Source organism: Moritella sp. Urea-trap-13 (genome assembly GCF_002836355.1).
Classification (GTDB): Bacteria; Pseudomonadota; Gammaproteobacteria; order Enterobacterales; family Moritellaceae; genus Moritella.
This window is the reverse complement of record NZ_PJCA01000039.1, coordinates 1-230,686: the sequence shown is the minus strand read 5'-3', so window position 1 is coordinate 230,686 and position 230,686 is coordinate 1. Positions and strand designations below refer to the sequence as shown.

General features: G+C 41.4%; 199 protein-coding genes, 7 tRNA genes and 1 riboswitch (1 of these 207 cut by a window edge). Of the genes, 129 read left to right on the top strand and 77 right to left on the bottom strand.

What is annotated here, in order from left to right; translation table 11 throughout:
• The 3 genes from CXF93_RS19940 to CXF93_RS19930 all read left to right on the top strand — a co-directional run.
• Positions 1 to 2,069 carry the 3' portion of a patatin-like phospholipase family protein gene (locus tag CXF93_RS19940; RefSeq protein ID WP_101064252.1) on the top strand. The gene continues 250 nt to the left of window position 1, outside the view, so the window shows 2,069 of its 2,319 coding nt (coding positions 251–2,319); its start codon lies beyond the left edge, outside the window; its stop codon occupies positions 2,067 to 2,069.
• Between the two features lie 278 nt (positions 2,070 to 2,347).
• Positions 2,348 to 4,927, top strand: a complete 2,580-nt coding sequence (acnB, locus tag CXF93_RS19935) for a bifunctional aconitate hydratase 2/2-methylisocitrate dehydratase (protein WP_101064251.1) — start codon at positions 2,348 to 2,350, stop codon at positions 4,925 to 4,927.
• Positions 4,928 to 5,181: 254 nt separating this feature from the next.
• Entirely contained in the window at positions 5,182 to 5,553 is a 372-nt protein-coding gene (locus CXF93_RS19930; protein WP_101064250.1) for a YacL family protein, read from the top strand.
• Positions 5,554 to 5,559: 6 nt separating this feature from the next.
• Here CXF93_RS19930 and CXF93_RS19925 read toward each other — a convergent pair whose 3' ends face one another.
• Positions 5,560 to 6,177, bottom strand: coding sequence for a trimeric intracellular cation channel family protein (locus CXF93_RS19925; protein WP_101064249.1), 618 nt, complete (start codon positions 6,175 to 6,177; stop codon positions 5,560 to 5,562).
• A gap of 275 nt (positions 6,178 to 6,452) precedes the next feature.
• On the opposite strand from CXF93_RS19925, the gene metA reads away from it, so the two are divergent.
• The 3 genes from metA to CXF93_RS19910 all read left to right on the top strand — a co-directional run bounded on the left by metA (position 6,453) and on the right by CXF93_RS19910 (position 13,254).
• Positions 6,453 to 7,364, top strand: a complete 912-nt coding sequence (metA, locus tag CXF93_RS19920; protein ID WP_101064248.1) for a homoserine O-succinyltransferase — start codon at positions 6,453 to 6,455, stop codon at positions 7,362 to 7,364.
• Positions 7,365 to 7,466: 102 nt separating this feature from the next.
• Positions 7,467 to 11,156: a methionine synthase gene (gene metH, locus CXF93_RS19915; RefSeq protein ID WP_101064247.1), complete on the top strand. Its 3,690-nt coding sequence runs from the start codon at positions 7,467 to 7,469 to the stop codon at positions 11,154 to 11,156.
• A gap of 196 nt (positions 11,157 to 11,352) precedes the next feature.
• Positions 11,353 to 13,254 carry a methyl-accepting chemotaxis protein gene (locus CXF93_RS19910; protein WP_101064246.1) on the top strand — a complete coding sequence of 634 codons (1,902 nt, stop codon included), beginning with the start codon at positions 11,353 to 11,355 and terminating at the stop codon, positions 13,252 to 13,254.
• 122 nt (positions 13,255 to 13,376) lie between these two features.
• On the opposite strand, the gene CXF93_RS19905 is transcribed toward CXF93_RS19910, so the two are convergent.
• On the bottom strand, positions 13,377 to 14,285 hold the full coding sequence (locus CXF93_RS19905; RefSeq protein ID WP_101064245.1) for a DMT family transporter: 909 nt from the start codon (positions 14,283 to 14,285) through the stop codon (positions 13,377 to 13,379).
• A gap of 191 nt (positions 14,286 to 14,476) precedes the next feature.
• Here CXF93_RS19905 and CXF93_RS19900 point away from each other — a divergent pair, with 191 nt between their 5' ends.
• Positions 14,477 to 15,394: a helix-turn-helix domain-containing protein gene (locus CXF93_RS19900; RefSeq protein WP_101064244.1), complete on the top strand. Its 918-nt coding sequence runs from the start codon at positions 14,477 to 14,479 to the stop codon at positions 15,392 to 15,394.
• A 23-nt stretch (positions 15,395 to 15,417) separates the two neighbouring features.
• Here the strand turns inward: CXF93_RS19900 and CXF93_RS19895 are convergent, their stop codons facing one another.
• Both CXF93_RS19895 and rsmD read right to left on the bottom strand, forming a co-directional pair.
• Positions 15,418 to 16,041 carry a LysE family translocator gene (locus tag CXF93_RS19895; RefSeq protein ID WP_101064243.1) on the bottom strand — a complete coding sequence of 208 codons (624 nt, stop codon included), beginning with the start codon at positions 16,039 to 16,041 and terminating at the stop codon, positions 15,418 to 15,420.
• 209 nt (positions 16,042 to 16,250) lie between these two features.
• Complete coding sequence (rsmD, locus tag CXF93_RS19890; RefSeq protein WP_101064242.1) at positions 16,251 to 16,895, bottom strand: 16S rRNA (guanine(966)-N(2))-methyltransferase RsmD; 645 nt, start codon at positions 16,893 to 16,895, stop codon at positions 16,251 to 16,253.
• 100 nt (positions 16,896 to 16,995) lie between these two features.
• Between rsmD and ftsY the strand changes: the two genes are divergently transcribed.
• The 4 genes from ftsY (at position 16,996) to CXF93_RS19870 (ending at position 21,395) form a co-directional block, all read left to right on the top strand.
• The gene (ftsY, locus tag CXF93_RS19885; protein ID WP_101064241.1) at positions 16,996 to 18,354 is read left to right on the top strand and encodes a signal recognition particle-docking protein FtsY; all 1,359 of its coding nucleotides are present in this window, start codon (positions 16,996 to 16,998) and stop codon (positions 18,352 to 18,354) included.
• 102 nt (positions 18,355 to 18,456) lie between these two features.
• Complete coding sequence (ftsE, locus tag CXF93_RS19880; RefSeq protein WP_101064240.1) at positions 18,457 to 19,128, top strand: cell division ATP-binding protein FtsE; 672 nt, start codon at positions 18,457 to 18,459, stop codon at positions 19,126 to 19,128.
• A 1-nt stretch (position 19,129) separates the two neighbouring features.
• Complete coding sequence (gene ftsX, locus CXF93_RS19875) at positions 19,130 to 20,089, top strand: permease-like cell division protein FtsX (protein ID WP_101064239.1); 960 nt, start codon at positions 19,130 to 19,132, stop codon at positions 20,087 to 20,089.
• Positions 20,090 to 20,186: 97 nt separating this feature from the next.
• Positions 20,187 to 21,395, top strand: coding sequence for a diguanylate cyclase (locus tag CXF93_RS19870; RefSeq protein WP_101064238.1), 1,209 nt, complete (start codon positions 20,187 to 20,189; stop codon positions 21,393 to 21,395).
• Between the two features lie 34 nt (positions 21,396 to 21,429).
• Here CXF93_RS19870 and CXF93_RS19865 read toward each other — a convergent pair whose 3' ends face one another.
• A complete protein-coding gene (locus CXF93_RS19865; protein WP_101064237.1) occupies positions 21,430 to 22,029 on the bottom strand; it encodes a LysM-like peptidoglycan-binding domain-containing protein in 600 nt (199 codons plus the stop codon).
• A gap of 245 nt (positions 22,030 to 22,274) precedes the next feature.
• Between CXF93_RS19865 and parC the strand changes: the two genes are divergently transcribed.
• Together parC and CXF93_RS19855 are read left to right on the top strand one after the other, a co-directional pair.
• On the top strand, positions 22,275 to 24,530 hold the full coding sequence (parC, locus tag CXF93_RS19860; protein WP_101064236.1) for a DNA topoisomerase IV subunit A: 2,256 nt from the start codon (positions 22,275 to 22,277) through the stop codon (positions 24,528 to 24,530).
• 67 nt (positions 24,531 to 24,597) lie between these two features.
• Positions 24,598 to 25,317 (top strand): 1-acylglycerol-3-phosphate O-acyltransferase, encoded by a 720-nt coding sequence (locus tag CXF93_RS19855; protein ID WP_101064235.1) that lies wholly within the window; start codon positions 24,598 to 24,600, stop codon positions 25,315 to 25,317.
• A gap of 166 nt (positions 25,318 to 25,483) precedes the next feature.
• On the opposite strand, the gene rsmC is transcribed toward CXF93_RS19855, so the two are convergent.
• Entirely contained in the window at positions 25,484 to 26,518 is a 1,035-nt protein-coding gene (gene rsmC, locus CXF93_RS19850; RefSeq protein ID WP_101064234.1) for a 16S rRNA (guanine(1207)-N(2))-methyltransferase RsmC, read from the bottom strand.
• Positions 26,519 to 26,928: 410 nt separating this feature from the next.
• On the opposite strand from rsmC, the gene dapA reads away from it, so the two are divergent.
• Positions 26,929 to 27,846, top strand: coding sequence for a 4-hydroxy-tetrahydrodipicolinate synthase (gene dapA / locus CXF93_RS19845; RefSeq protein ID WP_101064233.1), 918 nt, complete (start codon positions 26,929 to 26,931; stop codon positions 27,844 to 27,846).
• A gap of 271 nt (positions 27,847 to 28,117) precedes the next feature.
• On the top strand, positions 28,118 to 29,014 hold the full coding sequence (oxyR, locus tag CXF93_RS19840) for a DNA-binding transcriptional regulator OxyR (protein ID WP_101064232.1): 897 nt from the start codon (positions 28,118 to 28,120) through the stop codon (positions 29,012 to 29,014).
• A 179-nt stretch (positions 29,015 to 29,193) separates the two neighbouring features.
• On the opposite strand, the gene CXF93_RS19835 is transcribed toward oxyR, so the two are convergent.
• The gene (locus CXF93_RS19835) at positions 29,194 to 31,755 is read right to left on the bottom strand and encodes a penicillin-binding protein 1A (RefSeq protein ID WP_198551716.1); all 2,562 of its coding nucleotides are present in this window, start codon (positions 31,753 to 31,755) and stop codon (positions 29,194 to 29,196) included.
• Between the two features lie 214 nt (positions 31,756 to 31,969).
• Here CXF93_RS19835 and pilM point away from each other — a divergent pair, with 214 nt between their 5' ends.
• The 14 genes from pilM (at position 31,970) to CXF93_RS19765 (ending at position 46,449) form a co-directional block, all read left to right on the top strand.
• Entirely contained in the window at positions 31,970 to 33,001 is a 1,032-nt protein-coding gene (pilM, locus tag CXF93_RS19830) for a type IV pilus assembly protein PilM (RefSeq protein WP_232784272.1), read from the top strand.
• Positions 33,001 to 33,555: a PilN domain-containing protein gene (locus CXF93_RS19825; RefSeq protein WP_101064229.1), complete on the top strand. Its 555-nt coding sequence runs from the start codon at positions 33,001 to 33,003 to the stop codon at positions 33,553 to 33,555. Before pilM ends, CXF93_RS19825 begins: the two co-directional genes overlap by 1 nt.
• A gap of 1 nt (position 33,556) precedes the next feature.
• Complete coding sequence (locus tag CXF93_RS19820) at positions 33,557 to 34,135, top strand: type 4a pilus biogenesis protein PilO (protein WP_101064228.1); 579 nt, start codon at positions 33,557 to 33,559, stop codon at positions 34,133 to 34,135.
• Positions 34,132 to 34,659 (top strand): pilus assembly protein PilP, encoded by a 528-nt coding sequence (locus CXF93_RS19815; RefSeq protein ID WP_101064227.1) that lies wholly within the window; start codon positions 34,132 to 34,134, stop codon positions 34,657 to 34,659. Before CXF93_RS19820 ends, CXF93_RS19815 begins: the two co-directional genes overlap by 4 nt.
• A gap of 65 nt (positions 34,660 to 34,724) precedes the next feature.
• Positions 34,725 to 36,956 (top strand): type IV pilus secretin PilQ, encoded by a 2,232-nt coding sequence (locus tag CXF93_RS19810; protein WP_101064226.1) that lies wholly within the window; start codon positions 34,725 to 34,727, stop codon positions 36,954 to 36,956.
• A 215-nt stretch (positions 36,957 to 37,171) separates the two neighbouring features.
• Entirely contained in the window at positions 37,172 to 37,687 is a 516-nt protein-coding gene (aroK, locus tag CXF93_RS19805; protein ID WP_017221787.1) for a shikimate kinase AroK, read from the top strand.
• A 10-nt stretch (positions 37,688 to 37,697) separates the two neighbouring features.
• A complete protein-coding gene (gene aroB, locus CXF93_RS19800; RefSeq protein WP_101064225.1) occupies positions 37,698 to 38,807 on the top strand; it encodes a 3-dehydroquinate synthase in 1,110 nt (369 codons plus the stop codon).
• Positions 38,785 to 40,275 (top strand): SPOR domain-containing protein, encoded by a 1,491-nt coding sequence (locus tag CXF93_RS19795; protein ID WP_101064224.1) that lies wholly within the window; start codon positions 38,785 to 38,787, stop codon positions 40,273 to 40,275. Before aroB ends, CXF93_RS19795 begins: the two co-directional genes overlap by 23 nt.
• 69 nt (positions 40,276 to 40,344) lie before the next feature.
• Positions 40,345 to 41,157 (top strand): Dam family site-specific DNA-(adenine-N6)-methyltransferase, encoded by an 813-nt coding sequence (locus CXF93_RS19790; RefSeq protein WP_101064223.1) that lies wholly within the window; start codon positions 40,345 to 40,347, stop codon positions 41,155 to 41,157.
• Positions 41,158 to 41,350: 193 nt separating this feature from the next.
• Positions 41,351 to 42,025, top strand: a complete 675-nt coding sequence (rpe, locus tag CXF93_RS19785) for a ribulose-phosphate 3-epimerase (RefSeq protein WP_101064222.1) — start codon at positions 41,351 to 41,353, stop codon at positions 42,023 to 42,025.
• On the top strand, positions 42,018 to 42,689 hold the full coding sequence (locus CXF93_RS19780) for a phosphoglycolate phosphatase (RefSeq protein ID WP_101064221.1): 672 nt from the start codon (positions 42,018 to 42,020) through the stop codon (positions 42,687 to 42,689). Before rpe ends, CXF93_RS19780 begins: the two co-directional genes overlap by 8 nt.
• Before the next feature lie 105 nt (positions 42,690 to 42,794).
• Positions 42,795 to 43,796, top strand: coding sequence for a tryptophan--tRNA ligase (gene trpS, locus CXF93_RS19775; RefSeq protein ID WP_101064220.1), 1,002 nt, complete (start codon positions 42,795 to 42,797; stop codon positions 43,794 to 43,796).
• Positions 43,797 to 44,031: 235 nt separating this feature from the next.
• The gene (locus tag CXF93_RS19770; RefSeq protein WP_101064219.1) at positions 44,032 to 46,011 is read left to right on the top strand and encodes an LTA synthase family protein; all 1,980 of its coding nucleotides are present in this window, start codon (positions 44,032 to 44,034) and stop codon (positions 46,009 to 46,011) included.
• A gap of 69 nt (positions 46,012 to 46,080) precedes the next feature.
• Complete coding sequence (locus CXF93_RS19765; RefSeq protein ID WP_101064218.1) at positions 46,081 to 46,449, top strand: diacylglycerol kinase; 369 nt, start codon at positions 46,081 to 46,083, stop codon at positions 46,447 to 46,449.
• Between the two features lie 42 nt (positions 46,450 to 46,491).
• Here the strand turns inward: CXF93_RS19765 and CXF93_RS19760 are convergent, their stop codons facing one another.
• The 4 genes from CXF93_RS19760 to cobA all read right to left on the bottom strand — a co-directional run bounded on the left by CXF93_RS19760 (position 46,492) and on the right by cobA (position 52,077).
• Positions 46,492 to 48,231: a bifunctional protein-serine/threonine kinase/phosphatase gene (locus CXF93_RS19760; RefSeq protein ID WP_101064217.1), complete on the bottom strand. Its 1,740-nt coding sequence runs from the start codon at positions 48,229 to 48,231 to the stop codon at positions 46,492 to 46,494.
• 62 nt (positions 48,232 to 48,293) lie between these two features.
• Complete coding sequence (gene nirD / locus CXF93_RS19755; protein WP_101064216.1) at positions 48,294 to 48,620, bottom strand: nitrite reductase small subunit NirD; 327 nt, start codon at positions 48,618 to 48,620, stop codon at positions 48,294 to 48,296.
• A 92-nt stretch (positions 48,621 to 48,712) separates the two neighbouring features.
• Positions 48,713 to 51,247, bottom strand: coding sequence for a nitrite reductase large subunit NirB (gene nirB / locus CXF93_RS19750; RefSeq protein ID WP_101064215.1), 2,535 nt, complete (start codon positions 51,245 to 51,247; stop codon positions 48,713 to 48,715).
• Positions 51,248 to 51,258: 11 nt separating this feature from the next.
• On the bottom strand, positions 51,259 to 52,077 hold the full coding sequence (gene cobA / locus CXF93_RS19745; protein WP_101064214.1) for a uroporphyrinogen-III C-methyltransferase: 819 nt from the start codon (positions 52,075 to 52,077) through the stop codon (positions 51,259 to 51,261).
• 397 nt (positions 52,078 to 52,474) lie between these two features.
• Between cobA and CXF93_RS19740 the strand changes: the two genes are divergently transcribed.
• The 4 genes from CXF93_RS19740 (at position 52,475) to CXF93_RS19725 (ending at position 58,368) form a co-directional block, all read left to right on the top strand.
• Positions 52,475 to 54,664: a molybdopterin oxidoreductase family protein gene (locus CXF93_RS19740; protein ID WP_101064213.1), complete on the top strand. Its 2,190-nt coding sequence runs from the start codon at positions 52,475 to 52,477 to the stop codon at positions 54,662 to 54,664.
• A gap of 75 nt (positions 54,665 to 54,739) precedes the next feature.
• Positions 54,740 to 56,656: a DmsC/YnfH family molybdoenzyme membrane anchor subunit gene (locus tag CXF93_RS19735; RefSeq protein ID WP_101064212.1), complete on the top strand. Its 1,917-nt coding sequence runs from the start codon at positions 54,740 to 54,742 to the stop codon at positions 56,654 to 56,656.
• A gap of 402 nt (positions 56,657 to 57,058) precedes the next feature.
• Complete coding sequence (gene rpoH, locus CXF93_RS19730; RefSeq protein ID WP_101064211.1) at positions 57,059 to 57,922, top strand: RNA polymerase sigma factor RpoH; 864 nt, start codon at positions 57,059 to 57,061, stop codon at positions 57,920 to 57,922.
• A 107-nt stretch (positions 57,923 to 58,029) separates the two neighbouring features.
• A complete protein-coding gene (locus CXF93_RS19725) occupies positions 58,030 to 58,368 on the top strand; it encodes a hypothetical protein (protein WP_101064210.1) in 339 nt (112 codons plus the stop codon).
• Between the two features lie 131 nt (positions 58,369 to 58,499).
• Here the strand turns inward: CXF93_RS19725 and CXF93_RS19720 are convergent, their stop codons facing one another.
• Positions 58,500 to 59,291 (bottom strand): RelA/SpoT domain-containing protein, encoded by a 792-nt coding sequence (locus CXF93_RS19720; protein ID WP_101064209.1) that lies wholly within the window; start codon positions 59,289 to 59,291, stop codon positions 58,500 to 58,502.
• Positions 59,292 to 59,557: 266 nt separating this feature from the next.
• Between CXF93_RS19720 and CXF93_RS19715 the strand changes: the two genes are divergently transcribed.
• Positions 59,558 to 60,202, top strand: a complete 645-nt coding sequence (locus tag CXF93_RS19715) for an OmpA family protein (RefSeq protein ID WP_101064208.1) — start codon at positions 59,558 to 59,560, stop codon at positions 60,200 to 60,202.
• Positions 60,203 to 60,467: 265 nt separating this feature from the next.
• Here CXF93_RS19715 and CXF93_RS19710 read toward each other — a convergent pair.
• The 9 genes from CXF93_RS19710 to mutY all read right to left on the bottom strand — a co-directional run bounded on the left by CXF93_RS19710 (position 60,468) and on the right by mutY (position 63,762).
• Positions 60,468 to 60,543 (bottom strand) — tRNA-Asn (locus CXF93_RS19710).
• Between the two features lie 6 nt (positions 60,544 to 60,549).
• Positions 60,550 to 60,625, bottom strand: a tRNA-Phe gene (locus CXF93_RS19705).
• Positions 60,626 to 60,628: 3 nt separating this feature from the next.
• A tRNA-Thr gene (locus CXF93_RS19700) sits at positions 60,629 to 60,704 on the bottom strand.
• Between the two features lie 57 nt (positions 60,705 to 60,761).
• Positions 60,762 to 60,837 (bottom strand) — tRNA-Phe (locus CXF93_RS19695).
• Between the two features lie 3 nt (positions 60,838 to 60,840).
• Positions 60,841 to 60,916, bottom strand: a tRNA-Thr gene (locus tag CXF93_RS19690).
• Between the two features lie 78 nt (positions 60,917 to 60,994).
• Positions 60,995 to 61,070, bottom strand: a tRNA-Phe gene (locus tag CXF93_RS19685).
• Between the two features lie 125 nt (positions 61,071 to 61,195).
• Positions 61,196 to 62,353, bottom strand: coding sequence for a murein transglycosylase domain-containing protein (locus CXF93_RS19680; RefSeq protein ID WP_101064207.1), 1,158 nt, complete (start codon positions 62,351 to 62,353; stop codon positions 61,196 to 61,198).
• A gap of 64 nt (positions 62,354 to 62,417) precedes the next feature.
• Positions 62,418 to 62,687 (bottom strand): oxidative damage protection protein, encoded by a 270-nt coding sequence (locus CXF93_RS19675; RefSeq protein WP_017222783.1) that lies wholly within the window; start codon positions 62,685 to 62,687, stop codon positions 62,418 to 62,420.
• Between the two features lies 1 nt (position 62,688).
• Complete coding sequence (gene mutY, locus CXF93_RS19670) at positions 62,689 to 63,762, bottom strand: A/G-specific adenine glycosylase (RefSeq protein ID WP_101064206.1); 1,074 nt, start codon at positions 63,760 to 63,762, stop codon at positions 62,689 to 62,691.
• A 151-nt stretch (positions 63,763 to 63,913) separates the two neighbouring features.
• Between mutY and trmB the strand changes: the two genes are divergently transcribed.
• The 3 genes from trmB to glsB all read left to right on the top strand — a co-directional run bounded on the left by trmB (position 63,914) and on the right by glsB (position 66,082).
• Complete coding sequence (gene trmB, locus CXF93_RS19665) at positions 63,914 to 64,654, top strand: tRNA (guanosine(46)-N7)-methyltransferase TrmB (protein WP_101064205.1); 741 nt, start codon at positions 63,914 to 63,916, stop codon at positions 64,652 to 64,654.
• 12 nt (positions 64,655 to 64,666) lie between these two features.
• Positions 64,667 to 65,005 (top strand): YggL family protein, encoded by a 339-nt coding sequence (locus tag CXF93_RS19660; protein ID WP_017222786.1) that lies wholly within the window; start codon positions 64,667 to 64,669, stop codon positions 65,003 to 65,005.
• Positions 65,006 to 65,164: 159 nt separating this feature from the next.
• Positions 65,165 to 66,082 (top strand): glutaminase B, encoded by a 918-nt coding sequence (glsB, locus tag CXF93_RS19655; protein WP_101064204.1) that lies wholly within the window; start codon positions 65,165 to 65,167, stop codon positions 66,080 to 66,082.
• Between the two features lie 132 nt (positions 66,083 to 66,214).
• Here glsB and hemW read toward each other — a convergent pair whose 3' ends face one another.
• The 6 genes from hemW to CXF93_RS19625 form a co-directional block, all read right to left on the bottom strand.
• On the bottom strand, positions 66,215 to 67,396 hold the full coding sequence (hemW, locus tag CXF93_RS19650; RefSeq protein WP_101064203.1) for a radical SAM family heme chaperone HemW: 1,182 nt from the start codon (positions 67,394 to 67,396) through the stop codon (positions 66,215 to 66,217).
• The gene (locus tag CXF93_RS19645; protein ID WP_101064202.1) at positions 67,396 to 68,010 is read right to left on the bottom strand and encodes an XTP/dITP diphosphatase; all 615 of its coding nucleotides are present in this window, start codon (positions 68,008 to 68,010) and stop codon (positions 67,396 to 67,398) included. The genes hemW and CXF93_RS19645 overlap by 1 nt, the downstream gene beginning before the upstream one ends.
• Before the next feature lie 112 nt (positions 68,011 to 68,122).
• On the bottom strand, positions 68,123 to 68,551 hold the full coding sequence (locus tag CXF93_RS19640; RefSeq protein WP_101064201.1) for a DUF4426 domain-containing protein: 429 nt from the start codon (positions 68,549 to 68,551) through the stop codon (positions 68,123 to 68,125).
• Positions 68,552 to 68,623: 72 nt separating this feature from the next.
• Entirely contained in the window at positions 68,624 to 69,169 is a 546-nt protein-coding gene (locus CXF93_RS19635; protein WP_101064200.1) for a YggT family protein, read from the bottom strand.
• A 109-nt stretch (positions 69,170 to 69,278) separates the two neighbouring features.
• Positions 69,279 to 70,106, bottom strand: a complete 828-nt coding sequence (proC, locus tag CXF93_RS19630; protein WP_101064199.1) for a pyrroline-5-carboxylate reductase — start codon at positions 70,104 to 70,106, stop codon at positions 69,279 to 69,281.
• Between the two features lie 57 nt (positions 70,107 to 70,163).
• On the bottom strand, positions 70,164 to 70,859 hold the full coding sequence (locus CXF93_RS19625) for a YggS family pyridoxal phosphate-dependent enzyme (RefSeq protein ID WP_101064198.1): 696 nt from the start codon (positions 70,857 to 70,859) through the stop codon (positions 70,164 to 70,166).
• 31 nt (positions 70,860 to 70,890) lie between these two features.
• On the opposite strand from CXF93_RS19625, the gene CXF93_RS19620 reads away from it, so the two are divergent.
• The 3 genes from CXF93_RS19620 to yaaA are packed head-to-tail and all read left to right on the top strand — an operon-like array spanning position 70,891 to position 73,886.
• On the top strand, positions 70,891 to 71,925 hold the full coding sequence (locus CXF93_RS19620; RefSeq protein ID WP_198551723.1) for a type IV pilus twitching motility protein PilT: 1,035 nt from the start codon (positions 70,891 to 70,893) through the stop codon (positions 71,923 to 71,925).
• Between the two features lie 11 nt (positions 71,926 to 71,936).
• On the top strand, positions 71,937 to 73,052 hold the full coding sequence (locus CXF93_RS19615) for a PilT/PilU family type 4a pilus ATPase (protein ID WP_101064196.1): 1,116 nt from the start codon (positions 71,937 to 71,939) through the stop codon (positions 73,050 to 73,052).
• A gap of 54 nt (positions 73,053 to 73,106) precedes the next feature.
• Positions 73,107 to 73,886: a peroxide stress protein YaaA gene (yaaA, locus tag CXF93_RS19610; protein ID WP_101064195.1), complete on the top strand. Its 780-nt coding sequence runs from the start codon at positions 73,107 to 73,109 to the stop codon at positions 73,884 to 73,886.
• A 138-nt stretch (positions 73,887 to 74,024) separates the two neighbouring features.
• On the opposite strand, the gene CXF93_RS19605 is transcribed toward yaaA, so the two are convergent.
• From CXF93_RS19605 to CXF93_RS19595, 3 genes are all read right to left on the bottom strand, one after another.
• On the bottom strand, positions 74,025 to 74,672 hold the full coding sequence (locus CXF93_RS19605; RefSeq protein WP_101064194.1) for a TIGR04211 family SH3 domain-containing protein: 648 nt from the start codon (positions 74,670 to 74,672) through the stop codon (positions 74,025 to 74,027).
• Positions 74,673 to 74,833: 161 nt separating this feature from the next.
• On the bottom strand, positions 74,834 to 76,108 hold the full coding sequence (locus CXF93_RS19600) for an inorganic phosphate transporter (protein ID WP_101064193.1): 1,275 nt from the start codon (positions 76,106 to 76,108) through the stop codon (positions 74,834 to 74,836).
• Positions 76,109 to 76,130: 22 nt separating this feature from the next.
• Positions 76,131 to 76,811, bottom strand: coding sequence for a TIGR00153 family protein (locus CXF93_RS19595; protein ID WP_101064192.1), 681 nt, complete (start codon positions 76,809 to 76,811; stop codon positions 76,131 to 76,133).
• 275 nt (positions 76,812 to 77,086) lie between these two features.
• Here CXF93_RS19595 and CXF93_RS19590 point away from each other — a divergent pair, with 275 nt between their 5' ends.
• Positions 77,087 to 78,580, top strand: a complete 1,494-nt coding sequence (locus tag CXF93_RS19590; protein ID WP_101064191.1) for an inorganic triphosphatase — start codon at positions 77,087 to 77,089, stop codon at positions 78,578 to 78,580.
• 71 nt (positions 78,581 to 78,651) lie between these two features.
• Here the strand turns inward: CXF93_RS19590 and CXF93_RS19585 are convergent, their stop codons facing one another.
• The 5 genes from CXF93_RS19585 to CXF93_RS19565 all read right to left on the bottom strand — a co-directional run bounded on the left by CXF93_RS19585 (position 78,652) and on the right by CXF93_RS19565 (position 81,970).
• Complete coding sequence (locus tag CXF93_RS19585; RefSeq protein ID WP_101064190.1) at positions 78,652 to 78,972, bottom strand: hypothetical protein; 321 nt, start codon at positions 78,970 to 78,972, stop codon at positions 78,652 to 78,654.
• 23 nt (positions 78,973 to 78,995) lie between these two features.
• Entirely contained in the window at positions 78,996 to 79,637 is a 642-nt protein-coding gene (locus CXF93_RS19580) for a hypothetical protein (RefSeq protein ID WP_101064189.1), read from the bottom strand.
• 102 nt (positions 79,638 to 79,739) lie between these two features.
• Positions 79,740 to 80,432, bottom strand: coding sequence for a PspA/IM30 family protein (locus CXF93_RS19575; RefSeq protein WP_101064188.1), 693 nt, complete (start codon positions 80,430 to 80,432; stop codon positions 79,740 to 79,742).
• A 23-nt stretch (positions 80,433 to 80,455) separates the two neighbouring features.
• Positions 80,456 to 80,869: a YjfI family protein gene (locus tag CXF93_RS19570; protein WP_101064187.1), complete on the bottom strand. Its 414-nt coding sequence runs from the start codon at positions 80,867 to 80,869 to the stop codon at positions 80,456 to 80,458.
• 204 nt (positions 80,870 to 81,073) lie between these two features.
• Complete coding sequence (locus CXF93_RS19565; RefSeq protein ID WP_101064186.1) at positions 81,074 to 81,970, bottom strand: DUF350 domain-containing protein; 897 nt, start codon at positions 81,968 to 81,970, stop codon at positions 81,074 to 81,076.
• 191 nt (positions 81,971 to 82,161) lie between these two features.
• On the opposite strand from CXF93_RS19565, the gene glnE reads away from it, so the two are divergent.
• Positions 82,162 to 85,029 carry a bifunctional [glutamate--ammonia ligase]-adenylyl-L-tyrosine phosphorylase/[glutamate--ammonia-ligase] adenylyltransferase gene (glnE, locus tag CXF93_RS19560; protein WP_101064185.1) on the top strand — a complete coding sequence of 956 codons (2,868 nt, stop codon included), beginning with the start codon at positions 82,162 to 82,164 and terminating at the stop codon, positions 85,027 to 85,029.
• A gap of 151 nt (positions 85,030 to 85,180) precedes the next feature.
• On the opposite strand, the gene lpxL is transcribed toward glnE, so the two are convergent.
• The gene (gene lpxL, locus CXF93_RS19555; RefSeq protein ID WP_101064184.1) at positions 85,181 to 86,137 is read right to left on the bottom strand and encodes an LpxL/LpxP family Kdo(2)-lipid IV(A) lauroyl/palmitoleoyl acyltransferase; all 957 of its coding nucleotides are present in this window, start codon (positions 86,135 to 86,137) and stop codon (positions 85,181 to 85,183) included.
• Positions 86,138 to 86,290: 153 nt separating this feature from the next.
• Positions 86,291 to 87,628 (bottom strand): TolC family outer membrane protein, encoded by a 1,338-nt coding sequence (locus CXF93_RS19550; protein ID WP_101064183.1) that lies wholly within the window; start codon positions 87,626 to 87,628, stop codon positions 86,291 to 86,293.
• 274 nt (positions 87,629 to 87,902) lie between these two features.
• On the opposite strand from CXF93_RS19550, the gene nudF reads away from it, so the two are divergent.
• From nudF to CXF93_RS19515, 7 genes are all read left to right on the top strand, one after another.
• Complete coding sequence (gene nudF / locus CXF93_RS19545) at positions 87,903 to 88,538, top strand: ADP-ribose diphosphatase (protein ID WP_101064182.1); 636 nt, start codon at positions 87,903 to 87,905, stop codon at positions 88,536 to 88,538.
• Between the two features lie 225 nt (positions 88,539 to 88,763).
• Complete coding sequence (cpdA, locus tag CXF93_RS19540; RefSeq protein WP_101064181.1) at positions 88,764 to 89,588, top strand: 3',5'-cyclic-AMP phosphodiesterase; 825 nt, start codon at positions 88,764 to 88,766, stop codon at positions 89,586 to 89,588.
• A 142-nt stretch (positions 89,589 to 89,730) separates the two neighbouring features.
• A complete protein-coding gene (gene yqiA / locus CXF93_RS19535) occupies positions 89,731 to 90,312 on the top strand; it encodes an esterase YqiA (protein ID WP_101064180.1) in 582 nt (193 codons plus the stop codon).
• A 27-nt stretch (positions 90,313 to 90,339) separates the two neighbouring features.
• Positions 90,340 to 92,223 (top strand): DNA topoisomerase IV subunit B, encoded by a 1,884-nt coding sequence (gene parE, locus CXF93_RS19530; RefSeq protein ID WP_101064179.1) that lies wholly within the window; start codon positions 90,340 to 90,342, stop codon positions 92,221 to 92,223.
• Positions 92,224 to 92,482: 259 nt separating this feature from the next.
• A complete protein-coding gene (locus CXF93_RS19525; RefSeq protein WP_101064178.1) occupies positions 92,483 to 93,502 on the top strand; it encodes a Fe(3+) ABC transporter substrate-binding protein in 1,020 nt (339 codons plus the stop codon).
• 144 nt (positions 93,503 to 93,646) lie between these two features.
• Positions 93,647 to 95,278 carry an iron ABC transporter permease gene (locus CXF93_RS19520; protein WP_101064177.1) on the top strand — a complete coding sequence of 544 codons (1,632 nt, stop codon included), beginning with the start codon at positions 93,647 to 93,649 and terminating at the stop codon, positions 95,276 to 95,278.
• The gene (locus tag CXF93_RS19515; RefSeq protein WP_101064176.1) at positions 95,278 to 96,348 is read left to right on the top strand and encodes an ABC transporter ATP-binding protein; all 1,071 of its coding nucleotides are present in this window, start codon (positions 95,278 to 95,280) and stop codon (positions 96,346 to 96,348) included. Before CXF93_RS19520 ends, CXF93_RS19515 begins: the two co-directional genes overlap by 1 nt.
• A gap of 123 nt (positions 96,349 to 96,471) precedes the next feature.
• Here the strand turns inward: CXF93_RS19515 and argR are convergent, their stop codons facing one another.
• Positions 96,472 to 96,933 carry a transcriptional regulator ArgR gene (gene argR, locus CXF93_RS19510; protein ID WP_101064175.1) on the bottom strand — a complete coding sequence of 154 codons (462 nt, stop codon included), beginning with the start codon at positions 96,931 to 96,933 and terminating at the stop codon, positions 96,472 to 96,474.
• A gap of 344 nt (positions 96,934 to 97,277) precedes the next feature.
• Here argR and artP point away from each other — a divergent pair, with 344 nt between their 5' ends.
• The 8 genes from artP to rlmB all read left to right on the top strand — a co-directional run bounded on the left by artP (position 97,278) and on the right by rlmB (position 105,986).
• Positions 97,278 to 98,018, top strand: a complete 741-nt coding sequence (artP, locus tag CXF93_RS19505; RefSeq protein ID WP_101064174.1) for an arginine ABC transporter ATP-binding protein ArtP — start codon at positions 97,278 to 97,280, stop codon at positions 98,016 to 98,018.
• A gap of 50 nt (positions 98,019 to 98,068) precedes the next feature.
• Positions 98,069 to 98,812, top strand: coding sequence for a lysine/arginine/ornithine ABC transporter substrate-binding protein (locus CXF93_RS19500; protein ID WP_101064173.1), 744 nt, complete (start codon positions 98,069 to 98,071; stop codon positions 98,810 to 98,812).
• 136 nt (positions 98,813 to 98,948) lie between these two features.
• The gene (artQ, locus tag CXF93_RS19495; protein WP_101064172.1) at positions 98,949 to 99,623 is read left to right on the top strand and encodes an arginine ABC transporter permease ArtQ; all 675 of its coding nucleotides are present in this window, start codon (positions 98,949 to 98,951) and stop codon (positions 99,621 to 99,623) included.
• Entirely contained in the window at positions 99,620 to 100,285 is a 666-nt protein-coding gene (gene artM / locus CXF93_RS19490; RefSeq protein ID WP_101064171.1) for an arginine ABC transporter permease ArtM, read from the top strand. Before artQ ends, artM begins: the two co-directional genes overlap by 4 nt.
• 259 nt (positions 100,286 to 100,544) lie before the next feature.
• Positions 100,545 to 101,483, top strand: coding sequence for a malate dehydrogenase (gene mdh, locus CXF93_RS19485; protein WP_101064170.1), 939 nt, complete (start codon positions 100,545 to 100,547; stop codon positions 101,481 to 101,483).
• Between the two features lie 169 nt (positions 101,484 to 101,652).
• Positions 101,653 to 102,495 carry a tetratricopeptide repeat protein gene (locus CXF93_RS19480; protein WP_101064169.1) on the top strand — a complete coding sequence of 281 codons (843 nt, stop codon included), beginning with the start codon at positions 101,653 to 101,655 and terminating at the stop codon, positions 102,493 to 102,495.
• A 183-nt stretch (positions 102,496 to 102,678) separates the two neighbouring features.
• The gene (gene rnr / locus CXF93_RS19475) at positions 102,679 to 105,198 is read left to right on the top strand and encodes a ribonuclease R (RefSeq protein ID WP_101064168.1); all 2,520 of its coding nucleotides are present in this window, start codon (positions 102,679 to 102,681) and stop codon (positions 105,196 to 105,198) included.
• A gap of 35 nt (positions 105,199 to 105,233) precedes the next feature.
• On the top strand, positions 105,234 to 105,986 hold the full coding sequence (rlmB, locus tag CXF93_RS19470; protein ID WP_101064167.1) for a 23S rRNA (guanosine(2251)-2'-O)-methyltransferase RlmB: 753 nt from the start codon (positions 105,234 to 105,236) through the stop codon (positions 105,984 to 105,986).
• Between the two features lie 143 nt (positions 105,987 to 106,129).
• Here rlmB and CXF93_RS19465 read toward each other — a convergent pair whose 3' ends face one another.
• Positions 106,130 to 106,696 (bottom strand): RDD family protein, encoded by a 567-nt coding sequence (locus CXF93_RS19465; protein WP_101064166.1) that lies wholly within the window; start codon positions 106,694 to 106,696, stop codon positions 106,130 to 106,132.
• 190 nt (positions 106,697 to 106,886) lie between these two features.
• On the opposite strand from CXF93_RS19465, the gene CXF93_RS19460 reads away from it, so the two are divergent.
• From CXF93_RS19460 to rplI, 4 genes are all read left to right on the top strand, one after another.
• Positions 106,887 to 107,342 (top strand): GNAT family N-acetyltransferase, encoded by a 456-nt coding sequence (locus CXF93_RS19460; protein ID WP_101064165.1) that lies wholly within the window; start codon positions 106,887 to 106,889, stop codon positions 107,340 to 107,342.
• 161 nt (positions 107,343 to 107,503) lie between these two features.
• Positions 107,504 to 107,878 (top strand): 30S ribosomal protein S6, encoded by a 375-nt coding sequence (rpsF, locus tag CXF93_RS19455; protein ID WP_017222827.1) that lies wholly within the window; start codon positions 107,504 to 107,506, stop codon positions 107,876 to 107,878.
• Positions 107,879 to 107,958: 80 nt separating this feature from the next.
• On the top strand, positions 107,959 to 108,186 hold the full coding sequence (rpsR, locus tag CXF93_RS19450; protein ID WP_006030173.1) for a 30S ribosomal protein S18: 228 nt from the start codon (positions 107,959 to 107,961) through the stop codon (positions 108,184 to 108,186).
• A gap of 48 nt (positions 108,187 to 108,234) precedes the next feature.
• Entirely contained in the window at positions 108,235 to 108,687 is a 453-nt protein-coding gene (rplI, locus tag CXF93_RS19445; protein WP_101064164.1) for a 50S ribosomal protein L9, read from the top strand.
• Positions 108,688 to 108,856: 169 nt separating this feature from the next.
• On the opposite strand, the gene CXF93_RS19440 is transcribed toward rplI, so the two are convergent.
• From CXF93_RS19440 to CXF93_RS19430, 3 genes are read right to left on the bottom strand one after another with little or no spacing between them, the layout of a single operon-like run.
• On the bottom strand, positions 108,857 to 110,449 hold the full coding sequence (locus tag CXF93_RS19440) for an FGGY-family carbohydrate kinase (RefSeq protein ID WP_101064163.1): 1,593 nt from the start codon (positions 110,447 to 110,449) through the stop codon (positions 108,857 to 108,859).
• Between the two features lie 20 nt (positions 110,450 to 110,469).
• Positions 110,470 to 112,179: a glycerol-3-phosphate dehydrogenase/oxidase gene (locus CXF93_RS19435; protein ID WP_101064162.1), complete on the bottom strand. Its 1,710-nt coding sequence runs from the start codon at positions 112,177 to 112,179 to the stop codon at positions 110,470 to 110,472.
• Between the two features lie 12 nt (positions 112,180 to 112,191).
• Complete coding sequence (locus CXF93_RS19430) at positions 112,192 to 113,892, bottom strand: FAD-binding oxidoreductase (RefSeq protein ID WP_232784270.1); 1,701 nt, start codon at positions 113,890 to 113,892, stop codon at positions 112,192 to 112,194.
• A gap of 171 nt (positions 113,893 to 114,063) precedes the next feature.
• Between CXF93_RS19430 and CXF93_RS19425 the strand changes: the two genes are divergently transcribed.
• From CXF93_RS19425 to CXF93_RS19395, 7 genes are all read left to right on the top strand, one after another.
• Positions 114,064 to 115,098, top strand: coding sequence for an AraC family transcriptional regulator (locus CXF93_RS19425; protein WP_101064161.1), 1,035 nt, complete (start codon positions 114,064 to 114,066; stop codon positions 115,096 to 115,098).
• A 124-nt stretch (positions 115,099 to 115,222) separates the two neighbouring features.
• Entirely contained in the window at positions 115,223 to 115,540 is a 318-nt protein-coding gene (locus CXF93_RS19420; protein WP_101064356.1) for a cytochrome c, read from the top strand.
• Between the two features lie 197 nt (positions 115,541 to 115,737).
• On the top strand, positions 115,738 to 117,165 hold the full coding sequence (gene dnaB, locus CXF93_RS19415; protein ID WP_198551713.1) for a replicative DNA helicase: 1,428 nt from the start codon (positions 115,738 to 115,740) through the stop codon (positions 117,163 to 117,165).
• Positions 117,166 to 117,174: 9 nt separating this feature from the next.
• Entirely contained in the window at positions 117,175 to 118,248 is a 1,074-nt protein-coding gene (gene alr / locus CXF93_RS19410; RefSeq protein ID WP_101064160.1) for an alanine racemase, read from the top strand.
• A 352-nt stretch (positions 118,249 to 118,600) separates the two neighbouring features.
• Positions 118,601 to 119,224, top strand: a complete 624-nt coding sequence (locus tag CXF93_RS19405) for a TetR/AcrR family transcriptional regulator (RefSeq protein WP_101064159.1) — start codon at positions 118,601 to 118,603, stop codon at positions 119,222 to 119,224.
• A 107-nt stretch (positions 119,225 to 119,331) separates the two neighbouring features.
• Positions 119,332 to 120,219: a radical SAM protein gene (locus tag CXF93_RS19400; RefSeq protein WP_101064158.1), complete on the top strand. Its 888-nt coding sequence runs from the start codon at positions 119,332 to 119,334 to the stop codon at positions 120,217 to 120,219.
• A 262-nt stretch (positions 120,220 to 120,481) separates the two neighbouring features.
• A complete protein-coding gene (locus CXF93_RS19395) occupies positions 120,482 to 121,084 on the top strand; it encodes a peroxiredoxin C (RefSeq protein WP_101064157.1) in 603 nt (200 codons plus the stop codon).
• 115 nt (positions 121,085 to 121,199) lie between these two features.
• Here the strand turns inward: CXF93_RS19395 and CXF93_RS19390 are convergent, their stop codons facing one another.
• Positions 121,200 to 121,664, bottom strand: coding sequence for a chemotaxis protein CheX (locus tag CXF93_RS19390; protein ID WP_101064156.1), 465 nt, complete (start codon positions 121,662 to 121,664; stop codon positions 121,200 to 121,202).
• Between the two features lie 23 nt (positions 121,665 to 121,687).
• Positions 121,688 to 122,128 (bottom strand): zinc uptake transcriptional repressor Zur, encoded by a 441-nt coding sequence (gene zur, locus CXF93_RS19385; protein WP_198551712.1) that lies wholly within the window; start codon positions 122,126 to 122,128, stop codon positions 121,688 to 121,690.
• Between the two features lie 429 nt (positions 122,129 to 122,557).
• Here zur and dusA point away from each other — a divergent pair, with 429 nt between their 5' ends.
• From dusA to CXF93_RS19365, 4 genes are all read left to right on the top strand, one after another.
• Positions 122,558 to 123,550, top strand: a complete 993-nt coding sequence (gene dusA / locus CXF93_RS19380; protein ID WP_101064154.1) for a tRNA dihydrouridine(20/20a) synthase DusA — start codon at positions 122,558 to 122,560, stop codon at positions 123,548 to 123,550.
• A gap of 342 nt (positions 123,551 to 123,892) precedes the next feature.
• Positions 123,893 to 125,512, top strand: coding sequence for a methyl-accepting chemotaxis protein (locus CXF93_RS19375; protein WP_101064153.1), 1,620 nt, complete (start codon positions 123,893 to 123,895; stop codon positions 125,510 to 125,512).
• A 516-nt stretch (positions 125,513 to 126,028) separates the two neighbouring features.
• On the top strand, positions 126,029 to 127,192 hold the full coding sequence (locus CXF93_RS19370; RefSeq protein WP_101064152.1) for a hypothetical protein: 1,164 nt from the start codon (positions 126,029 to 126,031) through the stop codon (positions 127,190 to 127,192).
• 11 nt (positions 127,193 to 127,203) lie between these two features.
• Entirely contained in the window at positions 127,204 to 127,617 is a 414-nt protein-coding gene (locus tag CXF93_RS19365; RefSeq protein WP_101064151.1) for a phosphate ABC transporter substrate-binding protein, read from the top strand.
• 88 nt (positions 127,618 to 127,705) lie between these two features.
• On the opposite strand, the gene mrdA is transcribed toward CXF93_RS19365, so the two are convergent.
• Positions 127,706 to 129,649, bottom strand: a complete 1,944-nt coding sequence (mrdA, locus tag CXF93_RS19360; RefSeq protein WP_232784269.1) for a penicillin-binding protein 2 — start codon at positions 129,647 to 129,649, stop codon at positions 127,706 to 127,708.
• A gap of 262 nt (positions 129,650 to 129,911) precedes the next feature.
• Here mrdA and rraB point away from each other — a divergent pair, with 262 nt between their 5' ends.
• Complete coding sequence (rraB, locus tag CXF93_RS19355) at positions 129,912 to 130,274, top strand: ribonuclease E inhibitor RraB (protein ID WP_101064354.1); 363 nt, start codon at positions 129,912 to 129,914, stop codon at positions 130,272 to 130,274.
• Here rraB and CXF93_RS19350 read toward each other — a convergent pair.
• The 4 genes from CXF93_RS19350 to pepA form a co-directional block, all read right to left on the bottom strand.
• Positions 130,269 to 132,386 (bottom strand): bifunctional diguanylate cyclase/phosphodiesterase, encoded by a 2,118-nt coding sequence (locus CXF93_RS19350; protein WP_101064149.1) that lies wholly within the window; start codon positions 132,384 to 132,386, stop codon positions 130,269 to 130,271. The genes rraB and CXF93_RS19350 overlap by 6 nt on opposite strands.
• A 237-nt stretch (positions 132,387 to 132,623) precedes the next feature.
• Positions 132,624 to 135,485, bottom strand: coding sequence for a valine--tRNA ligase (locus CXF93_RS19345; protein ID WP_101064148.1), 2,862 nt, complete (start codon positions 135,483 to 135,485; stop codon positions 132,624 to 132,626).
• Positions 135,486 to 135,518: 33 nt separating this feature from the next.
• Positions 135,519 to 135,962, bottom strand: a complete 444-nt coding sequence (locus CXF93_RS19340; RefSeq protein ID WP_101064147.1) for a DNA polymerase III subunit chi — start codon at positions 135,960 to 135,962, stop codon at positions 135,519 to 135,521.
• Positions 135,963 to 136,171: 209 nt separating this feature from the next.
• Positions 136,172 to 137,695 carry a leucyl aminopeptidase gene (pepA, locus tag CXF93_RS19335; RefSeq protein ID WP_101064146.1) on the bottom strand — a complete coding sequence of 508 codons (1,524 nt, stop codon included), beginning with the start codon at positions 137,693 to 137,695 and terminating at the stop codon, positions 136,172 to 136,174.
• A 195-nt stretch (positions 137,696 to 137,890) separates the two neighbouring features.
• Here pepA and lptF point away from each other — a divergent pair, with 195 nt between their 5' ends.
• Positions 137,891 to 139,009, top strand: coding sequence for an LPS export ABC transporter permease LptF (gene lptF, locus CXF93_RS19330; protein ID WP_101064145.1), 1,119 nt, complete (start codon positions 137,891 to 137,893; stop codon positions 139,007 to 139,009).
• Complete coding sequence (gene lptG / locus CXF93_RS19325) at positions 139,002 to 140,069, top strand: LPS export ABC transporter permease LptG (protein ID WP_101064144.1); 1,068 nt, start codon at positions 139,002 to 139,004, stop codon at positions 140,067 to 140,069. The genes lptF and lptG overlap by 8 nt, the downstream gene beginning before the upstream one ends.
• A 154-nt stretch (positions 140,070 to 140,223) precedes the next feature.
• On the opposite strand, the gene CXF93_RS19320 is transcribed toward lptG, so the two are convergent.
• On the bottom strand, positions 140,224 to 140,781 hold the full coding sequence (locus CXF93_RS19320) for an RDD family protein (RefSeq protein WP_101064143.1): 558 nt from the start codon (positions 140,779 to 140,781) through the stop codon (positions 140,224 to 140,226).
• A gap of 269 nt (positions 140,782 to 141,050) precedes the next feature.
• On the opposite strand from CXF93_RS19320, the gene CXF93_RS19315 reads away from it, so the two are divergent.
• The 5 genes from CXF93_RS19315 (at position 141,051) to CXF93_RS22395 (ending at position 144,486) form a co-directional block, all read left to right on the top strand.
• A tRNA-Leu gene (locus CXF93_RS19315) sits at positions 141,051 to 141,135 on the top strand.
• A 579-nt stretch (positions 141,136 to 141,714) separates the two neighbouring features.
• Positions 141,715 to 142,185, top strand: a complete 471-nt coding sequence (locus CXF93_RS19310) for a hypothetical protein (protein WP_101064142.1) — start codon at positions 141,715 to 141,717, stop codon at positions 142,183 to 142,185.
• 565 nt (positions 142,186 to 142,750) lie between these two features.
• The gene (locus tag CXF93_RS19305) at positions 142,751 to 144,031 is read left to right on the top strand and encodes an endonuclease/exonuclease/phosphatase family protein (protein ID WP_369832238.1); all 1,281 of its coding nucleotides are present in this window, start codon (positions 142,751 to 142,753) and stop codon (positions 144,029 to 144,031) included.
• A 52-nt stretch (positions 144,032 to 144,083) separates the two neighbouring features.
• On the top strand, positions 144,084 to 144,356 hold the full coding sequence (locus tag CXF93_RS19300) for an Arm DNA-binding domain-containing protein (RefSeq protein WP_232784268.1): 273 nt from the start codon (positions 144,084 to 144,086) through the stop codon (positions 144,354 to 144,356).
• Between the two features lie 4 nt (positions 144,357 to 144,360).
• A complete protein-coding gene (locus tag CXF93_RS22395; protein WP_255418853.1) occupies positions 144,361 to 144,486 on the top strand; it encodes a hypothetical protein in 126 nt (41 codons plus the stop codon).
• A gap of 530 nt (positions 144,487 to 145,016) precedes the next feature.
• Here the strand turns inward: CXF93_RS22395 and CXF93_RS19295 are convergent.
• Positions 145,017 to 146,534 (bottom strand): diguanylate cyclase domain-containing protein, encoded by a 1,518-nt coding sequence (locus CXF93_RS19295; RefSeq protein WP_101064140.1) that lies wholly within the window; start codon positions 146,532 to 146,534, stop codon positions 145,017 to 145,019.
• Between the two features lie 669 nt (positions 146,535 to 147,203).
• Between CXF93_RS19295 and CXF93_RS19290 the strand changes: the two genes are divergently transcribed.
• Positions 147,204 to 148,211, top strand: coding sequence for a DUF4382 domain-containing protein (locus tag CXF93_RS19290; RefSeq protein ID WP_101064139.1), 1,008 nt, complete (start codon positions 147,204 to 147,206; stop codon positions 148,209 to 148,211).
• A gap of 247 nt (positions 148,212 to 148,458) precedes the next feature.
• On the opposite strand, the gene CXF93_RS19285 is transcribed toward CXF93_RS19290, so the two are convergent.
• Positions 148,459 to 149,427, bottom strand: coding sequence for an NAD(P)-dependent oxidoreductase (locus tag CXF93_RS19285; RefSeq protein WP_101064138.1), 969 nt, complete (start codon positions 149,425 to 149,427; stop codon positions 148,459 to 148,461).
• Positions 149,428 to 149,863: 436 nt separating this feature from the next.
• On the opposite strand from CXF93_RS19285, the gene CXF93_RS19280 reads away from it, so the two are divergent.
• On the top strand, positions 149,864 to 150,490 hold the full coding sequence (locus tag CXF93_RS19280) for an outer membrane protein (protein WP_101064137.1): 627 nt from the start codon (positions 149,864 to 149,866) through the stop codon (positions 150,488 to 150,490).
• Positions 150,491 to 150,677: 187 nt separating this feature from the next.
• Here the strand turns inward: CXF93_RS19280 and CXF93_RS19275 are convergent, their stop codons facing one another.
• Positions 150,678 to 151,385: a spondin domain-containing protein gene (locus tag CXF93_RS19275; protein ID WP_101064136.1), complete on the bottom strand. Its 708-nt coding sequence runs from the start codon at positions 151,383 to 151,385 to the stop codon at positions 150,678 to 150,680.
• A 120-nt stretch (positions 151,386 to 151,505) separates the two neighbouring features.
• Positions 151,506 to 152,087: an alpha-ketoglutarate-dependent dioxygenase AlkB gene (locus CXF93_RS19270; RefSeq protein ID WP_232784267.1), complete on the bottom strand. Its 582-nt coding sequence runs from the start codon at positions 152,085 to 152,087 to the stop codon at positions 151,506 to 151,508.
• Between the two features lie 180 nt (positions 152,088 to 152,267).
• On the opposite strand from CXF93_RS19270, the gene CXF93_RS19265 reads away from it, so the two are divergent.
• Positions 152,268 to 153,350 (top strand): methyl-accepting chemotaxis protein, encoded by a 1,083-nt coding sequence (locus tag CXF93_RS19265; protein ID WP_101064134.1) that lies wholly within the window; start codon positions 152,268 to 152,270, stop codon positions 153,348 to 153,350.
• Between the two features lie 6 nt (positions 153,351 to 153,356).
• On the opposite strand, the gene CXF93_RS19260 is transcribed toward CXF93_RS19265, so the two are convergent.
• The gene (locus tag CXF93_RS19260) at positions 153,357 to 156,176 is read right to left on the bottom strand and encodes an EAL domain-containing protein (protein ID WP_101064133.1); all 2,820 of its coding nucleotides are present in this window, start codon (positions 156,174 to 156,176) and stop codon (positions 153,357 to 153,359) included.
• Between the two features lie 635 nt (positions 156,177 to 156,811).
• Between CXF93_RS19260 and CXF93_RS19255 the strand changes: the two genes are divergently transcribed.
• From CXF93_RS19255 to CXF93_RS19245, 3 genes are all read left to right on the top strand, one after another.
• Positions 156,812 to 158,212, top strand: a complete 1,401-nt coding sequence (locus CXF93_RS19255) for an aminotransferase class V-fold PLP-dependent enzyme (RefSeq protein ID WP_101064132.1) — start codon at positions 156,812 to 156,814, stop codon at positions 158,210 to 158,212.
• Positions 158,213 to 158,333: 121 nt separating this feature from the next.
• A complete protein-coding gene (locus tag CXF93_RS19250; protein WP_232784265.1) occupies positions 158,334 to 159,212 on the top strand; it encodes a transporter substrate-binding domain-containing protein in 879 nt (292 codons plus the stop codon).
• Positions 159,209 to 161,557 (top strand): bifunctional diguanylate cyclase/phosphodiesterase, encoded by a 2,349-nt coding sequence (locus CXF93_RS19245; protein WP_101064130.1) that lies wholly within the window; start codon positions 159,209 to 159,211, stop codon positions 161,555 to 161,557. The genes CXF93_RS19250 and CXF93_RS19245 overlap by 4 nt, the downstream gene beginning before the upstream one ends.
• Before the next feature lie 68 nt (positions 161,558 to 161,625).
• On the opposite strand, the gene CXF93_RS19240 is transcribed toward CXF93_RS19245, so the two are convergent.
• From CXF93_RS19240 to CXF93_RS19225, 4 genes are all read right to left on the bottom strand, one after another.
• Complete coding sequence (locus tag CXF93_RS19240) at positions 161,626 to 162,333, bottom strand: DUF3108 domain-containing protein (RefSeq protein ID WP_101064129.1); 708 nt, start codon at positions 162,331 to 162,333, stop codon at positions 161,626 to 161,628.
• A gap of 6 nt (positions 162,334 to 162,339) precedes the next feature.
• A complete protein-coding gene (locus CXF93_RS19235; RefSeq protein ID WP_232784264.1) occupies positions 162,340 to 163,488 on the bottom strand; it encodes a hypothetical protein in 1,149 nt (382 codons plus the stop codon).
• 207 nt (positions 163,489 to 163,695) lie between these two features.
• Positions 163,696 to 165,309, bottom strand: a complete 1,614-nt coding sequence (locus CXF93_RS19230) for a phosphoethanolamine transferase (RefSeq protein ID WP_101064128.1) — start codon at positions 165,307 to 165,309, stop codon at positions 163,696 to 163,698.
• 2 nt (positions 165,310 to 165,311) lie between these two features.
• Complete coding sequence (locus CXF93_RS19225) at positions 165,312 to 165,701, bottom strand: diacylglycerol kinase (protein WP_101064127.1); 390 nt, start codon at positions 165,699 to 165,701, stop codon at positions 165,312 to 165,314.
• Positions 165,702 to 165,943: 242 nt separating this feature from the next.
• Here CXF93_RS19225 and CXF93_RS19220 point away from each other — a divergent pair, with 242 nt between their 5' ends.
• A complete protein-coding gene (locus CXF93_RS19220; RefSeq protein ID WP_101064126.1) occupies positions 165,944 to 167,092 on the top strand; it encodes a hypothetical protein in 1,149 nt (382 codons plus the stop codon).
• A gap of 5 nt (positions 167,093 to 167,097) precedes the next feature.
• Complete coding sequence (locus tag CXF93_RS19215) at positions 167,098 to 167,910, top strand: TauD/TfdA family dioxygenase (protein WP_101064125.1); 813 nt, start codon at positions 167,098 to 167,100, stop codon at positions 167,908 to 167,910.
• A 118-nt stretch (positions 167,911 to 168,028) separates the two neighbouring features.
• Here CXF93_RS19215 and CXF93_RS19210 read toward each other — a convergent pair whose 3' ends face one another.
• Positions 168,029 to 168,361 carry a multidrug efflux SMR transporter gene (locus tag CXF93_RS19210; protein ID WP_198551711.1) on the bottom strand — a complete coding sequence of 111 codons (333 nt, stop codon included), beginning with the start codon at positions 168,359 to 168,361 and terminating at the stop codon, positions 168,029 to 168,031.
• 320 nt (positions 168,362 to 168,681) lie between these two features.
• On the opposite strand from CXF93_RS19210, the gene CXF93_RS19205 reads away from it, so the two are divergent.
• Both CXF93_RS19205 and CXF93_RS19200 read left to right on the top strand, forming a co-directional pair.
• Positions 168,682 to 169,806, top strand: a complete 1,125-nt coding sequence (locus CXF93_RS19205; protein ID WP_101064123.1) for a flavin reductase family protein — start codon at positions 168,682 to 168,684, stop codon at positions 169,804 to 169,806.
• A gap of 7 nt (positions 169,807 to 169,813) precedes the next feature.
• Positions 169,814 to 170,947, top strand: a complete 1,134-nt coding sequence (locus CXF93_RS19200) for an acyl-CoA desaturase (protein WP_101064122.1) — start codon at positions 169,814 to 169,816, stop codon at positions 170,945 to 170,947.
• A 146-nt stretch (positions 170,948 to 171,093) separates the two neighbouring features.
• On the opposite strand, the gene CXF93_RS19195 is transcribed toward CXF93_RS19200, so the two are convergent.
• From CXF93_RS19195 to CXF93_RS19170, 6 genes are read right to left on the bottom strand one after another with little or no spacing between them, the layout of a single operon-like run.
• Positions 171,094 to 171,756, bottom strand: coding sequence for an HAD family phosphatase (locus CXF93_RS19195; protein ID WP_101064121.1), 663 nt, complete (start codon positions 171,754 to 171,756; stop codon positions 171,094 to 171,096).
• An 11-nt stretch (positions 171,757 to 171,767) separates the two neighbouring features.
• Positions 171,768 to 172,784, bottom strand: coding sequence for an ABC transporter ATP-binding protein (locus CXF93_RS19190; RefSeq protein ID WP_101064120.1), 1,017 nt, complete (start codon positions 172,782 to 172,784; stop codon positions 171,768 to 171,770).
• Positions 172,784 to 173,572 (bottom strand): ABC transporter permease, encoded by a 789-nt coding sequence (locus tag CXF93_RS19185; protein WP_019441373.1) that lies wholly within the window; start codon positions 173,570 to 173,572, stop codon positions 172,784 to 172,786. The genes CXF93_RS19190 and CXF93_RS19185 overlap by 1 nt, the downstream gene beginning before the upstream one ends.
• A complete protein-coding gene (locus tag CXF93_RS19180) occupies positions 173,559 to 174,452 on the bottom strand; it encodes an ABC transporter permease subunit (protein WP_101064119.1) in 894 nt (297 codons plus the stop codon). The genes CXF93_RS19185 and CXF93_RS19180 overlap by 14 nt, the downstream gene beginning before the upstream one ends.
• Entirely contained in the window at positions 174,449 to 175,285 is an 837-nt protein-coding gene (locus tag CXF93_RS19175; protein ID WP_101064118.1) for an alkaline phosphatase family protein, read from the bottom strand. Before CXF93_RS19175 ends, CXF93_RS19180 begins: the two co-directional genes overlap by 4 nt.
• Before the next feature lie 11 nt (positions 175,286 to 175,296).
• Positions 175,297 to 176,346, bottom strand: a complete 1,050-nt coding sequence (locus CXF93_RS19170; RefSeq protein WP_101064117.1) for an ABC transporter substrate-binding protein — start codon at positions 176,344 to 176,346, stop codon at positions 175,297 to 175,299.
• Positions 176,347 to 176,668: 322 nt separating this feature from the next.
• Here CXF93_RS19170 and CXF93_RS19165 point away from each other — a divergent pair, with 322 nt between their 5' ends.
• The 12 genes from CXF93_RS19165 (at position 176,669) to CXF93_RS19110 (ending at position 191,435) form a co-directional block, all read left to right on the top strand.
• Positions 176,669 to 177,247 carry a cache domain-containing protein gene (locus CXF93_RS19165; RefSeq protein WP_101064116.1) on the top strand — a complete coding sequence of 193 codons (579 nt, stop codon included), beginning with the start codon at positions 176,669 to 176,671 and terminating at the stop codon, positions 177,245 to 177,247.
• A 231-nt stretch (positions 177,248 to 177,478) separates the two neighbouring features.
• Positions 177,479 to 178,114 carry a trimeric intracellular cation channel family protein gene (locus CXF93_RS19160; RefSeq protein WP_101064115.1) on the top strand — a complete coding sequence of 212 codons (636 nt, stop codon included), beginning with the start codon at positions 177,479 to 177,481 and terminating at the stop codon, positions 178,112 to 178,114.
• A gap of 294 nt (positions 178,115 to 178,408) precedes the next feature.
• A complete protein-coding gene (locus tag CXF93_RS19155) occupies positions 178,409 to 179,743 on the top strand; it encodes an aspartate aminotransferase family protein (RefSeq protein ID WP_101064114.1) in 1,335 nt (444 codons plus the stop codon).
• A gap of 44 nt (positions 179,744 to 179,787) precedes the next feature.
• Positions 179,788 to 181,293: a CoA-acylating methylmalonate-semialdehyde dehydrogenase gene (locus CXF93_RS19150; protein ID WP_101064113.1), complete on the top strand. Its 1,506-nt coding sequence runs from the start codon at positions 179,788 to 179,790 to the stop codon at positions 181,291 to 181,293.
• A gap of 348 nt (positions 181,294 to 181,641) precedes the next feature.
• The gene (locus CXF93_RS19145; RefSeq protein ID WP_101064112.1) at positions 181,642 to 182,568 is read left to right on the top strand and encodes a LysR family transcriptional regulator; all 927 of its coding nucleotides are present in this window, start codon (positions 181,642 to 181,644) and stop codon (positions 182,566 to 182,568) included.
• A 385-nt stretch (positions 182,569 to 182,953) separates the two neighbouring features.
• Positions 182,954 to 183,979: a TRAP transporter substrate-binding protein DctP gene (dctP, locus tag CXF93_RS19140; protein WP_101064111.1), complete on the top strand. Its 1,026-nt coding sequence runs from the start codon at positions 182,954 to 182,956 to the stop codon at positions 183,977 to 183,979.
• A gap of 81 nt (positions 183,980 to 184,060) precedes the next feature.
• Positions 184,061 to 184,672, top strand: a complete 612-nt coding sequence (locus CXF93_RS19135) for a TRAP transporter small permease (RefSeq protein WP_101064110.1) — start codon at positions 184,061 to 184,063, stop codon at positions 184,670 to 184,672.
• 4 nt (positions 184,673 to 184,676) lie between these two features.
• The gene (locus CXF93_RS19130; RefSeq protein ID WP_017222567.1) at positions 184,677 to 185,981 is read left to right on the top strand and encodes a TRAP transporter large permease; all 1,305 of its coding nucleotides are present in this window, start codon (positions 184,677 to 184,679) and stop codon (positions 185,979 to 185,981) included.
• 252 nt (positions 185,982 to 186,233) lie between these two features.
• Positions 186,234 to 186,698 (top strand): YbaN family protein, encoded by a 465-nt coding sequence (locus tag CXF93_RS19125; RefSeq protein ID WP_101064109.1) that lies wholly within the window; start codon positions 186,234 to 186,236, stop codon positions 186,696 to 186,698.
• A 185-nt stretch (positions 186,699 to 186,883) separates the two neighbouring features.
• Positions 186,884 to 190,000 carry a bifunctional proline dehydrogenase/L-glutamate gamma-semialdehyde dehydrogenase PutA gene (putA, locus tag CXF93_RS19120; protein ID WP_101064108.1) on the top strand — a complete coding sequence of 1,039 codons (3,117 nt, stop codon included), beginning with the start codon at positions 186,884 to 186,886 and terminating at the stop codon, positions 189,998 to 190,000.
• A gap of 31 nt (positions 190,001 to 190,031) precedes the next feature.
• Positions 190,032 to 190,769, top strand: a complete 738-nt coding sequence (locus tag CXF93_RS19115; RefSeq protein WP_101064107.1) for an aldehyde dehydrogenase family protein — start codon at positions 190,032 to 190,034, stop codon at positions 190,767 to 190,769.
• Positions 190,770 to 190,970: 201 nt separating this feature from the next.
• Entirely contained in the window at positions 190,971 to 191,435 is a 465-nt protein-coding gene (locus CXF93_RS19110; RefSeq protein ID WP_101064106.1) for a methylglyoxal synthase, read from the top strand.
• Between the two features lie 92 nt (positions 191,436 to 191,527).
• Here the strand turns inward: CXF93_RS19110 and ribA are convergent, their stop codons facing one another.
• Both ribA and CXF93_RS19100 read right to left on the bottom strand, forming a co-directional pair.
• Complete coding sequence (gene ribA, locus CXF93_RS19105; RefSeq protein WP_101064105.1) at positions 191,528 to 192,136, bottom strand: GTP cyclohydrolase II; 609 nt, start codon at positions 192,134 to 192,136, stop codon at positions 191,528 to 191,530.
• A 242-nt stretch (positions 192,137 to 192,378) separates the two neighbouring features.
• Positions 192,379 to 192,966, bottom strand: a complete 588-nt coding sequence (locus CXF93_RS19100) for a super-infection exclusion protein B (RefSeq protein ID WP_101064104.1) — start codon at positions 192,964 to 192,966, stop codon at positions 192,379 to 192,381.
• 196 nt (positions 192,967 to 193,162) lie between these two features.
• Here CXF93_RS19100 and CXF93_RS19095 point away from each other — a divergent pair, with 196 nt between their 5' ends.
• Both CXF93_RS19095 and CXF93_RS19090 read left to right on the top strand, forming a co-directional pair.
• Positions 193,163 to 194,110: a bifunctional precorrin-2 dehydrogenase/sirohydrochlorin ferrochelatase gene (locus tag CXF93_RS19095; RefSeq protein ID WP_101064103.1), complete on the top strand. Its 948-nt coding sequence runs from the start codon at positions 193,163 to 193,165 to the stop codon at positions 194,108 to 194,110.
• Positions 194,111 to 194,145: 35 nt separating this feature from the next.
• On the top strand, positions 194,146 to 195,045 hold the full coding sequence (locus tag CXF93_RS19090; protein ID WP_101064102.1) for a lysine exporter LysO family protein: 900 nt from the start codon (positions 194,146 to 194,148) through the stop codon (positions 195,043 to 195,045).
• Between the two features lie 130 nt (positions 195,046 to 195,175).
• Here the strand turns inward: CXF93_RS19090 and CXF93_RS19085 are convergent, their stop codons facing one another.
• Both CXF93_RS19085 and CXF93_RS19080 read right to left on the bottom strand, forming a co-directional pair.
• The gene (locus CXF93_RS19085) at positions 195,176 to 196,045 is read right to left on the bottom strand and encodes a phosphoribulokinase (protein WP_101064101.1); all 870 of its coding nucleotides are present in this window, start codon (positions 196,043 to 196,045) and stop codon (positions 195,176 to 195,178) included.
• A gap of 86 nt (positions 196,046 to 196,131) precedes the next feature.
• Entirely contained in the window at positions 196,132 to 196,359 is a 228-nt protein-coding gene (locus CXF93_RS19080; RefSeq protein WP_101064100.1) for a YheU family protein, read from the bottom strand.
• Positions 196,360 to 196,467: 108 nt separating this feature from the next.
• Here CXF93_RS19080 and CXF93_RS19075 point away from each other — a divergent pair, with 108 nt between their 5' ends.
• From CXF93_RS19075 to CXF93_RS19040, 8 genes are all read left to right on the top strand, one after another.
• The gene (locus CXF93_RS19075; RefSeq protein ID WP_101064099.1) at positions 196,468 to 197,262 is read left to right on the top strand and encodes a DUF3450 domain-containing protein; all 795 of its coding nucleotides are present in this window, start codon (positions 196,468 to 196,470) and stop codon (positions 197,260 to 197,262) included.
• Positions 197,262 to 198,704: a MotA/TolQ/ExbB proton channel family protein gene (locus CXF93_RS19070; protein ID WP_232784263.1), complete on the top strand. Its 1,443-nt coding sequence runs from the start codon at positions 197,262 to 197,264 to the stop codon at positions 198,702 to 198,704. The genes CXF93_RS19075 and CXF93_RS19070 overlap by 1 nt, the downstream gene beginning before the upstream one ends.
• A gap of 2 nt (positions 198,705 to 198,706) precedes the next feature.
• Positions 198,707 to 199,213 carry a MotA/TolQ/ExbB proton channel family protein gene (locus tag CXF93_RS19065; protein ID WP_101064098.1) on the top strand — a complete coding sequence of 169 codons (507 nt, stop codon included), beginning with the start codon at positions 198,707 to 198,709 and terminating at the stop codon, positions 199,211 to 199,213.
• Positions 199,214 to 199,612 carry a biopolymer transporter ExbD gene (locus CXF93_RS19060; RefSeq protein WP_101064097.1) on the top strand — a complete coding sequence of 133 codons (399 nt, stop codon included), beginning with the start codon at positions 199,214 to 199,216 and terminating at the stop codon, positions 199,610 to 199,612.
• The gene (locus CXF93_RS19055; RefSeq protein WP_101064096.1) at positions 199,584 to 200,288 is read left to right on the top strand and encodes an energy transducer TonB; all 705 of its coding nucleotides are present in this window, start codon (positions 199,584 to 199,586) and stop codon (positions 200,286 to 200,288) included. The genes CXF93_RS19060 and CXF93_RS19055 overlap by 29 nt, the downstream gene beginning before the upstream one ends.
• Complete coding sequence (locus CXF93_RS19050) at positions 200,275 to 201,645, top strand: hypothetical protein (protein ID WP_101064095.1); 1,371 nt, start codon at positions 200,275 to 200,277, stop codon at positions 201,643 to 201,645. The genes CXF93_RS19055 and CXF93_RS19050 overlap by 14 nt, the downstream gene beginning before the upstream one ends.
• A 57-nt stretch (positions 201,646 to 201,702) precedes the next feature.
• Positions 201,703 to 202,215 carry a GNAT family N-acetyltransferase gene (locus CXF93_RS19045; RefSeq protein WP_101064094.1) on the top strand — a complete coding sequence of 171 codons (513 nt, stop codon included), beginning with the start codon at positions 201,703 to 201,705 and terminating at the stop codon, positions 202,213 to 202,215.
• A gap of 70 nt (positions 202,216 to 202,285) precedes the next feature.
• Complete coding sequence (locus tag CXF93_RS19040) at positions 202,286 to 202,645, top strand: nuclear transport factor 2 family protein (RefSeq protein ID WP_101064093.1); 360 nt, start codon at positions 202,286 to 202,288, stop codon at positions 202,643 to 202,645.
• 124 nt (positions 202,646 to 202,769) lie between these two features.
• On the opposite strand, the gene CXF93_RS19035 is transcribed toward CXF93_RS19040, so the two are convergent.
• Entirely contained in the window at positions 202,770 to 204,683 is a 1,914-nt protein-coding gene (locus tag CXF93_RS19035) for an ABC transporter ATP-binding protein (RefSeq protein ID WP_101064092.1), read from the bottom strand.
• 212 nt (positions 204,684 to 204,895) lie between these two features.
• Between CXF93_RS19035 and CXF93_RS19030 the strand changes: the two genes are divergently transcribed.
• Both CXF93_RS19030 and slyD read left to right on the top strand, forming a co-directional pair.
• Positions 204,896 to 205,102 (top strand): YheV family putative zinc ribbon protein, encoded by a 207-nt coding sequence (locus CXF93_RS19030; RefSeq protein ID WP_017222587.1) that lies wholly within the window; start codon positions 204,896 to 204,898, stop codon positions 205,100 to 205,102.
• A gap of 55 nt (positions 205,103 to 205,157) precedes the next feature.
• On the top strand, positions 205,158 to 205,742 hold the full coding sequence (gene slyD / locus CXF93_RS19025; RefSeq protein WP_101064091.1) for a peptidylprolyl isomerase: 585 nt from the start codon (positions 205,158 to 205,160) through the stop codon (positions 205,740 to 205,742).
• A gap of 178 nt (positions 205,743 to 205,920) precedes the next feature.
• On the opposite strand, the gene CXF93_RS19020 is transcribed toward slyD, so the two are convergent.
• Positions 205,921 to 206,142, bottom strand: a complete 222-nt coding sequence (locus tag CXF93_RS19020; protein WP_101064090.1) for a SlyX family protein — start codon at positions 206,140 to 206,142, stop codon at positions 205,921 to 205,923.
• Positions 206,143 to 206,396: 254 nt separating this feature from the next.
• Here CXF93_RS19020 and fkpA point away from each other — a divergent pair, with 254 nt between their 5' ends.
• Positions 206,397 to 207,134, top strand: a complete 738-nt coding sequence (fkpA, locus tag CXF93_RS19015; RefSeq protein ID WP_101064089.1) for an FKBP-type peptidyl-prolyl cis-trans isomerase — start codon at positions 206,397 to 206,399, stop codon at positions 207,132 to 207,134.
• Positions 207,135 to 207,275: 141 nt separating this feature from the next.
• Here the strand turns inward: fkpA and rsd are convergent, their stop codons facing one another.
• Positions 207,276 to 207,764, bottom strand: coding sequence for a sigma D regulator (rsd, locus tag CXF93_RS19010; RefSeq protein ID WP_101064088.1), 489 nt, complete (start codon positions 207,762 to 207,764; stop codon positions 207,276 to 207,278).
• 506 nt (positions 207,765 to 208,270) lie between these two features.
• On the opposite strand from rsd, the gene hemE reads away from it, so the two are divergent.
• Positions 208,271 to 209,335, top strand: coding sequence for a uroporphyrinogen decarboxylase (hemE, locus tag CXF93_RS19005; protein WP_101064087.1), 1,065 nt, complete (start codon positions 208,271 to 208,273; stop codon positions 209,333 to 209,335).
• Between the two features lie 172 nt (positions 209,336 to 209,507).
• Here hemE and bamD read toward each other — a convergent pair whose 3' ends face one another.
• The gene (bamD, locus tag CXF93_RS19000; protein WP_101064086.1) at positions 209,508 to 210,245 is read right to left on the bottom strand and encodes an outer membrane protein assembly factor BamD; all 738 of its coding nucleotides are present in this window, start codon (positions 210,243 to 210,245) and stop codon (positions 209,508 to 209,510) included.
• A gap of 136 nt (positions 210,246 to 210,381) precedes the next feature.
• Between bamD and rluD the strand changes: the two genes are divergently transcribed.
• The 10 genes from rluD (at position 210,382) to CXF93_RS18950 (ending at position 223,879) form a co-directional block, all read left to right on the top strand.
• Positions 210,382 to 211,362, top strand: coding sequence for a 23S rRNA pseudouridine(1911/1915/1917) synthase RluD (gene rluD / locus CXF93_RS18995; protein WP_101064085.1), 981 nt, complete (start codon positions 210,382 to 210,384; stop codon positions 211,360 to 211,362).
• 6 nt (positions 211,363 to 211,368) lie between these two features.
• Positions 211,369 to 212,124: a peptidoglycan editing factor PgeF gene (pgeF, locus tag CXF93_RS18990; RefSeq protein WP_101064084.1), complete on the top strand. Its 756-nt coding sequence runs from the start codon at positions 211,369 to 211,371 to the stop codon at positions 212,122 to 212,124.
• 137 nt (positions 212,125 to 212,261) lie between these two features.
• Complete coding sequence (gene clpB / locus CXF93_RS18985; RefSeq protein ID WP_101064083.1) at positions 212,262 to 214,835, top strand: ATP-dependent chaperone ClpB; 2,574 nt, start codon at positions 212,262 to 212,264, stop codon at positions 214,833 to 214,835.
• 271 nt (positions 214,836 to 215,106) lie between these two features.
• A riboswitch (glycine riboswitch) is annotated at positions 215,107 to 215,202 on the top strand.
• A 183-nt stretch (positions 215,203 to 215,385) separates the two neighbouring features.
• Entirely contained in the window at positions 215,386 to 216,819 is a 1,434-nt protein-coding gene (locus CXF93_RS18980) for a sodium:alanine symporter family protein (RefSeq protein ID WP_232784262.1), read from the top strand.
• A 224-nt stretch (positions 216,820 to 217,043) separates the two neighbouring features.
• On the top strand, positions 217,044 to 218,099 hold the full coding sequence (locus tag CXF93_RS18975) for a MoxR family ATPase (protein ID WP_101064082.1): 1,056 nt from the start codon (positions 217,044 to 217,046) through the stop codon (positions 218,097 to 218,099).
• Positions 218,100 to 218,103: 4 nt separating this feature from the next.
• Entirely contained in the window at positions 218,104 to 219,111 is a 1,008-nt protein-coding gene (locus CXF93_RS18970) for a DUF58 domain-containing protein (RefSeq protein ID WP_101064081.1), read from the top strand.
• A 2-nt stretch (positions 219,112 to 219,113) separates the two neighbouring features.
• The gene (locus CXF93_RS18965; RefSeq protein WP_101064080.1) at positions 219,114 to 219,692 is read left to right on the top strand and encodes a DUF4381 domain-containing protein; all 579 of its coding nucleotides are present in this window, start codon (positions 219,114 to 219,116) and stop codon (positions 219,690 to 219,692) included.
• Positions 219,670 to 220,782 (top strand): VWA domain-containing protein, encoded by a 1,113-nt coding sequence (locus tag CXF93_RS18960; RefSeq protein WP_101064079.1) that lies wholly within the window; start codon positions 219,670 to 219,672, stop codon positions 220,780 to 220,782. The genes CXF93_RS18965 and CXF93_RS18960 overlap by 23 nt, the downstream gene beginning before the upstream one ends.
• Positions 220,782 to 222,551: a VWA domain-containing protein gene (locus CXF93_RS18955; protein WP_101064078.1), complete on the top strand. Its 1,770-nt coding sequence runs from the start codon at positions 220,782 to 220,784 to the stop codon at positions 222,549 to 222,551. Before CXF93_RS18960 ends, CXF93_RS18955 begins: the two co-directional genes overlap by 1 nt.
• Positions 222,548 to 223,879, top strand: a complete 1,332-nt coding sequence (locus tag CXF93_RS18950; RefSeq protein ID WP_101064077.1) for a BatD family protein — start codon at positions 222,548 to 222,550, stop codon at positions 223,877 to 223,879. Before CXF93_RS18955 ends, CXF93_RS18950 begins: the two co-directional genes overlap by 4 nt.
• A 227-nt stretch (positions 223,880 to 224,106) precedes the next feature.
• Here the strand turns inward: CXF93_RS18950 and CXF93_RS18945 are convergent, their stop codons facing one another.
• Positions 224,107 to 224,700: a response regulator transcription factor gene (locus CXF93_RS18945; protein ID WP_101064076.1), complete on the bottom strand. Its 594-nt coding sequence runs from the start codon at positions 224,698 to 224,700 to the stop codon at positions 224,107 to 224,109.
• A complete protein-coding gene (locus CXF93_RS18940; protein ID WP_101064075.1) occupies positions 224,693 to 225,895 on the bottom strand; it encodes a sensor histidine kinase in 1,203 nt (400 codons plus the stop codon). The genes CXF93_RS18945 and CXF93_RS18940 overlap by 8 nt, the downstream gene beginning before the upstream one ends.
• Before the next feature lie 280 nt (positions 225,896 to 226,175).
• On the opposite strand from CXF93_RS18940, the gene CXF93_RS18935 reads away from it, so the two are divergent.
• From CXF93_RS18935 to CXF93_RS18925, 3 genes are all read left to right on the top strand, one after another.
• Positions 226,176 to 226,469, top strand: a complete 294-nt coding sequence (locus CXF93_RS18935) for an MFS transporter (protein WP_101064074.1) — start codon at positions 226,176 to 226,178, stop codon at positions 226,467 to 226,469.
• Positions 226,463 to 227,686 (top strand): HlyD family secretion protein, encoded by a 1,224-nt coding sequence (locus CXF93_RS18930; RefSeq protein WP_101064073.1) that lies wholly within the window; start codon positions 226,463 to 226,465, stop codon positions 227,684 to 227,686. Before CXF93_RS18935 ends, CXF93_RS18930 begins: the two co-directional genes overlap by 7 nt.
• A gap of 170 nt (positions 227,687 to 227,856) precedes the next feature.
• A complete protein-coding gene (locus tag CXF93_RS18925; protein WP_101064350.1) occupies positions 227,857 to 228,393 on the top strand; it encodes a DUF924 family protein in 537 nt (178 codons plus the stop codon).
• A 63-nt stretch (positions 228,394 to 228,456) separates the two neighbouring features.
• Here CXF93_RS18925 and CXF93_RS18920 read toward each other — a convergent pair whose 3' ends face one another.
• Positions 228,457 to 230,325 carry a methyl-accepting chemotaxis protein gene (locus CXF93_RS18920; RefSeq protein WP_232784261.1) on the bottom strand — a complete coding sequence of 623 codons (1,869 nt, stop codon included), beginning with the start codon at positions 230,323 to 230,325 and terminating at the stop codon, positions 228,457 to 228,459.
• Positions 230,326 to 230,686 lie beyond the last annotated feature (361 nt).

Below are 230,686 nucleotides of genomic sequence, written 5' to 3'. Positions count from 1 at the left end.
ATGTTTCCGGTACCAGCATGGGCTCATTTATTGGTGGTATGTATGCTATGGGGCGTTCAACGGCAGAAATAGAACTGATATTAGCGGAGTATGATTGGAGTCAAGGTTATAATGATGACGTGCCACGCGATAAGTTGTCGATACGTGAAAAGCAGCGTCAGGATTTATTTCAAATTCAAACCGACATCGGTTTCGATGGCAGTAGTATTGAATTCCCGTCTGGTTTTGTCCAAGGCCAGGGCATGGCGAAGTTATTACGATTATCTACCAATAGTTTACCCTATGTGAGTCATTTTGATTTACTGCCGATCCCTTATCGTGCTATTGCCACCAATGTTGAGACCATGCGGGAAGTGGTATTAGAGCGTGGTGATTTATCGAAAGTGATGCAGGCGAGTATGTCTATCCCTGGCGCGCTGACGCCGGTATTAATTGATGGTCAGCATCTTGTTGATGGCGGTATGGTGAATAATTTACCGATATCAGTATTGCAAGATATGGGCGCGGATATCATTATCGCGGTTGATATTGGCTCACAACTTTATAGCCAAGAAGAGATCACCAGTGCTTTCCTTATTTTTGATCAGTTATCGAGCTCAATGACGCGTACTAGTGCCAACGAGCAAATCCTAAAGTTAAGCGAACGCGATATTCTATTGAGTCCTGAAATCGATGGCATTGGTACTGCAGATTTTGATTTGATGCCTGATGCTGTGGTAAGAGGGGAGAAAGCGGCAAGTTATGCCAGTGCTAAATTAACCGCATTATCACTATCAGATGCAGACTATGCAGTATACCAACAGCAAAAAGCAGTTAAAAAACAGCAAATGGCACAAATAGATATTATCGACATTAATAGCATTAATATTAATACCGACACCCGTTTAAGCCCAAGAGTGATCGAAAATAAATTAAATATAAAAAATGGCGATAAGATCTCGGTGGCAGAATTAGAGCAGAAAATTGATGCGCTTTATGCATTAAACCTGTTTCAAAAAATCGACTACAGTATCACCGAAAAAAATGGTGAGCATGACTTACATGTTAATGTCGTAGAGAAAAGCTGGGGACCGGGTTATGTGGATTTTAAATTCAACATTCAGCAATCAACCACCAGTGATGATAGTCAGCAAATCGGTTTACAATATATCTTGAGTGATTTGAATCGATTGGGCGGGGAATGGCGTACAGAGTTAGTGTATGGCTCGGACTCCAACATCAGTACTGAATTTTACTCGCCAATTGATTATAACCAGTACTTTTTCTTTAAAACCGGGGTACGCTTAGAAAATTATCAAAGTAAGCTCTATTTAGGCTCCGTTAATGATCCCGCTCTGGCGCCAATTAACTCTACCTTTGAGTATTTTCCGGTTAAAACCGATCAAATCGGTGTTTATGCCGAGTTAGGGGTTATCCCATTTGAGTGGGCGCAGATCGCGGTGGGCAGCTATTATCAATCGGGCACGGCAGAGATTATTGGTACTACCATTGATAGCGATTTTGATAGCCAAGGTTGGTATGTAAAAACCCGCTTAGATTCATTCGATAATATCTCTTTTCCAACCAAAGGTTTCAAACTAGATGCGGATGTTTATGTTGATACCGGTGATTATTTAAATAATAACGAAAACAATGTTTTTTTCAGCTTAGACTGGCGTAATGCGGTGTCTTTCGAGCGCTCTACGTTTGAGTTTAAAGCATCGATGGCAAGTTATGATGGCCCGCCTATTTCACCCACGTTCGAAGTCGGCATTGGTGGTTTCCAGAATCTGTCGGGTTATGGTATTAACGAACTCACCGGTAATCACAAAGGACTGGTGGCATTAATCTATCGTCATCGTTTATTGGATAACAATTTCGGTGCTTTCTCATTACCACTTTATTTGGGTGCTTCAATCGAGCAAGGTAATGTGTGGAACGAGACCGATGACATAAGTTTTGATTCAACCATTTCAGCGGGCAGTGTGTTTGTTGCTTTAGATACTGGCATTGGCCCAGTTATGTTGTCGTATGGTTACGCCGAGGGCGGTCATGCTTCAGGGTATTTGTTTATAGGTAATAATTTCTAAATATGACGTTAGAAACATTCACATAAATTAGTTATGACTTTTTCATCATAACTTTGATGAATGTTGAGTATTTATGTAAAAGTCCTGATGCACATGCTGCTTTAATTTTAATTTTAAGTTAAAAATGTTATATTTGTGAACACTCTGCAAGAGGCCTTAACGTTATTATTGCTGAGTTCACATAAATAACCGTTGAACTCACATAAGAAATTAGTAAGTTAAGGTTACATATAACAAGGATGTCCACCGTGGGTGGCATAAAATAAGAGGAATGTGTTGTGCTAAAAGCTTATCGTAAACATGTCGAAGAACGTGCCGCTGATGGGGTTGTACCTAAACCTCTTGATGCTGAACAAGTTGCTGGTCTAGTTGAATTGGTAAAAGCACCAATCGCTGGCGAAGAAGAAGTTATTTTAGATCTTTTAACTAATCGTGTACCACCGGGTGTGGACGAAGCCGCTTATGTAAAAGCCGGCTTTTTAACTGCGATTGTTAAAGGTGACGCGACATCACCTATCTTATCTGCAGAGCGTGCTACTGAATTATTAGGCACTATGCAAGGTGGTTACAACATCGAAACATTAGTTGAATTACTCGATGTTGATGCGCTTGCTCCTATTGCTGCAAAAGGTTTGTCACATACACTATTAATGTTTGATGCTTTCTATACAGTTGAAGAAAAAGCCAAAGCAGGTAACAAATTTGCCCAGCAAGTTATGCAATCTTGGGCTGATGCGGAATGGTTCTTAACTAAACCTGAAGTCGCCGAAAAAATTACAGTAACAGTATTTAAAGTACCTGGCGAAACTAATACCGATGATTTATCACCGGCACCTGATGCATGGTCTCGTCCAGATATCCCGCTGCACGCACTTGCAATGCTTAAAAATGAGCGTGAAGGTGTTTCTTCTACGCCACTACAAGCAATTGAAGAGCTAAAAGCAAAAGGTCATCAAGTTGCTTACGTTGGTGATGTTGTTGGTACGGGTTCTTCGCGTAAATCAGCTACTAACTCTGTGTTATGGTGCATGGGTGATGATATCCCATTCGTACCTAACAAACGTGGTGGTGGTATTTGTATCGGTTCTAAAATCGCGCCAATCTTCTTCAACACCATGGAAGATTCAGGTGCATTACCATTAGAATTTGATGTAAGTAGTCTAAGTACTGGCGACGTTATTGATATCTACCCTTACCAAGGTGTTGTTAAAGCCAATGATACTGGCGCTGCAATCACAGAATTTAAAATAAAAACTGATGTAATTCTTGATGAAGTGCGTGCCGGTGGTCGTATTCCACTGATTATTGGTCGTGGTTTAACATCGCGTGCACGTGCGTCACTCGGTCTAGAAGATTCAACTGAATTCCGTCTGCCTAAAGATGTTGCAGAGTCGACTAAAGGTTACTCACTAGCACAGAAGATGGTTGGTAAAGCATGTGGTGTAACGGGCGTTCGTCCTGATCAGTATTGCGAACCAAAAATGACAACTGTCGGCTCTCAAGATACTACGGGTCCGATGACACGTGATGAGCTTAAAGATTTAGCCTGTCTTGGTTTCTCTGCAGACTTAGTGATGCAATCTTTCTGTCATACTGCGGCATATCCAAAACCAATTGACGTACAAACGCACCATACGTTACCAGACTTTATTCGTAACCGTGCCGGTGTTTCGTTACGTCCAGGTGATGGTGTAATTCATTCATGGTTAAACCGTATGTTATTACCAGATACGGTTGGTACTGGTGGTGATTCACATACGCGTTTCCCATTAGGTATTTCATTCCCTGCGGGTTCTGGTTTGGTTGCATTTGCTGCAGCGACAGGTGTTATGCCACTTGATATGCCTGAATCTATCTTGGTACGTTTTAAAGGTGAACTACAACCAGGTATCACACTACGTGATCTTGTTAATGCTATCCCTTATTACGCTATCCAGAAAGGTCTGTTGACGGTTGCTAAAGAAGGCAAAATTAATGCATTCTCTGGCCGCGTACTCGAAATTGAAGGTTTACCAGAGCTGAAAGTTGAGCAAGCATTTGAATTATCAGATGCATCTGCAGAACGTTCTGCCGCTGGTTGTTCAATCAAGCTAAGCGAAGCGCCAATCATTGAATATCTAGAGTCTAACATCGTGATGTTAAACTGGATGATCGCTGAAGGTTATGGTGATCCGAAAACGATTGCTCGCCGTGTTGCTGAAATGAAAGCATGGATCGCAGATCCACAATTGCTTGAAGCTGACGCTGACGCTGAATACGCAGAGATCATCGAAATTGATTTAGCGGACGTTAAAGAACCTATCCTAGCTTGTCCAAATGACCCTGATGATGTGAAATTATTATCTGATGTTGCTGGTGTGGCAATTGACGAAGTATTCGTTGGTTCATGCATGACTAACATCGGTCACTTCCGTGCTGCGGGTAAACTGCTGGAGAAATTCAACGGTACATTGCCAACACGTATGTGGGTAACACCACCAACGCGTATGGATGCCGCACAATTAAGTGATGAAGGTTATTACTCTATCTTCGGTAAAGCTGGCGCACGTACAGAAATGCCAGGTTGTTCACTGTGTATGGGTAACCAAGCACGTGTAGGTGACAATACTACAGTTGTTTCTACTTCAACACGTAACTTCCCGAACCGTTTAGGTACTGGTGCTAATGTTTACTTGAGTTCTGCTGAAGTTGCTGCTGTAGCGGCGATTAAAGGCCGTATTCCAACAGTTGCAGAGTACATGGAACTGGCTTCTGAGCTTGATGCAACGGCAGCGGATACCTACCGTTACCTAAACTTCGATCAAATCGCTTCTTACATTGAGAAAGCCAACGAAGTTATTGTTCAAGAGGCGGTTTAATTAATAGATGATACAGTGACGACTGTATCGTTAATTAGCTAACTCGAATAGAACAAAATAAGTGTATGAAACGGCTCCCTCGATAGGGAGCCGTTTTTGTTTCTGCTATTTTTTGCTACAATCCCTTCCCTTGAAAACTGATCAAGCTATTACCCGATTAATAAGCGATTAATAAGCGATTAATAAGCGATTAATAAGCGATTAATAAGCGATTAATAAATGATGAACCCCCTAACTAATGAGCAGGCATAACCGTGGATTTTGAATTTCGAAAAGATACCCTTACTGATACTTACCGTGTAATAATCTCAATGGAACAGACGGCACTGGGTAGTTGGATCCAAGGCACTTTAGGTACGGATAAAGCCACTATCGCGTTGATTCAAGCTGAAATTGATTTATTAAAAGCCCGTAAGAAACAAGAGTATCGCTTAATCGGGGATGAGATGACATTAACCATGACGCAAGAAGATGTTTGTGCTTGTATGAATTCAGAGTTAATTGATTCGGGTGAAGAGCTGGATGACGACATGAACTTTTATGATGCAGAAACGGTTGCAGTATGCGGCTTGGAGGATTTTGAGATTATACTCCAAGCCTGGTTAGCGTTTTTTAGTCAGCGCTAGTTCCATTTAGTCCCATTCTTCTGATGTATAGCTAAAGGTTGGCAATGACCATTTCCAATAAATAGCACACAAACGTAAAGTAACACCGACACTGAAGGCCACAATAAGGGTGATATTGTGGTCCACGCCAAAGTTTTCTAAAGTAAGATAAAGTACGGCAACCAATAACGAAATCCCCGCGTAGATCTCTTTACAAAATACCACCGGTGTTCGATTACAAAGTAAGTCGCGTAATACCCCGCCACAAATACCCGTTATCATGCCCGCCATAATAATCACTGTCGGGTGATAGCCGAGTTTCATCGCCACATTACAACCAATGATGGTAAATGCAATTAGGCCAAGCGCATCTAATACCAAGAATAATCGGCGTAAATGATTCATGTGTTTGGCAATTAAAATGGTAAACAAACCCGCACAGATGGTGATATACACATAGTGGGGATGTTGGGTCCATACAATTGGAAAATTACCCAACAATAGGTCGCGCACGGTACCGCCACCAAGCGCTGTCACAAAGGCAATAACTGCCACACCGAAGATGTCCATATTACGACGGCCCGCCATTAATGCACCCGACATAGCTTCGGCAGTGATGGCAATTAAATAGATATAAGTGAGCATTTTTGCAAACCTTTAGTTTGAAAATAGTTAAGTTATAAATCCATTAACAATAGGTCGCGCTCCTTGCAAGAACGCGATCCTATACATAAATATGATTATGGTCAACTGAATAGAAAGTTATGGTCAACCGAAACTGAATTACAGGTCAGGATTTTATGGTGACGCAACGTTTAAACGACAGATCAGGGTGATTTAAATCTGCGACAGTACTTACAAAAGTGATATAAATAGGGTAGACTTCTGGATGGCTAATATATTACTTAAGGATGGGAATAATGCCAATTAGAATTAAAGACGGGCTACCGGCTGCAGAAATATTAGGTAATGAAAACATTTTTGTGATGCTAGAGTCTCGTGCAACCAAGCAAGAAATTAGACCGCTGCAGGTTGTTGTTCTTAACCTTATGCCGAAAAAAATTGAGACTGAAAATCAAATCTTACGGTTATTATCGAATACGCCACTGCAAGTAAATGTAGAGCTATTACGTATTGATTATCGCGCCTCTAAGAATACTCCACAAGAACACATTGATGAGTTTTATCACGACTTTGAACGTATTCGTCATAATAATTACGATGGCTTAATTATTACCGGTGCGCCATTAGGCCTAGTCGGTCATGAAGATGTGGCGTATTGGCCACAAATAGAAGAGATCATTCACTGGTCGAAAACCCACGTGGTATCAACCTTATTCCTATGCTGGGCAGCGCAAGCGGCATTAAAAGTACTGCATGGCATTGATAAAAAAGTTCACGAGACTAAATTTTCGGGTGTCTATCCACAGCAAACATTCCACCGTCATAACCCGTTAGTACGTGGTTTTGATGATGAATTCCCAGTACCGATGTCGCGCTATGCTAACTTTTCGAAAGACATGTTCGCTGGTACAGACCTGAATGTTTTCGCGGCGAATGAAGAAACTGGGGTGTATTTAGCGGCTTCAAAAGACTGCCGTCAGGTATTTGTCACTGGTCACCCAGAGTACAGTGCTGATACCTTGCATCAAGAATATATGCGCGATGTTGCTGACGGCGTTGAAGCCGAAGTGCCAGCTAATTATTATAAAGATGATAATGCTGAAAATGCCCCTCTTGTTACTTGGCGCAGTCATGGTAATCTGCTTTATAGCAATTGGTTAAATTATTATGTTTATCAACAAACGCCATATGACTTAAATGATCTATAAATGCCGTTCGAGCAGTTATTCGAGTGGAAAGTCGAATAGATAGATTAGTATCAAATAATAAGACTCAGGATTGAGTCTGCAGTAAATTAAACGAGGGATCTTGTGGCTACTATAAAAAACAAACAGCAACTGGAACAGCAATTAAAAAAACGTATCATGCTTATCGATGGCGGCATGGGGACGATGATCCAGGACTATAAATTAGAAGAAGCTGATTACCGTGGTGAACGCTTTGCTAACTGGCATAGTGACGTCAAAGGTAACAATGACTTATTGGTATTAAGTAAGCCGCAGCTGATTGCTGATATTCATAAAGAATACCTCGACGCTGGCGCTGATATTCTGGAAACTAATACTTTCAATGCCACGACGATTGCGATGGCTGATTATGATATGGAATCATTGTCGGCAGAGATAAACCGTGAAGCGGCGCGTATTGCCCGCCGAGTTGCTGATGAAAAAACTGCAGAAAATCCTGATCGCCCGCGTTTTGTTGCCGGTGTATTAGGCCCAACAAACCGTACTTGCTCTATTTCTCCAGATGTAAACGATCCAGCATTCCGTAATACTTCTTTTGACCTTATGGTTGAAGCTTATATCGAATCAACCAAAGCCTTAATCGAAGGCGGCTCTGATTTTATTCTAATCGAAACCATTTTTGATACCTTGAATGCCAAAGCTGCCGTTTTTGCGGTGAAAACGGTATTCGAAGAACTCGGTTACGAATTACCTATCATGATCTCAGGTACGATCACCGATGCCTCGGGTCGAACACTGACGGGTCAAACGACAGAAGCATTCTACAATTCATTACGTCACGCAGAACCAATCACCTTTGGTCTTAACTGTGCATTAGGGCCTGATGAATTACGCCAATATGTCGGTGAGCTATCGCGAATTTCCGAAAGCTATGTGACTGCGCATCCCAATGCCGGTTTACCTAATGCGTTTGGTGAATACGATTTAAGCCCAGAAGACATGGCAGAGCATATTAAAGAATGGGCTGAAGCTGGTTACTTAAATATGGTTGGTGGTTGTTGTGGTACGACGCCAGAACATATTAAAGCCATGGCCGATGCTGTTGAAGGCATTAAACCACGCCAATTACCGGAAATCGAAATTGCGTGCCGTTTAAGTGGTTTAGAGCCATTAACCATTTCTAAAGAAAGCCTGTTTGTTAACGTCGGTGAGCGTACCAATGTAACTGGCTCTGCACGTTTTAAACGTCTGATCAAAGAAGAAAACTACGATGAAGCCTTGCATGTTGCTCAGCAACAAGTCGAATCAGGCGCGCAGATCATCGACATTAACATGGATGAAGGTATGTTGGATTCATTGCATTGTATGCAGCGTTTCTTAAACCTGGTTGCATCTGAACCGGAAATTTCAAAAGTACCGATCATGATCGATTCTTCGAAATGGGAGATCCTTGAAGCGGGTTTGAAGTGCGTACAAGGTAAAGCGATCGTTAACTCAATTTCGTTGAAAGAGGGGGAAGAAAACTTCCGCCGCCAAGCGACTTTAATCCGTCGTTATGGTGCTGCGATGATCGTGATGGCGTTTGATGAAAAAGGCCAGGCGGATACCCAAGAGCGTAAATTCCAAATTTGTAAGCGTTCTTACGACATTCTAGTACATGAATTAAATTATCCGCCAGAAGACATTATCTTCGATCCAAATATCTTTGCCGTTGCAACGGGTATCGAAGAGCATAACAACTATGCGGTTGATTTCATCGAAGCTGTTAAAGACATTAAACGCGAACTGCCGCATGCGATGATCTCTGGTGGTGTATCTAACGTATCTTTCTCATTCCGTGGTAACAATCCATTACGTGAAGCGATTCATGCGGTGTTCTTGTATTATTGCATCAAGGAAGGCATGGATATGGGGATTGTAAATGCAGGGCAACTTGCAATTTATGATGACCTACCGAAAGAACTGTTGGATGCCGTTGAAGACGTTATTCTTAACCGTACTCCTGAAGGTACGGAAGCGCTGTTAAACATTGCTGAAAAATACCGTGATTCTGGTGTGGAAGTGGAAGCTGAAACGCAAGAATGGCGTACTTTTAATGTTAACAAACGTTTAGAGCATGCGTTAGTTAAAGGCATCACTGAGTTTATTGAAGAAGATACAGAAGAAGCACGCCAACAAGCAACACTACCGTTAGAAGTGATTGAAGGTCCGTTAATGGACGGCATGAATACCGTTGGTGACTTATTCGGCGCCGGAAAAATGTTCTTACCACAGGTAGTTAAATCTGCTCGGGTAATGAAACGCGCGGTGGCTTATTTAAACCCGTACATTGAAGAGTCAAAACAGAAAGGTTCTTCAAACGGTAAGATCTTATTAGCGACAGTGAAAGGCGACGTACATGATATTGGTAAAAATATTGTTGGCGTTGTACTGCAGTGTAATAACTATGAAATCGTTGATATGGGTGTGATGGTATCTTGCGATGACATCTTGAAAAAAGCCGTAGAAGAAAACTGCGACATTATTGGTTTGTCAGGTCTTATCACACCATCGTTAGATGAAATGGTGCATGTAGCCAAAGAATGTAAGCGTAAAGGTTTTACACTGCCGATCCTGATTGGTGGCGCAACAACATCGAAAGCCCATACCGCGGTTAAGATTGAGCAAAACTACGATGAACCAGTGATTTATGTATCCAATGCATCACGCGCAGTAGGTGTGGTTGCGGCATTATTGTCAGAAACTAAAAAGCCTGAATTAGTTGCACGTATGGCCAAAGAGTACGAAGTAGCACGTGAACAGCATGCCCGTAAACGCCCACGTAGTGCGCCGGTTACATTGGAAGTTGCACGAGCTAATAAAGCCGATATTGATTGGGTTAACTACACACCACCAGTACCGAAAACATTGGGTGTACAAAAATACATTAATTACTCCATTGCCGAGCTACGCAAGTACATTGATTGGACACCATTCTTCATGACGTGGACACTGGCGGGTAAGTATCCGCGTATTCTGACCGATGAAGTTGTGGGTAAAGAAGCTACCAGCTTGTTTAACGATGCCAATGCCATGCTTGACCGTTTACAAGAATCAAATGAAGTGGGCGTTAACGGTGTAATTGGTCTGTTTCCTGCCAATACAGTGAACAGTGATACTGTTGAAGTATATACCGATGAAACACGTACCAAGGTATTAACGCGTCTTGAACACTTACGTCAGCAAACTAAGAAAAAAGGCGGTCAATTTAACAATTGTCTAGCCGATTTCATTGCACCAAAAGAATCGGGTAAATTCGATTACATTGGCGCATTTGCAGTAACAGGTGGTATCGGTGAAGACGATATGGCTAATTACTTCAAAGGTATTGAAGATGATTACAATGCGATTCTTGTGCAATCTGTGTGTGACCGTTTAGCTGAAGCAATGGCAGAGCGTATGCATGAATTAGTACGTAAAGAAGAGTGGGGCTTCACGCCTACCGAAGAGTGGAATAACGATGATCTGATCCGTGAGAAATACCAAGGTATTCGTCCGGCACCAGGTTATGCGGCTTGTCCGGAACATACCGAGAAAGGTGCTATTTGGGATCTACTAGACCCAGAAAGCATTGGTATGAAACTAACGTCTTCTTATGCGATGTGGCCAGGTGCTGCAGTTTCGGGTTGGATATTCTCGCATCCAGAGTCGCGTTACTTTGCGGTGGCTTCCATTCAAGAAGATCAAGTGAAAGACTATGCCGAACGTAAAAATATGACGCTTGAAGAAGCTGAACGTTGGTTAGGGCCTAACTTGGGTTATGCACCGGATTAAATCTAGCCTTTTTAAGGCAATAAGAACTATTGATCTCTATTTTCAATCATTTATATTTGAAAGTATGGTTAAAGTCTCAGACGGCGAGTTGATTCACTATTAACATGAGCGTAATAATTCTGGGGTTGTTTCATACTTAATGAACAATCAACTCACCGTCAGCAATACGAGTAACTATAACTAGGGGATTTAACGAATGTCTTTGTCGCTACATAGTCTTGGTTTCAAACAACGACTTGTCCTAACCATCACCATTTTAGTATCAGTTTCATTATTAATACTTAACTGGCTGTCTTATAATAAATTTAAAACTCAACAAATTGCTTCTATTGAAAGTATGTCACGGATCATTGTCGAAAATGCGTCAGATAAAGTTGAGCTAAAGATGGAAGCTTGGGTTGATGCGTTAGAATCCAGTCGTATTTACTTTGAAGGTGAGCACTCTGATGCTGATTACGTAAATATTGCCAAAATGGTAACCAAATCTGCAGGATATGCCAGCTTCACAGCAGGTTATAGCGATGGACGTGCTTTTGGTGATTCCGGCGGTGACAATGGCGTGTTTGATGTTAGTGATTACGACCCAAGAACTCGAGATTGGTATAAAGATGCAATGACCAATCGGTCTACTGTCCTGACCGATATTTATACCGATGATACAACTGGTGGGCTAATGGTCAGTTTAGCCAGTCCATTCAATAATCAAGGGGTCGTTGCTGGTGACGTTTCGCTCGACATTCTTAATGATATTATCTCGCAAGTCGACTTCCCTGGTGCTGTATTACTGGTCTTAAATGAAGAGTTTACTCAACTTGCTTCGACAGATCCGAATGATGAAATTGGTGTCCATTTTGGCTTGCATGATCTTGCAAAAAAAATGACCGAACAAGGCGAAGGTAGCTCTAGTTATGAATGGGCTGGAATCCAAAAACAAGCTTATTTTTCGGATATAAAATTACCAGGTAATCATAGATGGTTTATCTATGTTGGTATTGAAGAGTCGGTTATTTACGCGGATATAAACGCTGAATTAGTGCAGACCATGTTAACTTCAATATTCGTGATATTGATGGCCATCATCATCGTTATTATAATACTAAATCGGCTGTATCAACCGATCGTTGCGCTTAAAAGCACTGTACTTGATTTATCTGCGGGTACGGGTGATCTCACTCGTCGTCTTGAAGTGAAAGGTAAAGATGATTTGGGACAAATATCATCGGGCATTAATACTTTTATTGGTAACCTGCAGAGTATGATGCAAGAAGTAGCGCAAACTACTCTGGATAGTTCTGCTCGAGTGAGTGAGCTCTCGACTCAATCTGCGCAAAATAGTAACGTTTTACAAGCCCATTTTGATGAGGCCAACTTGGTTGTCACGGCTGTTCACGAAATGAGTGTGACGGCTGAAACTGTAGCTCGGCATGCCTCTCTAGCCTCTAGTCACACACAAAATGCAAAAGACCAAGCCGAAGCTTCTAAGGTAGTTGTTTCTAAAGCTGTGCAAACGGTGTCTTCATTGGTGAGTGAGGTGGAGTCTATGTCTCATGACATAACGAGTATGAACGGTAATATTCTTAATATAGCTAATTTGTTGAAAATAATTGGAGATATCGCGGATCAAACTAACTTACTTGCATTAAATGCGGCTATTGAAGCTGCCCGTGCAGGCGAACAAGGTCGAGGTTTTGCGGTTGTCGCCGACGAAGTTCGTGCTCTGGCTGCTCGTACTCAAGAAAGTACCTCTGAAATTGCCAATATGCTGACCATTCTGACATCCGGCGCCAATCGGTTAGTGACCAATATGGATACCATCAAGGTGAGTTGTAGCCATACTGCAGAAAGTACCGCGCGGGTTAATTTGGATCTTGATAATATGGCAGAATCAGTCGCAAATATTAATGACATTGCCATGGAGATAGCAACTGCAGCGGAAGAGCAAAGCGCAGTATCTGAAGATATTAGTAAGAACATGACTGCTATTACTAACATGGCTGAAGTGTTAACTGAAAATGGTGAAAAGGAGCTTGGTAACTGTAAGGCGCTGGCCGATACCAATACCCGACTTGAAGCAATTGTGGGTAAATTCAAAATCTAGCAGGCTAAATTTAAGTTAGAAATTTAACGACATACGAAAAAATGCCCGTCTAGCAAGTTGCTATACGGGCATTTTTATCTCTAGCTGATGTAAGCGGAGAAGAGTCCGCAAAATAAGCGTGGTTAACTCGTTTGTAATAACGCTTTTTTAGTCCGGGTCAATAATGCCTTTTTACGTTGGGTTAATACATTACCTAATATCACTAATACCAACCCAAGTGTTGAATACAGCGTCCAATGATAATCTTCAAATACCGCAGAGACACTTAAGGCGACAATCGGGGTTATCACTAAAATATAGGCGGCATTACTGGCGCCAAGTCGATCAACTAAAATCAAATAACAAGTAAAACCAAGTACCGAGGCTGGAATAGCAAGGTATAACAAACTACCTATGTATTGTGTCGTGAGCGTAAATTCAAACGAAATGCCACGCACGAAGATAATCACTAGCAAGGCAACACAACCATAAACCATAGCATAGCTGGTGGCGGTAAAAGGTTGGATACTATTTCTGGTATTACGGATACTCAACATATTACCTATCGAGAAACACCAAGTGCCGATTAGCGCGAACATTAAACCGTATAAGGTATCTTGCGACCAATTGGTTTGTAATAAATCGCCTGCAAACAACAAGCTAATGCCCGCAAGTCCCAGCGTAGCGCCTAACCAGAAATTGGCGTTAGTTTCGGTCTGGTAAAATAGCTTGCTGTGAAAGGCATTAAATACTGGTGCTGTGGCCATAAACACCGCCACTAAACCGCTGGGAATATACAAAGTCGCGCTATAAAAGGCGAGGAAATTACAACAGAATAAACACCCACCTTGTAGGGCTAAAAAAGCATGGTCTCGGCGTTTTACCGGTTGCAACTTACCCCACAGCTTACCGACAATAAACATAACCATCGCGGCAATGGCAAAGCGGTAAAAGATCGACACTTCCATGGGGACATCACCGTGTTGCCACTTGATTGATATCCAAGAAAAACCCCAAATAAATATCATTGAAACGTAGAGTATGGCTGACATAGCGGATCCTTTATTATTACCATATAGATGACGTCATAAATGACGGCAGCAATCAATTAAGCTGCATTATGGGGCTGTTGTGACGTTGGTAATATCACGATGTCGGTAAAACTAACACAATATTGCGCTTTAATGATTACCTTGATCACGGTATCAGTTGAGCAATCTGCCATTAATGGTAGTATTTTGTTATGTCGTTAATAAAGCCTGTCATGTGCCAACAGCTAGATAGTATTTCGTCTCAACTTGAGCCGAGTGAAATCAGCTTTGAACAATCAACCAGTAAGATCTGTTTACGACAAGCGTCATTAACGGAGGCGTTGTCGTGGGCGCATTATCAGAATGAACACGACCGTTTATTTTATGTGAATGAAAAACAACATACCTTGAGTTTGTACATGTCTGGTGGTTATGAAACTCACCGTACTGATGTAAATTCGGGATTTGGCGCGCCTGGTAAATTTTGTTTAATGCCAAAAGGTTCTGAGAGTCATTGGCAACTGGGGCAAACCCAACAGTTCATGCATTTATATTTTAATGATGATTACCTTAAACAGTTAGCGCTGAAGGTATTTGATATTGATCCACGGATGTTACAACTACCGGAACTGACCTTTACCAACGATGCTGCCACCGAAGCCTTGTTTCGTCATTGCATGGCAACCAGTGATTGGCGCAGTGGTCATGATCACCTAGCGATGGAACAAGTAACCAATACCATCTTAGTATCGATGCTGCAGAATATGGGTATAACTAAACTTATGTCCCCAGTTAAAGGTGGCTTAGCGCCCAAGATCGCTGCGTTGGTATGTGATTACATGCAGGCTAATTTTCATCGTCAGGTTTACCTTGCCGAACTGGCTGAGTTAGCCCAATTGAGTGAGTATCATTTTTGTCGGATGTTCAAACAGAGCATGGCGCAAACACCGCAAGCGTATTTATTGGCGACTAGAATTGAGCAGGTTAAATTACGGGTCAGTAAAGGGCAAGCGAGTATGGCGGAAATTGCATTAGAATGTGGCTTTGCTAATCAAAGCCACATGGGACGTTATTTTAAAAAACTGGTGGGTATTTCCCCACGCCAATATCGCAATTTAAGCGCGAGTTAATATTTCCTCACACGAGTTAATCGCTATTTGATTAATGCTGCCGATGCGCCTGCTGCGACAAATATACTGCCAACCGTTTTATCAAAGCGGATCTTGTTACGGGCACTGGTTAATACCGGTTTAATCGCATGTGAAGTGCTGCCGTAAAGTAACTTACAAATCAAATCGACCATAATCCAAGTACTGACAATCACCACTAGTTGCTGGAATAAATCTGCTTGTGGATTCAAAAATTGTGGCAAAAACGCGATGAAAAACAAAATGTCTTTTGGGTTTGATGCGCCTAATAAAAATGCTTTGCTAAACATGGCTTTGCTATTTGGCTTCTGCGCTTCTTCTGTGATGGTAATGCTACCGCCACGGCTGGCATTACGCCATGTGCTGATACCTAAATACACCAGATAAAGTGCACCGAGAGTTTTGATCACCGAGAATAAACTTTCTGAGGCGATAATTAGTGCGCCTAGTCCAGTAGCTGAGGCAATTAAATATAATGATGACGCTAATACACCACCGGCAAAGGCGGGGGCGGTTTGCTTGATACCATAAGATATCGAATTGGTGATCATATAAATTGATAGTGGACCGGGAATTAAGATCACCACAAAAATAGTCGAAACGAAAAGTAACCAAGTATCTAACGTCATTGTTATTATTCTCCAATATAGGGTAATAGTCACACCGTTCTATAGGTGCTATTGCTGGTATTAAATTGCGGAGCCGCAGGAAGGTATTCGAGGTGTTATAAGGTATTAATCATACGCCTAACAGAATTAATCATATAGGCATAATGACGAATGCTCAACTGATTTAAGCACTCGAGGTTTATTTTTTCGTTTACCATTGTAAACAGGGATTATTCAGCTTTTGTAGTTATTTTAATTGTACTTATGCTAGTTGTACTGACGATAGCTTTGCGCTGATACAATTCAAAACAGACCTGCCCGGCTTGTTTGTCTTTTAAGATAGTCCAATTAGCCGGTAATTTAACTTGGTTGAGTTCTTTTTCACGCTCAATATAAATTACCGCATCAGCACTTAACCAGTTGTATTGTTCCAGCTTGGCACAGCAATCTTCCAGTAAATCTTGACGGAAAGGAGGATCGATAAACACCATGTCATAAGTTTGAGCAGGCACTTTGGTTAATAACTTTAACGTGTCGCCGCGTACTAACTGGGCATTATCCGCTTTTAACAAATCAATGTTTTGTTGTAATTGTGCTGCTGCACCGGCGTCTTTTTCAAACAGTAGACCAGAGTCTGCATAGCGTGATAATGCTTCAAAGATTAAGCCGCCACTACCAGCAAATAGATCCAAGCAATGACTGCCACGTACATAAGGAGATAACCAATTGAATACGGTTTCTTTAATTCTATCGGTTGTCGGGCGTAGACCAATAACATCCTTGACTGGGAGTTTTCGACCGCGCCATTGACCACTGATGATCCGAATATGTCCAGAAGGACGTTGATTTTGTTGTTTTGTGCTAGATTTTGCCATAGTAATTCTTTGTCTGGACAGAAAGGTGATAATATAATCACCATATTGATATTGGGTCATTGTAGCAGTTCAAGACTGGCGAAAGTAAGGTTTTCTAAAAATGGCAAAAAAAAGCATGAAGAATTGGTTTGGTTTAGGTAAAAAAGACGCGTTCAACACAGATGAAAATAAAGTTAATCCGGAATTATTAGTATCGAGTGATGATGAAACGGCGGAAGAAAAAGCCATTCGTCGCGCTGCAGATTTACGACTTTTCACTGATTTCGAAAATAACAGTGCCGCGAGCGAAGCTGAGAATGTGGTTGCTGAACCTGAGGTTGTTTCAACAGAGCTTGCAGCACTAGATAGTGCTGACGTTATTGTAGCCGATTCTGTTAGCGAAGAAAGTGTTACAGAAGTTGTTGTTACTACTACAGATAATGCTAATGCCGACATTGTTAACGACGAAATTGTTAACAAGGAAAGAGCATCGGCAGTAGTTGATGCTGAAGCCGTAAGCGATGAATCAGTTGCAGATGAACCCGCTGAAAAAGATAAATTCTTTACCCGTTTGAAACGTGGCTTATCACGTACGAAAGGTAATATCGGTAGTGGCTTTAAAAACTTTTTCCGTGGCAAGCATATCGATGATGAGTTATTTGAAGAACTCGAAGAGCAATTATTAATTGCCGATCTGGGTGTTGCTACAACCACACGTATTATTGATAATTTAACCCAACAAGCATCACGTAAAGACTTAAAAGATGCTGAAGCCTTGTACGACATCTTGAAAAAAGACATGGCGGAGCTACTGCATAAGGTAGACCAGCCACTGGTTATTGATAGTAACAACAAACCCCACGTGATCTTAATGGTTGGTGTGAACGGTGTGGGTAAAACTACGACTATCGGTAAGATGGCGAAGAAATTCCAAGGTGAAGGTAAATCCGTGATGTTAGCGGCGGGCGATACATTCCGTGCTGCAGCGGTTGAACAATTACAAGTATGGGGCGATCGTAACGGTATTCCTGTGGTAGCCCAACATACCGGTGCTGATAGTGCTTCGGTGCTGTTTGATGCCATGCAATCAGCAACAGCCAAAGACGTTGACGTGCTTATCGCCGATACAGCGGGTCGTTTACAAAATAAAGCCCACTTGATGGAAGAATTGAAGAAAGTGGTACGCGTTATGCGTAAACACGATGCCACCGCGCCGCACGAGATCATGTTAACGATTGATGCGGGTACCGGTCAAAACGCCTTAAGCCAAGCGGAACTATTTAAAGAGGCGGTTGGTCTGACTGGCATTACCATCACTAAATTAGATGGTACTGCCAAAGGTGGTGTTATCTTTGCCGTGGCAGATAAATTTGAGATCCCAATTCGTTTTATCGGTATTGGTGAAGGTATTGATGATTTACGTACCTTTAATTCAGAAGAGTTTATTGAAGCGCTATTTAGTAACGAAGAACAAAAATAACAACATCAATATATTAAACCAAATACTCATCGTTAATGCGGTGAGTATTTATTTTCACTATGCTAAATTTTTATACCAGCACACAGCAAGGACGCGATCATCATGATTCGGTTTGATAATGTATCTAAAATTTACCCTGGCAGTCTTAGCGCGCTACAGAAAGTTAATTTTCATCTTGAAAAAGGTGAAATGGCTTTTTTAACGGGCCCCTCTGGCGCTGGTAAAAGTACCTTATTAAAACTAATTAGTATGTTAGAAAGACCAAGCGCAGGTGACGTGTTCCTTAATGGTCGTAATGTCAGTAAAGTCAATAAATCTGAGATTCCATTTTTACGTCGTGATATTGGTATTATTTTTCAAGACCATCGCTTGTTAGTCGACCGTACTATATTTGATAATGTTGCGCTGCCTTTGATAATTAAAGGCTATACCGCCAAACAAGTTAAAAATAGGGTCTTAGCGGCATTAGATAAAGTCGGTTTGTACAATAAAGCCAAGTGCTATCCGCCGATGCTTTCCGGTGGTGAGCAACAGCGCGTGGGTATTGCTCGCGCCATTATTTCCCGCCCGAAATTATTATTAGCAGACGAACCTACTGGTAACTTAGACCCACAGTTATCGATGGAAATTATAAAATTGTTTGAAGAGTTTAATCGCACTGGTACTTCGGTATTGATTGCCACTCATGATTTAGGCTTGATTGCTAAACTGCGCTATCGCACTTTGCGTATTAAGCAAGGCGAAATGTGTAATGATGAGTTACAAGGGATTTAACATGAATAATCAAACCAATAGTGCCGATGCATCCATGATTAAACGTATCCAAATTCGCTGTCAGCAGCATATTCACCAAGCCATGGGCAGTCTGAGCGATGTCTGGCGCACGCCTATTGCCTCATTGATGACAATGCTGGTACTTGGTGTCAGTCTCGCTTTGCCGAGCACCTTGTATGTGGTATTAAAAAATAGCCAAACAGTGAGTGCCCAATGGACCAGTCCGACAGATATTAATCTATTCTTAAAAAAAGACTTACCTGAGTCACGTTATAAAAATTTATTACAGCGCTTAAAGACCTACAAAGAAGTCGATAGTTTTGAATATATTTCTAAAGCACAGGGCATGGAAGAATTTAAGCGTTCTTCAGGGTTAGTTTCAGCGCTAACATTGCTCGATCATAATCCTTTACCAGCAGTCGTTGTGGTCACGCCTAAGCCTTATTATCGTAGCTCAATTGCGGCACAAGAGCTGTTGGCGAAACTCGTACGCGAACCTGAAGTCCAACAAGGAAAGCTGGATATCATGTGGTTAGAACGTCTTGACGGTATTCTTTCGATCTTAAGCGATGCCGTATTAGTGGTATCCACACTATTATTAAGTTCGGTATTATTAATTACCGGTAATACTATTCGCTTAAATATTTTATCTAATCGTGCTGAAATTGAAGTCTTAAAATTGATTGGCGCGACAAATTCATTTGTGCAACGGCCATTTTTATACACGGGTTTTTGGTATGGGGCTATCGGCGGTATTTTAGCCTGGCTAGTGACAATATTTATGGTGTATTGGATGGAAGATACCGTGCTTAATCTTGCTCAATTGTATAATACTGATTTTGTTATTGAGGGATTAACATTTAGTGAGGTCATCTTGTTGTTTAGCACAGCTATTAGCATGGGGTTGATCTCGGCGGCTATTTCGGTTAATTATTATATAGCTAAAATAGAACCGAGTTAATGGCTCATTAATGAGCATTGATTCTGGTTTAATTTATACAATGTTAGCGCTCTCGAATATTACTTTCAGCGTTGCGTTGCCACAATAAGTGACATTAATGTATTCAAGACTATTACTTACATTTGTAATCATGTTTGCCGGGCTTTTTATCCCGTCTCTTTTTGCTGTGTTGTCTGTCGAGCAGCAGAGCATGTTAGTTGAATTACCCAGTATATTATTTCTGCTGGTGATCGCGTTGAGTCATTTCTTTAAGCAAGGCCGCAGTGGTTTTGCGGCGTTATTAATGCTGGTGGCTTACAATCTTATTCAACTGCGGTTACAAACGCCACTGGCGATTGGTAGTACATTATTAGAATATTATTTTCTGGTGCTGTTATTACCGGCTAATTTAGTCTTGCTGTTATTCTTACCTGAACGCGCACTGTTTTCTTTTCAAGCACTCTCTTATCACGCTATTTTTATCTTGCAAGCGGCGGCTTATTACTGGTTTATTCAGCCCGAACAGTTACCTTTAGTTACTCATTTTTTAACGGCCATAGAGCCTTGGATTTTGGCGCTTGGTGATGTGTCGGTATTGCCTAACATCTTACTGGGTTTATTGATTTGTGCGGTGTTGACGGCGGCGATATTGATGTTGTTTAGAGATGTCGGCTCAGATCAAGCGTTTCTCAGCGCTTTACTCGCGTGTACCTTGACTGTGGTTGAGTTTGAGCAACCGTGGATATCGGCCAGTATGTTTATGATGAGCGCGGTTGTGTTGCTACTGTGCATATTAAAACGCAGTCATGAGCAAGCATTTATTGACGAACTTACCAGCATTCCGGGGCGTCGAGCATTAAACATCGATCTGGCGCAGTTAAGTGGTAAATACTGTATTGCCATGTTGGATATTGATCGGTTTAAAAAATTCAATGATACCTATGGTCATGATATTGGTGATACGGTATTGAAAATGGTGGCTGCGCAATTAACCTTGGTGAAGGGGCGCGGCAAAGTGTATCGCTATGGTGGTGAAGAGTTTACTATCGTATTTAAAGGTAAGTCGGCAGCAGACTGTGTCGGTTATGTAGATGAGATACGGTTATTAATTGCTGATTACCCTTTTCAAATTCGTCAGCCTATCGAACGACGTGAACTGCAGGTTGATAATACGACTGTCGAGGTTGATAAAACGGTGCTGGTGACCATTAGTATTGGTGTCGCAGAAGGGCGTAGTTCAATGACCAGCCCTGAAGAAGTGATTAAAGCAGCGGACCAATTATTGTATAAGGCTAAAGAAGCCGGACGAAATCAAGTGTGTGCTTGATTTCGCTAACGTCCCTCTTCGCTAAATCGTATCGTTAATTATAGATATAGCTGCCATCTTCACGTAACGAGAATAGTGTGGTTGCGCTATCAGCATCTGTAATTCTAAGCTGGATTAATTTACCTGCCGTGGAAATATAAAATGACATAACTTGTCCGGGTTGCACTTGGGTTATATATCGCTCAGGGGTGGGTACTGCGATTAAATCATGCAGTATTGCAGAAGGGATCTCATACTGACGAAAAATGCGATAAACAGAATCACCTTTACGAATAACGTGTGCACGCCATTCACCATCAATATTTTCTGGGTCTAGTACTTTAATCGGTACTGGCGCGGGTGTATTACTATCCTGGTCCTGTCCTACGTGGGCTCTATTTGCTACATTCTGAGTGGGAGCTATAGTCAGTGCGATTGATTTACGCTCACTACTCACATCCTTGCCCACACTACTTTCATCTGGGGTTGGCATAATTAGTAGCATCATCACAATCAGTGATAATATAGGTAATAATTTACGGTGCAGGCGCGGCAGTGATTTTAATGCATTGCGCAACACATTGACGCGTTTCGTTAATGACGGAAATAACAATTTCGTTTTTTCGATAAGAGAATATAATGCCTTGCTCTCCATGATTAATTTCCTGTGATTTTGTTTTTAATCGGATTATGAGCTAATTAAAATTGTTTTAGATAATGACAATAGTGGCGGGTTATAGTTGAAATAACTATCTATAACACGTCTGAATAATACTGATTGTTATTATCTAAGCTAATTCTATCGCGCGTTTCATCATAATATAAATGCTAAAAAATAGCATATGTTGTTTCGCCTTTGATTGTTAAATTTTTATTTTAATCTAAATAACAGGACTTTTGATGACTGATGTTATTGATATGAGCTTAGAGGGTGTCGAAGAGCAACCACTAAGGGAATTTACCGAGCAAGCATATTTGAACTATTCCATGTATGTGATCATGGATCGTGCCTTGCCTCATATTGGTGACGGATTAAAGCCAGTGCAACGCCGTATTACTTATGCGATGTCTGAGCTTGGCTTGCATGCTGGCGCTAAATATAAGAAGTCAGCGCGTACTGTCGGTGACGTATTAGGTAAGTATCATCCCCACGGTGATAGTGCTTGTTATGAAGCCATGGTATTAATGGCGCAACCGTTTTCTTATCGCTACCCGCTTGTTGATGGCCAAGGAAACTGGGGTGCGCCGGATGATCCTAAATCATTTGCTGCAATGCGTTACACCGAAGCAAAATTATCTAAATTCGCCGAAGTATTATTAAGCGAAGTAGGTTTAGGCACCGTCGACTGGTCGCCTAATTTTGACGGCACCATGAAAGAGCCGCAGTTATTACCGGCACGTTTACCGCATATCTTATTAAATGGTGTGACCGGTATCGCGGTTGGTATGGCGACCGATATTCCGCCGCATAATGTCCGTGAAATTACCAACGCCTGTTTACATTTAATTGATAAGCCAAACGCTGAATTATCGGAATTAATGGCGTACGTGAAAGGTCCGGATTATCCGACTGAAGCTGAAATTATAACGCCTAAAAAAGATATTGCTCAGATCTACGAAACCGGTAAAGGCAGCATTAAAATGCGAGCTGTATACACTCTAGAAAGTGGTGATATTGTTATTAGCGCGCTGCCACATCAAGTCTCTGGTGGTAAAATTTTAGAGCAAATTGCGGCACAAATGCAGGCCAAGAAATTACCTATGGTGGCAGATTTACGTGATGAATCAGATCATGAAAATCCAACCCGTTTAGTGATCATCCCGCGTTCTAATCGTATCGATATCGAACAGCTAATGGCACATTTATTTGCCAGTACGGATCTGGAAAAAAATTACCGCGTTAACTTGAATATGATCGGTTTGAATGAGAAACCGCAAGTTAAAGGTTTAAAGAAAATTTTATCGGAATGGCTAGAGTTTCGCCGTACCACGGTTCGCCGTCGTCTGCAGTTCCGCTTAGATAAAGTATTAGCGCGTTTACATACCCTTGATGGTTTATTGATCGCGTTTTTAAATATTGATGAAGTGATCGAAATTATTCGTCAGTACGACGATCCAAAAGCAGAATTAATTCGTCGTTTTGATTTATCAGTAAAACAAGCGGAAGCAGTATTAGAACTTAAATTACGCCATCTAGCCAAACTAGAAGAAATGCGCATCCGTGGTGAACAAGGTGAGTTGAATACCGAACGCCACAAGTTAGAACAGCTATTAGGTTCAGATCGCCGTTTAGCTACGCTGGTGAAAAAAGAGTTAATTGCCGACGCAGAGACATTTGGTGATGACCGTCGTTCACCTATCGTCGAACGTAAAGAAGCAAAAGCGTTAACAGAAAAAGAATTAATGCCTAATGAAGCGGTGACCGTGGTGTTATCGCAACAAGGCTGGGCACGTTGTGCCAAGGGGCATGATGTGGATGCCAAAGGTTTAAGTTATAAAGCCAGCGATGAGTATAAAGATGCTGCTGAAGGACGCAGTAATTGCCCAGCGGTATTCATCGATTCGAGTGGTCGTTCATTCGCACTTGATGCCCATACTTTGCCATCTGCACGTAGTCAGGGCGAGCCGCTAACAACTCGATTTACCCTAGCGCCAGGACAAACCTTTGCACATGCACTGATGGCTGATGATAGCCAACAATTCTTACTTAGTTCTGATGCCGGTTATGGTTTCATTGGTAAGTTCAGTGATATGGTCAGCCGTAATAAAAACGGTAAAGCATTGTTGACCTTACCTGTTGGTGGTTTGGTGATTGAACCGCAAGCGGTGACAGATATCACCACAGATCATTGCTTAATTATTTCTAACGAAGGTCGGATGCTAATTTTCCCACTATCGTCATTACCATTATTGTCTAAAGGTAAGGGCAATAAATTAATGAACATCCCATCTGCACGGGTTAAAAGCCGTGAAGAGTATGTGCAAATGCTGAAAATTGTGCCGGAAGGACAATCAGTCACGCTTTATGCTGGTAAGCGTAAATTGACATTGAAACCTGCTGATTTAGAACATTATAAGGGTGAACGCGGTCGTCGCGGCTTTAAGTTACCACGTGGATTACAGCGTGTTGATAGCTTAGATGTAGCACAAGAATAATTCAGCTAACGCTTGTACACTGAGTTCTTGCTCGGTATACTGCGGTGATGTTAAAAGAGGGTTACGAATGTTATTTATTAGTCGTTTAGTCTTGGTCATGCTGTTCATGATCTACTTATTGATCATGAGTATATTACGCTTTAGTTTACAGCCACGTGATCCCAAACACGTAGCATGTGTGGCGAGAAATTTTTCTCGTTTGGCGCGTATTTTTGGGGTTAAGCTCATCGTGCGAAAACCAGCTGGCTTGAATGATGCTGGTCCGTATGTATTTGTTGGCAATCATCAAAACAACTTTGATTTAATTACAGTGACGGCAGCAGTGCAACCGGGCACAGTGTCAGTGGGTAAGAAAAGTTTAATTTGGGTGCCGATTTTTGGTTTTGTTTATTGGTTATCAGGTAATATTTTGATTGATCGTAAAAACAAAAGTAAAGCGGTAGGTACGATTGCGACTGTGGCTGAACGTATTCGTAAAGGTCACTTGAGTATTTGGATGTTTGCCGAAGGCACGCGTAGTCGCGGCCGTGGTTTATTACCGTTTAAAACCGGTGCATTCCATACAGCCATTCAAGCTGAAGTACCAATTGTGCCGGTATGTTGTTCAAATACCCATAACAAGATAAAATTAAACCGTTGGGATAATGGCGAGGTGATTATTGAAATCATGGATCCAATTGCCACTACGGGTTTAGATCGCAAAGCGGTACGTCAATTATCAGCAGATGTGCATGCGATCATGAAAAAGCGTATTGACGAGTTATCTGTAGAAGCCAGAGATGCTTAGTTAAATGCTAATATTAGTCTGAATTATACGATACTGGAATTTAGATAAATAAAAAATTCAAGGTCGATAATTAATTCAGGCAGATAATAAAAACGCCCATAACAATCGCTTGTTATGGGCGTTTTTTATTCATGCAATTTTATTACGCAATTATTTATTAGCGTAACTATTTATTAGCGTAATAAACGGCGAACTTAGATGATTTTATTTGCAGTAAGCAATGGCCGAAAGAGGCTTCGATAATCTCTGGATATTTAAGGAAGCTATTTGCGACTAAGACTAAATGACCGCGTGGATTAATATAATCGTTCGCTTCTTTTAAGAATGTCTCAGTACTTGCATAATGGGTTTTCAATCCCGCATGGAACGGTGGGTTGGAAATGATATAATCAAATTTATCACTTACATCAGAAAACACATCTGAAAGGTAAGCTTGACCAGCTAATTCATTCGCAGCTAATGTTAATTGGCTCGATTTAACCGCAAGTGCGCTCACGTCTGTCATTTCAACTTTGCTTGCAGGGAAACGTTTAGCGATATAACTACCGATAATACCAGCGCCACAACCGAGATCAAGTACACGACCGGATGGTTTCTTGTGTAAGTTACTCAGTAGAATATTACTACCTGTATCGAGTTTACCGTGGCTAAATACGCCAGGTAATGTACAGACTGTTAGCTCAATGCCTTTTACTGAGATTGGGAATGTGGTGATCCAATCATCTTGAACAAACTTAGCCACTGGCTTATTCAGTTCAGTTACAAACAGTGAGCTACGACGTGCAGCATCGAGTTTGTTACAGATGTCGCCATACGGGGCAAAGAATTTATTGGCACTGCGAATACCAGCGTTGTTTTCACCAACCATGAAGATCATGGCGCCATCTTCTAGGTGTTCGGTGATGTTAGCTAATAGATATTCTACTTCTGCTTTTGATTTTGACATATAAATCAATGCAACTTGGTGTTTCTTAACTGCTTGATATTCTGTAGAGCAATGGTTATCAATATTGCTGACATCATCATAATGTAATTTAGCGGAATAATCGTAGCTGAATAAGGTTACTTTTTTCGCTATATTCGCTAATTCAGTAGGGTAGGTATCTTCGATGTAACCCGCAATCAACAGGTCTTTGTCTTCAAAATGTGCAGTATTACGCTCGAGTAATTGACTTGCAGGGGTATAGCTAGTGCTGATCATGGGTCTGGACTCTTTACTTAATTTGGTCGAAGATTTGGCCGGAGAGTATATACCCAAACTACTTCAATATCCTCCCCTTTCGCTTTACTGAGTGCATATCCCCGAGTCGCTCGGGTATCGATTATCCTGTGGGGAATTGTCTGCTGTGATTTTGCTTATGTATTATCTTGCTTGACATTTTGCGGTGAATGACGAATTATTAAATATTAAAAGTAAACGATAAATAATAAACGCCTAAATGTTTTTTCATCAAAATGAGAACGTCACATGCTTAATTTAAAACGAAAACAATTTAAACAAGGCAAATTAAAGCCAGCGTAGCATGTGATTCGAGAACATATAAATCCCTATAGGAACCTCGAACGCAATTTATGTAATCGAGGTTTTTTTATAACCGAAATGGAGCTTCTATGAGTGTTAACTCAACGGTCACCGATAAATCAGCAATGAAAGCATTACTTAAAGGTTCAATTGTTGCGTTGGTTACCCCGTTTAAAAATAATGAAATTGATGAACCAGCATTACGTAATCTTGTTGACTGGCATATAGCACAGGGTACGCACGGTATTGTTGCTGTAGGCACTACTGGCGAGTGTCCAACCTTGTCACTAGAAGAGCATTGTCAGATCCTCGATATCGTTGTTAACCAAGCGGCAGGGCGTTTACCGGTTATCGCTGGTGCAGGTTCAAATAACCCAACTGACGCGATTATGTTATCTAATCATGCGCAAGCGGCAGGTGCGATTGCGACGTTACATGTTGCAGGTTATTACAACCGTCCTTGTCAGGAAGGTTTATTCCAGCATTTTAAAGCGATTAACGATAACAATGATTTACCCATTATTGTTTATAATATTCCTGGCCGTGCGATTGTCGATATTCAACCTGAAACGTTAGCGCGTATGGCTGAACTCAAAAATGTTGTGGGTATTAAAGATGCGACTGGCGATTTGTCGCGCCCTTGGTTAGAACGCCAATTGATTAAAGGTGATTTCTCTTTCCTTTCTGGTGATGATTGTACTACGGTTGCTTACAATGTCTCTGGTGGTAATGGCCTGATTTCTGTGTCTGCGAATGTGGCACCAAAGCTGTATGCAGAAGTTCAGGAATTAACATTTGCAGGTAAATATGTTGAAGCGAGAGAATTACAAGATCGCTTGATCACCTTACATAACTTAATGTTTAAAGAAACAAGTCCGGCAGGTGTGAAGTATGCTGTCTCACTATTAGGCCTGTGTGAGCCTGAGTGTCGTTTACCTGTAATTGAACTAACCCAAGGTACAAAAGATGAAATCCGTGCTGCTATGATTGAATTAGAGTTGATTTAAGCTTGATGGCGTAAGGGGTTTATAAATAATGAAAACGGCGAGCTTAGGCTCGCCGTTTTTGATCTCGATAGTTAATTTTTAATAGCGAACACTAAGGCTTATTTATACCGCAGATAAAAGTATTAACGCACAAGTGGCCACAATAATTTATTTATGATCAAGTTATGCTGATTTTTTTGAGGATTAACCGTGTGGTTAGTTACTTTTATTGATAGTATATACAAATCAGTAATTGGTATTTAATTGTTTTTACCATTCAAGTTGGGTTGATATGAATTTAAGAGATTTAGAATATTTAGTTGCGTTGCAAGAATTAAAGCATTTTAGAAAAGCAGCGGAAAAGTGTTTTGTTAGTCAGCCAACGCTGAGTGGACAGATCCGTAAATTAGAAGATGAACTAGATGTCATTTTAATCGAGCGCACTTCAAGAAAGGTATTGTTTACCCCAGCGGGCGATCAAATTGCCGATCAAGCGCGTAGGGTATTATTAGAGTCGAAAGCGATTAAAGAAATTGCCAAGAGTTATGCTAGCCCGACCGCTGGGGCCATTCATATTGGTTTAATCCCAACGGTTGCGCCGTATCTGCTGCCACTCATAGTGCCATCGATGAAGAAACAGTTTCCAGATTTAGACATGTTTTTACATGAAAACCAAACCAATGAGTTATTAAAACAATTGGACGAAGGTGAGTTGGATTGTCTGCTGTTAGCTTACCTACCCGGTATGGAAAAATACGGTCATATTGAACTATACAAAGAACCATTAGAGCTGATTATTCCTAGCTCACATCGCTTTAAAGGTCGCGATCGTGTTGATTTGTCAGAATTGCGCGGCGAGCAGGTGCTGATGTTAGAAGATGGTCATTGCCTACGTGATCAAGCAATGGATTATTGCTTTACGGCCGGTGCTGAAGAAGATCAGAGCTTTAAAGCCACGAGTCTAGAAACACTACGTCATATGATTGCCGCAGAAGCGGGGGTGACATTATTACCGCATTTAGCTATTCCACGCACTAGATTCACCGAAGGTGTTGAATATATTAAATTTGTCGAACCTGAGCCAACCCGAAAAATCGTGCTGCTGTATCGTAAAGGGTCGGTAAGACGCCCTTGTTTTAATGACATAGCACAACTGATTAATAAGAAAGTAACGGCAACTATCGTTTAGCGATGTAGGTTAGTTAGATAGTTTAGATAGATAGTTTAGTTAGATAGTTTAGTTAGATAGTTTAGTTAGATAGTTAAACGATATGGCTGTGTAGATACGAACTGTTGAGATATAAAAATGGCGCTACTTTTAAAATAAAGTAGCGCCATTTTTTAGCTATTTAATCTTAACGATAAAGATTAAAACAAGTCATCGAGAGATTCTTCAGCTGCTTCACTGTGCTCATCTATTTGATCGAATGACGAGCCCGCATCTTGATTATTCACATATTCCGTTGGTTCCGTACCTTGAATAAAGTATTCAAAGCGCGAGGTATAATCTGATTTACGGGTGAGTAAGCCCGATTCTCGATCGATACGTACTTGGACTATATTCTCAGGCATTATACTCGGGCGTACTGGCACCCCTTTAAGCGCAAACTGCATGAATTCAATCCAAGCTGGCTGCGCTGTCTTAGCGCCCGCTTCCGCACCGTTAATTTGGTTTTTGTCCAGATTTATATTGCGGCTCACACGGCCTAAATCACGACTGTGGCTATCAAAACCAATCCAACTGGTTGCTGATAGGTCTGGGTTAAAACCCGAGAACCAAGCATCTTTTGATTCGTTTGTTGTACCTGTTTTACCACCAATATCGTGTCGTTTCAGTGCTGCAGCTGCTCGCCAACCAGTACCGTTCCAACCGGTTTTATGACGCCAACTACCACCACCCCAAATAACACTTGCCATAACTTCACGCATTAAGAACGCATTCTGTTCGGTGATAATACGCGGTGCTAATTGTTGCGAACCATAAGGGGCAATATCGCATTGTGCGAGTGCATCCCCTTCGACTGCTAACCAATGTTCAGGGTTATCTGTGCCCAATGCGATTTGTTTCTCACATGCTAAACAGGCTTGCTTTGGTGCTGCTTGAAATAGTAGCTCACCATTAGCGTCTTCAATACGGTCAATAAAGTAAGGGTCAACTTTAAACCCTCCATTAGCAAACGTTGCAAAGGCAACCGCCACTTCTAACGGTGTCAGCGATGCCGAGCCCAATGATAATGATTCATCACGGGGTAACTTAGCTTTATCAAAACCAAAGCGTGACATGTAATTAATGGCGTTAGTTAAACCGACTTGACGGAATACGCGCACCGACATGACATTTTTTGATTGTGCTAAGCCTAAACGGAAACGGGTTGGACCATTGTAGGTTGGCGGTGAATTTTTTGGTCGCCACGCGGTACCTGCACGTTTATCGCGTTGGTTGATAGGCGCATCATTGATTAATGTCGCTAGCGTTGCACCCTGTGCTAAACCAGCAGAATAGACAAATGGTTTGATGTTGGAACCAATTTGACGTTCAGCTTGGGTGACGCGGTTAAACTTACTTTGTTGATAATTAAAACCACCGACCAAGGCTTCAATTGCACCATCATTATTATCAATGGCAATGAAAGCAGAGCTAGCATCAGGGATCTGGCCTAACATCCATTGTGCCGGCTGTGTTGTTGCAGGCATCGGACGTAATAATACGATATCACCAGCACTGATAATTTCAGCCGCTGTTTGTGGCGCTGGACCTTGTTTATTATCGGCAATAAAGGGACGCGCCCATTTTAAACCATCCCAACTCACCGTCACTTGTTCGCCATTGGCTAATAATGCTGCGACGGTTTGGCCTGTTACTGCCGTAATAACTGCGGGTTGTAGTGGTTGATAACTGGGTTTATCTTTGAGTAATAATAATAGCTCTTCGTGACTAAGCACTTCATCATTAGTCCAAGCTTGGCCGAGCGGACCACGATAGCCGTGACGTAAATCATAATTAAGTAAGTTGTTAATCAGTGCTGTCGTTGCTGCCGTTTGGCGGTCGCTATGTACTGTGGTATAGACGTTTAGCCCTTGAGAATAAGCTTTATCTTCACCGTAGCGGCTAATCATTTCACTACGCACCATTTCAGCTAAATAAGGTGCCGACAATTCAATTTCTGCGCCGTGGTACTTACCGGTAATCGGCGCGTTGTTCGCTTCTTCAAACTGGGCTTGGGTGATATATTTCTCGTCTAACATTCGCAACAATACAATATGACGACGGGCTTTAGCACGTTTTGGTGAGCGAATCGGATTTAATGCTGATGGTGCCTTTGGTAAACCAGCAATGATCGCCATTTGCGCTAAGGTTAGTTCGTCGAGCGTTTTACCGTAATAAACTTGGGCTGCTGCGCCGATACCAAATGAACGATAACCCAATGGGATCTTATTCAGGTATAGGGTTAAGATCTCATCTTTGGTAAGATTTTGCTCAATATGCCAAGCTAAAAAGATCTCTTTAATCTTACGAATAAAGGTTTTTTCGCGGGTTAAAAAGAAGTTTCGCGCAACCTGCTGGGTAATGGTACTCGCGCCTTGTTTACGTTCGCCAGTCATGATCATGACCGTGGCTGCACGCACAATACCGATAGGATCTATACCTGGATGGCTATAAAAACGGTTATCTTCTGTGGCTAGAAATGCTTTGATCATCAAAGGGGGAACATCAGCAACCTCAATGGGAATACGACGTTTCTCACCAAATTGAGAGATCAGTTTGCCATCTTGGCTAAAGACCTTCATTGGCGTTTGTAACTGTATGGTTTTTAATGCGTTTACATCAGGCAGTTCTGGCTTGATATAGAAATATAGTGCAATGATGCTTCCTACACCGAGCAGTCCGCTGACGAATAAAAATACGGATAATCGTTTAATCCATTTCACAATAATGCTCACTATAATTTCTCAATAATCGATCATTATATCTCTGTTTTGTGAATTAGTACGAGTTGTTTATGATAGACCTCAGAGATTTAAGCCTGTATGCTTTAAATGCAACAAATAATTAACAATAAAATAACAAAATGGAAGTCATTGTTATTACATAGAGTTGAAGATCATTATGCTAAAGCTGTTTAAAAGGAATCAGACAGTGGCAATGATCGGAGTTGATTTTGGATCATCGTCCGTAAAGGCCCTCGCGCTGTCTAAGCGTTCAGAGCATTATGTGGTAGATATGGTATCAGAGGTAGCAACGCCAAAAGGATGTGTCGTTGATCACCAATTGCAAGATATAGAAGCATTAACCAATGTGTTGCAACACGTGCGTCAAGATTTTCCTTTCCGTTATAAACAAGCTGCTACTGCCGTATCTGGCACAAATGTTATTACGAAAATTATTTATGTTGACACCGACCTTTCTGGCCCCGAGCTGGAAATGCATATCGAGCTGGAAGCGGAAAGCTTAATCCCTTTTCCGCTGGATGAAATTAGTCTCGATTTTGAAATATTAGGTATCAATGATAACAATCCGGGCAAACATAATGTGTTATTGAGTGCGACTCGTACAGAAAGCGTCACCTCATTAGCGGGTTGCCTAGAAGAAAGCGACTTTATCCCGAAAATTGTGGATGTGGCTGCGCATGCATTAGCGCGATCTCACGATTTATATTTACGCCTGGCTGAGCTGCAAGATGATAGCAAAGTAGTGGCTGCGATTGATATTGGTACTAATATGACCATTTTTTCAATGCTGCATCAGGGCGAGTCAATCTATTCTCGGGTACAAAATTTTGGTGGCGAGAACTATACCCGCACCATTAGCGATCATTATAGCTTGAAACGTGATGAAGCTGAAAAAATGAAACTCGCGCAACAGTTGCCACTGGATTACGATATTGATGTATTAGCCCCTTATATTACCGCTTGCATACAGCAGATCCGTCGTAATGTGCAGCTGTTTACTAACTCTGGTACCTTGCAGAAAATAGATATGATCACGCTGAGTGGTGGTTCGGCATTAATCATGGAGTTGGCTCAGCAAGTGGAAAGCGAACTGGGTATCACCACCCGTGTTGCCAATCCTTTTGCTCAGTTTCACTACGCCGAAGAAGTCGAAGATAAAGAACGTTTAATCGCTAACGGACCGCGTTATATGGTTGCACTTGGCTTAGCGATGAGGGCGTTATAATGTCTAATATTAATTTATTACCATGGCGGGAAGTGGATAAAAAGCTTCGCCAGCAACGCTTTTTCACCTTCAGTGGCATAAGTCTTGGCGCGACGTTATTGGTCATGAGCATGCTGAATATGGTGATCGGTGGCTTTATCGACAACCAAAAACAGCGTAATACTTTGCTTATGCAAGAGATGCAGGTCATCGATGTCAAGCTAGGTAAAATTAAAGAGTTACGTGGACGTAAGGATAAACTCCAAGAACGTATTGCTTTAATTCAAAGCTTACAGCGCAGTCGTAATACTCCTACCCACTTAATGAATACCTTACCTCAATTGATACCAGCGGGTGTCAATCTAGCCAAGTTAACCTTTAAAAATGACATTATTAAAATTAATGGCACCAGTGATTCGAATACCCGTCTGGCAGTATTACTGCGTAATATTGAAGAATCAACGTGGTTGATCGAAGGTGACCTAGACTCCATTGTTGCTCTGCCTGGTGAAGAGGGAAATCGTTTTGAAATGCGCTTTTCGGTAACGCCGATGAAGACAGAGGCGGGCAGCTAAGATGAACTTACAAGAACTCAATGAACTGGATCTTGAAGATTTAGGCAATTGGCCTAAACCCGCCAAAATAGCCGTAAATATCATTTTTTCAGTATTAATTGCGGCATTATTCTATTGGCTATTTATCGCGTCATCGCTACAAGCGCTGGAGAATATTGAAAAGAAAGAAGCAAGTTTAAAATTACAGTTTGAAGCCAAAGCCAGCCTTGCTGGTAATTTAGGCTTATATACCGCGCAAATGTCGGAGATGGAAAATTTATTTAATCACATGCTTAGGCAGTTGCCATCAAAAAGTGAGACCGCCGGGTTGCTCGACGATTTGAGTTATATTGGCCAGCATAATGGCTTGCAGTTACGTAAATTTAAATGGTTGTCAGAAGTACAGCGAGACTTTTCTTATGAAGTGCCGGTAAGTTTAGAAGTCATTGGTACCTTTCATCAACTTGGTCAGTTTACCAGTGATATTGCCGCATTACCGCGGATAGTCACACTCGAAGATTTTACGATCACTAAACTGCAAGGGGAATTGCTGAAAGTGAATATGATTGCCCGCACCTATCGTTATAAGGGGGATAAATGAAGCGTATTAGTAGTCTAATATTTCTCGCGTTAACGGTAACTGGGTGTACTGGGGATAATCAGGATCTGGTTGATTACATTAATGAGGTTAAAGCGCGTAAAGGTAATTTAATTGAACGTGTACCGGATATGGAAAGCTTTGTAGCCTTGCACTATTCGGAAACTGGAGCGCGTAATCCGTTTTCTAATCCGCGTCCCGAGTCGGTGAAAGCAGAAACACCGTTTCCACAAAATTGTCCGCAGCCAAATTTTGCGCGGATTAAAGGGCCGTTAGAAACCTATTCGTTAGATAATTTAAATATGCATGGCACCTTAGGCAGTGAAAAGCACCTTTGGGGACTAATAAGAGCAAGTACGGGAGAGATATTCCGAGTTTCACCGGGTGATTATATTGGACTTAATCACGGTGAAATACTCGACATAACCAAAAACTACATCGAATTGTCTGAGTTGATATTAACGGGTAAAGGCTGCTGGCAAGTTCGCACCACGCAAATCTCGCTTAGTAGCCAAGGTAACGGTTAATAGCAGGCAAGACAATCGTGCGTAGTAACCAAGACCACAATTAAGCCATTTTCAGGGATGATGAAATGACTAAATCATATGTAAGATGTACCAATATCGTCAAGGTATTGGTTTTATGTACCACACTTTTATGCTCTGCTTTCAGTTTTGCTGAGCCACAATTAAAGCAAATTCATTTAAACTCGTTAGCCGAAGGCCAACTAGAACTTGAATTTGAATTTAATGAAAATGTTGTTGAATATGCGGATAAACTACACTATTCACCACATCAACTGGTTATCTTAGTACCCGATGCTAGCTCTACTTTGTTGCTTAACCCTGTGGTTATCGAACAAGGTAATGTGTTGAATGTAGCGGCAGAACGTGTCGATTTAGGCCTTAAAATCACCATCGCTTTAGATGCACTGGTGCCGTATCAAATTATTCAAAGTAATAATAGTTTAATCGCTACTTTTGGACTGTTAAGCAGTGATTTCATTGTCCCGGAAGTTGCAGACAGTAACACCAATAGTTATACCTTGGTGCTTGCCGTTGAGCCCACAGTGGCAACGGCTGGAAATAGTGCGGTATTACCAGCAGCCACTGTTAGCACATCTTTGCTGGCCACTGAAGATGGTCGCCAAGTGACGGTGCAGTCACCTAAACTTGAAGATATCATCCCTATTGCAGACGATGAGGAAGAAGATTTTAGTGGTTTTGTAAACCAAGTGCGTGGTATTGATTTTCGTACCGGTAATGATGGCAGTGGCAAATTAATTTTAACCATGAAAAACAGCTCGATGGCCGTTGATATTAAGCGTAAAGGCAACAAATTAGTGGCTGAATTTCATAGCACCGCCATTTTGAAAAAATTGCTCTATATTTTAGATGTAGCAGATTTTGGTACCCCGGTCACCGCCATCGAAACTTTTCATGATGAAGGGCTCACGTCTTTTGAACTAGACGTTAGTGATGACTTTAATTACCGCTATGATCAAGCAGATAATATCTTTGTGATTGAAATTACCAAGAAAGATGCGGATGGAAAAGGCAGTAAATATCAAGGGCAGGCGATTTCACTGAACTTCCAAGATATTCCAGTACGTACCGTACTGCAGTTAATCGCTGATTTTAATGAGTTTAATTTAGTTACCACAGATTCCGTGAATGGTAATATCACCCTGCGTTTAGATAGTGTACCATGGGAGCAAGCGCTTGATATTGTAATGAAAGTGAAAGGCTTGAGTAAGCAGCTCGACGGTAATGTGTTGATGGTTGCACCTGCAGATGAGCTAGCGGCCTTAGAGCGTCGTGATCTTGTTAGTAAGAAGGAAGTGGCTGATTTAGCCGAGTTACAATCGGAGTTTATCCAAATTAGCTTTGCTAAAGCGGCCGATATTACCAAGCTTTTGTCACAAAAAGATTCTAGTCTGTTATCATCACGCGGCTCTGTTAGTTTTGATGAACGAACTAACACGGTATTGATTAAAGATACAGTGACAGTTATTGCCAATGTAAGACGTATTGTTGATATACTTGATGTACCTGTACGTCAGGTTATTATTGAAGCAAGAATGGTGTCAGTGGTTGATAACCTAGATGATGAACTCGGGATCCGCTGGGGTCTTAGTGGCAGTACGGATATTGGTAGTGGCTTAGGTTCAACATCGGGTTCTATTGAAGGCAATGACTCATTGGCTGGGGGTAATGTCCCTGCTATTGGTGACCGTCTCAATGTTAATCTACCTGTTGCATCACCAGCGGGTTCTATTGCGTTTCAAATCGCAGAGTTAGCCAGTGGGCAAATACTTGATTTAGAACTCTCTGCGTTAGAAGCAGAACAAAAAGCAGAAGTGATCGCAAGTCCAAGAATTACCACTACCGACCAGAAGTCAGCGTATATTGAGCAAGGTACGGAAATCCCGTATGTTGAATCAAGTTCGAGTGGTGCTACCTCTATCGCCTTTAAAAAAGCGGTATTGGGTTTACAAGTAACACCACATATCACCCCGGATAATAAAATCATCTTAGATTTGAAAATAAATCAAGATACCCGAGGTGAGGATGTTAAGACCGTGGGTGGCGAAGCTGTATCGATTGATACCCAAGTTATTAGCACCCAAGTTTTGGTTGAAAATGGCGAAACTGTGGTGTTAGGCGGTATATTTAAGCATGAAATTAAAAAGATTGTAACGAAAGTTCCGGTTCTCGGTGATATCCCTTGGTTAGGCGTATTATTCCGTAGTACTAAGAATATTAATCAGAAACGAGAGCTGTTAATCTTCGTTACACCAAAAGTGGTAGTGGATACGTTGTAACCTACCTTTGACAAAAGGCCGTAAAAACTATATAAATAGCGGTCTTTTTCTGCCTGAAATGTCATCACCTGGTTTTTTTACCGGGTGTTGCTGATTTTGGCTGTTGCCAAAATGTCTCATCACTGATTGTTATAATCAAGAGGACATTTTATAGGTAGGTCTGGTGCCCCCTAAGAAAAAGGGTGTTATTACTTTAGATTTATTGAAGAGTTAAAATGGCTGAAAAACGTAATATATTCCTAATAGGCCCAATGGGCGCAGGTAAAAGTACAATTGGTCGTCAACTAGCTAGCCAGTTGCATTTAGACTTTATCGATTCGGATCATGAAATTGAACGTCGCACTGGCGCAGACATTTCATGGGTATTCGATGTTGAAGGTGAAGCTGGTTTTAGAGTTCGTGAGGCGGAAGTTATTGACGATCTAACACAAGAGCAAGGCATTGTGTTAGCAACGGGCGGTGGCTCAATTTTAAGTAAAGAAAGTCGTAACTATCTTTCTGCTCGTGGTGTAGTTGTTTATTTAGAAACAACTATTGATAAGCAGTTGGTAAGAACGTCACGCGATAAGCGTCGTCCTTTACTACAAACTGAAGAACCACGTGATGTTCTGGAAACATTAGCTGATGATCGCAATCCTTTGTATGAAGAGATTGCTGATTTTACAGTTAAAACAGATGAGCAAAGCGCTAAAATTGTTGCGAATCAGATTATAAAGTTACTAGATTTTTAATTGAGGTCACATGGAAAGGTTAACTGTTGAACTGGGTGAGCGGAGCTACCCTATTTATATTGGTGAAGGCGTATTAACGCAAGCAGAGCAATTTAAGTCTGCGATAACAACCAATAAAGTCGTCGTGATATCCAACGATACGGTTGCACCGTTGTATTTACAACGCGTTCAAGCATTGTTACATGACTATGAATTTGACAGTATTATTCTTTCTGACGGTGAGCAATTTAAAACCTTAGATACTTTAAATGAAATATTTACCGCGCTACTGCGTGAGAATTGTGGACGTGATACCACGTTGATTGCTCTCGGTGGTGGTGTTATTGGTGACATGGTTGGCTTCGCGGCCGCCTGTTACCAACGCGGTATCCCCTTTATCCAAATCCCGACGACTGTGTTGAGTCAAGTTGATTCCTCGGTTGGCGGTAAAACGGCAGTTAACCATCCATTAGGTAAGAATATGATTGGCGCTTTTTATCAGCCCAATGCTGTTTTTATTGATACGGTTTGTTTAGCTACCTTACCTCGACGCGAACTGGCGGCTGGTATGGCTGAAGTAATTAAGTATGGGATCATTTATGATGCCGACTTCTTTGTTTGGCTAGAAGAAAATATCGCAGCACTCATGGCGCTTGATACAGCGGCATTAGAGTATGCAATTTATCGCTGTTGTGAAATTAAAGCCGAAATTGTTGCCATTGATGAAAAAGAACATGGCTTACGCGCGCTATTAAACCTTGGTCACACCTATGGTCATGCTATTGAAGCTGAAATGGGTTATGGCGTTTGGTTGCACGGTGAAGCGGTTGCAGCTGGTATGATCATGGCTGCGCAGACATCAGCAGCAATGGGTTTATTGACGCGCGCTCAAGTAACCCGTATCGCCGCGCTAATCACCGCAGCGGAATTACCGTTACTGGCGCCAGCAGAAATGGACTTTGGTGCATTTATGCAACACATGAAGCGTGATAAAAAAGTACTTAATGGTCAACTGCGTTTCATTTTACCAACTTCCATCGGTAGTGCTGAAGTGTTATCGACAGTAACTGAAAACACATTACGTGATGTGGTTAACTTCCATAATCAGGCGGACTCTAGTGCACTATTCAGTTCAAACTGAAATATATTCTCAAACGCAGCTGTGTGAACGGCTGCGTCATCTCACACAATTCTCTTCACATTTATTACTCGTAAGCGGTGAATCAGGTTCAGGTAAATCAACTGTATTACGGCATTATGTAGAATCAGATTTTAATCAGAAAACCATTACTATTGATGCACAGCAGTGTCATGATGATGCTGCGTTGCGAACGTTATTATTACAACAGATTAGCTATGATGGTCGTTTTAATCCCCATATTCCACTGGTGGATAGCTTACCGCTGTTTGCTCAGCAGCTTGAGTATGAGCTGACGGTCTGTATTGACAATGCGATGGCATTGTCGGCTGCGAGCATTGCGGAATTTGCGCAATTAGTCGAACTAAGCCTTAATAATAGAATTAGTATTAAAGTAAATATCATTTTATTTGCAGACAGTAAGTGGGTTGATATAACTATGCTGCAGTTTGCAAAATCAGCAACCAATGTATTGGAGTTGGAAATGACGGAACTCGATCCGCAAGCCGCTGTAAAATTTGTACAACAACAGTTTAATAACGCTGGTTACAAGCCGACATTCGTTAATCAGGACGCGATTAATCGTCAAATTGAAGCCTGTCAGGGTAACCCTGCCGAGTTAGCTAAATGTGCGCAAGCAATTATGCAAGGCCAAGTATATAACCCAGATTCAGCAGTGGCGAACGTGGCAACTCAACCGGCGAAGAAAGGCAATAAGTCGTTCTACTTAGCGGGTATTATTGCTGGGGTAGTATTACTTGGTAGTGCCGGTTCATTCTTGTATGACGCCTATCAAACAGAGCAACAGCAAACGGCTGAGCGCGTGATGGACGAGTCATTAGCAACTGATTTGCAGATGATACAAGACGGTACTGTGGCGACAGATCCTGAGGCTGGCGATGCCACGACTGCGGCAGATGCCAGTACACCGCAAATGTTTGCCAGTGATTGGGATGAGGAATTACCCACCGAAATAGGTCAAACTATTACCCTCACAGATCCGCCAGTGACTGAAGCTACTCTACCAACGCAGAAGCAGCGTGTGGTGATTGATGATGCTGCGGTGAACAAGATGCTGGCTAAGCAAAATGCAGCCAACCCTGCTGCTGTAGTTGATAGTAAAGCGGACATCGACGATGTTGATAATGCTGTTATTAAAGCCATTGCAAGTACGTCTGAAGTCGCTGACGGTAAAGCTTGGGTGATGGTGCAACCGGCGAAAAATTATACGTTTCAGATTGCTGGTTTAAGCCGTGAATCACAGCTAAAACAGTATTTAAACGAAAATGAATTACCTGAAAATATCTGGACCTATGAAACCGTGCGCAATAACAAACCTTGGTATGTCGTTCTTTACGGTAGTTTTAGCAGTGTTGAACAAGCGAATGCAGCAAAGCTGAAATTACCAGCTGCGGTACAAAAAGATAAACCGTGGCTGAAGCGATTCACTCAGATACAAAGAGATTTATAAAAAAACAGCGCAATTTCGCTGTAATCCATGTACAATCGGCCCCCTTTTATTTAGCGGTATAAGTCACAAATGCAGAAAACGCGAGCCTTCTTAAAGTGGGCCGGAGGTAAGTATTCTCTGGTTGATCATCTACGTGAAAAATTACCGAAAGGTAAGCGTTTAGTTGAACCGTTTGTTGGTGCTGCTTCAGTCTTTTTAAATACTGACTATGACGAATACCTGTTAAATGATATTAATCCTGATTTGATTAATATGTATAAGATCCTGCAGCAAAAACCCGAGCAGTTCATTGCCGATGCGCAGCGTTTCTTTACCCCCGAATTTAATGACAAAGAGCGTTATTATAAAATTCGTGAGAAGTTTAATAAAACCAGTGATCCTTATCAGCGTTCGTTGATGTTTCTATACATGAATCGCCATGGTTTTAATGGCTTATGCCGTTATAACAAATCAGGTGGGTTTAATGTGCCATTTGGATCATACAAAAAACCGTATTTCCCGTTAAAGGAATTACGTTTCTTCGCTGAAAAATCAAAAAAAGCCACGTTTATTTGTGAATCATATGCTGATGTTTATAAGCGTTTAAACAGTGATGATGTGGTTTATTGTGATCCTCCGTATGCACCACTAAGCACCACCGCGAGTTTCACTTCGTATTCGAGCAATGGTTTTAGCCTTGATGATCAGGCTTTACTGGCTAAAGTGTCACGAGAAACCTCACAACAGCGAAACATTCCGGTATTGGTTTCCAATCATGATATTCCGTTAACCCGTGAACTCTACCATGGCTCTACATTTGAAGTGGTGCAGGTAAAACGCACCATTAGCCGTAATGCTGGTAAACGTAACAAAGTTGACGAATTGCTTGCACTGTATCGTTAAATTTACGCTATGTTGCTTGCACTGTATCTAGGTTAGATAGTTAAACACGCGCTTTTGCGTGTTAATCGTCCTCCATTCTTCGGTCAAACCTCAGTTGTCAGTGTTATTCTGGTTTTATTATTTTACCCTAGGGGCTAACTTAGGGTAAGATTTACGCAGAGTAATGGAATAACAACAACTGAGAGCATGCCAAATGAAAAACTTTCTGATTGCCCCTTCTATTTTATCGGCTAATTTTGCTAACTTAGGTCAAGAAGTCGATGCTGTGCTGGCCGCTGGTGCCGATGTCATCCATTTTGACGTGATGGATAACCACTATGTGCCAAACCTCACGATAGGTCCCATGATCTGTAAAGCCTTACGTGACCACGGTGTTACCGCGCCTATTGATGTGCATTTAATGGTGCGTCCTGTTGATCACATGATTAATGAATTTGCCAAAGCGGGCGCAACAATGATCACTTTTCATGCGGAAGCATCTGATCATGTCGACCGTTCTTTGCAACTAATCAAAGAACACGGTTTAAAAGCGGGACTGGTATTGAATCCGGCAACACCGCTACATCACTTAGATTATGTGATGGATAAGTTAGATATGATCTTACTGATGTCAGTAAACCCTGGTTTTGGTGGTCAAAGTTTTATTCCTGCTACATTACAGAAATTACGCGATGTACGTAAATTAATTGATGCCAGTGGTCGCGATATTATTCTCGAGATTGATGGTGGCGTTAAAGTAGATAACATTCGTGAAATTGCAGAAGCGGGCGCAGACATGTTTGTTGCGGGCTCTGCGATTTACGGCCAAGCAGACTATAAAAAAGTCATTGATGAAATGCGTTCGGAGTTAGAAAAAGCCAATGTTTAAGCTTATTTGTTTTGATTTAGACGGTACCCTTGTTGATAGTGTGCCTGATTTAGCCGCGGCAGTTAATTGCATGCTGAGTGATTTTGACCGTGCTCATTTCTCTGAAGATGAAGTACGTGGTTGGGTTGGTAATGGTGCGCAAGTATTAGTACAACGTGCATTGTCTGGCAGTGTAAACATTGCTGATGATATTGACCCAGCATTATTTAATGATGCACTAGCGTCATTCTTAAAGCACTATTCTGCCAATGTATATACGCACAGTGTGTTATATCCAAATGTAAAAGAAACCTTAACAGCACTGCGCGATGCTGGCTTGAAACTGGCGATTGTCACCAATAAACCTATGGTACAAGCTATCCCAGTACTTGAATTAGCCGGTATTAGCGAGTTTTTTGAAGTGGTGCTGGGTGGTGATTCTCTGGCTGAGAAAAAACCTAATCCATTACCGCTATTACATTGTTTAGAGCATTATAAATTGACTGCCGCTGATGCGTTAATGGTGGGTGATTCTAAGAATGATATTATTGCCGCACAAGCTGCGAACTTTACTAGCTTTGGTTTAACTTATGGTTATAACTACGGTATTCCAATTAGCGACAGTAACCCTGACTTTGTTGCCGATGATATCAGTGAATTACTATCTGCAGTTAAATTGAAGTAATCGATTACCTTGCGTAATGACATAAAACGTAACGAAATAAACATGATTGGGTAAGTCGATGCACTTGCCCACAATTGAAAAATTAAGAGATTGGGAAATAAATATATGACAAAGCCTGTGGTATTAAGTGGTATTCAGCCTTCTGGTAGCATGACGATTGGTAACTATATTGGTGCCATCAACCAATGGCTGGACATGCAGGAACACAGCGACTGTCATTTCATGCTTGCGGACTTACATACCATTACGGTACGCCAAGACCCGAAAGAGTTTAGATCGCAGGTGCTTGAAGGCCTAGCAATGTATGTTGCATGTGGTTTAGACCCTGAAAAGTCGACTATCTTTTTACAATCTCAAGTTCCAGAACATGCTCAATTGAGTTGGTTACTTAACTGCTATACGCAGATGGGTGAATTAAACCGCATGACGCAGTTTAAAGATAAATCGAACAACTCAAGCAGCAGTAATTCAGGTTTATATACTTACCCTGTGTTAATGGCAGCGGACATTTTACTTTATCAAGCAGATGAAGTGCCAGTTGGCGATGATCAAAAGCAGCATTTAGAATTAGCGCGTACTATCGCGACGCGTTTTAATAATATCTACGGCGACGTATTTAAAGTGCCAGAACCGATGATCCCAACGTTGGGCGCACGTATTATGAGCCTGCAAGATCCGCTGAAGAAAATGTCTAAGTCTGATGATAATCCAAAAGCGTATATCAAGTTATTAGATCCGCCGAAGCAGATTGCCAAGAAACTGAAAAGTGCAGTAACAGACAGTGATGAGCAAGCACGTATTTACTTTGATAATAAAGAAAAACCGGGTGTATCTAACTTACTGACGTTACTTTCTGTTGCGACTAAGCGTCCAATTGCTGACCTTGTGCCTGAATACGAAGATAAAATGTATGGTCACTTGAAAGGAGATACCGCTGACGCTGTTGTGGCTATGATTGAGCCTATTCAAGCGCGTTACCACGAGTTACGTGCTGATGAGACAGAGTTGAACCGTATCATGCGTATCGGTGCTGAGAAAGCCTCTGAGCGCGCTGCACCAACATTAGCGAAAGCGTATGAAGCAGTTGGTTTTATTTCTAATAAGTAATTTACAGTAATGTAATTTATTAAGCCCTATATCAGGTTTCTGGAGTAGGGCTTTTTTGTGTCTGGAGATTGTAGGTCATGATTATGTATTGAATATTAGCTATTTCACATGTCGCATTAATATGTTAATTTCCGCTAATATGTCGCAAATGCTTTCGAAGGAATACCAAGATCACGCGTGGAATCTCGGATGTATATAATATATTGTCAACTTCGCTCCTATCCTTAGAGATGTTATGTACCAACAAAACTTTGCTAAATTAGCCAAAATAATTTCTTTTTATATTCTTTTATCTGTGATTTTTTTAAGCTTCGCTCGCGCTATTTTTCTTTACAATATTGTCGATTTTGAACAGTTAGCATTATACCAAAATGATTTGTTCAAAGTATTTTTTTGGGGTAGTCGTTATGATCTAAAAGTGGCTGTTATTGGTTTTGCAGTACCGACTCTCATTGGTATGTTATGCGCGGCTTCGAAACAATATTTTGAGTGTTTTACTCGGTATTTTAATATTTATGCTACGGTTATTTTTTTCCTACTCGTAGTTTGCTCTATCTGTAATTACTACTATTACCAAACGTATGGTAGTTATATTGATATTTTTATTTTCGGCCTGGTTGATGACGATACTATTGCCGTTCTACGAAGTGTTTGGACTGATTATCCTGTTTTAAAGATATCTGCTTGTATTGTTTTTATTACTTGGCTACTGGCTACGTTAGGTCACAAAGTATCGACTAATGTAAAAGTAAAACCGCCTTTGTTAAATAATTATTGGGTTGCAATTAGTTCAATTCTATTCATTTTGGTTTTATTTATCTTTGCGAGAGGAACGTTAGGTACACACCCTTTGAAACGTTATCATGCAAACGTATCTGATTATATTATTTTTAATACAGTAACTCCAAATGCTTTAATGTTACTGGAATGGGCGAATTCGGACTATAAAAGACAAGATAATTTCAAACCTGTGAATAATGCAGATTATATAAAACAACTAGTAAAGGTTACTGGGCGTACTTCATTGATCTCAAATGTTGAAGATAATCAATATTTAGCAGATAACCCTCCTCATGTTGTACTTGCCTTAATGGAGTCTCTTGGCTCAAATGTATTAAAAATGGATGGCAATGATGAAGCCTTGCTTGGTTCATTACAATCTCATTTCAATCAAGATTTTTTATTCTCACGATTTTATGCCCAGACTACTGCAACGATTGATACATTAGTTGATATGTTAGTACATAGTAATGTTCCAAATATTGCTGCATCAGATGCCCAAAAAATTGTCATTCCTGAAGCTGCAATGTTTCCATATCAGAAGGCTGGCTATCAAACTATCTTTATTTATGGGGGTAATGCAATGTGGAGAAATATTTATAATTATCTTCCTCAGCAGGGAATTAATGCCTTTTTTGATGAAAATAGTATTATTAATCAATTTCCTGAAGCGAAAAGTTCGGTCAGTGATTGGGGAGTTGCTGATGAATATACATTTAAATTTGCTCAGTACTTATTAAATAAAGCCACACAACCAACATTCATTTATATATTGAGCGTTACAAATCACTCTCCTCATAAAGTCCCTGAAGGAGCTTCAGTTGAACCAATTCATATTCGTGAGTATATTAAAAATACAAGTCAGTTAGAAAGTGATAAATTATTAACTGCCTTGGAAACATATCAATACTCCTCTAATGAGCTTGGTAAATTTATTAGTGAAATAAAAAATTCTGAATTAGCGGAAAAGACGATTATTGCAGCAACTGGGGATCATCGTGTTAGATCTATGAAAGCAGTAACGTCTTTGCAGCAGGCTACGACATCTCAAGTACCTTTATATTTATATGCGCCTCAACAAATTCTAAATAACATAGACTTCAAATACGATCCTTTAAGAACTGGGTCTCATAAAGACTTATTTCCTACATTATATAACCTTAGTCTGTCTGGAAGTCAGTACAGCAGTCTGGCTGGTAACAATTTACTTTCAAACGATGCAGATACTATATTTTGGGGCTTCTCTCCTGAAGGCATATTTAGTAAATCAGGGGCTAGATTAAAAAATAAACCTGATGAGCTACAGCCTTGGACTGGGAATACAAATACATTTAGCTCAGGAGTCAAGTATAACGGTGATATTGAATTTATGGCATCAGATTATACAAAGTTGAAAACACTATTTATAAATAAAGCGGTTAAAGGTAACAAGTAATGGTAGCTCGGTATCAAATGTACTCGTGCTGTAATTCGTAATTTTTTAAACATACAATGGATATAATATATGAAACCGGGTAAAACGGGTCTGGTTAGACTCATTCATGCGTTACGTTATTCTTGGCTTGGAGTTAAAGCCGCTTGGCGTTGTGAATCGGCATTTAGGCAAGAAATCGTTTTATTGTTATTACTTACGCCTGTTGCTTTGTTATTACCTTTGCCTGGGATAGAAAAATTATTATTAATTATATCATTGCTCGCAGTTATCGTTGTGGAGTTATTAAATTCGTCAATCGAAGCCGTTGTTGATCGAATTGGTACTGAAATTCATCCTCTTTCTGGTCAAGCTAAAGATATGGGCTCTGCAGCAGTATTGTTCACCTGCCTAATTGCGTTATTGACTTGGAGCTATGTGTTGTTTAACTATTTTTTCTAGATTAAATGACCGGCTCTGTAAGGGCATGAGGAAAGACCTTACTTAACTAAACAACGAAATACACAGCGCCAACAGCAGCAATAACGAGATCACTTGCCAGAAGCGTTCCGGGTTCTTCTCAATCAAGGTTTGTTTACGGTTATTCTTATATTTAGGGTTTGGGTGTTGTAACTCATGCAAGAGTTCGGATACATCGGCATGGCGTTTGTCAGGCGTAAATCGCAGGCCTTTTTTAATCGCGCCGTCTAACCAAAATGGCACCAAAGGATTGAGTTCATAAGCAGGAATATACTTGGTATTGAGATAAGCCTTTTGGGTGCGGCAGGTTTCTAGTTTACCGTTAAAAGGTTGCTTACCGGTGAGCATTTCAAAGATGATCACTGACATGGCGAAGATATCGGATTGCGCGGTACTGTCACCATTAATCACGGTTTCAGGCGCTGAATAAGCCGCGGTACCCAAAATTTTATCGCGTTGTAATGGGGTGCTGATCTCGGCGATGCCTTTGACGAAACAAGAACCAAAATCAATAATCTTAACTTGGCCGTTATTATCGATCATAATATTGCCCGGTTTCAAATCTTGATGCAGGGTTTCTTTACGGTGAAACGCCCGTAGACCTTTAATCACTTGCTCGACAATATTCAGTACATCTTGTATTGGTGGGTTAGGGTGCTGACTTATCCATTGCTCTAGGGTTATGCCTTCAATCATTTCCATAAGATAATAGAGATGACTTTTTTGCCTGTTGGTTTCGACAATTTTTAATATATGCGGGTTATTCAAGCGTGAACCAATCCAAGTTTCCATAGTGAAACGTTCGATATAAGCATGATCATCAATGTAGTTTACCGACGGTGCTTTCATGCAGTACTGCTGTTTAGTCTCCTTGTCTTCGACCAAATATAAATGACTGCTGCTACTGGCATGTAATTCTTTGATGACTTTTAGCCCATCAATGGATAATCCCTTGCGCAGCGCGGGCGGAAAAGGCATTGAAGCCAGGTGTACATGCACATCTTCGGCGCTTTGTTTTGGTAGACTATCAATACGTAATAACTGGCAACTAATATTATCATTACTGTTATTGCCCAGTGCTTGCTGGATTAATTGTTCACAGCAAGCTTCAAAATCACTATTTTGGGTATTACTGGTTTGCTGGACAATATTACGTAACTGTTTATCGCTGACGAAATCATGCAAGCCATCGGTGGATAGTAAAAACACATCACCGACTTGTAATTCCACTTCTTTATAATCGACTTCAAGGGTCACGTCTAAGCCTATGGCTCTGGCGAGATAGGATTGTTTACTACTCACTACCGTGGTGTGATCTCGGGTTAATTGTTCTAGGGTATGTTGGCGTAATCGGTAAATACGCGAATCACCGACATGCAGTAGATGTGCTGAGTGAGATTTAATGACAATCGCACTTAGGGTAGTTAAGTAACCTTTTTGCGCATCGGCAAACTGTCGACCTTGGCTATACAACCAACGATTTAATGCGGTGAGCACCTGACCGGTAGATTTACCAACCGACCAAGTTTCAGGGGTAGAGTAATAATCAGATAAGAAATTATGCACACAAGTTTCACTGGCTTCTTTACCAGCTTCCGAAGCGCTGACACCATCGGCGATGATCGCAACGGCGCCTTTGGTGGTGAGCAGTAAATCATCTGGGATACGAATACCGATGGCATCTTCATTCTGGGCTTTTATGCCTGCGACCGAGCGTTGACCGATGGTAAAGGTGGCGCCGCCCTGTAAGTGCCATGGTGACATAATGACTTCCTGTAAATAACTACCTGTAAATAATATCGATTATGCGTATACGGCGTTAGCCATTATGCCGTCACTTCTACCATGCCATCAGTGACACGTACCGCATAAACAGGTACCGATAAGGTTTCATTTTCAAGGCATTCACCCGTGATTAGGCTGAAATGTTCTTTATACAATGGTGATGAAACAGTTAATACATCTTTCACTGAGGTAATTAAACCTCGTGATAACACATTAGCTTTACTGGCCGGGCAGTAGTTATCGATAGCAAATAATTGGTCGGTTTTACGGTCTAGAAAAATTGCCACTTGCTTGCCGTTGACTAACGCACACACGCCTGCGTCTGGGGTGAGTTGTTCTTTGGCAATTATTGGAGTCCAAGTCATCATAATAAATCCTTAAGTCTGGTGTTAGCGGGCTATTTACCCGCTTATTACATTTATCTGTTGTAGTGAAGCTAAATTAACATCGAGTTTTCGACCTAACTTACTTCCAGCACTGAGATTTGACCGACGCGCTCTGCGGGTGTGGCAGGGCGAATTTGGTCTCGCACTTCAACAAACTGCACCGCGCTATCATTTTCTTCTGAGTTAATGAAGTGCTTAAAGCGCAACAGTTTTTCAGGGCTTTCAATGGTGGTTTTCCACTCACATTGGTAGTTAGCAATGTTGGCTGCCATTGCCGCTTCAAGCTCTGCAGTCAGACTCAGTTTGTCATTAATCACAACCTCTTTAAGGTAATCTAATCCACCCTCAAGATTTTCTAACCAAACCGACGTACGTTGCAGGCGGTCTGCGGTGCGGATATAGAACATCAATACACGGTCAATATATTTGTACAGTGTGTCAGTATCGAGGTCGGTAGCGAATAAATCGGCATGACGCGGGCGCATACCACCGTTACCACAGACATAAAGACCCCAGCCTCCTTCTGTCGCAATAATACCGATGTCTTTGCCTTGGGCTTCAGCACATTCTCGTGTACAACCTGACACGCCAAACTTAATTTTATGCGGTGAGCGTAGCCCTTTGTAGCGGTTCTCAAGATCAATCGCTAGAGACATGCTGTCTTGCACACCATAACGACACCAAGTACTACCCACACACGATTTCACGGTACGCAGTGATTTACCGTAAGCATGGCCTGTTTCGAAGCCTTCGTGGATCAACCATGCCCATATGTCTGGTAGTTGATGTAATTGCGCACCAAATAAATCGATACGTAGACCACCGGTTATCTTGGTATATAATCCATATTTTTTAGCCACTTCACCGAGTACGATTAATTTGTCAGGGGTTATTTCACCTGCTGGGATGCGGGGTACAACAGAATAAGTACCATCTTTTTGCATATTACCAAGATAAACGTCATTGACGTCTTGCAGACCAAGATGATCATCTTCGAGGATGTAGTCATTCCAGAATGACGCCAAAATATTCGCGACTGTCGGACGACAAACTTCACAACCGTGACCAGCACCAAATTCGGTGATTAATGCCTCGAAGGTTTTAATACGTTTAACCCGTATTATGTCTGCCAGTTCTGCACGTGAGTAAGCAAAATGCTCACATAGGTCGGTGTTCACTGCAACCCCCATGCTTGCAAGCTCGGCATTCAGTACTTGCGTCACTAGCGTGCTACAACCACCACAACCGGTACCTGCTTTGGTTATTGATTTAATATCCCCAATGCTCGTTGCACCATCTTGTACCGCGGCACAAATTTGACCTTTAGTGACATCAAGACACGAACAGATAACGGCTGAGTCAGGCAGGGCGTCAACACCCATGGTTACCGCGCCACCTTCTGCGGGTGGTACCAGCATATTTTCTGGTGCACCAGGAATATCCATGTCATTTAAATAAATTTGTAACCAAGTACCGTAGTCTTCGGCTTCACCTACCATGACGGCGCCAAGTAGCTTTTTGCCACACTCACTAATCACTAGTTTTTTGTAAACTTGGTCAGCTTCGTTAGTGAATACATAGTTTTGTGCACCATCGGCATTACCGTGGGCATCACCGATACTGGCGACGTCAACACCGAGTAATTTCAGTTTGGTACTCATGTCTGCGCCAGTGAAGGCTAAGTCACCGCTACCAACGATTTGATCAACGGCCACTTTAGCCATTTGATAACCGGGCGCCACAAGACCGAAGATACGTCCTTGCCATAATGCACACTCACCAATCGCGTAAATATTTTCATCAGAGGTTAAACACTGATCATTAATTTGAATACCACCACGTTCGCCGAGTGTTAGGTCGAAAGAGCGGGCTAGTTCGTCTTGTGGGCGAATACCGGCAGAGAAGATGATCATATCTGTTTCAACGTGAGAGCCGTCAGCAAAGTTCATGCGGTAACGGCAGGTTTCACCTTTGACAATTTCTTTGGTATTTTTTTCGGTGTGAATATTTACGCCTAGTGCTGCAATTTTGTCGCGTAGGATCTTACCACCGCCGTCATCAACTTGCACAGCCATCAGGCGAGGGGCAAATTCAACCACGTGGGTTTCTAGACCTAACTGTTTAATTGCATTCGCGGCTTCAAGACCCAGTAGACCACCACCGACGACCACACCGACTTTACTTTCTTTTGCTGATGCGGTGATGTCTTCTAAATCTTCAATAGTACGGTAAACCAGACAATGGTCTTGGTCTTTACCTGGGATCGGCGGTACAAATGGATATGAACCGGTCGCCAGTACGAGTTTGTCGTAACTTTCAATACGGCCCTGCGCTGTGGTGACGGTTTTAGCTGCTTTATCGATGCTAACAACTTTATCGTTTACAAAGTATTGCACGCCATTATCGTCATAATATTCTGGCGATGTCATCATTAAGTCATCAGCTGTTTTACCACTGAAATAAGCACTTAACTGCACACGATCATAAGCGAGGCGTGATTCTTCACTGAATGTGGTGATTTGTACTTCAGCCATTTTGTCTTGCTGAATAAATTGGTCAATGAAATGGTGACCTACCATGCCGTTACCGACAACTATAATTCTTTTCATGACATGCTCCGTTATGCGCTTAATTCTTGATTTTTTGCCGATTGCTCTAGATCTCGCCAGCTAAGTTGGTCTGCAAGAGAGACCACCTTGCCAATGACTATCAGGCTAGGGCTTTGTAATTGCTGTTCAATCGCCAGTGCCGGTAATGTTGCCACTGTGCCAACAAATTCTCTTTGCTGCTGCGTTGAGCCGTTTTCAATTAAGGCTGCTGGGGTATTGCTGTCCAGACCATGACTGATCAGTTGCGCTGAGATCTCCGCTAATTTACCTAATCCCATATAGAACACTAAGGTGTGTTCAAGGTGCGCGAGCTGCGGCCAATTTAGATCTAGCTGGCCATTCTTTAGGTGACCGGTAATAAAGGTGCAACCTGTTGATAGCCCGCGATGGGTTAACGGGATACCAGCGTAAGCAGTGCACCCTGATGCTGCTGTTACGCCGGGTACGACGATTGTTTTTATATCATGGGCATGGAGCACCAGTTGTTCTTCACTACCGCGGCCAAATACAAAGGGGTCACCGCCTTTGAGACGACAAATGTTCAGGCCTTGTTTGGCTTTATCAACCATGAATAAATTCAATTGGTCTTGTGGAATACAATGGTCGGCTTTTTTCTTACCCACATAAATCGCTTTGGTATGGGGTGGGAATAAGGCTCTAATGTCTTGGCTAACTAAGTTATCAAACAAAATCAGATCAGCACTCTCAATCATCTTTAATGCTTTGAGCGTGAGTAGTTCTGGATCCCCTGGACCCGCCCCCACTAATGCTACTTGACCTCGGCTATGGTTATTCTTTGATTGCGCTTTGGTAATTAATTCAACTGTCATGACTCACATCCCTGTAGTACTGCTCTTTCCTTTACTGACTAACGCAAAGACAATGCCAACTCTGTAATTAAAGTGTTAACTGTTGATATTTAAAGGTTTGTTGTTCTACCGTTTTTTATATAAGGTTTTTTAGATGATTAAGCACTGCGATGTTGCACCAGTTTTTCCATTTGCGCACAGCCGTGGTGCAGCCAAGTTCACACTGTTGGCGATAGATGTCGTTAAAATGCATGAAAGAGTGGCTAAATAGCAGGAAAACATCTGTGTTTGAGCGACTAAATAAGAGGATCGTTCTTTTTATAGGGAATTAAAGTAAGCTGGCTTGGTTATTGCTCAATAGTGCTTATAGAGAGTGTATTTATAAATAATGTGCTGAGCAATTCAATGGAGACGTCTTATGATTTTCGGACGCAAGGATCAAAAGCCTATTCGCATTGCGGATAAACAGGTTAAAGAATGGAAATACACAACGTGTGGATATTGTTCTACAGGTTGTTCTATCGAGATCGGTATGAATGAGCAAGGGAATGCTGTTGCGAGTCGAGGCGTTGCTGACGCAGATGTGAATAGAGGTAAATTATGTATCAAGGGCATCTTTGAACATGAGTTATTTGATGCCGCTGGTCGTGGTAATGATCCCTTAGTGCGTGAGCAAATTCATGACAAGTATAAAGAGACTAACTGGGACTCTGCACTTGATACCATGGCGGATAAGATCAAGGCAATTCAACAGCAACATGGTAAAGATGCATTTGCCATTGTTTCAACAGGCCAGTTATTAACTGAAGAGTTTTATACCTTAGGCAAATTAGCTCGTGGTTGTATTGGCACCAACAACTACGATGGAAATACCACTTTATGCATGGCCTCTGCGGTATCAGGTTATAAGCGCTCATTTGGCTCTGATGGCCCACCTGGCTGCTACGATGATTTCTCCCATACCGATTGCTTGATTGCCTGGGGTTCTAACCTGCCTGAGCAACATCCGGTTATTTACTGGCGTTTAAAAGAAGCCAAAGAAAAACGTAACTTTCCGCTTATCGTGGTCGATCCGCGTGTGACTATGCTGGCGCAGTTTGCCGATATTCACTTACCGATTAGCCCAGGTACCGATATCGTCTTACAAAACGCCTTAATGCATGTGATTTTAAAAGAAGGCCTCGAAGACAAAGACTATATTGAAAAACACACCACAGGTATTGAAGCATTAACAGCTTGTGTTGCCGAGTTTGATCCCACATCAGCCGCTAAGATTTGTGGTATCGATGAAGATACTATCCGTCATGTCGCCCGCTTGTTTGCTAAAGCAGGTAAAGCGATGAGTATCTGGACTATGGGACTAAATCAAAGTACCCATGGTAGTGATGCGATCACCGGTTGTAATTCACTCTCGCTTATCACCGGTAATATTGGCGTACCGGGCGGGACGAGCTTATCGATTACAGGTCAATGTAACGCCATGGGCACTCGTGAATGGTCGTCGTGTTCAGGTTTACCTGGTTATCGCGCATTAGAGAAAGAACAAGACCGCAATGATATTGCTGAATTTTGGGGCATAGACCCAGGGTTCTTCCCGAAAAAACGCGGCTTGGCGCAAACTGACATTTTCCCTGCCATTGAAACAGGACAAATTAAAGGTCTGTGGCTGGTGGCGACAAACCCAATGACGTCGATGCCGAATACTTCACGTATTCGTAAAACATTAGAGAAACTCGATTTTCTGGTGGTGCAAGACGCCTATCAAGATGTGGAAACAACGCAATATGCGCACATGTTTTTGCCTGCCGCTGTATGGGCAGAGAAGGAAGGGGTATTTACCAATACCGAGCGCCGAGTTAACCGCGTGACCAACGTGCAAGCGCCGAAAGGTAATTCTAAATCTGACTTCTGGATTTTTTCAGAGCTATCGAAACGTTTTGAAAATGGTCAGAAAATCACCTTTCCGGGGACAACAGAAGAAGCCTTTGAAGAAATGAAAACGCTATCAAAAGGCGCTGGGCGTAATCTTGATATTTCCGGTATGACATACGAAAAAATTGAACAAGCCCGTGGACTACAATGGCCATACCGTGAAGGCGCGACGGATAATGACGAAGGTGCACGCCTTTATACCGACGGTCAGTTTGCCACGCCAACCGGTAAAGCTAATTTGATCCCATTGCCTTGGATTGATAATAACGAACATCCTTGTGAAGAATACCCTTTCTGGCTTAACAGTGGCCGCGTTGTAGAGCATTTTCATACTCGTACCCGTACCGGAAAAATGGGTAACTTAAACAAATATAGTCCCACCCCATACATGGAAATGAACCCAGATGCAGCCGCTAAATTGGGTATCAAGCATCAAAGTTATGTGCGCTTGGCCTCTCGCCGTGGTGACGCGGTGGTCATGGTGCAATTAACCCAACGTGTTGCACCCAACGCAGTGTTTATTCCATTCCATTTCCATGATTGTGTAAATCGCTTGTGTCTTGGGTTACTTGATCCGCATTCTCGTCAACCGGCTTTTAAACAGAGTTCGTTACGTATTGAGCATGTCGATCAAAAACTCGCGGCGAAAATGAACCGCGAAAGACGTACATACTAAATCATATGTTGAATGCCAAAAGATACCCGGACGTATTGAGTTAAGCCCCATGCGATAACATAACAGGGATAAATTATGTTAGACAAGTTAGAACAATTTAGAGACCGCCTTGATCAAATCGGCGCGGCAGAGAAACCCGTTGTTAAAGACGGTACGCCTATCTTTGAAGGTCGTGTCGGTGAGCAACGTTATGCCAAATTGGCCGATGTAGAAATATTTGATGTGAATACCTATGGTAAAAAAATTGATTTAATTGAACGAACAGAAGGTAAGTTACCGGTTGGTCGTTCAATGAATATTAATGAGAATAAAGCCGTGGGTGAGAACCCCAATCGTAATAAACAGCATGCTTTCCATTTTACCGCCGATAACTGTATTGGTTGTCATGCCTGTGAAGCGGCGTGTAGTGAAAAGAATGATAATCCTGCGCATATTGCCTTTCGTAGTGTTGGTTATGTTGAGAGTGGCAGTTATCCTGATTACAAACGTATTAATATTTCCATGGCGTGTAACCATTGTGATGATCCGGTTTGTTTGAAAGGCTGTCCAACCAAAGCCTATACTAAACACGTTGAGTACGGTGCGGTATTGCAAGATCCAGATACCTGTTTTGGCTGTGGTTATTGTACTTGGGTCTGTCCTTATAACGCGCCACAGCTCGATCCAATTAAAGGTCAGGTCACGAAGTGTAATATGTGTGTCGATCGTCTGGAAGTTGGCTTAAAGCCTGCTTGTGTATCGGCCTGTTTAGGTAATGCACTTAACTTTGGTGTGGTGGAAAATACCCCTGAGAATCGAGTACAAGCGAAAACTTCAATGCCGGGTTTCCCTGATCCAAGCATCACTAATCCCAATATTCGTTTCCAGCAAACCACCAGTACACAGCGTGAAATGACCCGTACCGATAACATGCCGCTTAAATATCATAAACAAGAAGATGGATCATTTCGTTCTGTTGTTGATGAAAAAGACGGTAAAGCACAATTTTGGAACCTCGCTCGTTTGAGCTCTCGTGAGGATCCATTGGTAATTTTTACCTTGTTCTCGCAAACGGCGATGGGCGCATTTGCACTTATCTTCCTCGGCCCATTGTTGGGTGCTGAGAGCCTAACTGGCTTTGCCGAGTCTGGCGCTGGTTTATCACTACTGATTATATTAATGGCGATGCAAGCGCTTGCGTTATTAATGTCGACGCTGCATTTGGGCAAACCGAAACGTTTCTATCGTGGCTTTAATAATTTAGCCCATTCACCAGTGAGTCGAGAAGGCCTAGGTGTGGCTTTATTCTTTGGTTTCATGGGCGCATTTACCTTCTTCCAAGGCATTGCTTGGTTGTTGGAGTTACGCTTGTTTAGCTATGTGGCTAATGCCTTTGGTGTGTTGGCGTTAATGGGTAGTGCTGGTGGCTTATTTTATATGTACCGTAGCTACCGGATTAAAGCGCGTCCGTTCTGGGATCATTGGCAAACGGCTTGTGCCTTCGTTGGTTCTAGCGTAGCACTTGGCTCGATATTAACCGCGTTAGTGGCCGTGATTGGAACCGCGAGTAATGATGGTATTGGATTGTATCCTTTACTGTTTGACCTCGCACCAGTGGTGATCACAGGTTTAGTGATTGAAGCATTTGGCTTGTATTCACACGCTAAACATCTCAATATCGAGCAGGGTGAGGGGGCGGCGTCGCATTATGTACAGTGCACCACGTTTGGTAAAACATATAAGTTACGTAACGTCGCTATCGCGATTAATATTGTGGTTGTGAGCTTGCTGGCAACATTAGCACCATCGGGTTTACTCGGCTTGTTATGGTTATTACCGGTAATATCTATTGTGCTAGCGTCCACGGTGAGTCGTGCATTGTTTTATGTCCTGGTTATTCCGACGACAATGCCTGGTGCATTTTTCTGGAAAAATAAAGGTTTTGAACAGCATGCGCGTGATGTTGGTTTGGCGGATATGCCCCAAGTTGGTGTTATACCTGACTTGCACTAGAGTTTAAACAAAGTATCAAAAGGATAGCGTTTGCTATCCTTTGGTATTTTTAAACTAATACGGACTTTATAAAAGTATTGAATCTTATCGAGTAACGAAAGTCATACTAAGGCTAATGAGCATTAGCCGATGGATTTATTTTTATTTGTCATGTTAATGTAATTTTCTGTAATTAAACTAGAGCTTTTCTAATCTGGCGTTAAACTAGATTGTACATAAATAATACAATGCATGTTCCAGAGGATAACTTTTTAGTTATTTATCAATAGACTGAATTATTTATTTTGAGTATTTAAGAGAATATATTTTATTTGTGCGGTCACACGGATTGTCGAATTTGTCGACAGGCACCAGTCGTGATAAGATCTCGCCGATTAATTTGTAATAATGGGAGAATTGTTGATGAGCAAAGAGATGCAAAGTATGGCATTAGTTCCTCAGGGGAGCATTGAAGCCTATATCCAAGGCGTGAATAGCATTCCAATGTTGACTGCTGAACAAGAAAAGGAACTAGGCGAACGCTTGCAGAATGAAGGTGATGTTGATGCTGCACGTCAGCTAATCATGTCTCATTTACGCTTTGTTGTACACGTCGCCCGTGGTTACGCTGGTTATGGACTGTCTCAAGCAGACTTGATCCAAGAAGGTAATATCGGCTTAATGAAAGCCGTGAAACGATTTAATCCTGCTGTTGGCGTAAGACTTGTGTCTTTTGCTGTGCATTGGGTTAAAGCTGAGATCCATGAATTTGTACTGCGTAATTGGCGTGTAGTAAAAGTTGCGACAACTAAAGCACAACGTAAACTATTCTTTAATCTACGTAAATCAAAAAAACGCTTAGGCTGGTTTACCCATGCTGAAGTGCAAACTGTTGCCGAGAACTTGGGTGTTTCTACTAAAGATGTAGTGGAAATGGAATCAAGAATGTCTTATTCAGATCAAGCATTTGATTTATATGCTGATGATGATAGCGATAAAGACTCTGGTTCAATGAGCTTTTCGCCAGCACAGTATTTAGAAGACAACGCGTCAGACGTTGCTCAACAAGTTGAACGTGAAAACTGGGATAAAAGTGCATCTCGACGTTTAACTAGCGCGATTTCTGAATTAGATGATCGTAGCCAAGATATCGTTAATTCTCGTTGGTTAGCGGAAGATAAAGCCACGCTACAAGAATTAGCTGACCGTTATGGTGTTTCTGCTGAACGTGTTCGTCAGTTAGAAAAAAATGCAATGAAAAAGCTTCGCGAGTTTATTGCAGAATAACCAGCACACAGAATTGTTAAAAATGAGGTCTCCATTGGAGGCCTCATTTTTTTTGGCAAGAAAATAAATAAACGTTTAATTGTATTTGATTATAGATGGAAAGAAACATGAATAGAGATCCCTTATTTGGTTTTCAGGGCAGTGTGCTTAAAAGTTATTTAGAACGTAATAAGTTAACTGAGGAGCAAATTATTTTAGTTTATAACGGGTCTGGGATGACGCATGAATATAACCTAGCACAAGTTGTAATACCTGAAGAGGGTAAGCAAAAAAGGATTGTTGTGCGACTATTAAATAGTGGTGAGGAAGTGACCTTCTTCCGTACTGGTAAAAGTGTATTAAAGAAAACCGGGCATTATAAAGTATTGCCTATGGTACCTTGGCTAATTGCCCGTTTTGGGTTGCAAGACCAAATCCGTTTTAACTGGAAGTGGGGTTACGCTTAACCCTTTGCACTAACTTTGCCTTCATTGTACATTTAGCTTTAAAGTTTAGAAGAGAGTAGGCCCAATCATTACTGCAATGATTGGGCCTTGTTATTATGGATCGATGGTCATAAGAGCGGCTAAATAAAGGTTTATGCCATTTGTTTAAAACTGGTTTTTAATTCAAGCATTAACTGTTGTTGCCAAGCTACTTGGTACAGACTTGTTGATTCATCTTTTAGCTGCGCTACTTTAAATGCTTCAATTTCTGATACCTCACGTTGTTGCTGTTTGGCATTGTGGTTGATTTGTTGGATCTTGGCATAATTATCATGCTCTGGACCATTCTTAATCGCTTCAATACGATCTAAATGTAATTGCACTTCCACCACCATTTGGGTTTTTGGTAAGCGCACTAATAAATTGATATCACGGTAACCATTTTGTTTTGGGTTGTTAAAGCGATTCTTTACTTGGACGATATCGGTTTCTTGTTCAAGCAATTCATAAGCGGTAATTAACTCTTGGCTATTTTTAGCAATAATTGAACTGCGGGCTAAATCGGTAATTTTTTCTACTGCGCCGTCATGTTTATTAGCAATTTTAGCTTGGGCACGTTCTACACTTTTAATCGCCGGAATTACGGCGCTGGTTTGTGACATTAACGCAATTTGTTTAGTCAGTGTCGCAAGCTCGTCTTGCGCTGATCCTGCTAAGGCATAAAGGGCGTCGAAGTCGGTGTAAGGTTGAATGATGTTGGTGTTGTTAATATCTGGAAGCTGATAAAGCCCCGCTAAGTCTTTGCTTAGCTGTGTACGTACTCTGTTCGTCGCATTGCCATTATTTGATACTTGACTAAGGCTAAGCATAGTAGCGGCTTCAAGCGGCGCTTTACCTGCTAGCATTAGTACTAAAATTAGTGATGTTCTTAGAAAGCTATACATAGGTATCCTTTTTGAGAAAACGCATTCGCATCATTGTATGCTGATACTTAGTAATAGATGAGTGCGCACAGTCACAATTCAAGGTTGGGCACTGTAAAGCTGTGTAAGATGTACCTAGACTGGTAAAATAGTGCGACAGATATCACTATTTTTTGAGCTGAGACTTATTTAACTAGTAAATGTACCGATGCGATTGTATTTTATTTAAGATACAGTGTGCCCGATCTCTCACTTACAATATCGTTTCTATAATTAAGGTTTATCCAATGATGAAAAAAACAATGACAGCACTAATGATTGTTGCTGCTCTTACTGGCTGTGCGCGTCAAAATGCGACAACAGGCGAAGAAGAAACGAATACTGCGACGAAATCTGCGATTGGCGGTGCCATTGCTGGTGCATTAATCGGTGCTTCTACAGGTAAGAAAAACGGCGCGGTATTTGGTGCCTTAGGTGGTGCGGCTATCGGTGGTGGTATTGGTCACTATTTTGATCGTCAAGAAGAAGCATTACGTAAAGAGTTAATGGATTCAGGCGTACAAGTTAAACGTGTTGGCGAAAATGAATTACAACTGATTATGGCGAAAGGTATTGGTTTCCAAACTGCGGGCTATAACTTGAGTTCTGATATCTACTCAAGCTTAAACAGCGTGGCGAAAGTGCTAAATGAATATCCTGATTCATCACTGCGCATTGTTGGTCACACTGACAGCGTTGGTAGTGCAGAGTCTAATTTAACGCTTTCTGAAGAGCGTGCCGAGTCTGTGAGCGAATATTTGAATAAACGAGGTATCAAGTCAGGTCGCTTATCAACGCGTGGCTATGGTGAGCGTCGTCCAATGGCATCAAATGAAACTAAAGCCGGTCGTTCTGCTAACCGTCGTGTAGAAATTAGTATTACAGCTAACTAATTCTGCGAATTAATACTTTTAATTAATTATTGGATGTAAATATCAGTCATTGTTAAATGAGTGCTGATGGTATTATTAAACCGAACCCTGTGTTCGGTTTTTTTATGTCGGTAAATGATGAAATAAGTTAACGCTGCGCATGTTATGACAAAATGAAACTGGGATCGTATTGAGATTAGATTAGATGGTTTTATTGGAATACGGGAAAGGACTACATTTTGGACGAAAAAAAACCCAGTTATATAAATAACTGGGTTTTTTTAATTGGCTCCCCTTGCTAGACTCGAACTAGCGACATATGGATTAACAGTCCACCGTTCTACCAACTGAACTAAAGGGGAATTGTATGGTGCCCGAACCCGGAATTGAACCAGGGACACGAGGATTTTCAATCCTCTGCTCTACCAACTGAGCTATTCGGGCAAATGGTGCCGACTGCCGGAGTCGAACTGGCGACCTACTGATTACAAGTCAGTTGCTCTACCTACTGAGCTAAGTCGGCACTAAATGCGTTTTCAATAAAGATACCTATTAACGAAATATCTTTACCGTTTAAATATGGTGCCCGAACCCGGAATTGAACCAGGGACACGAGGATTTTCAATCCTCTGCTCTACCAACTGAGCTATTCGGGCAAATGGTGCCGACTGCCGGAGTCGAACTGGCGACCTACTGATTACAAGTCAGTTGCTCTACCTACTGAGCTAAGTCGGCACTAAATGCGTGTCGCATAATATCATCTTCATTTTAAAAAACAAGTCAATATTACACTTTTTTATTCTTTCCAAATTTTGGTGCCCGAACCCGGAATTGAACCAGGGACACGAGGATTTTCAATCCTCTGCTCTACCAACTGAGCTATTCGGGCAATGGAGCGTCATTAAATAGAATTTAGGCCGATCCGTCAACTGTTTCACTCGGTTTAAGTAAAATAAGATGCGTTAATACTACCCACTGTCTGATTAACCATCAATACGTGTATTTTGTTGACGCTTAACGGCTAAGTTGACGGAAATGACGGTTTACCTCAGAGACATAGTTTTTCATATCGGCCCGAGACTGACTATTCGTGAAACTCTGGTAAACCTCATATGAAGATAAGTCATTTATAATACTTAATGCTTCTTTTTTGTTCTTCGAGAAGGTTTGCAACATGTTTTGTGGTCCAGCTATATAACTTGCCAGCATGGCATAGTAGCGAGATTTAGGATTGTTAATCGCTTTAAGATACTGTTTATCTAATAAATTTAAATAACTGCTGCCAATGTCGAGGTTGTTGTTGGTATTAAACAGCCAGTTCGGTTGCGGCTTAAAAGGGTATTTTTTTTGTTGATGAAATACATCCAGGCCAATAGAACTGGAAATTTGCATTAAGCCAATGCGGCCCTGGCTGTTGAGTGCATAAGGATTAAATAAGCTATCGACCTGGATCATCGCAGTAACGACGTTTTTATCAATTTTATAGCGCTGTGCAGCTTGGTTAATCTGGGCTTGATAACGCTGCTGACGGATTTGAGTATGATTGCTGCTAAGTGCAAAAGATACGCTGGTGATCTGATTACCATTAAAGGTTACTTGTTTACGCTTATGTTTAATTAAGTAGTTTGCATAGCGAGACGCGCGCCAATGCCATTTCATGGCTTTACCGTCGTTGTCTTTTACCTGTTGATATAGAAAAGGCGTGCCTTTAATTTCAGATGTGTAGCTGTTGTAGAAATCGGTATATTTAGGCTGCTGCGGTGCGAGTAGCGTATATTCAATCGCTTGCTTGAGGTATTGCTGGTTATTTTGTTGTTCTAGCGTCTCGACACGCACAGAGCCTTGCTCGAAATCGATAATAGCGCGGCTACGATAATCGTTAGTATATTTGACATAACGGTAATTGCTTGAAAATGCGTTGCTGCTATTACCCCAAAGGTTGGTTACTTCGCTGCGATAATCAGTTTGTATGGTGTTAAGTGCGGTATTGTCTTTGTCGTTTGATTGTTCTGTCTTCGCGCGGTAATTCGGTTGCTGATAAGCAAGGCGCTCTAAGGCTTGGCCGTTGTTATTGAGCGCGGCGAGTTCGACAGAGTGCTGATAGTCACTCATCGAGCAAGCTGCTAAAACACTGCAACTGACAACGATTAATAGTGTGCGGAATATAGCCATAAGGTGATTGGTTCTTTGGGTTGGAAATTTGCCTAGCGTGAGGAGTCCGCGCTAGGCAATAGGATTAAGCTTTTGGGGTAAAGCCTTCAATAATCACGTCTTGACCTTCGAACAGGTATTTGACCATTTCTTGTTCAAGAAATATGCGATCATTTTCATCCATCATGTTTAATTTTTTTTCGTTCAGCAGCATAGTTTGTTTTTGCTGCCATTCAGACCATGCTTCTTGGGAAATATGATCAAAAATACGTTTGCCTACTTCACCAGGATAAAGTTGAAAACGTAAACCTTCCGCTTCTTTTTGTAAGCGTGTGCAGAAAACCATTCTAGCCATGTTATGCCTCTCTCAATACTTGAGATGTTAATAATTTTTTAGTTGCAGCTGCTAATCCCACAGTTGCCGGTTGCTCTATGTTATACCAAAGAGTGCCTTCAGATTCCATTATTTGCGTACTTGTTGTGGCTTTTATTTCGACTAACAAAGGACTGATATCAAGATGGAAGTGGCTAAACGTATGTCTAAATCCGGTTAATTCTTGAGTGTTAAACTCACTGATACCGAATTGAGCCAACTGTTCTTCGAGTGATAAATTGTCATCACGTTCTGGGAAACACCAGAGTCCGCCCCAGATACCTGCAGGTGGTCGTTGCTGTAAACACAGGGTTGAACCTTGCTTTAGTAACAGCATTTGCACCGCTCTCACCGGGATGGTTTTTTTCGGTTTCGGCGTCGGGAATGCGGTAGGGGTACCCATAGCGCGGGCTTTACAATCATCATTAACCGGGCAAATGTCACAGTCAGGGCGGCTACGGGTGCAAACTGTAGCTCCGAGATCCATCATTACCTGATTATAATTGGCTGTTTGTTGTTGCGGTGTAAGTTCTTCAGATAGCGCCCATAGGGTATTTTCTACCGCTTTTACGCCATACCAACCTTCAATCGCGCCCCAGCGGGTTAATACCCGTTTAACGTTACCGTCTAAAATCGGGTGGGGTTGATTTAACGATAATGACAATACCGCGCCTGCGGTTGAACGACCGACACCGGGTAGAGCAAGTACTTGTTCAAATTCAGTTGGAAACTGGCCTTGGTATTGATCGCGGATCAATTGCGCTGCTTTATGTAAATTACGGCCACGAGCGTAATAACCTAGTCCTGTCCATAAATGCAAAACTTCATCGATGTGGGCATTGGCCAAATCGGTCACGGTGGGAAATTTTTCCATAAACGTGGTGAAATAAGGGATCACGGTGCTGACTTGGGTCTGTTGTAACATCACTTCACTTAGCCATGTAGGGTAAGGTTCGTGGTATTGTTGCCAGGGTAAATCTTTGCGGCCGAAGTCTTTAAACCAAGCAAGTACCCGCGGGGCAAAGGTGTCTTTATTATTTTCTAATTGCGATTTCATCGGGTATTTTTAGCAAACCTGGGGAATTTAGGCTGAAATTATGCCACACAAAACTTGCCAAATTCAGTTATCTTTGGATAATGCCCGAATTAACAGATAAATTTATATAGATTATGGCGATTAACCTGTCATAACGGCGACTGGAAAAAAAATGACTGAACATAAAATAACTGAGCATAAAAGAATAGCAGATCCTGAGTTAACAGAAGATGGTCAACGCATCCGTAAAGTGAGAAGTTTTGTTTTACGTGAAGGACGTTTAACCAAAGGCCAGGAAGCCGCTATGAAAGATTTTTGGCCAACTATGGGTCTAGATCATGACATGGGCATGCTCGATTTTGCTGAGGTTTTTGGTAACGATAACCCAGTAACATTAGAAATTGGTTTTGGTATGGGCGCATCTTTAGTTGAAATGGCTGCTGCCTCTCCAGAAAAAAACTTTATCGGTATTGAAGTACATTCACCAGGTGTTGGCGCATGTCTAATGGCTGCTGGCGAACGTGGTGTGACTAACTTACGCGTATTCTGCCATGATGCAGTTGAAGTATTAGCGGATTGTATCCCTGACAGTGGATTAGCGGGCATGCAATTATTCTTCCCAGACCCTTGGCACAAGACGCGTCATCACAAACGTCGTATCGTACAAGCTAGTTTTGCAGAAAGTATTCGCCAAAAACTGAGCTTAGGTGGTATCTTCCATATGGCTACGGACTGGGAAAACTATGCCGAGCATATGATAGAAGTAATGGTTGTTGCACCAGGTTATGAAAATACTGCTGCAGAAGGGAACTTTGTTCCACGTCCAGATTGGCGTCCATTAACAAAATTCGAACAGCGTGGTCACCGTTTAGGTCACGGCGTTTGGGATATTATTTATAAACGTACTAAATAATTCGAGGTAATAATGGCTACAAATCGTAATCGTCGTCTACGTAAGAAACTACGTGTAGATGAATTCCAAGAACTAGGTTTTGATCTTTCTTGGGATTTCGCTGAAGGTACAACTGAAGATCAAATTGACGCTATCTTAGATGGTTTAATTGCTGATGTTATCGATCCAAATAAATTGGCGTTTGCTGCTGATGGCAACTTGCAATGGGATGGTATGATTTGTACTGAGACCCACGGTAAATGTACTGAAGCACAACGTGAACAAGTGAAAACTTGGTTAGAAGCAAAAGGTGTTCAAAACCTGATTGTTAGCCCGTTATTTGATTTGTGGTACGGTGAAGAAGGCGAATAAGCCGACTCACTAATCGCTAAGCCGACTGTTCGTTAAGTTTCATTACTGACACAGTCGGTTATTTGTTATCTTACTTCTATACGCTCGATAACTTACTCTTTTTCCACTTTGTTCCCGCTTTCTATAGCACACCGAACACCTCATTTTATACAGGTATTTATGCTTTCTAACGCATCTCTAGAAGAACTGCTCGACGTCGTTCGTCCGTTAATTGGTGAAGGCAATGTTGCCAATTACATTCCTGCGTTAGCGAACGTAAACCCCAACCAATTGGGTATTGCTGTGTGTATGGCCAATGGTGAGGTGTTTACTGCGGGTGATGCTACCGAGCGTTTTTCGATTCAAAGTATTTCGAAAGTTTTTGCGCTAACAGCTGCATTGACGCGTTTTTCGGAAGATGAACTGTGGACTCGTGTGGGACGAGAACCCTCTGGTCAAGCATTCAACTCGCTGATCCAGTTAGAATTTGAAAAAGGTAAACCGCGTAATCCGTTTATTAATGCGGGTGCACTGGTAGTGGCTGATATGCTGCAAAGCCGTTTGTCGGCACCTAAGCAACGTATGTTGGAATTGTTACGTAAATTGGCGAACTCTACCGATATTTATATCGATCATGATGTGGCTAATTCTGAATTTGAGCACATGGCGCGGAATGCGGCGATTGCTTATCTGATGAAGTCTCACGGTAATTTTAACAACGATGTTGAAACCGTTTTACAGAGTTATTTTAGCTATTGTGCGATCAACATGAATTGTGTGGAACTGGCGACAGCGTTCTCATTCTTAGCTAAAAGAGGCTTGCCTTGCCATCGTAATAAAAGTTTGGTGAATGAACGTTGTACAAGGCGCTTGAATGCCTTGCTGGCAACGTGTGGTTTGTATGATGAATCAGGTGATTTTGCTTTCCGTGTTGGCATGCCAGCGAAAAGTGGTGTCGGTGGCGGTATTGTCGCCGTGATTCCAGGTGAATTAACGGTTTGCGTATGGTCGCCAGAACTGAATGAATCAGGCAATTCACTGGTAGGCACGGCAGCGTTAGAGCTGTTTAGTGAACGTTTTGGTCATTCGATATTTTAACATTAACGGCTGCAGAGAGCGGCTGTTATTGATTTAATCTAAGTGATTCAGATAATAAAAGGGGCGAAATAATTAATTATTGCGCCCCTTTTATTAATTCTTAATTCTTAACTCTTAATCGAATATCACTAACTAAAGAAACAGATCGAACAAGCTATTGAGGTAACGATGACCGAGTTGGGTTACTTGCCAATGTGTTGCTGTTTCGGTTAATAAACCTTTCTCTATCGCCGCCTTAATTTGTGTACTTACCGTCGATAATGGTAATCCGGTAAAGTCACAAAAATCTTGTTTCGGCGTCGCTTCGATTAAGCGAAAACGATTCATGAAGAACTCAAATGGCAGTTCGTCTTGCGCAACAACGTGTTCATTGTCTAAAAATGATTTATCAGCGTCCATATACCCGCGTGGGTGCTTTACTTTGCTGCGGCGAACTATCTGACCTGTCTCTGGTTCTGTAAGCTTACCGTGCGCGCCACAGCCAATACCGATATAGTCACCAAAACGCCAATAGTTTAAGTTATGCTGACATTGCTTACCGGCTTTAGCATAACCGGATATTTCATATTGCTCATAACCGGCGTCGCTTAGCAGGGTATGACCTTGTTCAAAAATATCCCAAAGAATATCTTCATCTGGCAAGGTTGGTGGTTTAGAGTAAAACTGGGTGTTTTGCTCAATGGTTAACTGGTACCAAGATAAGTGCGAAGGTGCCAATTCAACCGCTTTGTTTAAGTCATATAACGCATCACTAAGATCTTGATGTGGCAGGCCATGCATCAAATCTAAATTGAATGAGTTAAGCTTTGACTCAGTGGCAATGTTGGCTGCGCGGATCGCTTCATCAGGATCGTGAATACGGCCCAATAGGTTAAGCTTTTCGGCTTGTAAACTTTGTACACCAATCGAGATACGATTAACACCGGCAGCGACATAACCGTGAAAACGGTCGGCTTCGACAGTGCCTGGGTTGGCTTCCATGGTGATCTCGATATTGTCACTAAACGGGATCATTGCTTCAACCCCATCGAGTATTTGGCCAATACCTTCAGCGCTGATTAAACTGGGCGTACCGCCACCAATAAAGATCGAGTGTAACGATCGTTGGAATACTCGCGGTAACTCACTGCGTAGATCCGCTAGTAGATCGGCAATGTATTCAGCTTCAGGGATCTTGCCCTTTTGGGTATGGGAATTGAAATCACAGTACGGGCACTTCTGTACACACCAAGGGATATGCACGTATAAACTTAACGGTGGCAAACGCATTGGCAATGTTGAGTCTGTTGCTGTTGTCTTTAAAGTATCAGTCATTATTGCGCAGCTAATCGAGTTTGTTGTTCGTGCATCGCGGCGAACAATTTCGTTAGTGCTTGGCCACGGTGACTGAGTTCACTTTTACGTTGTTTGGTTAATTCTGCTGACGTGCAGCCTTCAGATTCAACAAAGAAAATAGGATCATAACCAAAGCCATCTTCACCACTTGGTTGCTCGGTGATCACGCCATCCCAGCTACCATGACAGACTAATGGCGTCGGATCTTCAGCGTGGGTCATGTATACCAAGACACAATGGAAACGCGCAGTACGTTGAGCTCTTGGTACACCTTCAAGTGCATCTAATAACTTTAATAAATTATCACGATCGCTAGCATCAACACCGGCGTAACGCGCAGAGTAAATACCCGGTACACCTTGCAGGGCATCAACCGCTAAACCAGAATCATCTGCAATCGCAGGCAGACCGGTTAATGTTGCTGCGTGTTTAGCTTTGATGATGGCATTTTCAATAAAGGTGGTGCCAGTCTCATCGGCTTCGACAATATTGAAATCACTTTGTGGAAGTACTTCAAGACCAAATTCAGCTAGCAGTGCTGACATTTCACGAACTTTGCCTGGATTACCAGTAGCGAGAACAACTTTAGACATGGTGCGCCTTTATTATTTATTATAAGAGAGTTAAATGAAGTTAAAAGAGAGCTAATTTAGCCCTCTCATATATGCAGTCAGGTTATACAGGATTGCCAATCACTGATAAAGCCTAATCAACATAAAATTTCTGTTGGAATTTTAGTTCTTGGGTTTGATTACCGCTGCTTAACGTTACCTTGATACGGTAAGTTTCTTCGTTACGGTGTGGCACTTCTGCAATGTAGTAAATCGCATCTTGTTCGCGAATTTCACGCACGTCTAATTCACGAATATTACCGAGTAAATTACGTGCAGTCACTGTCATTGTAACCGCTTGGGCTTTTAGAGTATCGCTATCGAGTACTGAAATGTTAATAATACCCAAGTATTTACTGCGGTCGATATTATATTCAGAGGCAACGTCAGCAGTTAAAAATGTGCTTGGAAAAGCAATGTAATGGACATCCCAATCACCGAGTTTTTGCATTTGTTCGGCACTGGCAGTGGCTGAGCATAATAACGTCAGGGAAAGTAATAAAGATTTAAATAATGCTGGCATGTGAGTTCCTTAAAGGTGAGTGCAGAGACTGGCTCTGCACTCATTCAGCGTTACTAGAATAGGATAGCGTTACTAGAATGGAATACCAGTAAGGTCACCGATTAGGATTTGTAAAAATTGCAGACCTAAAATCGCTACTAACATGGATAAGTCTAGACCACCAATCGCCGGAATAATACGGCGGATAGGTGATAAAATTGGTTCACTTAGTTGTGATAATACATTCTCAACCGGGCTGTTACCTTGACTAACCCAGCTTAAAATTGCACGTAAAATCAATACGTAGAATACCAGGCTAAAGCATTGTTTAAGTAATTTGATGGCCGCGAAGATTAATACATCTTGGATAGGTGCTACCGCGCCCGTTTGCAATCCGAATAAAGTATAAATCATCACACAAGCCACGGCATAGGCAAATACCACTGATGCTAGATCTAAACTACCCAGGCTTGGGATCACGCGACGTAATGGTCGCACAATAGGCTGTGTTGCTTTGACAATAAATTGGCTCATCGGATTATAAAAATCGGCACGGGCCAGTTGTAACCATACTCGTAGCAGTATGATAAGGATGTACGTTTCAAATAAGATACTGACCAAAAAGTTAGCCGCGTTCATAAATTACCCTTCAAGTTAATTGCGAACTGCTTATTTTTATTAAGTAGTTGCTAGTCAGATAGATACGCAACAGCATTATGCCGTTGTGTCTGTTCATTAAATCAATTTATTAAAATAGTTTTTGCATTTCTTCAGCACGAGAAACCGCTGCTTGCATCGCAGTGTTAACTGTTTCACGTAGCCCTTGTTCTTCGAAAGTACGGATCGCTTCAGCTGTCGTCCCCCCTTTTGAGGTGACATTTTGGCGTAATGTGGCTAAATCAATGTGCGGATTTTGAATGACTAATTCAGCCGAACCAGCTGCCGCTTGCTGGACTAATTCTCTTGCTTGCTGCTGACTGAAGCCCATACCAATAATGCTTTCTTGCATTGCTTCCATAAACAGGAAGAAATAAGCTGGTGAACTACCTGTTGCGGCAATAATGGTATTTAAGTCAGCTTCGTTATCTACCCAGCAGGTTTTACCCACCGCCATCATAATTTGGTCGATAGTTTTGATATCTTCATCTGACACTTCTGGTGATGGGAATAAACCCGTCATGCCTTTTTGTACTAACGCTGGGGTATTCGGCATAGTACGGACGATGGGTTGATTGTCCGCGAGTAAGCTCTGTAAACGCTCAACGGTGACACCGGCGGCCACTGAGACAAATAATTTACCACGGTAATCGCTACTCTGCTCTGCCAGGTGAGAGCAAACGTCGCCCATCAACTGCGGTTTTACGGCGAGAATAATAATGTCCGCTGCAGCGACAGCAAAGTGATTGTCCTGAGTGGTATTAATGGCAAATTTTTCTTCAAGTACATCTAAGCGTGTACGTGTCGGACTGGCTGCATAAATTAACTCAGCAGGATAACCATCTGTGATCATACCGCCGATAAGGCTGCTGGCCATATTTCCTGCACCGATAAAGGCGATTTTTTTATTCGTGATCATGACTGTTTAATTCCTTATACGTGATTATAACTGTCTAATTCCATAGACATGGTGTGATCAACCGCGTGCACCAAAAATAGCAGTGCCCACACGTACCATGTTACTACCTTGCGCAATGGCAAGTTCCATATCGTTGGTCATGCCCATCGATAGAGTGTCTATTTGGTTATATTGGTGCTGAAGTGATAAATACAACGATTCAAGCTGGTTAAATTGCGATTTTAGCTTATCGATATCAGCTGTTTTTTCTGGGATCGCCATGATCCCGCGTAATACCAAGTTGGGTAACAGAGTCACTTGCTCTGCTAATAGGCGTGCTTGCGCTAAGTCAGCCCCTGACTTACTGTCTTCGGCACTGATATTAACTTGAATACAGACATTCAGTTTGGCCATATCAGTAGGACGTTGATCATTGAGTCGCTGCGCCACTTTTAAACGGTCGATACTTTGCACCCAGTTAAAATGCTCGGCAATTGGACGGGTTTTATTCGATTGGATAGGACCAATAAAATGCCACTCAATATCGTCGTAATGACCGTCTTGCTGCAGATAAGTGATCTTTTCTACCGCCTCTTGCAGGTAGTTTTCACCAAATTTACGTTGCCCGAGTGCGTAAACTGTCATTACTTGTTCGACGGGTTTGGTTTTACTTACTGCAAGCAGGTTAATTTCAGACCTTTTTTTGCAAGATGTGCTTGCCGCGTTGTCAATTTGAGTCAGAACCTGTTGTAATCGTGTTGATATACTATTCATGATGTTACTTGCAAATGAGGTTAAAAAGAATATGGATGTTACAGAGTTACTTACATTTAGTGTAAAGCATAACGCATCAGATCTACACCTTTCTTCAGGTGTGCCACCGATGATCCGCGTGGATGGTGATGTACGTAAAATTAACTTACCAGCTTTTGACGCTAAACAAGTACATGCGCTGATTTATGACATTATGGATGATAAACAACGCAAAGACTATGAAGAACATTTGGAAGTCGATTTTTCTTTTGAAATTAATAACGTTGCCCGTTTTCGTGTGAATGCATTCAATCAACACCGTGGACCTGCAGCCACATTTCGTACCATACCAAGTGAAATAAAAACCATGGCCGAATTAAGCGTGCCAGATATTCTGCATGATCTGGTCAACTTGCCACGTGGTTTAGTATTGGTGACCGGACCGACTGGTTCAGGTAAGTCGACCACACTTGCGGCGATGGTTGATCATATTAATGAGCATCAGCATAAGCATATTTTGACCATTGAAGATCCCATTGAATTTGTCCACAAAAATAAGAAAAGCTTGATAAATCAGCGTGAAGTATTCCGCGATACCAAGAGTTTTAATGCCGCATTACGCTCGGCGTTACGTGAAGATCCTGATGTTATCTTAGTGGGAGAAATGCGTGATTTAGAAACCATCCGCTTGGCATTAACCGCCGCGGAAACCGGTCACTTGGTATTTGGCACCTTGCATACCACCTCTGCAGCGAAAACCATTGACCGTATTGTTGATGTATTCCCGGGACAAGAAAAAGACATGGTTCGATCTATGCTTTCTGAATCGTTACGTGCGGTAATTTCACAAACGTTATTAAAACGTACCGGTGGTGGTCGTGTGGCAGCGCATGAGATCATGCTTGGCACACCTGCTATCCGTAACTTGATTCGTGAAGATAAAGTCGCGCAGATGTATTCGGTGATCCAAACAGGTATGATGCACGGCATGCAAACATTAGATCAATCATTGCGTGAATTGGTTAATATGGGCATTGTCTCTACTGAAGAAGCACGTATTAGAGCGGTTGATCAACAAAGTTTTTAAGGATGAATAACATGGCAATGCTACCACAACTCTTCAGTGCGATGAAAAAGCTCGAAGGTTCTGATATGTATATTTCTGCGGGTATTGCACCAACAGTGAAAGTACACGGCTCATTACGGGCGATATCAGAACACAAATTAACGGCGGAGCAATCGTTAGCCTTGGTCAAAGAAGCCATGTCTGATGATGAGTACGCTTCTTTTTGTCGCACCAAAGAATCTAATTTTGGTATCTTCATGCCAGATATTGGGCGTTTCCGTGTTAGTGCATTTTGGCAGTTAGAAAAAGCCGGCATGGTGATCCGTCGTATTGAAACGGAAATTCCGGCGATGGATGAGCTATACCTGCCTGCAGTGTTAAAGCAGACTGCATTAGAAAAGCGTGGTTTAGTGCTGGTCGTTGGTGCCACGGGGTCTGGTAAATCAACCACCCAAGCCGCGATGGTCGGTTATCGTAATCAAAACTCATCGGGACATATCCTGACCATTGAAGATCCAATTGAGTTTGTCCACGAGCACCAAAGTTGCATCGTCACTCAGCGTGAGGTGGGTATTGATACCGAGTCGTTTGAAGATGCCCTAAAAAGCTCATTACGTCAGGCCCCTGATGTGATCTTGATTGGTGAGATCCGTTCGCAAGAAACCATGGAATTTGCGTTGGCGTTTGCTGAAACCGGTCATTTATGTATGGCGACGTTACATGCTACTAATGCGAATCAGGCTATCGACCGTATTCTGCACTTGGTACCGAAAGAGAAACATGGGCAGTTGTTGTATGACTTGTCGCTTAATTTAAAAGCCATTGTCGCACAGCAATTAATTCCGGTTCAAGGCGGTACCAGTCGCCGTGGTGTATTTGAAATATTATTGAATACCCCACTGGTGAGCGAATTAATGCGTAAAAATGAACTGCATAAAATTAAAGAAGTGATGTCTAAATCGGTTGAGTTGGGAATGAAAACCTTTGACCAATCGCTATTAGAACTTTATAACAGCAATATGATCAGCTATACCGAAGCTCTGCATCATGCTGATTCGCCGAATGATTTACGCTTAATGATTAAGTTAAATCAAGGCCAAGCAAGCGGTGAAGGTATGCTGGATGGGGTCACGATTGAAGCGCTATAATCGTCGTCGAGATTAGTAATAGTCAACGTCAGTTAAAATAAGTAAGGAAAAATTATGTTAATAGTAGTATCACCGGCTAAAACGCTCGATTTTGAAACGCCACCTGTTATCGAGCAGTATAGCCAAGCTGACTTGACGGTTCATTCGGCAGAGCTGATTGATGTTTGCCGTCAATTAACTCCAATGGATTTATCTTCATTGATGAAAATAAGTGATAAATTAGCTGGCTTGAACGCGGCTCGCTTTACAGAATGGTCGAGTGAATTTACGCCTGAGAATGCTAAGCAAGCGGTATTTGCCTTTAAAGGCGACGTCTATACCGGTTTAGATGCAGAAACATTTACCGCTGATGATATGGCGTTTGCCCAACAGCATTTTCGTATCTTATCTGGTCTATATGGTTTATTGCGACCGCTTGATTTGATTAAAGCTTATCGTTTAGAAATGGGTACTAAGCTAGCCAATGGTCGTGGTACTAACTTGTATCAATTCTGGGGTGATATCGTTACTGATAAAGTGAACGAAACACTGGCAGCGCAAGGCGATAAAGTATTAATTAACTTAGCGTCGAATGAGTACTTTAAAGCGGTGCAAAAGAAACGCTTAAAAGGCCGGGTTATCACGCCAGTATTTAAAGACTGCAAAGCCGGTAAATTTAAGATTATTAGTTTTTACGCTAAAAAAGCCCGTGGTTTAATGGCGCGTTATATTATTGCTAATCAACTCACGGATGTAGCACAGCTAACAGCATTTGATACTGATGGTTATTACTATTGCGAAGCGGAATCAACCGATATTGAATTAGTGTTTAAGCGTGATGAAATATTTAAGTAACTAGTACCGAAAACCAGCGCTAATAAAAAAGGATATTCAATTGAATATCCTTTTTTGTATCTGGCGGTTAGCCGATTATGTAGCGTATCAGCACTATGACTGAGTTAGGATATTTATCCTGTCAGAGCTATTGCTGAATTAATCCCAGCCGCTATTTTTCTTACGACGGAAACGAATTGAGGGAATGATTAATCCGGCAATTAAACCTGCAGCAAGAATCAAGGCACCAAGCAGAATAAAGCGATGTTGTTCATCTTCTTCTTTAGTGTCTAAGCGTGTCGATAATTGCTCATTTTCGTCACGTAAACGTACTGCTTCAGCAGTCAATGCCGAATTCTCAGCGGTTAAAGACGCAATGTTATTTGCTTGCGCTGCAATGCCGGCTTGTTTTTCTGCCAGTTCATCACGATTAGCATCAGTTAACGCTGCCATCGCTGCAGAGTTTTTATTGTTGATTTTTGCTAACGCTTGTTTGGTTTTTGCCAGTTCAGCTTGCAACTTAGGCGTACGAATTTTCAAACTGACTTGACGTGACAGTGATGCACCATCAATCCAAGCTGTTTTGTTCTTACTTGTGGTGATCTGCACATAGTTAGAGCTAGCATTAGTCTGTAAATAGGTTACCGCTTCGCCAGCTTTAATTGTGCCAATGATGCGATATTGAGTCCCCGGGCCTGAATGCATAAAAATAGACACGTCGTCACTAATGTAACGTGTTTCTTTCGCAAAGCTCGATAAGCTAACGAGTGTTAGCAGTGTTGCTATAATGAGTTGTTTAATCTTCACAAGATGTCCTGTAGACGAAATATTCTGATAAGCATAATAAGTATAAAATCGAATTTCGACAAGCCTCAGATGCTATTTTACCGTCATAAAAATAGAAATTTAGTGGATTTACAAAAAAGGCCATCAACAAATTGATGGCCTTTCCAAAACAATGTAACCAATTACACTACAAAGATGGCTTCTAAGATCTTGTAGAAGATAATTGATAAAATTGCACCTGCAGGTAGTGTTACTATCCAAGATACAACAATTGTTCTAACTACATTTAGGTTCAAGGCCGCGATACCACGCGCCATACCCACACCCAGCACGCCACCTACAAGGGTTTGCGTTGTTGAGATAGGTAAACCTGAGCCTGACGCAATAACAACCGTAGTTGCTGTTGCTAATTGCGCGGCAAAACCACGACTTGGCGTTAGTTCGGTAATACCGGTACCAACAGTCGACATTACCTTATGACCCATAGTCGCTAGACCAACTACGATACCTAAACCACCCAGTGGTAAAATCCACCATGTAATTTCAGCTTTTTCAGCAATTTCACCACCGTGTTCAACGATAGAAACAACCGCTGCTAGTGGACCGATCGCGTTAGCTACGTCATTTGAACCGTGTGCAAATGCCATCGCACAAGCGGTGATGATCATTAAGATACCAAATACTTTCTCTACGTTTGAGAAATGCATATCTTTATCATCGCTTGGGCTATATTTCTGTCTGCTGATATACACGGCACCGGCGATTGCAACAAGTAAGCTGATAGCCGCTGAAGCAATAATACCTTCCGTTGTTGTTAGGTGTAAACCAACGTGTTTCAGACCTTTCTTAATCGTTACCATTGCGATCACAAACGTGGTTAATGCCATGTAAAAAGGCACATAACGTTTCGCGTTAGCCAGTGGATCTTTGGTATCAAAAATGAGTTTTTGAATACTCATAAAGGTGATGTAGGCGATGAGTCCGGAGAGTATGGGGGTAATCACCCAACTCCCAACAATACCACCTGCTTTACCCCATTGTACGGCTTCAGGGCCAACACTAACGAGGGCAAAACCAACAATTGCACCAACAATAGAGTGCGTCGTTGATACTGGCCAGCCAAATATAGATGCGATCATTAACCAAGTCCCAGCAGCAAGTAGCGCTGAAATCATACCAAATGCTAACGCATCTGGACGGTTATTATCTTTAAATACGGCAAGGTCAACAATCCCTTTTCGTACGGTATCGGTGACTTCACCACCGGCTAAGTAAGCCCCGGCAAACTCAAAAACCATCGCAATAATAATTGCTTGTTTGATCGTTAACGATTTTGTACCAACAGATGTACCCATTGCGTTTGCAACGTCATTGGCACCAATACCCCATGCCATGTAAAGGCCAAAGACTGCAGCCATCATCAGTAGATAAGGACCGTATGCTTGAATGATTTCCATTATTTATATACCTGTAGTGATCTTAATTACGCGCGAGCATTAATTCGAGACGGGCGCCAACAGTTTCAGCTTGGTCAGCTAATCCGCCAACCCACTCTAAGATTTTGTAAAGGAACATAACATCAATTGGATTGTAGTTATTTTCAATTGAAAGTAATTTTTGACGTAGCACGATCTGCATTGCATCGGTATCGTCTTCGATACAATCAAGTTCATTGATCATATTTTCAACAAGATCGACTTCGCGGCCTTTAAAACCGGTTTCAATTAGTTCATCTAATTCATTAATGGCTTTCTTAGCCAGTGCCGTTGCGTCAATGCAACGTTTTAGATAAGTAGTGAAGTCATTTGCAATTTCGGCTGGTAGCTGCAGCTTACGACCAATCATACGACCGGCGATATCTTTTGCGCGATTGGCAATTTTATCTTGCTGTGTGAGTAGGTCGAGTAAATCGGTACGATCAACAGGCATGAAGATACCACGTGGTAACTTAAGGCGAATTTCACGCTTCAATATGTCGGCATCTTTCTCACACTGAGATATCTGCTGACGGATCGTTTCCGCTTTATCCCAATCTTGTTCTGCTGTTGCAGCAAAGAATGGCACTAACAATTCACAAGTCTCATGCACTTTCGTGATGTGTTCTTGTAATGGGGTAATCGGCGACTTAGCAAAAAGTCCTAAAATAGTATTTACTGGCATAGCCATAATCCATGTATGTGACAATAAGATGACACTTTTAAAGATGCCGCGAATGTTAAACAACTCTCAGGAGTTTGCAATATAAAATTTGCCTTATTAGCGATTGAATTAGACCAAAATCAATATTTTTTGTTTTTATAGCTAATCTTATTCGCGAATTAAAGATTTAACCTTAGACAGATTTTAAAATTATTGGTAAATTTTGTACCTTAAGTGCGAGATATGTTGGTTTATCGACGCATTGTTTTTATTCTTGGTGAGTCTAGCGAGGCCGGATGAGTACGGAAGTTGAAATAAAGTTTGTGGTTGAACCACAGGTTAAATCACAATTAGAAGCATTATTAGCTAACTATGTGATTGTTGAACAGGCTATTAAGCCGTTATCTAATACTTATTTTGATACGACGACGTCCCAATTTCGTCAATTCGACTTTGGTTTACGCACTCGTAAAAGTTTAAATTTTGCTGAGCAAACCATTAAAACCGCTGGTATTGTCCGTGGTGGCTTGCATCAGCGTCCTGAATATAATTTAGCTTTAGAGGGTGATGTGCCGACATTGGCAGCATTCCCTGCTGACATCTGGCCTGAAGGTGCTGATATAGCGCAATTACAAGCAGACTTAATCGATTTATTTACCACCGATTTTGAGCGTACTATGTGGCATGTACAACTGCCAAATAGCGCCGAAATTGAAGTGGTATTTGATCAAGGTATGGCGCGCAGTGGTGAGCAAAGTTACCCTATTTGTGAAGTTGAGCTTGAGCTGGTACGTGGTGATATTGATGATCTATTTACCTTGGCACAGCAAATCACGCAACTGAATAATGTCCGTTTGGGTAATGTCAGTAAAGCCAAACGCGGTTATCAATTGGCGGGACTCTATACGCCGAAAATTAAAGCGCTGACATTGCAGATGCCGACAGTAGAGACAGCAAGCTTAGCAGATATTTTTCTGGCTACATTGACGCAAAGCTACACGCATTGGCAACATAATGAACAGCAGTACTTAGAAAACCAGGATATTAATGCGCTGGTCGAAGTGACTGCCGCAGTAGCCTTGATCCAACAAACGTTGCAAAGTTATGTGGATATCTTGCCTGAAATTGGCTTAAAGCAAACTGAATTAGTGTGGTTAGCTGAGCAACTCTCTGCGGTAAGCAGTGCGTCTCAACTGCATCAGGTTATGGTGAATAACGGCCAATTGATTCGTAAATTTCCAGAGCATAAACGCATTAGCAAAGAGTTACAGGCGTTGCAAACTCGCTATGTTGATTTTAGCGATATTGAAAAGCTGTTTAATAGTTCAAGATACGCCTGTCTTATGCTGTCTATTAGTCAGTTACTGAGCCAAGGTTTGAGTGGTGTTAAGCTCGATACTGCCAAAGTATTATCGTTCGCCAATACCCAGTTACAAAGTAGCTGGCAGAGTGTGCTCGATTCTTTACTATCGGCCCCTACACTTAATGCGGATGACTATTTAGCCGTACAAGCAAAATTACAGCAAAATTTATTAATCGGTCATTGTTTTAGCCATTATTATACTGCCGATCGTCGAGATAAATTTCGCTTACCTTGGCAGGATATACTACAGGGCATTGATGATTTAGCGTTATTACAGATACTGATGGACGTTGCGCAGCAGCAACCAGAAGCGATAGCAACACAGATTAAGAAGATCTTAATGCGTAAACAAGGATCATTGTTAGATGCGCTGGAGCAAACTCGTCTGCAAGCGTTAACAATGCGTCCATACTGGATTGAAGAATAATAAAATACGGCAATGAAAAATAGCAATCAGTGGCTGCCACTGATTGCTGTACAACCTGTTTATAGCAGGTGTTACTCTGAAAATCGGACTAAATCTTCAATCACTAACTTTTTAATCTCTAGTTGTTGTTCTGGCTTTAAGCCATACTTTTCAGCCAACTCAATGTAATCTTGGTTGTTTAACGACACGGTGAGGCGTGGTCTTTTCGGGCGTTTATTAACGGTTAAACCGAGAATATCTCGGATCTGTTCTGACGGGCTTAAGTTATGATCCAATGCCGCTTTGCGGATCTTATATTGGATCTTTTCATCCATATCAAATGCGACTTGAACCGCTTTCATCGCTTTTTGTGATGATTGCCACTTTTCCGGTAATTCACGTGATTTAACCATCTTCAATCTGCCTTGTACTGTGTTTATGCTATTGGCCAGTATCCTGTAATACTGTCATTACCAAGCTGTACGGTCAAGTACACATCTGTATCACCGGTATTATAAACCATAATATCGATCAGTTTGTTTTCTTTAGCATCATGCAGATGATAGAACTCAAACTGACGACCTGGGTTGTCCTCGGTATACTGCGATGGCGCAGACGTTCTAAAATCAGTTCTGTGGTGATAACCGACAGTGGCGATGTCTTGTTGGTAGTAACGCTCTGCGTGCCAATCGCCTAGCGTCACGGGTAGTTGGCTAGGTAATTCAGTAAAGCCTTCTTCAAATACGTCACCGAATAATTCTAAATCGAATAATTGTGAGACTTCTTCACGTGTTAGCTCAAGACTGAGTTGGAAATTATTATGGTCGTGGCCTGGCAGGGTTAACCACACATAAGTTTGTTGCTCGCCTTGCAGCTTGAAGCGTGGATAATGTTGGTGTTCAAATTCCAGTGTTTCTATTGCAATTACTTCAAATTTTTGGCAGCGAATTTCACTTGGCAGGGTGAAACTGTCACTCAATTCGATGATATCACCAAGAATTAACTTGCTAACATGGTTGAGGTCACGGGTTGGGGTATCGGCGGTCGATTTTTTAAATAAATTTTTGAAGAAACTCATCATAGCTCCTGAGCTATAGCAGAATGACAAATAGGAACAGCACGTGTTGCCACGATATCTGCTCCTATTGGGGTTAACTCACTAATTGATTAGCCGTTAAACTTAGCCATTTTGCTTGGCTTTTAAACGTTCTAGTACCGAGTTCGCGTTGCTCTGCTGCTGGCCAATACCTGCTTCAGCTAGTTTTGCTTTTAATGATTGGTCACTGCCTTCGGCATGTAATTCATCTGCGGCAACCATACGGTCATCAAAGTCTTGTTGTTTTTGCTTGATACGCTCTAATGAATCTTTGGCGCTAAGCAGTTTTGAATTGCTAGCGCTAAAGTTGTCAGTGATCGCCGATGTTGCTTTTTGCACGCTGTCCGTAGTTTTAACCATGGTTAATTGACGTTGGTGTTCTGCTAATTGACGTTCGCTTCTTTTTACTAAGTCTTTTAGTTTTGTTGCGCTGCTAGTAAAGCTATCCAGGTTTTGTTGTTGCTCGATAACTTCTTGTTCTAGTTGGGCAATTTTTTCAGCCACTTCTAATGCTAATGCTTCGTTACCGGCATTCAATGCTTGTACTGCATAACCTTCGTGTTCAGTTAAGTTAGCCTTAACGCGCTCAAGTTCACGGCTTGATTGCATTTGCTTGGCCATTACGTCAGTTAAATTACGTTTAGCATTGGTCAAATGGGTTTCGGCGTCGCGAATTTCTTGTTCAAAGATACGCATTGAGTTTGCATCAACAATACCTTCACCTACTTCACGGGCGCCACCACGGATGGCGGTCATAATTTTTTTAAAAATGCTCATAAACTTCTCCTAAGAAGTAGGGGTTAAACTAAATAATCTGATAATTCAGTAATAACTTCAAGGCTGTTATCACTTAATACAACTAACTCATGTTCTACATCGGCAACGGTTGATTGCACTGATAATGCGCCGTATACCACATACATATCACCAATTTTTGCGAATGATGACAGTGGCATTGGAATGTTAAGTTCTAACATTGCTTCTAGCATTTCGACACGTTTTTCTATTTTAACTTCGTTTTCGCCCCATAAATAAGCAATACAAAGGATTTGCTCATCAGTGACAGAAACAAAAATTGGGATCTCTTCACGACCTTCAACGTCGACACGCAGTACATCAACGTCACCAGAAATTGGGGTACAGTCAAACTTATAACCAGTGTCAGACTTGTCGCCAAGATCATTAAGATAATTTGCAATTTTATGTATGTTCATCTCGTTCCTTTTTGACATATTATGTCTAATTAAGTTAACTTTAAGCCCCGGGACATAATATGTCAAGAGACTTGCTGGTATTTTATAATAATTTATAAGATTTATATATATATCGATTACTTTGTTTGGCCTTGCTAATAACAGAAAGTTCATTGTCATCAACAAATTATAATCTGTGTTTTTACTAGCTACAGCGTCTCTATATTAAATTAATAATGCCATAAGAATAAAGGCAATTGATAAATTGATCGCCATATCCATCGCGGCGACGCCGACGTTATTCTGTAAATCCACTTCTTTATTAATATTCACGCCATTGAGGATTATCTTTTTAGCGATAATGGCAAGAATAGTAAAGGTGGTCAGCATCACCAAACTAAATAGCATCCAAGAGCCTAACGAGGTCATTAGATTGGCGGTATCATAATAGATATAGTTACTGGCTATCGTTACCGAGATCGCAACACCAATAAGGTAGCCGCCGTGACGCAGTGCCACTGCAATATTATTATCTTTAAACGCCTGCTGCATGGTGGTACCGAGATTACCGCGTGAATAACGGTGTTCACGATAACGAGTCATCAGTAGCATAATCGTTTGGGAAATAAGGAAACCACTACAGATAGCAATAAAGGTGATGAACTCTAAGCCTTCTGCCCAAACCAGTGTTGAACGAATGATAATAGCGGTGGCAATGGATGCACAAGCATCGACAATCGCGACGGCAACATTACGTTGGGCAATTTCGGTATTTTTATCGAGTTGATTGAGTGATACGCGGTCATGGATCCAACGACCCAGTTTGATCAACACTAATCCGGCGAAACCATAAAGACTCATGCCTAATATTTCTAACGGCAAGGTCGCGGCTTTTTCACCGGAAATAGCCCCTGAAAGTACGATGCCTAAACCAAAAATAGCCCCCGCTAAACTAATACCAAAGGCAAAGTTGTCGCGGGTAGCCAATTCGTCAATGGTATCTATGTTATCGACTGCGCCGGTGAAAAATCGCATGGCGGATAAAAGCGCTAAAGCGATGATGAGATCGACGGCTAAAAACAGTAGTAGGTCCGACGATAGGATAGTTTCAAAAACTGACATTAAAGGTTACCTTCTTTTACGATTTTAGCTGCCATAATTGCTTACTAATGATAAGTTTACTAAATAAATTAATATCGCTAAGTAATAGCATGTAAGGCATGGCCTGTCTATATGTGCATTGCTGATATAAACAGCTGATATAAATTGTTGAATTAATTGGATCTCAAGCCTTAATTATATGGATGTCGTTTATGAGTACAGAATGTCAAATTGTTGATGTGTTAGCTGATACTGGAAGTATGTATTGGCAACGTTGGTGCGAACGCAATAAGGCTGATTTAGCATTATTATCTGCCGAGCAAATTAGCCAGTCTCAACGGGTGTTTTCGTTAAGTGATTTTATCGCGGAAAGTTGTATTAACAACACAAGTTTACTTAACGATATTTGGCAGTCTGGTTTGCTTTCAAAGGCATCGCGCAGAGCGCAAGTCGAACGTCATTTAAGCGAACAATTAACGGCCTGCGATTCTGAACCGGCATTATTACGTACCGTGCGACAATTTCGCCGCTTTCATATGTGTATTATTGCTTGGCGCGAGTTATTGCAAGATGCCCAATTGACGGAAAGTCTAGCCCACACTTCTCACCTTGCAGATAGTTTAATCGCCGGAGCATTAGACTGGTTATATCAACTGCAATGCCAAGAGCAGGGCACGCCAGTTAATACCGAAGGTGTGCCACAACAGCTGGTTATTCTGGCGATGGGTAAGCTCGGCGGTGGTGAACTTAATTTTTCATCTGATATTGATCTGATTTTTACCTACCCCGAAACTGGCGAGACTGTGGGGGCAGGGCGAACGGTCGCTAATCAAAAGTTTTTCCAACGCCTAGGACAACGATTAATTGCGGCATTACATCAAGTCACAGCGGATGGTTTTGCTTATCGTGTGGATATGCGTTTACGCCCGTTTGGTGACTCCGGTCCTTTGGTGATGAGTTTTAATGCCTTTGAAGAGTATTACCAGAACCAAGGTCGTGACTGGGAACGTTATGCCATGGTGAAAGCGCGCGCGCTGGGTGGCAATGCCGAAACTAGGGTTGAATTGGAACAAATGTTACGACCGTTTATTTATCGCCGTTATGTGGATTTTAGTGCGATTGATGCGCTGCGTAATATGAAAGCCATGATAAAAGCGGAAGTTCGCCGTAAAGGTTTGAAAGATAATATTAAGCTCGGCAGTGGCGGGATCCGTGAAGTCGAGTTCATTGCCCAAACCTTTCAGCTTATTCGTGGTGGCCGTGAACCGGTACTACAAATTAAGTCGTTATTAGCGACCTTAAACGTATTGCAGTCAATTGGTGAGATCTCCGCTGCAAGCTATACCGTACTAACTGAAAGTTATTGTTACTTACGTAAAGTTGAGAATATCCTCCAACAAATTAATGATGCGCAAACTCAAACCTTACCGCAATCAGCACTGGATCGTAGCCGTTTAATCAGCGTATTAGGTTTCCCTGATTGGGATAGTTTTTATGTACATATTAATCAAGTCATGGCCGCTATTAATAACGAATTTAGTCTGGTGATTGGTGGCGACGATGAGGATAACGATGAATCACAACCAGCGTTAGACTTATGGCATTTAGAACTGTCAACGGAGGAAGCAGTCACCTTGTTGGCTGAATATGGATTAACGCAGCAAGATGCGCAAAATTTTGCCCGTGAATTAAGTCATTTTAAAACCGATTATGATCGTAAAACTGTCGGCCCTCGTGGTCGTCAAACTATTGAAAAGTTATTACCTAAATTATTATTCTTAATTCTTAAAACTGATGATCCGGTGGCCTTGCTGCCGCGTATTATCGCGCTGTTATTAAAGATTTTAAACCGTACCGCGTATTTAGAATTGTTAGCCGAGAATGATCAGGCATTAACGCAATTATTACGTTTATGTGGGGCCAGCCCTATGGTGGCGAAACAGTTGTCGAGCCATCCGATCTTATTAGACGAATTGTTAGTACCTTCGCATTTATACCATCCCACGCCGTTACATGAGTATCGCAGTGAATTGCGTCAGTTTATGTTACGGATACCAGAAGAAGATCATGAGCAGCAGTTAGAAGCCTTACGTCAATTTAAGCAAACTCAATTATTGCGTATTGCGGCGGCTGATATTGCTGGTGAACTGGCATTAATGAAAGTGAGTGATCATCTGACTTGGTTAGCGGAAGCGGTGATTGATAATGTGGTCAACCTAGCATGGCAACAACTAGAAGAGAAACACGGAGTACCGCATAACGTAGTTGAAAGCGGTGAAAAAGGTTTTGCTGTGGTGGCCTACGGTAAACTTGGTGGTATTGAATTGGGTTATGGCTCTGATTTGGATCTGGTGTTCATTCATAATTGCGAAACCACGGGTATGACCAACGGCGCAAAAATGATTGATAGTCGTCAGTTTTACCTGCGCTTAGCGCAACGTATTATTCATATCTTTAGCACCCGAACTAGTACCGGTATCTTGTATGAGGTGGACATGCGTTTACGTCCGTCAGGCGAGTCTGGTGTATTGGCTTGTCCGGTATCAAGGTTCTTGGACTATCAATGCAAAGAAGCGTGGACATGGGAGCATCAATCATTAGTGCGTACGCGTATTGTCTATGGTGATAAGCTGATCCAACGCCGTTTCACCGAGGTAAAGCGTAGCATTATCGCCAAACCACGAGACACCAGCGAATTGCAAAAACAAGTGGTGGATATGCGGGTGAAAATGCGTAACCATTTGTTAAAAGCTAATGCCGATCAGTTTGATATTAAGCAGTCGATAGGCGGTATTACTGACATCGAATTTATGATGCAGTACATTGTTTTGAATCATGCGGCGCAGATCCCCAAGCTGCAGCTGTGGCCGGATAATGTCCGTATTATTAGCCGTTGTGTGTCCGAAGGACTAATGAGCACAGAGTTGGGGGAGCGTTTAACCCTGAGTTATTGTCAAATGCGCGATGAGATCCATCGTCGTAATTTACTCGGTCAAAAAGGCATTGTTGCGGATACCGAATTTACCGCACAACGGCAAGTCGTCACTGACTACTGGCAGCAGTTGTTTGCTGTTGAATAAACCAAGTTTATAACCAAAAAAGCGCTTGATGCGGGTAGTCGTTACCTTTATCAAGCGCTTTTTTTAGTTTGTTATTCAGCTGTTTATTAGTTCTCTGCTCAGCAATTTATTCTGTTAGCTGTTCTTATATGATGCCTGTTACTTGTATCAGTTACTTATATAAGCTCGGCTCACCCTTAGGGCGGGTTTTAAAACGGCGATGCAACCACATGTATTGCGGCACCTGCTCTAAAATAGATTGCTCACATTCTTTATTACAGATAGTGGCATCTTCAACTTCGTTTCCGGTTGGGAAATTCTCTAATGGCGCACGCACTTTTACTTGGTAACGACCATCAGGTAAACGGCAAGAAGATACTGGATAAGTCTTGGTGTTTTTACCCGAGGAAAACATTGTGGTAGCGGTGATCGTACAGGCTTTTTCAACGGCGAAAAATGGCACAAATACACTACGACGAGGGCCATAATCATGGTCTGGTGCGTACCATAATGGTTCACCTGAATCGAGAATATGTAACATGCCTTTGATATCACGACGGTCAAACAAACCTTTATTTGACAGGGTACGGCCACGGCATTGTAAATATTCCATTAATGGGTTTTTGTTCGGACGATAGATAGCATAGGCTGGTCGTAATAAACCAAAGATACGCGCCGATATTTCCAGTGATAAAAAATGCGATCCCAAGATCAGCATACCGTTACCATCCGCTTTGGCTTGGTCGATATGTTCTTGCCCTTCAATCACCATGTTTTGCTTAATACGCCAATCTGGCCAGAACCAGGCATTGGCAGTATCAATAACGGCTAATCCAGTATATTCAAAATTTTCTTTTGCTAGCGCAGTAATTTCGGCAGGTGATTTATCAGGAAAACTCAACGCCAGATTTTGTTGCGCTGTTTTCAGACGCTTAGGGATAATTTTCATGACTAACCGGCCTAACCCACGGCCCAGTACATTTTGTACCTTGTTTGGTAGCAAAGATATAAACCACAAAAAAGTGGCGGCGAATAGTAATGGCCAGTGTTTAGGATGCAGAAATCGCCCTTGAAACTTGGTGTTTTCTTTGGTGACCATGGGGTTGTTGGTTTTACTTTTATTTGTCATGGAAAAATCTCATTCTCGCGAATTAATACGATTTATATTAGTAAGTCGCTAATATTTATATATTCAATGGGTTGATTTTTGGCTGTTACAGAAGATTACAGTTATAAAAAAGGCGACTCAAATGATCGCCTTTTTATTCTGTATTCCGTTTGCTTAGATGTTGTCTTTTAACCCAGCATTCACTAAATTAATATCTTCAGCGTTCAACGTACCAGCGGCTTGTTTTAACTGTAACATACTAATGATGTAGTTATAACGTGATGCTGATAATGATTGCTTCGATTGGTATAAGCTCTTGGTTGCGTTCAATACGTCGATAATTGTACGTGTACCCACACCAAAACCAGCTTCTGTTGCTTCTAATGCACTTTCAGATGATTTAACTGTTTGCTCGTACGCTTTAATAGAGCTTAATCCAGCCGTTACATTGTTGTAATAAGTACGGATTTGCGTTTGTACTTCACGACTGGCTTTGGTTAATTGTTCTTGGCTTGCCGTTACTTGATAAGCGGCTTGTTTCTCTGTCGAGGTTACCGCGCCACCTGTGTATAGTGGCATGCTAAATTCGATACCAACGTTAGCAGAAGACACTGTACTTTCTGAATTTATACCACCTTGGTTATCATCACCATAATCTGTGTATGCTGCGCCAGCATTTGCCACTAGGTTTAATGCCATGTTATCAACAGAGCCTACTAGCTCGACATTACCTTCAGCGATTTGCTTGGCAATACGTTGGATCTGAATCGACAAATTCTGATTGTTGGCTGTATCTAACCAGTTATTACGTTGACCGTTTGGCGCTGTAGGGCTAAAGCGGTCTGTATTCAGTGGGGCAATATCAGTATGAGTTAAACCAGTGATTTCAGTTAATGACTCGTAGCTGTTAGCTAGGGTGTTTTCAGCATTAATTACTTCTGCTACCGATAAATCAAACGTTGATTGTGCTTCTAATACGTCAGTTTTATCCGTTAGACCAACATTATAACGCTGCGTGGTTTGTTCTAATTGACGCTCTACCGCATCTTTATTACGGTTAGAGAATTCTAGCGCATCGTTGGCAGTTAATACGCTGAAATAGGCATTTGATACACGTAAAATCAGACTTTGCAGCTCTGCTTGAACAGCAAGTTCACTCTGCTCTGCTTGTTTAGCCGCTTGACTAACATTAATGAAATTACTTTCTTCATATAATGACTGAGTTAAACCAATGCCAACGTTACCAGTTAGCGCATTACCGTTTGCAGTTGAGTTAGTTTTGTAGTCACTCGTAATGCCGTAACCTAGATCTGCACTTAGCCCAATTTGTGGTAAGTTTGACGCTTCTTGTTCAGTAATTTTCTCTAGTGCTGCATCACGGTTTGCTTGTGCTTCTAAGTAAAGAGGATCTTTGGTCAAGGCTTGTTGAAATATTTGCTGTAAATTATCAGCACTTGCTGAGTGTGCAAAAAATGCCAGACCGCAGGCTAGAAGAATTTTATTAAACTTCATTGGTGGTTACCTTAAGTGTAAATAGTTGCCGTTATGAATTCGCATAACAATAAGTAATGATAACTGCTTAGTCAAATTAATAATTATCCAAAAGGGATAGTTAGCATTGATCTGCATTTTATACTAGGCGTTATCTCAAAGCTCGAGTTTTAAACGTTGAATTAATATCGATATGGCATAATTAGTATAATTACTAGGAATTATCCTTAAACCCTAGCAGCCCACATGGTATTCACCGTAACCCTTTATTATCAGTATATTTGAGGAGATGTAAATGAAAAGTCGAAAGTTAGAAATACAATCTGAGTATGATGTTAGTGATATTGAGATCATAAACAAACAACAAGTATTTAATGGTTTCTTCAAAATCAACACGTATACCTTTAAACATAGGCTGTTTTCTGGTGGTTGGAGTGGTGAAATAACCCGCGAGGTATTTGAACGTGGAAACGCGGCAGCGGTCATACCTTATGATGCGAGTCGCGATGAAGTAGTATTGATTGAACAAATCCGCATTCCAACTATAGAATCGAGTTCACAACCTTGGTTACTGGAGTTAGTGGCTGGCATGATAGATAAACAAGGGGAAGATTCTGCTGAAGTAGTGAAACGTGAAGCACAAGAAGAAGCGGGTGTGACGATTGGTCGTTGTAATTTTATTATGCGATTTTTTGCTAGTCCAGGTGGCACCAGTGAAGCGCTTGATCTGTACGTGGGTGAAGTTGATAGTAGCACTGCGTATGGTGTGCATGGTTTGGAAAGTGAAGGTGAAGATATTCGTGTCCATGTGGTCAGTCGTGAAACTGCTTATAATATGGTGCAAACTGGGCGAATAAATAACGCATCGACTATTATTGGTATCCAGTGGTTACAATTGAATTTTCAAACATTGCAAAAGTCTTGGCTGTAGCGCTACAATGGTCAATCGACGGTTTCCAGCGCTAAGTCATTTGAATGTATGATGATTAGATTTGTGGAAATGTGTGCTGGTCAACAGATTTATACGCTCTTATTAGCGTATGATAATAGTTAAGTAATCTTGTAATCAGCGTGTCGATTGACAGTTATAGTGAAAGTAACTATTTACTATTCGTCATTACTAGACAACATATAAGGATAAGGGTTAAAGATTATTGTGGGTGCGGACATTTCTAAGTTAACGGTAAAGCATAATGTGATTAATTTATTGCAAGTGACAGATACTCACTTGTTTGCCACGGCTGAGAAAGATCTGCTCGGGGTGAAAACGCAATTAAGTTATCGTCATGTCATTGATGCTATTCTCCAGAATCAACAACCGTTTGATGCTGTGCTTGCGACGGGCGACATTTCTCAAGACAATACTCCTGCTTCTTATCAATATTTTGCTCAACATATTAAACGTCTCAATAAGCCGTGTTATTGGTTACCGGGTAATCACGACAACATTCCGCTGATGGCTGATGCTTTAAAAGCAGAAGGCGTACTGGCAGATAAATATAAAGTTGTTGGTGATTGGCAGATTATCTTACTCGATTCTCAGTTAACGGGTTCTCCGGCCGGTTATCTTGCACCAGAACAACTTGCCTTGCTCGATGAACAGCTAAGCAGATATCCAGACAAACATGCATTAGTGGTATTACATCACAACGTTTATGCGGTCGGTTGCAAATGGCTAGATCAACATCTGTTGCGTAATGCAGATGCATTCTTAGCCGTATTAGCCAAACATCCGCAAGCTAAAAATGTGTTATTTGGACACGTCCATCAACAGCTTGATAAAACTTACGATGGTATTCGCTTTATGGCATCACCATCGACTTGTTTCCAATTTAAACCACATTGTGATGAATTCACGCTAGATGCCCGCGCTCCGGGCTGGCGTTATTTACAACTGCACAGTGATGGCTCGGTCAATAGTCAGGTTTGGCGTTTGTCGAACAATGATTTTAATCCTGATCTCGATTCTAAAGGCTATTAAATTCGAATTTAAAGGTTGCTGACCTCAAGTTTAAAAGCGCCTGATATTCAGGGCTATCTTGCCCTGATTTATCGATGTTATCGGCATCATGTCCATCCCCCATATTCATTAAGCTCTTATCTATTATATTAGAGGTAAATAAATGGCTCCCATGCTACTGCTCTATTTGCACGGTTTTAATAGTTCGCCAAAATCAGTTAAAGCACAACAAATGGCTGACTATCTGGAGTGCAACCATCCTGAAATCACCATCGAAATCCCGAACCTCTCGCCTTATCCTCAGCAAGCATGGTTACAGATAGCGGCGATTGTGGCGCGTTATCCTGCACATCAACTCGGGGTTGTTGGCAGCTCGCTCGGTGGTTATTATGCGACAAAAGTGCATCAAGCATTTAACTGCCCTGCAGTCATCATTAATCCCGCAGTGAAACCGTATGAATTGCTGGTGGATTTTTTAGGTGAGAATAAAAACCCCTATACCGAAAATACTTTTAGCCTTACCGAGCAGCACATTGATGAACTACGCGCACTGGATTGTCCGGCATTAGTTCACCCAGAAACGATCTGGGTACTGTTACAGACCGATGATGAAGTGTTAGACTACAGACAAGCAACTGCAAAATATAATGCGGCAAAATTAACGGTAGAGCAGGGCGGTGATCATGCCTTTATCGGATTTGAACGTTATCTTAGCGATATTTTAACCTTTCTTGCATTCAAGTAGATGTAACGAACAGCATAAAAGAAACTCATGACTCAAGAATATAATGCGGGCTCGATTGAAGTCCTAAATGGTCTCGAACCAGTACGCCGCAGACCCGGTATGTATACCGACACAGTACGTCCTAATCACCTTGGCCAAGAAGTTATCGATAACAGTGTCGATGAAGCGTTAGCTGGTCATGCGCAGAATATTTCAGTTACCTTGCATGCTGACCAATCGTTAGAAGTGAGCGATGATGGTCGTGGTATGCCTGTCGATATTCACCCGGTGGAAGGTGTGAGTGGTGTTGAGCTGATTTTATCTAAGTTACATGCCGGTGGCAAATTCTCCAACGACAGTTATCAATTTTCCGGTGGTTTACACGGTGTTGGTATTTCGGTAGTAAATGCCTTATCTAAACGCGTTGAAATTACCATTCGACGTGGTGGTCAAATTTATCAAATTGCCTTTGAACATGGTGAAAAAGTTTCTGAGCTAGAAGTGATTGGTACCATAGGTATCCGCACCACGGGTACCAAAGTACATTTCTGGCCGGATGCGAGTTATTTTGACTCGGGTAATTTTTCGTCTAAACGTTTGATGCATAATTTACGCGCCAAAGCGGTACTGTGCCCTGGTTTGAACATTAAGTTTGATGACAAAGTTAATAAAGAAAAGCATGTTTGGTGTTTTGAAAAAGGCCTCGAAGACTACTTAATGGAGTCGCTAGATAAGTGGCCAACATTACCTGAAGCTCCTTTTGTCGGTAGTTTTTCGGCGAATAATGAAGCCGCCGATTGGGCCGTTATCTGGCTACCTGAAGGTGGCGAATCGGTTACTGAAAGTTATGTTAACTTGATCCCAACAGCGCTCGGTGGTACCCATGTCAATGGTTTACGCCAAGGTTTACTGGATGCCATGCGTGAGTTCTGTGAATTCCGTAATTTATTGCCACGAGGCGTGAAGTTAACACCGGATGATATTTGGGATCGTTGTTCTTATATCTTGTCGGTTAAAATGCAAGACCCGCAATTTGCTGGGCAAACTAAAGAACGTTTGTCATCACGTCAGTGCGCAGCCTTTGTGTCTGGTGTAGTTAAAGATTCGTTTTCATTATGGTTAAACTCACACACTGATCTGGCTGAACTGTTGGCTGATTTATGCATTAACAATGCCCAGAAACGCTTAAAAGCAAGTAAAAAAGTAGCGCGTAAACGTATCACTAGTGGTCCAGCCTTACCGGGTAAATTGACCGATTGTTCTGGTCAAGATCCGATGCGTTCGGAACTTTTTTTAGTGGAAGGTGACTCTGCTGGTGGTTCGGCAAAACAAGCCCGTGATCGTGAATTTCAAGCGGTGATGCCACTGCGTGGTAAGATCTTGAATACCTGGGAAGTGGACTCTTCGCAAGTATTGGCATCACAAGAGGTACATGATATCTCTGTGGCGCTGGGTATTGACCCTGACTCGGATGATATTTCTGGATTACGTTATGGCAAGATCTGTATCTTAGCGGATGCCGATTCCGATGGTCTGCATATTGCCACCTTGCTGTGTGCGCTGTTCTATAAGCACTTTAGAGCCATGGTTGATGCGGGACATGCGTTTGTTGCTATGCCGCCGTTATACCGTATAGATATCGGTAAAGAAGTGTTTTATGCCTTAGATGAATCCGAGAAAAACGGTATTCTTGATCGCATCGAAGCCGAGAAAAAACGCGGTAAAGTCAATGTGCAACGCTTTAAAGGCTTGGGTGAAATGAACCCGCTGCAATTGCGTGAAACGACCATGGATCCGAATACTCGCCGTCTGGTGCGATTGACTGTAGATAACGCAGATGAAACATTCGCGATGATGGATATGCTGTTAGCGAAAAAACGTTCTGCAGATCGTCGTACTTGGTTAGAAGACAAAGGCGATATGCCTAGATAGTCGCGTTGTACTAATTGAGTAATCGGTCATTCAGACTGTCCAGCTTAGACTCTCTACCATTAGACTCTTTACTTTAGATATGGCTACATTGATTGTAGCCATTTTTTTAATCCCCGTTTATGCATATTGTTTAAATTTATCCCGCTGTTTTGATCTATGTTAATCTTTTTGATAATTATTATCATTTAGACTTGTGCTCATTGCACGATTCTTATAGACTCCATTTCATAATGTAAACAATTCGTATTTAGAGGTAAGGATGAAAAAGGGAATATTTGGTTTATCTGCTTTGGCATTAACAACGTCACTGATGAGCGCTACAGCTTTTGCTAGTGAAGAAGTTAATATTTATTCAAATCGCCAAGCGAATTTGCTTAATCCGATCCTTGAACAATACACTAAAGATACTGGTGTTAAGGTCAACATTGTTTTTGCTAAGAAAGGACTGGCAGATAGAATGAAACGTGAAGGTCGTTTATCAAAAGCCGATCTATTACTAACAACAGATATCAGCCGCTTAGTTGAAGCTGTTGATTTTGGAGTTACACAACCAGTATCAAGCGACGTATTAGAAGATAACATCCCTGCGCAATATCGTGACCCAGATGGCGAATGGTTTGCTCTTACATCTAGAGTGCGTAATATTTACACATCACGTGAAGTGTATGGCGACGTTGCTAACATCACTTATGAAGAACTTGCAGACCCGAAATATAAAGGTCAAATCTGTACACGTTCAGGCAAACACCCATACAATGTAGCACTTATTTCATCGATGATTTCGCATCACGGTGAAGCAGAAGCGAAAGTATGGTTAGAAGGTCTTAAAGCTAACTTAGCACGTAAACCACAAGGTAACGATCGTGCCCAAGTTAAAGCAATTAAAGAAGGCGTTTGTAGCGTTGCACTTGGTAACAGCTACTACCTAGGTAAAATGCTCAGCGATCCAAAGCAAGTTGCTTGGGCTGAAGCGGTTAACATTAACTTCCCTAACCAAGAAAACCACGGCGCACACGTGAATGTTTCTGGTATGGTATTAGCGAAATACGCACCGAACAAAGGTAATGCCGTTAAGCTAATGGAATACCTATCTGGCGCGAAAGCTCAACATATGTATGCTGACGTTAACATGGAATACCCAGTTAAAGCCGGTATCCAAGCATCTGAGTTAGTTTCATCTTGGGGTGAATTCAATGCGGATTACATGCCAGTCGCAGAAATTGCAAAACATCGTAAAGCTGCACTAAGACTACTTGATGAAGTTAAGTTCGACTTGTAGAATACTATATCCCTAGATTCGATGGGGTTAACAGTTGATGTTGCAGCTTAATAGGTTGTTAATAGACTGATTTAAAGGTTGGTAAAGTTACTTTGTAACTCGCCAACCTTTTCGCGTATCTAAACAGGAGTTATTTTTCCGTTCATGAATCATAAGTTAGCCTTTTCTTGGCACTCTAGTAGTTGGTTTATTGCGATCATGTTAGCGCTACCTATTGCAGCTTTGTTTTATCAAGCTATAGGTCCCAGTGCAGATGTTTTTCAACATCTTATTGATACCGTTCTCCTCGATTATGTTCAAAATACCCTTATTCTGGTGTTTCTGGTTTGTTTAATCAGTAGCATTATTGCGTTACCTGCTGCCTGGCTTATTGCCATGTGTGATTTCCCTGGCCGTAAAAGCTTACAATGGGCGTTGATGTTACCAATGGCCATGCCTGCGTATATCGTCGCTTATATTTATACTGATATGTTTGATTATGCCGGCCCTGTGCAAATCGCTTTACGTGGTGTCTTTGGTTGGCAAAATGCCAGTGATTATTGGTTCTTTGATATTCGTACCATTCCTGGCGCGGCAACTGTTTTAGCTTTGGTGTTATACCCTTATCTGTATTTATTAGCCCGTACCTCATTCCTCGAACAATCAACCAGCCTTATTCAAGCCAGTCGTATGTTGGGCAGTTCACCCTTGTCGAGTTGTCTACGGGTATCTCTGCCGCTGGCACGTCCTGCGATCGCGGTGGGTTTATCGCTAGTGGCGATGGAAACGGTGGCTGATTTTGCTACGGTGAACTATTTTGCGGTTAATACTTTAACCACCGCGGTTTACGATACATGGATTGGTTATGGCAGTTTAACGGCGGCAGCGCAATTATCGGTGATGACATTATCGGTGATCTTATTATTTGTCGGTTTAGAGCGTTTCGCGCGTCGTAAACAGCAAGTATTTCAAAAAAGCATGTTACATGAACAAGAAGTGCGTTATCAGTTAACTGGCGGTGCGAAAGTATTAGCAATGACTTGGTGTTGGTTGCTGGTATTTGCTGGCTTCTTATTACCGTTTGCGGTGTTAGTGAATTATGCTTGGCACTATTTTGCTGAGTCTTGGACCGAAGAGTTTTTTCAATACAGCGCCAACAGTTTAATTCTGGCGGTTATTGTGGCTAGCTTAGCGGTTTTTTGCGCGGTATTACTGGGTTTATACCGTCGTTTAGTCGGTACTAAATACGCGGCTATCCCGGCACGTATTAGCACCATGGGTTATGCGTTGCCTGGTACTGTATTGGCGATTGGTATTATTATCCCGTTGACCTCGGCCGACTTTTTACTCAATGATATCACTGAGCTGTTATGGGACTGGACCCCTGGTTTAGTCTTTACCGGCACCACCTTTGCGCTTATTTTTGCGTATCTTATTCGCTTTTCAGCAATTGCGGTGGGCTCGATTGAAAGCAGTATTGATAAGATATCACCGTCGTTGGATATGGTGACGCGCACACTGGGACACAGTCCGCATAGCATGATCCGTAAAGTGCACATTCCGTTGATCCGTAAAGGTATACTGGCTGGTTTTTTGTTGGTGTTCATTGAATCAATGAAAGAACTGCCAACTGCCTTACTATTACGTCCGTTTAACTATGAAACACTCGCTACTTACGTCTTCCAGTTTGCTTCTGATGAAATGTTAGAGCAGGCAGCACTGGCGGCAATTGTGATCGTGTTAGTTGGACTCATTCCGCTTATTTTCTTAAACCGTTCTTTGGAGCAACAGCATTGATGACTACATCTTCTTCACTTGCTTTACGTATTTCAGATCTACATTGTAGTTATGCTGGCGTTGATATTTTAACGGGACTGGATCTAGATTTAGGCAAAAATGAAATCTTGTGTTTATTAGGGCCAAGCGGCTGTGGTAAAACCACGACATTGAAATTGATTGCTGGGTTATTACCACCAACTCAAGGCAGTATCGAGATTAATGGTCAGGTGGTTGATAATTCGGAGCTTAATCTGGCGCCTGAAAAGCGTAACGTCGGTATGATTTTTCAGGATTACGCATTATTCCCACATTTGACGGTGACAGATAATGTCTTGTTTAGCCAATATAAACAAACCAAGGCAAAGCAAAAAGAGACGCTGGATTATGTGCTTAAATTAGTTAATTTGAGCGAATTCGCTGACCGTTATCCACATCAGCTATCTGGTGGTCAGCAACAACGTGTGGCAATTGCCCGTGCGTTAGCCAGTTCTCCAGAGTTGTTATTACTCGATGAACCTTTCTCTAATATTGATAGCCAAGTACGTCATCACTTGATTGAAGAGATGCGCGGATTGCTTAAGTCGCATAACATGAGCGCTATTTTTGTTACTCACAGTAAAGAAGAAGCGTTTGCTTTTGCGGATCGTTTAGCTGTTTTCCATCAAGGTAAAATTGAGCAGCTGGGTACGCCAAGCGAGTTATATAATCAGCCCGCCACGCGTTTTGTTGCTGATTTCTTAGGTAAGGTGAATTACTTAGATGCTGTGGTATTAGATGACTACAGTGTGCAAACGGTATTAGGTGTGATCACCAGTAAAAAAGCATTAACCGCAGCGATTGGTGAGCATAAACTGTTAGCAATACGCCCACAGCAATTACAGTTACAAGTCGTGGAGCAGGGTATTGCTACTATCAGCCAACAACAATTCTTAGGCATGACGACGCATTGTACGATCTGTTTAGCAGATAAAACGCTAGGGGAGGGGTGTTTGGAATTATCGGTATCGATGCAACAACCTATGCAGGTTGGCGATATGGTCAATGTGACGGTGGCAGAACATGATTTGGTGTTGTTTGATCGTGATTAATGGCTAAGGGCTTTTCGTTGTTGAGGACTTTAAACAGCTAAGGACTTATAAAGAGACATGTTTGGCGTGATAAATATCAGCGCCAAACATGTAACTCAGCTTCGCAGTTGTTTGTGCTTACTGTTAGATATATTCGAATAACTCTTTTACTGCGTTATCTACTTCGGTAATAATACTGGTGCTAGTTGGGGTAATGAAAATAGTATCATCGCCCGCAATCGTCCCTAAAATACCTTCTGTACGCCCTAATGAATCTAATAAACGTGCGATCAATTGCGCTGAGCCTGGGCTTGTTTGGATCACAATCAAGCATTCATTATGGCTAATATCTAATACTAGGTTTTTTAGTTGGCTGCTAATGGTGGGCACACCTAACTCTGCAGGTAGGCAATATACCATTTCATCTTTGGCATTGCGGGTGCGTACGGCACCAAACTTGCTGAGCATGCGTGATACTTTTGATTGATTGACACTATCAAAGCCTTGGTCTTTAAGCGCATCGACAATCTCGCCTTGTGAGCCCAGATGCTCTTCTTTCAATAAACCTTTAAATGCTTTTACTAGTTGATCTTGTTTTTCACTCATATTTGTTACCATGTCAGTTGATTCATCTATAATTCAAGCTGCTAATGCTAAATTCAATGTAATTTTATAATGAAACCTTGGCTAGTTTTATAGCCTATTCATAACTGTTTTATAACTTCTTATAAAATCAGTGACTAAATCATTCATGTGAATAGTAAATGAACTTGAGTCGCGATGAACTGAATAATTATGCATATGATACCAGCCGGGTATATTTTATCTAGCTAATTTGGTTAATTCGGATTTTTTGCATAAAAAACGAATTAAAGTGAATATATATGTTGATTTAGAAGTTTATTCGGTTATTATAATCGCATCTAGTGCAATTATATTCAGTTATCATTATGAGCATCGAATTAAAAAACATCTGTAAATCTTGGGGTCAACTTGATGTGTTACAAAACATCGACCTTAAATGTGCCAAAGGCGAGACCTTAGTTCTGCTTGGTCCAAGTGGTGCCGGTAAGAGTTCTTTACTGCGCGTCCTTAACTTACTTGATACGCCAGATAATGGTTCAATCAGCATTGCCGGTGAAACATTTGATTTTTCTACCAAGCTCAGTGATAAAAAATTAATCAAGCGTAGTCAGATGCTCAGACAGAAAGTCGGTATGGTCTTTCAACAATACAACCTATGGCCACATATGTCTGTGATGGATAACTTAATTGAAGCACCGGTTAAGATTTTAAAGCAAACAAAACAACATGCTCGTGAAGAGGCCATGAAGATCCTTGAGCAATTACAACTAACGGATAAAGCCGATGTATTTCCATTAGCCTTATCCGGTGGTCAACAGCAACGTGTGGCGATTGCACGTGCCTTAATGATGAAACCAGAAGTACTGCTATTTGATGAACCTACTGCGGCGTTAGATCCAGAGGTGACCAACCAAGTAGCTGAAATCATTAAATCACTGGCAATCACAGGTATTACTCAGGTTGTCGTTACGCACGAAGTGGACTTCGCGCGTAAGGTCGCTAGTCAGGTATGTTATCTTGAAAGCGGTGAAATTGTTGAATTTGGTGGTGCAGAGCACTTCCAGAAACCGCAAACGCCACAATTCACACATTATCTAACACATTAGTTTATTTAAAACATTAGATGATTAAAAATATTAGGAATAGGACGACCCAAATGAAAAAACTATTAACAGCATTAATTCTAACTTCAGCCGCCGCGCAAGTAACAGCCGCAGAACAAATCAAATTTGTTACTGAAGCAACGTATCCTCCGTTTGAAATGATGGATGCAAACAACGAATTCCAAGGTTTTGATATTGATATCGCCCGCGCAGTTTGCAGTGAATTAAAAGCGGAATGTAGTTTTGCTAATCAGTCGTTTGATAGTTTGATCCCAAGCCTGAAATTCCGCCGTTATGATGCCGCTATTGCCGCAATGGATGTAACACCAGCACGTCAAAAACAAGTTGATTTTTCTGATGTTTATTACGAGAACTCAGCGGTATTAGTTGCTGAAAAAGGCAAGTATAATGTTGTTGCTGATTTATCAGGTAAAGCAGTAGGTGTACAAAATGGTACCTCTCACCAAGCTTACATGACTGACACATATGCGGATGAAAAAGTATTATTACTTAACTTCCCATCATACCAAAAAGCATTTCTAGACCTTAAAAATGGTCGTATTAACGGTGTGTTCGCTGACTCTGCTGTTGCCCATGATTGGTTGAGCAAGCACAGTGATGGTAACTACGAAACAGTTGGTAAAGCCGTGACTGACGCGAAATACTTTGGTGCTGGTTTTGCTATCGCAGTACGTAAAGATAACGCTGAATTATTAGCTAAACTGAACAAAGGTTTGCAAGCAATTAAAGCGAACGGTACTTACGATAAGATTTACGCAAAATACTTTGCTAAATAACAGATAACAGTGTTTAATCTCGACCTGATTTGGTTTGCAATATCAGGGCATAATAGTCAAGTTATTGTGGTCACGAGATAATTCATTTTAAAGTGCCTTTTAGGGGCACTTTTTGTTTTTACGTTCCGGAGTTTTTATGGATCTTTTGCAGCTTCAATTATTATTGGATGCAACAAAAATCACCCTTGGCCTGGCGCTAACATCCTTGTTGGTTGGCTTGGTTCTCGCTATTCTATTCTGTGTTGCAGAAATGCAAAAGAACCCATTGATTGCCAAGCCGATTAGCTTGTTTGTGACGATATTGCGTGGCTTACCTGAGATCTTGATTGTGTTCTTTATCTTCTTCGGTGGCACCCATATTCTGTTTTTATTAACCGATGAATTTTATGACATCAGTCCGTTCTGGAGTGGTGTGGTTGCTTTGTCGCTTATCTTTGCTTCTTATGCCTCGCAAACCTTGCGTGCGGCGATTCAATCAGTACCAAAAGGTCAGCAACAAGGCGCTCAAGCACTTGGTATGGGCCCAGTTCGTTGCTTCCTGCGTATTACCTTACCGCAAGCATGGCGTTTAGCGCTGCCGGGTTTAGGCAATCAGTGGATGGTATTATTAAAAGATACCGCCTTAGTTTCCCTCATTGGTGTGACAGACTTGATGAAGCAAGCGGATTTATTATCAGGCAGTACTTATAAGCCATTTACCTTTTTAGTTGCGGCGGCGGCGATTTACCTGATTATTACCTTGATTAGTCAATGGATGTTAAAGCACCTTGATAATCACATTAACCGTTTTGATGCCGGAGTAGCAAAATGACGTTAGATCACTTCTGGTTATTATTTAACGGCTTGAGCACGACGCTGGAAATTACCTTTTTTAGTTTATTATTTGGCTCTATCCTTGCGGTCGGTTTAACGCTGGCGATGGTCAATAAGATCCCTGGATTAAATTTATTAGCCCGGACTATTATTTTAATCTTTACTGGTACGCCATTACTGATCCAAATATTTTTGGTTTACAGCGGCCCATCGCAGTTTGAAGTGATTAGACATAGCTTTTTATGGGATTACCTAAGCCAAGCGAAAATTTGCGCTATTATTGCCTTAGCCTTTAATACCGCGGCTTATTCATCACTTTTATTTAAAGGTGCGATTGAATCTGTGCCACGCGGTGAATGGGATGCCTGTAAAGCCCTTGGTATGACGCGGGGACAAACGCTCGCGGTTATCGTGCCGCATGCGCTGCGCCGTGTATTACCGTCTTATTCTAACGAAGTGATTTTGGTACTGAAGGGCACGTCATTAGCCAGTTCAATTACCATCATGGATGTGATGGGTTATGCTAATCAAATCAATGGCCAAACCTATGATGCGTTAATGGCCTTTTCTGCTGCGGGTATTATCTACTTAGGCATGAATGGTATTTTAGTATTAATCTTTAAACAGTTAGAGAAAAAAGCCCTCGCGTTTCAATCGTAATTGATGTTGTTATCGGTTCATTTATTTCGTCATTGCTGATTAGCAGCGAAATAGATGAACCAGTATATTCATTTCACCTGAAAGCCAATTCCTGTCAGATAGAAAGCCAACGCTTTAAAACGCCAGTGTAATGCATTATTTACCCTGCATATCGGCGTTGTTAATTGTTTTTTCGTCAATGTTGCAGTAAGGTAGCAGTGATTCAAGGAATTTGTGAATATTGTATTCTACATAAACAATTAAGATAATGGAGACGTCTATGAAAGTCGCTGTATTAGGTGCTGCTGGCGGTATCGGTCAAGCTTTAGCCCTACTTTTGAAAACTCAACTACCTGCTGGTTCTGATTTATCACTTTATGATATCGCACCAGTAACTCCAGGTGTTGCTGTTGATTTAAGCCACATCCCTACAGACGTTACTATTGCTGGTTTTGCTGGTATGGATCCAACGGATGCACTTGTTGGTGCTGATGTTGTTCTTATCTCTGCGGGTGTTGCTCGTAAACCAGGTATGGACCGTTCAGATCTATTCAATATCAATGCTGGCATTATCAAAAATCTAGCAGGTAAATGTGCTGAAGTATGCCCAAATGCATGTATCGGTATCATTACTAACCCAGTAAATACGACTGTGCCAATCGCTGCAGAAGTACTTAAGCAAGCCGGTGTTTACGACAAACGTAAATTATTCGGTATTACCACGCTGGATGTGATTCGTTCTGAAACTTTTGTTAGTGCGCTTAAAGGCATCTCACTTGCTGACGTTGAAGTACCGGTTATTGGTGGTCACTCAGGCGTTACAATTCTACCGTTACTTTCTCAAGTTAAAGGTGTTGAATTTACAGCTGAAGAAGTTGTTGCATTAACATCACGTATCCAAAATGCGGGTACTGAAGTTGTTGAAGCTAAAGCGGGTGGCGGTTCTGCGACACTTTCTATGGGCCAAGCAGCTGCACGTTTCGGTCTATCTCTTGTTCGCGCACTACAAGGTGAAGAAGGTATCGTTGAGTGTACTTATGTTGACGGTGGTTCTGATCACGCTACATTCTTCGCACAACCTGTACTACTAGGTAAAAACGGCGTCGAAGAAGTATTAGCATACGGCGAGTTAAGCGAATTTGAAGCTAACGCACGTGATGCAATGTTAGAAGAACTAAAAGCGAACATCACCTTAGGTGAAGAATTCGTTGCTGGTTAATCATTATTATTAGCCGTTTAGGTTAATGGTGATTAAAATTGAAACCCAAGTTATCGTAACTTGGGTTTTTTTTATTTAAGAAAACGATACTTTGGCCGATATATCTATTACCACAGTCTATTATCACAGTAATTGTGATCGCCACACATAATCGCTTAGGTTCATTGATATGCTTACAACACCGATAACGAAATTAACAACAATTTACCGTCACGTGAAAGCGGTATTATGCGTGGTAATAGCGAGTGTATCTGTGTCTGGTGTTAATGTGCTTGCAGCGGAAAACAGCGGTGACTCGCTAATATCAAGTATGCCAGTTTCAAGCAAGCAGGCGGCAAGTAAGTCGCTAGCAAGTAAACCGGTTGGCGAAAAAGAACAACGTATCACCGACAGTGGCAAGCGCGCTGTTGCAGCTGAAGAAGCCGGTAACACTAAAACTAAGTATAGCGATTTCCCCAGTGCGGTTGAGTTATATAGTGATGATGAATTAAACCAATTAATCGGCGCAAATACCCATCTACAACGAGTGCGTGCAGATGAATGTCAGCTTGTTGCTGATATTAAAGTCCGTGCTGAATTAGTGAAGTTGCCAAGCTATCAATTTTTATGGGGTGATATGCTAGCTTGGGGTGTGTGTGTAGATAAGAATGCCGAACTCGGCGTTTACTTCATGCGTGCTGCTGCCAGTCAAGGTCAGCCTAGAGCATTAGAGCAACTGGGTCGTTATTATGTGCAAGGTCAATTTGTGCAACAAGATATCGACCGGGCGCTGCCGTTATTTGAGCAGTCGGCGAAACTCGGTTTTTTACCTGCTAAAATACAGTGGGCCGAGTTGCTCGTACGAGGTTATGGCAGCCCTTATGATTATCAAACCGCCTACAGTTATTTGTATAATACCGTGACGGCAGATGCTAAGATGCACGAAAAATTAGCCCGATTATTAGCCCAATTAGAAAATAGAATGCCTGAACGTGTAGTTATAGCAGCAAAGAATGCTGCTAAATATCAGTAACCACAGGGCATTAAATATGTTATCGGCGCTAACTGAATAGTCAATTAGAGTTAGTTTCGATTCGATCCTATGCTCATTTATTACTATCCTTCTCGTATACCGACTTACTTAGGGTACAAAACTGTATCCTAATGTGGTTTGGGTATATAATCCGAACGATATTCCTACCAATTTGGACCTTCTATGAGTAAAGACCCTTTCCATACGCGTGAGCAGGAAAAATACAGCAATCCAATTCCTAGTCGAGAATTTATTCTTGATTATCTTCGTAGCCTAGAAAATTCGATTAATCGTGAGCAAATATTTGCTGGATTAAAATTAGCAGGTGATGAACACGAAGAAGCTTTACGTCGTCGCTTACGTGCGATGGAGCGTGATGGGCAGTTGATTTTCGCTCGTAACAGAACTTATGAATTACCTGAACGCTTAGATTTATTGGAAGGACTAGTATTAGGCCATCGCGATGGTTTTGGCTTTTTCCGCCCAGATGACGGTGGTAAAGATTTATTTATCTCTATCCGTCAAATGTCGACGTTATTCCATGGCGATCGTATTCTGGCACAACCAGTAAAAGAAGAGTTTAAAGGCCGTAAAGAAGCACGTTTTGTACGTGTACTTGATGGCGAACCTTTGCAACTTGTTGGTCGTGTTTATCTCGATAAAGGCGTTGCCTTTGTACGTCCAGATGATAGCCGTATTAAACAAGAAATACGTATCAGTGATGAAGAGCGTCTTGGTGCTCGAGCTGGTCAAATGGTTGTGACTGAAATTCTAAAACGTCCAACTTATAACTTACCTGCACTTGGTAAAGTTGTAGAAGTGCTGGGTGAAAATATGGCACCCGGTATGGAAATTCAAGTGGCGATCCGCACACATGATATTCCGCACGTATGGCCGGAACATATTCTTGATGACATGAAAGAATTGTCACCAGAAGTACCTGAAGACGCGAAACTAAATCGTGTTGATTTACGTGATTTACCTTTGCTAACGATTGATGGTGAAGATGCACGCGATTTCGATGATGCGGTATTCTGTGAACGTAAAAAAAGCGGTGGCTGGCGTTTATGGGTAGCGATTGCTGACGTAAGTTCATATGTACAAACTAATTCAGATTTAGATCTGGAAGCACAAGGTCGAGGTAACTCAGTTTACTTCCCTGAGCAAGTTGTGCCTATGCTGCCAGAAGTATTATCAAATGGTTTATGTTCATTGAACCCACACGTAGATCGTCTATGTATGGTTTGTGAAATGACAGTTTCTGATGCTGGTCGTTTATCTGGTTATAAGTTCTATGAAGCAGTGATGAACTCACATGCGCGTTTAACTTATACCAAAGTAGCTAACATTCTTGATGGTGATGCTGAACTTCGCACTGAATACCAAGCGGTAGTGCCACATCTTCACGAATTGCATAACATGTACAAAGTCTTGAAAGTGGCACGCTCTGAGCGTGGTGCAATTGAATTTGAAACGTTAGAAACGCGTTTCGTCTTTAATGAACATCGTAAAATCGACAAGATCGTACCTGTTGTACGTAACGATGCACATAAATTAATTGAAGAATGCATGATCTTAGCAAACGTTGCATCAGCGCGTTTTGTGAGTAAGCATAAAGCGGCAGCGTTATTACGTGTGCATGATACTCCAGGCGAAGAAAAGCTAGTTAACTTCAGAAGCTTCTTAAGTGAAACTGGCCTAGAGCTGGGTGGCGGTTTGAAACCAACACCACTTGATTACGCTGCTTTGATTAGCAGTATTCAAGATCGTCCGGATAAAGAACTTATCCAAACTATGCTGCTACGTTCAATGAAACAAGCGGTATATCAAGAAGAAAATAACGGTCACTTTGGTTTAGCGTTAACAGCTTATGGTCACTTTACGTCGCCAATTCGTCGTTACCCTGATTTAGTATTACACCGTGCAATCAAGTTTGAACTTGCTAACCAAGCTGCAGTTAAAGCTGGTTCGCCACTAACGAAACGTTGGACTAGCACGGGTGGTTATTGCTACCAGGTGAGTGATGTTGAGACATTAGGTGAGCATTGCTCATTAACAGAACGTCGTGCTGATGATGCTACGCGTGATGTGTCAGACTTCTTGAAGTGTGAATACATGCAAGATCACCTTGGTGATACCTTTGATGGTGTGATCGCTGCAGTAACAAACTTTGGTTTCTTTGTTCGTATCAAAAACTTAAACATCGATGGCTTGGTACATGTATCTAGCTTACGTGGTGATTATTATAACTTTGATGGCGGACGCCAAACATTGCGTGGCGAAAAAAGTGGCGTTGAATACCGCATTGGCGATCAAGTTGAAGTTAAAGTATTAGCGATCAACATGAACGACAAGAAGATTGATCTTGAGCTTGCGGGTGCGGTAACACACAGCCGTCGTAGCAAAAGTAAACCTGCTGCATTTTCTGGTAAACGTAAGCCTGAAGGCACAAAAGCAAAGCCGGTCAAAAAGACTAAATTGAAGTTGAAAACGGATGATGCAGTCGTGGCGAGTGCGGCAGATAAAGCGCGCGTTGCTGCGAAGTTAAAGCCGCAAACTGTTGATACTGTTGAAAAAGGCGCATCACCGTTTGATGACGCTAAACCGAAGGGCAAGGCTAAACCAGCTAAGAAGAAAGTAAAAGCTAAAGTTAAGTCGCGTCCCGGTAGAGCCGAACGTTCAAAGCAAAAAGCAAACAAATAGCAATAGTAATAATAGTAATAAGGTAGAGAGATACAATGAGCAGTGAACTAATTTTCGGTATTCATGCAGTTAAATCATTACTGGAGCATGAACCAGAGCGCTTCATTGAAGTATATGCACTGAAGGGTCGTGAAGATGACCGTCTAACACCGTTAATCGCAGAATTAAATGATATCGGTATTGCAGTGCAATTAGTCAATCGTAATACACTGGATAAAAAGTGCGACGGTGGCCGTCATAACGGTGTATTAGCACGCGTTATTGAAGGCAAAAAGCTAAACGAATCAGATCTTGATACGTTACTTAACCGTATTGAAGAGAAAGAAGAACACCCATTCTTATTGATTCTTGATGGTGTTACTGATCCGCACAACCTAGGCGCTTGTCTACGTAGTGCTGATGCGGCTGGTGTACACGCTGTTATCGTACCAAAAGATAAATCAGTACAACTGACATCTGTGGTACGTAAAGTAGCATGTGGTGCAGCTGAAACAGTGCCACTGATTGCGGTGACAAACCTTGCACGTACCATGCGTGAACTACAAGACCGTCGCATCTGGATCATCGGTACTGCGGGCGAAGCAACGCAAGATTTATATCAGCCTAAACTAATGGGTCCATTAGCAATTGCGATGGGTGCGGAAGAAAAAGGTCTACGTCGTTTAACGCGTGAACATTGTGATGAGCTAGTTAGCATCCCAATGGCTGGTAGTATTTCAAGCTTGAACGTATCAGTAGCAGCTGGTGTTTGTTTGTTTGAAGTTGTGCGTCAACGCCAAGCTAAATAACGATAAATTGTAGTTTTACGATTAAGTTGAACTACAATGAATTGAGATAAAAAAAGCGTCCTTTGGACGCTTTCTTATTAACTATGGTTTTATTTTTACATCAGGCTATCAGTGCTGACGCGCTATATTGATGTTCTGTATTGCTAGGCATCCATTACATCTGACGCTTCGCTCTTACCGTCGCTATTGACGTGCACGTCGTTGCTAGCAATTTTAGTGCCTTTTGGCATCTTAACGACTAATGTTTTGGCTAAGTCATCATGCAGACAACGGCGTTTATCACCTCTGAAAATAGCCAGGAAGTTACTGACAGTAATGATAAAACCAAAAAATGGCAGGTAAGCCGCAACCCAAAATGGCAGATAACGCTTAAGGATGATGTCTTGCAAGCTCAGACGTTGGCCATTCTCACCGACCACCGCAATACCAACAATACGTTTACCTAAGGTTTGACCGTACTCTTTTAGCAGGTAGCTGTTTAATGCCATAAATAGCAGTATTTCAAGTAACGAAACTTTGACTTGAGTAGCGAATGAAATCGTGAAATTTTCATCGATACCGGCACTTAAATTCAATAAATCAAAACCGAGAATAAACGGCACTAACATAATCGTCGGAAAAACGATTTTATCTAATACTGCGGCTTGAAAACGTTGTGCTAACGTAGCAAGTTCCACATATTGACGAGATGATGAAGGTTCTGGTTGCATATGGCTTCTATAAATTAGTTAGTTAACTGGAGTTCAGACCTAGATGATAATCAATCCTTAGCGTAACAATCAAGATCTACTCGCACTTATTTATTCAATCCAAGTTTATTCAACCCAAGTTTTGATTCACAGGGTAAAGATTATTGTTATTATGCTAGTAGATGTTTAATTTTAGTATAAGGGATGGGTTATGACTTGGATGTGTTGTCAGTTTAGTGAGTTGTCGAGTTTGCAGCTTTATGATGTATTGCAATTACGCGCGGCTATTTTTGTGGTTGAACAAGATTGTCCTTATCAAGATATTGATGGTTTGGATATTCATCCTGAAACCCGTCATGTACTGCATTATAATGGCAATGGGGAACTATTAGCTTACCTGCGTATCTTAGCGGCAGGTGTTAGTTACCCTGATGTCGCGATTGGCCGAGTGGTTACTGCGGCGTCAGCGCGTGGGCAGGGACTTGGTCATCAATTATTAGAGCGTGGTATTAGTGCTGCAAAATCAGCATGGCCTGAGCAGGACCTATACCTTTCCGCACAAGCGCATCTACAGCATTATTATCAGGGTTATGGATTTGTGACTGTTACGGCTGAATATTTGGAAGATGGAATTCCCCACGTTGGCATGCGCTACCGTGAAAGTTAGTTTTGTAGATATTTACGATTATCTTCCAGTCGTGGTTGTATTATGGTGAGTGACTCTATATAATTCGCCGTCTCGAAATTAGTCATTTTTCTATACGTTCCTTGCCTCGATGGACCGACTAAGCCAGAGCCGAGGCTGATTAAACCCGTGAGGAGCTTACGATGCGTCATTACGAAATCGTATTTATGGTTCACCCAGATCAGAGTGAACAAGTTACAGGCATGATTGAGCGTTACAGCGCAGTTGTGACTGAAGCAAATGGTACTATCCACCGTCTAGAAGACTGGGGTCGTCGCCAATTAGCATACCCAATCAACAAACTTCATAAAGCTCACTATGTTCTTATGAACATTGAAGCTGGCCAAGATGTTATTGATGAGCTAGAAAATAACTTCCGCTTTAACGACGCAGTGATCCGCAACATGATCCTACGTACTAAAGGTGTAGTTACTGAAGCTTCTCCAATGGCTAAAGCTAAAGAAGAACGCCGTGAAGCGCCAACTGCTGCTACTGAAGCACCAGCTGCTGCTGAATAATAGCGTTTAGCTATAGGTATTGTTTATTGGATAACATTTAGTTATCCAATTTGTTGAGAAGATTTTAGGAGATTTTCATTATGGCACGTTTTTTCCGTCGTCGTAAATTCTGTCGTTTCACTTCTGAAGGTGTTACGGAGATTGATTATAAAGATATCGCTACGTTAAAAAATTACGTAACTGAAAGCGGTAAAATTGTACCAAGTCGTATTACTGGCACACGTGCTAAGTACCAACGTCAACTTGGTCGTGCGATTAAACGCGCACGTTACTTGTCTCTACTTCCATACACTGACTTACATAAGTAAGCTATTGTTTGGTCGTCAAGACTAACTCTATATTTTTGAGGAAAGGTAATGCAAGTAATTTTATTAGACAAGATCGCTAAGTTAGGTAACTTAGGCGAGACTGTTAACGTTAAAGCTGGTTATGCTCGTAACTTCCTTTTACCGAAAGGTAAAGCTGTTCTAGCAACTAAATCTAACGTTGAATCTTTTGAAGCACGTCGTGCTGAACTAGAAGCATCTGTAGCTGCTGTTAAAGCAACTGCTGAAGCTAAAGCTGCAACAATCAATGCTCTAGAAGCTATTGTAATTGCAACTAAAGCTGGTGACGAAGGTAAGATTTTCGGTTCTATTGGTACTCGTGACATCGCTGATGCGATCGTTGCTGCTGGTGTTGAAGTTGCTAAAAGCGAAGTTCGTCTTCCTGAAGGCGCTCTACGTACTCTTGGTGAGTTCGAAGTTAGCATCCAAGTACACAGCGAAGTATTCGCTACAGTAAACCTACAAATCGTAGCTGAAGCTTAATTTAAAGTTTAACTTTAGATTAACTACAGAATAAAGCCATGGCCTAGGTCATGGCTTTTTTTATGTCTGCGATTTAGTATTTTACGATAACATTTGTCTCACTCATAACTAAACGGCTAGCAAGACTAAACCGTTCTTGTGAATCACGTCCTATTTTGGATAACCGGTACTATTTTGGGTAGCCTGTGATGGTACGAATAGATTTATATAACGGCTGCAGTTGTTTATACATTTTCAAATATACTTGCTTATATAGCGCATCATACGTTTTGACGACTTCTGGTTGTGGCTGAAACACAGTGTTTACTCGGGTCATCGCAGTAATAGCTTGATCAAAATCAGCATAAATCCCCAATCCAACCGCAGTGACAATTGCCGCGCCCAAACCTGATGTTTCAAAAGTATGCGGCCGCTCTGCAGGCATATTAAAAATGTTTGCGGTTAACTGCATGGCGACATCACTTTGCGAGCCGCCACCGGATACCCGCAGTGTGGTTATCTTGACCTTGTTACGCTTGCTGATACGTTCTTTGCCTTCCCGTAATGCGTACGCTAAGCCTTCTAATATCGCCCGATAGATATGCGTACGCGTATGCACATCCCCGAAACCAATAATACCGCCTTTGGCTTCAGGTCCTGGATCGCGCGCGCCCGGTGTCCAATAAGGCTGTAGCATTAGTCCCATAGATCCCGGTGGGATCTCGGCCACTAAACGATCGAATAAAACTTCAGGAGCGATCCCCTCGGCATCAGCAATATGCTGTTCACGTAAGCCAAATTCTTTTTTAAACCAACTGATTAACCAAAAGCCGCGATAAATCATGATCTCAGATGAATAGTGACGCGGTATTGCCGAGGGAAAAGGCGGTAAGTGCGGCGTCGCTTCGACATATTTATCTGTGGTGATATTGATGGTCGCTGTGGTGCCATAACTTAAACAAGCGATATGCGGGCGATTACCGCCAGAACCAATGATCTCGCAGGCTTTATCTGAGGCCGAAGCGATAACCGGTAAACCTGTCGGAATACCGGTATGGCTTGCGGCTTCTTCGCTAACATGACCTACAAGCTCACCGGGTTCGATGAGCTTAGGTAGCATGCCCGGATCAATCGCTAGCATATCCCAGCGCCAATCCGACTTTTTTAACCAAGCCAATTTTTTATAATCAAATGGAATATAACCGACTTGGCTACCGATGGAATCAACAATATTGTCGGTGAATTTATAATTTAAAAAACCAGACAGCAACAGATACTTGGAGGTATCACGCCAAATATCAGGCTGGTTTTGGCGGATCCAAATTGCTTGTGACTTTTCTTGGAAACGTTGAATAATGTCCTCGACGCGGGCGATTTTAAATAACCAGTTCCAAGGCCATTGAATATTTTCTTGCTGGGCGTGGCGTTGATCTAACCAGATGATCGCCGGACGTAATGCCTTGCCTTCATTGTCGAGGTTGATCACTGTGCCTCGCTGGGTGGTGATCGACATGCCGACGATATCGTGTTTACTGACCTCTGGGTATTGGGCAAGATCTTGCCAGAGTAAGTCGCAGGCTTGTTTTACTGCTAACCAATAATAATCAGGATCCTGTTCCGCCCATCCCGGTTGCGCCGAGAAGTATGGGCTGATCACTTGTTGCCCTTTGGCGATCAAATTGCCTTGGCAATCAAACAACAATGCACGCACACTTTGCGTGCCATTATCAATACTGAGCAAATAACCCTGCTGCGGTGCTGATGTTAGTGGTCGACTATCCATGTAAATTATCTCCGACTGGGTTAGCTGGCAACGGGGGTCGCTGGGCTATCGTTATTTTTGACCACGCTATCACTGTTGTTTACAGAAGCTTTGCTATGTTTCGGTAAAGCATCTTTTGGTAAACGACTCTTTGGTAAACTATAGTAGCGTTGGATCATTGTTTGATAGCGTTCAACCTCTTGTTGCCATTGGCTATCATTCCAGTGTAATGCGGTTTGGCAAAGTGGCTGTAATTGCGTGAATAGCTGCTCGCCACCTTTCGGTAATAATAACCCCAGACGACTGCGACGTAATAATAGATCATCAAGGTGAACCACCATTTCGTGCTGCAACACCCATTTTAGTTCCGCAAGTGAAGTATTGGTATGAGCTATGGGCTTGAATTCATGGCTAGCGGCATGCTTGATTAAGTCAGGGTAATGTTGACCGTAGCAGCTTTGTAATCGTTGGAGTTGTGATTGACTTAAGAAACTACCGTCATGAATATCATCGACATGTTTGAACAAACGTTGATTGCGTAATGCCGTAAGATCAATAGGGGGCAAATAACCTTGCGCCGCTGTTAATACGTCCAGCGCAATTAATCTGAAGGTGGTGAGTTTACCGCCCGCGACACTGATCAAGCCTTGCTCATCCCATATCGAATGCTCGCGTTTTTCATTCGACGGTTTGGTGTTTCTGACGTTGTCACTGACGACCGGACGGATCCCTGCATAAGTCGATATCACATCGGCTTCGCTGATATTGGCTTGCGGAAACTGTTTGTTGATCCCGCTAAGTAGATAGTCCACTTCGCTTTGGCTAATGCAAGGCTGCTGAGCTAAGTCCTCATCATGATCAAGATCTGTGGTGCCAATCACAGAGCTATTTTCCCAAGGAAAAACAAAGATAGGGCGTTTATCATTCGGATGGAAGTAGCTGACGGCATAGGCTAGCGGTAACCGCCAACTCGGCACGATCAAGTGACTACCACGCAAAGGTCGTATGGCTTTTTTGGCTTGCAACTGCTGGCGTAGTTTATCGGTCCAAGGCCCTGTCGCATTGACGACTACTTTTGCGGTCAAGCTAAATGTTTGTCCAGATACTTGGTCTGCGACGCGAATCCCAGTGACTTGATCGGAGGTTTTAATCAGCTGTTCAGCGCTAAGATAATTCATAACTGTGCCACCAAGATCCTGTGCTTCTTGTAATACCCGCATTACCAACCTTGCATCATCAGTAACCGCATCGGCAAACTGCGTGGCACCTTGGAGCTTGCTTTGCTCAATCCCCGGGGCATGAAAATTGCCAATACCGTTATTAATATAACGGTGATTACGTTTACCACCAATCCAGTCGTAAATACTCAATAAACTATTAAATACTAATGGACCAGGGAATTGGTACTTATAATGACCCATCAAAAATTGCAGTGGTGTGACTAAACCGGGTAACTCGTTAAGCAGCTTTTGTCTTTCTGTCACTGCATCTTTGGTCATATTATATTGACCACTACCGAGATAACGCAGTCCACCGTGGACCATTTTTGATGATTTGCTTGATGCACCCCAGGCAAAGTCCTGCTGTTCGACTAATAAGACTTTCAATCCGGCTTGGCTGGCGGTTAACAAGATACCGGCACCGGTAATACCGCCGCCAATGACGATCATATCCCATTCTGTACTATCACTATGTTGTTGAATTTTTTCTAACTGCTGCGCTCGACTCAAACTTGTTAATGGCTGACACATACAAGAACCCTTTTAGCTTATTTGTTGTTCTTGAACTGGCGTTTCGTTCAAGCTGATTGCTTGCGTTTGTTCTGACACTTGTTCTGACATTGGTGCTGAGGCCGATGTTGATGCAATCAGGCAATGTGGGTTCATGATTTGTAGTGGATCAAAGGTATCGCACAACGACTGGATTGCGCGGATCGTTAATTCGCCTTTCTCTCTGATTAAGTAAGGCTGGTGATCTTTACCGACACCGTGCTGATGACTGATCGTACCTTGATTATTGACGATGATCTCTGAGGTACTGTGTTTTAGTTTGGCCCATTGCGCTAATGTTTGCTGATAGTTGTCACCAGCTTTGAATATGTAGGTGGTGTAAATACTAGAGCCTTGTTGGTAAAAATGAGATAGGTGGGTGAATACATGTAATTGTGGTGTGCCAGCACTCGGGTCTTGGGTTAATACCGTGCGTAAGTTAGTTTCTATTTTGGTTAATAGGTTATCGACATTATGCCAGTCGGTTGCTGTTTCTAGGGTATCGACGACATAACCTTTCTGCCATAAGGCTTCGCGGAAGTAGGGCATGGTAAAGCGTTTCTCCGCCCATTTATTGCCCATGAAGGAACCTGTATATAAACCTTGATGTGCTTTGGTTATTTTCTTTAATTGCTTTAACGCACTGCGGCATTGAAATTTTGTACCCGTTAAACCAAAGGTCATCATGCACTTGCCTTCTTTGGTGCCAAATAGCGCGAGGGCTTTCTCCAGTAAGGCTATCTGTTTTTCATGTCCAGCTAAGGCGAGTTGAGTTTCGGTTTCAATCGCATTGCTTAACCGTAGCATCGATAGTTGAATGTCAGACTGGACTAAGGTTTTGGCGGCTTGCTTGGCTTGCTGCCAACTGGGGAAAAACGTCACGTAAAAATTTTCTTGCGCAGCGAGCTTACGCACTCGTACTTTGACTGTTGATAAAATACCAATACGGCCTTCAGAACCCATTAATAGCGCTTTAATATCGGGGCCTGCAGCAGAAGCAGGGAAGGTCGGTATATCTAAGCGGCCCACTGGGGTGATGACCTCACCCCCGGCAAATAATTCTTCGATACGACCATAACGCAAAGACTGCTGACCGCTAGAACGGGTGACAACCCAGCCGCCGATGGTGGAAAGCTCGAAGGACTGCGGGAAATGACCTAAGGTATAACCTTGCGCCCGTAATTGCGCTTCCACTTGTGGTCCCGGCGTGCCTGCGCCAAACGTCGCTATTTGGCTATCAGTATCAAGTTCCATCAACCGATTCATACGGCCCATATCGACGGTTAAAATGGCTTGTTCTGAGGCAAACGGATTGATATGCCCTGCAACACTGGTGCCACCGCCGTAGGGGATAACCAGAATATGCTGTTGCTGACAAAAATCCATAATAGCGACTAAGTCATAGCTGCTTTCTGGGAATGCCACACCATCGGGGAAATATTCAAAATCACCACTGCGCATGGCTAACCAGTCCGGTAAGCTTTGACCGCGAGCATGACGAATACGCACTTCAGGATCCCGATTAAATAATGGATGATGCGGTAATCTTGATGCGGGTACTTGTGCTATTACATCAGCAAGTTGAGCATCAACAAGCGGTATTGTAGTACCTACTTTTGCTAATAAAAAAGCATCTGCACTGCTCGGTAAATCTAATTTATTGGCTTCATCGCCCCAACCATTCCAACGTTTCATGATCTTAATTCCTTTGTCATATTTAGGTATAACATCAGTTTAAGAGCAAGGTCAGTTGATAGCATTGTCGTATTAAGCCAACATAAGTATCAAATTAGGACTAACTCACAATACCTCAGGATAAAGCTGGTTATACTTATTCATACGTATTGGATAAAGGATGATTCAGTTATGGTGGGGCTAGGTTCGGTATCAGTGCCAGTGGTGAAACAGTATTTACGTTATGTTGAAACATTGGATATTGATGTACCAGCATTATTACTGGGTAGTAACATATCAGCAGCGACGTTGACGCAAGAAAATGAACGCATTAGTGGCGAACAATTACAGGCCTTTTTAGCCAGCCTCATAATTGCTACTGACGATCTCTTGTTTGGTTTAAAAAGTGGTGCCTTTGTTGAACCTGGCTCGTACAGTGTGCTGGGTTATATCACCATGACATGTGCAACGCTGGAGCAAGCGCTCGAACGTATCCAACCTTATGAAAAACTGGTGGGTGATATGGGCGTGACGTCCATTAATTATCAACCACAACGATTAGCTATAAATTGGCATTGTGCTTATACCTTTGAAGATGTGCGCGAGCAGATGGTGGATAACGTCTTTGCTTCTTGGCTAGCTTATGCACGCTGGTTGTCAGGGCAAGACCTCGGGCCGCTGGAAGTGCATTTACAACGTGCAGAACCGACGCTAGAACTACGCCAACATTATCAACAGGTCTTCAATTGTCCAGTACTCTTTTCTCAGCCAAGTAACAGCCTTATTTTACCGCGTGAGTATCTCAATATACCGTTAAGACAGCCAGATCATAGCTTATTACAAACACTTGAGTTACATGCCGCTGGGCAAGTGTCAGCGCTTGGTGACGCGCATAGTTTTAGTATTCAAGTCAAAGATATTATCCGCATCTTATTAGCCAAGGGTATAACCCGTAAAGATATGGTCGCTGGGCAGCTAAATATGAGTGAAAGGACGTTACAGCGGAAACTGCAGCAAGAGCAAACCAGTTATCAAAAACTGCTGGATGAGGCGCGGTTATTACTGGCTCAGCAATATCTAACGGACACATTATTACCAGTCGATGATATAGCCATGCAGTTAGGTTTTAGTGAAACGCGTTCTTTTTTTCGCAGTTTTAAGGGCTGGACGGGACAAACTCCGAGTGTTTATAGAGAGTGTGCAGAGAATCGAGTTCACAGAAATTAGTCTAAACACATGATTTATCATACTCAGCTCTTTCATTTTGCGAGTATGCGGACTAAAATTTGGCTCAAATAATAAAGTTAAACCCTATACTGCTTCACAGCAGGATGCAATTAGTGAGTATATGATGAAAAAAATTACAACAATGATCGTAGCGTTAACATGTCTAGTGCCTTCTTTAGCTATGGCTGCTGGTGGCGATGCTGCTGCTGGTAAAGCAAAAGCAGCTGTATGTGCAGCTTGTCATGGCGCAGCTGGTATTTCAGCTATTCCTATGTACCCAAACCTAGCGGGTCAAAAAGAAATGTATTTAGTAAATGCATTAAAAGCGTATAAAACAGGTCAACGTACTGGTGGTATGGCACCTGTGATGTCTGGCCAAGCGATGGCATTGTCTGATGCTGACATTAACAACGTAGCGGCATACTTCTCAAGCTTGAAATAATAGCCGTGAGTCGCTAAGTCTAATTAGTGTCTATGCCAGTCAATAGTAAAGCCTCGTGATGAGGCTTTTTTATTAACCAATAAATCGTCAAAACCTTCCTGCAACTAAATTATTCCTACTTCTCAGGTTATTTCATTTCCCCTACAGGGATATTTTTAGGATAATGGTTAATCACACTAAATTTAGTGAGCGCTAGCATGGCCGACAAACGTCAAAACCAGTTTCAAAATCAGTTTTCAAAAGATAAAAATAGAAAAGACAGTGCCGTAGATGCACTGAAAGTGCCGCCGCATTCGTTCGAGGCTGAGCAATCAGTTTTAGGTGGCTTATTCATTGATAATGAAGCCTGGGACCGTGTAACCGAATTTATTGTGGCTAAAGATTTTTATAGTCGCCCACATCAACTTATCTTCGAAGCAATGGCTAAGCTGGTGGATCAACATATTCCACTGGATATTATTACCGTTTCCGAATGGTTAGATAACGAAGAACTGCTTGATGATGCAGGTGGCTTTGCGTATCTGGGTGATATTACCAAAAATACCCCAAGTGCGTCGAACATTACCGCTTACGCCAACATTGTGCGTGAACGTGCTGTGGTCCGTGAACTTATTGCGGTTGCTAGCGATATCAGTGAATCAGGTTACGATCCACAAGGGCGTAAAAGTACTGATCTACTGGATTTAGCTGAAAGTAAAGTATTCCAAATTGCAGAATCAAGACAGAGCGAAGGCCAAGGCCCGAAAAATCTCGAAAGCGTACTGCAAGAAACAGTTGATAAAATTGAAGAACTTTACCAAACCCCACATGACGGTGTTACCGGCGTAGCCTCTGGTTATGGTGATCTTGACGGCATGACAACCGGCTTTCAACCGTCGGATTTGATTATTGTGGCTGCACGTCCGTCAATGGGCAAGACGACTTTCGCGATGAACTTGTGTGAGCACGCGGCATTGAATGAAGACAAACCTGCGGTTATTTTCTCGCTGGAGATGCCTGCAGAACAGATCATGATGCGTATGCTCGCGTCACTCGGTAAAATTAACCAAACCAAAGTACGTACCGGCCAGTTAGATGATGATGATTGGGCGCGTTTATCTGCGACCATGAAGAGCATGCTGGAGCAGGGTAAAATGTACATAGATGATAGCTCTGGTTTGACACCTACCGAGGTTCGCTCGCGTTCACGCCGTATTGCCCGTGATCATGGTGGTATCAGTATGATCATGATTGACTACCTGCAATTGATGCGCGTACCAGCATTAAGTGAAAACAGAACCTTGGAGATTGCCGAAATTTCCCGTTCATTGAAGTCTCTTGCCAAGGAACTTAAATGTCCTGTAATTGCCTTATCTCAGTTGAACCGCTCGTTGGAGCAACGTGCTGATAAGCGCCCTGTTAACTCGGATCTGCGTGAATCAGGCTCTATTGAGCAGGATGCCGATTTAATTATGTTTATTTATCGTGATGAAGTTTATAACGATGATTCACCAGATAAAGGCACCGCCGAAATCATTATTGGTAAACAACGTAACGGCCCGATTGGTAAAGTAAGATTGACCTTTAACGGTGAATTCTCGCGTTTTGATAACTTTACTGGCCCTGCATATGATGATGATTATTAAGGAATAGCTATGCGTTCAGCAACGGCTGAAATATGCTTGCAGTCATTGCAGCATAACGTTAAACAGATAAAAAATATCGCCCCAAACAGTAAAATAATGGCCGTTGTAAAAGCGAATGCTTATGGCCATGGTCTACTTGCAGTCGCAAGGGCGCTTACAGCGGTTGATGCATTTGCAGTGGCGCGTGTCGAAGAAGCGTTAATGCTGCGCAGTGGCGGGATTGTAAAACCGATCTTGTTACTGGAAGGCTTTTTTTCGACAGATGAATTACCTATCTTGGTGGCGAATAACATCCAAACATCGGTACATATCGAGCAACAGCTTGCTGAACTCGAAGAAGCCGATTTAGATGCGCCAATTCATGTATGGTTGAAAATGGATACGGGCATGCATCGTTTGGGCATACGTCCGGATAACTGTAAGCGTGCGATTGAGCGCTTGAAGAACAATAGCAATGTGGTGCAACCTGCACGGTTGATGACGCATTTCAGCTGCGCTGATGAAGCGGACCCAAGTATCACCCAACGCCAAATCGATTTATTTGATGAATTAGTGGCTGGTGAAGAGGGTGAACATTCGATTGCTAATTCTGCCGGTGTGTTAGCGTGGCCGGCGGCGCGTCGAGAATGGATCCGCCCAGGCATCATGCTGTATGGCGTATCACCGATGATCGGTGCAACTGCTGTTGAGCATAACCTCAAGCCAGTGATGACATTAACTACTGACTTGATTGCCGTACATGATATTAAACAAGGTGAGACTACCGGTTATGGTGGTATTTGGAGTGCACCTGAAGATACGCGACTAGGCGTTGTTGCTGTTGGTTATGGTGATGGTTATCCACGTATGGCACCCGAAGGTACACCAGTGTTAATTAATGGTCGTATTGTACCGATTGTGGGCCGGGTATCTATGGATATGCTGACAGTGGACTTAGGTGCTGATTGCCAAGATCAAGTCGGTGATAAAGTGATTATGTGGGGCGCGGGCTTGCCAGCAGAATTGGTGGCAGAGCACATAGGTACCATCGCATATGAACTAGTAACTAAGCTTACGCAACGGGTTACGCTTAAATATTTATAAAAATCAGTTAACTGTAATGCCGATGTCATTATTTTATAAATCAACTAAAGTTAAGTTATATCAAGCCATTATATGCGTAAATAACATCTGCTCATGAATATTAATGCAATGAACGAAAGAATACCTGTATTTATTATCTGCATTTTGTGAATTAATTAGGCTATCATGGTCTAGAGTTGTAACTCTATATACTCAATTTGGGCTATAACAGGATCGATAATAGTAAATTATTGTTTTATTTCGTCGATATTCAGCAATAAGTGTAAATTTGATTGATGTGACTAAGGGTTATTATTAAGCTTGGTTTATCTCACTTTTTATAATTTAATTTGTGCAACAATTATGAGGGCATATGACAGAAAATAACACGACGCAAAGAAACCTTCCTAGACAGGAAAGGAGTCTTGAAAGAGTAAAGCAAATAATTGACTCTGCGGCAGCTTTGTTTGATGAGATTGGTATTGCTAATGCGACGCCTTCTGATATTGCCAAAGCATCGGGTTTAACCAGAACATCGCTTTACCGTTATTTTCCAAATAAAGCATCAATAATTCGCGCATTAGCAGAACGTCACCTAGAAGCGCTGCAATTACGCTTTTCAGCAGTGCCAAGTGATTTACCGCTGGAAGCACGTATTGAGTTAATTATCGAAGTATACGCTGAATTCTACCGTAAAGAACCGGGTTACATGGCGGTTTGGTCTGGTGTTGACTCGCTGCCGGAATTGAAAAGCATAGATCAGTCGGCACTGGATTTTCATTCTGCGGTAATTCAAAAACAGATGGCTAACATTGTCTCTGATGAAATCAGTCGCGAGCAAATCAAAATGATCTCGGTTATCTTACCGCGTACCGTCGGTTCTATTTTACGTTTAGCAGTTCAAGAACCTGAATTAGCGGATAAATACGTACGCGAAGCAAAAGTCTTAGCGACGGTATACTTGACTCATTATGCTCACCTTACTGCTGAAAGTTAACACCCCAGAATCATCACAGAATAAATACGCAGTGCTGCATATTAGCACTGCACGTCCTCTCCCTCGATTAGCAATGGATGCTGACGCTTAAATAATGGAACTGTGACATGCCTATCTCTTATGTTGAACCTGTATTTCGTCCGCCGAGTGAATGGCGCTCACTAATATTACAAGTCGCCAACGGTTGTTCTTACAATAAGTGCAGTTTTTGCGATATGTATACCCAACCACAGAAAAAATTTCGTGCTAAAAAGATAGCCGATATCGAAGCTGAAATTTTAAGTGTTGTGGCCAGTGGTCAAAAGCACCAGCGGGTTTTTCTTGCGGATGGTGATGCCATGACATTACCGTTTAAACGCTTAAAAGAGATCTTGCTGCTGATCCGTAAACACATGCCCGATGTACAAAGAGTCAGTGCCTATTGCCTGCCTCGCAACATTAAGGGTAAATCACTAGCAGAGCTTTATGAGTTATGTAATTTAGGGCTAGGTATCGTCTATGTAGGTTGTGAAAGCGGTGATGATGAAGTATTAGCGCTCGTTGAGAAAGGCGAAACCTACGATTCGCAACTCGATGCGTTATATAAACTTAAAGGCGCAGGTATTAAAACCTCAGTGATGATCTTAAATGGTCTGGGTGGTACTGAGTTTACTCAGCAGCATGCATTAAACTCGGCACGCTTGATGAATGAAGCACAACCGGATTATTTGTCTACTTTAGTGGTGTCTTTCCCGTTAGGACAAGCTAAATTCTCGAAGAATTTTGAGAATGGTTTCCAATTGCCTGACCAACAGGGATTATTTTTGGAAATGCAGATGCTGTTAGAAAATTTAGAATTAAACAATACCGTATTCAGGTCTGACCATGCTTCTAACTATTTGTCTTTGAAAGGCACGTTAGGGCAAGATAAAGCGCAGTTATTAGCGCAAGTGCGCAGTGCAATTGAAGCCCCGGAACAAAGTCATCTACGTAAAGAATGGCAACGCGGATTGTAATTTCAGGATCACTGTAAGCTTGATAATAACCACATTAAGCGCTGTCATTATCACAGTGCTTAATAAAAACCAGTTACACAAGATGACAATAAGAAAGTGCGGTGCTATGGTTATATTTCAATAATTTATATCTTATGATTACCAAATCAATGATAGTTTAAACCTATCAAAATGATTGAGTAAAGCAATTGGTTTAAGATTATATTTAATGTAAAAATTATGCCGTAAATAAGCAAATATTTAATTAATTTAGGAGATTAAAATGGTTTTAGTAGGACGTCAAGCACCTGACTTTACAGCTGCAGCAGTACTAGGTAACGGCGAAATCGTTGATAGCTTTAACTTCACTGAATTCACTAAAGGTAAATCAGCAGTTTTATTTTTCTACCCTCTTGATTTCACATTTGTTTGCCCATCAGAGCTAATCGCTTTTGATCACCGTCTTGAAGAATTCCAAAAGCGCGGCGTTGAAGTAATCGGTGTTTCAATTGATTCACAATTCAGCCACAACGCATGGCGTAACACTGCTATCGAAGATGGCGGTATCGGTCCAGTTAAATACCCACTAGTAGCTGACGTTAAGCACGAAATCTGTAAAGCATACGACGTTGAACATCCAGAAGCTGGTGTTGCTTTCCGTGGTTCTTTCCTAATCGACACTAACGGTGTTGTTCGTCACCAAGTTGTTAACGACCTTCCATTAGGCCGTAACATCGACGAAATGCTACGTATGGTTGATGCACTAAACTTCCACGAGAAAAACGGTGAAGTTTGTCCTGCACAATGGGAAGCTGGCAAAGAAGGTATGGACGCATCTCCAGAAGGCGTTGCTAAATACCTAACTAAAAATGCTAAAGACCTTTAATTAATACTTAACTTGTTGAGTAAAAATTAAGTCTTAATAAAAAAGCCAATCTCATTGAGATTGGCTTTTTAGTATCTGCTGTTTGCACATTTATTTGTTATTGCTTAGCTAGTGCTTAACTATCAAAACAGATTTCAATCGAGGCATTGCCGAACGCACTCGTCAGCGGCAGTAATAATTTAGGCCCCTTAGATTTATGCGTCACAGTATGGCCCTTGCCTGATACCACAATCGGTGTCGACATATCAAATTCAAAACCCTTGTCAGCTAGAATTCGCTTGGCACCACCAGTGACCATATTGGTGATCTCACCAACCATATCAATGACTTCAGCATCAATTTTAGCGGGTTTTTCACCAAGCATGTTATTCATGATTGCTAATGCGAGTGACTCATCAAATGTCAGTGCGAACGAGCCTTTAGCTTGGGTTGACATCATTCCCATGATACCGGAAATATCACCTTTGGCTTTATCATCTTTTTTTAGTCTTGGCTTACCCGGTGTTAACTCAAGTTGAGCCATGGTATTTAATACGTTTAATAAAGACGTAATAAATGGATTAATAAACTCTACACGCATAGTTTGTTGTTCCTGAAATTTAATTATTCACGACAATCAGCACAGATACCGTGCGCTTCAACTGTCTTAGTCGTAATTGCAAAACCGTGTTCATCGGCAAGTGATTGTAGCAACTCTTCTATTTCGGCATTGTGTAATTCAATAACCCCACCACAACTTTTACATAGAAGCAGCTGTGAGGGATGCTTTTCACCAAAATGAGGACATAAAATAAAGGCATTGCTTGATTCTATTTTATGGATAAAACCTTCTTCTAGTAGAAAATCGAGGCCACGATATACTGTCGGCGGTTTGGCGTTGGGTTCTAATTGCTGTAGCTGAGCAAGCAGATCATAAGCGCTGATCATGGCGTTGTGCTGTGCCATTAACAAAAAAATTTGCTGCCTAATAGGAGTGAAGCGAACCGCACGTGTAATACAAAGTTGCTGCGCTCTGTAGAGTAAATTGTTCGCTGATTCAGTCATAGGGCTCATCAAGTCGCTGCGAAAGGATAATGCTAACACATTAGGGGCGCTTTTCTAATTATAATAGCCTACAAATAGCGACGTAATTGACTTTTATAGTGGTTTTTAGTGTATTTGCTTGGCTTATCTCTGGTGGTTATAATCAATTATAAGTATTTTTATGTTTGGGCTGTATATCAATAAGTAATGTATGGTTATTTTATTTTTAAATCCAATTTAGTCAGGCGAGTTTGGAAAAGGGCTCGCTCATTACACTCTCCTTCTGCACGTCATCGACAAGCGTTTATTTGAACAAGATCTTTATTTTTGAAACTATGTGACGCAGGGTGTATGATCGCCCCCTTGCTTTTAGCCGACTGTAGTACCAGTTGGCAAGCAACCTAATGAAATTTAGCGCTACTGCGCATCCAGATAAGAGATATTAAAGCAATGACCAAGTCAGTTATTACCAGTGTTCATGCCCCTGGGCGTTTTTCTATTGCCCCAATGTTAGATTGGACAGACCGTCATTGCCGTTACTTCCACCGCTTGTTAACCAAGAATACTTTACTGTATACCGAAATGGTGACCACGGGAGCGATCATTCATGGGCGCGGTGATTACCTTGCTTATAACCATGAAGAGCATCCTGTGTCGTTACAGCTTGGCGGTAGTAATCCTGTGGACTTAGCACAAAGCGCGAAGCTAGCACAAGAACGTGGCTATGATGAAATTAACCTGAATGTGGGTTGCCCATCAGATCGGGTGCAAAGTGGTAAGTTTGGTGCTTGTTTAATGGCGGAACCAACGCTGGTGGCGGACTGTGTTAAAGCCATGCAAGACGTAGTTGATATTCCTGTGACAGTGAAAACCCGTATTGGTATTGATGAACAAGACTCATATGAATTTTTACACACGTTTATTGAGACTGTTGCTGCAACGGGTTGTAATGACTTTACCTTACATGCACGTAAAGCTTGGTTAAGTGGTTTAAGCCCGAAAGAGAACCGTGAGATCCCTGAACTTAATTATCAACGAGTTTATGATATTAAACAGGATTTCCCTGAACTCTTCATTGGCATTAATGGTGGTGTTAAAACATTAGCTGAAACGCAATTACACTTAGGCCATGTTGACGGTGTAATGATGGGGCGCGAAGCGTATCATAACCCTTTTTTACTGAGCCAAATTGATGAGCTAGTTTACGGTGCAGAAAAATCGACGCTAAGCCGTCATGATTATGCCGAGCTAATGTTGCCGTATATTGACAATCATATTCGTAATGGCGGTAGCTTAACGCATATTTATCGTCATATGCTGGGCCTATTTCTTGGCTTGCCAGGCGCAAGAGCGTGGAAACGTCACCTCAGTGAGCAAGGACATAAAAAAGGTGCAGGTGTTGAGGTTGTGCAAGCAGCATTGCTATTAGTTCCTAAAGACTAAAAAGTTATAGTGCCTAAATGCTAAGGTATTAATTTAACAGTTAAAAACAATGAAGTTTATTATAATTTATATAATAAGCTTTTTTTTTGTATGATTTTTAAGGACTGGGTAGTTATTAACTACTGAGGCTCGTTTGGGATAATTTATTCAGGTAGTATGAATAGTCTAATATTAACGATTAGATAACATCTAATATACAAAAAACGGTCATGATTTTAATTTTCAGGCCGATAAGTTATTAGAGACTTTGAGGATATTGTCCGATCTATAAGTTAGATCAAAGGGACTGAATTGGTATTGTCATTATATCAAACTAACTTACAAACGCTACAGAGGTATTAAATGGGACTCTCCACCCAACTAAAAATCAAGCATAAGATCGGTATTCTTTCGGCGGTTGTTGTCGTCAGTTTCTTAATTTATCTGTTCGCCAATATTCTCGTGGTGAAAGAAAATAAAGAACGTTTATCACAACTGTCTGCAATTTATTATCCAGTACTTGAAGCGGCCACGATCAGTAACAGTAAAATTTCCGAGATAACCCAAGCAATTGAAACATCAGTAACTATTGGCGATGAAGATATGCTACTCAGTGCTGATGAAGTGTATGCCGACCTCATTATCCAATTAGACTTAATTAATTCTATTCACCCGGATAAACGTAGCGAGCTATTGTTAATTAAAAGTGAAGCCAAAGAATATTATAACTCCGCAAAATATTTAGCTAATGGATTGATTAGTGGCACTATATCTATGGATAACCTGTCTAATCTGGCAGAAAAAAATAGCCTTAACTTAGAAAAATTATTGACTGACCTTGGTCAATTTAAAGAAGACAGTCAAGCTGACTTCACAGCCTTGATTGAAACCTCATTAGCGAGCTCTGATGAGAGTCGTAATCGCGGTGTGATGTTAGGTGTCGGGGTGATCATTTTAGTGTTGGCGGTGTGTTATTGGCTGACAGTATCGATCACCGGCAGTATTCGTAAAGTATCTGATTCTTTAAAAGCGATCGCGCAAGGCGATGGTGACTTAACAATACGTATTGATTACGCCAATAAAGATGAAGTGGGTGAGTTGGTACATTGGTTTAATCTGTTCTTGGATAAACTGCATGGCAGCATCAGCGAAACCATTAATTCAATCGATTCGTTATCACAAGCATCGACGCAATTAGCGACATCAAGTTGCACGTCTAAATCCCGAATTCAAGAGCAAAGTCAGTCGATTGATCAGGTATCTCGCTCGATGAATGAGATGTTTGATACTGTCAGACATATTGCTGATTATGCATCTAATGCCTCGGCAGAAGCGAGCAGTGCAAACAACGAAGCGGAGACTGGAACCGTGGTTGTGAAAAAGACCATCGAGGCCATACACGAACTGGCTGATGAAGTAAAAACTGCATCAAAAGTGATCGACGAATTAGACTCTCACACTAGTAATGTCGGGCTGATCCTCGACACTATCCGCAGCATCGCCGATCAAACCAATCTGTTAGCATTAAATGCAGCTATTGAAGCGGCGCGTGCGGGTGAACAAGGACGAGGTTTTGCTGTCGTTGCTGACGAAGTTCGGACTTTAGCATCTCGCACACAAGACTCAACTCAAGAAATCCAACAAGTATTGGAAGAATTGCAACGTGCTTCACGAGGAGCTGTGGAAGCGATGCAACGTGGGATGAGTAAAGCGGATATGGGCGTAGAACAGTCATCTAGTGCTGGCGATTCTCTGACAAGTATTTCGGTTAAAGTTGAGGCCATCAACGTAGTTAATGAGCAAATTGCATCCGCTACGGAAGAGCAGGCACAAACGTCAAAACTGATAAATGGTTATATCGATGAAACGCATTCGATTGCAACGCAAGTATCTCAAGATACCGAAGTGCTGGACGAGATCACCCAAGCAATTGAAGCTGCCACGCAAAAATTAAGGCAAGCAACAAATCAATTTAGTGTGTAATAAGTAACGACAATTTGATTGCCAGATGAAAGCTCTAAGAAGACGTTTTGTGAGCAAGCAAATTATTATGAAGCAGACCTTGATGCTTCAGTGAAAGTGGGATTTAAGCCTTAATCACTGAGCGAATGATAGATTTGAATGATACCGAGCACTAGGCTCGGTATTTTTTTAACTGCGATTTATAGATAAATACTTAACAGAGTAACTAGAGTGATAACTCTAACCATAAATTAAGATATAAATCCTTATTGAAATGGAGTAGGTTTATAGCGTTTTAGGTATTTACAATGATGCGAACATGTTAATTTATATGTGCATAGGTGAAAAGTTCAATTTAACCAGTCACATATTCATAACAAGTTGTTGTAATGTGATCTGCATCTCTAAAATAAATCCGTAAGCATGAATAATATCGTCATACTAAGTTGTTATATTTTAAAGTGAATTTAAACCTTGTATGACCAGTGCTAAATCAACGCCAAATGGACTAAGTGTTTTAAAATAAGGAGATTTTAGATGAAAAAAGCGTTTATATTGCTACCGTTAGCTGCTGCCTGTGCATCACAATTTGTGATGGCAGACACGACTGATTCGCAGCGTCTTGCTCAACTTGAGCAAGAATTAGCAATTTTACAAGAAGCGATCTCGTATGACTCGTTGTCTGATCGGATGTCTATTAATGGTTTCTTCACTGGTAAAGTCGGTGTAGCTAGTAACGATGCTGGATACAATGGATATGATAAAGAGGCTGATTTCTCTGAAGGTAGTAAGCTTGGTATTCAAGGTTCGTTTGCACTAACAGAGCAAACAAAAATTGTTGCTCAGCTTGTTGCTCGTGGTAGTGATGATTGGTCTACCGAAATGGAATGGGCATTCTTAAGCCATGATTTTGATAATGGTTTTGTTACTCGTATCGGTCGTTTGCGTGTGCCGCTGTACATGTATTCAGATTATCTAGAAGTGGGTTACGCACAACCTTGGGCTTCACCACCAAGTGAACTTTATAGTATTGTGCCACTGTCATCGTTTGATGGTGTTGATGTTATTTATGACTTTGAGTTAGGCGAGGTAGCTGTAGCCCTACAAGCAAGTTATGGTCACGCTGATCGTGATACAGGTGAAACGCTTGGCGAAGTGGACTACGAAGATATTCTCGGTGCTTCAGCATCATTTTCTTATGAAGAGTGGGTTTTCCGCACGACTTATTACCAAACTACACTTAATACAACAACACCTGGCCAGCTGGGACAATTCTTTGACAATGAACAAAGTTATTTTGCTGGTGTTGGTCTGAGTTATGATAATGGCTCATTACTTGCTATCTCAGAGTTTGCTGTTTCTGATGTTGAAGGTCAGTATTCAGATACTCAATCTGGTTATATTACCCTCGGTTACCGTATTAGTGATTTCACTCCCTATGTGACTTATGCTTTCCTTGAAACAACGGATGATAGTGAGCGAGTTAACCCTGCTGATGGCCTGCAAAAAGCTTTATTTGATTGGCAGCGTACAGCTTACAGCGTTGGTACTCGTTATGATATTAGCTCAAACTTAGCACTAAAAGCGGATGTGACGTACGCCACTGACTTTGGTGATACCTCTGGTGGCCTGACTTCAAATATTGTTGCTAAGAACGATGACACTATTGTTTACACCGTATCATTTGATGCAGTATTTTAAGGATAACTTTGATGAAACTATTAGCTAAAGTTGCCTTAATAGCAGCATTAATCTCAGGTGTCGCACAAGCAAGTGTTGTCGTGATTGCTAACCCTATGGGCCCTGATGCATTATCGAAAAAACAAGTATCTAAATTATATTTAGGTAAATCTAAAAAACTACCTAATGGTGCTAAAGCCCAAGTAATTGAGCAGGCGACAGGTAGTGCGATCCGTGGTGAATTTCATGATGGTGTGACAGGTAAAAGTGACTCTCAGCTACAAGCTTATTGGTCACGTTTAGTGTTTACCGGTAAAGGTAAACCACCAAAGACAATTGGCTCAGCGTCACTGATTAAAAGCCAAGTCGCGTCACATGCGAACGCGATTGCTTATATTGACTCGTCAGAAGTTGATGACTCGGTAAAAGTGGTATTCACGCCTTAATTTTCTAAGGTGTGTTTAAAGCCTAAGTGTTAGGTTTTACATCAATTTATACTATAAAAACCTCCGCTCAATACGGAGGTTTTTTTATTTAACTCGCCTTATGGACCAGTGTAGATTGCGGCTGTAATGTTGGTTTCACTAACACATAGTCCATTATCTTTCTGACCATAGGTGCTGCGTGTCTACCCCAACCGCCATTTTCTAGTACCGCGGTCACTAATACTTTCGGTGACTTAAGTGGTGCAAAAGCAGTAAACAAAGCATGATCTCGCAAACGCTCGGTTAATTCCTCGGCATTATAATCTTCACCATGAGCGAGACCAAATACCTGACTGGTGCCTGATTTTCCCGCGGCAACATAGGCAGTATGACTAAACGCTTTGCGACCAGTACCTGTTACCAGTACACGTCGCATGCCTTCCTGGACAATATTCCATGTTTCAGGCTTTACGCTGTCAAGTTTAGCAAAATCGTTAAAGACGATATCTGTATTCACATCATTTTCAATAATACTGCTAACGATATGCGGTCTATGTACTAAGCCTTTATTGGCAACAACAGATGTCGCTTTGGCTATTTGTAGTGGTGTTGCCGTCCAATACCCTTGTCCTATGCCAATCGGGATGGTATCGCCTTGATACCAAGATTGCTTGTAATGAGCCCGTTTCCACTCTCTAGTTGGCATGTTAGCGCGACTATCTTCATTAATATCCACGCCCGATGGCAGGCCATAACCAAATTTATTCATCCAGGCTGATAATCGGTCAATGCCCATGTCATAGGCGATAGGGTAAAAGTAGGTATTCACCGATTTTTCTATCGCTTTATAAATATCAACTTCGCCAAAACCCCAGCGCACATCATCACGCCATTTACGGGTCTTAGTATTAGGGATCCGCCACCAACCTGAATCATTTCTTTTGGTATCGGGGGTGATGACGCCTTCAGCTAATGCTGCCGCAGCAATCATAGGTTTAGCTGTCGAACCCGGTGAGTAAGTGCCTAAGGTAACGCGGTTGAATAAAGGTCGGTCAGGATCTGCTAACAGCGCTTTATATTCTGTAGATGAAATACCATGAACAAATAAATTGGGGTCATAACTTGGGCTTGATACCATGGCTAGAATTGAATCATCTCTCGGGTCTAATACTACTAAGGCGCCACGTTTATGCTTAAGCACTGATTTCCCAGTTACAGGGTCAATTTTTTTCTGGGTAAGTAATTTGTTGGCATATACCTGCAGATTAATATCGATATTCAATTTCAGATTTTTGCCTGGGATTGGTGCGACAGTCTCCAATGTCCTAATTACTCGACCTTGGTTGTTTACTTCTACTGTCGCAAAGCCGGCTTGGCCGTGCAGTGTCTCTTCATAAGAGCGTTCAATTCCCAATTTGCCGATGGTTCTCGTCGCTCTATACTGTTTATATTTATGTTGTTGCTTTAATCGTTTGATATCACGATCATTAATTTTTGCGACATAGCCTAATATGTGAGTTAAATTTTCTCTATACGGATAATAGCGCTCAAGAAAAGCATCCACAAAGACGCCTGGAAACTGGTACTTATGCACGCTAAACATAGCGACTTGTTGTTCTGTTAATTGGTCAACCAGCGTTACTGATTTAAAGTGTCTGGTATGCTGCATGGACTGTTTAAAGTCGCTAATATCGTCATCACTCAGGCCAAATAAGCTTTGTAATTTAGTTAAGGTAAGCGCTATATCAGCTATTTTTTCAGGAATGATCTCAAGCGAATAAATAGGTACATTTTTCGCTAATAGTATGCCATTACGATCATAAATGAGTCCTCTATTCGGCGGGATTGGCACAATTCGAATGCGATTATTATTCGCGCGGCCCACATATTTATTATAACCAGATACCTGCAAATGATATAAATTTGCTAATAAAACACCTGTCATGAGTACGATCATAAACACAGACGCGGCGGTCCTACGGGAAAAAAGCGCGAACGCTTCTTCAGGGTTTTGGATTGGAACGCGTTTTTTTATCACAGTAGTTTTTATCAAAATAGTTCTTAACCTAATACATAATGCAACACACCAAATGATTAACCTTAGTGTGTGGATAATTTGAAAAAAAATCAATATTAGCATGAGACAAAATTGTTTTCGTTAAGTGCCGTCATAGCTATGAAAGAGTGATAATAATACCATTTAAGTCATTCTATCGCGTTATCTGGCCCTATGTTTGAGGTATAATTTAATGGCATGAATATTAAAACCAGAGTATTCTTCATACATCATAACTAAAGAGATTAACCTAGTGGATTTGGATTTTGAAAAAGAATTTGCCGAGCTGAAAGTTGAAGCCGAAGAGATTATTGATAACTTATTAGAAGATGGCAGTGATCCTGATGCTGTATATTCTATTGAACATCACTTTGCTGGGGATGATTTTGCACAGTTAGAAAAAGCCGCTATCGCTGCATTTAAACTGGGCTATGATGTCTCTGATCCAGAAGAAGTTGAGCTTGAAGACGGCGAGATTGTATTCGCATTCGACTGTGTTGTTGAAACGGAACTGGATATCGATACCATCACCCGTGATATCGAAAAACTACTTAAAATGTCTATCGAACAAGATGTTACTTATGACGGTTGGGGCACTTTCTTCGAAGAAGATGCGTCATAATACCTGTAAAGGCATCGCTGTTTTTGTTGGTTGTTGATAAGTAATATTATTGTGTGTGGTGTTATGTTGTTTATACCACAGATAAAATTTGTCGCTCGGCAACGGGCGGCTAAATAAATACCCCTGAAATTGATCACATTGCTGTGCTTGTAACCACTGCATTTGTGATTCTTCCTCGACGCCTTCTGCCGTTACGGTAATATTTAATTCTCTTGCTAAGCTGATCACCGAGCGAGTTATGGCGGTTGTGGTTTTGTCTAATTCAAGTTCATCGACAAATGATTTATCAATCTTGAGTTTATGCGCAGGCATATTTTTTAAATAAGATAATGAGCAATAACCGGTACCAAAATCATCGATAGACAAGCGTACACCGAGCTCAATTAATTCCTCTAACATATGTTCTGCAGTTTGGTTTGACTCCATTAATGCACTCTCTGTCACTTCTATTTCCAGTCGGTGTGCAGGGATATCATAGTATTCAATGTAATGTTTTATTTTACTGATAAGCAGTGGATCATTAAATTGGATCGGGGATAAGTTTACCGCCATGAAAATATCGATATCGAGTGCTCGCCATTGCGCCAGTTGTTGGCAAGCTTTTTCTAATACCACTTCACCGAGTTGGCCTATTAAGTTATTTTTTTCGGCCAGTTCGATGAATTTAATTGGCATGATTAGGCCTTGTTCAGGGTGATGCCAACGCGCAAGCGCTTCTACCCCGAGTACTGCGTTGCTGTTAGCATCGACGACCGGTTGGTAATATAAGTCGATGGCTTTGTTATTGATAGCCTGTTTTAAATCATCGATGAGGCGTTTCTCTGCTTCGGCATTGGCTTCTAATTGTGGATCAAACAAGGTGTAACTTTGTTCTTTGTGTTTACGTGAGCGTAATAGCGCCTGCTCACTGCAGGTGAGTAACTGGTTGGTATTCTGTACTGTATCGGGATAGTTAGCTGCGCCGATACATATAGCTAGATCAATGACGTGGCCTTGGATCGCAATTTGTATATTGAGTCTGTCTATTAATTTATTACACAGATAATTTAGCTGATTTGGAGAGCTTACTTGATCGGTTAAAATGGCAAATCTATCCCCCTGTATTCGCGCTAAATGAGCTGAGTTAGGAACCATTTTCTTGATCATTTCACCTACATAAACCAGCACCTTATCACCGATTTCTGTACCGTATTGGCTGTTTAATTTCCCTAGCTTCTTAATATCAATGAGGATCATGCCCCAATCGTGTTGTTGATTGATATTTTCAAGTTCTTGCAGAAATGTGGGGCGGTTTAATTGCTGGGTTAATTGATCGTGCTTGGTTAACGTGGCAATTTTTTCTAAGCTATTCAGGCGTTCTTTAATATCGCGAGAGATGCTGACAGTACCGACTAATTGGTTATTTTGAATGACAGGATGTTTGTGAACATCAACATAGACTTGGCGGCCTGCTAACTCAAATTCCATTTTGTAATTAGCACTTTTGTTATTCGATTTTAATTGGCTATCATAGTCAACACTGACTTTTGCTGTCGATTCTGGCAGTAGTTGTTCAACTGTTTTACCGATGACATCGGCTTTTTTCTTTCTCGCTAACTTGAGTGCGGCACGATTACATTCAACGATACGGCCTTGCATGTCTTTGTAAATGACAAAGTCGGGAAGGGCATCAAAAATAGAGTTAAGTAAGGCGGTTTTTTCTTGTAATTTTTGTTCTGAGCGAAACTTACTGGATACATCAACGGCAATACCGAGCAAACCGATGATACTGCCTTTATGATTGTGCAGTGGAATTTTGGTGATTTCAAACTGTCCTTGCCCATAAATAGTTTCCATATGCATGGTTTTGGCAATGACAGTGCGACCGTGGATTAGCGCTTCTTGATCGGTTTGATAGAGCTCTTCACTAGGCAGCTTCTTGTCTTTTAATGCAGGTTTAAGTTGAATATCAGTTTTACCAATAATGAATTGTTCTGATGGTAAATCAAATAATGATAAACAATGTTTATTACAGCCAAGATATTGGCCGTGGATGTCTTTCCAAAATATGCCAATCGGCAAATGCTGAATTGCATTAATTAATATATGATTCAGAGAACCCGTGCTACCCATAACCTATCACTCCATTCCTTGGTGTTGACATCTATAGCTAAGCTATTGGTGTTTTTATAACTACAACTTAATATTATAACAAATACTTTACATCTTAAGTGTTGGGATGGGAATGTTTTACCGGATATAGATGGGTGATTTGTGATGTCTATGGCGTCTTTATTAGAAACGACAAACAAAAAAAGGGGAGAGCTGATTAATCAGCTCTCCCCTTTTAGGTAAGTACTATTTTAACGACTAGATCGATTCAATTCGTGCTTTTTGTGCTTCGAATTTAGCAATGGTAGTTTCAAACTCAGCCAGTTTTTCACGTTCTTTGGCGATAACTGCTTCTGGTGCTTTACCAACAAATTTTTCGTTATTTAGCTTACCAGATACACGGTCTAAGTCTTTTTGGACTTTTTCCATTTGCTTGTTGATACGGGCAATTTCAGCATCTTTGTCGATGAGGCCAGCCATTGGAATTAAGATTTCCATGCCGCCTAACAATGATGTTGCTGAGATAGGCGCTTCTTCATTGTCGCTAAGGATAGTGATAGCTTCTAATTTTGCTAGCGAGCTAAGGAACTGTTGATTTTCGTCTAGACGACGTTGCTCTTCAGGACCTACATTTTTCAGCAAGATTGAGATTGGTTTGCTTGGACTGATGTCCATTTCACCACGAATGTTACGGATAGCAATAATGAATTTCTTCACCCACTCTAGATCTTGCATTGATTGCGCATCAACTTTGTCTGCATCAAACTCAGGGAATGCCTGTAGCATGATAGTTGCGCCTTCAGTGTGCTTACCAGCAAGTGGTGCAACACGCTGCCAGATCTCTTCAGTGATGAATGGCATGATAGGGTGCATCAAACGTTGTAACTCTTCTAAGATCGTTACTAGGGTATGACGTGTACCACGTAGTTGTGCTTCAGTGCCATTAGCAAATACTGGCTTAGTTAATTCTAAGTACCAATCGCAGAACTGGTTCCATGTGAATTCGTAAGCGATGTTTGCTGCAAGATCAAGACGGTAAGTATCAACTGCTTCACGGTAAGTTTTGATTGTTTCTTGGAATTGACCTTGGATCCAACGATCAGCAAGGCTGAATTCCATATCGCCGCCATCTTGGCCACAATCATGTTCTTCTGTGTTCATTAATACGTAACGGCTTGCGTTCCATAGTTTGTTACAGAAGTTACGGTAACCATCAAGACGTTTCATGTCCCAGTTAATGTCACGACCAGTCGATGCCATTGCGGCTAATGTGAAACGTAGTGCGTCAGTACCGTGTGCTTCAATGCCGCCTTCGAATTCTTTACGCGTTGCTTTTTCAATTTTCTTAGCAAGTTGTGGCTGCATCATGTTACCAGTACGTTTTTGTACTAGTGACTCAAGGTCGATACCGTCGATCATGTCTAGTGGATCAAGTACGTTACCTTTTGATTTTGACATTTTATCGCCAGCTTCATCACGTACTAAACCAGTTACATAAACTGTTTTGAATGGTACTTGTGGCTTGCCGTTTTCATCTTTGATGAAGTGCATGGTCATCATGATCATACGGGCAACCCAGAAGAAGATGATGTCGAAACCTGTTACCAGTACATCACTTGGGTGGAACACTTTAAGATCTTGAGTTTGCTGTGGCCAGCCTTGCGTTGAGAATGTCCAAAGCGCAGATGAGAACCAAGTATCAAGTACGTCGTTGTCTTGACGTAATTCAACTTCAGGACCAAAATCGTTTTCTGCACGCACTTCAGCTTCATCACGACCAACGAATACATTACCTTCGTTATCGTACCAAGCTGGAATACGATGACCCCACCAAAGTTGACGTGAGATACACCAATCTTGTACGTCGTTCATCCACGAGAAATACATGTTTTCGTACTGTTTTGGCACGAACTGAATTTCGCCGTCTTTTACTGCGTCAGACGCTACTTTCGCCATTGGACCAACACTTACATACCATTGGTCTGTTAGTAGTGGCTCAATCACAACACCACTACGATCGCCGTAAGGTACTTGTAGTGTATGCGGCTCAATTTTTTCGAGTAGGCCAAGTTCTTCAAACTTAGCTACGATAGCTTTACGGGCAGCAAAACGTTCCATACCTTGGTATTCAGCAGGGATAACGAATGTTAGTTCGGTGTTTTCTGTGCCGTCTGAGTTGATGATTTCCGCTTCTTCACGGATATCTGCGTTTTCAGTTAGGATGTTGAACATCACTAAGTTATTACGCTTACCAACTTCGTAATCGTTAAAGTCATGGGCAGGTGTAATTTTTACACAACCCGTGCCTTTTTCCATATCAGCGTAATCATCAGCAACAATCTTGATGCGACGACCAACGATAGGCAGAATGATGTCTTTACCAACAAGCGCTGCATAGCGTTCGTCTTTCGGATGTACTGCAACCGCAGAGTCACCTAACATAGTTTCTGGACGGGTAGTTGCTACAACGATGTAGTCTTTACCGTCTGTCGTAGTTGCGCCATCTGCTAGTGGGTAGCGGAAGTACCACATGCTGCCTTGTTTTTCTTTGCTCTCAACTTCAAGATCAGAAATGGCAGTGTGGAATTTTGGATCCCAGTTTACCAGGCGCTTGCCACGGTAAATCAGGTCTTCTTTAAATAAACGTACGAATACTTCTTTTACAGCTTCAGACAGACCGTCATCCATTGTAAAGCGTTCACGATCCCAATCTACCGATGTGCCTAAACGACGCATTTGACGCGTGATAGTACCGCCTGATTCGTTTTTCCAATCCCAGATCTTGTCGATAAACGCATCACGGCCATAATCGTGGCGTGTTTTGTTTTCTTCAGCAGCAATCTTACGCTCTACAACCATTTGCGTTGCGATACCAGCGTGATCGGTACCCACTTGCCATAATGTATTTAGACCTTGCATACGCTTGTAACGTGTTAGCGCATCCATGATCGTTTGTTGGAAGGCATGACCCATGTGTAGGCTACCAGTGACATTTGGCGGTGGGATCATGATGCTGTATGCATCTTTAGTTAGATCGCCGTTTGGCTTGAAGTAACCTTGCTCTTCCCAGTTCTGGTAAAGCGCTTGCTCAATGGCTTGGGGATTGTATAATTTTTCCATAGGTCTGCTTTCTAATTCTCAATGGTGGATTGATTATTCGGCGTTCACAGTTAACAGTTGTAACCCTGTTTGACGGTAGTGTTTATAACGCTCTCGAGCTTGTTGCTTTAAACCGTCTTGATGCGGTACAAAATCGATAATCTGATTAAAGTTGACTGCAAATTGCGGTGTAAGATCATGCAGGTTGATTAATACCTGATAGCGATGGCGAGGTGGTTGAAAACCGATTTCAACGGGCGCGCCATTACGTGGACCTTCACCTTGTAAATTATGTGGTACAAAACTGTTCGCATCTAATTGCCAAAGGTATTCGTCAACCTGATTGGCTGCCGATTCATCGTTGGTGTGGATATAGACGCGTTGTCCTTGCTGATAAAACTCACCAGCCAGTTTACAGGCAAGTTCATGATGTTGTGACATAGTAGTCTCAGCGTCATTTTTTGGTTCTTGCATGATATAAAAAGTGACTTTTTTCATCGGTAGTTTTACGCCAAATTACGAACAGTTAAAGTTTAAAACATAACTGCGTATAATAACACAAAGCGGGGGCCGGAAAAAACAGTTGTTGCGGTAATATCTGGATATACAGCAGGGTTATTCTTTCTCAGAAACTAAAAAAGGCCGCAACAGCGACCTTTTACATATTCATAACGCGATCTTTTTACATACTCATAACGTGAATGTAATTATGATTCGTCAGCTTGTTGTACTTCACTACGCTCTGTACGGTTAAGCAAGAACTGCGTCAACATAGGCACTGGACGACCTGTTGAACCTTTGTTTTTACCACTTACCCAAGCAGTACCGGCGATATCTAAATGCGCCCAGTTATACTTCTTAGTAAAGCGTGATAAGAAACATGCTGCAGTGATCGTACCGCCACCAGGGCCTCCAATATTTGCTAAATCAGCAAATGGACTTTCAATTTGTTCTTGGAAGTCGTCAGTGATTGGTAGACGCCATGCTTTATCTGCTGCTTGATCTGATGCATTCAATAATTCATGTGCTAGTGGGTTATGCGTCGATAATAAACCTGTGATGTGATGACCAAGCGCAACAACACAAGCACCGGTTAAGGTTGCTACGTCAATTACAAGTTCTGGATCAAAACGTTCAACATAGGTTAATACGTCACATAATACTAAACGGCCTTCAGCATCGGTATTTAATACTTCAACTGTTTGACCTGACATTGTGGTGAGAATGTCACCTGGACGGTAAGCATTACTGCCTGGCATGTTTTCACAGCCCGCTAGAATACCGATAACATTAAGTGGTAAGTCTAGTTTAGCCAATGATTTCATTGCACCAAGTACGCCTGCTGCACCACCCATGTCATATTTCATTTCGTCCATGCCTGCGCCTGGTTTCAATGAAATACCACCTGAATCGAACGTCAGACCTTTACCAATTAAGACAATCGGTTTTGCATCTTTATCTGGATTACCTTGGTAATGAATAATAGACATCTTAGCTTCATTTGCTGAACCTTGAGATACAGCAAGGTAAGATTCCATTTTTAATTCTTTCATTTCAGGCTCACCTAAAATCTGTACAGTAACTTTGTCACTTTCATCAGATAGTTGGCGCGCTTGATTTGCAAGGTAAACAGGATTACAGATATTTGGCGGCATGTTTGCGACGTCTTTACATAGACGCATACCACTGGCTACTGCTAAACCATGAGCAATGGCTTTTTCACTTGTTGGTAAGTCGCGACGCGAAGTTACGTTGAACACCATTTTACGTAGTGGACGACGGGTTTCTTCTTTGTTGCTTTTTAGCTGATCGAAACGGTAGCGACTTTCGCGTGCGGTTTCAACGGCAAAGCGGATCTTCCAATAGGTATCGCGACCTTTAACATTAAGTTCAGGTAGGAAACAAACAGCTTCCATAGAACCGGTTTCGTTCAAGGTGTCCATTGTCTTTTTGATGATTTGCTTATACTGACGCTCATCTAATTCGCGTTCTTTACCACAGCCAACTAATAATACACGTTCGCTTAGTACATTGGGTACATGGTGAAGTAGTAATACTTGGCCTGGTTTACCTTCGATATCTCCGCGACGAAGTAGGGAACTTAAATAGCCGTCACTGATCTTATCAAGTTGTTCTGCTGCAGGCGATAAACGACGTGGTTCAAACACTCCGACAACAACACAAGCACTGCGTTGCTTCTCAGGGCTACCACTTTTTACATTGAACTCCATGGACTCTCCGGTTTCCTAAAGACAAAATCAAATATTTATAACATAATAGGGGGTTATACGTATTTAGTTAATCAAAAACTAAACATTTTCAGATAAAATGGGTGTGCAGTTAACTATTTATACTGCCTTTGTAGCTGAGTCTACCTAATTATGAGCTGCATTTCATACAAAACATTAGTCTAATATAGGTTTTAAGTGATAATTTTCCGATATTTATTTGCTGAAACAGTGAAATCACAGATCGCTGTGTTATTCATCTTATCACTTATCTTTGTGAGCCAGCAGTTTGTTGCGCTGCTCTCGAAGGTAATGACAGGTGCTTTACCCGCTAATTTAGTGATGGAGATGCTGCTGTATACCATGCCAGCGTTGGGCACATTAATTTTACCGGTGAGCTTGTTCATTGGTATTTTGTTTGCGCATGGGCGATTGTATGCTGAAAGTGAGATGGTGATTTTAACGGCTTGCGGTTATACCCCAAGTCGAATTCTGATGTCATCGTTGTTATTATCTACAGTGACCATAGGGCTGGTGGCTTTTAACGCGTTTGTCTACGCACCTACCGCAGAAGAAGGTCGGGTACAATTATTAGAAAATGTCGATGCCGACGCAGGTTTAGCGACCCTAAAACAAGGCCGTTTTGAGTCGCTTGATGGTGGTCGAGCTGTGGTCTACGTCGAATCTTATGACAGTGATAAAGTACTGCGTAAAATATTTATCGCTAAATCACCGTCACAAGAAGGCGAACGCCCGTCGGTAGTACTTGCCGATAAAGGTAATGTGGAATCGGGAAAACAGGGCTCACAATGGCTGAAATTGAGCCAAGGCCTGCGTTATGAAGGTGAGTTATCTCAACCCGATTTTCGTATCGTTGATTTCAGTGCTTATCGGGTATTAATTCAAGAGCAAGATGTGAGTGAGCGTGGTCGTAAAACCAAAGCGTTACCAACATCAGAGTTATGGAACTCCAATGAATTTGAACACAAGGTTGAACTGCAATGGCGTATTGCCCAAGTTGTCGCTATTCCGCTGTTGACATTATTAGTGGTACCGCTGGCGATGGTTAATCCACGTCAAGGTCGTTATGCGAAATTGTTCCCTGCGCTGTTAATGTTTTTAACCTACTTCATGTTATTGAGTGCTGCGCGTTCTGCCATTTTAGATGAGAAATTACCATTAGCATTTGGCTTCTGGATCGTCCATCTCGGGGTGCTGACCTTGGCCGTGTGGTTTAATCTGGCCAATTTCTCTTGGTATCACCATGCCGTACATAAGCTAAAACTACGTTTATCTCGAGGTAACAACAGTGCTTAAAATTTTAGATATCTATATTGGTAAGGCTATTTTATTTGCCACTATGATCTGTTTGTTTACCTTGGTTGGTTTATCTGCGGTGATCAAATACGTTGAGCAGTTACGCGCTGTTGGCCGTGGCACTTACGGTTTAGTTGAAGCACTCATTTTTGTGATGCTGAAAATGCCACGCGAAATCACCATCTTCTTTCCGATGGCGGCCTTATTAGGCGCGCTAATTGGTTTAGGGGCGCTGGCGAGTTCGTCTGAATTAGTGGTCATTCAAGCCGCTGGTCAGTCACGTTTTAAAATTGTGCTTTCAGCAATGAAAACGGCGATACCTATGATGATTATAGTGATGTTGATGGGGGAATATGTAGCCCCTTATACAGAACAAAAATCAGCTGAGCTACGTGGTGAATCTATTTCTGGTCAATCGATCATACGGGCGCAAAAAGGGGTCTGGGCAAAGGATAAAGAGAACTTTATTAATATCGGTAACGTCAATAATGGCAGTGAATTACATAATGTCACCATTTATGAATTTGCCGATAATCAGCGTTTAGTTAAAACCACACAGGCCGATAAAGCAGTGTATGCAGACAAGTACTGGCAGTTAACCGGACTTAAAATTACTGATTTCAAACGTGAAAGTATTACCGTCACTGAAAAGGCTTCACAACGCTGGGATTCGACCCTGACACCGGAAAAACTAGATGTAGTAACGATTGATCCGGAAGATTTATCAATATCAGGTTTGTATTCTTATATTACTTATTTAGACAGTAATAAGCAGGATGCAGCAAGTTATGAGTTGGCTTTTTGGCGTAAAATATTCCAGCCGTTATCGATTGGCGTGATGGTGTTGTTGGCGTTGTCTTTTGTATTTGGACCGCTGCGAACGGTTACCATGGGCGCACGTATCTTGATGGGGGTTGTTGCTGGTTTTACTTTCTACCTTGCCAGTGAAACCTTCGGGCCGATTAGTTTAGTGTATTCGCTACCGCCGTTTCTTGGGGCGGTGGTCCCCAGTGCGCTCTTTACCTTGATTGCGATAGTGCAGTTAAGGAAACATGGCTAGGTGATGGCTTTGCTGATAGTTTAGTTGATAGTTTAGTTGATAGTTTAGTTGATAGTTTAGCTATAAAGCTTAGCGATAAAAAATGGCAACCAATTGGTTGCCATTTTTGTTTCTGCTTATCGACTCTGCATGGTGTTAAGCAGAGATAAGTCGATTATTTTTTCTGTTTCAGCTTGTCGGCATAACGTAATAATGAACCGTTTTGCTCTTTGCTTAAACGTAATACATTACAGTTCGACCAGTGATCTTGAAAGGCGCGGTTCTTCATATCAAACGGTACTTGTAAGTTACCTAAGCCACACGCTGCTGTTGCCAGACGAATAAGTGCTTGGGTTAAGCTAATGGCGCTGCCATCGGCATTTTGTACACGTAAACGCCAAGCGCGCATACCAACGGTTTGACCGCCGTGAGTCCAAAACCACAGATAGAAGCCACATACAGAGCCCCATACCAGTAGTGCGAACCAAATTTGATGACCTGCATATGCCGCAGTATCAACATAACGGCCAGCAATATCGACAATACCTGATGCAATTAGTGCTTCTGCAATACCAAGTCCTACCGCACTCGCAACTGCTGCGATACCAATTACAATTAATGCATCATAGACAAGCGCACCGATACGCGGGCCAAACTTGGCAATTGATGCTGTTTCGCCTGCTTCAGTTGCAGAGGTGTGTTTTGGTTTTCTGAGTTTGTTTTTCTTCGCCATTATGAATCCAGCCATGTCTTCAGGGTTATCTCGAAAGTGGCAACAGTGTAGCAAAAAAAATGCCCTTGGTAGTGATAAATAGTCTGTGCTGGTGGACAGCGACTGACAGAGTGCAAGGGAAACAGTACTGATATCTAAGGCGTTGATTATCGATTAGGTTACTGTCTGATGCTTTTAAACTGCACTTTGCTTTAATTTTGAACAGTTGTTTTTAGTATTATCAAAAACGCCTTGCTTGGGATCGTTTGCTATGTATAATACTGAGCTATGCCCGAGTGGTGAAATCGGTAGACGCGGTGGATTCAAAATCCTCTTCCGAAAGGAGTGGCGGTTCAAGTCCGCCCTCGGGCACCATATTTAAGTAATGAAGCCTCAGTTAACGCTGGGGCTTTGTTGTTTCTAGCACAATCAAAAGCTTACCTCGTATTTCCTTAAGTCATACCCCTAAAAATACTCTTTAATAAACTCACGTTATTACCCTTAGAAATTAACTCCTGTCCATATCCGGTACTTTCGCATGCAGAATCTGTGCGCAAGGGAATCTCACAAAATCCTAATGGATCCAACACCGTCCTGTACTTTGAAGATTGTTAGTTTTGCTGGTGGTTTTAACTGGCAGTATTAGCATGGTGTTAGGTTGGGTGAGATTACTGTCCTGCTCCGGTCTTAGTCTTACATCGTGAGTCAAAACGCTTTTACTCATAGATATAATAGAGACTACATTTGATATTCTATAACATGTGCTTTATCTAAAATGATAATATAACACTTCGCTAGCCATCAATCTCTGAGTCACAAAATTATATTTGAACTCTGATGAATAGCTGAACATATTAGTAAATGTTATAAAAATAATAATATATATACCCTGTGTAATTAATAAGTAAATAAATCATTTATGCGGGAGTTGAAAGCTAAAGGAAACTTCATAAAATGAAAAAATTAATACTGGCTGCATCAATATTGTCTATGACCGGTTGCGCAACAATGGTGCCATTGTTGCCACATGTTGAATTGGCCCCTAAAAAAGTTAATTCAAGTGCTAACCCGGAGGAGTTGTATAATGCAGCGCAGCAGTGTGTATTAGATAATGTTACAGCCCCGCTTACTGGCCAATTGTTTACATTCCAAAGCGAAAAAAATAATTCAATAGCTTTTGTTTATTCTGACCGTCAAAATTTTGAATCATACGGTGCAGTGTACAATTTTCCATTTAGAGCAACGGTAAGGTTTGACGGCAAGACTGGAATATTTAAACCTCAAAGTGTTACTAACAAATGGGGTGATAGAAATGCAAATGCTAATTCTGGAAATAATGGCATTGATAACTATTACACTAATGCTACAGTAAAAGTTAATAACATGGTTCAGCGTTTAGCTGATTGTGTTCCTACGTACCTATAAATCCCAATAAGTAGTAGAATAGGAATACTTAATTAGAGCGGTGTTATTACCTAGTAGTTAACGTATCTAACTCATCTTTAAAAACATATTAATACCTTGTATCCCTAACCAGACGAGGTATTAATATGACCAGCAACACAGCAACACAGCAACACAGCAACACAGCAACACAGCATCCAACACCCCCAATCCCATCACCACTAAAAAATTAAAATTCACCAATACCAATCTAAAATTCAGACCATCCAACCCCGCAAATTCATCATCAACAGAACTCGAAGTATCTGACACCGATATCAATCAAGTTGATTATCCAACGGTTGATTTGACTTTAGTTTTCCACTCTAACCAAGTTGATGAAGCTATTAAGATTCTGTGAATTCAACACATAAGTAATTGCTAATATGAGATTTATATCGTATTTATTGTGTATTGGTTTATGTACTATTGGTGTAATTATTCTAAATAATAAGTAATCCCGATGAAAACACTTTCTAAATTAGCTTTAGTGGTTAGTTCTGCCATTCTTTTTGGTTGTAATGATATAAACTATACGGATACTCCAGTGCAACCAGTCGAAGTTAAAATTGCAGCTTATAACCTGTCATTTGACCGTCTTACATTCGAAGAACTTGTTGCTGAAATGCAAGTTTTACCTGCAAAACAAAAAGAACTTGTTACGGCTTATCTAGACGGCTCAATTGAGGCTGCTGATAAAGAAATCGCAGAGAAGATTATCCAAATTCGTAATGTTGCAGCTGTTATCCAGAAAAATCGCCCAAATATTCTTATGATGGCAGAGTTCAACAATGACGGAACTGGTGAAGATAAGACTGCACTTATCGGTTTTCAAGACAACTACTTATCTGTAGCACAGAGCATTGATGGTGCAGGTGGAGGAGCAAACCTAGAACCTATAGTATTCTCTTATTTTGAGTCTTATTCAACAAATACGGGTCTAGCTAGTGGTCTTGATCTAGATAATGACGGTACGATTGGAGGCTTAGGTGATGATTGGGGGTTTGGTCAGTATCATGGTAAATATGCGTTTGCGCTGATGTCGCAATACGAAATTGATACCAAAAATACACGTGCTTTCCAGAAATTTAAATGGAAAGATCTTGAAAATGAACAAATCCCAACTATTACTGTTTGTGACGGTTCACAACCAATTCCTGTTGGTATGAGTTGTGGCGATGAATGGTATTCAGCGGAAGAATGGGAGCAAGTTCGTATTTCTTCTAAGAACCATGTAGATGCACCAATCATTATTCCAACAGCGAATGGTGAAGAGGTTATTCACCTTCTAATGTCTCATCCAACACCTCCAGTGTTCGATACAGGTAAAAATAAAGCGCAAAATGCAGCAGAAATTAAGTTTTGGAATCAATATATTCAAGGTAAAGAGTTCTTTTATGATGATTCTGGTCTTACTGGTGGGTTAGCTGACGGTGCTAAGTTTGTCATTATGGGTGATCAAAACCTAGATCCAGTTGCTGGTGATGGTGAAATGGCGGTAATGCAAACACTTCATGATAATGACTTGGTTAACCAAAGCGTGATGAATGGTGAGTTATATCCTACTAGCTTTGGTGCATCAGAATATGCAGTAGATAAATCAAGCGATCACCCAAAACCAAATCGAATTTCTTCAACATTTGGATTAGGTGTTGATTACGCTATACCTTCTGCAAACTTGGATGTTATTGATACTGGTGTCTATTGGTCTGCATCTTACGAGGAAGGTCGTAAGTTATTCGATGATGCTCGTATTGGGTTATATGGTAATGGCAAAGACGTTTCTTCAGATCACCGCATGACTTGGATTAAAGTTAATCTAAAATAATCCTAAAGAACATATTAATACCTTGTATCCCTAACTAGACAAGGTATTAATCATGATAGTTAATAGCACTGACATCACCACCAAGAAATTCAAATTCACCAATGCCAATCTAAAATCCCTACCATCCAACTCAGCAAATTCATCATCAACAGAACTCGAAGTATCCGATACAGAAATCATCGGTTTGAAATGCCTATCCGGTAAAACAGGTAATAAACGATTTCTATTACGTTATAAGTTTAACGGGCGTAAATGCAGTATCACTATCGGTAGATTCCCCGATATCGATATTAACCAAGCAAGAAAAGGTAGCCAGAAAGTATAAAAGCATGATCGCGGATGGGATTGACCCGAAAGCAGAACGTGACAATCAAGTTGATTATCCAACGGTTAAATCATTCTTCTACGATAGCTACTTACTACTGAGCAAACGTCGTAAGAAAACTGGGTATTGATGAGAAGCGATTCAGGAAGCTCTGCCATCCCATCCCTGTGCATATTGGTAGCCAGTTAGATCCAACGAAATCCCAAATAATGGACAAGAATATCCAACAAGATCCTAGTATTTATCACTACTGTAAAGGCGTCTCAAGGAATTCAAAATCTTATTTCGAAAGGAGTGGCGGTTCAAGTCCGCCCTCGGGCACCATATTTAAGTAATAGAGCCTCAACGAAAGTTGGGGCTTTGTTGTATCTGGCATAATGAAAAGCTTACCTCGTATTTCCTTACGCTATATCCTTTAAAATACTCTCCAATAAACTAATCTTATTACCCTTATAAATTTGCTCTTGTCCATATCCGGTACTTTCGCATGCAGAACCTGTGTGCAAGGCAGCCTCATTGGCTCCAAGTCTTTCCTGTCCTTTGGAATCGGTATGGGGAATTTGGTGAACTCATTAATGCTGAATGTCGCTGCATCATTTCTTCGTAACTGATTATCGCTAGAAGTACTTATTGTAGGGGGTAATTACCATTAAGAAAAATTTATCCCATTTTCTTAATTTCTACGACCTCTATATTTAAATTACGATCGTATTTTTTAATATGTTCTTCAAGAAGCTTAATGAACATCAGTAAATGTTCTCGAATTACATGTTCACTTTCTTTTAGACCGATTTTTTTTAATGAATCGAGGAGATAGGTATGATGAAGATGGTGCTCTTTGCTAAAGTTTAGCCGGAGCCGTTTGCTGATCTTTACCTCGTTTTTAAAGTGTAGATCGACCATTTTAATTAAGAATGGAAAGCCAGTGGTTAGGTCGGTTTTTTTTTCAAGCAATGAGTTGAGCAGGTTATCTATGTTCTGATGCTCACGATCAATCTCCACGATACCTATGTTGAGAATATTGTATCTAGGCTTGTTCAAATTGTCAGAAAAGACGATGCGGTGGTGTTGATCTTTTTTGGCTTGATACATTGCTGCATCAGCTGCCTTGACTTCTAAAGGTACATTTTTTGCGTCTGGTGTTAAAATGTGGATGCCAATGCTACAGTCAATTTGTAACATTAGTCCATCAATGTTTATAGGCTCTTTCATCAAGCTCTGTATCCGTTGCGCTAGACCTAGCGCGCTCTGATGAGCGGTCGTTCGATCTTGTCCTGCGTTTTCAACTAAGAGAACAAACTCGTCGCCTCCTATTCTGGCGATGACTTCTTTGCCTCGTGATGATTGGTTAAGTCTAGACCCAAATTCAAGAAGCACTTTATCGCCGATGTTATGTCCATACTCGTCATTTACAGATTTAAATCCATCTAAATCAAGATATATTAAAGCACCAAAATGTTTATCGCGCGATAGAGTGGGTAATAACCGTTTAAATTGCTCATCGAACATGCGACGGTTAAACAATCCGGTCAGTGTGTCTGTGATAACCTCTGTGGTTAATTTTTTTTGTGCTTCTTCGGTGAAACTCAACAAGAAAAAAACACCTAAAATTACCGAAAAAATAGGCCATATAATCTGAGAAGAAGCCATTGTAAGGCTAAATAGCGCTGACGAAGTTTCTAAAAGTATTGAGCGGGTGATAACTACTGCGGTCAGAGAAAAATAGGCGTATGCAACGATAATATCTGAAGGGCTTCTATCTGCTTTCTTTTTTAGGAACAGATGCCCGCTTAAACAAAAAGCAATCGGAGTGAATATACTCGCGGTATGTAATACATAGTTTATATTGTGTTCGATGGTAAAAAAAGTTTGAATTGTGATGTTGGCTAAAAATAAACAGCTAATCAGTCGCCATGGTGTTTTAACTTCACAGCGTTTAAAACTAAAAACTGTTATACCCCATACAAATACTGTTGATAATATTGTGGATGTGACTTCGATAAAAATATTTAATTCTAAAGAATATAAAAACCAGCTTATGGCGAATGCTAAAAATGAGCCGATCAAAAACGGAATAGACTGGGTCTTTCCTTCTGTGTCATTAATCCGTGTACCGGCAAAAGCTAAAATGATATTGATTAATGCAATCGTTAAATAATAAGTTTGATCAGCAGACATTAACTATAACTCCCGATAAGATCATGTGTGTTGACGAACTAAAGCATTTTATTAACAGACCTAGAGGTCCAAAGTAAAAATGTTATCAGACAAGGTCAAAGTATCAGGTCGACACTTGTCAGTATATTATTACTAATGGTATGTATTACAATCAATATGGTGTAGATTGCGATCAGTATAGTTGAGATTATTATGTATTGATTTCTAACACAATAAATAACCTTATTACTCCAATGATATCGCCAATCTCCTTTGATCTATACCCCATAAACGAGGGAGAAAAGGGGTAAATAGTTCGTTAGCCTTAATCGTGGTCTCCTAAATTTTTTACTCTGCTGATGTTATTGACGTCTCGGGCACCATATTTAAGTCATGAAGCCTCAGACTAACGTTGGGGCTTTGTTGTATCTGGCATTGGTGTTTCTTAAATTTATCTTTAAATTTATCTTTAAATTTAGAGTAAATACACTCTATTTTGGTATCGCTAAAAATTTATTTTTATTGACTATCGCATCCGATTGCTTTGCATTAATTAATTGAAATAAATCACTTTTGATAAAAACCATTTAGGTAATAGGCTGGTGTTACCTTGGTCAGCGCTTATAACTTAGAACAATACGCTGTTTTTGATGTCATATCTCGACATTCAAATATTAACATTGGTGCTATATGAAATTTTCAAAAATCGCTCTTCTTCTGTCCACCATTGGATTATTAAGCGCCTGTGGCAGTAATGATGATTCTTCTAACATTGAAACTGGTAAGTTTAACTTAGGGGTTTCAGATAATCCTGCAGATGCAGAAAAGGTTATGATTGCGTTTAAGCAAGTAGTGCTAAAAAATGATGCTGGCAGTATTTCATTTGATGTTTCCGATGACGGCGAATTAAAGCAAGTCGATTTATTAAAGTTTCAAGGCTCTGCAGTTGAAACACTGGTAAGTGGCCAAGATGTCACTGTAGGTGAATACCAAATGTGTATTTACATGGAAAACAGTGAAGTCGTAAATCCCGATAGCTCATATGTGCAAAAAATGGATGGTGCTACTGCCGGTTTAACGACCAACAGTAACGGCAGTTGTGGAGGGGTAGGCGCGGATGATGACAATACTGGCCGCTTGTTCTTTAATAAAACTTTCACTATAGCTGCGGGTAATAACAGTTTTGTAGCTGAATTTGATTTACAAAAAGGTTTGCAAGGACCAAAAGGTAATAAAAATTACTGGACCTTAAAACCCACCTCTGTGCAGCTGGTAAATACTGCAGATGTAGGTGCTATTGCTGGTAGTGTGCCTGCTGCACTCATTGCAGAATGTGAAGCAAAAGCCGCTACATTTGGTAGCTCTGAATTTAGCTCTGCGGTGTATTTATATCCAGAAGCGACCGCGTTAGACAATATGGATGATTTTCGTGATGCCGCTGGTGAGTTAACTAAGGTTGCGCCTATTGCAGCAGCTAGAGTCAACCCTGTGGTTGATGATAATGGTCAAGTCATTAGCAATGACTATGAATTTGGTTTTGTCGTTGCCAATAACTATAGCTTAGGCTATACCTGTACAACTCAACATGATGATCCCGAGTTACCGAATACCCCTGAGGATTATCCAGCTTTTTTCCTGCATGTAGCGGAACAAAATGTGATAGTTATTAACGGTGAAACGACTGAGCGTGACTTCTAAGCACTAGTTTGATGGTGTAATAAAAGAATACCGACTGCTATTTTTTAGATTTTAAATGTAATTTAAGAAGAGTGTGTCGGTATTTTTATTTGCTTTACTTGATAGATGCTATCTCATCATGAAATAGACTTTATTAGCTTGGGCTTTGTTGTATCTAGCTGTAGTGGTCAACTAATTTTGGCCACCATTAGAGGTGACCAAGCCGTCAACGGGCTTTTATTTATTGATCAGCACTGAGAAAGCACGGCTATTGTGGGTCATCATCTAGAAAGAAATCCCGTTGTAACGGTTTACCCGGATGGCAGCTGTATGCATCGAAATCTTTAATACCTTGATCTCGTAACACATCTTCATCAACATAAAAGCCATTCTGATGGTTTGAAGGTAACTGGCTAATCAACGCAAGACACGCATCCGCCATGATGCTTGGTTTGCGACAGCTCCCTTCAATCAATTTTCCCACCATCATGTTTTCGACCGCGGATGTTGCGATCGCTGTTTTCGGCCACAACGAACTCACGGCAATATCATCGGCAGAGAACTCTTCTGAAAATGACAGACTCAATAATGACATAGCATATTTCGACGTGGTGTATGTGCCGTATTGTTTAAACCATTTAGGGTCGAGATTGATCGGTGGAGACAAGGTCACTACGTGGGCATGTTGGCTACGGCGTAGATGTGGTAAACAGGCCTGTGTCAGTAAAAATGTCCCTCTGACATTAATAGAAAACATCAAATCAAACTTTTTCACGGGCGTATGTTCAACCTGATCTAGATGGATCGCACTGGCATTGTTGATTAAAATATCGATACCACCGAACTCAGCAACAGCCTCATCGACCACGCGTTGTACCGCTATTTCATCACGTACATCAAGCTGAATAGCTATTGCTCGCCCTGCACCAGCCTGATTAATTTCCTCCGCCGCGGTATAAATGGTGCCCGGTAATTTAGGGTGTGGGAGCGTGGTTTTTGCTGCAATCACCACATTCGCGCCAGCCTTAGCACATGCGGTCGCAATGGCTAAACCAATTCCCCGCGACCCACCGCTGATCAACACCGTTTTTCCAACAAGAGTATCGGCATCTGGCAAAGGCAACGACGAGGGTGAATAGCTCGGTTCCTCCCCGCGTACTTTACGCAGACTGAGGGTTTTACTCACAATTTCAAGTTTAGTTATCACTCGGCGAGCAACATCAAATAAAGAGGCCATTGTCTTCCTTATATCAGCATCTTACGGTTAAAAGTACTGTATTTAGTATAGGAAGAATAAAAGGTCTTTGGGCTTATATCGTGTTTTTTCTTGCCTTGCTCATGAACAAGGACATCCAACAAGATCCTAGCATTTACCACTACTGCAAAAGGTATCTCAAGATATTAAAAGTCCTCTTCCGAAAGGAGGGGGGGTCAAGTTCGCTCTCGGGCTGCATATGTAAATGATAAAGCTTCACTTATGTTGAGTCTTACTCTTAATCTAGACTTCAACTCACTTGTGATGAGTTAATATAAAATAATTTGTATTCTATATCTTTGATGAAAATGTAATTTATTGTCTAGGTAGCTATTTAGTGGTATTTTAATTCGATGAATTCCCTCGTTAATTTATCTACCTTATAAATACGAATCTATATCAAACCAAGCAGGGCTCGATGAAAAAGATATTATTATTAAGTGCATTACTGGTTTCAAACGTAGCTAATGCAGGTTTAAATCTTGATTATAGGGCTTACAACACACCTGTTAATTACAATTTCGCAGAAGTAGAGGTTGGCTATAAAACTTACGAATCTGCTGATAAAGATATCGATACCGTATTTATTTCTATCGGTAGTGAATTAATGCTTAGCGAAAAAGTGATAATGAAGTATTCATTTTCAGGGGAGGAAATAAATGATGCGACGACTGTGTTAGCCGCAAATGCAGGCTTACTATATCGAGTACCACTGACTGAAAAATTCGATTTGGTATTGGGTGGTGAACTCGAATTTGACTGGGTAGGAGTCGAAGAATCGAGTCGTAGTGCACATTACAGCCATGAAAATACCGCTATCGGTGCTCATTTTGGACTCCGGTATGGTTTTACCGATAAACTTGAAGCTGTGACACAAGTTGTTATATCTGACTCTTCTTCGGACTCATTAATGACAACTATTTCGACAACTAAATTATCATATTATTTGACTGAGAATGTTGGCGTTGGTGCTTTTTATTCGGCTAGATTCAATGATGATCTAGATACATCTAACGTCGGCGCTCATGTTCGATTTAGATTTTGAGCAAAAGAATTATGCTCTTATCACTGCTCCGAAAAGTACAGCGATTCCGGTTTTTCCCAAGTATCATATTTAAATGGCAAAGCCTCCACTTATGTTGAGGCTTTGCCATATTTGAGATAATGAAAAGCTGCGACGATATCCTCTCACGTTATATTTTAAAAATACTCACTAATAAATTTATAGAGGGTTAATTTTTAGTAATGATTTTTAATGTCATCGTTCCAATAAATGTTCCATTATCACGATGTACACCAGCCAGAAAATCCGTATCAGCAGAATCTGTGGTTAATAATGTGATTACACTTTTTGGCATTTGCGGACTATCAGCAGCCGTAAATGTATCAGCACTGTCACTACCCGCATCATAAACATTTAAATTGAATGTAGCATTATCTTGCCACTGGCCATTCTCATATAAATTAAAACTATCAATACCGATAAACCAGTCAGGGCTCGGAGCTACCATTGATACAATAGACAGGTAAGGGTGGTTAGTATTGGCTGAAAATGTCAGTGACACCGTTGAACTACCTGCCGGTATACCACTGCCATCGATAGCTTTATCTGAGTTTGTTGTCGCTATATGCACATTTATTTCATCAATCAGGACCGATTTACCACCGGTCTCTGCCACGGTAATTATACCTGGCGTTGCAAGCTCGGAGCGTTTAAAGATATCAACCTGATTATTATGGGTTAAACCAATCAAACCTGAAAAGTGCGCGCTGGCGGGGTAGTTAGTAGGAAAGTTAGCGCCATTCCAGTTCGAGGTAAACGTGAGTTCATAAACTACGTCATCTTGGGTATTTATATTAGTGTTAGATGAAGTGTTTGAGTCGTCACAAGCACTCAAAAAGAAGGTGATTAATACTAATGGGATAAGTAAGCGTCTCATATCTATTCCTATTTATATAAAATATTGATGATATAAAATATAGGAGATAGTTATCACAAAGTTATCACACTTTGATATTTTTTATATTTAGATAGCAAAGTGTAGCAAGCATTATAACACTTAAATAATACGCCTAAACGTTAAATTAATACGGGGAGTATCAACTTTAAGTCTCTTTGGTAATGCGTGATGCCAATGCTGTTGGCAATAGCGCATTAGCAGTAGATCGCCTTGTTCTAGTTCAACAGCAACTTGCTCTTTAGTTGTTTTATGGCGAAATTTGAAACTACGTGTAGCACCAATACTCACGGACGCGATACAACTCTGATCCATGTTATTTTCATCATCACTATGCCAACCAACATAATCACTGCCATCACGGTACAGATTACATAACACCGCATTAAATTTTTCTCGATGTACTGCGGTTATTTTATCTGCTAGCTGCAACAGTGACTTCGGCCAATCTAAGATTGGATGGGTCATGCTGTTATCACTGTGTTTTTCATTGGTATATAGACACACTAATCGTTTTGGTACCACCCATTGACCATACATAAAGAGTTGCTGTGTTTGCCATTGAATGCTTGAATTAAGTTCAGCCAAATCAAGTTCGGTAAAGAAATTGGGATAGAGCCAAGCTTCACCATCATAAGGTAAGATCTGTTGCTGTGGTTCTCGAGAAAATAATTCCAGATTCATTGATGACGTCATCGCTAATGCTTAAAGAGAATAAACTTAAATCATATTAGCTAAATTATGATGGCGTAACAATATTATGGTTAATACCCACTTATTGGTATTAAATTATTCCCTTAACTCTAAGGCTATATATAATAAAGGCTATCTTTATGGTTTTACGATATATTTTATGAGGTTCGGATGTTTGTTCTACAATCAAAATATAGTTTTCTGTTTCAAAAAAATACAGATTTGCAGGATCAAGTTAATGATTTAAAATTGCAAAATAGAAATTTGGAGTTAAAAAACCAAGCGCTATCTGAGCAGTTGGATAATACATTGAATAATCCAGATGTAGAATTTAAGCATATGCTGCTGCAATGTACTATTGAGTGTATCAATCATGTTGAAGGGGTTAGGGAAACCGTATTATCTTCGTATCAAGCCATTGAATTAGAAAGCCAATCGAGTGATAGCATCAAAGAGTTATTGGATGTTTCAAGTCATTCTTTAAAACATATAGTATCTGAAATGCAAGGTTTAACCCATAAGATGGGTGGGATGACGGATAATATTTCCGGGTTGTCACAAATGGCCGCAAGTATAAGTACTTTTGTTTCGACGATTTCAAAAATTTCCGATCAGACTAATTTACTTGCGCTGAATGCTGCGATAGAAGCTGCGCGCGCTGGCGATGCTGGAAGAGGATTTAGTGTTGTAGCGGATGAAGTTAGAGCGTTGGCAAACAATACTAATTCATCTGCAAACGAGGTGGCGGAATTAGTGAATGGTATTATCGCATCGACATCTGAGACCGTCGGGTCAGTAAATGATATCCAAAATAGTAATAGCCAATTATCAGGTGGTGTCGAGAAATTAAATGATGATTACACCTCGATTGTTAGCCACTGCACGTCAATGAATCAAACAATTAACAATGCCTCATTACGTACTTTTATTCAGACTGTAAAATTAGATCATATTGTTTGGAAGGGTGAGATTTATGCCGTAGCATCAGGTGTTAGTAACAAGTCAATTGATGATTTTACTGACCATACTATGTGCCGTTTAGGTAAATGGTATCAAGGTGTTGGATCTGAACATTATGGTAATACATCAGCGTTTAAAAAATTAGATGAACCACATCGAGAAGTACACAGAAACGGTGTTGAGGCTTTAGTTCTAATATTTAACGGAGAAAAAAAACGCGCAATTGAACATTTATTTGCTATGGAAGAGGCGAGTAAAAAGGTGATGAAAAATCTTGATGAGCTATCACGATAACGTACATTAAGCGTATTTTTCGACCGCTAATAGCAACTCAAATTCAGTGGCCGGAACGGCTTTAGAATACAGAAACCCTTGCGCGCAATCGCAGCCTGCACCAACCAACAATTGTTGTTGTTCTTGGGTTTCGACGCCTTCGGCAATGACCTTGATACCGAGCTTATGCGCCATCACTATAATCGCTTCACACAATATAAGATCCTCTGATAGTGGTTTTAGATTGCGGACGAAGGATTGATCTATTTTTAAATAATCTATGTCAAAACGCTTGAGATAGGAAAGTGATGAATAACCTGTACCAAAATCATCTAATGCGACATTGATCCCAGCATCACGTAAGGCCAGTAACTTGTCTGTCACTAGGTGGTTTGCTTCCATCAGTAATCCTTCAGTGATCTCAACAATCAGGGCATCACCTGGTAAGTTCAGATTGTTTAAACACTCAAACCACTCATGCAGGTCACTGTTGGCACAAAATTGTACCGGTGAAACGTTAATGCTCATCTGAAAGGAGCTGTAATGGTTTTGACGCCAAAGACTCAATTGGTTTACCGCTTGTTGGAATACCCAATCACCAATGTCATTGATCATGCCAGTCTCTTCTGCGATAGCAATGAAATCAAGTGGGCTGACCAAACCTCGTTCTGGGTGTTGCCATCGGATCAAGGCTTCAGCTTTAACAATATTACCTGTCGCAAGCTCAATAATAGGCTGATAAAAGAGGATGAATTGATCTTTTGCTAAGGCTTTGCGCAGGTCGTTGGTCATATATCGACGTGCAATGGCGTTTTCTTGCATCGCTGAGGTGAAGTACTGAAAGCGGTTACGGCCCTGTTCTTTGGCTGCATACATCGCCTGGTCTGCATTTTTTAATAAGGTATCGACAGCAATGCCGTCTTCAGGGTAGATGGTAATGCCAATGCTCGATGAAATATGCACCATTTCATCACCACATTGAAATGGTTGCGATATATGATTAAGGATCTTGTTAGTGATCCGTTCTACAAGGTGAAATTCATCCAATCCCCCTAAAATAACGGTAAATTCGTCACCGCCTAAACGTGCAATAGTATCTGTTTCTCGAACGCATCGACGTAGCCGTTTGGCAGTATCTTGGATCAATTTATCCCCGACATCATGACCCAGGGTATCGTTAATTTCTTTGAAATGGTCGAGATCGAGGAATAATATGGCGACGCTTTTTCCAGTTCGTTCGGCTTTGTTTAGTTCACTGCTGAGGCTATCATGCAACATATAGCGGTTAGGTAATCCCGTTAAGAAGTCTAAATTGGCCTGTTTCCAGATTAATTCATCCGCTTCTTTACGCTCAGTGATATCACGGAAACTCCATAATCGACCGAAATATTGGCCATCATCTGCGATCATGGGTGCTGAGTAACGCTCAAAAACACGGCCATCTTTGAAAGTGATTTCATCGGCGTTAACTAAGAGATGCTGCTGATTAATTTTGTTAATTCGTTGTGTAAATACGTCTGGTTCACTTACTTTGTCTAGGACTTTAGTTAGTAGTTCCGCTTCGGTTTTAAGTGCTGCAGCCTCTGGGGTTAATTGCCAAAGATCTGTAAAACGTTGGTTAATTGAGATTATTCGACCGTCACTATTGACCGCCAATAGACCATCGATAGACGCTTCTTGTTGAGTGTGTAATAGGGTATTTTTAAATTCCATCTGCTCTCGGGAAAGTTTACGTTCCTTCACCCGACTGATGAAATGGGCAGTGCTAATAGTCAGTATTACTACGATTAGTGAGAATAGGGCTACATACCACCAGAACATATTGGTGGGGGATCGAGGTTCATAGAGGAAATTCTTAAAGGGATAATTTGGCGGTAGCATGCCAAGCTTTGCATAGGTATTGGCAATATGCTGCCAGCGCCCTGGATTCATATAACCGACTTCTACCAACACTGACTCTATCAATGGTTTTATTTGTCGCGCTTCATATAATAAATGTGCACGCGAATTACGTTGTGAATACTTGGCTAAGATAAGGTCTACAATTTCTTCAGGGTGTTGTAATGCATATTTCCAGCCTTTGATACTTGCTTGGCGAAAGGCTTCAACTCGTTCGGGGTGTTCTTCAATCTCCAGCTCACTGGTAAACAGGTTATCACCATAAAAATCGATACCAGCAGAGCGTGGACTATAGGTTTGATAACGGAATCCTGCGCGATCAAGATAATCTGGCTCATTGGTGGCGTAAGCTGAAAATACATCGACTCGACCTTGGATCAGATCTTCTGGATCGAAGCTGTGTGGTAATTGCTGTAGGCTTTCTAGAGGAATAGCTTCTTTATGAAGGTAAGCGACAAGTTCGTCAGCTTGTGCTGCGATCATTACGCGTTTACCTACTATTTGATGGATACCTTGTGTCGCACCCTGTAACGGTACCAATAATATGTATGGTGAGTGTTGGAGTATGACGCCAAGTACAACAAGTGGTTTTCCTGCACTGTGAGATAGCATCAAGCTACTGCTGCCAATACCGTATTGGGCTTTACCTGAGAGTACGTTTAGTTCAGGTTCGCTGCCGTCAATTCCTTCGATGATAGCAACATCAAGTCCAGCATCCTGATAATAGCCTTTTTCCAATGCGGCATAATAACCAGCGAACTGAAATTGATGTAAATATTTTAGTTGTAGGGTTATATTTTCAAGCGCATTGCTTACCCCAGGAGAGAGGCTTAAACAGAGTAATAGTGGAAGCCGGAGTTGTCTGCATCTGTGGCAGAGTCGTTGCCACAAGGGTAAGGGCTTATTACGGGGAAATAACAGTCTTATCAAAGATAAGTTCAATAGCATTAAACACCTGTTAATAATTAACTCGCGAGATAAATTAAAGGAGAACCACTCTCGTTGGGATATGCCCGTCAAGTCTGTTACTGAAAACCAGAGTCATTATTTATGTAATGAAAATGGTGAAAAAGACAGTATTCATAACCTACATTGACAACGAACAATATGTCAAATGCGATATTATATAAACCTTAGTGATATCACTATAAAATAGTACTGCGACGTAATGTATAGGCCAAATTAGGTATAGTATTCTTTATTGTAACAAGGGTAAATAATGCCTCAATAAATTCACCTTATTCCCTATATAACTCGCTTCTGTCGATCGCTTTTTTGGAATTTCTTATAACATAAGATGCATTTACCTGTCCTTAACTTCTCCCCTCAAGGCTGTACCGCTATGGTTTAATCTCCTTATAGATCAACATTTTGCCAAGTTATTAACGTGGGAGTGAAAATTAGCCTATTTCCATGATTAATGACGGATTATCAACCGCTTACTATTAAACAATCATCATATTAACCTCGATGATTTAATATATTTATATTTTACAATAGTATAACTAAGATTTTTATTGATAATGTTTGTCATTGACATTATTACTACGCCTATATTTGCGTTTTAACAAGGAATTAAGTGGATGAACAGTATAGATACAGGGCTGAAAAGTCTTAATCGTCGTAAATTTCTTAAAAATACCGCTGCGACTGTCGCGGTTGCAGGACTTAGCAGCTCAGTGCTTGCCAATACTGTAAATGCTTCAGAATTAGATCCCGATTGGCTGCCTTCTTCACACCATAGCCATAACAGAAAATTTTGGAATAAGGTTCAGAAACAATTTGTATTAGATAAACGTACAACATACATGAATGTTGGTACAACGGGCTCAATGCCAAAACATGTGTTAGCAGGCTTTACAGACAATAATAAAGCGATTGCTAAATACCCATGGGACATGGATGAACGATTTGGTTCTTGGCCTTATATGTCAGAAATGATTGCCGATGTGGCACCAGGTTTTGGTGCTCTGCCACACGAGATGGTACTCAGCCGTAATACTACCGATGGAATATGCTCTATCATCAATGGTCTTCATTTCGAAGAAGGCGACGTTATTCTTACCACGCACCATGAACATATGGCAGCGACAACAGCAATGAATGTCGCTAAACAGCGTTTCGGTGTGAAAATTGTTGAAGTGCAGCTGCCTGTTTACACTGGTATTGAAGATGTGACTGCCGATGATTATATTGCAGCATTCCGTACTGCGTTGAATGAAAATCCTAACGTTCGTCTCATTACTTTTTCGCATATTACTTATAAAACGGGTACAAAACTTCCCGCGAAACGTATTTGTGAATTAGCCAAACAATATGCAATACCGACATTGGTTGATGGCGCTCATTCGGTTGGTATGCTTGATTTAGATTTTCACGATATGGATTGTGACTTTTATGCTGGTTCAGGGCATAAATGGCAATGTGGTCCCGGTGCGACAGGTATTCTCTATGTACGTGATAATGCCACGCGCTTAAATGAATATTGGAGTGATCGCGTTAATCCACTCTGGCTTATTAATTCGTCATTATCACATGCGGATTATCTTTGTGAGCAAATGCAATACATAGGTAATGATAACTATCCTGCGAAGCAAGCTTTGGTTGATAGTTGTAAAATGTGGGATGACATTGGTCGAGCGCGTATTGAAAAAAGGGTATTAAAACTGGGCGCGCTGTGTAAGTCATTATTGGCTGAAGCGCTGCCTGATGCCTATATATTTTCTCCTAATGTGGATGATCTTGCCAGTGCGCTAACGACATTCAATCCGTTTGAGCTGGAAGACAGTGAACTGCTGACTGAGTTCCGGGATCGACTGCGCAACCAGTATGGTTATATTATTCGCACAACCAATTTTAAATTGTATAAAGAAGATACCGCTAATACTTACGCATTGAGAATATCTACACACCTTTTCCATGATGAAAAAGATGTGCAAGGTTTAGTTGACGCGATTAAGAAGTTGTACAAACGAATGGCTTAATACCTGAGCGCCCAGCAGCACTGGGCGCGATTTAAAATGCGGTCTAATTATATAGAGTGTGTCGATGCGAGTTACAAGATTTAAACAAACAATAAATAATATTTTCTTTGTGTGTTCAGCCATGTTTTTTAGTCAAAGTATTTTGGCAATGGATTTAGAAGATATAAAAAAACAAGGTGTGTTACGTCATATTGGTGTGCCTTACGCAAATTTTGTCTCTTATATTCACAAAGATGATTTTCAATCTTTGAGCGGCTTGGATGTTGAATTAGTTAAGGGTTTTGCAGAATCATTAGGTGTTGAATATCAATTTGTACCTGCGAAATGGAGTAACGCGATAGGTAAACTAACGGGTCAACATGCTCAGTTCAAAAACAATAAAACTATATTTGGTAATAAATGTGCAATAGAAGGCGATATCATTGCAAATGGCGTTACTATTTTTGACTGGCGAACACAACTCGCCGATTTCTCAAACCATTATTTTCCCTCCGCAGTCTGGCTGATCGCGCGTTCTGATTCTGATTTACAACCGATTAACCCCTCAAGCTCTATCGACAAAGATATTGTTAACGTGAAGCGACTGATCAAAGGTAAAGATGTACTGGCGATGGAACATTCTTGCCTCGACCCAAATTTGTATGATCTTTATAAAACAGGCGCAAATGTTATCTTACCAAATCGAGATCTGCAGTTAAGTGAAATGGTTCCTGCGATATTGAACAAAGATGCTGAAAGCACTCTGCTTGATGTTGCTGATAGTTTGATTGCACTTGAAAAGTGGCCGGGTGAGATAAAGGTGATTGGGCCAATATCTCAAGAACAAAGAATGGGCGCGGTATTTAGAAAAGATTCTCCTGAGTTACGTAAAGCATTTAATCAATATTTAGATGATATAAAAAATGATGGTTCTTATCTGATATTAGTGGAAAAGCATTACCCATCGGTGTCTTATTTTTATCGCGATTATTTTAATCTCAGCAATAAATCGGAAATATGATGCAACTGAATCAAAAATTATCGAGTACTCGTTTAATTATGATTGCAGCGGTATTACTCGCTGCTTACTTAGTGTCAATCTTGGCTGTGACGAATCTTGGGCAGACACGGCTAAAAGAATCACAGCAACGAGAACTCAACCTTAAAGTTCAAAATTATACCAGTACGTTAGAGTATTTTTTTAATGTAACTAATGATGAATTAACAAATATTGCGGGTGATAAGTCGATGATGACATATTTTGCTAATTTAGCATCGGGTATGTCAATGAAGTATGGTTTAGGGGCAAGTTTATTCAAGCTCAATAGAGAGCTTAATTACTTAATGGATAATTCTGCAATAAACCAACAATCAGTCTATCTGCGCTTTTCTTTAGTTGGTTATGATGGCAGAGTGATCGCGGATACAGATACCACTAAAGATTCTATGCTGGGTATGGTTAACTCTCAAGAGATCAATGACAAAGGCTTCATTATTCGTACGTTGCAATATGCTGGTGATACCCATATTCAGCTTGTTAAGCTTGTATATTATGCCGGTAAACCTGTTGCGTTCTTGGTTGCAGACTTAAATAAACAAGTTATTGTTGCCCAGTTAACAGCACAAGAACATGAAGATAGTCAAAGTCGAATGGATTTAATCACGACGGATGGTGATATTTTTATTTGGGATTCTTTGGCCAGAAAGTATGACATTGAGGGAGGCAATTCGCTCGCGAATAAAATTTATTTCGAGACTGATATTGAAAATACGCCGTTTCAATTAAGAAGCTGGTTTGAACCCGTAAATGAAAAAGATATTTTTACATCTGGGTGGTTTATTGCTGGTTTATCTCTTCTTGCAGTGCCAGTCTTTTTTGGTCTTTTTTATACTTTCATCATCAACAATGCCAATATTGTATTAACAACTAAATTTCAAGAAAGTCATAAGCAGGAGCGCATGTTATCTCGGCAAAATTTACTGTTAACGGAAGAAATTGAAAAAAGAAAAACTTCAGAGCAAAAACTTGCTCATCAAGCCACACATGACGCATTAACAGGGCTGCCGAATCGCAGTTATGGTCATTTGCGCTTAGAGCAAGAATTAGCGCAAGCGAAAAGAACCAATAGCAATGTATTAGTCATGTTTATGGATCTCGATAACTTTAAACAGATCAATGATACCTTGGGGCATTTTGCTGGTGATCAGATCTTAACTCAGAGTACTGAAAGATTATTAGAATCGGTACGGGACTCTGATATTCTCGTGCGCTTAGGCGGAGATGAGTTTCTATTGGTTATACCGGAATTAAGAGGGGGTGAATCAGCGCAATTTTTAGCAAAAATGGTTTTATCACTCTTTGACACCCCTTTTATTTTGGATAATCAAGAGTTATTTATTTCGGGCAGTATTGGCATGTCTATATATCCTCAAGATGGTGATAATGCTCAACAATTACTGGCGAGTGCTGATACCGCTATGTATCGCTCAAAGCAGGATGGTCGCAATACATTCAGCTTTTATCATTCGGCGATGAGTACCGATTTACAGCGGGCGTTAGACTTGGATGGGCGTTTACGCCAAGCGATCGCCAATAATGAACTGGAACTTTATTATCAACCCATTATGGATTTATCCTCAAATAAAATCGTGGGTGCTGAAGCGCTGATGCGTTGGCATGATGAACAATTTGGTTTTGTATCTCCAGATGAATTTATTCTGCTGGCTGAAAAAAATGGTTCAATACACAAATTGGGTGAATTGGCGATTAATCAAGCTTGTATGCAGGCCGCTGAGTGGCAAAAAATCACGCCGTTACATATTTCGATTAACTTTTCGAGCGTGCAATTTAGATATTGTGAACAGCTGTTTAAGCAGATTAATAAGGGCTTAATTGTGTCTGGATTACCCGCTAATAAATTGGATATCGAAGTCACAGAAAATTTATTACTTAATCATAATGAAGATGTCGTTATTTTATTGAATAAATTGCAGGCAATGGGGATCCAACTCTCCATTGATGATTTCGGTACCGGTTATTCTGCACTTAGTTACCTACAGAAATTCCCCTTTGATAGGTTGAAGATTGATCGTGCATTTTTACAAAATATGCAAACCAATGATTCGGACCGTGAGCTTGTAAATGCCATTATTTCGATGGCAAAAGCGTTGAACTTGAAAGTCGTCGCCGAGGGAATTGAAGATAAATGGCATGCTGATTATTTGATTGCAATGAACTGCGAGTATGGGCAAGGTTACTTTTACAGTAAGCCGGTACCAGCTAAAGAGTTTGAGTTGCTATTACATAATGAAATTAACTCTGAGATGATCGAGAGGGTAGATAGTGCGACTTGTAACATGATTTAGTTATGTGGATAAAGCTTCAACGAACGTTGGGGTTTTATTTTTATAGGCAATGAGCTAGATTTTTTGATTTATATACAAGTGCCAGAATAACGCTTTAACTCTGTAGTGCCTCTTAGTATCCAGCCTTCGGTATTTGTGGCTTTAATCATTAAATAATCTAAAGAAGGGGCAAACCAAAATATGGCATTGTTATCCTGTATTTCTACTACTTTGATTACTTCGATATCGCCGAAATAACGGCTAGATAATACCTCTTTACCGACAACTTGGTATTCAAATAGCTCCATTTCATCAGTCGCTTGTCTTAAGGTATAAAAATGTTTTTTACCCTTTTTGATATTGGCTTGAAGTTGCATGGTAATGCTATCCATGTCTTGTAATGGGAGCTTCGAGCTGTGGTATTGTGTTATTTCACCATTAAGGTCGACGAGAGCATCTTGTCCATCATTGGTTATATTAACGCGCATCTCACGGTTTTTAAATCCTGTCATCACTTGGTGAAAGTGGTCAGTTAGATAGCGTTTTGTTTGCGGTTCATAGTTGACGGTCGATGTTTGGTAAAACGTGGTACTTATACCGAGAATATTCATATTACTACGCGTTAAAAAAGACAGTGTATTGCCTTGTTGTTTAATCTGGCGTTGTAACTCACCGGTATAAAAACCGTTTAAATATAGGTCATAAACAATTTCTTGCTCACAAGATATGTGCTCACTTGCTTGAGCTGAAATATGGACTAATCCGGTGGATAATATTAACAATAAAGTTTTAAACATGCTGATTTAAAACGCTTCGTTAATGTTTAGATAAAATTCAGCACCGTCATCACCAAATCCAATATCTGCACGTATGTTAACTCGGTCTTTTACATTGAAGCGAAAACCAGTGCCGTAGCTCACTAATGTTTCTGCAAATAATCCAGAGACATCATTGGCGACAGAACCCGCTCCAGTCCAAAAAACCATGCCAACACGCCAGTAAATAGGTACTCGATATTCAACTTGGCTAAACACCATTTGGTTGTTTACATGTTTACCTTCTAGGTAGCCTCGTAATTTATCATCGCCACCTAAGTTAGCTAATTGTACAAAGGGGGTATCATCACTATTAAATTCGCCTTTTACTTGCCATGCAAGTGTGCCGACAATATCTTTAAAATGATGATATTGGCTATAATATAATTGATATTGTTCATAGGTTTCAGATTGTGAATAACTGTACATTTGGTTAAATTGTAAGCCAATATTTATGCCTTTAAAGGCGTTATCAACATTATCCCGACTGTCATAATCAATTTTAATTGAGCCACCAATACTATTATCTTTTACTAATATGTCGGTATTGTTGAGCGTATTTTTTTCAATATCTGTAGGACTAATCGACGCACCTTTAACACCGTAGCCGATATAAAGATGAGATGATGTTTTTTGCAGCCATATGACATCAGCTGAAAATTGTTCTGCGGTGTAATTAGTGACATTATCCGATTGTCCCGACAGTCCGTAAAAATAACTCGCGTCATTAGCGATATTGGCATTAATAAATAATCTGTTGCTATCGGATTCAAAGAAATTTTTATTCTTGAGACTAACCCCATAAGAATTATTTTCTGAGTAATAGCTATTGAGTGATATAGAGGATGGTTGGCTTAATGCTGCGTCAGATAAATTATATAACCCCACATAAAGCGCGCCGATACCAAGTCCTTTCTCTGGCGTGTAATAAGCGGTAGGAATAATACTTGAATTTAACCCTTGGTCTTTTTCGTAGGTTTTACTGGCGCCAAATGTATTTAAAATACCATCAAGGGACTCGGTTACTATATTTTCAGACCAATTGAAGAGCGTGTTCTCAGCTAACTGATGCTCTGTGCTCGATGCTGAAAAACTGGTGAACATACTCACGAATAATATATTTTTATAATTTAACAAAGAAATGGCCGCCAATTGCGATAATAACCATGCCACGCTTATACGCTACATGCAGAGTTGAATTAATTTATGTTATCACTCTAAATTAAAGCGATAAAGCCTCAACAGATGTTAAGGCTTTATCACTCTAAATTAAAGCGATAAAGCCTCAACAGATGTTAAGGCTTTATTTTAGTTTAAATTATTATTTCTATCAGCAGGCATTACCTACAAACGACAACTCGCGGTAATATCCAAACGCGGGTTAATTACGTTACTGTCAACACCATACAATCCCAGTAGAGTATGGAATAAATTATCGTGTGAGAAAGTACCTTGTTTGGCTTTCGCCATTAAACAGCCTTTATCAATGCCTTTCGCATCAGCGTATTGCTGCGGTAACCACATGAATAAAGGTACGTGAGTTTGTTCTTTTGGGGCAAATGTGTATGGAGTGCCGTGTAGATATAAACCTTTTTCACCTAATGATTCACCATGATCAGACATATACATTAATGCCACGTTGTAATCTTTGGCATAACCCTGCAATTTCTTAATTGTTTCAGCAATCACATAATCGGTGTAAGCAATGGTATTGTCATAGACGTTGACGATTTCTTCGTCAGTGCAATTTTCAATATCACTCTTGTTGCATGATGGTGTGAACAATTCTTGTTGATGTGGATAGCGCTTAAAATAAGTTGGCCCGTGACTACCGATTAAATGCATGGCGATTAATTTATTACCAGGCATCTTGGCAACGTCATCGTCAAATGTCTTTAGCAGCACTTCGTCATAACAGCTCTCGCCATTACAAAGGTCGGTCTTTTTATTTGCATCTATGCTGATCAGATTAACGCCTTTGGCGACAGATTTATCACCACCATCATCGTCTTTCCACAGGACGCCAACGTTGGCATGTTTTAATACATCTAGCACATCGTCTTGGCTGTTTGCTCTGCTTTTGTTGTAGTTGCTGCGGTTTAGATTTGAGAACATACAAGGTAATGAAAGCGCGGTTGCAGTGCCGCAAGACGAAACATCCTGGAATGAAATCATGCCCATATCTTGGGTGTAAGGATTGGTATTACGTGCATAGCCGTTATAACCAATATTCATTGAACGTGCCGTTTCACCGACAATGAGCACCATTAAGGTTGGCTTGCTATTTTTTGCTGGAGATAACATCGCATCTTCACCTTGGGGCTTGTAAGCGAGCTTTTCAGTAAATACTTCATTTTTTATATATTTGAAGGTGTTAAATATATGCGCAGGTACTATCATTTTGTTGAGATAAGAATTATTACGGCCGACAGAAGCATAGTCCTTATAAAAACAAACTGTAATTAGCAGGCTTATCACGATAGCTACAACGATTAATACGATCCTTTTTAAAATACGTGTAAGTAATGGTTCTTGGGTATTAAATCGGACTAAGGCAATTAATATCGCCGGTACAATACCCGCAAAAAACAGGTAACTCATGGAGCTTAAATTCACATAGGAAATAACTTCACCGGAATTGGTTTCAATTACATTCTCAATCATGCTGTAGTCAAATAATACCCCGTATTTTAAGGTCGCATAACAAGCGGCGGCGGAGGATATTACAACGATTATAAAAAATGGCTTAGCGAAATAAGGCAGTGCAAATAACGAAAAAATGACCACGAAGGCGCAGGTCAGTAATAGCGGTGCGGAATAGACAAATAGGCCGAGGTTACTATCGGCTGTGATATCCATTAAGCGAGAGATAATCGGGATATTGAGTACAAAGCCAAAATATAATGAGTACAGCAAGATAAATTTAGTCATGGTGAGGTTAATGCGGAAATTTTTCATCGTTATAGCACCACTATTATGAACCAGATAAATGCACTTAAGCACAAACTAACAAACACCGCGGCAGAGCCGATATCTTTAGCGCGGCCACTTAATTCATGGTGTTCAGTACCGATACGATCGACAACGGCTTCTATGGCTGAGTTAACGAGTTCGACAATGAGCACCAGCACCAATGAGGCTACCAGCAGTATTTTCTCGACATTAGTGACGTCTAATAGCAGGGCGATTGGTACGAAAATAATTAACAGTAATAATTCTTGTCTGATGGCTGACTCGTATTTAAACGCAGCGCGTAGCCCTTTAAACGAATATTGAGTGGCTTTAATCATACGAGTTAACCCTGTTAATCCAGGCTTACCGGTGTTGTTTACTCCATTTCTTTGATTCATTAGCTCATCGCCTCTATATTAATTTCAATCTCTACTTGAGTTAAGACAGCATAATCGTGCGATATATCGTTATAAACTGTAAGCGTGTGTAAGCAATACTTACTCGAGGTGGATAACCCTTAAGGTGGCGGTTTAGTGCTTATAAATGTGTTATTCGCGCGGATTTCATGTTTTTGTATTGTGACCTTGCTGCGTGTTAGGTAATATCCATATTTTTATACTGTAAAGATGGGATGAACAACATGAAGAAAACCCTGTGTGCAGCGATGATTCTATCGGCTGCAGGATTGTCAGGTTGTGCGTCATCTGAATCAACGCAAGGTAGCGTTGATAATAGCAATGCTGTCGAAGTCATGGATGAAGCGACACTGGCAATACAAAAAGTAAAAGCCTTAGCTGAACATGTTGAACAACAATATGACGCGGGTAAAGATGAAGACTACGTTTTTTTTGCTCCGGATAGTTGGAAAAAAATTAATTCTGCCGTGCGTTCAATGCGTACCTTAGTGGCGAAGTTTGATCCTAACGATCAAGGCTTTTTTGGCGGCCCTTCAGAAAGTAAAGTAACTGATAAAATTGAAGAAGCGCAAGAAGCGTTAGATAACGCTGTGCGTATCAAAACATTAGTGTCTGTATTTTTAACTCAACAACTCGCTGATATGGAATACTTATCTCCCCACGTTCATGGCCAATGGCAGAATGAATTAGATGATATTCATGAAAGTACCGCTGATTTAATTGCAGATATTGAAGATGATGAGTCAACAGACGGTTATGAAAAAAGTAGCGCTAAGATACAAGAGCGTTTATTACAGCTTGAAATTAGAATTGTAAAAAGCAACTTCTATACGCCACTGGTTAAGAAAATGAAAAAGCTGGATCAAGAGTTGATCCCGCAAACATATGCGCAAATCCAGCAACGTATCACGCAATTAAAAGATGCAATTGAACTGGCGCCGCGCGAGCAGCATATTCTTGATACTATTATCGCCAAAGTTGAAGATGATTTACGCCGTGCTAATAACGTGACCACGGAAGTAAATTGGATCAACAGTGTCGATCGTTCGGAAAGTGAAAAAATTGCCTTACGTTATCGTGATGCTATTGCGACAGTGGCATTTAAATTATTTGCAAAAGATATTTCGAGCTTCACTTATATCGAACAAATTACGTATTTTGATAATGCTCTACGTCATAAATTAAACCAACAAAAAGTCATTAATAACGAACAGGCTGAGCTTATTATTAGCCTAACAGAAAAAGTGAAGGGTGCACTGATTGAGACCGATGGCTTAACCGATGGTTTAGTTGAAGATAAAATTATTACTGACTTAAATCGTATTGCGACGGATGCGGATGTTGAAACACTGACGTCATATATTGCAGAGTAATCAGCATGCACATTGAGTTGCTTACGCCTCATATTGGCGCCTTGATCCACGATGTCGATCTTGTTAATTGTGATGATGCTACATTTGCGGCGGTTTATAAAGCGTGGTTTACCCACCAGGTGATTTTTTTTCGTGACCAAAAATTTTCACCGCAGCAACATTTAGTAATTGCTGCGCGTTTTGGAACATTGGAGCCGACACATCCTTTTTTCCCGCATGTCGAGCACGCTCCGCAAGTCAGTATTATTGAAACGGTCAAGGGTAAGCCGCCATTAGAAAGTTTTTGGCATACGGATTTAACCTGGCGTCAGCAACCTTCAATCGCCTCGGTATTGCATGCCCAACATGTGCCGATTTGCGGCGGTGATACCTTGTGGTGTTCGATGACCGCAGTATTTAACGCACTAGCAGAACAAGATAAAATACTGTTACGTGAATTATCCGCTATGCATGCATTGTTTGCTTTTGACGGCATTGAAAGCAGCGAGATCACTGAAGATTGGCAGAAAGATGTCATTGCGGTATCAGCAAAAAATCCACCGGTATCGCATCCTGTTATCACGCGCCATCCTGAAACCGGGGAAGAGATCTTATTCATTAATGAACAATTCACCCGTTATATTATTGGTATGGATCGTGAGGACAGTAATGCTTTACTCGCAAAGCTGTTTGCCATGGCCAGACAACCTGAATATCAAGTGCGCTTTAAGTGGCAGGCCAATTCATTAGCTATTTGGGATAATCGCAGTACTCAACATTATGCGGTGATTGATTATGCCGATAGTCCACGTAAATTGCACCGTGTTACTGTGGTGTAATTAGAACGAAAAATCAGCGCTGAATAAAGACTATTGATATAAAAAGAGAAGTACGGTATTCGTATTTCTCTTTTGTTACCTGAAATTAACCAAGTTAAAGTTTGTTCTTATCCTTGATCTAGTGCGTTATTGTAGTTGAAAACACATTAATAATAACACTGCCGAGTAGGATCAAACTTATCCCTAAAATGGCAACCCAGTCGAGCTGTTGGCCATACCACAGCCAGCTAATCATAGTGACAAGTACGATACCCGCCCCACACCAGATCGCATACGCGATACCAATCGGTACAGATTTTATGGTGATAGATAGTAAGAAAAATGCCAGTGCATAACAAATTAATACGATCGCACTTATTAACGGCTGACTAAATTGTTGGGTTTTTGGTAGCAGCGATGTGGCGATCACCTCAAAGATAATAGCAAGCGGCAGTAATAAATTAGGTGGCATTGTTGTCAGTATTTTCAGTATGGTGGTTTATCGTTTCTAGCAATATTAATGTGCGCGCCACAATACCTGAATAACATGACCGTATCCAGCTCGTCAGTATTAGATTTTATGATGTTGGTATTAATTTAAATTACCATCTTGATATATAGGTAACACTTGTTCACTTATTGTTTCACTGCTAAATATGGAGTTAGGTTTATAACATCATGTAAATATGGGTTAATTTAAATTAATGTAAATTTAAAATTAAAGTTAAAATACTGATGGATCATTCTAGAGTACGCGTGTAAGCTCACTTCAACTTTTAGGGAGACCGCTACATGCTTAATGTTCTAACCAATAAATTATCACTGACGTTATTTAATAACGATACGTTTAAGGCTTACTTCGCCCCATTTTCGACTAAACCAATTGCCGTACTTATGGGTGAGATGTTTGCCGCTACAGTCGTGACAATGAAGACTGAAAATAATGACATGTATTCATTAACATTAGCGATTTCAGGCAAGGTGAATGAACAGGTATTTTCATTCCAACCTGGTCAATATATTGAGCTGCAAGTAAAAAAGAATGGCAGTTACATTAAACGTCCTTTCACTATTTCATCTTCGTTAGCGCAGTTCCAGCAAGATAAAACCATCACCTTAACCATTAAAAAGCAATTTGCAGGCCGGGTTACGCCTTGGTTATCAAGTGCGATTAAGAAAGGCGAAATGTTAGGTGTTTCACCTGCTAAAGGTGATTTTGTATTGAGTGCTGCATCAAACACTTCATCAAAAATGGCACCAAAGAAAGAGGTGATATTTATTGCTGGTGGCAGTGGTATTACGCCTTTTCACAGCTTGTTGTTATCGCATGTTGCGAATAATCCGACGATTAACTTCACCCTGTTGTATTTTTCCCGAGTTAATCAACATGCATTAAACGGAAGCTTAGTGGCATTAGAGCTGGAACATAGCAACTTCACCTTGAAATTATTACAAAGTGAGCGTGATGGTTATTGTTCTGCAGCGCATATCAACGCAGTGACAAGCGATTTACAGCATAGCGAAGCCTATATTTGTGGCCCAAATGGCATGATGGATAGTACTAAAACATTATTGCTGGAAATGGGACTGCCTGAAAGCGCATTGCATCTTGAGCAGTTTGGTTTAGCAAGCTTTCGTAATATGGAGCTAAATGTTGTGCGTAACGTGTCGTTTGCAATAACGAATAAAGACATAGTTGTGGATGAAGACAATCAGCAAACACTATTAATGCTAGCCGAGGATAATGTGGTCCCAGCTAAATATGGCTGCCGCATGGGCATTTGCCAAGAGTGTAAATGTAAGAAAGTAAGTGGTGTGGTTTATAACAGCCAGACAAAAACATATTCAGATACCGGTGAAGAAGATATTCAAGCCTGTATCAGTGTACCAGTGACTGATGTCGTGATTAATTTATAGGGATAAGATGATGGCAACATTAGATAAGAAGTTTGGTAAAAAGTTAAATGAACAACAATTAGAACAATTGGCGATAGATCTTGATGGCGTAAAAGCCAAAGCTATGCAGCAAGTTGGTAGTACCGATGAACGTTACATTAAAAAGATTGTTCGTCTGCAGCGAACCTTAGAAATTGCTGGACGTATTTGTTTGGTACTGGGTTTTATGTCGTTGTATTTCTGGGGTGTGGGCGTGCTGTTATTAAGCGCATCGAAGATCTTAGATAACATGGAAATTGGTCATAACGTTTTACACGGTCAATATGATTGGATGAATGATCCAACGCTGAACTCGCAAACGTTTGAATGGGATAATGCCTGTAGCTCGGAATCATGGAAACGCGTGCATAATTACGAACACCATACTTACACAAATATTGTCGGCAAGGATCGCGACTTTGGTTATGGCTTGTTACGTCTAAGTGATGATTTCTCTTGGCGCTTGCGTAACTCATGGCAGTTCGTTACCTATCTTGTGCTCAGTACTTTATTTCAATGGGGTATCGCATTCCATGAAATGGCTGGTGAACGCGTATTCTTTGGTAAGAAAAAAGAGGGTCGAGGATCACACGTTGATGTTGAGCAATTAAAGAAAGTATTTTATAGCAAATCAACGCGTCAAATTCTCAAAGATTACGTTATCTTCCCATTATTAGCTGGCCCGTTTTTTGTGATGGTATTACTAGGTAATTTAGCGGCTAATTTACTGCGTAACTTTTGGACTTCAACGATTATTTTCTGTGGTCACTTCCCAACAGAAGTGTATACCTTCACCGAAAAAGAATGTGAAGATGAATCACGTGGGCATTGGTATTATCGTCAAATTTTAGGCTCAGCTAATTTAACTGGCCCTAAATGGTTCCATATTTTAACGGGTCATTTAAGTTGTCAGGTTGAGCATCATTTATTCCCAGAAGTGCCAGCACACCGTTATGTTGAAATGTCGAAAGAAGTGCAAGTGATTGCGGCTAAATATGGTATTGCTTATAACACCGGCAGTTTCTTTAGCCAGTATGCCTCGGTCGTACAAAGGGTGATTTATTTCTCCTTCCCGGTGGGTAAAGTGACAGGTAAGAAAGCGGCGCTGTATCCACGATTTTAATCGACTAAGCTAAGCTGAAATAATATAAAAAAAAGCCTGATAGTTAATTACTGTCAGGCTTTTTTGTGTCATCAAATTCTATTTATTTAATTATGTATTCAACTATTCATTTAACTATTTATTCAGTCAGTCATCTATTTAACTACTTACAGACGCCACGACAGTTGCGGCCAGTTTTGTGTTTGTGCATGCAGGGCTAATTGCGGGCATGGGTTAACAACATGCGGATATTGGCTAAATAAGCATAACGGCAGGTCGTTAATCGAGTCGGTATAAAAGTAGCTGTCGGTATAGATTTCAGTTTGTTCTGCCAACCAAGACTGTAAACGTATGACTTTACCGTCACGGTAACTGGCAACACCCAGAATATTAGCCGTATAGCTGCCATCTTCGATTTGCATATCAATGCCCATCGCATGTTCAATACCCAGTTTTATCGCTACTTTTTTAACAATGAAACTGACCGTCGCCGAGATTAATACCGTGGTTATATTATCTTTTTTTAGTTGTTCTAACAGTTGCAGTGCTTGCGGGAATACCATAGGCATAATATATTTTTCGACACATTCATCAACCAAGCTATCAACTTGTTGCTTAGTCAGTTTCGCAAGTGGTGCCATGGCAAAATTAAGGTATTCTGGCATATCCAATTCACCGGTAGAATAAAGGCCCATTAAGCGTTTATCTTCGGCTAAAAAATTGCTGTCGGTGACGATACCTTTCTCGACTAAAAACTCGTGCCATAACATGGCGCTATCAGCACCAATTAACGTTTCGTCTAAATCAAAAATATACAGTGGTTGGCTCATATGATGCTCTCTTAACTTACCTGTTGTAATTCGTTTAGGTTAAACAATAGTTCTAGCGGTGTACCCGTCGCGAATAACCGTTCTGATGAACGATTTAATAAATCGACGGTAATATCACAGCCTTTTACATCGACCTGGTAACGGATCACATTCCCCAATAATTGATGGCTTTTAATGATACCTTGAGTTGGGGGGGAAATATGCGAACCATAATCACGGCCTGATTCACGTACATAAATTGATTCAGGGCGGATAGCTAATTTATTTTTAATGCTCACCCCAAGTACGTCTTGCGCTTGTTGCGCTGATAATAAATTATAATTACCCATGAATCCGGCCACAAACTCGTTGTGGGGTTGGGTATAAATTTGTTCGGCACTGCCTTGTTGCACAATCGACCCTTCATTCATCAAAAAGATACGGTCAGACATGGTCATTGCCTCTTCTTGATCATGGGTAACAAATACCGTCGTTAGGTTAAGTTCTTTTTGAATATCACAAATTTGTTGGCGTAAATGTTTACGGATACGCGCATCCAACGCTGACAACGGTTCATCAAGTAATAATATATTTGGCTGTACGACTAAGGCACGCGCCAAGGCTACTCGTTGTCTTTGTCCACCTGATAATTGGTGTGGGTGCTGGTGTTCTTTGCCTTTTAATTCGACTAATTCAATTACCCGAGCCACTTGTTTCGCTATTTCATCTTTATGCAGTTTTTTCATTTTAAGCCCGAAAGCGATGTTATTCGCCACGGTCATATTAGGAAATAAAGCATATGATTGAAATACCATACCGATGTCTCTTTTCTGCGGTGCTAAGTCGGTAATGTTTTGCTCTCCAACCCATATTTCACCTTTGTCGACACTATTAAGTCCGGCGAGGCTACGTAACAAGGTTGATTTACCACAGCCACTTGGACCGAGTAAGGTAACAAATTCACCTTGTGCGATACTGAAGTTAATGTCAGAAAATACGGTATTACTACCAAAGCTTTTTTGTAGATTTTTTACAGTAACAAAACTCATTATTGAGCTCCTCGGCTAATACGGCTGGCCAACCAAGTGAAAAGGAAGATAAAGGCGAAATAAGTCATGACTAATGCAGACGTGAAATGACCACTGGTTTGACGCATGTTATATAAATATATTTGCAGGGTTTCATAACGTGTCCCCACCAAAATATTAGAAAATACAAATTCACCCAATAAGAACGAGAAAGATAAAAACAGCGATGCCAGTAAGCCTTTCTTCAGGTTAGGTAAAATAATTAGAAAGAAGGCTTGTGCGGTACTCGCACCCAGTAAGTGCGCAGCATCCATCAGGTCAGCTAAATTAATCGCTTCAAAACTATTGGCGATGGCGCGATACATGAACGGCAGAGCAATCGTGAAATAAGTACCGATTAAGATCCACGGTGTACCAACAATTTGTATTGAGCTGTCTGCATATATTTGTAATAAACCCACAGATGACACGACAGGCGGTACCGCAAAAGGTAATAAGATCAGGATATTCATCAAGCCATTTAATTTAGGAAAATAATAAAACACCACGAAAATGGCCGGAATGATCAACAGAGCACTTAATAATAAGGCACTAATACAAACAAGCAGTGAACGACCAAATGCAGCTATAAAGCGTGGGTCTTGCCATAACTGGCTATACCAATCAAATGTAAAACCACTTGGTAAGATAGTTGCGCCCCAGCTCGATGAAATTGAATATAAAAATGTCGCGAGGATCGGGATGACCAATACCGCTATCGTGCTATAAACAATGGCTTTATGGTACAGCGAAGAATTAGCGTTTGGCATGGTAACTCCGACTAATAAGTAGTTGGTTTATAAGCGTGATGAACGCCAGTAATAAAATAAGTAATACTGAAATAGCAGCTGCTAGGTTCGGTTCCAGGAAGATATCACCGGATACCAGACTCGCAATACGCACGGTAATAACATTGTAGTTGCCGGATGTTAACGCGTAGATACTGGCATAAGCACCCATGGCATTGGCAATTAAAATGATAAAGGTACCAAGCAAGGCTGGTGATAATACCGGTAGACCGATGTAACGCCAGAACTGCCAATTTTTAGCACCAAGCAAGGATGATGCTGCTTGCCAATCATCACTGAGGGCATCGAATGCCGGGTAGAGTAGTAAGGTCGCCAGTGGCACTTGAAAATAGATGTAAATAGCCAGTAATCCCCACTGACCATACAAATTAAAATCATCAATAATGCCGTATTTTTTTAGTAATAAGGTGAGTGCGCCGTTAAAACCGAGAATGATAATAAAGGCAAACGCCAGTGGCACACCGCTAAAGTTGGCGGTCATGTTGGTAAATGCGACGATTAAGTCTCGTACGCGAGAATCAAAACGGCGTAATGAAGACACAAATAATGCTGCAATGATAATAGCGACGAGGCTTGAGGTGATCGCTAACCACAAGCTATTGGTAAAGCCTTGGAGAATAAAAGCAGAATCAAAAATCTCTTGATAATTTTCTAAGCTAAATTCATCTTCATAAATGAAACTGTTGAACAATACCCACAACATCGGGGCAATTTGAAACATAAAAAACAGCAGTGCAAACGGCAATAAGATTAATGCCGGTTTAAACTTAGTTAATCGCAACAGTTTGCGATTTGACTTGGTATTTGAGGTTTCCACTGCGGCAACTGAAATAGTGTTCATAGACTATTTACACTCTTTTCTATTTGCGTACTTAATAGCGCTGAATTATAAGATTTACCATGATCGACTAATCCCAATAATTGGCAAACGTTGCCACATAACTCGGTTTGCTTCATCGCTGTTGGCTGGTGGCTAAAACCGTCACCGATAACAAACAAAGGCACAGCACGTTCTTCAGGTAATATACCGCCATGGGATCTATCATTGTTCATGCCGTGATCACTGGTGATAAGGATCTGATATCCGGCGTCTAACCAAACATCGACATAGTTAGATAAGATGATATCGACCCGGCGCGCGGTATTACGATACTGGCTCGAATCTAAACCAAATTTATGGCCTGCATCATCGATGTTCATCGGGTGGATAAGTAAAAAATCAGGCTGGTGTTGTTGACGCAAGTTTTCGGCATCCAAAAACACCATTTCATCAGGGTAATGATCCATATGATAGAAACAACCATGCTGAATATTCAGGCTTAGATCGTCAGTAAAGCGATCGCGCACTGCATTGTAAGGGGCGATATTATATAACTCACTCATCCAATGGTAAGCCGCTGCGGCTGTGGTTAATGATGCTTGCTTCGCTAAACTAAATACGCTGCTGTGGTGTGACAGACGGACAATATCATTATTCACTATGCCACTTTGTGCTGGTGTTACCCCTGTTAATAAACATTCGTACAGTGGCCGTGACATTGATGGTAGTTCACTGATAACCGGATAAAGTGTTGCTCGATCTTGCTCTATTAATGCATTCAAGTAACCCATGCAATCATGGGCTACTTGATGATTAAGACCATCGAGAACAACAAGGATGACTTTATTGTTCATTAGCTGCTCTTTTACTGAATGTGAAGGAGTACATTTTCTTGCCATTGACGCGGCAGTTTACGTGCTGTTTTTTCCCAAGCTTTAAAATCAGTTACCGAATGTACATTGCTGTATTGTTCATTTGGTAATAATTGCGCTTGGATTTCTGCTGGTAGTGTTACGTTGTCACGGATTGGACGTGCATAACCTTGTGCTAAATTAATTTGGCCTTTATCACTGAATATGTATTCACGCGCCAGTTTTGCCGCATTGGGGTTCTGAGCATATTTATTGATAATGGTGGTGTAACCAGATATCACTGAACCATCTTGTGGAATTGATACGGTGAAACGGCTGCGGTCGATTTGATCGCGATAGTTCAAGGCATTAAAGTCCCAAAGAATAGCCACTTCGACTTCACCTTTTTCAAGGTTAGCTAAGCCTGGATCATTGAGTGATAAACGACCTTGTTTGGCAAGCTTAGAAAAGAATTTGATTGCTGGTTTGATATTTTTTTCACTGCCGCCCAGTGCAAAGGCTGCCGCTAATACGGCGTTATTGGCTTGTGAGGCGATGCCGACATCACCCACTGTGACCCTATAATCACCTTTGAGAATATCGTCCCATGATGTTGGTGGATTTTTAACTAAATTGTTATTGGAAATAAATGAGATAGTCCCGGTGTAAGCGAGTGCCCAGTGACCGTCTTTATCTTTAGCCCAGTCTGGTATACTGTCCCATGTGGTTGGTTTGTAAGCTTGTGTTACGCCTTTTTTTACTGCAACACGGGCAAATGCAAAACCTACGTCACCAATATCTGCAGTTGCATTGGTTTTTTCAGCAGAGAATTTAGCAATTTCTTGTGCCGAACTCATATCTGTATCTTGGTGTTTTAAGCCATAAACCTCGCCCAAATCTGCCCAAGTTCCTTTCCAGTTCGCCCAGCTATCTGGCATGCCGACACTGTATACAGCGCCTTCTTTTTTTGCTGCACTAATAACTGAATCAAGATCATCATTGGCATTTACAACTGTAGTCATCAAACTTGCGATTAATGTAGTACTGGTTAGTAATGTTTTCATTATCTCTATCTTCCTAGACAGGTGAGTAAGTACGCAGTGCATGTTATGTTTTTTATGTGACAGCTTTTATGCATTTTTATGACACTTTAATGACAGCTTAATTAAAATGTCATCATGACTATTATTTATTTTAATAAGTAACTTATCTTATATCTGACAGGTGGGTGGGCAGCATAATAAGCTGATATAGAATGATTTTGTGGCAGGTCTGACCGTTCGTTTTTTTGCTGTTTCGATTTCTATTTTTGTGCTGTATGATCCGTCGTCCATTAGCAACAGAAGGTTGAACTAATAAGGATGTGGACGTTCATTAAGTTAATTAATGTTAAAAGCAATGTCACTAGAAAAAAAGCTGCTATTAATAGCGGCGAGCTTATCGCTACTATTTATAGGGTTAAGCACGAGTTATTTTTTATATGTCCGTAATAATGTTATCGAACAACGTCGATGTGCATTGGAACCCCGCATTAAATTTATCGGTTCTCTCATTAATGATTACTACCAGGACTATTTAGATGGCGAGTTAAGTCTTGCGCAAGCACAGGTGCAAGCGATTAAAAAGATCCATGAAATTAATCTTATCAATGAAAATTATATTTTTGTTTTTAATGACGATTATCTGCTCCTTGAATCAATTAACAATGCTGAAATGCGCAATCAAAATGTGAAAGATGAAATGGATATCAGTGGCGTAAAGCTATACCAGCTGTTACATACCGAAGCTGTATCTCGCGAGAATGGGGGTTATTCAGGTTATTTTTATTACGGTAAGAATACCCGAGAACAGCAGGCTAAAATATCTTACTCGCAGTATTTTGAACCTTGGGGCTGGACGTATGGCGAAGGGGTATATATTAACGATGTTGATGATTCAATTATCAATATACTGACCTCGCATTAGCGGTATTACTGCCAGTCGTATTGTTATTGATTAAAGTTCCTAAACCTCAGCTTGCTGGGGTTTTGTTGTTTCTGGCCAGTGGATATTGTGACGAGTAGGGCGAACATCATCTTTCATGAGGTGAAAACAGTTGCCAGTTGCTTAAATCACTGGGTAGACTGCGAACTTAATTGCTTTGTTATATGAATAAATTGTATTAATAAATTAAGTGAGTGCGACAAGGAGTTGCAGATGTTGGTCTATAGCCTAGAAATGATATGCATTGTTGCCTTCGCGCTCAGTGGCGTATTAGTTGAATCTAATCGTGGTAAAGATATTGTCAGTATCATGATGCTAGGTTGGATCACGGCGTTAGGCGGTGGCACTTTACGCGACTTGATTCTTTCGGCCGAAACCATATTTTGGATCCGCGACTCCAGCTATTTTTGGACTGCATTGATCAGTGCGATCATTGGCTTTTTCAGTATTACCCACATCCGTAAAAACCGCCTTAAAAAACTGATCATTATGTTTGATACTATCGGTGTATCGCTATTTTCGGTGTTAGTCACCCAGCAATTATACAGCGGCGGTTATGCTGCTTATGTAGCTGTCTCTATGGGTATCGTCACTGCTATTTTTGGTGGGGTATTACGGGATATTCTAGCTCACCGTCAAACCTTATTTAATAATACCGAGTTGTATGCAACGCCGATTATTTTAGGTTGTTGTTTGTATATTTTATTGGTTAATTTAAATATGGGCATCACACTGGCTGCGCTTATCTGCATGGTGTTGATTGTATTTATGCGTTTCTGTATCGTGGTGAAAAAATTAAATTCCCCTGCATTTTTATTATTAAAATCTGACCGACCCCCACGAAATTAAACCGGTGATTAAAGTGACATTCATAGATGCTGAACAAGTTTCGCATTTTTGTAATACCCTATTTCCCCCCGCCCTTAGTTATTCACCTTCAGCCCGTCTCATTTAATTTATTTCAATCGTAAGCTTGCGCGATAAGGTAATAATTTACTTAGCCATTCATTTAATTATTTACTTAACCTTTTACTTAACCAAGGTTCAATAATTACAGATTTATTAATCTGACAGAGTGTTGATAATAACAACATCTTAAGTCTGACTCTTAAGTCTAACTCTTATTATATGCTGAGGTGAAAGATGAACAACCAAGCGACGCATGGCATCAGCCAGGCACAACTAGATGCCCACTGGATGGCATTCACTGGAAACCGTGAGTTTAAAAAAGACCCACGCATAATTGTTTCTGCAAAGGGAAACTATTATACCGATGCTGACGGTCGTAAAATTTTTGACGGTTTGTCAGGCCTCTGGTGCTGCGGCGCTGGACACAGCCGCCCGGAAATTACCGAAGCGGTTAGTAAACAAATAAAACAATTGGATTATGCCCCTGCGTTTCAATTTGGGCATCCGAAAGCATTTCAACTGGCAGAAAAAATTGTCGAGTTTATGCCTAAAGGCTTAAACCGCGTTTTTTATACCGGTTCGGGTTCTGAGGCCGTTGAAACCTCACTAAAAATGGCACGTGCTTACTGGCGTAAAAAGGGCATGGGGACTAAGACTAAGTTAATCGGTCGCGGCTTGGGCTATCACGGTGTTAACTTTGGTGGGATCTCTGTCGGTGGTATTGGTGCCAATCGTGCATTATATGGACCTGCGGTTGAAGCCGATCATTTACGTCATACCATGTTAAGTGAAAATACCTTTGTTAAAGGCCAGCCGAAAACAGGCTATGAGCTTGCTAATGACTTACTTGATTTAGTGGCTTTGCACGATGCTTCGAATATTGCGGCAGTTATCGTTGAACCAATGGCTGGATCTGCTGGGGTTATTCCACCGCCAGTGGGTTACTTGAATCGTTTACGTGAAATTTGTGACCAACACAATATTCTACTGATTTTTGATGAAGTGATTTGTGCTTTTGGTCGCATTGGTGCAAAGACCGGAGCAGAAGCTTTCGGCGTCACCCCTGATATTATTAATGTCGCCAAGCAGTTGACCAATGGCGCTATTCCGATGGGTGCTGTCATCGCCAAACAAGAAATTTACGATACCTTCATGGAGCAAGGCGGCCCCGAGTACATGTTGGAATTTCCGCATGGTTACACTTACTCCGCACACCCTGTTGCCTGTGCGGCTGGGCTTGCAGGATTAGAGCTGCTGCAAAAAGATAAATTAATAGAGCGTGTTAAAGATATTAGCCCTTATTTTGAGGAAATGGTCCATAGCCTTAAAGGTTGTAAACACGTCACTGATATTCGTAATTATGGTTTAGCTGCTGGTTTTACTATTGCGCCGATAGCGGGCGATGCCGGTTTACGCCCGTATCAAATCGCGATGAAAATGTGGAAGAAAGGTTTCTATGTTCGTTATGGCGGCGCAACGATTCAACTTGGCCTGCCATTTACCAGTGAACGCGAAGAAATAGATTTGTTGATTAACGCCCTCGGCGAGACTTTTAACGAAATAGCTTAAACAATTTGATAATGAGGTTTGATAACCTCGCATGGAGAATTTATATGAATAACGTAATTGGTCATTTAATCAATGGTGAAATGGTAGACACGAATATTGGTGATAGTAACCGTACTCAAGATGTTTTTAATCCAGCTACTGGCAACGCAGAAAAGAAAGTCGCTTTAGCGTCAAAGCAAACCGTTGAACAAGCTATTTCTGCGGCTGAAGCTGCTTTCCCACAATGGCGTAATACCCCAGTGATAAAACGTGCGCGGGTGATGTTTCGTTTCAAAGAATTATTAGAAAAAAATGCGGACGCCATCTGTCGATTAATCGGTGAAGAACACGGTAAGATATCACACGACGCGGCAGGTGAATTGCAGCGTGGGATCGAAAACGTCGAGTACGCCTGCGGTGCCCCGGAGTTGCTTAAAGGCGAACACAGCAAGAATGTTGGCCCTAATATTGATTCATGGAGCGAGTTTCAACCACTGGGCGTTGTTGCCGGTATTACGCCATTTAATTTCCCTGCAATGGTGCCAATGTGGATGTTCCCACTGGCGATTGTCTGTGGTAATTGCTTTATCCTGAAACCATCTGAACGCGATCCAAGCTCAACGTTATTGATCGCTCAGCTGTTAAAAGAAGCGGGATTGCCTGATGGTGTTATGAATGTGGTTAACGGCGATAAAGAAGCCGTAGATACTTTATTAAGTGACGATCGAGTTAAAGCAGTCAGTTTTGTTGGTTCAACGCCGATTGCGGAATATATTTACAGCACCGCCAGTGCTAATGGCAAACGTTGTCAGGCATTGGGCGGCGCTAAAAACCACGCGATCATTATGCCAGATGCAGACATGGACAATGCGGTTAATCAATTGTTGGGCGCGGCGTTTGGCTCATCAGGTGAGCGTTGTATGGCATTGTCTGTCGCTGTTGCCGTCGGTGATGAGGCTGCTGATTCGTTGGTGAAAAAAATGACGGTGGCAATGAAAGATCTTAGTATTGGTGCTTATGATAATGCCAGCAATGATTTTGGTCCGGTCATTACTCAGGCGCATAAAGAAAAAGTAGAAGGCTATATCACCAGTGCTCAAAATCAGGGCGCAGAAATTGTTGTTGATGGCCGTCAACCTGTGGTGAAAGGTTATGAGAATGGCTTCTTTGTTGGTGCCACTTTAATTGATGGCGTTACGCCTGAAATGGAAAGTTACGATGCTGAAATATTTGGACCAGTGTTACAAGTAATGCGCGTTAAAACCATGGAAGAGGCGATGCAGTTAATTAACGATCATGAGTATGGTAATGGTACTTGTATCTTTACCCGTGATGGTGAAGCGGCTCGTTATTTCTCGGATAATATCCAAGTGGGTATGGTGGGTATTAACGTACCGCTACCTGTGCCGGTTGCCTACCATAGTTTTGGTGGCTGGAAACGCTCATTGTTTGGTGACTTACATGCCTACGGCCCTGATGGCGTACGTTTTTATACTAAACGTAAAACGATCACGCAACGCTGGCCGTCAAGTGGCGTCCGTGAAGGTGCAAGTTTCGCCTTTCCTAGCTAGTTAGCGACAACCATTTAGCTTACAACTACTATTTTACAATGACTTAGCACAGTTTAATAAATATTAAGCTGTGCTTTAACCAAATGTTACGACTGCATAGTTACTTTACTCACGTGTCATCGGATGAGTGTTAATAATGTATCATTGGAAGTTAAGCTGCTAAAAAATAACGATTTACCCACCTCTATATTACCCGCCTAGATTTAAAAAAGCATAAAACTGAATGTTAGCATTATTGTTGTGATCTTGTTAACTGACTGGTGCTTGAACGACTGATAACTTCAATTACTTAAATAACTTCAAACGTGATGAACTTAAGTTAAGTATTTATTTATCTATTGGTGAAAAATGACATTTAAGAAACGAGGTTTTACAGGACAGGTCAGTAATATTGATCTGCGTATATTACGTATATTTAAAACTGTGGTTGATTGTGCAGGCTTTTCAGCCGCAGAGGTCGAATTAAATATTAGTCGTCCGGCGATCAGTATTGCTATTTCAGATCTTGAACAGCGGCTTAATTTAAAACTTTGTCAGCGTGGTCGTACCGGTTTTTCTTTGACGGAAGAAGGCGCAGAGGTTTATCAGTCTATTATCGAACTGCTTAGTGCGTTAGAAACATTCCGGACTCAGGTCAATGGTATTAATCAGCAGCTGAAAGGTGAACTTAATATCGGTATTACCGATAACCTGGTTACCATTGAGCACATGAGGCTTACTAATGCGCTCATGGCGTTAAAAGATTTAGGGCCTGAAATTCAGATCAATATTAGGATGATGCCGCCAGATCAAATTGAAATTAATGTGCTTGATGGTCGGTTACATGTCGGTGCGGTTCCTGAACTACGGTTATTGCCCGGTCTCAATTACACGCCGTTATATCCAGAGGAATCACTACTGTATTGCAGTAAAGATCATCCGTATTTTAATCTTGACGATAAACAATTGACCAACGCGATGATCTCAGTGTCTGATGCGGTAGTGTTATCTTATCAACAGACACCTGAAATTAAGCGGTCGTTGCAAAAACTCAATAACATAGCAAGTGCCACGGATCGTGAAGGCATCGCTTTTTTGATTCTTACCGGCCGCTACATTGGTTACTTACCTGACCATTTTGCTCGGCAGTGGGTGGCAGATGGCAAAATTAGGGCTATAAAACCGGATCGATTTCGCATCGAAAGCTGTTATTCGGCGGTGACCAGAAAAAGTGCACGCTCAAATATTATTGTCGATACCTTCATGGAACTACTCGCTAATACCGTGGTGAAATAACCCCCCTTTCTAAATCATATTGCTCTATTCAAGCACATTCAAAATACAGTTCCAGTCTCAAAATTGACGAGAATAAGCGCCATGTTAGGCGCTTTTTCTTTGTTGTGACCTTGGTCGTATTAGCGTAATAGTTTGCTTGTTTTACTTATTTCAAAGTAAGAGTCCGCAAATGAGTGATAATTGAGTTTATAAAGTTGTTCATGGGTGTTCAGACAACCGACAAACACTCGGTGTACATTAGGTTAACAAATAGTTAACTTTAGTTAAGATTTCTTGAATTTATATAAACTATAAAACGGAGCAGAATCAATTTGACCTCGCCTAAATTGGAATGAAAATCATTCTAAAGTAAGGCTTATAAAATCTAAAATAGAGGATTAATATTGTGTTGAATAAAACAAAACGTATTAAAACAAGATTGATTACTGCTTGTAGCTTTGCCGCCGTGTTGAGCATGTCGACAACCAATACTGCGATGGCTGGTGATGAGTTTATTTTTGCCCAGGCTTATAACACCGAACATATTTTCCACCACTCTTCTCAGAAATTTATCGAACAATTAAATGAACAGGGTTCTGCTTATAAAGCGGATTATCATCCAGGTGGTGATCTCGGTGATTGGACCTCGCAGTTTGAACAAACGATGATGGGTGTTATCCCCATGACCATTACTTATGGCGCGTCTGAATTTGATGGCCGACTCGATCTGACTTGGCTGGGTTATGTGGTCGATGACTGGGAAAGTGCACGTAAAGTTTATGGCCCCGGAGGCCCGATGCTCGATGTGTACAATGATATTTTTGCAGATATGGATCTCGTGGCGCTCGGTACGATTCCAACTGGTTTTGGTTCTATTACTATCCGTAAAGGTGTCGACAAAATTCCAACCAATTTTCCTGAAGATGCAAAAGGCATAAAAATGCGGGTGATCCCGTCACCCCTTGCAATTGAACGCTTTAAAAACTGGGGATTTGCGGCTGTTCCTATGCCGTATTCTGAGTTGTACACCGCATTGCAACTAGGCACGGTCGATGGTCGGGCATTTGGTCCAGCAGTTGAAATCTATCAGATGCGTGATGTGTTAGAAGCTTACATCTTAACCCGTGATTATTTTGAACATGCTTTCTGGTTAGTGAATAAAGACTGGTGGGAAGATCTACCAACGGCCGAGAGAGAGAAAATGCAAGCTGCAGCGGATGCCACACTAAAATGGGCTTGGCAGGAAGCTGAATCGCTCGATAATGGATTCTTAGACAAGGTTCGCGATAGTGGTATTAAAGTTATCGAATTATCAGACCAAGAGCGTACTAAAGCTAAAGATATCCTGTACGCAAAAGAATGGCCATATATGGAGAAAAAAGTGGGTAGCGATATCATGAATATGATGCGTGAGATAGCTGGTATTAAATAATCCCTTCTTATACCTAATCTGGGTTCAGGTCTGTAATTACATGACCTGGCCCAAAAATTTCAGATGTAAGAGGATATATTTATGAATCCCAGCAAATTAGCATCCGCTACTCTATCGCCGCAGGTTGGCTCACCAGATAAAGTAAAAAAATCCGTGCTGCAGCGGTTTGAATTTTTGCTCGATTGCTGTCTCAAAGCGGCGATGATCTTTAGCGGTCTCGGACTTGCTATATTAATGTTCGCCCAAGTCATCATGCGTTATGCGCTCGATTCTCCTTTTGCGGGAATAGAAGAAGCTGCAATTTTAATGGCGGTATGGACATACTTTCTTGGTATGGGTTATGCGACTAAGCAGCGGGCGCACATTCACGGCGGTATCGTGACCCTTGTTGTTAGCGACCCGTTTAAAATTGAAATGATCCGTTTTATCGGCTCAGTTATTTGTGCTATTGCCGCCTGTATCTTTGGTTATTATGCGGCTAAATACGGATTATATATGATTGAAAAAGGACGCATGAGCCTGTATTTACAATGGCCTAAAGGACTCTGGAGTGCCAGCATGATCTTTGGTTTCTTTATGATGGCAGGTTATTTCCTATTACATGCTGCCAAAGACTTTCGTGCGATGATGTTAGCCGCGAAAGATCAATCTCAAGCCCTAGGGCATCAATCTTTAATTAACGACAAGGACTAGCATTATGGTTATCTTCCTTTTATCTATGTTAGTCATAGTTATTTTGTTATTAGCTGAAGTTCCAGTGGCATTTTCATTTGGTATTGGCGCTATTTTATTTACCTATGCGACTGGTAATGATATTTCATTTTTAGTCACGCATGGCTTTAATACCGCGAGTGGTTTTGCGCTGTTAGCGCTGCCCTTATTTATTTTAGCTGGGATTTTAATGGCCGAAGGCGGGATCTCTGAGCGTTTACTTGATTTTGTCAATTCAATCGTTGGTCGCCTTAAGGGTGGCTTGGGTGCTGTAACTGTATTGACCTGTGCGCTTTTTGGCGCCATTTCTGGCAGTTCATCGGCAGCGATTGCAGCGATCGGACAAATCATGATCCCACGGATGATAAGAGAGGGCTACCCTGAGGGACATGCGACGGCTTTAGTTGCTTGTTCTTCGGTATTAGCATTGTTAATTCCGCCAAGTATCCCAATGATTATTTTTTCGATTACCGGTGGACTGTCTGTCGGCGCGGCTTTTTTATCGACTATTATTCCGGGTATCTTGTTAACGATAATATACTGTTGTTTGAATTTTTGGTTTTTACGTAACGACACATCGATAAAAGTTGACCCTCCTTTACCTTTCGCCCAAGCAGTGCGTGGCGTCGCTAAATCGGGATATAATGCAATGTTCGCATTGTTGATGCCAATCATTATTTTAGGTGCTATTTATAGTGGTATTGCGACGCCAACAGAAGCGGCTGCCATTGCGGTGATTTATGCTATTCCGGTTAGTTTGATGGTCTACAAGGGCCTGACATTTAAAACATTAGGCAGTGCAACCGTTCGCGCTGTGACGATGACCGGGTCCATTATGGCCGTATTGTTTTTCTTGTTTATTATGAGCCGGGCAATGATCTTGGAACAAGTCCCCAAACAACTTGCTGAAGCATTATTAACAATTTCTGATAATAAACTCGTTATCCTGTTAGTCATCAATGTATTACTACTGCTTATCGGGATGATTGTCGATGATATTTCTGGTGGTGTATTAGCGGCGATTATTTTCTTGCCAGTTGTGCAGGCGCTTGGTATTCACCCTATTCATTTTGCTGCCATTGTTGGCGTAAACCTTGGACTCGGTAATGTTTCGCCACCGTGTGCGCCAATGCTCTATATGGCAGGGGGGGTGGCTAAGTTACCGCTCAATAAATATATTGTGCCGACGGTTAAATTATTATTATTTGGGCATTTACCTATGGTGTTATTGGTGACTTTTGTTCCTGATATAGCGCTGTTTTTACCGCGTTTATTGATGGGGATTGAGTAACTTAGACTCGTGCTTCTGGGCCATCAGATCTTTATTTAGCGCTGATGGCACAGACCTTGTTGGTCCAATTATTTGCTCTCAAATTGCCATGAAAGCGCCTCTCTAAGATTAATATGCCTCAATTTCATGGGGACTCGTCACGATTAAAATAGTTACTAAACTAGTATTCAATGCCAGAGCTGCTCTATGATGGGGCATAGAGCATAGCAATACAGCTGTTTATTGCTGATAAAACGGTGACGAGAAACGAGTATGACTAAACCAACAATCAAGCAAAATATAAATCAATCCAATCATGTTACTGATGAATCGCTTGTTGGTGAACCGATAGTGGCTGAAAACTATTTAGTCTCTCAACCGTGGCGGGCATTGTTACTTTTGGCTGGCTGTCTTGCCGTTGCTTTAGGTGTATTAGGTATTTTTTTACCCCTGTTACCGACAGTGCCATTCTTATTATTAGCCGCTGCTTGTTTTAGTCGTTCTTCGCGCAAGCTACAGTTATGGCTGTTTAACCATCGCTACCTTGGCCCTTACCTCACTAATTATTTATTGCGTAAAGGTATCAGTAAAAAACAACTGTGGAGTTCACTATCGAGCATGTGGCTGGCGATGTTATTAGCCATTTATTTTACCCCGTACTGGGCGGTGAAAATACTATTAGTGATCACGGGTTGTCTTGTTAGCCGTCACCTTCTATCCTTACAACGCTTATCATAATCACTGTTTTACTGACTTTTATATCGTTATCAGACTTAAATTACTGCTTAAACTGAACTGAAATACTAATTATTTTATATAAATCACATTTTCTTTCTATTTCTGCTAACTAACTCATATTATTTCTGTATCTTTAATGTAACACTCTCGCAGCATTAAATTTCGTAAGTTAAGAGGCCCTTGGTATGTTTAAAGCGTTAGATGCACTTTCTCCGTCGTTTATAGATCGTCCTATGGATGAACTTTGGCAGTTAATATCTCCTTTGTATATGGTTGATGAGTCAGAATGGTTAGCAGAATTGCTACCAATGGCCCGCCCATCTGCAGAAGAGAAATCTCAGATCACCACCAATGCAACTGTGTTAATCGAACGCGTGCGCGCTGATAAACAAGCCATTCAAATGATTGATGCTTTGTTATTGGAATACAGCCTAGATACTAAAGAAGGTATCTTGCTTATGTGTCTTGCTGAAGCCTTGATGCGTATTCCTGATGCGGCAACAGCGGATGCATTAATCCGTGACAAATTAAGCGTAGCAGATTGGAAATCGCATTTAAAAAATTCTGATTCGACCTTTGTGAATGCATCGACATGGGGACTATTACTGACTGGTAAAGTCGTCAGCATGGATCGTAAAGACACTAAATCTGCGGGTAATACCATTAGCCGTTTAGTCAATAAAGTATCAGAACCCATTATTCGTCAAGCAATGAACCAAGCCATGAAGATCATGGGGCACCAATTCGTATTGGGTCGTAACATTGTTGAAGCACAAAAAAATGGCCGTCCTCAACGTGACAAAGGCTTTACCTATTCATTTGATATGTTGGGTGAATCCGCGCTAACAACCGCTGACGCGAAAAAATATTTTAATGATTACATTAAAGCAGTAGAAGCGGTTGGTAAAAACAAATATGCCAACGATAAAACGCCTGCGCCAACGGTATCAATTAAATTATCAGCATTGCACCCACGTTATGAAGTGGCTAATGAAGCGCGTGTGATGACTGAAATGCACGACACGGTATTAGAATTGTTATTACGTGCACGTGATCTAGATGTGGGCATTACTATCGATGCGGAAGAAGCCGATCGGTTAGAGTTATCATTAGCATTATTTGAAAAATTATACCGTAACCCACGCCTACAAGGTTGGGGGAAATTCGGTATCGTAGTACAAGCTTATTCTAAGCGGGCATTACCAACTTTAATTTGGTTAGCTGCATTAGCAAAAGAGCAGGGCGATGTGATCCCGCTACGCTTAGTAAAAGGCGCTTATTGGGATACTGAACTTAAACTATCACAGCAAAATGGCTATGATGGCTACCCGGTTTATACCCGTAAAGAAGCCACCGACGTTGCCTATCTTGCCTGTGCACGTTTCTTATTAAGTGAACAAATTCGTGGTTGTATCTATCCACAGTTTGCTAGCCATAATGCCCATACAGTGTCAGCTATTGCGACCATGGCTGAGCATAAAGATTTTGAATTCCAACGCTTACACGGCATGGGCGATGCATTGTATAACCACGCATTAGAAATGTATGGTGTTGATGTACGTATTTACGCACCAGTTGGTAGCCACAAAGACTTGTTGCCATATTTGGTTCGTCGTTTATTAGAAAATGGCGCGAACAGCTCGTTCGTACACCGTTTGGTTGATGCTGATTGTCCAATTAGTGAATTAACAGAACATCCGGTTGATACCTTAGAAAGTCGCCCAACGTTCCACAACAGTTTGATCCCACTGCCAACGAAGATCTTTGCCGGCCGTAAAAACTCATGCAACATCAACGTTGATATTATCAGCGAGATCACGCCGTTTAATACCGAGCTTACTTTGCAAATGCAAAAAACGTGGCAAGCAGCGCCAGTGGTTAATGGTCAAGTGATCACCACTGAATTAGATAATGCTAAGCCTGTGAGTGCGCCTTACGACCGTCGTATTCACGTCGGACAAGTATTGTGGTCAACACCTGCCGAAGTAACAACGGCACTAGATACTGCAGCAGATTACTTCCCGACATGGTCTGCAGTACCTGTGGCACAGCGCGCTGAATGCATAAATAAAGTGGCTGATTTATTAGAAGAAAATTTAGCTGAATTGGTGGCGTTATGCCATAAAGAAGCGGGTAAAACCATTCATGATAGCTTAGATGAAGTACGTGAAGCGGTAGATTTCTGTCGTTACTATGCAATGCAAGCCACTGAAAACTTCTCGGTCGCAAAAAACCAAGTGCGTTTTGATGGTATTGCTCAGCAAGTAACACGTCAGGGACAAGGTGTCTTTGTTTGTATTAGCCCTTGGAACTTCCCATTAGCCATCTTCCTTGGTCAAGTTGCAGCAGCGTTAGTGGCGGGTAATACCGTGATTGCTAAACCTGCAGAACAAACCAGCTTGATTGCCGCGCGTACTATGGAGCTCATGTTAGAAGCTGGTCTACCGAAAGAAGCTGTACATTTGCTGCCTGGTAGCGGTGCTGTCGTTGGTTCATTACTGACAGCGGATGAACGTATTGCCGGAGTGGTATTTACGGGTTCTACTGAAACTGCGCAAGTGATTAACCGTACATTGGCTAAACGTGATACTAACGTGGCGACGCTGATTGCTGAAACCGGTGGTCAAAACACCATGATCGTGGATAGTACTGCACTGCCAGAACAAGTGGTTCGTGATGTAATGCGTTCTGCATTTGCGTCTGCGGGTCAACGCTGTTCAGCACTGCGGGTATTGTTTGTGCAAGAAGACGTTGCCGACCGTATTACCACCTTGATCCAAGGTGCAATGCAAGAGTTACACGTAGGTTTACCGCAACAGCATCATACCGATGTTGGTCCGGTGATTGATTTACTGGCGAAGAAAAAGCTGCAAGCGCACATTGATAAAATGCGTGCAACAAGCAAAGTTGTTGGTGAAGTAACGCTGAGTGATGAATGTAATTTTGGTGATTTCATTGCCCCAATTGCATTTGAAATTAACAGTATTGACCAATTAGAAAATGAACAGTTCGGTCCTATTTTACATATCGTGCGTTATAAAGCGGCTGACTTAAACAAGGTGATAGCTGAGATTAATGCCACTGGTTTTGGTTTAACCATGGGTATCCACAGTCGTAATGAACGTAGTTACACTGATATCGAACGTCAAATCAGAGTGGGTAACTGCTACATTAATCGCGACCAAGTTGGTGCTGTTGTTGGTGTGCAACCATTCGGTGGCCAAGGATTATCAGGTACGGGTCCAAAAGCGGGTGGTCCACATTACCTCTATCGTTTCACTAAGCAAGTTGTTAGCGCTTAAGCTGCGTCATTGTAAATTAAGGAGTTAAACCATGGTTGTAAAAAATAAAGTAGTACAGACGCAGCAGCTGATTGAAACCGGCCTTGGTGCATGGCCGAGCTGGAATGATCTTGGGGTGATTGCCCGTGCTGAGTTGATTGGCAAATGGGTCGACATTATCAGCCAAGAAGCGGCACTGGGTAAACTTGCCGGTGAAATGGCAAAATACCAAAAGCACCAAGCTATCACGCTAATCGGCGATGAAAAACTAATGCCAGGACCGACAGGTGAAGTGAATGAACTTTACAGTGCCGGACGTGGTTTATTTGTTGTTGCGGCGACAGACGCAGAGCAAAGCAGCACGATCAATGCCATCGTTGGTCATATCAGTGCAGCCTTGTTAGCAGGTAATACCTTGGTATTGGCACTGCCGCAAGCGCAGCAAGCATTGCAGTTTGTATTGCTTAATACGCTACACAAAGCAGGTATTCCTGATCTTGTTGTGCAAGGCGCTGAAGAAACAGAGCTAACAGCATTGATAGAATCGCCAAAAGTAGCGGGTGTTGCCTTTACCGGTGATGCTCAAACGGCACAAACAATTAACCGCACGTTATCGACACGTGATGGTTTATTGGCGCAGCTGGTGGCTGAAATCAGTGGCAGTGCATTGGCATACGTGACGGATACTCACTTTATCCTACGTTTTATTACCGAGCGTACACGTACTATCAATATTACTGCCGTGGGTGGTAACGCGACCCTGTTAGAACTCGGTGGTGGCGACCATTAATTACGATCGTAATTAATGGCGTAATCAATCGAGCAATAAATGCAGTAATATAAATAACCCAATTCAGGTACTCGTTTGAGTGCCTGAATTGGGACTCCTATCCGTGTATCACCGCTTATTTAGTAGTATCATCAGCCTCATTATCTTGAATCGTCTTAAATAGTCTTAAGTTATTATTTTAAAATTAACAGTAGGTCACTGATGCAAAAAATTACCCGTTGCATGGCAGCTAACAAACGTATCGCGCTTGTAGCCCATGATCATATGAAGTCAGATTTAATTGCTTGGTCAAAAGCCCGTGTTGAAATCCTGCAAAAACACCATTTATTCGGTACAGGTACTACAGCCACCTTATTGACTAAACATGTTGGCCTGCCTGTTAAAGCCTTGTTTAGTGGCCCGATGGGCGGCGATCAACAGCTTGGTGCACTGATTGCAGAAGGCGAGATTGATATGATGATCTTTTTCTGGGACCCAATGAATGCAGTACCACATGATCCCGATGTAAAAGCATTATTACGCTTAGCGGCAGTATGGAATATTCCGGTGGCAACCAATCCTGCAACCGCAGATTTTATTATCGACTCGATCCATACCAGCAGCAAGTATGAACATGAAATACCAGATTATGAAGGTTATTTAGCTGAGCGTACGAGCGAGCTTTAACGATTTTTTTGAAGTTGTTATCGGGAATAATCGTGTGAAAGGTAATAACAGCAGCGAATAGCTGCTGTTATTATTGATTGCTGTGACGCTGATTAGTCTTCTTTGAAATGTTCTTCAGTCATCATGTGACCTAGCTTGTCAGCTTTGGTTTTCAAATAATGTTCATTATGCATATTCTTACCTACTTGTAATGGCTCACGTGCCACGACATTAACGCCGTATTCTTCCATCGCCGCTAATTTTTTCGGGTTATTGGTCATTAACTTCACTTTGTTAACACCAAGATGGGTAAGCATAGGTTTGCACATAGCATAATTACGTAAATCAGCAGCAAAACCTAACTGTTCATTGGCTTCTACTGTATTGGCACCCGCATCTTGTAAATTATACGCACGGATCTTGTTTAACAGACCAATACCGCGGCCTTCTTGACGTAAATAAAGAATAAAACCAGCACCCGCTTCGGTGATATTTTTCATTGCAGTTTCAAGTTGAAAGCCACAATCACAACGCAAACTAAACAGTGCATCACCGGTTAAACATTCTGAATGGATACGTCCTAGAATGACTTCATCGCTCGTTAACTCACCATAGGTAAGTGCAACATGCTCTTTACCTGTTTCTGAGTCTTCGAAGCCGTGCATGGTGAAAGTACCAAAAGGTGTTGGTAGTTTTGAAGATGCGATAAATTTAATAGACACGGATTACCTCTTACTATCCATCGCTACTTGGCGCAATGAACGTCTAAATGGGATTACTTTGGGCTAGTTTACGCGTTTATGACGGCAATCTGAATAGAGAATTGTAAAAAGACGGGATAATTATCATTCGCTGTAATGATCAAGGCAAAGTACACCAAATTATGTACTTTGCTGTATGGCTTTCGTGAGTCTTGGCGTCAGCTCAATCAGTGAGGGATCGCAACTTGCTTATTCACCGCAGCTTAGTGGCGAACGTAAAACTCTTTGGCAAATGCAGGGCGTGCTGATTTTAGTGCTTTCGCCTGTAAGTCAGTCATCTTGCCTTCTGGAAAGCCTAAGGCTTTATGATCCAGTAACGGCCGCGCTTTAATGTTGATACACAATTTAATCTTGCTGCCTGTGCCGATGATTTCTTGGCTGTTTAATGCCGGTACCAAAATACAGCTCTCAACTAAATTAGCTACCGCCGCCGCTTCTAATGGCAGGGAAATAATATCTTTCTTTTGAAAAATAAATTCACGAACCACGGCTTGTTCAGAGGTATTCATTACCTTCACCATTTTATGGATCTTGTTCATGGTATCTATTTCGGCTTGCTTCTCAAGTACTGATTGCCCGGTTTTAACCAGCAGTAATGCGATAAAATAAGCAATCGCAGAGATAACAATAATCGAAATATAACCACGGTATTGGCTGACCCATTGTTCTAAGCCTGATACCGACAGTGCAGTCGTTGGCAATAGTAAGACTAATGCAGCTGCAAGCAGTAACCAAGTGGTGGCAATGTTTATCTGTTTGTAATTTTGAATATACTGTTTAAGTTCGTTCATGATAAACCTTCTACTGATGACCGGAGTCAAAAAATTGTCTGACGCGTGACATTATTGCTGTTATTTCATTTAAGTAATAATGTAAGCATTTTCTGTGCCACTAAATTAATTATTTTCTATAGTCGTGATGTTGATGACTATCAGCAGCTTGCGCCGTATACTAACCACTGTTTATGCACTTTTAAATGGATGTAACATGCAGTATTTGCCAATTTTTATGGATGTAGATGATAAGAACGTACTGGTTGTCGGTGGCGGCGAAGTGGCGAGTCGAAAAGTTGACTTGTTATTGAGTGCGGGCGCGAAGGTCACGGTTTTGTCTCCGCGTTTAAATGATACCCTGCAACGCTATCGTGATGCTGCCAAAATTACGGCAATCATCGACGGTTACAACAGCAATTACTTGGACGATGGTTTAAGTCGTTATGTGATGGTATGGGTGACAACCGACAACACTGCGTTGAATAAGCAAGTATGGCAAGACTGCTGTGAACGTAACTTATTAGTTAACGTTGCTGACCAGCAAGAGTTATGTGAATTTATTACCCCTTCTATAATCGACCGTTCACCGTTACAAATCGCAATTTCCAGTGGTGGCACTGCGCCCGTCTTGATCCGTTATTTACGTGAAAAGCTGGAAGCTTTATTGCCGGAAACACTGGGATTACTTGGTGCATTCTCTGGTGAGCAACGTGATCGGGTAAAACAACAATTTAGCAGCGTGACAGAACGCCGCCGTTTTTGGGAACGCTTCTTCAGCTCTAAAGCGGTTGCACTAGCCACTGATAAAGTGCAATTACAACAAGAATTTGATCTGCAATTAGCGACACCTGAAGGTGATGTTGACGGCGATGTTTACTTAATTCAATTACCTGATGAAACGGATTTATTACGTTTAAGAGCCCTGCGTTTGATGCAACAAGCCGATGTGATCTTATACGTTGCAGATGGTCATGACAGCATGGCTGACTTTATTGAGTTATGCCGTCGTGATGCCGAACGTTATCCGATATTGAGTGCTGATTTTGCTACGCAAGCGCAAACGCGTCAGCAGCAAGGTGAGCGTGTGTGTTTGTTGATTAATGACAGCGCACAGTTTAACACTCTCACTAATACGCTTAATGCGGTGAGTGTTATCGCTTAATCGTTATCGCTTAATTAATGTAGGACAGACGTTAGATGTATTCAGGATTTTTGATTGTCATCGTGCCCTTAGTATTGGGCTACTTTGTTGCGTTAACGCAACAGAAACATATTCATTGGGTCAACGTATCCACCAGTAAAATGGTCTACGTGATCTTATTCTTGATGGGCATTAGTTTGTCGCATCTGGATAATTTTGCGCAAAATATTCAGAACATAGGTTTATACAGTTTTACTGTGTTGGCGTGTGTATCTGCTGCCAATTTATTGGCCTTGTGGGGGCTAGATAAACGCTTATCGAAAACAGTCGAAGGTGAGGGCGAGACATTAAGTAAATGGCACCTTATTTTAGAATCGGTGCAGTTAATCTTTGTGATTGCGGCTGGCTTCATTATCGGGCTATTTGTGTCGCCAGAGCTGATTGATATTGATACCATCACCGAAGGTGCGTTGGTATTGTTATTACTCTTTATTGGTTGCCAACTGCGTAACAGTGGTATGAAGTTACGGGAAATATTACTCAATAGCTGGGGCATTAAGATTGCGCTAGTGATGATGACGAGTTCTTGGGTTGGTGGTTTATTAGCGGCGTTTTTGCTGGATATACCGTTAAGCAATGGCTTGGCATTGGCATCTGGTTTTGGTTGGTATTCGTTATCCGGTATTTTGATCACCGATGGTTTGTCGCCGGTATTTGGCGGCGCGGCATTTATTATTGATTTAGGCCGTGAGCTGGTGGCTATTTTAATTATTCCATCACTGATTCGGTTACATCCATCAACCGCGATTGGTTATGCTGGTGCTACGGCAATGGACTTCACGCTACCGATGATCCAAAAGTCTGGTGGTAATGGTTATGTTCCGTTGGCAATTGTCAGTGGCTTTATATTAAGCCTCGCGTCACCGTTATTTATTAGTTTGTTCTTGGCGCTCTAATGACAGGCTATTCGCTATTTAAATAGTAAATTTAAATAGCGAATAGCAAAAAGGGGGGATGTTGTCATACAGCATCCCCCCTTTGCTTTTTATTTTGTTTTTATTCTACGGTCTATTTTTACTTTCTATATTAGCTAATTTTACCTTCGACTAATAACTGACGGATCAGCGGGGCACAGATAAGCTCCATCGCCAGCGCCATTTTACCGCCGGGTACGACGAGGGTATTGATACCAGAAATGAACGAGCCATCGATCATGGTTAGTAGATAAGGGAAATCAATATTCTTCACGCTTTGGAAACGGATCACCACCAAACTTTCGTCCAGAGTTGGGATCGTGGTCGCACTAAATGGGTTCGAGGTATCAACCAGCGGTACGCGCTGAAAGTTAATGTGGGTGCGTGAAAACTGTGGGGTAATGAAATTAATGTAATCATCCATCGAGCGGACTATCGAATCTGTTACCGCTTCACGAGAATGACCACGGTCTTCAGTGTCACGCACTAACTTTTGGATCCATTCCAAGTTAACAATAGGTACCATGCCGATCAGCAGATCAACATGTTTCGCAACGTCATTGTCTTTGGTTGCGACACCGCCGTGTAGACCTTCGTAAAATAAGATATCGGTGCCAGCATCGATTTCTTGCCAAGGGGTAAAGGTACCCGGCATTAAGTTATACGGTACTGCTTCATCAAAGGTATGCAGGTAACGACGGTATTTACCGGTGCCATCACGACCATAGTCTTGAAAGAAGTTTTCCAGTAACTCAAAATCATTGGCTTCAGGGCCAAAATAGCTGATATGTCGACCTTGTTCACGGGCTTTACGGATCGCTACATCCATTTCAGGACGGGTATAGCGATGAAAACTGTCGCCTTCAATAAAAGAGGCTTTGATGTTTTCTTGGCTGAACATGTGAGCAAAGGCCAAGCTAGTGGTAGAAGTACCGGCGCCTGATGAACCTGTCACAGCAATAATAGGATGTTTTGCTGACATTGTATCGACCAACTAGTTGAGTTTAAGGGATGAGTGCTATGTTATACGAGTTAAATGAACGGAGATCAAGTATAAAATTCACACAATTATTGTGGGTTTTTAAGAACTTCGCTCTTTGGTAAAATGTTCACACTGTCATGTAATTCAGAGTAAACGATGACCACATCACCGGTCTCAAGTTGTTTAGTTACCTGGCAGACTTTCTCTGACATCGACATCTCAAGGGTGCCATAATCAGTACCTTCTCGTAACACGAAGTGTTCTATAAGGGTATTTAGTGTATCTTTATCTAATTGCTTATAGGGAATGATCATAATTGCGCTCTGCAGTGTGGTTACCAATAATTAGCACAATATTAACATATATTTAAGTATCACATTTAAGCATTATATTAATCATCACGGCATAAACAGTGGAAGAACATGAACTATTCAGCAATTTGGTCAATCGGGTTACTTGCGGGCGCGTTAATGATGCCTGCTCAAGCAACCAGCGAGCTTGATAATGTTATCAGTAGCAAGCAACAATCACAGGAACAAGCACTGTACACGCAAAATAACATTGCTGAATTAGATGAAAAAACCACTGCAACCGTGGCTGAGTACCGCGGCTTATTACGTGAAAATGCAGTGCTAACGGCCTATACCGATCAGCTTGAAAAACAAGTGGCGCAACAGCAGCAGTTATTAATCAGTTTAGAGAATAACATGGCGAGCGTGCGTGAAACGCGGATGGAATTGACGCCATTAATGCAACAGATGGTGCAAGTGCTGACCTTGTTTGTTGATCAAGATATTCCGTTCTTATGGCAAGAGCGTCAATTACGTTTAGCAGAGCTTAATCGCTTGTTAGATAACCCTAATATTAGTGTAGCCGATAAATACCGCCGTATCTTAGAAGCTTATCAAATCGAAACTGAATACGGTGATACCATCGAAACATGGCAAGCCCAATTACCGTTAAGTGATGCCGACAAAACAGTGCAACTTATCCGTGTTGGCCGCGTCGCCTTATATTATCTGACCCCCGATCATAACAGTGCGGGTTATTGGGATAACAGCAGCCGCACTTGGTTAACGTTGTCAGAAACGTGGTTAGCGAAAGTGCAGCAAGTTTATGCCGTAGCCGATAATAAAACGGTACCGACATTATTAGCACTACCTTTATTAGAAGCTGCGCATTCTACTGCAACAGTTAAATCGCAGGAGGGGTTATAATGGCTATTGAGACTATGACCAACACGCCTATCAAGAAGAACATATCGACTCGTTTTAATGCCGTGATTATGATGGCGATGAGTTTATTGATGTTCAATGTTAATGCCACGCCATTAGATGATCTGTTAAAACAAGTGCAGCAAAGCAATGTCGCGGAAACGCAAATAGACAACGCCGCGTTAACCCGTTTTAAAGCAAATCTTGCAACGCAAAAATCCAACTTAGCCAAACAAGCTAAACGTAACCAAGTCTTGCAACAAAAAATGACTCAGTTACAGGATTCGATTGCGGCCAACAACAAACTGATTTTAGCCAAGCGTAAACTCGCCAACAGTGAAAAATCGGATCTGGATAAAGTATTCAGTGAATTTCGGGGTGCCAGTCAAGATCTGCGTGGGCAATTAAATAAAAGCCCATTAAGCGTGATGCTACCAGGGCGTTCAATTCAATTATCACCTTACAGTGAAGCCAATTATGAACCGGATTTAGCGGCGATTAAAAATTTATGGTTATTGTTTACCGAGCAAATGGTGGCAAGCAGTAAAGTCACTACCGCAGATATACCAGTAACAATGGCGGATGGCAGTAAAGAAACGTTAGCTGCTACCCAAATCGCCGGTTTTACTGCGTTTACCGCGCAAGGACCATTACTGTATCAACCTGCGAGTGAAAGCTATCAATTATTACCGTCAAACTCGGCGGATATTAGCGCGCGCATTGCTGGGTTCTCACAACCACAAGATGGTTTTGTTAGTACCTTAATCGATCCCTCTGCGGGTGGTTTACTGCAACGTGCGACACAAGAACGCGTGTGGTGGCAGATATTTTCTGACGCCGGTATTATTGGTTTTATTATTGTTGCCGTCGGCGTGATCGGCATGGCTATCGGTTTATGCCGTTTATTGGCGCTATCTCGTGAAGCCAAGCAAATCAAATTTCAAAAGCAGAACTTAAATAAACTTACTGACAATTCACTCGGCCGTATTATTGGCGTTGCCGATCGTCACGAGCAAAGTAATGTAGATGAACTCGCGCGTTTTATTGATGAAGCTATTTTGGCGGAATTACCTGAATGTCGCAAAGGCTTAGGCTCGTTGGCAGTTCTAGCAACCATCGCACCTTTATTGGGGTTGTTAGGCACAGTAGCGGGGATGATTGAGACTTTCCAAGCTATCACCGCTTACGGCAATAGCGACCCACAAGTATTATCCAGCGGTATTTCTCAAGCCTTGTTAACCACTAAATTTGGTTTGATTGCGGCAGTGCCATTGATGTTATTACACAGTTTATTAACCAGTAAAAGTGACAGCATAGTGCATGTAATCGAACATCAAAGTGCGGGGTTATTGGCACAACGTCAGCAACGTCTTAATTTATGTGCCAATGAATTGCAGTCAGCACAAGTGGTTACTCATCAGCAACAAACGGCAGGTAACTCATAATTATGCCTGCGTTTATTGAATTCCTTGGTAATGCATCGCTGATCTTCTGGGTCATCATGCTGCTGTCGGTGGTGATGTGGTGGACGATCGCCCGTTGTTATTTACAGTATGGTTGGCAATATCCGGCGCTCTGTAAGCATTACCAAGCGGAATGGGCACAGTGGCAAGATCAATCGCACTTATTGGCAGTGGCGGTGCGTGATGGTTTTATTTCTGAATTACAAAGTCAGCTCACGCGTAAACTTATTTTTATTAAAACCTTAACAGGGGTATTACCGCTTTTAGGATTACTCGGTACGGTGGATGGCATGATTGATAATTTCTCGGTATTGTCTGACAGCCTCGGGGTATCAGAGCTGTTTAGCAGTGGTATTGCCCAAGCATTATTAACCACATTAGCGGGATTAGTGACGGGTTTATCGGGGTTGTTTTTTTGTCACAGTTTGCATAAACGCGCGAACTTGCTGACCTTGGACTTAGCACAAAAATTAGTTGTGAAAGGAATTTAAATGAGAACTCGATTTAGTCGCAATAACAGTGACGCGCTTACTGTCGATTTAACGCCGATGATTGATATGGTGTTCATTTTACTTATCTTCTTTTTGGTTACTGCATCGTTTAACAAGATGAATGCCATTGATATTCAACGTCCTGATGGCGCTACTAACGATATGCAAGGTGCGGTGAGTTTAGTGGTGTCTATCGATGCTGAAAACGGTGTGTGGATCGAAGGTGAACCGGTTGATATTCGGAAATTACGTAGCCGAGTTAAAACCTTAAGTGGCGATCATACCTCAGTGATGTTGAATGCTGATCGCAGTGTCGATACCGGCCGTTTAATTGAAGTCTTGGATCAAGTCAGATTAGCAGGGGTGGACAATGTTGCAGTCGCAACCGCGAGGCAGTAAGGGTCATTGGCTGCTGGCGTTTGGGTTGGCGGTCGTGGTTAATGTTAGTTTAGCGAGATTAATTTTTTCGTTAACGGTTGGCAGCAATAAACCCCTAGTACAAGATCCTATCTCGATCGATTTTCGTCAGTTCACTGATTCAAGTGTTGAAGAACAGGAAATTAGTCCTGAGCTAGAAGTGATCCCAGAGCCAAAGCCACAGCAAGAAATGGTGACATTACCACAACCTGTGCAGCCGACATTTGATGTCAGTAATATTAATTTAAACAGCAGTATTACCTTGCCTGCGTTAGCGGTGCCGACCTTTGATGTATCACCGCAACTGATCTATGTAACTAATCATATTCAACCACAGGCCGATGCTACCCCTATTGCTGTCGCAAATGTCGAGCAAGCCACAATTGGTGAGCCTGAAATTGGTTTTGCTAAAGTATTACGTAAAACCAACCCGCAATATCCGTACAAAGCCAAACGTCTAAAAATTGAAGGTTATGTGCTGTTACATGTCTTGATTAATGATGAAGGCCGCAGTGAAGAGATCAAGATCATCGAAGAAAGCCCTCGTGGTTATTTCGGTAAAGTGTCGCGTAAATCAGTGCGTCGCTGGCAGTTTGAAAAAGCCCCTGTAGGCACGGAAGTCTGGAAAAAATGGAGAATGGTCTTTGAACTTAACTAGAATGAAGCAGGGTAGTTCATCGCGGTTGTCAGGGGCTGTGTTGGGCTCAATATTGCTATCGGGGATATTGTTTTTCTCCATACTGTTGTCGATGCCATTGGTGCAAGCGAAGCAAGTACCAGCCTCTGTTTATAGCCGTTATATCACCTTAACTACTGCGTTTACGAAGATGTCAGCACAGGACGATAAGCAAAAGAAAGCCAAGGCGGAAGCGAATAAAATTTTAACCAAGGGTATTGCTGAATTTTATCAACAGCAACTTGAGCATTCGACTGAACGGCAATTGCTGGCGAGTAATTTACACCTGCAAGTGTTGTTGGGTAAACAAGATTATAAGGAGAGCTACCAAGTCGTCACTCGGCTATTAAGTTTACCGTTAGCACTTGAACAGCAACTGACATTCCAACAATTAGCTGCGCAGCTAGCTGCAAGCGCAAATAAAACCCCAAACACTAAATCATGGGCATTAGTAACTCAGCATCTTAATGCTTGGTTTTCGCTGGTGGATAAGCTTGATGATAAACAGCGTGAAACTTACAAGATCAGCAAGGATCAACAAGCCAGTAATGCCGCGTTATTAGCCCAAGGGTATTATTTACAAGATAAGTTAACCGCTGCTTTAGCGCCGTCAAAACGTGCTTATAAGTTAGCGCCGAAAAAAGAATCTTACCTGCAATTGTTATTAGCGTTATTACAGCGCTTAGAGAACACCAAGCAACTTAATAAACACCTGCAAATAGCGGTAGTCGACTTCCCTCAATCAAAAGATTATTGGGAGCGTTTGGCGTATAGCTACCTTAGTTTAGAACAGAATAAAGCCGCGTTATCGACATTGGCGATCACCCGCAATCAAGGGTTGCTTACCGCACAAGGTTATCGGGTATTAGCGTCGTTATATTTACAACAGCAGCAACCGAGATTAGCGGCTGATGTTTATCTTGAAGGCGCAGAGAAAAAATTATTATTACTAGATTTGGCTTATTTCAAAGGTTTGAGTAATGCATGGTTAATGGCACGTGAACGCAGTAAAGCGCTGGATGTGTTAGCCCAAGCTGAACGTGCAGGGATCATGTTAGCCAAACACGAACAACAGCAAGCGCAGTTATTGTATTTAGAAGCGCGCTGGTCGGAAGCTGAATTAGCATATGCTGATTTGTTGCAAGGCACTGATTTATTACAAGATACGGATGTTAAAACTGCGGATGAAAAGACGTTATTAAAAACCGATAAATGGCGTTTTTTATTAGCAGTTATTCAGGTTGAACAAGGTAAAAAAGCCCAAGCGAAAGATAATTTACTGCTGTTACAGACCAAGCAATATCAAGGTTACAGTAAGGGGTGGTTAGGGCAGTTGTAGTCAAGTATAGTAATCGATATATGACTAATATCATGCGTGAATAGATAAAGGCTAAACATGAAAATCAGACCCGAAATAAAATCAGATATTAACGCGATTGCAGCGTTAACCTACACGGCATTTGAAAACCATCCTCATCATGAAGTCGGTGCTAAACCGACAGAGCATTTGATCGTGAATAACTTGCGTGACAGTGGCGCGCTGACCCTATCTCTGGTTGCCGAAGACGAAACGGGCATCATAGGTCATATTGCATTTTCTCCAGTACAAATAGCGGGTATTGATTGTGCATGGTTTGGACTTGGTCCTGTCTCTGTGATTCCATGGCAGCAAGGTAAAGGCATTGGCGGTAAGTTAATTAACGCAGGTTTAGATATATTAAAAGTACAATATGCAGAAGGTATTGTGCTGCTTGGTGAGCCTGAATATTACGGCAGATTTGGTTTTAAAGCTCACCCAAATTTGACATTGGCTGATGTGCCTGCGGAATACTTTTTAATAAAATTATTATGTGAAAATAATGCTGACATCCCCGCCGGTGAAGTAAATTATCATCCGTCATTTGCCTAGTATTGGTTAGCGCGGGATGACTAAATAGCCTCTATAGTTAAAGGATAAAAGATATGTAGAGGCTGTAGTAATGAAGTTATCCAATATAGTTCAGCGCGGTTGGGACGCCGTTGCCGCTGGTGATTTAGATTCCTTAATCACCGATTACACGGATGATATGACATTTGTAATGCCGGGACAGGCGGATATTATCAGGGGGCGGCAGACGTTTCGTGCTGCGTTAAATAATCTGGGTGGCATACTTCCTCCCGGTTTTGAGATCACTGAACTACGTCAGACTGAAGGCGAAAATGAAGTTGTCTCAATCGTTGAATGGAAAGCCGATAAGGTCGAGTCCTCGCAATTATCTGTGTTGTTCAGATTTGAAGGCGATAAAATTTATGAGGAGCGCTGGTTCGTTGACACTGAACAATGGAAAAGTTTATTCTGAGTATTAAGTCAGGTAATTATTTGAAGCGGCTATTGCTGGATTATGTAGGTTAGTGAAGAGGTGGTCGAAATAGGTAAAAATAAATAGAGGCTGATATAACATCAACCTCTATTCACAATATCGCTTAAGCTTGTTCGCTTGCTTCAATCATTTCTTCAAGCTGTTCGTTCAATTCCATCCATGTGGTTTCAGCTTCTTCAATCGCCACAACAAACTTCGCTTGATCGCTTAATGCGGTTTTTAGCTTGGCTTTGTTTTGCTCTTCATAAATGCTGGTTTCACTGAGTTGGGTTTCAACGGCTGTTAACTTGTCACCTAAAGTTTCCAGCTGCTTGTCGAGCTTTTCAATGTGCTTGCGTACAGGCTGCGTTATTTTACGTAATTCAGCGGCTTTACGTTTTTGATCTTTCTTACCTTGCGCACTGTTGACGCTGGTATTAATCACTTGCGTTGCTTGTTTCTCAACTTTTTGCTGTTCCGATAACCAGTTATGGTAATCATCTAAGTCGCCGTCAAATGGTAATACCTTTTTATCGTGCACCAAGTACAGCTCATCAGTCGTAGAGCGTAATAAGTGACGATCATGGGATACGACAATCATCGCGCCTTCGAAGCCTTGTAGGGCAACTGACAGCGCGTGACGCATTTCCAAATCCAAGTGGTTGGTTGGTTCATCAAGGAGTAACAGGTTCGGTTTTTGCCATACGATCAACGCTAATACCAAACGCGCTTTTTCACCACCGGAGAATGGACGCACAATATCTAATGCTTTTTCTCCGATGAAACCAAAGCCGCCTAAGAATTTACGCAGTTCTAATTCTGTTTTGTCGGGAGCAAGACGCACCATGTGTTGTAAGGGCGTCTCGTCCAAACGTAAGAATTCTAATTGGTGCTGGGCAAAGTAACCGACTTTTGAATTCGGATTAACTTCTAACGAGCCTTTTAGTGGCATCATTTCAGCAGACAACAATTTAATTAATGTTGATTTACCTGCGCCGTTACGACCCAATAAACCAATACGGCTGCCAGGGACTAGATTTAACTTAATGTTATCAAGAATCAGGGTGTCGCCATAACCTGCACACACATTTTCCATTGTTAACAACGGCATTGGCAGCGCATCAGGTTCTAAGAAACGAAAGCTAAATTGTGAATCAGCATTAGCCGCTGAAATAAGCTCCATACGTTCCATCGCTTTAATACGACTTTGCGCTTGTTTGGCTTTTGATGCTTTATAACGGAAACGGTCAATATAGCTTTGCATGTGGGCAACTTCACGCTGTTGCTTTTCAAACATAGATTGTTGTTGAGATAGTTTTTCAGCACGTTGTTTTTCGAATGAGGTGTAGTCACCTGTGTATTCGTTGAGCTTTTGGTCTTCAACGTGAATGATCTTGGTAATAATAGCATCGAGGAAATCGCGATCATGCGAGATCAGCATTAAGGTGCCGTCATACTGTTTTAACCATTTCTCTAACCAGATAACCGCATCCAAATCCAAGTGGTTGGTTGGTTCATCGAGGAGTAATAAGTCAGAACGACACAATAGCGCCTGTGCTAAGTTTAAACGCATACGCCAACCACCCGAGAAACTCTGTACCGGTAGTTGTTGTTTGTCTTCGCTAAAACCTAAACCAGATAACAATTCAGAACAGCGGGCGTTAATGCCGTAAGCACCAATCGCGTCTAGCTTGCCGTGAATTTCAGCAATTTTGTTGCCGTTATCGACAGCTTCAGCTTGTGCAAGATCCGCTTCTAATTGACGGAATTCAATATCACCATCTAACACGTAATCATGGGCGCTGCGATCGAGTGCAGGGGTTTCCTGTTTCACACTCGATACTTGCCAACCCGTTGGATAGGTTAGGCTACCGTTATCCAAACTAATTTCATGGCGGATCAGGGCAAATAGACTGGATTTACCACAGCCGTTCTTACCGACTAAACCAACCTTTTGACCTGGGTTGATTTTGGCACTGGTATTCGTAATAAGCGGCTTGCCGCCACGCAGAAGTTCAATATCGCTAGCTATGATCATATGAGGGCTATTAGTAACTATAATTGCGGCGATTTTAGCGGATTTACGCCCATTTTAAAATGTTAAACTTTGAAATTTGTACTAAGAATAAAGTACACTCTCAGTTAAACGATGCTAATGGCTTAGTCAAACGATGCTAATAGACTTAATATCAGTTTATTAAATCAGCTTGTTGAGCATGCTTAAGCTCGTGAACAGACTAGGAGGTTGCAGTGGTTGAACGGAAGAAAAGACGCTTTGTCGCCGGCGCTAAGTGCCCGACGTGCAATGAAATAGATGTGATCCAGCTATTTCAAGTGAATGGGGTAGAAACAATTGAATGTGTCAGTTGTGGCTATACTCAAGCGCAAGCAGAAGGAGAGGTGAATACCGCCACCCGCGATTTTGAACAGATGATAGGGGTCTTTAAGCAAGACTAATAATGACCTTGCTTAAAGAAAACTGTAATAGTTAATTTAGAAATAGAGAATAAATATGTTTATTGAAGCAAACTCAGTTGTAGTACTACACTTCGCAGTAACAGATGATAAAGGTGAACTTATCGATGATACGCGTGATTCATCACCACTAGAATTCTTAATGGGTTCTGGTTACCTTGTTCCTGGTCTTGAAGCTGAGCTTGAAGGTCTTAAAGTAGGTGACGATTTTGACGTTAAAGTTGAACCTGAACAAGGTTACGGCATCTACGATCCTGAGCTAGTACAAGAAGTACCTGCTGAGTTATTCGAAGGCGTTGAAGGCGTTGAACCTGGTATGGCATTCAGTGCTGACACCGATGCGGGTCACCGTACTGTTATCGTAACAGCTGTTGAAGACGACATTATTGTTGTTGATGCAAACCACCCATTTGCAGGTCGTACACTGCAATTCAATGGTGAAGTTATTGGCATGCGTGAAGCGACTGAAGAAGAATTAGAACATGGTCACATCCATGGCGCTGATGGCTGTGGTCATGACCACGGACACGATCACGACCATGATCATGAAGGTGGCTGTTGTGGTTCTGAAGAACCAAAAGAAGAGAAAAAAGACGGTTGCTGCGGCGGCGGTTGTCACTAGTCTTTAGTGCTCAATGACTAAGTGTGGGTTGGCTATTGCTGTTGACCCGACATAATCATTAAATCTCGGTTTAATGAAAGCAAAATGCCAGTCACGATGACTGGCATTTTTATTATCTATGGTAAGCAATTAGACTTAATCGGTTATCACAAACAGTCTCTATCGACTCACTCTAGCATTAATAATGCGGTGGTGGTGTCTCATCCGCTTCGCTTGCTAAACCACTACCCACTTGCATAGTTTTGATGCGACTAATTAAAAAAGTCAGCTGTACTTTCTGGTCTTCAAGTATTTTTTGTTGATCAATAATGGCATTATTTAATTGTTCGATAGTGTCATCTTGAAAGCTTAATTTCATTTCTAAGTTTTCAACACGCTCTTCTAATTGCTGAATTTCCATGTTTTTTCCGCGATGGCTTAATTTTATGAACTAAGTTTAACATGTAATGTCGATTTATTTGAGCTGAAATACTAGCCTAGATAAGATGTAAAACTAAGTAAAGTAGAGTGATTTATCATTTTTTGTATTTATAGTTGTTAATATCTTGTATGGAAGCATCAAATAGTTATGATAATACTGAAGCTGTTTTTAGGTATAAGTAACTGAAAACGTAGTTGTGGAATTACACTGCATTATTTTAATTAGGTATTTCGATGAAAAAATTTTTTAAAGTAACGGTACTCGCTTCAGCGGTATCTCTGTTAGCAGCATGTGGTCAAGAAGCACAAGCAGATAAAGCAACAGACATTAAGGCATACAGCGAAGATCAACAAGCGGCTTATGCAATCGGTTCAATCGTTGCACGCAACTTGGTTGCACCCCTTAAGCGTCAAGAAGAGCTAGGTGCGCCATTAGATAAGGAAATCATCGTTCAAGGTATTACTGATGCGTTAAATGAAACAACGCAGTTATCTGATGAAGAATTACAAGCTGTATTAAAAGCATATGACGAAAAAATGAATACGCTATCAACTGAAGCTGCTCGTGTAGAAAGTGAAAAAGCACAAGCTGACTCAGTAAACTTCTTTGCTGAAAACGGCAAGAAAGAAGGTATCACTACAACAGACTCTGGTCTTCAATATGAAGTAGTAACAGCCGGAACTGGTGACCTAGCTAAGCCAAGCGATACTGTAACTGTGCATTACACAGGTTCACTGTTAAATGGTAAAGTATTTGATAGTTCAGTAGAACGTGGCGAACCAGCAACATTTGCACTTAACCGTGTAATTCCTGGTTGGACTGAAGGTGTGGCGCTAATGAACGTGGGCAGTAAGTATAAATTATACATCCCATCTGAATTAGGTTACGGTGCACAAGGTGCGGGTGCAGATATCCCACCAAATTCAACATTAGTATTTGAAGTTGAATTGCTAGAAATCGCTGGCCAATAAAAATAATTAAACGCATTAAAATACAGTAGCCGAATAGCTCGGTTACTGTTGTTTTATTCGTGATATTGACAAAACCCATTCATATTTGATTATGTGAATGGGTTTTTTATTGGCTGTTATTCGGTACTATTTTCGCAACTATTATTCTGCGTCAACGACTTCGCGATGATACGTAGAAAGAGCGTATAGCAATTGATCTTCTAATTCAAAACGCTGTTCTAATAACTCACCCACTTTTGACATGTCATTATCTAAAGACTTGATTAAGGCGTCATCATCTTGATTTCCATCCGCGTATTTATCATTAAATTCAACCAAGGCTTCAGTTGTTAATACGATCTTCGGTTGGATTTGCTGAGCAAGGGATAGGCTTTTAGTGCTGTTTTCGGCACACTGAGAAACGATTTGATCGTAAACTTCGAAATGACCTGTCGATAGATAATCGATTAAAATTTGGCAGAAGGCTTGTAGTTCATCTTTGCTGGGCAATGCGGCGGTTTTTTTAAATGGGGGTAAGCCTTCGAGTTTGCAATAATCGACAATCAGTTCTTGTCGCTCTTCTAGCCAATGATCAATGGCGTTGTGCGTACCGCCCCAAGCTTGTTGCGCTTGTTCTAATTTGGTTAACATATGACTTACTCCATGTACCCTTAAAAAACTAAGGTGTCCTATTACTAAATTTTTTACCGTAATACGTCAACACTATTTTATCTGGTCAAACCTGATTAATTAGCGCCGCAATAACAGATATATCTACTAAAGTGCGGTTACGAGTTTAAAACTGTTGTAGGACTAATGATAGCACATAAGTATTTGTTATGACTGATTTTTGCTTTTGTTCATCAAGCTTGTTAAGTAATTGTGATTGATGTCTCTGATTAACTTGACGTTAATTATGCAAATTAATTACCTAAATAGAAATGTGCTGAAAGTAGCTTGTTAATGGTGGTTCAAATTTGTTGTTTTTTTCTCCGCCTCCACGCTAATTATGGTCGCTAAGCTTGTATTTTGGCAAAGAATGTCCTGTTGGGATCAACTTGTTGGTAAATTAGTCATGAAAATGGCGTCAGATATTTTGTCACTTGTTGAATAATGTTACAATATCTCCATATTAGAGCCGCAATTCAGGAAAGGATATGAGCGAGTTAAAGAATGATCGTTATTTACGTGCGTTAGCCAAAGAATCGGTAGACCAAACACCCGTCTGGATGATGCGCCAAGCAGGCCGTTATTTACCAGAATATAAAGCAACGCGCGCTGAAGCGGGTGACTTTATGTCGCTGTGTAAGAATGCTGAACTTGCTTGTGAAGTAACGTTACAACCATTACGTCGTTTCCCACTTGATGCGGCAATTCTGTTTTCAGATATCTTAACTATCCCTGATGCGATGGGTTTAGGTCTGTATTTCTCAGAAGGTGAAGGTCCTAAATTTGAACGTCCGATCACGTGTAAAGCGGATGTTGATAAAATTGGTCACCCAGATCCAGAAGGTGAACTGCAATATGTAATGAATGCAGTGCGTACTATCCGTAAAAACCTCGATGGCGCAGTGCCATTAATTGGTTTTTCTGGAAGCCCGTGGACACTGGCAACTTACATGGTTGAAGGCAGTGGTACAAAAACGTTTACTAAAATTAAAAAAATGGGCTTTGCTGAACCGCAAACGTTACATTTATTATTAGATAAATTAGCTGATTCAGTGATCACTTACCTAAATGCGCAAATTGCTGCTGGTGCACAATCTGTGATGGTATTTGATACTTGGGGTGGCGTATTATCTCCACGTGATTACAAAGATTTCTCACTGCAGTACATGCACAAAATTGTTGATGGCTTAACGCGTTTCAACGATGGCCGTAAAGTACCAGTAACTTTGTTCACGAAGAACGGTGGTCAATGGATCGAACAGATCGCAGCAACAGGTTGTGATGCAATTGGTCTTGATTGGACAATTGATATTGCTGAAGCGAAAGCACGTGTTGGTGATAAAGTTGCCCTACAAGGCAATATGGATCCTTCAATGCTGTATGCATCACCAGAACGTATTCGTGAAGAAGTAAGCACGATCTTAGCTGGTTTTGGTGAAGGCAATGGTCACGTGATGAATTTAGGTCACGGTATCCATTTAGATGTTGAACCTGAAAAAGCAGGTGTATTCATCGAAGCGGTTGGTGAACTAAGTAAGCAATACCATAAATAACGATTACGCTTAGTACTGTTCCACTAGGTTTAGTACTGTCGCGCTAGGTTTAATACTTTAGCGGTACACTTTATGCGGTAAATCAAAACAAAAACGGCGTCTATTTGCATAGACGCCGTTTTTTTATATTTTATTTTTAGACGCTATAATCATTATAAATATGCACTAAATACTAACCTAAGTTAACCGCTAAAATCTTTTCTGCGTTGGCTTTTAGGGCTGGCTGTTCTAGAAGATCGTAGGCTTTAATCATTACTTTTAACGCGCCTGTACGTGATTCTGTATCGGCGAAATTGTCTATAATGTGTTGTGCACGTTGGATCGCAGCGATGTAAGCCTTACGCTTCATGTAATATTCTGCGGCAGATAATTCATAACGCGCTAGACGACTTTTAATCGCAATCGAACGTTTCTGCGCATCAGCAACATACTCACTTTCTGGGTAGCGTTTGATTAAACGAGTGAAGTCATTGAAGGCCGCATTTGCATAACTTGGGTCTCGATCTGAACGATCTATATTAAAGAGGGCATGAAATAGGTTATAATCCGCGCCCATATTGGTAAGTCCACGCATATAGTAGACATAATCTATGTCTTTATGGGTTGGATTTAAGCGAATAAAGCGATCTATATTGGCCAATGCCTGTGCTGTGTCACTATTCTTGTAGTAAGCATAGATCAAGTCTAGCTGTACTTGTACTGTGTGCGGGCCGAATGGATAACGCGTATCAAGCGCTTCAAGCGTTTCAATTGCGGAAACAAAATTACCCGCTTGTAATGATTGTTGAGCGATGCTGTACAACTCAATGGCTGGTTTATCTGGTACCGATGATTCTGTTTTTGAAGAACAACCGGTAGCTACAACGAGTGCGAGTGATAAACTTATTGCTAATTTTATTGATTTTTTCATTAGGTTGGATAAATTCCAAATTGCTTAATGCGAAAATAATTACGTAGCTAATATGCTACAGCAAAATAAAAGGCTAAAATAGCCTGAATCCTGTAATTATACTGAAAATTAGGACCGAAGAGGGTCCCTGCTACCTATGAGCCAACAAATAGAACTTTCTGCCGTTGTTGCAGAACACCAAGTCGGTCAACGTTTAGACCAAGTTTTAGCTGAGATGTTCCAAGATTATTCTCGTTCACGTCTAAAAGAATGGATTCTTGCTGGATTTGTTACCTTAAATGGCGAAGTTATTGTTAAAGCACGTGGAAAAATGCAATACGGTGACGCCATTGTATTGAACGCGGAAGTTGACGAAGAAGTACGCTACGAGCCACAAGACCTGCCACTTGATATTGTTTATGAAGATGATGATATTCTTGTTATCAATAAACCAGCGGGCTTAGTTGTTCACCCAGGTGCAGGTAACCCAGATGGTACAGTGCTTAATGCATTGTTATTCCGTTACCCTGAAATTGTGAATGTACCACGTGCTGGTATCGTTCACCGTCTGGATAAAGACACGACTGGTTTGATGGTAATTGCGAAAACAATTCCAGCGCAAACGCATTTAGTGATTGCACTGCAAGCACGTAAAATTACGCGTGAGTATGAAGCAATTGTAACTGGTTCTATGACTGCTGGCGGTTTTGTTGATGAGCCAATTGGCCGTCATGCAACGAAACGTATTCAAATGGCTGTTCGTCCACTTGGTAAAGCGGCTAAAACCCATTACCGTGTAGCCGAAAAATACCGTGCGCATACGTTATTAAGACTGCGTCTTGAATCAGGTCGTACACATCAAATTCGTGTACACATGACTCACATTACGCATCCAATCGTTGGTGATCCGGTTTATTCTGGTCGTCCAAAGCCACCTGGCAATGCAACTGATACGCTAATCCTGGCACTACGTGGATTTGGCCGTCAGGCTCTACACGCACGTATGTTGCGATTAGAGCATCCTGTTACAGGTGAAATGATGATGTGGCGCGCAGAACGTCCGTCTGATATGAATACGCTTATTCATATCCTACGCGAAGATACTGCGTTAAACATGGTTGATGATTACATTAGCTAATCATTAATGATGCCTCGTTTTATTCAACCAAACTGGCCAGCGCCGAGTAATGTTAAGGCGCTAAGTACGACTCGTGAGGGTGGTGTGAGTCATGTGCCCTATGCAGGCCTAAATTTAGGTTTGCATGTGCAAGATGATAGTCAGTTGGTGTGGCAAAATAGGCAGTTGTTAATGACTGCTGCGCATTTGCCACAACAGCCATATTGGTTGAATCAAACGCACAGCACGGATGTTGTTCAGCTTGTGGGGCAATCCCATAACGCTGAACAATTACCTGCTGCTGATGCGTCTGTGACCCAAATGACGGGGCAAGTTTGTTTAGTGATGACTGCAGATTGCTTACCGCTGTTAATTTGCGATAAAGCTGGCACGCAAATCGCTGCTATTCATGCCGGTTGGCGTGGTTTGCTCGATGGTATTATTGAAAACACCATTGCCAAACTAAGCGCGACAGCCAATGATTTATTAGTGTGGTTAGGTCCCGCAATTAGCCAAGCACATTTTCAAGTGGGTAGTGAGGTACGTGATGCCTTTATTACGCATGATCCGCAAGCCAGCAGCGCTTTTATTGCCGATGGTGATAAATGGTTAGCTGACCTCTATTTATTAGCCCGTCAACGTTTACAAGCGTTAACAGTGAATGCCGCTGATATTTACGGTGGAGATCATTGTACATACCGTGAAGCTGATTTATTCTATTCTTATCGACGAGATCACCAAACAGGCCGCCAAGCAAGTTTGATTTACCTTGAAATTCAATAAATAATCCCCAGATCATAACTATGGGTATTAGTGTCTTATTACATATCCCCAAACCCATTAAACGACTATAATTATATCTCACGACTATAGCAGCCTTGCTGCATCTGCTTTTTGCTCAACACCGATAGGACATCGCTATGCGCTTAGATCAACTAACTTCCAAATTTCAAATGGCTATTTCTGATGCGCAGTCACTTGCTTTGGGTAAAGATAATCAATTTATCGAACCTATTCACTTGATGACCGCGTTATTAAATCAAGATCACAGCTCTATTCGTCCCTTACTCACTGCCGCAACCATCGATGCCAATTCATTACGTTGGCAGTTAGCCGATGAGTTAGAGCGTTTACCACAAGTGCAAGGTACACAAGGCGACATCCAATTATCGTCAGCGTTGAATATGCTCTTAAATTTGTGTGATAAATTTGCCCAAAAACGTAAAGATAAATTTATTTCTTCCGAGATGTTTGTACTGGCAGCGGTTGAAGATAAAGGCCGTTTAGGTGAGTTGTTGCGTAAAGCAGGTGGCACGCGCAAACAAGTGGAAGAAGCGATTGATGTGATCCGCGGTGGCGAAAAAGTGGATAATCAAGGTGCAGAAGAACAGCGTGAAGCATTAACCAAATATACCTTAGATCTGACTGAACGTGCTGAAGTCGGTAAGCTTGATCCTGTGATCGGTCGTGATGACGAGATCCGCCGTGCGATTCAAGTATTACAACGCCGGACTAAAAATAACCCGGTATTAATTGGTGAACCTGGCGTCGGTAAAACTGCGATTGCCGAAGGTTTAGCACAACGTATTGTTAATGGTGAAGTGCCAGAAGGCTTAAAGAATAAACGGGTATTATCACTGGATATGGGGGCGTTAATCGCGGGTGCCAAATACCGTGGTGAGTTTGAAGAACGCTTGAAATCGGTGATCAAAGAACTCGAGCAAACCGAAGGTCAAACAATTCTATTTATTGATGAATTGCATACGATGATCGGCGCGGGTAAAGGCGATGGAGCCATGGATGCGGGTAATATGTTAAAACCTGCATTAGCGCGTGGTGAGTTACATTGTATGGGCGCGACGACGTTAGATGAGTATCGTAAATATATTGAAAAAGATGCGGCGCTTGAACGTCGTTTCCAAAAAGTATTAATTGAAGAACCGAGTGTTGAAGATACCATTGCTATCTTACGTGGTCTAAAAGCGCGTTATGAACTGCATCATAATGTTGATATTACCGATCCGGCGATTGTCGCAGCCGCCACATTATCACACCGTTATATTTCCGACCGTCAATTACCTGATAAAGCCATTGATCTGATTGATGAAGCTGCATCGTCGATTCGTCTGCAAATGGATTCCAAACCAGAAGCGTTAGATAAGTTAGAACGTCGTATTATTCAGCTTAAAATTGAGCAGCAAGCACTGGAAAAAGAAGATGATGCTGCCAGTATTAAACGCCTAACCATATTGGCAGAAGAATTAGCTGAGAAACAAGATAAGTTTAACGATTTAGACGAGATATGGCGCACCGAAAAAGCCGCACTTTCTGGTACTAAACACATTAAATCGGCGTTAGATAAAGCCCGTGTCGAACTGGATATGGCCAGACGTGCCAGTGATTTAAATAAAATGTCTGAACTGCAATACGGCACAATCCCGATGTTAGAAAAACAATTGGATCTGGCGGCGCAAGCAGAGATGCAAGACATGACCTTGTTAAAGCATAAGGTTGGTGAAGCTGAGATCGCTGATATTCTATCGCGTTGGACCGGTATCCCTGTGAACCGCATGCTGGAAGGCGAAAAAGAAAAATTATTGGCGATGGAAGATAACTTACACGAACGTGTTATCGGCCAAGCGGAAGCCATTAGTGTTGTTTCTAATGCTATTCGTCGTAGCCGTGCGGGTTTAGCCGATCCAAACCGGCCGATGGGGTCGTTTTTATTCATGGGCCCAACGGGTGTCGGTAAAACCGAAGTATGCAAAGCCTTGGCCGATTTTATCTTTGATTCAGACCACGCCATGGTCCGCATTGATATGTCTGAATTTATGGAAAAACATTCGGTCGCTCGCTTAATTGGTGCGCCTCCGGGTTACGTCGGTTATGAAGAAGGCGGTTACCTGACAGAAGCCGTGCGCCGTAAACCGTATTCGGTGATCTTGCTGGATGAAATTGAGAAAGCCCATCCCGATATCTTTAATATCTTATTGCAGGTATTAGATGATGGCCGCTTAACCGATGGGCAGGGGCGTACTGTTGATTTCCGTAATACCGTTATTATCATGACGTCTAATTTAGGCTCGGATATTATTCAGGAAAAATACGCGACACACGATCAGGAAGGCATAAAAGCAGCCTTGTTAGAATTACTTGGTCAAAGCTTCCGTCCTGAATTTATTAACCGTATTGATGATACTGTGGTATTTCATCCATTAGGTCGTAATCACATCGAGAAAATTGCCGCGATCCAATTAAAATCGTTAGAAGCGCGATTAAAACTATTGGGTTACAGCTTGTCGATTACCGCTGGTGCATTGGCTAAATTAGCCGAAGCGGGTTTCGATCCTTTGTTTGGTGCCAGACCCCTGAAACGGGTATTGCAGAAACAGGTTGAAAATCGCCTCGCTAATGCCATTTTAGCGGGCAGTATCGTACCGGGTAAAACAGTGAAGATAAGTGTGGTTGATGATGAGTTAAGTGTTACTCAATAATCATCTACTAGACGAATGACGAAGAAATAGTAAAGTAGCCCTGCATGACAGGGCTTTTTATTACCTACAGATTAATTGTTAATCATTCGAACTGCATTATGTATTTTTATTGAAGTATTCCGTGCTAGTATTTATCCATTCATAACATTTCATGTTGTGATATATCCACACTAAGTTCGGATGAAGGTAGCAGGAGAGTGGCTTTATAGCCCGCCGAAGAAGTAAATCTTTCAGGCGCTTTATTCCGCGAGGAAAAGTAGGGACTGTTACTGGACGAGCCTCTGGAGAGATCCATTAAATTGGACGCCGAAGGAGCAAAGCGACAATGTCGTTGAAACTCTCAGGTACAAAGGACAGAGGATAGGATTATTTTTTTTGCGACCTTACACGTCTGCTTTTTGCTTGGCTCTAGTTTTTATTAAGGTGCTTACTTCGGTATTCACTTCGGTATTGAGCTTTGGCTTTTGGCTTCGACGTTTGTATTGTATCCGCCCATCTTAAATAATTACATCCTCCTCAGACTACTATCGTTCTCGAGGAATATTTTTAAATGCAAATAGCACAACCTTCTTTATTAGAATCGTTACAAGATTCTTTGTTATACCCACTACAACACTTTTCATTACAATCGCTGCAAAATACGCTGCAAACCATAGATCATTTTATTTGGGGCCCGCCATTATTATTACTCTTGGTCGGCACCGGTATATATCTCACCTTACGGTTAGGTTTTTTACAAATAACTAAGTTACCGTTAGCGCTAAAATACCTGTTTTCAGGGGACAAAGGCGACGGTCAGAAAGGCGACATCAGTAGCTTTGCGGCATTATGTACAGCGCTTTCTGCCACTATAGGTACCGGTAATATTGTCGGCGTTGCCACCGCCATTAAAATGGGTGGTCCCGGAGCATTATTCTGGATGTGGATGGCGGCATTTTTTGGCATGGCGACTAAATATGCCGAATGTTTATTAGCGGTAAAATATCGTGTTGTCGATGAACAAGGCCAAATAGCCGGTGGACCTATGTATTACCTTGAGCATGGCTTGGGTAATCGATTTTTAGCTAAGGCCTTTGCGTTATTTGGTATTGGCGTTGCGTGTTTTGGTATTGGTACCTTCCCGCAAGTGAATGCGATTACTGAGGCTGTGCAGATCTCGTTTGACGTGCCGGTGTGGTTATCTGCCGCGATACTGACCGTATTAGTGGCGATGGTGACGCTTGGTGGTATTCGTTCTATTTCAGCTATTGCGCAACGCACTGTGCCTGTTATGGCGGTATTTTATGTATTTGCTTGTTTACTGGTGTTGCTAATCAATGTAGATGCTGTGCCGGCGGCTATTTCGTTAGTGGTTAGCAGTGCGTTTACGCCCACAGCTGCAGTTGGTGGTTTCTTAGGATCAACCGTGATGCTGGCTATCCAAAGTGGTGTTGCGCGAGGTGTGTTTTCTAATGAATCTGGTTTAGGCAGTGCGCCGATAGCGGCCGCCGCAGCGAAAACTGATTCTTGTGTGAAACAAGGCTTGATCTCGATGACGGGGACGTTCTTCGATACCATCATCATCTGTACCATGACAGGTCTGACGTTGGTATTAACTGGGGTTTGGAGTGGTGATGCTTCCGGTGCTGCGATGACGACTCTGGCCTTTGAGCAAGGATTATCACCACTCATTGGTCAATATGTGGTGACCACAGGTTTAGTGTTTTTTGCCTTTACGACTATTTTAGGCTGGAACTACTACGGTGAGCGCTGTGTACAGTATCTGTTTGGCCAAAAAGGCATTAAACCGTACAAGTATGGTTATATTTTATTGGTTGCTGGTGGCGCGTTCTTACAGTTGGATCTGATTTGGATCTTGGCGGATATTGTTAATGGCTTAATGGCGATCCCGAACTTAATTGGTTTGATTGGTCTACGCCATGTGGTTATTGAAGAAACACGATTATTCTTTGATAAATTAACCGAGAGTCAGCAAACCGCATAACAGCGCTTGAGTGGCGGTAAGACGATCTGGCTTATTGCCGCTCAATGTATGCGGATTTCTAATTTAGTCTAGTCTAGCTTCAGTCGAGCTTAGCCTATTTATATTTCTGACCTCGATAAATTTTCACTGATTATAAGGACATAATCAGTAGTATTACTGTGTTACCTCTGTCATTAACCTCATATCATAACTGTCTATCATTCTGCGTAGAACACGAGACTGTTATGAGCCTTTCCCAGCAAGTATTTAAACAACTATCTAATACCGTCAATCAATCTGTCGTTGGCCAAGACTATGTGGTCAAAGCCTTGCTGATAGGTTTATTAACCCGTGGTCATGTGCTACTTGAAGGTTTACCCGGTACAGCCAAAACGCGTTCAATTAAAGCGCTTGCTGATGCGATGAATGCTGATTTTGGTCGTGTGCAATTTACGCCTGATTTATTACCGTCTGATGTGACTGGAGCTGAAATTTACCGTGAGGTTGATGGTAAGCACAGCCTTACATTTCAACCTGGGCCTATTTTTAACAATTTAGTACTCGCAGATGAAATTAACCGAGCGCCAGCAAAGGTACAATCAGCGTTGTTAGAAGCGATGGCTGAAAATTCAGTAACATCGGCTGGTGAAACGCGTCAACTGCCGAGTTTATTTATGGTGTTAGCGACTCAAAATCCAGTGGAACAAGAGGGTACCTATCCATTACCTGAAGCGCAAATAGATCGCTTTATGCTGAAAGTGAATGTCGATTATCCCGATGCTAAATCAGAGTTAGCGATTATTGATTTAGTGCGCGAAGAAGAGTTAATGAGTATATCTAGTGATGGTGATTTGTCTAAAGATAGCCAGCCAAAGGATCCGCTAGGATCTCTGCCTCAAGGTATTAGCAAAAATAGTAGCTCAATCCCCAACCTAATTGTTCGACCGGAACATATTATCGTCGCGCAACGAGAAGTCTCTCGGATCTATATTTCACCACTGATAAAAAGTTATGTGGTTAATTTGGTGATGGCAACACGGGGTATAGGCGATTATAGCAATGCTCAATTCCCGCAATGGTTATCTGTCGGCGCAAGTCCCAGAGCCAGCATCGCGCTTGATCGCGGTGCCCGAGCACATGCGTGGCTTGCGGGACGTGATTATGTCGACCCAGATGATGTGCGCGCTATGGTGCATTTGGTATTAGGGCATCGTTTAGTATTAAGTTATGCGGCAATTAGTGAGCGGATCACCACCGCCAAGGTGATTGACGAGATCCTTGAATACGTGATGATAGGGTAGTGCTATGGCTTGGAATACATGGTTTTCAACAACGGATAAATCAGACGATTCGCTGCATCATGATCAACGTATATACAGTGATTTAAACGATTTATTAAAAATTAAAGCACAAACAGCTGGCTTTAGTTTTTCTCCCAAGCAGGGACGTTGTAGTATTTTTTCGGGAATACATGAATCTCGCTTACGCGGGCGTGGATTAAATTTTGAAGAATTGCGCCATTATAATAATGGCGATGACGTTAAAAACTTAGATTGGAAAGTCACGTTAAGAACCGGTAAACCACATGTACGCGCTTACAGTGAAGAAAAAGAGCGGCAGATTTGGCTGTGTGTCGATCAACGTCAATCCATGTTTTTTAGTTCTCAACAGACGATGAAATCAGTTGTCGCAACCAATATTGCGGCACTGTGTCTATGGCGTGTACTTGCTGATGCCGACCGTGTCGGTGGTTATATTTTTAATGACAACTCTAGTTTTCATTTTAAACCACAGCGCAGTAATGCATTAGCGATGCAATTTATTCAGCAATTGCATACTGTTAATCATCAACTACAAGTCGGCCTTGCGGATGTTGACATGCCAAAGATACGTTTAACCGATATGTTAGCGACGCTGCAAGCATTGCAAGCAAAGTCAAAAACATTTGTCATCATCAGTGATTGGTATGGCTTTGATGAAGAATGCGCAAATCGGTTACGTGCGTTGCAGCAGCATAATGATGTTATTGCTGTGCATATTAGTGATCCCCTTGAACAGGATATAATAAATGTCGATTCACTGATTACCAGTGATGGTCATTATCAATTACAGCTTTCTAGTCAGCAATTACAACGTAATAAAAATGCCTTACAACATGCTTATCAAGCTGCTTTTTTGGCTAAGCAAAATTTACTACAACAAGCCCTGCAATTATCTGCATTTTCGATAATAGATGTTGGTACTGACGGCAATGAGATTAATCAATTTAAGTCTGCTTTTCATATTAATAATAAAAATAGCGAGGAGGAATGATAATGGCAGATGTTGATAATGCAAATTTAGTCGGCGATGCATTCGGTAACTTACTATTACGTGACATGGTACAAATTAATGCCCCTGAGCAGATAAGTTTTTTGCCGCAAACTTGGGGTTGGCTGGTGGTTTGTTTAGTACTGGCATTATTTATTGGTCGCTATTTACTGTTAGCAGGGCAGAAATATTGGCGAAATCGTTATCGGAAAAAACTACATTCTAAATTACTTGCTTGCGATGTAAGTGACTGTTCACATACACCGCGATTTATTCACCAATTATTACAGCAAGCATGTTTGCAAGCATACCGAAAGCAGTCATTAACAGCCGGTCAATTACAAGGACCTGCGTTTTTAGTTTTTTTAGATAGCTGTACACAAGACAGTACCGAGTTTGATTCGGCGATAGGGGAGTTATGGCAACAAGCGCTGTATTTACCACTAGCGCTAAGTGAGTGGTCTGCTGCTCATAATCAGGTATTGATATTATCCGCGCAGCGCTGGCTCAAGTTGCATATTGATGATGCTGAACTGGGTACTCACCAACGAGGAGATGATCATGATCGCAACAAGCATGATTGAGTTCAGCTATCCGTGGTTATTTTTATTATTGCCATTACCTTGGTTTATTCAACGATTTTCGCCTGCCTATAAAATAAAACAGTCAGCGTTACAGGTGCCGTTTTTTAGTCAGCTCGTGAGTTTATCCGGAGAGCAGCCTAATACAGGGGCGGTGAAGCTAGAGCCGAAAATGTGGCAACGTATCGCATTATCGTTGGTGTGGTTATTTCTGGTTATTGCGATGGCAAAACCGATGTGGCTGGGTGAACCACAAATACGTTCGCAGTTTGGTCGCGATTTGATGGTGGTGGTGGATTTATCTGGCTCGATGGATAGTCGAGATTTTAGTGTCCCTGGCCGCGATAGTATTTCACGCTTAACGGCGGTAAAAAATGTCCTAACTGAATTTTCACAGCAGCGTAGCGGTGATCGTTTAGGGTTAATTTTATTTGGTGATGCAGCCTATTTACAAGCCCCATTTACAGCAGATCATCAAGCATGGCTCGGTTTGTTAAATGATTCGGAAGTGGCTATGGCTGGGCAAAGTACTCACCTTGGCGATGCCTTAGGGTTAGCGATAAAAGTAATGACGGATGAATCGATAAAAGCGCCTATATCAAAAGAAAATAGTAACGCTAGTGTAGATAAAAGTACTGCTGAGAAGAGTACCGCGGATAAACAAAAAGTAGTGATTGTATTAACTGATGGTAATGATACCGATAGTTTGGTTCCGCCGTTAGAGGCGGCAAAAATAGCGGCGAGTCGTGGTATTAAAATCCACATGATTGCTATTGGCGATCCTCGTACCTTTGGTGAGCAAGCGCTCGATATGGCCGTGATTGATAGTGTTGCTGACATCACCGGTGGACAAGCTTTTCAAGCCATCTCCTCTGTCGAGCTAAATCGAGTTTATGCGGAAATAAGCACGTTAGAACCGAGTCAGTTTTCGAGTTTTAGCTATCAACCAAAAGTTAGTGTTCACTACGCCCTTATCGCCTTGGCAGTTAGCATTTACTTTATTCTTTACAGCTTAGTTATATGGCGTAGTTACTATCTTAGCAAGCAACAATCTAAACGTGATTTGTTGTTGAATAAGCGGGGGGAGGATTAATGTACTTTTCCATTATATGGCAAAAATTTCATTTTATACGACCATTATGGTTATTGGCTTTTGTGCCCTTTATCTTATTTTTCGTGATTAATTTTCAGCAAAAAAAATCACAGGAAGCTGGGCTTAAAGATTTTCCCCCACACTTATTAGCGGCATTAACCGTTGGTGAGCAAGGTTGGGAAAAACTATTACCGTTAAAATTATGGGGCTTTCTCGTTGTACTGGCCATTATCATTGCGGCAGGACCTAGTTGGTTACGCCAAGCATCGCCTTTTGGTGAGGATACCGCGCCGTTGGTGATTGTTTTAGATGTATCAGAGTCTATGTTGCAACAAGATATTCAACCGAGTCGGCTGGTGCGGGCAAAGCAAAAAATAAGTGATTTATTGGCACTACGTGAAGGTGGTAGTACTGCGCTGGTGGTTTATGCTGGCAGTGCACATACCGCGATGGCATTAACCCGCGATAACGCTATTTTCACGCCATTATTGCAAGCGGTATCGCCTGAGATCATGCCACGAAAAGGTAAGTTTGCTGAATATAGTTTAGCGAATATAGATACATTGTTAGCTGATGAGCGCAGTAAAGGTAATCCGGGATCTGTGCTATTGATTACCGATGGATTAGGCAGTGATACAGAAGCACGCTTTGTTGATTATTTTAATGCCTCTATTAATACAAATGCCAATACCGATATAAGTTCGAATATAAGTACTACTCATGCTAATTCCAATTTAAATTCACAGCAAAGCCCCCCTTTGTTATTAGTCTTAGGCGTTGGGAATAGTGAACAAGCTGTGTCAGTCCCTTTTGACGCCGATGGATTAAAATCGTTAGCAAAAAGTGCAGGTGGTTACTATCAGTCTATGTCTACCGATAATAGCGATGTTGAATGGATACAAGATAATATTCAGCAATTTATGCTGCTGAGCAATGACAACGCTCAACCTTGGGCTGATATGGGCTATAACTTAGTGTTTTTATTAGCGCTATTATTTTTGTTGTGGTTCCGTCGTGGTTGGACAATTAATTGGAACCTGCAGTCGGTATTACTCTTGCTTGTTTTAACTTATTTTCCTGCTCCGCCAGTATTGGCTAACACAGCCTCTTCAAACACGACCTCTGAAAATCTAAGCTCTAAAAATAAAGCGCAGATGAAAAATTCAGTCAAAGAGGGTCTACAACCACAATGGCGTTTTGCTGACTTGTGGATGACAGCCGATCAGCAAGGACAATATTATTTTAACCGCGGGGACTATGCACAAGCTGCAGTGCGTTTTGATGATCTTATGTGGAAAGCTTCTGCCTATTATTTTGCCGAAGAATTTGACCTCGCTCGTCGCTATTTTATGCGGGTAGATAACCCCGTCGCACAATTTGGAGCCGCCAGTGCCTTAGCGCAATCACGTGAGTATATCGCGGCTCGAAATTTGTTTAAGCAGATAGTAAAAGAAAATCCGGACTATCTGCAAGCTGCACATAATTTAGCGATAGTGCAGAAGATTATTGATGATATTAATCGCATGAGTGAAAGCCAAACAGATAACGAGAACGAGGCATCAAAAGAATTAGGAGACCAACCACAAACAAGCGATGGTGCCGAGAAAATGATGAGAAAAGAACAGCTCATTAAGGAAAGTTATAACGCCGAACAATTATTGCAAGATGACGCGCTTAATCAAGCATGGATGAAGCGTGTGCAAGGCGATCCTGAACGTTTTCTCATGACTAAGTTTTCTCAACAGTTGCAAACGGAGGGGAGACCATGATGCGATTTATTTATACGGCTATTTGTTGCTTGGTTTTGCAGGTAGGTGTCGTTAATTTTGCTCACGCGACGACAGTGCAAGATTTGTTACAGCAAAATAAATTACAAATTAAAGCATGGATCGAACCTACGCAAAAAAATACTGATGGCGCTCTTAACTCTCTTGATATTATTGGCTCTGAATTTGCCCCTCGCCAGCAAGTTGATTTATATATTCAGGTTAAAACCGACCGTTGGTTTGCGGCGGGAACGTACATCAGTCCGTTTAGTGTCGATAATAGCTTGGTGTTACAACGTAATAAATTAGCGAATAATTATGCTCAACGTGAAAAAGGCATCACTTGGTCAATACAAGAGTGGCAATTAACACTTTATCCGCAACTGAGTGGCGAATATATCGTACCTGCTATTCCGGTGAGTGTGAGTATTGCCAGTGCACCGGGAGAAAAAGTAACGGGCCATTTACTCACTACGCCGTTGAGCTTTAATGTGGCTTTGCCTGATGCTCGATTAAGCCAAGATGTAAATTGGGTTGCAGCACCAGAGTTGACGTTTAGTCAAGTGTGGAATATTGAACCGGATAGTGAATTAAAAGTCGGGGACGCGATCACGCGAACAGTGACGATAGCAGGCAGAGATACCAGTATTATGCTGTTACCTGACTTTGCCCCTTTTCAATCTGATCATGTACAATCTTTCCGTGATAAAGGTAATGCTCGAGATAGCGAAAACCGCGATGGTTTTTACGCTTATAAAAGCATAACCCACACTTATATTATTCAGAAAAATGGCCAATTGGATTTACCCGAATTAAGTCTGTTGTGGTGGAACACCGAAACGCAAACATTGCAGCCTTTAACCTTGCCTGGTGGGCAATGGTCGGTACAGCATACGCCTGCTAGTTTTGTTCGTGCCTATCAGATGTGGATATTAAGTAGTCTTATTATAGGGGGACTGGTTATTTATACAGGACAGCGTTTATGGCGACAATATCAACATGCGAAGCTGCCTTATTGGTTAATGTTTATGGTTAATGTTTATCGCCAGCAGTGGTCGTTGTGCACGCGGGATTTATACAATCAGCACTATAAATGCAGTGGTAATAGGCAGTTGCGCCAACCTGGATCTCGAGGATCCTGTCGTGCTGATCCATTGTCGCAGGAACAAGGCACGCAACAAAATAGTGGCAATACTAAAGATAATCGTAAAGGTCGCGTCATTGCTGCTTGGTCTGAATTACGATATAGCACGAGAGCGAGATGGCAGTCACATTCTATCAAACAACAGGGGCTGTTTTTAGTCTTGTGGCTAGCGATACGTGTAAAGTAATGATAATGTTACCGAGGCTATCAATTTAAAATGACAGTAAGTCTTTGTTTATTATGGATTTAAGTTTTACATCTTATTTTGTAATTTAATTACGTAATTAAATCACTACGATGTAATTAAATTACAGTTCTATATTGCTGATTCAAACATTCAAAAAAACCAGCAGATAAGTGCTGGTTTATTTACGCATAAAAAAATATTAGCTTATCGCTTAGCAATGCTGTGAGTTAATCCATCAAGCCATGATTAATCGCGTATTGGATCAATTCTGCGCTGGTTTTAGCACTGATCAGTTTCATCATGGAATATTTATGAAACTCGACAGTACGTGGCGAAATAAATAATTCATCAGCGACTTGGCGGGCTGATTTACCTTGTGCTAATAATCGTAAGACACTGATTTGACGAGAGGATAATTGAGGCTTTTCAGTGTTAACCGTAACTGAGGTCGAAATATAAGTTTCGCCTTTTAATACTTGGTTTACCGCTTCAACTAAACTTTCGCTGGCTTCATGCTTTAATACGTAACCTTGTGCTCCAGCCGCGATTGCACTCTCGGCATATTCTTGCTCTTCATGCATGGTTAGGCAGATTACTTTGACGGTTTTATTGATGCGTTTTAAGGCGGCAATCGCGGCAATGCCGGTCATGTCAGGCATGCTGATATCGGTGATCACTAAGTCAGGAGCATGCTGTTTAACGAGTTCGACTAACTCTACGCCATTTTTGGCAATAGCGAGAATTTGATGCTCTGGTTGTAAAATACTGGCGATGCCTTGAGCCACAATTAAATGGTCATCGGCTAAAATTATATTACTCATAATATTCCTTTATAGCGGGGATCATTATATCGACGATAAAACCGCCATTTTCAGGAGAGCTGAATACTGCAGTGCCATTAAATAGCTGTGCACGCTCCCGAATACTAATTAATCCAATACTGCCATTGTTCTCATTTAAGTTTAAATCGCAGCCAATACCATCATCAATAATTTGAAAATGCAGGTTGTTATCGCTCGATTGCAGCAATACAAATATAGCTGATGCTTGAGCATGTTTGGCAACGTTGTTTAGTGTTTCTTGTAAAATTCGATATAGGTTTAAGGACAGTTCTTTATTTAACGCTGGGATCGGATCAAATAGCGTCTGAATATCAATATCTTTAATGGTTGATAGACGTCTGCACTCAGCTTTTAATGCCGTTAATAACCCCAAATCTTCTAAAATTGCAGGATGTAAAGAGCGTGATAGCGCTTGCATATCTTTCGCTAAGCCTTGTATTTCGTCGTGTAGCGCATTGGCTGATTTTTTTTCACTGTCGACAGTCAGGCTATTAGATAGTAACGATGCTTTTATGGTGAGCAGTGCCATGCGTTGTGAAAAATTGTCATGCAGTTCACGCGATAACATACGGCGCTCATTTTCTTGGTTATCCATTAAATGACGTGATAATAGTTCGAGTTGTTGATTTTTATGTTGTAGCTTTTCCCAATAGGCATAACGCTCATAGGTTGATGCGAGGATCTGACCAAAACTACGGACATGGGTACTGGCATCATCACACCATTGTATTGGTCCGACATAGCGACTTGCAGTAATCCCCCCCCAAATACGACCTTTAACGCGAAAGGGCACGACAATATGCGCAATAATACCCTGCATTTTTTTAATTAGCAGGTCATCATGATCGATAATATCGACCATATTTCCCTCGGCAATAATAATTTCACCTTTGCTTATTTGTTCTAAATAAGGTGAATAAAGCCCTTGCGCTGGTAAAGCTACGGGTTTGTAACCTGGAGCTGCCACAGCGAGCGCGCCTTCAAAACGGTTATCTGCGGTTAAGCGTACTAACGACATGCGTTGCGCTTGGATATAAGGCATAAAAGCGCTGAGTGCAAATTCAATTGCGTTAGCTAAATCAGCAGTATCATTTTCTAATAACCAATTTGATATTTCAATGGTGAACTGCTCAATGCTTAAGTTAGCTTTATCCATTTTTGGTAGTTCACGCATGTGCTTGTCCTCATTGAGTGCTCGCTATTTGCGATTGGTTGCCATTCGTTTAATTTTAGCAATATATTATTAGCACTGATAATAGTGGTTTGGCTATTAATAAATGCGAAGAAAGCCAATTTCTAGCAATTCTACGAGTACCTTTTACTCCCTTTGGGCGAATATAATCACTCTCGAAATATTTACTTTGCGATCGCGAGCAATACGCAAAGAGAATTTGTTCCTAATCGTCTGATTTAGGGACCATTAATCGAGGAATTAACCTGTGAGTTTAATATCTATGCCTTTTGTCGGCACTGGCTTTGACACTGGATTACACATTTTTGCTGCTGTTGTACTTGTGGCAACGGTCGCTGCTGCAGGGATTGGCTTTTGGAAGTTCCATGAGGTGCCTATTCACCAGGCTCATAAGAATGGTCATCAACAACTAACATTGATTACCACATTAACCTGGATTGGATTTATTTGGCATTGGGTATGGGTATTAGCTGTCATTGTTGCGTTTGTAGATGCAGAACAAGCCATTGCTAAAGTGCGTGATATTTGGAAGTCAGAGGGGAACGGATCATGTTAGAAGGTTTAGCTGTATGGGCATTACTTATCTATTTGTTACGTTTAGTCGGCATGCCGTGGAATCAGTATTCTAAGGCTTTTACCTATATTGGTGGTTCTGCGTGGTTATTATTCGTCTGGGTAGGGTTAATTACCTATACACCGATGGATTTATCGGGTGGTTCGTTAGTCCAGTCACCGCATATTCAGTTACGTCCTGGCTCAACACAGGTGACTGGTAATATTAAAGCGCTTCATGTAAAGCCGAATCAGCAGGTTACTAAAGGTCAGCTTATCTATGAACTTGAAGACAAGGTCTATCAGATTGCATTAAATAAAGCAGCGGCACAGGTTCAGAGTGCTGAAGTTGCTTTATCATCATCACTCGATGATGTGCGTATTAATGAATCTAAATATGCAATTGCCAATAAAGAAATAAAAATAAACCTTGATCAACAAGTTGAAATACAAGCCGACCTTAGTTGGAAACGCACGACATTACAGCGTTATATTGATCAGAATAAAGTGGCTGCATTTACTATTACTGAAAGTAAGTTAGATGAACAAAAAACAGCTGTGCAAGTTGCTAGTGCCAAATTAACCGTATTGCAATCGCAAGCTGAAAAATTAGTGCTAAATGCGCAACAAGCGCAGCTTAATACCATTAAATCGGGCCATGCTGTGAATAGCCGTAAAGCGGATGTAGCGAATCAAACTGAAGTCTATGCACAAGCACAGTGGAATTTAGACAATACCCGTGTTTATGCACCTGCTTACGGTTATTTAACTAACTTTATTATTCGTGAAGGTCAATATATTGGTGCGATGCCACGCATTCAAATGTATACCAATGAGAAATACGTGCTAATGCGTGTTAATCATCAAGCGATCCGTAATATTAAAGTTGGCCAAGCGTCTGAGTTTGCCTCTGCTGTTTACCCTGGGCATATTTTCTCTGCTGAGGTTGAAGGCATCATTGAAGCGACGGGTGAAGCGCAAGGTTCGTTATTAGCTAAAGAAACGTCGGTGAGAGCAACAACAGGGCAGAATGTCATGAATAAACATCACTTTGTTCGCCTGAAACTTATCGAGACTGAAGATTATGATATCCCTGTGGGCTCAGTCGGTCTAGCTTGGATCAGTGGTGCGAAACCGATTGCATTCCTAGGTTTCCTCGATGTTATTCGTGGTGTTATTATTCGGATGAAATCACAAATATACTACTTCTATTCGATGTAATAAACGACTCTTATGCTGTTCGTAGACTGTCATTATGTAATGCGCTCGAAATACATAAGTAAACCGTATTTCAATGTCAAAACTGAGACCCTGATGTTGATATTGATTGGGCTCAGTGATTCACGTTAACCTATACTTAATTGGTGGGATCATTGGAGATGGGTTTAATTATGTATAAAGAAGTGATTAAGTTTTGGTTTGAAGATATTAACCCCGCTAAGTGGTGGGTTAAAGATAATGAATTTGATCAAATGATTTTGGCTCGGTTTAGTGAGTTACATCAACGTGCTGTTGCGGGCGAATTATTTCATTGGCGTCGCAGTGCTGAAGGGCGATTAGCTGAAATTATTATTTTGGACCAGTTTTCGCGAAATATGTATCGTGATACGCTGAGTGCATTTACTGCTGACAATATGGCATTAGTACTTGCCCAAGAAGCGATCGCTTGCGGTGCAGATAGAGAGCTTTCGCAGTTGCAATGCAGTTTTCTTTATATGCCGTTTATGCATAGCGAGTCAGTCGTTATTCATCAACAAGCGGTGTTTCTCTATAAAGGTAATGATATTCAATCTAATCTTGATTTTGAACTGCAACATCAAGTCATTATCGAGAGGTTTGGTCGTTATCCACACCGTAATACTATTCTAGGTCGAGAATCGACAGCCGCTGAACTCGACTTTCTTGCTACTCCAGGCTCAAGTTTTTAACGTGTAATTTATAGCGTTTAACTTCTAACGCTTAACTTCTAACGCTTAACTTTGCGGTTTGGTTTAGGCAAAGATAGTTAATATTTTCTGCACTTGTGTCGATACCTGTTGTTGCGCTGATTGGGTTTTATGGCGGGTATCTTCACTGTGATGTTGTAGAGCGGCCATCTGCGAATTCACGGCACTGATATGGCTAACTTGCTGGCGGGTATTTTGACTACTATTCGCGGCATTTTGTTGCGATTGCTCTGACTGTTGGATCACCGCGTTTATCTCTTTATGCATGTTTTGTGCATTTGTTAGCTGCTGGTGGCAACGCAGGGCAATATGATCAATTTCATGTTCGAGTGATTGGCTGGAATGATTCAATTGGCCGAGAAAATTGCTAATTTGTTCTAGCGCTTGCTGGGTTTGTTTCGATAAGTTGCGGACTTCATCGGCGACCACTGCAAATCCACGGCCTTTCTCACCAGCCCGTGCTGCTTCAATAGCGGCATTGAGGGCTAATAAATTGGTTTGATCGGCGATACGATGAATCGATGCCACTATCGTCTCAACATTTTCCATATTGGTGTTTAATGTTTTGATGGCTTTTAAGCTCGCACTACCGGCTTGCTTGGTTTGTTCGGTCGCTAGACTGAAATCGGTGATCTGACTGGCGGCTTTATACATTTGTTGATTTGTCTGTTGTGTCAGGTTATGCACAGATTGGGTATCGGCATCGACTTTTTGCGCGAGCGAATTAATTTCTGATACACCGTTAGAGATATCACTAATGGCAGAGGTACTGGCTTGAGCATATTGGCTAATCGATTGAAAATCGTCTTGCAGTAAGTTTAACGCTTGGGTGACTTGTTCGACTTGAGTGAGTTTAGTGAGCTGTTCTTGATTGATATTATCCAGCAGTAGGTTGAAATGCAGGGCGATCAAACCTATTTCACTGCTGTTGTCGGCAAAAGTCAGGCGTTCGCGCTTATTGCTTTCTACTAAAGAGGCGAGGGCCTTATCTAATTTTGTCAGTGGTTTTACGACCCAGTATTTTTCGGCATAAAATAAACCGATACCAAAGAGAATTAAACTCAGTGCAATAATGGCAAGGTATAGATAAGTATTTTGGCGTTGGTCATTGGCATAATCATTGACAGGCTTTTCTAACGCTAAAATAGTGGCTTGGATATTACTGATTGCGGTTAATACTAACTGTTGATTGCCAGTTTGCTCAGAAAGCACTATTTTAGTATTCAACAGCTCTTTGGGGTAGCGGTTAATCAGGCTGCTAAGTTCATTGGTTATATCGCCAATTAACAGCGTATCTTCACCTTCTTCGTCATCAAGAAAGTTCCCGTCTTCAATCACCAGTTCATCACTACTGTCATAGCGGCTAAATTGCGGTAGTTCATTAATAAGCGCTGCACTTTCTTTTACTACCAGTAAGAGTTCTTGCCATTGTGATGCTTGTAACTGATTAAAGTAGCGTTGGCGTTGATTGGTTAACTGTGCAAGGCTAGCTTGTATATCACTGATAAGGATTAAATCTTGTTGGCGCAATGGCATGTCGTGTTGTAATAACTGCCGCTTTAATAGCGATAAATTATCCGCTAATTCTTTTTCGTTGAAATTCAGTAGTTGGAAGTGGTCGGAAGCAAACTTACCCGATGAACGTAATGGACCTTCAACCAGTAAGGCAAATTGATTGAGTTGATGGTTTAGTGCTTTGGTATCAATGGCGCTGGGGAGTTGCTCGAGTGAGTCAAGTAATTGCTTGATAATTTGCTCGGATTTTTTCAAGTCGGCAGCATTGCCTTGTTGTAAATAATCTGAGATAGAGTGATCGAGTTTAATGGTGACTTGTTCTTTCATCTGCGCAAACATCGAATTTTGCAGAGCAAGACGGTTAAGCTGCTCATGACTCCCATAAAGAGTGTAAGTCATTAGTAGCGAGAGGCAGATTAAAGTAAGAGAGCTGATTCGAGAAAAGGTAGTGATACGCAAGGTCATCATCCTGATTAAGCTTAGCTAGTAATGCATGCAGTGTAAAAGCGTAAGATGACAGTTATATGAAGCTGGTGTGGTTTCTTAATATTTAGAGTAATGACGTAGTTTAGGCATTGTATCTATCATTATATGACGTCTAATTTGATGATTGGCGTGCATTGTGTTCCTTAGTTAAGGTGGTTACCGCCACTTTAAACTAACTAGATGTCTTAAAATGTCACTTTTTGAGCGTTTTTTAGTCGAATTAAGTGAAACAGTCATAAATTTTAGTGAAACACTTGCCAATGAAGTCAGTTTG

What these genes read in the sequence shown, in the direction of transcription:
- CXF93_RS19925 (WP_101064249.1), bottom strand. Translation starts at nt 6,177, where the DNA reads ATGCTCACTTATATCTATTTAATTGCCATCACTGCCGAAGCTATGTCG.
- metA (WP_101064248.1), top strand. Translation starts at nt 6,453, where the DNA reads ATGCCAATTAGAATTAAAGACGGGCTACCGGCTGCAGAAATATTAGGT.
- CXF93_RS19910 (WP_101064246.1), top strand. Translation starts at nt 11,353, where the DNA reads ATGTCTTTGTCGCTACATAGTCTTGGTTTCAAACAACGACTTGTCCTA.
- CXF93_RS19905 (WP_101064245.1), bottom strand. Translation starts at nt 14,285, where the DNA reads ATGTCAGCCATACTCTACGTTTCAATGATATTTATTTGGGGTTTTTCT.
- CXF93_RS19900 (WP_101064244.1), top strand. Translation starts at nt 14,477, where the DNA reads ATGTCGTTAATAAAGCCTGTCATGTGCCAACAGCTAGATAGTATTTCG.
- CXF93_RS19895 (WP_101064243.1), bottom strand. Translation starts at nt 16,041, where the DNA reads ATGACGTTAGATACTTGGTTACTTTTCGTTTCGACTATTTTTGTGGTG.
- rsmD (WP_101064242.1), bottom strand. Translation starts at nt 16,895, where the DNA reads ATGGCAAAATCTAGCACAAAACAACAAAATCAACGTCCTTCTGGACAT.
- ftsY (WP_101064241.1), top strand. Translation starts at nt 16,996, where the DNA reads ATGGCAAAAAAAAGCATGAAGAATTGGTTTGGTTTAGGTAAAAAAGAC.
- ftsE (WP_101064240.1), top strand. Translation starts at nt 18,457, where the DNA reads ATGATTCGGTTTGATAATGTATCTAAAATTTACCCTGGCAGTCTTAGC.
- ftsX (WP_101064239.1), top strand. Translation starts at nt 19,130, where the DNA reads ATGAATAATCAAACCAATAGTGCCGATGCATCCATGATTAAACGTATC.
- CXF93_RS19870 (WP_101064238.1), top strand. Translation starts at nt 20,187, where the DNA reads ATGTATTCAAGACTATTACTTACATTTGTAATCATGTTTGCCGGGCTT.
- CXF93_RS19865 (WP_101064237.1), bottom strand. Translation starts at nt 22,029, where the DNA reads ATGGAGAGCAAGGCATTATATTCTCTTATCGAAAAAACGAAATTGTTA.
- parC (WP_101064236.1), top strand. Translation starts at nt 22,275, where the DNA reads ATGACTGATGTTATTGATATGAGCTTAGAGGGTGTCGAAGAGCAACCA.
- CXF93_RS19855 (WP_101064235.1), top strand. Translation starts at nt 24,598, where the DNA reads ATGTTATTTATTAGTCGTTTAGTCTTGGTCATGCTGTTCATGATCTAC.
- rsmC (WP_101064234.1), bottom strand. Translation starts at nt 26,518, where the DNA reads ATGATCAGCACTAGCTATACCCCTGCAAGTCAATTACTCGAGCGTAAT.
- dapA (WP_101064233.1), top strand. Translation starts at nt 26,929, where the DNA reads ATGAGTGTTAACTCAACGGTCACCGATAAATCAGCAATGAAAGCATTA.
- oxyR (WP_101064232.1), top strand. Translation starts at nt 28,118, where the DNA reads ATGAATTTAAGAGATTTAGAATATTTAGTTGCGTTGCAAGAATTAAAG.
- pilM (WP_232784272.1), top strand. Translation starts at nt 31,970, where the DNA reads ATGATCGGAGTTGATTTTGGATCATCGTCCGTAAAGGCCCTCGCGCTG.
- CXF93_RS19825 (WP_101064229.1), top strand. Translation starts at nt 33,001, where the DNA reads ATGTCTAATATTAATTTATTACCATGGCGGGAAGTGGATAAAAAGCTT.
- CXF93_RS19820 (WP_101064228.1), top strand. Translation starts at nt 33,557, where the DNA reads ATGAACTTACAAGAACTCAATGAACTGGATCTTGAAGATTTAGGCAAT.
- CXF93_RS19815 (WP_101064227.1), top strand. Translation starts at nt 34,132, where the DNA reads ATGAAGCGTATTAGTAGTCTAATATTTCTCGCGTTAACGGTAACTGGG.
- CXF93_RS19810 (WP_101064226.1), top strand. Translation starts at nt 34,725, where the DNA reads ATGACTAAATCATATGTAAGATGTACCAATATCGTCAAGGTATTGGTT.
- aroK (WP_017221787.1), top strand. Translation starts at nt 37,172, where the DNA reads ATGGCTGAAAAACGTAATATATTCCTAATAGGCCCAATGGGCGCAGGT.
- aroB (WP_101064225.1), top strand. Translation starts at nt 37,698, where the DNA reads ATGGAAAGGTTAACTGTTGAACTGGGTGAGCGGAGCTACCCTATTTAT.
- CXF93_RS19790 (WP_101064223.1), top strand. Translation starts at nt 40,345, where the DNA reads ATGCAGAAAACGCGAGCCTTCTTAAAGTGGGCCGGAGGTAAGTATTCT.
- rpe (WP_101064222.1), top strand. Translation starts at nt 41,351, where the DNA reads ATGAAAAACTTTCTGATTGCCCCTTCTATTTTATCGGCTAATTTTGCT.
- CXF93_RS19780 (WP_101064221.1), top strand. Translation starts at nt 42,018, where the DNA reads ATGTTTAAGCTTATTTGTTTTGATTTAGACGGTACCCTTGTTGATAGT.
- trpS (WP_101064220.1), top strand. Translation starts at nt 42,795, where the DNA reads ATGACAAAGCCTGTGGTATTAAGTGGTATTCAGCCTTCTGGTAGCATG.
- CXF93_RS19770 (WP_101064219.1), top strand. Translation starts at nt 44,032, where the DNA reads ATGTACCAACAAAACTTTGCTAAATTAGCCAAAATAATTTCTTTTTAT.
- CXF93_RS19765 (WP_101064218.1), top strand. Translation starts at nt 46,081, where the DNA reads ATGAAACCGGGTAAAACGGGTCTGGTTAGACTCATTCATGCGTTACGT.
- CXF93_RS19760 (WP_101064217.1), bottom strand. Translation starts at nt 48,231, where the DNA reads ATGTCACCATGGCACTTACAGGGCGGCGCCACCTTTACCATCGGTCAA.
- nirD (WP_101064216.1), bottom strand. Translation starts at nt 48,620, where the DNA reads ATGATGACTTGGACTCCAATAATTGCCAAAGAACAACTCACCCCAGAC.
- nirB (WP_101064215.1), bottom strand. Translation starts at nt 51,247, where the DNA reads ATGAAAAGAATTATAGTTGTCGGTAACGGCATGGTAGGTCACCATTTC.
- cobA (WP_101064214.1), bottom strand. Translation starts at nt 52,077, where the DNA reads ATGACAGTTGAATTAATTACCAAAGCGCAATCAAAGAATAACCATAGC.
- CXF93_RS19740 (WP_101064213.1), top strand. Translation starts at nt 52,475, where the DNA reads ATGATTTTCGGACGCAAGGATCAAAAGCCTATTCGCATTGCGGATAAA.
- CXF93_RS19735 (WP_101064212.1), top strand. Translation starts at nt 54,740, where the DNA reads ATGTTAGACAAGTTAGAACAATTTAGAGACCGCCTTGATCAAATCGGC.
- rpoH (WP_101064211.1), top strand. Translation starts at nt 57,059, where the DNA reads ATGAGCAAAGAGATGCAAAGTATGGCATTAGTTCCTCAGGGGAGCATT.
- CXF93_RS19725 (WP_101064210.1), top strand. Translation starts at nt 58,030, where the DNA reads ATGAATAGAGATCCCTTATTTGGTTTTCAGGGCAGTGTGCTTAAAAGT.
- CXF93_RS19720 (WP_101064209.1), bottom strand. Translation starts at nt 59,291, where the DNA reads ATGTATAGCTTTCTAAGAACATCACTAATTTTAGTACTAATGCTAGCA.
- CXF93_RS19715 (WP_101064208.1), top strand. Translation starts at nt 59,558, where the DNA reads ATGATGAAAAAAACAATGACAGCACTAATGATTGTTGCTGCTCTTACT.
- CXF93_RS19680 (WP_101064207.1), bottom strand. Translation starts at nt 62,353, where the DNA reads ATGGCTATATTCCGCACACTATTAATCGTTGTCAGTTGCAGTGTTTTA.
- CXF93_RS19675 (WP_017222783.1), bottom strand. Translation starts at nt 62,687, where the DNA reads ATGGCTAGAATGGTTTTCTGCACACGCTTACAAAAAGAAGCGGAAGGT.
- mutY (WP_101064206.1), bottom strand. Translation starts at nt 63,762, where the DNA reads ATGAAATCGCAATTAGAAAATAATAAAGACACCTTTGCCCCGCGGGTA.
- trmB (WP_101064205.1), top strand. Translation starts at nt 63,914, where the DNA reads ATGACTGAACATAAAATAACTGAGCATAAAAGAATAGCAGATCCTGAG.
- CXF93_RS19660 (WP_017222786.1), top strand. Translation starts at nt 64,667, where the DNA reads ATGGCTACAAATCGTAATCGTCGTCTACGTAAGAAACTACGTGTAGAT.
- glsB (WP_101064204.1), top strand. Translation starts at nt 65,165, where the DNA reads ATGCTTTCTAACGCATCTCTAGAAGAACTGCTCGACGTCGTTCGTCCG.
- hemW (WP_101064203.1), bottom strand. Translation starts at nt 67,396, where the DNA reads ATGACTGATACTTTAAAGACAACAGCAACAGACTCAACATTGCCAATG.
- CXF93_RS19645 (WP_101064202.1), bottom strand. Translation starts at nt 68,010, where the DNA reads ATGTCTAAAGTTGTTCTCGCTACTGGTAATCCAGGCAAAGTTCGTGAA.
- CXF93_RS19640 (WP_101064201.1), bottom strand. Translation starts at nt 68,551, where the DNA reads ATGCCAGCATTATTTAAATCTTTATTACTTTCCCTGACGTTATTATGC.
- CXF93_RS19635 (WP_101064200.1), bottom strand. Translation starts at nt 69,169, where the DNA reads ATGAACGCGGCTAACTTTTTGGTCAGTATCTTATTTGAAACGTACATC.
- proC (WP_101064199.1), bottom strand. Translation starts at nt 70,106, where the DNA reads ATGATCACGAATAAAAAAATCGCCTTTATCGGTGCAGGAAATATGGCC.
- CXF93_RS19625 (WP_101064198.1), bottom strand. Translation starts at nt 70,859, where the DNA reads ATGAATAGTATATCAACACGATTACAACAGGTTCTGACTCAAATTGAC.
- CXF93_RS19620 (WP_198551723.1), top strand. Translation starts at nt 70,891, where the DNA reads ATGGATGTTACAGAGTTACTTACATTTAGTGTAAAGCATAACGCATCA.
- CXF93_RS19615 (WP_101064196.1), top strand. Translation starts at nt 71,937, where the DNA reads ATGGCAATGCTACCACAACTCTTCAGTGCGATGAAAAAGCTCGAAGGT.
- yaaA (WP_101064195.1), top strand. Translation starts at nt 73,107, where the DNA reads ATGTTAATAGTAGTATCACCGGCTAAAACGCTCGATTTTGAAACGCCA.
- CXF93_RS19600 (WP_101064193.1), bottom strand. Translation starts at nt 76,108, where the DNA reads ATGGAAATCATTCAAGCATACGGTCCTTATCTACTGATGATGGCTGCA.
- CXF93_RS19595 (WP_101064192.1), bottom strand. Translation starts at nt 76,811, where the DNA reads ATGCCAGTAAATACTATTTTAGGACTTTTTGCTAAGTCGCCGATTACC.
- CXF93_RS19590 (WP_101064191.1), top strand. Translation starts at nt 77,087, where the DNA reads ATGAGTACGGAAGTTGAAATAAAGTTTGTGGTTGAACCACAGGTTAAA.
- CXF93_RS19585 (WP_101064190.1), bottom strand. Translation starts at nt 78,972, where the DNA reads ATGGTTAAATCACGTGAATTACCGGAAAAGTGGCAATCATCACAAAAA.
- CXF93_RS19580 (WP_101064189.1), bottom strand. Translation starts at nt 79,637, where the DNA reads ATGAGTTTCTTCAAAAATTTATTTAAAAAATCGACCGCCGATACCCCA.
- CXF93_RS19575 (WP_101064188.1), bottom strand. Translation starts at nt 80,432, where the DNA reads ATGAGCATTTTTAAAAAAATTATGACCGCCATCCGTGGTGGCGCCCGT.
- CXF93_RS19570 (WP_101064187.1), bottom strand. Translation starts at nt 80,869, where the DNA reads ATGAACATACATAAAATTGCAAATTATCTTAATGATCTTGGCGACAAG.
- CXF93_RS19565 (WP_101064186.1), bottom strand. Translation starts at nt 81,970, where the DNA reads ATGTCAGTTTTTGAAACTATCCTATCGTCGGACCTACTACTGTTTTTA.
- glnE (WP_101064185.1), top strand. Translation starts at nt 82,162, where the DNA reads ATGAGTACAGAATGTCAAATTGTTGATGTGTTAGCTGATACTGGAAGT.
- lpxL (WP_101064184.1), bottom strand. Translation starts at nt 86,137, where the DNA reads ATGACAAATAAAAGTAAAACCAACAACCCCATGGTCACCAAAGAAAAC.
- CXF93_RS19550 (WP_101064183.1), bottom strand. Translation starts at nt 87,628, where the DNA reads ATGAAGTTTAATAAAATTCTTCTAGCCTGCGGTCTGGCATTTTTTGCA.
- nudF (WP_101064182.1), top strand. Translation starts at nt 87,903, where the DNA reads ATGAAAAGTCGAAAGTTAGAAATACAATCTGAGTATGATGTTAGTGAT.
- yqiA (WP_101064180.1), top strand. Translation starts at nt 89,731, where the DNA reads ATGGCTCCCATGCTACTGCTCTATTTGCACGGTTTTAATAGTTCGCCA.
- parE (WP_101064179.1), top strand. Translation starts at nt 90,340, where the DNA reads ATGACTCAAGAATATAATGCGGGCTCGATTGAAGTCCTAAATGGTCTC.
- CXF93_RS19525 (WP_101064178.1), top strand. Translation starts at nt 92,483, where the DNA reads ATGAAAAAGGGAATATTTGGTTTATCTGCTTTGGCATTAACAACGTCA.
- CXF93_RS19520 (WP_101064177.1), top strand. Translation starts at nt 93,647, where the DNA reads ATGAATCATAAGTTAGCCTTTTCTTGGCACTCTAGTAGTTGGTTTATT.
- CXF93_RS19515 (WP_101064176.1), top strand. Translation starts at nt 95,278, where the DNA reads ATGACTACATCTTCTTCACTTGCTTTACGTATTTCAGATCTACATTGT.
- argR (WP_101064175.1), bottom strand. Translation starts at nt 96,933, where the DNA reads ATGAGTGAAAAACAAGATCAACTAGTAAAAGCATTTAAAGGTTTATTG.
- artP (WP_101064174.1), top strand. Translation starts at nt 97,278, where the DNA reads ATGAGCATCGAATTAAAAAACATCTGTAAATCTTGGGGTCAACTTGAT.
- CXF93_RS19500 (WP_101064173.1), top strand. Translation starts at nt 98,069, where the DNA reads ATGAAAAAACTATTAACAGCATTAATTCTAACTTCAGCCGCCGCGCAA.
- artQ (WP_101064172.1), top strand. Translation starts at nt 98,949, where the DNA reads ATGGATCTTTTGCAGCTTCAATTATTATTGGATGCAACAAAAATCACC.
- artM (WP_101064171.1), top strand. Translation starts at nt 99,620, where the DNA reads ATGACGTTAGATCACTTCTGGTTATTATTTAACGGCTTGAGCACGACG.
- mdh (WP_101064170.1), top strand. Translation starts at nt 100,545, where the DNA reads ATGAAAGTCGCTGTATTAGGTGCTGCTGGCGGTATCGGTCAAGCTTTA.
- CXF93_RS19480 (WP_101064169.1), top strand. Translation starts at nt 101,653, where the DNA reads ATGCTTACAACACCGATAACGAAATTAACAACAATTTACCGTCACGTG.
- rnr (WP_101064168.1), top strand. Translation starts at nt 102,679, where the DNA reads ATGAGTAAAGACCCTTTCCATACGCGTGAGCAGGAAAAATACAGCAAT.
- rlmB (WP_101064167.1), top strand. Translation starts at nt 105,234, where the DNA reads ATGAGCAGTGAACTAATTTTCGGTATTCATGCAGTTAAATCATTACTG.
- CXF93_RS19465 (WP_101064166.1), bottom strand. Translation starts at nt 106,696, where the DNA reads ATGCAACCAGAACCTTCATCATCTCGTCAATATGTGGAACTTGCTACG.
- CXF93_RS19460 (WP_101064165.1), top strand. Translation starts at nt 106,887, where the DNA reads ATGACTTGGATGTGTTGTCAGTTTAGTGAGTTGTCGAGTTTGCAGCTT.
- rpsF (WP_017222827.1), top strand. Translation starts at nt 107,504, where the DNA reads ATGCGTCATTACGAAATCGTATTTATGGTTCACCCAGATCAGAGTGAA.
- rpsR (WP_006030173.1), top strand. Translation starts at nt 107,959, where the DNA reads ATGGCACGTTTTTTCCGTCGTCGTAAATTCTGTCGTTTCACTTCTGAA.
- rplI (WP_101064164.1), top strand. Translation starts at nt 108,235, where the DNA reads ATGCAAGTAATTTTATTAGACAAGATCGCTAAGTTAGGTAACTTAGGC.
- CXF93_RS19440 (WP_101064163.1), bottom strand. Translation starts at nt 110,449, where the DNA reads ATGGATAGTCGACCACTAACATCAGCACCGCAGCAGGGTTATTTGCTC.
- CXF93_RS19435 (WP_101064162.1), bottom strand. Translation starts at nt 112,179, where the DNA reads ATGTGTCAGCCATTAACAAGTTTGAGTCGAGCGCAGCAGTTAGAAAAA.
- CXF93_RS19430 (WP_232784270.1), bottom strand. Translation starts at nt 113,892, where the DNA reads ATGAAACGTTGGAATGGTTGGGGCGATGAAGCCAATAAATTAGATTTA.
- CXF93_RS19425 (WP_101064161.1), top strand. Translation starts at nt 114,064, where the DNA reads ATGGTGGGGCTAGGTTCGGTATCAGTGCCAGTGGTGAAACAGTATTTA.
- CXF93_RS19420 (WP_101064356.1), top strand. Translation starts at nt 115,223, where the DNA reads ATGAAAAAAATTACAACAATGATCGTAGCGTTAACATGTCTAGTGCCT.
- dnaB (WP_198551713.1), top strand. Translation starts at nt 115,738, where the DNA reads ATGGCCGACAAACGTCAAAACCAGTTTCAAAATCAGTTTTCAAAAGAT.
- alr (WP_101064160.1), top strand. Translation starts at nt 117,175, where the DNA reads ATGCGTTCAGCAACGGCTGAAATATGCTTGCAGTCATTGCAGCATAAC.
- CXF93_RS19405 (WP_101064159.1), top strand. Translation starts at nt 118,601, where the DNA reads ATGACAGAAAATAACACGACGCAAAGAAACCTTCCTAGACAGGAAAGG.
- CXF93_RS19400 (WP_101064158.1), top strand. Translation starts at nt 119,332, where the DNA reads ATGCCTATCTCTTATGTTGAACCTGTATTTCGTCCGCCGAGTGAATGG.
- CXF93_RS19395 (WP_101064157.1), top strand. Translation starts at nt 120,482, where the DNA reads ATGGTTTTAGTAGGACGTCAAGCACCTGACTTTACAGCTGCAGCAGTA.
- CXF93_RS19390 (WP_101064156.1), bottom strand. Translation starts at nt 121,664, where the DNA reads ATGCGTGTAGAGTTTATTAATCCATTTATTACGTCTTTATTAAACGTA.
- zur (WP_198551712.1), bottom strand. Translation starts at nt 122,128, where the DNA reads ATGACTGAATCAGCGAACAATTTACTCTACAGAGCGCAGCAACTTTGT.
- dusA (WP_101064154.1), top strand. Translation starts at nt 122,558, where the DNA reads ATGACCAAGTCAGTTATTACCAGTGTTCATGCCCCTGGGCGTTTTTCT.
- CXF93_RS19375 (WP_101064153.1), top strand. Translation starts at nt 123,893, where the DNA reads ATGGGACTCTCCACCCAACTAAAAATCAAGCATAAGATCGGTATTCTT.
- CXF93_RS19370 (WP_101064152.1), top strand. Translation starts at nt 126,029, where the DNA reads ATGAAAAAAGCGTTTATATTGCTACCGTTAGCTGCTGCCTGTGCATCA.
- CXF93_RS19365 (WP_101064151.1), top strand. Translation starts at nt 127,204, where the DNA reads ATGAAACTATTAGCTAAAGTTGCCTTAATAGCAGCATTAATCTCAGGT.
- CXF93_RS19350 (WP_101064149.1), bottom strand. Translation starts at nt 132,386, where the DNA reads ATGGGTAGCACGGGTTCTCTGAATCATATATTAATTAATGCAATTCAG.
- CXF93_RS19345 (WP_101064148.1), bottom strand. Translation starts at nt 135,485, where the DNA reads ATGGAAAAATTATACAATCCCCAAGCCATTGAGCAAGCGCTTTACCAG.
- CXF93_RS19340 (WP_101064147.1), bottom strand. Translation starts at nt 135,962, where the DNA reads ATGAAAAAAGTCACTTTTTATATCATGCAAGAACCAAAAAATGACGCT.
- pepA (WP_101064146.1), bottom strand. Translation starts at nt 137,695, where the DNA reads ATGGAGTTCAATGTAAAAAGTGGTAGCCCTGAGAAGCAACGCAGTGCT.
- CXF93_RS19320 (WP_101064143.1), bottom strand. Translation starts at nt 140,781, where the DNA reads ATGGCGAAGAAAAACAAACTCAGAAAACCAAAACACACCTCTGCAACT.
- CXF93_RS19310 (WP_101064142.1), top strand. Translation starts at nt 141,715, where the DNA reads ATGAAAAAATTAATACTGGCTGCATCAATATTGTCTATGACCGGTTGC.
- CXF93_RS19300 (WP_232784268.1), top strand. Translation starts at nt 144,084, where the DNA reads ATGATAGTTAATAGCACTGACATCACCACCAAGAAATTCAAATTCACC.
- CXF93_RS22395 (WP_255418853.1), top strand. Translation starts at nt 144,361, where the DNA reads ATGATCGCGGATGGGATTGACCCGAAAGCAGAACGTGACAATCAAGTT.
- CXF93_RS19295 (WP_101064140.1), bottom strand. Translation starts at nt 146,534, where the DNA reads ATGTCTGCTGATCAAACTTATTATTTAACGATTGCATTAATCAATATC.
- CXF93_RS19290 (WP_101064139.1), top strand. Translation starts at nt 147,204, where the DNA reads ATGAAATTTTCAAAAATCGCTCTTCTTCTGTCCACCATTGGATTATTA.
- CXF93_RS19285 (WP_101064138.1), bottom strand. Translation starts at nt 149,427, where the DNA reads ATGGCCTCTTTATTTGATGTTGCTCGCCGAGTGATAACTAAACTTGAA.
- CXF93_RS19280 (WP_101064137.1), top strand. Translation starts at nt 149,864, where the DNA reads ATGAAAAAGATATTATTATTAAGTGCATTACTGGTTTCAAACGTAGCT.
- CXF93_RS19275 (WP_101064136.1), bottom strand. Translation starts at nt 151,385, where the DNA reads ATGAGACGCTTACTTATCCCATTAGTATTAATCACCTTCTTTTTGAGT.
- CXF93_RS19270 (WP_232784267.1), bottom strand. Translation starts at nt 152,087, where the DNA reads ATGAATCTGGAATTATTTTCTCGAGAACCACAGCAACAGATCTTACCT.
- CXF93_RS19265 (WP_101064134.1), top strand. Translation starts at nt 152,268, where the DNA reads ATGTTTGTTCTACAATCAAAATATAGTTTTCTGTTTCAAAAAAATACA.
- CXF93_RS19260 (WP_101064133.1), bottom strand. Translation starts at nt 156,176, where the DNA reads ATGCTATTGAACTTATCTTTGATAAGACTGTTATTTCCCCGTAATAAG.
- CXF93_RS19255 (WP_101064132.1), top strand. Translation starts at nt 156,812, where the DNA reads ATGAACAGTATAGATACAGGGCTGAAAAGTCTTAATCGTCGTAAATTT.
- CXF93_RS19250 (WP_232784265.1), top strand. Translation starts at nt 158,334, where the DNA reads ATGTTTTTTAGTCAAAGTATTTTGGCAATGGATTTAGAAGATATAAAA.
- CXF93_RS19245 (WP_101064130.1), top strand. Translation starts at nt 159,209, where the DNA reads ATGATGCAACTGAATCAAAAATTATCGAGTACTCGTTTAATTATGATT.
- CXF93_RS19240 (WP_101064129.1), bottom strand. Translation starts at nt 162,333, where the DNA reads ATGTTTAAAACTTTATTGTTAATATTATCCACCGGATTAGTCCATATT.
- CXF93_RS19230 (WP_101064128.1), bottom strand. Translation starts at nt 165,309, where the DNA reads ATGAAAAATTTCCGCATTAACCTCACCATGACTAAATTTATCTTGCTG.
- CXF93_RS19225 (WP_101064127.1), bottom strand. Translation starts at nt 165,701, where the DNA reads ATGAATCAAAGAAATGGAGTAAACAACACCGGTAAGCCTGGATTAACA.
- CXF93_RS19220 (WP_101064126.1), top strand. Translation starts at nt 165,944, where the DNA reads ATGAAGAAAACCCTGTGTGCAGCGATGATTCTATCGGCTGCAGGATTG.
- CXF93_RS19215 (WP_101064125.1), top strand. Translation starts at nt 167,098, where the DNA reads ATGCACATTGAGTTGCTTACGCCTCATATTGGCGCCTTGATCCACGAT.
- CXF93_RS19210 (WP_198551711.1), bottom strand. Translation starts at nt 168,361, where the DNA reads ATGCCACCTAATTTATTACTGCCGCTTGCTATTATCTTTGAGGTGATC.
- CXF93_RS19205 (WP_101064123.1), top strand. Translation starts at nt 168,682, where the DNA reads ATGCTTAATGTTCTAACCAATAAATTATCACTGACGTTATTTAATAAC.
- CXF93_RS19200 (WP_101064122.1), top strand. Translation starts at nt 169,814, where the DNA reads ATGATGGCAACATTAGATAAGAAGTTTGGTAAAAAGTTAAATGAACAA.
- CXF93_RS19195 (WP_101064121.1), bottom strand. Translation starts at nt 171,756, where the DNA reads ATGAGCCAACCACTGTATATTTTTGATTTAGACGAAACGTTAATTGGT.
- CXF93_RS19190 (WP_101064120.1), bottom strand. Translation starts at nt 172,784, where the DNA reads ATGAGTTTTGTTACTGTAAAAAATCTACAAAAAAGCTTTGGTAGTAAT.
- CXF93_RS19185 (WP_019441373.1), bottom strand. Translation starts at nt 173,572, where the DNA reads ATGCCAAACGCTAATTCTTCGCTGTACCATAAAGCCATTGTTTATAGC.
- CXF93_RS19180 (WP_101064119.1), bottom strand. Translation starts at nt 174,452, where the DNA reads ATGAACACTATTTCAGTTGCCGCAGTGGAAACCTCAAATACCAAGTCA.
- CXF93_RS19175 (WP_101064118.1), bottom strand. Translation starts at nt 175,285, where the DNA reads ATGAACAATAAAGTCATCCTTGTTGTTCTCGATGGTCTTAATCATCAA.
- CXF93_RS19170 (WP_101064117.1), bottom strand. Translation starts at nt 176,346, where the DNA reads ATGAAAACATTACTAACCAGTACTACATTAATCGCAAGTTTGATGACT.
- CXF93_RS19165 (WP_101064116.1), top strand. Translation starts at nt 176,669, where the DNA reads ATGTTAAAAGCAATGTCACTAGAAAAAAAGCTGCTATTAATAGCGGCG.
- CXF93_RS19160 (WP_101064115.1), top strand. Translation starts at nt 177,479, where the DNA reads ATGTTGGTCTATAGCCTAGAAATGATATGCATTGTTGCCTTCGCGCTC.
- CXF93_RS19155 (WP_101064114.1), top strand. Translation starts at nt 178,409, where the DNA reads ATGAACAACCAAGCGACGCATGGCATCAGCCAGGCACAACTAGATGCC.
- CXF93_RS19150 (WP_101064113.1), top strand. Translation starts at nt 179,788, where the DNA reads ATGAATAACGTAATTGGTCATTTAATCAATGGTGAAATGGTAGACACG.
- CXF93_RS19145 (WP_101064112.1), top strand. Translation starts at nt 181,642, where the DNA reads ATGACATTTAAGAAACGAGGTTTTACAGGACAGGTCAGTAATATTGAT.
- CXF93_RS19135 (WP_101064110.1), top strand. Translation starts at nt 184,061, where the DNA reads ATGAATCCCAGCAAATTAGCATCCGCTACTCTATCGCCGCAGGTTGGC.
- CXF93_RS19130 (WP_017222567.1), top strand. Translation starts at nt 184,677, where the DNA reads ATGGTTATCTTCCTTTTATCTATGTTAGTCATAGTTATTTTGTTATTA.
- CXF93_RS19125 (WP_101064109.1), top strand. Translation starts at nt 186,234, where the DNA reads ATGACTAAACCAACAATCAAGCAAAATATAAATCAATCCAATCATGTT.
- putA (WP_101064108.1), top strand. Translation starts at nt 186,884, where the DNA reads ATGTTTAAAGCGTTAGATGCACTTTCTCCGTCGTTTATAGATCGTCCT.
- CXF93_RS19115 (WP_101064107.1), top strand. Translation starts at nt 190,032, where the DNA reads ATGGTTGTAAAAAATAAAGTAGTACAGACGCAGCAGCTGATTGAAACC.
- CXF93_RS19110 (WP_101064106.1), top strand. Translation starts at nt 190,971, where the DNA reads ATGCAAAAAATTACCCGTTGCATGGCAGCTAACAAACGTATCGCGCTT.
- CXF93_RS19100 (WP_101064104.1), bottom strand. Translation starts at nt 192,966, where the DNA reads ATGAACGAACTTAAACAGTATATTCAAAATTACAAACAGATAAACATT.
- CXF93_RS19095 (WP_101064103.1), top strand. Translation starts at nt 193,163, where the DNA reads ATGCAGTATTTGCCAATTTTTATGGATGTAGATGATAAGAACGTACTG.
- CXF93_RS19090 (WP_101064102.1), top strand. Translation starts at nt 194,146, where the DNA reads ATGTATTCAGGATTTTTGATTGTCATCGTGCCCTTAGTATTGGGCTAC.
- CXF93_RS19085 (WP_101064101.1), bottom strand. Translation starts at nt 196,045, where the DNA reads ATGTCAGCAAAACATCCTATTATTGCTGTGACAGGTTCATCAGGCGCC.
- CXF93_RS19080 (WP_101064100.1), bottom strand. Translation starts at nt 196,359, where the DNA reads ATGATCATTCCCTATAAGCAATTAGATAAAGATACACTAAATACCCTT.
- CXF93_RS19075 (WP_101064099.1), top strand. Translation starts at nt 196,468, where the DNA reads ATGAACTATTCAGCAATTTGGTCAATCGGGTTACTTGCGGGCGCGTTA.
- CXF93_RS19070 (WP_232784263.1), top strand. Translation starts at nt 197,262, where the DNA reads ATGGCTATTGAGACTATGACCAACACGCCTATCAAGAAGAACATATCG.
- CXF93_RS19065 (WP_101064098.1), top strand. Translation starts at nt 198,707, where the DNA reads ATGCCTGCGTTTATTGAATTCCTTGGTAATGCATCGCTGATCTTCTGG.
- CXF93_RS19060 (WP_101064097.1), top strand. Translation starts at nt 199,214, where the DNA reads ATGAGAACTCGATTTAGTCGCAATAACAGTGACGCGCTTACTGTCGAT.
- CXF93_RS19055 (WP_101064096.1), top strand. Translation starts at nt 199,584, where the DNA reads ATGTTGCAGTCGCAACCGCGAGGCAGTAAGGGTCATTGGCTGCTGGCG.
- CXF93_RS19045 (WP_101064094.1), top strand. Translation starts at nt 201,703, where the DNA reads ATGAAAATCAGACCCGAAATAAAATCAGATATTAACGCGATTGCAGCG.
- CXF93_RS19040 (WP_101064093.1), top strand. Translation starts at nt 202,286, where the DNA reads ATGAAGTTATCCAATATAGTTCAGCGCGGTTGGGACGCCGTTGCCGCT.
- CXF93_RS19035 (WP_101064092.1), bottom strand. Translation starts at nt 204,683, where the DNA reads ATGATCATAGCTAGCGATATTGAACTTCTGCGTGGCGGCAAGCCGCTT.
- slyD (WP_101064091.1), top strand. Translation starts at nt 205,158, where the DNA reads ATGTTTATTGAAGCAAACTCAGTTGTAGTACTACACTTCGCAGTAACA.
- CXF93_RS19020 (WP_101064090.1), bottom strand. Translation starts at nt 206,142, where the DNA reads ATGGAAATTCAGCAATTAGAAGAGCGTGTTGAAAACTTAGAAATGAAA.
- fkpA (WP_101064089.1), top strand. Translation starts at nt 206,397, where the DNA reads ATGAAAAAATTTTTTAAAGTAACGGTACTCGCTTCAGCGGTATCTCTG.
- rsd (WP_101064088.1), bottom strand. Translation starts at nt 207,764, where the DNA reads ATGTTAACCAAATTAGAACAAGCGCAACAAGCTTGGGGCGGTACGCAC.
- hemE (WP_101064087.1), top strand. Translation starts at nt 208,271, where the DNA reads ATGAGCGAGTTAAAGAATGATCGTTATTTACGTGCGTTAGCCAAAGAA.
- bamD (WP_101064086.1), bottom strand. Translation starts at nt 210,245, where the DNA reads ATGAAAAAATCAATAAAATTAGCAATAAGTTTATCACTCGCACTCGTT.
- rluD (WP_101064085.1), top strand. Translation starts at nt 210,382, where the DNA reads ATGAGCCAACAAATAGAACTTTCTGCCGTTGTTGCAGAACACCAAGTC.
- pgeF (WP_101064084.1), top strand. Translation starts at nt 211,369, where the DNA reads ATGATGCCTCGTTTTATTCAACCAAACTGGCCAGCGCCGAGTAATGTT.
- clpB (WP_101064083.1), top strand. Translation starts at nt 212,262, where the DNA reads ATGCGCTTAGATCAACTAACTTCCAAATTTCAAATGGCTATTTCTGAT.
- CXF93_RS18980 (WP_232784262.1), top strand. Translation starts at nt 215,386, where the DNA reads ATGCAAATAGCACAACCTTCTTTATTAGAATCGTTACAAGATTCTTTG.
- CXF93_RS18975 (WP_101064082.1), top strand. Translation starts at nt 217,044, where the DNA reads ATGAGCCTTTCCCAGCAAGTATTTAAACAACTATCTAATACCGTCAAT.
- CXF93_RS18970 (WP_101064081.1), top strand. Translation starts at nt 218,104, where the DNA reads ATGGCTTGGAATACATGGTTTTCAACAACGGATAAATCAGACGATTCG.
- CXF93_RS18965 (WP_101064080.1), top strand. Translation starts at nt 219,114, where the DNA reads ATGGCAGATGTTGATAATGCAAATTTAGTCGGCGATGCATTCGGTAAC.
- CXF93_RS18960 (WP_101064079.1), top strand. Translation starts at nt 219,670, where the DNA reads ATGATCGCAACAAGCATGATTGAGTTCAGCTATCCGTGGTTATTTTTA.
- CXF93_RS18955 (WP_101064078.1), top strand. Translation starts at nt 220,782, where the DNA reads ATGTACTTTTCCATTATATGGCAAAAATTTCATTTTATACGACCATTA.
- CXF93_RS18950 (WP_101064077.1), top strand. Translation starts at nt 222,548, where the DNA reads ATGATGCGATTTATTTATACGGCTATTTGTTGCTTGGTTTTGCAGGTA.
- CXF93_RS18945 (WP_101064076.1), bottom strand. Translation starts at nt 224,700, where the DNA reads ATGAGTAATATAATTTTAGCCGATGACCATTTAATTGTGGCTCAAGGC.
- CXF93_RS18940 (WP_101064075.1), bottom strand. Translation starts at nt 225,895, where the DNA reads ATGCGTGAACTACCAAAAATGGATAAAGCTAACTTAAGCATTGAGCAG.
- CXF93_RS18935 (WP_101064074.1), top strand. Translation starts at nt 226,176, where the DNA reads ATGCCTTTTGTCGGCACTGGCTTTGACACTGGATTACACATTTTTGCT.
- CXF93_RS18930 (WP_101064073.1), top strand. Translation starts at nt 226,463, where the DNA reads ATGTTAGAAGGTTTAGCTGTATGGGCATTACTTATCTATTTGTTACGT.
- CXF93_RS18925 (WP_101064350.1), top strand. Translation starts at nt 227,857, where the DNA reads ATGTATAAAGAAGTGATTAAGTTTTGGTTTGAAGATATTAACCCCGCT.
- CXF93_RS18920 (WP_232784261.1), bottom strand. Translation starts at nt 230,325, where the DNA reads ATGACTTACACTCTTTATGGGAGTCATGAGCAGCTTAACCGTCTTGCT.